Here is a 223895-nt window from a genome sequence, read left to right on the forward strand (position 1 = left end):
GCAACCGCTTCTACGACAACGCCGTCGGTGTGTATCTCATGTACACCAACGGCGCCTACATCCGCAACAACACCATCTCCCATGCCACCGGCGCCACCGGCATGGCCGTGGGCCTGAAGGAGGCCAGCAACACGGTCATCGAGGGCAACGAAATCCTCTACTGCTCCACCGGCATCGGCACCGACCTGTCGCCCTTCGAGCCCGGCTCCAAGACCGAGGTGCGCAAGAACCGCTTCGCCTTCAACGGCATTGCCGTCAGCTTCGTCTCCGACCGGGAGGGCAGCGTCTTCGAGAGCAATGTCTTCGAGGGCAACCTGGCTGACGTGGCCGTGGCCGGGGGCGGCGGTGCCGCCCATAACCGCTGGCACGGGAACTACTGGGACGGCTACCAGGGCTTCGACCGCAACAACGACGGTGTCGGCGACACGCCCTACGAGGATTACGCCTACGCCGACCGCCTGTGGATGGAAGTGCCCTTCGCCCTCTTTTTCAAGAGCGCCCCCATGATGGAATCACTGGATTTCCTCGAGCGCCTGGCTCCCTTTTCCGACCCCGTGCTGATGGTGCGGGACGAAGCCCCGGTGTTCAAGAATCCCCGGAGGAAAGCACCATGAGTGACAACAACCCGGAATCCGATACGCCTGCCGGCAATGCTGCCAAGCCCGCCGGCTCCGCCAAGCAGCGCACTGCCCGCCGCCGCTTCATCCGCAGTTCCCTCCTGACCGGCGGCATCGTCGGCCTGGCCCTGCTGGGCTATCTGCCCGTGGCCCGGGCCAGCCGCACCCGCCTGCGTCCTCCCGGCGCCCTGGATGAAAAGGACTTCCTCGCCTCCTGCATCAAGTGCGGCCAGTGCGTCCAGGTCTGCCCGGTGCAGGCCATCAAGCTGGGCGATCTCACGGACGGCTACGGCATCGGCGTGCCCCACATCGACGCCCGGGAGCAGGCCTGCGACTTTTCCTGCGATGCCGGCCAGTGCATCCTGGCCTGTCCCACCGGCGCCCTCACCTACGACAAGCCCGGTTTCCTGGCGGTACGGCCCGGCGCCCACCTGGCCCGCCTGCCCATCCTCAAGGCCAAGGAAAAGGACCCGGAGCCCACCCTCAACTTGAAGGAACGCATGGGCCTGGCCCGCCTGGCCCAGCCCCAGATCTGTCTGGCGGCCCAGGGCAAGGGCTTCAAGGGGCAAGCCCGGGGCGCCGGCTTCAAGGGCACCATGCGCTACATGGATGTGGACCGTTGGAAACCCATTCCGGTGGCGGACCATCCCTACGAGCGGGAACTGTGCGACCTGTGCGTCACCGAATGCCCGATCAAGGACGCCATCCGCCTCAAGTTCGTGGACAACGGCGACGGCGTCAAACGGGCGGTGCCGGAGGTCCTGGAACAATGCGTCGGCTGCGGCGTCTGCGAAATGATCTGCCCCGTGGAAGCGGGCGGCATGGCCGCCATCGTGGTGGACGAACGCAAGACCTGGGAGGCCTGAAATGAAAAGCTTCAAGGAAAAGCTCCTGGTCATGCTCGGCCGGGAGCCGCAAAAGCCCGCCGCCTACAGTCCGGAGGCGGAACAGATCCACAAGCTGAAGCGCCTCAACAAGGCCGACTTCGAGGCCATGAAGCAGCACACCCGGGAGCACCAGCTGCTGCAGCACAAGTGGCGCAACCGCCGCTGGGCCGTGCTCATCGCCGTGAACCTGCTCTTCGTCGTCTCCTTCTGGCTGGACATCCAGATGCTGGAGGGGGCCCTCACCGCCTCCCGCTTCGTCGGCTTCCACCTGATCGACCTCAACTCCGCCCTGCAGGTGATGCTGGCCCACAAGCACATCATCGTGAACCTGCTGATCGGCACCGCCACCGTGTTCTTCCTCTGGGTGTTGCTGGGGGGGCGTACCTTCTGCTCCTGGGTCTGTCCCTACCACCTGGTGGCGGAATGGTTCGAGGCCCTGCACCTGAAGCTGGTGGAAAAGAAGTGGGTCACCGACCATGAGTTCCACCGGGGCACCCGCACCGTGTTCTGGGTGTTGTTCTCCCTGCTGGCCATCGTCACCGGCTACACCGTGTTCGAGACCCTGTCGCCCACCGGCATCCTGTCCCGGGCCCTGATCTACGGCCCCAGCCTGGCCCTGGCCTGGGTCTTCCTGCTGCTCCTGTTCGAAGTTTTCTACTCGCGCCGGGCCTGGTGCCGATATGTTTGTCCCATCGGCCTGACCTACGGTATGGTGGGCACCGTGTCGCCCCTGCGCATCGTCTACCGCCTGGACAAGTGCTTCCATGAAGGCGATTGCCGCAAGGTCTGCCTGGTGCCCCACGTTCTCGACGTGGTCATCAAGGGCCGGGCCGAGGAGGCGGTGATGTCCATCGGCCCCGACTGCACCCGTTGCGGCCTGTGCGTGGACACCTGCCCCAGCGGCGCCCTGACCTACGGGGTCAAGGGTCTGGACAAACTGCTTTAGGAAAAATGGAGCCGAAGGAGATAAATATCAAAGCGCCGCAGCCCGGGCTTTGGCATCCTGCGGCCTTGGCCCTGTAACGCTTTGCGAGAAATCTCCTTTCCCATGATCCGTTTCGACAACGTCAGCAAGATTTTCAAGAAGGCCCAGGTGCTGGCCGGAGTCAGCCTGGACATCCAGCTGGGCGAGCGCATTGCCCTGATCGGCTCCAACGGTGCCGGCAAGACCACCCTGATCCGCTGCCTGCTGGGGGAGTACACCTACGGCGGCGAGGTCAGCATTGACGGCAAGGCGCCCCGGACCCATCGGGCCGACGTGCTGGGCAAGGTGGGCTTCGTGCCCCAGCTGCCGCCGCCCCTGAAAATGCCCGTGGGCCAGCTGGTGACTTTCGCCGCTGCCGTGTGCAAGTCCGATCCCCGGCGCATCCACGCCATCGCCGACCGCCTCGGCCTGGACGTGGACGCCATCGCCGCCCGTCCCTTCAACCGCCTTTCCGGCGGCATGAAGCAGAAGCTGCTGATCGCCATCGCCCTGGGGCGCGACACCCAGGTGCTGGTGATGGACGAACCGGCCGCCAACCTGGACCCGGAAGCCCGCCACATCTTCTTCCAGCTCCTGGCCGAGCGCCAGGACAACTGCACCATGATCATTTCCAGCCACCGTCTCGACGAGGTGGCGGCCCTGGTGAACCGGGTGATCGAGATGGACATGGGCAAGGTGGTGCTGGACGACCGGGTGGCCGACGATTCCGGCATGGATACCCTGCTCGACTGCCATGTGGACCTGCGCCGGGCCGACCCGGCCATCGCCAAGGCCCTGGAAGGCTGGGGCTTCGCCGCCCGCAACGAGGGCCTCTCCTGGCACGGCCAGGTGGCCGGCCCGGACCGCCTGCGCTTCCTCGGCATGGTGTCGCGCTACGTCGGCCTGCTGACCCGCATCGACATGCAGGAGGTCACGGGAGTGACCCTGCAATGAAGCGCCGCACCTTCCTCTTCTCGGTGCCGGCCGGCGTTTTCGTCTCCCTCGCCGGCTGCGGCGGCCAGCCCAGCAGCGGCCCGGTGGAAATCAAGTGGGACCGGGACGGCTGCACCCGCTGCGGCATGGCCATCAGCGACAAGGCCTACGCGGCCCAGATCCGCGATCCCCACAGCAAGAAGGTCTACAAGTTCGACGATTTCGGCTGCGCCATTTTCTGGAGCGAGCACCAGCCCTGGTCGTCGGACCCGCGCATGGAATTCTGGATCGCCGATTCCCGCGACGGCCGCTGGCTCGACGCACGCAAGGCCTATTACGTGGGCGGCAAGCGCACTCCCATGGCCTACGGCTTCGGGGCCGTGGCCGACAAGGTGGAGGGCAGCATCGGCTTCGACGAAGCGAAGAAGCAGGTCCTCGCCAAAGGCAAATAAAAACACTCAGGGAATAGGACAGCAATGAAAACCCTCTGGCTCACCGCCAAACTCGACATCGTGGAATCCCTGCGGGCCCGCTGGTTCCTCATCTACAGCCTGGTCTTCGGCGGCATCGTGGCCCTGCTGTTCGCCTTCGGCCTGACCGAATCCCGGGTCCTGGGCTTCATCGGCCTGTCCCGCCTGCTGGTGACCTACATCCAGCTGGCCATGGCCATCCTGCCCATCTTTGTCCTCGTCACCACTGTGCGCTCCGTCGCCGGCGACCGGGAGGCGGGGGTCTTCGAATACCTGCTGTCCCTGCCCGTGGGCCTGGCGGCCTGGTTCTGGGGCAAGTTCCTGGGCCGCTACGTCACCATCTTCCTGCCGGTCTTCGTCGCCATGCTGGGCGCCGTGCTGTGGGCCCTGATCAAGGGCATCGAAGTGCCCTGGGGCATGTTCGTCTATTACACCGCCCTGCTGGCCGCCATGGCCTGGTGCTTCCTCGGCATCGGCATGCTCATTTCCACCCTGGCCCGCAGCACCGACGTGGCCCAGGGCACGGCCTTCATGGTCTGGCTGCTGATGCTGGTGTTCCTCGACCTGATCCTCCTCGGCGTCCTGATCCAGGGCCAGGTCAGTCCGGAAACGGTGATCGGCATCGCCCTGGCCAACCCCTTGCAGGTGTTCCGCACCGCGGCCCTGGCCCTCTTCGATCCCCAGTTGATCGTCCTCGGGCCCTCCGCGTACGTGATCCTGGATACCTTTGGCGTTCTCGGTTACAAGGTTTATGCTTTGGCCTATCCGGTCCTCCTGGGCAGCGCTGCGGCCCTGGCCGGCTTCCTGACTTTCCGCAAAACCGACCTGCCCTGATGCCCATGCTGCCCTTGCGTTCCTCCCTCGCCGCCCTGGCCTCCGCCCTGCTGTTTTCCGCTCCCCTGGCGGCTGTCGCCGAAGAGCAGGCCTCCGCGGCGCCGCTCTTCGCCGCCAGCTTTCCCGATACCGCCGGCGAGAAGGTGAATCTGGAGCGCTATCGGGGCAAGCCCCTGGTGGTGAATTTCTGGGCCCGCTGGTGCGGCCCCTGCCGCAAGGAAATTCCTGATCTGGTGAGCATCCAGAACAAGTACAAGGCCAAGGGCCTGACCATCGTCGGCGTGGCGGTGGAAGAGGGCAAGGAGGCGGTCAAGGAATTTGCTTCGGCCTACGAGGTGAATTACCCGGTGCTGGTCTCCGGCCTGCAGCCGGGGCTGGATCTGATGCGCCAGCTGGGCAACGACAAGGCCGGCCTGCCCTACACGGTGATCCTGGACCGCCAGGGCCATATCGTCGCCCGCAAGCTTGGCGGCATGAAGCTGGAAGACCTGGACAAGGCCCTGGCGCCCCTGTTCTGAGCGGCGGGCCTCGCCCCGCTTTTTTCCCCCTGATTTTTCCTGACCGCACCGGGGCCCCGGTGCGATGCCTGTCGTCCGTTTGTCCGTCGTTTCCCTGATCCAGCTACTGCGCCCTTCATGGGACAATGGGCTTCGCCGGGCGAAAGGTCAGCGCGTGTCGGCCCGATCCCGGCGGATGTCGAGGGGAGGGGAGTGCGTGGCCGCCTGTTTGGCGCTAGTCTGCTAACACTCCCCGCAAGGACCGCAACATGCCCCACGACATCAGCCTCATCACCACCGTGGCCGCCGGCTTCGGCCTGGCCATGATCCTGGGCTTCATTGCTGCCCGCCTGAAGATTCCCCCCCTGGTCGGCTACCTCATTGCCGGCATCATCATGGGCCCGGCCACCCCGGGCTTCGTCGCCGACGTGGAGCTGGCCGGCCAGCTGGCCGAGATCGGTGTCATGCTGCTGATGTTCGGCGTCGGCCTGCACTTCTCCCTGGAAGACCTGATGAATGTGCGCCGCATCGCCGTTCCCGGCGCCGTGGTGCAGATCACCGTTGCCACTGCCCTGGGCACCGTGCTGGCCATGTACTGGGGCTGGTCCTTCGGCGGCGGCCTGGTCTTCGGCCTGGCCCTCTCCTGCGCCTCCACCGTGGTGCTGCTGCGGGCCCTGGAGACCCGGGGCATCCTGGATTCGGTGAATGGCCGCATCGCCGTCGGCTGGCTGGTGGTGGAGGACCTGGTGTGCGTCCTGGTGCTGGTGCTGATGCCGCCCCTGGCCGAGCTGCTGGGCGGCAGCGCTGCCGATGCCCATGGCGCCGGCGGCAGCCTGTGGGGCACCCTGGCGGTGACCCTGGCCAAGGTGGGAGCCTTCATCGCCCTTATGCTGGTGGTGGGGCGGCGGGTCTTCCCGCGCATCCTGTGGGCCGTGGCCCGCACCGGCTCCCGGGAGCTGTTCACCCTCTGCGTCATTGCCGCCGCCGTCGGCGTGGCCTACGGCTCGGCCAAGCTCTTCGGCGTTTCCTTCGCTCTGGGCGCCTTCTTCGCCGGCATGATGATGCGCGAATCCGATTTCGCCCACCGGGCGGCGGAGGAATCCCTGCCCCTGCGGGACGCCTTCTCGGTGCTGTTCTTCGTCTCCGTCGGCATGCTCTTCGATCCCCAGGTGCTGCTGCAGGAACCGGGCAAGGTGCTGGCGGTGGCCGCCGTCGTCATCGTCGGCAAGACGGTGGCCGCCATCCTGCTGGTGCTGGCCTTCCGCTATCCCCTCAACACCGCCCTCACGGTCGGCGCCAGCCTGGCCCAGATCGGCGAGTTCTCCTTCATCCTGGCCGGCCTGGGCGTTGCCCTGGACCTGCTGCCCAAGGCCGGGCAGAGCCTGATCCTGGCCGGGGCCCTGATTTCCATCGCCTTCAACTCCGTCGTCTTTGCCGCCATCGGTCCGGCCCGCAAATGGGCCCTGGCCCATTCCGCCCTGGCGCGGCGCCTGGAGATGCGGGAAGACCCGACGGCCGCCCTGCCGACCACGGTGGAAGAGCATTTCCTCTCCGGCCAGGTGGTGCTGGTGGGCTACGGCCGGGTCGGCCGGCGCATCGCCGAGGCCCTGGATGCCCAGAAGATTCCCTATGTGGTGGCCGAGCAGCACCGCCAGGTGGTGGAGAAGCTGCGGGAGCGGGGAGTGCCTGCCGTCTCCGGCGATGCCTCGGACCCGGCGGTGCTGATCCAGGCCCATATCGCCCGGGCCGGCATGCTGGTCATCGCCACGCCCGACACCCTGGACGTGCGCAAGATCGTGGACATGGCCCGCACCCTCAATCCGGCCATCGAAGTGGTGCTGCGCACCCACTCCGAGGAGGAGGCCGGCCTGCTGCGCCAGGAGAGCCTGGGCACGGTCTTCATGGGCGAGGACGAACTGGCCAAGGGCATGGCCCGCCACGTGCTGGCGCGGATGGGCAAGGGCGCCTGAGGGGCGGCCGGCGCCGGCCCCGAGTCGAGAGGTTGGCCGGCCGGGAATTCCCGGCCTTTGCTTCAGCCCCGGGCGGCGGTATGCTCCCGGGCAAATTTCTTCCCCTATCCTCAGGAGCTTCCATGAACATCGCCCAGGTCGCCGCACGGCGCTACACCACCAAGGCCTTCGATCCCAGCCGCAAGATTGCCGCCGCCGATCTGGCGGCCCTGCGCACCCTGCTGCGCAACGCCCCGTCCTCCGTCAATTCCCAGCCCTGGCATTTCGTCATCGCCGGCAGCGACGCTGCCAAGGGCCGCATCGCCGCCACCCTCACCGCCGATTTCCCCTACAACGAGCCCAAGGTGCGCAATGCTTCCCAGGTGGTGGTGCTGTGCGCCCGGGAGAGCCTGGATGAAGGCCATCTGGCGGCCATCCTGGCGCAGGAGGAGGCCGACGGCCGCTTTGCCAACGCCGAGGCCAAGGCCGCCCAGGCCAAGGGCCGGGCCTTCTACGTGGGCCTGCACCAGCAGCAGCTGCAGGACGAGGCCGCCTGGATGGACCGCCAGGTCTATCTGGCCCTGGGTACCCTGCTGCTGGGGGCCGGCGCCCTGGGCATCGATGCCTGCCCCATCGAGGGTTTCAGCCCCGAGGCCGTGGACGAGGCCCTGGGCCTCACGGCCAAGGGGCTGCGCAGCCGGGTCATGGTGGCCCTGGGCTACCGCAGCGAGGACGACTTCAATGCCCGCCTGCCCAAGTCCCGCCTGCCCGAGAGCGCCGTCATCAGCGAGATCTGACGCGCTTCTCCAGCCGGTCCCGGCTGGCAGGCAGAAAGAAAAAGCCCCGCATGGCGGGGCTTTTTTTGTGGCCGCAGCGGCGGCTTACATGCGGGCGATCATGGCCTCGCCGAACTCGGAGCAGGACACTTCCGTCGCCCCTTCCATGAGCCGGGCGAAGTCGTAGGTCACCACCTTGTCGCCGATGGCCGCTTCCATGGACTTGATGATGAGGTCCGCCGCCTCCTTCCAGCCCAGGTGGCGCAGCATCATCTCGGCGGAGAGGATCAGGGAACCGGGGTTCACCTTGTCCTTGCCGGCATACTTGGGCGCCGTGCCGTGGGTGGCCTCGAAACAGGCGTACTGGTCGGAGATGTTGGCGCCGGGAGCGATGCCGATGCCGCCCACCTGGGCCGCCAGGGCATCGGAGATGTAGTCGCCGTTGAGGTTGGTGGTGGCGATCACGTCGTACTCGGCCGGGCGCAGCAGGATCTGTTGCAGGAAGGCGTCGGCGATGGCGTCCTTGATGACGATGCCGTTGGGCAGTTTCTGCCACGGACCGCCGTCGATGTCGACGCCGCCGAACTCGCGCTTGGCCAGGGCATAGGCCGTGTCGCGGAAGTTGCCTTCCGTGAACTTCATGATGTTGCCCTTGTGCACGATGGTCACCGACTTGCGGCCGTTGTCGATGGCGTACTTGATGGCGGCGCGCACCAGGCGCTCGGTGCCTTCGACGGAGATGGGCTTGATGCCGATGCCGGAGGATTCGGGGAAGCGGATCTTCTTCACCCCCATCTCCTCCTGCAGGAACTTGATCACCTTCTTGCAGGCCTCGGAGCCGTGGGCCCACTCGATGCCGGCGTAGATGTCCTCCGTGTTCTCGCGGAAGATCACCATGTTGCACAGCTCGGGCTGCTTCAGGGGGGAGGGCACGCCCTTGAAGTACTGCACCGGGCGCACGCACTGGTAGAGGTCCAGCTCCTGGCGCAGGGCCACGTTGAGGGAGCGGATGCCGCCGCCCACCGGGGTGGTCATGGGGCCCTTGATGGAGACCGAGTATTCCTTGAGGGCGTCGAAGGTTTCCTTGGGCAGCCACTCGTCGGCGCCGTAGATCCGGGTGGATTTCTCGCCGGCGTAAACCTCCATCCAGTGGATTTTCTTCTGGCCGCCGTAGGCCTTTTGCATGGCTGCATCCACCACCTTGATCATCACCGGGGTGATGTCCACGCCGATGCCGTCACCTTCGATGAAGGGGATGATGGGGTGGTTCGGGGTCGGCTGGCCGGGGATGATTTTCTGGCCACCCTGAGGGACTTTGATGTGTGAACTCATTTCCTTAGCTCCATGAGAGATGAGAGTTGTTATGTGAGCGCAGGGTTTTGCGTTGAAACCCCGTCGTGATCATGCCGGGCGAGGGCCGTGGGCCAGGAGAAACTCAGGCCGGCACCGGGGCATTATGTATGAAAAACGGGGAGGGGGGACAGACGCCCATCCAGGGCCGGGACAGGGGGCTGGCAACGGCGGCAATCGGGTGTTGTCCACCGGGAAGCTGGCGGGGAGAGGAGCAGAGAAGGGGGCGGAAGAGGGGCGGAACGGGAGGGAGCGTCCGGCAGGTGGCAAGGCCGGTGCCGACACAAGAAAAACGGCCCGGCCACCCCCGGGGACGGGGGCTGGACCGGGCCGTGGGCCGGGCGGGTGCCGATCAGGCGGCGCTGGCGGCCTGCAGCAGGCTGTTGAGGGTGGCGCTGGGACGCATCACGGCGGTCACCTTGGCCTGGTCGGCCAGGTAGTAGCCGCCGATATCCACGGGCTTGCCCTGGACCGCCTTCAGCTCGTCCACGATCTTCTGCTCGTTTTCGGCCAGGGACTTGGCCAGGGGAGCGAACTTGGCGGCCAGGTCCTTGTCCTCGGACTGGGCGGCCAGGGCCTGGGCCCAGTACAGGGCCAGATAGAACTGGCTGCCCCGGTTGTCCAGCTCGCCGGTACGGCGGGAGGGGGACTTGTTCTCGTCCAGCAGCTTGCCGGTGGCCTCATCCAGGGTCTTGGCCAGCAGCTTGGCCTTGGCGTTGCCGGTCTTGATGCCCAGCTCTTCCAGGGACACGGCCAGGGCCAGGAACTCGCCCAGGGAATCCCAGCGCAGGTGGTTTTCTTCCACCAGCTGCTGCACGTGCTTGGGCGCGGAGCCGCCGGCACCGGTTTCGTACATGCCGCCACCAGCCATCAGGGGAACGATGGAGAGCATCTTGGCAGAGGTACCCAGTTCCATGATGGGGAACAGGTCGGTCAGGTAGTCGCGCAGGATGTTGCCGGTGACGGAGATGGTATCCAGGCCGCGGGCGACCCGTTCCAGGGTGAAGCGCATGGCGCGCACCTGGGACATGATGTGGATTTCCAGGCCGCTGGTGTCGTGATCCTTGAGGTACTTCTCCACCTTCTTGATCAGCTCGGCCTCGTGGGGACGGTAGGGGTCCAGCCAGAAGACGGCGGGCATGCCGGAGTTGCGGGCGCGGGTGACGGCCAGCTTGACCCAGTCGCGGATCGGCTCGTCCTTCACCTGGCACATGCGCCAGATGTCGCCTTCTTCCACGTTCTGGGACAGCAGCACTTCGCCGGTGGCCAGGTCCACAATGTTGGCGATGCCGGCTTCGGCGATTTCGAAGGTCTTGTCGTGGGAGCCGTATTCCTCGGCCTTCTGGGCCATCAGGCCGACGTTCGGCACGGTGCCCATGGTCTTGGGATCGAAGTTGCCGTGCCACTTACAGAAGTTGATCATCTCCTGGTAGATGCGGGCGAAGGTGGATTCGGGCATCACGGCCTTGCAGTCGTAAGGCTTGCCGTCGGCACCCCACATCTTGCCGCCGCCGCGGATCATGGCGGGCATGGAAGCGTCCACGATGATGTCGTTGGGGGAGTGGAAGTTGGTGATGCCCTTGGCGGAGTCCACCATGGCCAGACGGGGACGGTGCTCCTGGCAGGCGTGCAGGTCGCGGATGATCTCGTCGCGCTTGGATTCGGGCAGGGTGTCGATCTTCTCGTAGAGGGTGGCCATGCCGTTGTTGACGTTGATACCCAGCTCGTCAAACAGCTTGCCGTGCTTCTCGAAGGCTTCCTTGTAGTAGATCTTGACGCAGTGGCCAAAGACGATGGGGTGGGACACCTTCATCATGGTGGCCTTCACGTGCAGGGAGAAGAGGATGCCGGCCTGGCGGCAGTCTTCCAGTTCCTTCTCGTAGAAGTCGCACAGGGCCTTCTTGCTCATGAACATGGAGTCGATGATCTCGCCGTCCTTGAGGGCCACCTTGGGCTTCAGTACGATGGTCTTGCCGCTCTTGGTGACCAGCTCCATCTTCACGTCCCGGGCCTTGTCCAGGGTCAGGGACTTTTCGCCGTGGTAGAAGTCGCCGTGGTCCATGTGGGCCACGTGGGTCTGGGACCAGGGCTTCCATTCACCCATGGAGTGGGGGTGCTTCTTGGCGTAGTTCTTGACGGCGGCCGGGGCGCGGCGGTCGGAGTTGCCTTCGCGCAGCACCGGATTCACGGCGGAGCCCAGGCACTTGCCGTAGCGGGTCTTGAGGGCCTTTTCCTCGTCCGTGGTGGGGTTTTCCGGGTAGTCGGGGATGGCGTAGCCCTTGGCCTGCAGTTCCTTGACGCAAGCCACCAGCTGGGCCACGGAGGCGCTGATGTTGGGCAGCTTGATGATGTTGGTGTCGGGGTCCTGGGTCAGGCGGCCCAGTTCGGCCAAGTTGTCCGGAACCTTCTGGTCGTCGCGCAGGTAGTCGGAGAATTCGGCCAGGACACGGGCGGCCACGGAAATGTCGCTTTCGGCGATTTCAACGCCGGCCGGACCGGTGAAGGTGCGGATGATCGGCAGAAAAGCACAGGTCGCCAGCAGGGGCGCCTCATCAGTGAGCGTGTAAATGATCTTCGACTTACCAGCAGACATGCTAATCCCTCACATAGTTCGTAGTTAAAGGTGCGGACAACTCTTATATATATTATATCACCCGGTGCAATCTTATTGCGTACCGTGCAATGAATGCCGTGGGGATGGATGCCCGCCTTTCCCTCCCCAGGGCCCCTCATGGGGCCTATCCGGGCCCCATTTCCGCGGGGGGCGGGGCTGGCCGGTGCTAAGATTTCCGCTTTCTTCCGCGTCCCGCCCGTGCCGATGGACATTTCGACCGCCGCCACCGCCAACCGCATCGCCATCGCCCTCATCGACGGCTTCAACAAGCATTACCGGCTGTTCCGCCAGACCAGCCGGGAGGCCAAGTTCCGTTTCGAGTCCGGCGACTGGCTGGCGGTGCACAAGGCGGTGAAGGATCGCATCCGTTTCTACGACGACCGGGTGGAGGAGTGCGTCGAGCGCCTGCGCGACGAATTCCGGGCCGAGGCCCTGGACGACGCCACCTGGCAGCAGGTGAAGCTGCTCTACATCGGCCTCCTGCTCAATCACAAGCAGCCGGAGCTGGCGGAGACCTTCTTCAACTCCGTGTGCTGCAAGATCCTGCACCGCACCTATTTCCACAACGACTTCATCTTCGTGCGGCCGGCCATCTCCACGGAGAACATCGAATCCAATCCGCCCACCTACTCCAGCTACTACCCGGGGGAGGGCGGCCTCGGCCAGACCATGCGCCAGATCATCCTGGACTTCGACTGGCAGCGGGATTTCGAGGACCTGGAGCGGGACGTGGACTACCTCTACCGCACCATCCGGACCCATCTCGGAGGCGAACTGCCGGCCCGGGAGGCCAACTGCCAGATCCAGGTGCTGTACTCCGCCTTCTACCGCAACAAGGGCGCCTACATCATCGGCAAGGCCATCAACGGCAACCAGGAATACCCCTTCGCCATCCCGGTGCTGCACACCCCGGGTGGCAAGCTCTATCTGGATACGATCCTGCTCGACGCCTGGCGCATCTCCATCCTCTTTTCCCTGTCCCGGGCCTATTTCATGGTGGATATGGAAGTGCCCTCCGGCTACGTCCAGTTCCTGCGCTCCATCATGCCCGGCAAGCCCCGCTCCGAGCTGTACACCATGCTGGGGCTGGGCAAGCAGGGCAAGACCATGTTCTTCCGCGACCTCATCTACCACCTGCGCCATTCGGAGGACAAATTCATCGTCGCCCCCGGCATCCGGGGCCTGGTGATGCTGGTGTTCACCCTGCCCTCCTTCCCCTACGTCTTCAAGATCATCAAGGACGTCTTCGGCAGCTCCAAGGAAGTGGACCACGCCACGGTCAAATACAAGTACCAGCTGGTGAAGCAGGTGGACCGGGTGGGGCGCATGGCCGACACCCTGGAGTTCTCCTATGCGGCCCTGCCCCGTTCCCGCTTCGATCCGGCCCTGCTGGAGGAACTGCGGCAGCAGGTGCCCTCCCTTCTGGAGGAGGACGGGGAAGACCTGATCATCAAGCACCTCTACATCGAGCGGCGCATGACGCCCCTCAACATCTATCTGGACAACGCCCCGGAAGAGAAGGTGGAAGCGGCGGTGAAGGACTACGGCAACGCCATTCGGGAACTGGCCATCGCCAACATCTTCCCCGGCGACATGCTGTGGAAGAACTTCGGCGTCACCCGCTACAACCGCATCGTCTTCTACGACTACGACGAAATCGAACACATGACCGACATGAATTTCCGGGCCATCCCGGAAGCCCCCTATCCAGAACTGGAAATGTCCGGCGAGCCCTGGTATTCCGTGGCCCGCAACGACGTCTTCCCGGAAGAGTTCGCCACCTTCCTGCTCGGCTCCCGGCCGGTGCGCCAGGCCTTCCTCAAGCACCACCGGGACCTGCTGCAGCCCGAATTCTGGCAGGCGGCCCAGGAGCAGATCCGCCAGGGGCGGGTGGAGGACTTCTTCCCCTATCCGGAAGAACTGCGCTTTAGCCGCCTCTATGCCGCCGGCGGGGAAAACGCCTGAGATGGCCCGCATCCTCCTTTTCAACAAGCCCTACGGCGTCCTCTCCCAATTCACCCCCGAAGGCCGCTGGCAGGGCCTCAAGGACTACCTGGAAATGCCCGGCGTCTATCCCGCCGGCCGCCTCGATGCGGACAGCGAAGGCCTGCTCCTGCTCACCGACGACGGCGTCCTGCAGGCCCGCATCGCCGATCCCCGCTACAAGCTGGAAAAGACCTACTGGGTGCAGGTGGAGGGCGTGCCGACGGAAGCCGCGCTGCAAGCCCTTCGCCAGGGGGTTGCCCTGAAGGATGGCGTCACCCGGCCGGCCCAGGCCAGGCTCATGGAAGAACCGCATGGATTGTGGCTGCGGGAGCCGCCCATCCGCTACCGGGCCGCCATCCCCACCAGCTGGATCGAACTGAAAATCCGTGAGGGCAAGAACCGCCAGGTCAGGCGGATGACAGCCAGCGTGGGCTACCCTACGCTCCGGCTCATCCGGGCCGCCATCGGCCGGGCTTCCGTGGAAGGCCTGGCCCCGGGAGAGTGGCGTCTGCTGCAGGGCGGTTTTGCCGACCTGGCGCCGGACGGCGCTCCCGGCCGAACCCCATCCCCTGACGGAGTTGCAAATGAAAAAAGCCCTACTGCTCGCCCTGACCCTGGCCTTCGCCCTCGGCACCGGCGTCGCTGAAGCCGCCACCCACGGCCACCATGCCAAGAAGGCGAGCCATGCCAAGCACGTCAAGCCTGCCAAGGCCGCCAAGCACCACGCCAAGCTCCACCACTAAGCCGCCGCGGCCGGTCCGGCAGGCTTGCGGCCTGCCCGGCCCGGCGCTGCGCAAAATAGGGCAGCCGCTGCCGGCTGGCCTATAATTCCGCCCCATGCATACCACCACCCTTTCCCGCTCCCTGGGCGCCGCCCTGGCCCTGGCAGCCGCTGCCTGGTGCGGCAGCGCCCTGGCCGAGATGGGCCGCCTGGAACTGACCGCCGGCTTCCACCGCATCGAGGCCGAAGTGGCCTACACCGATCCGGACCGCCAGCAGGGCCTGATGAACCGCCGCAGCATGGCGGCCAACCAGGGCATGCTGTTCGTCTTCCCCTTCCCGGCCCGCCACTGCATGTGGATGAAGAACACCCTGCTGCCCCTTTCCGTCGCCTTCCTCGATGAACAGGGCCGCATCATCAACATCCGCGACATGCAGCCCCAGACCGAGAACAGCCACTGCGCCGACAAGGACGCCCGCTTCGCCCTGGAGATGAACCAGGGCTGGTTCGCCCAGCGGGGCCTCAAGGCCGGCCTGACCCTGGGCGGCATCGAGCGCGCTCCCGCGCCGCGATGATCCCGGCCCGCGCCGCCTGGCGCCCGGCCCTGCTGCAACGCGGCCGGGCCCCGGCCCCGGCCCTGCGTCCCTGGCTGGAGGAACGGGGTTCCCTCACCGCCCGCATCCGCGCCCGCTGCGACCGTTTCCGCGTGCAATGCCTGCGCCAGTGCCTGGCCCCCATCGGCAGCGAAGAGGCGGCCTGCCTCGGCTTGCCCGCCGGCACCCGGGTCTGGATGCGGGAAGTGCTGCTGCTGGCGGACGAGGTGCCGGTGGTCTTTGCCCACACCGTCATGCCCTTGGCGCCGCGCCATCCCTTCGATCAGCGTTTTTTTGCCCTGGGCCAGCGTTCTCTGGGCAGCCTGCTCTTCTCCGACCCGCGCATCGCCCGGGGCCGCCTCGAATTCCGCGCCCTGGACCGGCGCCACCGCCTCTACCGCAGCGCCGAGGCCGCCCTCGGCCCCCAGCCCGGCTGGCTGTGGGCCCGCCGCTCCCGCTTCGGCCGCGGCGCCAAGGGGCTCCTGGTGAACGAGGTCTTCCTCCCCGCCGTGCTCTCCCTCTGAACATTCTTTTACACGGCCCGGTCAGACCCGGGTCAGGGCCCGGCGCAAGAATGGGCCATGGATTCCTGCCGCCGCCTCCTTCTGTGTGCCCTCTTCCTGCTGCCGCTGGCCCCCGGCCTGGTCCTCGCCGGCGCCAATGCCCCCGCCCGCATCGACGAAGATGAGATTCAGGTGCGCCGCCAGGGCGAGACGTGGACGGTGGAGGCGCAGTTCGTCGTGCCGGTGCCGCCGTCCGTCGCCTGGGAAGTGTTGACGGACTTCGACAACATGACCGCCATCCTCACCAATCTCAGCAGCAGCCGGGTGCTTTCCCGCCAGGGCCAGGTACTGCAGGTGGAGCAGAAGGGGAGGGCCCGCTTCGGTATTTTCTCCTTCGCCTTCGAGTCCCTGCGGGAGATCACCCTGACGCCCCGGCGGCGCATCCAGGCACGCGGCCTGGCCGGTAATACCAGGCAATTCGAGAGCGACATGGTGCTGGCGCCCCTGGACGGCGGCACCCGTTTTTCCTACCGGGTGGCGATGGTTCCCGACTTCTGGCTGCCCTCCCTGCTGGGGCCGTCCCTGCTGCAGCACGAGCTGGCCGAGCAGTTCAACGCCATGGCGGCGGAGATGGAAAAGCGGTTTGCCGTACGTTGATGGCAGGGGCTTGACGGGCGCCTGCCGGCGGTAGCCTAATGATCCTCCGGCCCGCGCCATATAACGCTGAGAGACATTTCCAGGGAGGCACTGGGTCGGGTGAGTGGCTCAATCTTGCCCGGAGGCCGGCCCCGCCTGCCTCCCGGGAGTTTCAGAGGGATAAGAAATGGACAACCAAGCTGAAATCCGCCAGCAGGATGGCGAGTGTTCCCTGGTCCTGGAGGGCCGCCTGGATTACTCCAACACCGTCAATTTCCACAGCCGCTGCAACAGCCTGATCGCCATGCCGGAAGCCAGCCGGGTCATCCTCGACTGCGGCAAGCTGACCTACATCGACAGTTCGGGCATCGGCGCCCTCATGGTCATCAACGACCGCGTCACCCGGGAAGGCAAGTCCCTGGAGCTGCATAACTGCAGCAGCGACGTCAAGAAAGTCCTCAAGCTGGTCAATCTGCACAAGGTGCTCAAGCTGGTCTGACGCCGCCATGGCGGGCTCCGGCCCGCCGGCGACCGTTCCGATCCGGAGTGGCTGGAGGGCTTCCGTGTCCCATGCGTCCGACCAGGGCAGCCCCGGGCTGCCCGCCGGCAGCGGGTGTCCGTGGCGGACGCCCCGGCGCCCCATCGTCCTCATCGTGGACGACGCCCGGGAAAACGTCGAAGTGCTGGCCGACTGCCTGCAGTTCGAATACGACCTGCGCTTCGCCTACAACGGTCCGGAAGCCCTGGCCTGCGCCGTGGACGAGCCGCCGCCGGACCTGATCCTGCTCGACGTCATGATGCCGGGCATGGACGGCTACGAGGTGCTGGACCGGCTCAAGTCCGATCCGGCCACCGCCGCCATTCCCGTGGTCTTCGTCACCGCCATGACCGCCATCCGCGACGAGGTCCGGGGCCTGGCCCTGGGGGCCGTGGATTTCATCGGCCGCCCGGTCAGCCCCTCCATCGTGCGCGCCCGCATCCGCAGCCATGTGGCCCTGGCCGAGGCACGGCGCCAGCTGGCGGAGCAGAACCAGTGGCTGATGCACGAGCGCTGCCTGGCCGAGGACATCCTCACCCGGCTGCGGGAGACCGAGACCTTCGATCCCCACAAGCTGCGCTACGTCCTTTCCTCGGTGGACCGCAGCAACGGCGACATGCTGCTCTCCGCCATGACCCCGGACCGGCGCCAGTGGGTGCTGGTGGGCGACATCTCCGGCCACGGCCCCGCCTCCGCCGTGGTGGCGCCCCTGCTGGGCCACGTCTTCTATTCCCAGGCGGCGGAGAACGGCGATGCCGAGGCCCTGCTGATCGAACTCAACCGGGTCATGTTTCAGCGCCTGCCGCTGCAGATGTTCATGGCCTTCGCCCTGGTGGAGGTGAATGCCGCCCGGGACCGGCTGCGGGTGTGGAACGGCGGCATGCCCGGCTGCTTCAACCGCAGCGGCCGGGGCAAGCTGACCCTGGTGGGCTCGGCCTACTATCCCCTCGGCCTGCAGCCCAACCTGGGGGAGACGGAAGCGCCGACGGAACTGGTGTTCCATCCCCGGGACCGCTTCTACCTGTTCACCGATGGCTTTTGCGAGTGCGAGGACGAGAACGGCAAGGCCTTCGGCGAGGAGGCCATCTTCGCCCTCCTGGCGGAGCCGGGGCCGCGCCGCTCGGTGCAGGGCATCTGGCTGGCGGCGGCCCGCTACCACGGCAGCGACCAGTTCCGCGACGACCTGACCCTGGTGGAACTGCGTCCCTGAGGGCCGGGCGGGGCGCCGGCGGGGCTTATAATTGGCCCTTTCCGCGCCCATTCCCTTCTTCGCCATGGCCTTCATTCCCGAAACCCCCGGGTCCGAATCCCCCGATCCCGCCGACCGCCCCGCCGAACCGACGGTGCTGGTGGTGGACGACGAGGAGGGCATGCGCAGCTTCCTCTCCCGCACCCTGGCCCTGCGCGGTTGGCAGGTGGAGGCGGCGGCCAGCGCCGAGGAGGGGGCGGCCCAGCTGGCCGGGCGCCACTTCGACCTGATCATCCTGGACATCGCCCTGCCCGGAAAATCCGGCCTGGAATGGCTGAAGGACCTGAAGGCCGCCGGTTTCGCCGGCGACGTCATCCTCATCACTGCCTTCGCCGACATGGAAACGGCCATCGACGCCCTGCGCGCCGGCGCCTCCGACTTCGTCCTCAAGCCTTTCCGCGTGGACCAGATCGTCAATTCCATCAACCGCTGCTTCGAGCGGGCCCGCCTGGCCCGGGAGAACTTCGTCCTGCGCCGCCAGCTGGAAGAGCGGGGCGGCGCCCGGGACGAGATCGTCGGCCACTCCGACAGCATCGCCCGCCTGCGGGCCCTGGTGCGGCGGGTGGCGCCGACCCCCTCGACGGTGCTGATCCAGGGCGAATCCGGCGTCGGCAAGGAACTGGTGGCCCGGGCCCTGCACCAGCTCTCGCCCCGGGCCTCCCGGCCCTTCGTCGCGGTGAACTGCGCCGCCATTTCCGCCGACCTCATCGAATCCGAACTCTTCGGCCACGTGAAGGGCGCCTTCACCGGCGCCAAGGAGGCCCGCAACGGCCTCTTCTACTACGCCCACGGCGGCACCCTGTTCCTCGACGAAATCGGCGAGTTCCCCCTGGCCCTGCAGTCCAAGCTGCTGCGGGTGCTGGAGGAACGCAAGATCCGCCCCGTCGGTACCGAGCACGAGGTGCCGGTGGATGTGCGGGTGGTGGCCGCCACCAACCGGGACCTGAAGCAGGAGGTGGCCCAGTGCCGCTTCCGCCAGGACCTTTTCTACCGCCTGGAAGTGATGACCCTCACAGTACCGCCCCTGCGCCAGCGCGCCGAGGACGTGCCCGAGCTGGCGGCCCTGTTCATGGACAACCTGTGCGTCCAGCTCGGCGTGGCGCCCCTGCTCATCACCCCCGAGGTGGCCCACGCCCTCTCGGCCTACGCCTGGCCCGGCAACGTGCGGGAGTTGCGCAACTTCGTCGAGCGCTCCCTGCTCTTCGGTGAATTCCCCCTGGACTCCCTGGGTAGCGACGGCGCCGCCATGGAGCCGGCGGCAGCGCCCCCCTCCCTGCTTCTGGCCGAGGTGGAAAAGCGCCACATCCTGGCGGTGCTGGCCCAGAGCAACGGCAGCAAGGCCCGGGCGGCGGACCTCCTGGGCGTCTCCCGCAAGACCCTGGACCGCAAGTGCGCCGAGTGGGGGGTATGAGCGGCCGCCTGGGCGCCTGGCTGCGCCATCCCGGCCGGCGCCTGGAAGAATTGCAGGCCTCCTTCGCCGGCTCGGTGCGGCTCAAGCTGCTGGCCCTGGTGCTGGCGCCCCTGCTGCTGGGGGTGCCGGTGCTGCTGCTCATCGTCTGGATATGGGGCACCCAGGGCTACAACCAGCTGCTGGTGAACAAGGTCAGCTCCGACCTGGTCACCGCCCGCCAGTTCTTCGACCGGGTGCAGAGCGGCGTCAGCCTCAACCTGGAAGGCTTCTCCTCCTCCCACCGCCTGCTGCAGGCCCTGCAGCGGGGCGCTCCCGACGACATGGACCTGCTGCTGCAGGAAGCGGCCCTGGCCCAGGGCCTGGACTATCTGGTGCTGCTCGATTCCCGCGGCCGGGTGCGGGCCGGCGGCCGCGGCCCGGTGGACCGCAGCGCCTGGGACGTGGTCCAGTCCGCCCTGCAGGGGCGGGGCCAGCACGGCCTGGAAGTGTTCGCCCCGGAGCAGCTCGACGAACTGGCGCCCGCCCTGCGCCAGCGGGCCCACCTGGACCTGCTGCCCACCCGCAATGCCTCCCCCGACCCGCGCCGGGCCGAAGACCGGGGCCTGGTGATCCAGGCCGCGGTGCCGGTGCTGGGCAGCGAGGGCCAGATGCTGGGGGTGCTGGAAGGGGGCGTCCTGCTCAACGGCAACCTGGGCATCGTGGACCGCATCAACACCATCGTCTATCAGCAGGCCTCCCTGCCCCTGGGCAGCCAGGGCACCGCCACCCTGTTCCTCGGCGACACCCGCATCGCCACCAACGTGCGCCTCTTCGAAGGCCGGCGCGCCCTCGGCACCCGGGTCTCCCAGGCCGTACGCGACAAGGTGCTGGGCCGGGGCGAAGTGTGGCTCGGCTCCGCCTTCGTGGTGGACGACACCTACGTCTCCGGCTACGAGCCCCTGCTCAACCTGCGCGGCGAGCGGGTCGGCATGCTCTACGTGGGCTTTCTCGAAGCCCCCCTGCAGACCGCCCTGCACGGCGCCCTGGCCGGTCTCTTCCTGCTCTTCCTGCTGGTTTCCGGCCTGGGCACCCTGGCCGCCCTGCGCTGGGCCCAGACCATCTTCCGCCCCATCGAGCGCATGAACCGGGTCATGGCCCGCATCGAAGCCGGCGAAGAGACCGCCCGGGTCGGCCCCAGCGCCAGCAAGGACGAACTGGGCCGCCTCTCCCGGGCCTTCGACCACCTGCTCGATTCCCTCTCCGCCCGCCGCCTGGAACTGCAGCGTTCCGCCGACGAACTGGACCGCAAGGTGGCCGAGCGCACCGCCGCCCTGGAAGAGGCCAACGCCACCCTGCGCCGGGCCCAGCAGCAGCTGGTGATGAACGAAAAGCTCACCGCCATCGGCGAACTCACCGCCGGCGTCGCCCATGAGATCAACAACCCGGTGGCCGTGATCCAGGGCAACCTGGAACTGCTGCGGGACGTGCTGGGGGAGCAGGCCGAGCCGGTGCGGGGCGAGATCCGCCTGATCGACGAACAGACCCAGCGCATCCGCGCCATCGTCACCCGCCTGCTGCAATTCGCCCGCCCCGGTGACTTCGCCGGCTATGCCGAAGCCACGGACGTGAACGGCGTGGTGGCCGACTGCCTGGTGCTGACCCGGCACAATCTGAACAAGGCCGGGGTCAAGGTGGAGACCCGGCTCGAGGCCGGCTGCAATGTGGAAATGAACCGGGGCGAACTGCAGCAGGTGCTGATCAACCTGATGATGAACGCCATGCAGGCCATGCCCCAGGGCGGCACCCTGAGCGTGGAAAGCCGGGACATCGGCCCCGACGACGCCATCCCCGGCGAAGCCTCCTTCCCCGGCGCCCTGCTGCGGGTGCGGGACACGGGCCACGGCATCGCCCCGGCCGACCTGGACCGCATCTTCGATCCTTTCTTCACCACCAAGAAGCAGGAGGGCACGGGGCTGGGGCTGTCCATCTCCTACGCCATCATCCAGCGCTACGGCGGGCGCATCTCGGTGGAGAGCGCACCGGGGGAGCACACCACTTTCACCCTGTGGCTACGCCGGGAGGCGCAATACACGGAACAGCCGTCGGCGCCGGTGTTTGCGGCGCGGTTTATGAAGGCGGGGGAGTAAGGTTAAAGGGCGGTTGCAACCGCCCTTTGTTTTTGGTTGCTGTGCTGGGGTGGTGCTTCGGGCGTGGGTTGTTGATTTTGCGGCTGTGTTCCGCGCCTGACGCGCGGGTTACTTATTCTTGTCTCGCCAAGAATAAGTAACCAACAAGAAGGCGACCCTCAACCCCGGCCCTGCGGGCTTCCCTGCGCTGCTCAGTCGGTCGGGGCGGCTGCGGAACTCGCCCCCTGCGGGGGCTCAGACAGTCCTCGCCGACCCCCCCCGCCCGCCTTGCGCTGCTCGGCGGGGGTGGAAGGGGATGAAAACCCGGCGGCATGGCGAAGGTGATCGCACCGGTTTGGAGGGGGTGACTCAGTTGCTTGGGATATGCTATTGGCAACTTTTGGTTGCGGTGTGGGTGTGCCGACGGTAACTTTGAGGCTGTCCGGTTTCACGGATTTTTAGTGGGGCCAGTAAACGGAAGGTTTGCTGAATCCCTTGCAGGACAATCGATTCGGCTGTCCGGTGTTCCAGGATGTTGGGCAGTCCCGTTTTTATTGGACACTTTTGTCGTCTACTACTAGTTAGCGATCCAATCATGATGCTCGACTTCTTGAACGGTTACCAAAAATCCGTGAGCTTGGATGACGAAAAATTCCGGGCTTTCTTTACAGCCGGGGTCAAGAAATCAGATTTTTTATTGTTTGAAGATTCGACCGTATGCGAATTTAAAGAGATAGAGAATTTCGATGTTGTTAATAGAGTCGAAAAGATTGCCAACAAAGGCATAGCATCTGGACCGAATTCCGAACGAGATTTTTACAGAAGGATAAATTCAGTTCTTAGCAAGGCTAACCAGCAGATTAAGGAAACGAAGAATGCATTGGGAAAACCTGACGCTCTAGGCTTGGTTATGATCGAAAATCTAATACCAACCAATTTGTCTGTGTTAGCGCTTATTGGCGCGGCTGACAGAAAGATGGCGAACGGACTTGAATTCGTTGACGCGGTGCTGTGCCTAGATTTTGCGAACACGTTCACTGATGAAAACGGCTCGCAAATTCAGCCCGCACAACTCGTTACTCGAGCCACAGATAGATCTGAAAAACTCTACCGCTTGGTTGGCGAACTGTTGGATGAGTTTTCCAAAACTAGAAACACGACTCTTCACCGTGATTTCGACATTTCAAACGCCGATCAAAATTGGGTCGTCGACTCCAGTGGGCGTTACAAGAATTTTAAAGCAACTCTTAACAAGAGATAGCGATGAATTTTGATGCCACCCAGATCGCTAACCCGGCAGTCGAGAGGGACGGCCACAAGCTGCGCTTGTGGTTCCCTCCGCTTCGCTCCGGCCGCCCCTCACTTCTACGTTAGCCGTCCAAATCTCCATGGCACTCACTCCCGTTATCAAAGAGGTTGCGCTCAAGAAGCAGTACCCGTTCATGTACGAGCACTTTGTGCTTGCTACACAAACCGACCTCTACCTGTTCTTGGAGAAGAACGGCCCGACGGTTGAAGCGATTCGCTTCGGCTTTGCCGTTGCCAAGTATGGACATCCAAACGATGAAGTCCGTGGCGGCCATCCCCTGTTCAAGCACGGCCTTGGCTTTTACGGCCTCTACGAAGTCACGAATTCCCCTTGGATCGACGAAGTAAAAATCTCCAACAGAGTCCATCCGCAGCATAGCGATTCGCTGTTCGACCGCGATAGGCATTTCATCGCCTGCTTCAAAGATGTCACGCTAGAAGTAATTTGCACTGAAATGGAAGAAGTTCAGCTCGCCGAGATAGAAATATTGGCAATTGTCACTACGGAGCTTCAATATCTTGAGGCATAGGCTCTGTTGCCGGCCGCAGACGGCTAACCTGCCGGTCGAGAGGGACCGCCGAGAAGCTACGCTTCTCTGTTCCCTACACGGCTTCGCCGCTCCGGCGGCCCCTCATGTCAATCGTTGAACATCTGCTTGCCCCTGGCGATTTCCGCTTTGGGTCGATGGCTGAACTCGGAGAGCGCCAATCTCCGCCCTGTGCGGCGCCGAGCAACGGAGGTTCCGGCGGGAAAAGGGCGAGCACTGTTTGAGGGCCTTTAGGCCCGAGTTGCGCAGCCCCCGCCGGAAGCGAGTAGCGCAGGGGACCCCGCGTAGAGGGGCGCCAAACCGGGCTCGCTTTCTTGTTGGTTACTTATTCTTGGCGAGACAAGAATAAGTAACCCGCGCGTCAGGCGCGGAACACAGCGGTAACTAAACCCACCACGCCTGAAGACTCAGACACCCCTTGCGCCTGAAGACTCAGCTCAGACATCCCGCCTCCGAGGAATCACACCCGGCTGCGCCTCGAGGAACAGTCCGCCATACCCAGGCGAACAATCACAACTACCCACCTCGCTACACCCCAATAAAGACGGCCCTCCCGGCAATGGCATCGCCGGGAGGGCCGTCTTTATTGCTTCTCCGGCATGTGCCGGAGCGGGGGCTTATTCGCCCAGCAGCAGGAAGGGGTTGATGCCGATGCGCTGGTAGCCTTCCTCGCTCACCAGGATGTCCAGGGCCAGGGTGGCCATGTCGTCGGCGATGGGGTCCAGGCCGGGGGCCTTCTCTGCCAGCAGCAGCTTCAGATAGTTGTGGCAGGTGTCGCAGGCTTCGGCCCGGGCGCCGTCTTCCCGTTCGTCGAGGGCGCGGTAGCTGACTTCCTTGCCTTCGCCGCAGGCGACGCAGGTGGCGCGGACGTGGTGCCAGGCGGTGTGACAGAGGCCGCAGTGCAGGTAGCGCAGGCCGCCGGATTCGTTGCCGACGTGGATGACGCCGGCCACCGGGGCGCTGCCGCAGACGGGGCAGCTGTGGGCGGTGGCGGGGACGGCGACGCTGGCGGCGTCCAGGCCGGCGGCGTGGCGGGTCCAGGCCACTTGCAGGGCGGCCATGACGAAGGGGGCGAGGATCATGTCGTCTGCTTCCATGGTGCCGCCGACGATGCGCTCGGCCAGGGCGCTGAGGCTGGCGGCATCGGCCTGCTGCAGGGCGGCCAGGGTGGGGCGGGCCGGTTCGGGCACCTGGTCCTGGAGCAGGGCCAGCAGGGCCTGCAGGTCGCCCTGCCATTGCTGTTCCGGCGAGGCGCCGGGGGTGAGGCCGGGGGCGGCGTCGATGCGTTGTTGCTGGGCGTCGCTGAGGGTGGCGACGAAGCCGAGCCAGTCGCCCAGGCTGTGGCCTTCGGCCAGCTGGCGCAGGCGGGCAGCCCGGGTCTTGAAGACGCTGGCGGCGGGCAGGCGCACGGGGGAGGGGGACTGGCCGGGCACCAGGCCGGCGGCGGCCATGGCGGCGGCGGTGTCGTCGTGGGCGGAGAGGGTCATGTGGGTGGGTCTCTTCAGTGGGCGGTGAGGGCCGGATTGGGCCCGGGCTGGCGGGCCATCGGCGCAGGGTTGCAAGAATTGTGCACGGGATTGTGCCCGGAAGCGGCGCCGGGCGCGAATGGCGGGGCGGCGGAACGGCGCGGCGCCAGGGCCGTGGCGGGGTCCGGCGCCGATGGCGGCGGCCGATTTTCGGCCCTGCTGCGGGGGCGGGGCAGGGCCTTTCTGCTGCGCTGCAGCGGGACATTCTGTCCGGTCGGCGAGGGACAGAATGTCCCGTTTTCGATTGCGGCGAAGCACAAAACCCTTGTGGCGAAGCGGTTTTGGCGGGTGGCACGGAAAGTGCGAAATGTTCCCCGAGCCGTGGGCGGCGATGGTCCGGCGGAAGGTCAGGCGACTTCTGCACGGGCGGCCCGGAGCACGGCAATTCCGCTTTCAAGGGAGGATTCATGCAAGTCACACGACGGCAGTTCTTCAAGGTTTCGGCGGCGGGTCTTTCCGCCTCCAGCCTGGTGGCCCTGGGCTTCTCGCCCGCCACCGCCCTGGCCGAGGTACGTCAGTACAAGCTGACCCGGGCCAAGGAAATCCGCAACACCTGTACCTACTGTTCGGTGGGCTGCGGCCTGCTCATGTACAGCCTGGGCGACGGCGCCAAGAACGCCAAGCAGGAGATCATCCACATCGAGGGTGACCCGGATCACCCGGTCAGCCGCGGCTCCCTGTGTCCCAAGGGCGCGGGCCTGCTGGACTTCATCCACAGCCCCAACCGCCTCAAGTACCCGGAAGTGCGGGAAGCGGGCAGCAAGGAATGGAAGCGCATCTCCTGGCACGAGGCCGTGGAGCGCATCGCCAAGCACATGAAGGCCGACCGGGACGCCAACTTCGTCGCCAAGAACGCCGACGGCGTGACGGTGAACCGCTGGCTGTCCACCGCCATGCTGACCGCCTCCGCCTCCTCCAACGAAACCGGCATCCTGACCCAGAAGTTCATGCGCTCCCTGGGCATCGTCGGTACCGACGCCCAGGCCCGGGTCTGCCACGGCCCCACGGTGGCCGCCCTGGCCGCCACCTTCGGCCGCGGCGCCATGACCAACACCTGGGTGGACATCAAGAACGCCGACTTCATCCTGATCATGGGCGGCAACCCGGCCGAGGCCCACCCGGTGGGCTTCAAGTGGGCCATCGAGGCGAAGAAGAAGGGCGCCAAGCTGATCGTGGTGGACCCGCGCTTCAACCGCTCCGCCGCCGTCGCCGACGAATTCGTGCCGATCCGCGCCGGTTCCGACATCGCCTTCCTGGGCGGCATCATCAACTGGCTGGTGAGCAACGACAAGATCCAGTGGGACTACGTCAAGTCCTTCACCAACGCCAGCTTCATCGTCAATGAAGGCTTCACCTTCGACGAGGGCCTCTTCTCCGGCTACGACGAGGCCAAGGGCAAGTACGACCGGGGCTCCTGGAGCTACGAGCTGGACGCCAAGGGCCAGGCCAAGACCGACCCGACCCTGCAGCACCCGCGCTGCGTGTGGAACCTGATGAAGGCCCACTACGCCCGCTACACGCCGGAAGTGGTCTCCGACCTCACCGGCAGCCCCAAGGAAGGCTTCCTCTCCGTCTGCAAGCATCTGGGCGAGACCTGCGTGCCGACCAAGGTCGGCACCATCCTCTACGCCCTGGGCTGGACCCAGCACACCGTGGGCGCCCAGAACATCCGCACCATGGCCATGATCCAGCTGCTGCTGGGCAACATCGGCATGCCCGGCGGCGGCGTGAACGCCTTGCGCGGCCACTCCAACATCCAGGGCCTGTCCGACCTGGGTCTGCTGTCCACCAGCCTGCCCGGCTACCTGACCCTGCCCAGCGAGAAGGCCCATCCGACCTTCGCCGACTACCTGGAGAAGACCACGCCCAAGGCCCTGCAGCCGGGCCAGCTGAACTACTGGGGCAACACCCCCAAGTTCTTCGTCAGCCTGATGAAGTGGTTCTGGGGCGACAAGGCCACCAAGGACAACAACTGGGGCTACGACTGGCTGCCCAAGTGGGACAAGATGTACGACGTGCTGCAGGTGATGGACCTGATGCACCAGGGCAAGATCAACGGCTTCATCGTGCAGGGCTTCAACCCCCTGACCTCCTTCCCGGACGCGAAAAAGACCGCCGCCGACTTCGCCAAGCTGAAGTACATGGTGATCATCGACCCCATCGCCACCGAGACCTCCACCTTCTGGCAGAACCAGGGCGAGCTGAACGACGTGGACCCGGCCAGCATCCAGACCGAGGTGTTCCGCCTGCCCTCCACCTGCTTCGCGGAAGAGGACGGCGCCATCGTCAATTCCTCCCGCTGGCTGCAGTGGCACTGGAAGGGCGCCGACGCCCCGGGCGAGGCCAAGACCGACCAGGAGATCATCGCCGAGCTGTTCATGGCCCTGAAGAAGCTGTACCAGGAGCAGGGCGGCGCCGTGCCCGAGCCCATCCTCAATCTCTCCTGGCCCTACAAGAACCCCTACGATCCGACTCCGGAAGAGCTGGCCAAGGAACTCAACGGCCGCGCCCTGGCGGACATTCCCGATCCGAAGAACCCGGGCCAGTTCCTGGTGAAGAAGGGCGAGCAGATTCCCGGCTTCGCCGTGCTGCAGGACGACGGCTCCACCATGTCCGCCTGCTGGATCTTCGCCGGCTGCTGGACCCAGGCCGGCAACCAGATGGCCCGCCGCGACAACACCGACACGGGCCTGGGCAACACCCCGGGCTGGGCCTGGGCCTGGCCGGCCAACCGCCGCATCATCTACAACCGGGCCTCCTGCGACGCCGCCGGCAAGCCCTGGGACCCGAAGCGCAAGCTGATCGCCTGGAACGGAGAGAAGTGGGCCGGCGCCGACGTGCCCGACTTCAAGGTGGATGCGGCCCCGGATTCGGGCATGAACCCCTTCATCATGAATCCGGAAGGCGTGGGCCGCCTGTTCGCCACCGACAAGCTGGTGGACGGCCCCTTCCCCGAGCACTACGAACCCATGGAAAGCCCCCTCGGCACCAATCCCCTGCATCCCAAGGTGGTGACCAGCCCGGCGGTGCGCATTTTCAAGGCGGACAAGGAGCGCCTCGGCACCCACAAGGAATTCCCCTACGTGGGCACCACCTACCGCCTCACCGAGCACTTCCAGTTCTGGACCAAGAGCGTGCGCCTCAGCGCCATCGCCCAGCCGGAGCAGTTCGTCGAGGTGGGCGAGGCCCTGGCCGCCGAGAAGGGCATCAAGGCCGGGGACTGGGTCAAGGTCAGTTCCAAGCGCGGCTACATCAAGGCCAAGGCCGTGGTGACCAAGCGCATCAAGGCCCTGACGGTGAACAAGCAGACCGTGCACCAGGTCGGCATTCCCCTGCACTGGGGTTGGGAGACGGTGGCCAAGAAGGGCTTCCTCTCCAACACCCTGCCCCCCGCCGTGGGCGACTGCAACACGCAGACGCCGGAATACAAGGCCTTCCTTGTGAACATTGAAAAGGCTTGAGGAGCAAGAACACATGGCTCTGCAATCTCTCGACATCCTGCGCCGCTCGGCCAGTCCGACGGCGGCCCCCCAGGCCCGCAATCCCCTGGAAGTGGCCAAACTCATCGACGTTTCCGTCTGCATCGGCTGCAAGGCCTGCCAGGTGGCCTGTTCCGAATGGAACGAGCTGCGTGACGACGTGGGCAGCTGCGTCGGCGTCTACGACAACCCCACCGACCTCTCGGCCCAGGCCTGGACGGTGATGCGCTTCAACGAGGTGGAGCAGCCCGACGTCAGCGGCGGCAAGCTGGAATGGCTGATCCGCAAGGACGGCTGCATGCACTGCGCCGACCCGGGCTGCCTCAAGGCCTGCCCCTCCCCCGGCGCCATCATCCAGTACAAGAACGGCATCGTCGATTTCCACCAGGAAAACTGCATCGGCTGCGGCTACTGCGTTTCCGGCTGCCCCTTCAACGTGCCCCGCATCAACCCAAAGGACAACAAGGCCTACAAGTGCAACCTGTGTTCCGACCGGGTGGCCGTGGGGCAGGAGCCGGCCTGCGTCAAGACCTGCCCCACCGGCGCCATCCAGTTCGGCTCCAAGGAGGACATGCAGGAAGTGGCGGCCAAGCGCGTCACCGACCTCAAGTCCCGGGGCTACGACAACGCCGGCCTCTACGATCCGCAAGGGGTGGGCGGCACCCACGTGATGTACGTGCTGCACCACGCCGACAAGCCCGAGCTGTACAACAACCTGCCCAAGGACCCGGCCATCAGCACCACGGTCAGCCTGTGGAAGGGGCTGCTCAAGCCCGTCGCCACCCTGGGCATCGCCGCCGCCGGCCTGTTCGGCTTCTTCCACTACATCACCGTGGGCCCCAACCGGGCCGAGGACGAACACGAGGCTGAAGAAGAGGTGACCAAATGAAAGAGCAACTGATCCAGCGTTACAACGCCGCCGAGCGCATCAACCACTGGGTGGTGGCGGTGTGCTTCATCCTGCTGGCCATCTCCGGTCTGGCCTTCTTCTACCCGGCCTTCTTCTGGCTCACCGGCGTTTTCGGCACGCCCCAGCTGGCCCGCATCGTGCACCCCTTCGTCGGGGTGGTGATGTTCCTCGCCTTCGCCCGCCAGTTCTTCCGCTACTGGCACCACAACCTCGTCACCAGCGAGGACGTGAAGTGGATGAAGTCGGTGAAGGAGGTGATGAAGGGCAACGAGGTGGGCGACATCGGCCGCTACAACGGCGGCCAGAAGGGCATGTTCTGGGTGATGGTGGGCTGCATGGCCCTGCTGCTCATCTCCGGCGTCATCGCCTGGCGTCCCTACTTCGCCCTGTACTTCCCCATTCCCCTGATCCGGGTGGCCCTGCTGGTGCATGCTGCCAGCGCCCTGGTGCTGATCGCCAGCATCATCGTGCACGTCTATGCCGCCCTCTGGGTGCAGGGCACCATCCGCGCCATGGTGGAAGGGGTGGTCACCCACGCCTGGGCGCGCAAGCACCATCCCAAGTGGTTCCGGGAAATGACCGGCAAGGAATCCTGATCCCCTGATTCCCTGACGTTGCGGCCGGGGGCGGCGCTTGCAGCCTCCGGCCCTTGCAGCCTCATCTTTGCAGTACAGGACACACGACCATGGCCAGCGAATCCCTGCACCTTCTCCACGGCACCCAGTTCGACGACGAGCTGGAAGGCCCCGAACACGCCACCGTCTGCCGCACCACGGTGCTGCGCCTCAATGGCGGCGAGGCCGAGACCTGCGACGACCACGTGGTGGAAGAGGTGCCCGTGGCCCTGGTCTTCAACGGCATCTCCCACGCGGTGATGCTGGCCACGCCGGACAACCTGGAAGACATGGCCCTGGGCTTCGCCCTCACTGAAGGCATCCTGGAGTCGCCGTCCGAGCTGTACGGCGTCGAGGTGGTCTCCGGCTGCCAGGGTCTGGAAGTGCATCTGGAAATTTCCTCCCGCCGCTTCGTCGCCCTGAAGGAGCGCCGCCGCAACCTGGCCGGCCGCACCGGCTGCGGCCTCTGCGGCGTCGAGAGCCTGGACGCCGTGGCCCGGCCCTACAAGCCCCTGCAGCGGGGCCTGCTGCTGCCCGTGGCCGCCGTGGCCCGGGCCCTGGACCAGCTGCCCGACTGGCAGCAGCTGCACCGCATCACCGGCGCCGTCCATGGCGCCGCCTGGGTGGACAACCTGGGCAACATCCGCACCCTGCGCGAGGACGTGGGCCGCCACAACGCCCTCGACAAGCTGGTGGGCTGGCTGGCCAAGAGCCGCATCGACCCCGCCGCCGGCTTCGTCCTCACCTCCAGCCGGGCCAGCTACGAGATGGTGCAGAAATGCGCCGCCGCCGGCATCGGCTGCCTCGTCGCCATCTCCGCCCCCACCGGCCTGGCGGTGCGCCTGGCCGAAGAAAGCGGCATCACCCTGGCCGGTTTCGCCCGGGGTTCCCGCCTGGTCATCTACAGCCATCCGGAATACCTGGCCGCCGAAGGCGTGGCTGCGACCCGCCCCCTGGGCCAATCCCAGGGCAGTGCCAGCCAGGAGCCGCTGCCGCCGCGCTCCGGCGGCCGCACCCTGATGTAAGGCCCGCCCGGCAATGATTTCAGAGCAGGCGCCTCCTAGCGCCCCGCTGCACCTGCCCCCTGGCGGCCTGGTGGACCGCTTCGGCCGCCGCATCACCTACCTGCGCCTCTCCATCACCGACCGCTGCGACTTCCGCTGCACCTACTGCATGGCGGAAGAGATGACCTTCCTGCCCCACGGCGCCGTCTTGAGCCTGGAAGAAGCCCTGCGCCTGGTGCGCATCTTCGTCTCCCTCGGCGTGACCAAGGTGCGCATCACCGGCGGCGAGCCCCTGGTGCGGCGCAACGCCCTCTGGCTGCTGCAGGAAATCGGCAGGCTGCCAGGCCTGAAGGAACTGGTGCTCACCACCAACGGTTCCCAGCTCGCCCGCCACGCCGCAGACCTGCGCCGGGCCGGCGTCAGCCGCCTCAACATCAGCCTGGACACCCTGCGCCCCGAGCGCTTCCGCGCCATCACCCGCATCGGCGACCTGACCAAGGTGCTGGACGGGGTGGAAGCGGCCCTGGCCGCCGGCTTCTCCCGCATCCGCCTCAATGCCGTGATGCAGCAGGGCGTGAACGACGACGAACTGGGCGACCTGCTGGCCTACGCCGTGGCCCGCAACATCGACCTGGCCCTGATTGAGGAAATGCCCCTCGGCGACACCGGCCACGACCGCAGCGCCACCTATCTTTCCAGCGATGCCGCCCGGGCCCGCCTGGCCGAGCGCTTCGAGCTGATCCCCACCCTGGAGAACAGCGGCGGCCCTGCCCGCTACTGGCGGGTCGGCGGCAGCGACAGCCGGGTCGGCTTCATCTCCCCCCATTCCCACAACTTCTGCGACACCTGCAACCGGGTGCGCATCAGCGCCCAGGGCACCCTCTACCCCTGCCTCGGCGACGACGGCGCCATTCCCCTCCTGCCCCTCCTGCGCGCCCATCCCCAGGACGACGCCCCCCTCGGCGCCGCCATCGCCACCGGCATGGGCCTCAAAGCCCAGGGCCACGACTTCACCGCCGCCATGGCCACCCCGAAGATCGTGCGCTTCATGTCGAGTACGGGCGGCTGAAGGGTTCCATTAGGTTGTTCTGCGGGTGATGGCTGGGGTAACCATGAGCGGACGGAGCTAAGTCGTTAGTTAGATACGAATGTATAATGCCATTGGCACGTTTTGAGGGGCTTCAGGGCTTGGCTAGATACTATGTATCAGACACCAACTTCTCGTATCCGGAGACCCAAATGAAAGCTATTGGTTAATTGATGTCCGCTTGACGTTAGACCGCGAAATTCGCTTGGTAGCTATATGACGCCCTCCGCAAAATTCAATGCATTACTCGCAAGTGTTACGGTGACGATTATGTTTGTTCTGGTCGCCTACGTCGCACCAGAAGCAACTTCTCTGAGTGGTGTCATTCCATTTGCTCTTTCTTTTGCGGCGCTAATTAGCTCTGCCGGTCTCTATCGACTACTGTCCATTGCAATCCGTTGGCTTATGGAGCGATGGGACTGGCTTCACGGGGTGATTCTGGGACCGCACTACGTACATGGCACATGGATCGGTTGGTTCGACGGTCATTCAAACGAACGCCGCTACATGGTTGAGCATTTTGTTCAAAACTTGGACGGATTTGTTATCACCGGCCGTTCCTACACCGGGAAGAAAAAGGAGCATGGCTACTGGGAGAGTGAATCAACAATGCTCGACGTAAGGAAAGGAAGATTGGTTTTTACATACAAGTTTGACGTTCTCACCCAGACAAGTTCTCTTACCGGGATTCACTCATCACTATTTGAACGGCTGTCAGCTCGTCACGCCCCTACCGGGTACTCTGGTCTGGCACACGATCTAAACGATCATGTCCGAATTGCAGTGCACTCCCAGAAAATGTCCAGCAAATTGGTTCCTTGGGCTGAGGCACTTATAGAGGCAGAAAAGCGCTTTGGAGCAAGTTCGGTCTAACACATCGCGCAACAGGCTCTCCATCGCATCCTTGCCTACAGGCCTCTATTCGTACTGGTCGTTCGGTGTCATGCGTCTCGGACGGGTTTGCTTCAACGTTAGGGCTTGTTCGAACATTCGGAGCTATTCGCCATGATTGATCTCGGCACAACTGACTTCTTTATTGGCGTACCGAGCATGCCTCGAAACCAATTCAGAAAGTATTCCACTCGTCTATTCGACGAATGGGAAGAGCACGTCAGCCGAAATCTTGAACTCCCGGATTACTCTCTTGCACTTGAGGTTGAAGAGGGCTCCGTTAAAGGAGTTGGAAGAATAGTGGCTGCTCTCGGCGCGCTCTATTTGGGTATCGGGAACTATGGGGACTTTATTCAAGGCATTCAAACCATCCGCAGCCAAGTCAGTTCCGTTGGAGACTACTTGGCAGAGCAAGCCGGCGGTCCATTTAAGGCTAGTGGTTGTGAAACAAAGATTCGAAAACGTAGCGGCTCTTTAGGCCAGTTGCAAAGCTTGTTCGCGAAGGTTCAGCGGAGAGAAATGACAACTGAAGAGGCCATGCTACAGGCTGAGGCTCTTTTCGGTGATGAAGCTGCTGACGCTCCGGGATTTATGTCTGATCTACAGCGCTCCATTGAGCGGACACCGTTGTTCCATCAGCAGTTACCATTGTTGCCGTCCGCTATGGAACAAGGCATGGGATTCAGCACCCTAGAAAAGAAGCGAAAGTCCCGATCGCCACCGTCCCTGCCAGTTGTACCTCCGCCACAGCATCTTCGTGTTGAGGTGTGGCGTGATTCGAAGCACGGGCAAAGGAAGGTTCGTGTTATTCAGCTCTAGCCACTAGAGCCCTAACCCTACGGTTGAGGTTGCTTACACGCAAATTTTCGCGAATTCCTCAACTCCCTGCTCGTGACCGTCACTGTTTCTATTGGCTGCTTTGGCTTTGGGTCAATAGAAAAAACGGAAAAAGCACCCAACAGTATCAGTGTCTTTTCTGTTTCTGAACGCGAGCCTTTGAGGGAGCCGCTGACCGAAGCTGGTTATCGGTGCTTCGTTATAATCACGGTTCTCTCTTCCTCCCGCCTTCCCATGCAAGTCGTCATCGTCGGTACCGGCAAGCTCGCCAGTGAGCTCCTCGCTTCCCATCAGTTGGGCCATCCCTTTCAGGTCGTGCCTTGGGGCCGGCAGGCCGGGGGCGAACCGGTCATCGTCGTCCATGCCGGTTCGGGGCGGGAGCTGGAGGCGGTGGCGGCTTTCTGCTGCGCCACGGCGTCGCCCCTGATTGAGCTTTCCACCGGCTCCGCCCTGGAGCGGGAGGCGCCGGAGTTCCCGGTGCTGCTGTGCCCCAACACCAATATCCTGATGCTCAAGTTCATGGCCATGCTGGAGGCCAGCGGCCATTTCTTCCGCGGCTACGAGATGGAACTGGTGGAGTCCCACCAGGCGAGCAAAAGCTCGGTGCCGGGGACGGCGGTGAATCTGGCGGCCTCCGTCGGCCTGGGGCCGGAGGCGATCCGCTCGGTGCGGGACCCCCGGGTGCAGCGGGAGGAACTGGGCATTCCCGAGGCTGACCTGCCGCGCCATGCCTTCCACCGCCTCAGCATCAGCGACGGGGCCTGCAGCCTGCGCCTGGAAACCCGGGTCCAGGGGGAGGCGCCCTACGCCGCCGGGGTGTCGCGCATCGTCGAGGCGGTGCATGGCAAGGCCCTGGAAAAGCGCCTCTACCCGATCATGGAATTCATCACCCGGGGCTGGCTGTAGTGCCAGCCACCCGGGCGGGGCGGCGGAGCCGACTGGCCTGAACTCCCCGTCGGGCGGCGCGGTCGAAGCGCCGCCGTTATCGCTGCCGCCAACATTGCCGGAGGCGTCGGGCCCGGCGCCGGCAGGCGCTCCGCCGACGGGCCGGGCAGCGGGCCTGCGGCCCCTGCCTTGTTCCTCCGGCGGCATGGGGGATAATGGCGGCGGTCCCACATTCCCTCAGTTCATGGGTGCTTCCAAGTGCAAAAGATCATTGATGGTTTTCTCAAGTTCCAGAAAGAGGTCTTCCCGGCCCGTTCGGAACTGTTCCGCCATCTGGCCGACGGCCAGAGTCCCAAGGTGCTCTTCGTCACCTGCTCCGACAGCCGGGTGGTGCCCGAGCTGCTGACCCAGCAGGAACCGGGCGATCTTTTCGTCATCCGCAACGCGGGCAACATCGTGCCCTCCTACGGGCCCGAGCCCGGCGGCGTTTCCGCCACCGTGGAATACGCCGTCTCCGTGCTCAAGGTGACCGACGTGGTCATCTGCGGCCACTCCAACTGTGGCGCCATGGCGGCCATCTCCAGCTGCCAGTGCCTCGACCACCTGCCGGCCGTGGCCCACTGGCTGCGCTATGCGGATGCGGCCAAGGCCATCATCTCCGCCCGGGAATACGCCACGCCCCGGGAGCGGGCCGACGACCTGGTGCGGGAGAACGTCATTGCCCAGCTGGCCAACATCCGCACCCATCCGGCGGTGGCCCTGGCCCTGGCCCAGCGCAAGTTGAACCTGCACGGGTGGATCTACGACATCGAGAACGGTGCCATCGACGCCCTCGACGGCCGCACCATGTCCTTCGTCTCCCTCTCCGACAATCCCGAGGTCAATGCCACCTGAGACCGGCCCTCGGCAGGGAGCGAAAAAGGCGCCCGCGGGCGCCTTTTTTCTTGGTGGTGGCGGTCTGCCGGCCCGGCACCGTCAGCGCAGGCTGGCCCCCGCCAGCTTCACTCCGAAGCCGATGAAGAGGCCGCCGACGGCGCCGGTGGCCCCGGCGGAGAGACGGCGGCGCCGGCGGAAGGCATCGGCCAGATAGCTGCCGCCGAAGATCAGGGCGGAGAGGTAGAGGGCGCTGCAGAACTGGACGATGGCGCCGAGGATGAGGAAGGACAGGGCCGGGTGGGGGTAGTCCGGGGAGACGAACTGGATGAAGAAGGAGACGAAGAAGAGGATGGCCTTGGGGTTCATCAGGCTGATGACGAGGGCGGTGCGGAAGGGCTGGCGGGCGTCGCCTTCGCTCAGGCGGCTGGCGGGCGCCTCGATGCCGCGCCAGCGCTGCACCGCGGCCCGCAGCAGGCCGATGCCGAGCCACACCAGGTAGGCGCCGCCGGCGTACTTGAGCACCATGAACAGGGCCGGCACCGCCACCAGCAGGGAGGCGACGCCGGAGGCGGCCAGGATCATCAGGATCAGGTCGCCGAGGAAGATGCCGCAGGCGCCCCGGTAGCCGGCGGCGATGCCCCAGCGGGAGGCCACCAGGGTGACGTACATGGAATTGGGCCCGGGCAGCAGGACGATGAAGATGGTGCCGAGGATGAAGGTGGCCAGGTCGGTGATGCCGTAGGTCATGGTGGAGCCTTTGCGCTTACTTGTAGTAGCTGGGGTCTTCGAAGAGGGACTTGATGACCACCTTCTTCACTTCCTTGTGGTCGGGCACGGCGTAGAGCACCGGGGTCAGCAGTTCCTCGAAGATGCCCCGCAGGCTGCGGGCGCCGGTCTTGTACTCGAAGGCGATTTCGGCGATCTGCTGGAACACCGCCGGCTCGATCTGCAGTTCCACCCCCTCGCTTTGCAGCAGCAGGCGGAATTGGTTGTAGAGGGAGTTCTTCGGCTCGGTCATGACCCGCACCAGCATGGCCTTGGAGAGGTCCTGGAAGCGGGCCACCACCGGCAGGCGGCCGGTGAATTCGGGGATCAGGCCGAATTCGAAGAGGTCGGTGGGCTTCACCCGGCTGTTGAGGCGGTCCAGGATGTTCTGGTTGTCGTCCTCGCCGGTGCCGATGTAGCCGAAGCTGTGGCTCTTCTCCATGATCTGCTCCAGGCCGACGAAGGCGCCGCCGCAGATGAAGAGGATGCCCGAGGTGTCGATGCTGCGGTTGTCCGGCAGCCGCACCGGATAGCCTTCCATGATCTTCAGCAGGGCGTGCTGCACGCTCTCGCCGGAAGTGGCCTGGATCCGGGCCGCTTCCCCGGGGCGGGCCTTGAGCTTGTCGATCTCGTCGATGAAGACGATGCCGCACCCGGCCCGCTCCGTGTCGCCGCCGGCCTTTTCCAGCAGGCGCAGCAGGATGGCCTCGATCTCCTCGCCGACGTACTTGGTCTGGGCCAGGGAGGTGGCGTCGGTGGTGACGAAGGGCACCTGCAGGAAGCGGGAGAGAGTCTCGCACAGCAGGGTCTTGCCGGTGCCGGTGGGGCCGATGATGAGGACGTTGCTCTTGTCCAGGCGCACCGTCTCGCCGGCGGCGGTGAGCTTGCGGTAGTGGGCGTAGACCGCCACCGCCAGCACGCGCTTGGCCTCTTCCTGGCCGATGACGTACTGGTTGAGGTATTTGACGATGGCGCTGGGGGTGGCGTTCTCGGGCAGCACGGCGGTATCCGGGGCAATGACGTTGCCGTGACTGTAATCCAGCCGGGCGCCGGCGACTACCCGGCGGCGGTTAAAGCTGGGTAAAGAGCCCGGCCAGGGCTTGCGCTTCCGCTTCCAGGTGCCGCTGCTGCAGGTCGAAGCGGGCCACGGTGTGCAGGGGGCCGCCGATGGTGTCGGCGGCGTAGGTCATCAGGTCCAGGTGGCGCACCGGCAGCACCAGGCCCGGTCCCGGGGCGAGGCCCTGCAGCCGCGCCTGCACGGGCGCCAGGGGATAGGTGTCGCCGTAGAGGCCCAGGGTCAGGTGGGGGGTGTAGGGGAAGTCGTCCCGTTCCGGATGGGAGTCGAGCAGGGCCTGGCGCAGTTGCAGCAGGCTGGGGCCGTCGCCGCCCACCGCCAGGTAGGGCGCCGAGGCAAAGGTGGCGCAGGGGCCCAGTTCCAGGCTGAAGGGCGGTGGTGCTGCCCGCTCCAGGGCCGCCACCTGGGCGGCGAGGCAGGCGGGGCTGTAGTCGTCGGCCCGTTGCCGCGCCGGGGCGGGAAAACCGCCCAGGGCCACCGTGATGTGGGGCTGGCGCCGGTAGCCGGGCAGCAGCCAGGGGGCCAGCTGCGCCTTGAGGCTGTCCACGGCGGCCGTCAGCACCGGGGTGTCGGCGGTAATGGCCCACACGGCGTAGCGGTGCCGGCCCTGGTGCCAGTCGCTGAAATCGTCGTGGCGGCAGGCCAGGGTGAAGGCGTCGGTGGCTTGCAGCATGATGGCTAGAAAAATCCGGGCATAAAAAAACGGGACTGTTGCCAGTCCCGTTTTGCGGCCAGATCAGGTGATCAGGCGAAGTTCTGGGCAGCGAAGTCCCAGTTGGCCAGGGAGGCCAGGAAGGTCTCGACGAACTTGGGGCGGGCGTTGCGGTAGTCGATGTAGTAGGCGTGTTCCCACACGTCGATGGTCAGCAGGGGCTTGCCTTCGCCGGTCTTCAGGGGGTTGCCGGCGGCGCCGGTGTTGACGATGTCCACGGAGCCGTCGTCCTTCTTCACCAGCCAGGTCCAGCCGGAACCGAAGTTGCCCACGGCGGAGGCGGTGAAGGCCTTCTTGAACTCGTCGAAGGAACCCCACTTCTTGTTGATGGCGTCAGCCAGGGCGCCGGTGGGAGCGCCGCCGCCAGCGGGCTTCATGGAGCTCCAGAAGAAGGTGTGGTTCCACACCTGGGCGGCGTTGTTGTAGATGCCGCCGGCGGGGGCCTTCTTGAAGATTTCTTCCAGACCCAGGTTCTCGTACTCGGTGCCCTTGATCAGGTTATTCAGGTTGGTCACGTAGGCCTGGTGGTGCTTGCCGTAGTGGTAGTCGAAGGTTTCTTCGGAAATGTGGGGAGCCAGGGCGTTCTTGGCGTAGGGCAGGGCGGGCAGTTGATGTTCCATCTTATTCTCCGTTTAGTAGGCGGGTTGGTTGGGGTAACCGTCAATTCTAGACAGTCGCAGCACCACAGACAACGCAAGTCGGCGGCGGTTCCCCGGGATCGATCAGTTCGCTCCGGGGGCGGTGTCGGATTCGCCCCGCACTTCCACCTGGCGTTCGCCCCGGTGCAGGCGCAGGGTCAGGCGCTGACCCGCTGCCAGTGCCCCGGCATCGTGGACCGCCTGGCCCTGCTGGTCGAAGGCGATGGCATAGCCCCGAGACAGCACGGCCTCCGGATTGAGGTGGGTGAGGCCGGCGGCGAGGCGCTCCAACTGGCCGCGGCGGGTCTGCAGGGTGCGCTGCAGGGCGTTGGCCAGGCGGGTCTGCAGGGCTTCCAGGCGGGCGGCCTGGGCCCCCGGCTGGGGCCGGGCCAGGCGCAGGCGCTGGCGGGTCCGCTCTAGATCGAAGCCGGCCCGTTCCAGGCGGCGGCCCAGGGCGTGTTGCAGGCGCTGGCCCAGGGCGTGGAGATTCTGCTGCTGCAGGGCCAGGCGTTCGGCCGGGTGCTTGAGGCGGCGGGCGGTCCAGTCCAGGCGCTGCTGGGCTTCCTCCAGGCGGCGGTGCATGCGGCGGGAGAATTGGCCGGCGAGGCGTTGCAGGTGGTCGCGCAGCGCATCCCGGTCCGGGCTGGCCAGTTCGGCGGCGGCCGTGGGAGTGGGGGCGCGCAGGTCGGCGGCGAAGTCGGCGATGGTGAAGTCGGTCTCGTGGCCGACGCCGCTGACCACGGGCATGGGGCAGGCGGCGATGGCCCGGGCCACGCCTTCGTCGTTGAAGGCCCACAGGTCCTCGATGCTGCCGCCGCCGCGCACCACCAGCAGCACCTGGCATTCCCGGCGGCTGGCGGCGGTCTCGATGGCGGCGGCGATCTGGCGCGGTGCTTCCTCGCCCTGGACCAGGGTGGGGTACAGCACCACCTTCACATGGGGCGCCCGCCGCGCCAGGGTGGTCAGCACATCGCGCAGGGCGGCGGCCTGGGGGCTGGTGACGATGCCCAGGGTGCGCGGATGGGCGGGCAGGGGACGCTTGCGCTCGGCGGCGAAGAGGCCTTCCGCCTCCAGCTTGGCCTTGAGCCGCAGGAAGCGTTCGTAGAGGTCGCCCTGGCCGGCCCGGCGCATGCCTTCCACATTGAGCTGGAAGTCGCCCCGGGGCTCGTAGAGGGAGACCAGCACCCGGGCCTCCACCTGGAGGCCGTTCTCCAGGCGGAAGCCCAGGGTCTGGGCCTTGTTGCGGAACATGACGCAACGCACCTGGGCCTGGGGATCCTTGAGGGAGAAATAGGCGTGGCCGGAGGCGGCCACGGTCAGGTTGGAGATTTCGCCGCTGACCCAGCACAGGGGAAAGGCGGATTCCAGCCGCTGCCGGGCCAGGCGGTTGAGGCTGCTGACGCTGATCACTTCCCGGCCGCCGTCGGCGGCAAAGGGCTCCTGGCGGGCGGGGGAATAGGCGGGACGGGCAGGGTAGTCGGGCATGGGCGCCATTTTACGTCAGCCGGCCCGCCGCCGAGCCGGGGGGAACGGCGGAAAAATATCCCTTGCCTGTTGTGGATTTATCTTATCTATATGTTTTTAAATGAATTGTTGTGGAGTGCCCCTTTTTGCGGCAGAGCAAGAAAAACCCTTGTCCCAGCCCGACTTAGACAATTTGATGACAGGCTATCCACAAAGTTATCCACAGGTTTTGTGGATAAGCCGGGATAAGCCCGCCCCGGGCCTGCCATGCCGGTGGAAAATTCCTCCGGGATGCCGGCCCCGGGGCGGGCCGGGCAAAGGGACGGTCCGGCCGGGCTGCCGCCGGGCGGGCGGGACTTGCCCGAAGCATGAGGGGCAGGCTAAAGTTGCGGGCTTAAAAAGACCCTTGGGAGGTTCCGTGTTCGCCATCATCCAGGCTGCTGGCTGGCCCATCTGGCCCCTGCTGTTCGCATCCATCATCGCCCTTGCCCTCATCATCGAACGTCTGGTGGCCCTGCGCCGCAGCAAGGTGGCTCCCGAAGGATTGCTGGCCCGGGTCGTCGGCGAAGTGCGCCAGGGAACCGTCAATGAAGCCGCCATCAATGCCCTGGAGCAGGGTTCGCCCCTGGGCCGGGTGCTGGCCGCCGGCCTGCGCAACGTCAAGAGCAGCCGCGAAGTGATGAAGGAATCCATCGAGGAAGCCGGCCGCGGCGTCACCCACGAGCTGGAGCGCTACCTCACCACCCTCGGCACCATCGCCTCCATCAGCCCCCTGATGGGCCTCTTCGGCACCGTCGTCGGCATGATCGAGATCTTCGGCTCCCAGGCGCCCACCGGTGCCAACCCCATGCAGCTGGCCCACGGCATTTCCATCGCCCTCTACAACACCGGCTTCGGCCTGGTGATCGCCATTCCCGCCATGATCTTCTGGCGCCACTTCCGCGCCCTGGTGGACAGCTTCGTCATCGAGATGGAGCAGCAGGCGGTGAAGCTGGTGGAAGTGGTCCACGGCGAACGTAACTGAGCGGGCGCCCGATCATGCAATTCCGTCAAGGCCGCCACCGGGAGGAGCCAGAGATCAACCTGATTCCGTTGATCGACGTGCTCCTGGTGATCATCATCTTCCTCATGCTCACCACCACCTACGCCAAGTTCTCCGGCCTGGAAATCAATCTGCCCACCGCCGATTCCTCCCAGAATCCGGAGCAGCCCCAGGAAGTCAGCGTGGCCGTCACCGCCAGCGGCCAGGTGCTGGTCAACAAGTCGCCCCTGAGTACGCCCGACGTGCCGGTCATCGCCGAGGCCCTGCGCCGGGCCGCCGGTAGCCAGAAGGACCCGGTCATCGTCATCAATGCGGACGCCAAGGCCACCCATCAGAGCGTGGTGGACGTGATGCAGGCGGCCCAGAGCGCCGGCTATCCCCGCATCTCCTTCGCCACCCAGGCGCCCCAGAAATAAGGCATGGCCCTAGGCCCGCGACTGCAGAAGTTCTGGTTTCGCGGCGCCTTGCCGCGCCGGGGTGATGGCGCCCCGGCCTGGTTCGACACCCTGCTGTTCAACCTGCTGACCCCCATCTCCTGGCTGTTCCGGGGCCTGACGACCCTGCGCCGCCTGGCGTTCCGCCACGGCTGGCTGGGGTCGGCGCGCCTGCCGGTGCCCGTGGTGGTGGTGGGCAACATCATCGTCGGCGGTGCCGGCAAAACTCCCCTGACCCTCTATCTGGCCCGGCAGCTGCGGGCTGCCGGCCTGCGTCCGGGCATCGTCAGCCGCGGCTACGGTAGCGCCCAGGAAGGCGTGGCGGCCGTCAGCCCCGAGGCGACGCCCGCACAGGTGGGCGACGAGCCCCTGCTGCTGGCCCGGGAAAGCGGCTGTCCGGTATGGATCGGCCGGGACCGGGCGGCGGCGGCCCGGGCCCTGTTGGCGGCATCCCCCGATTGCAACCTGATCCTCTGCGACGACGGCCTGCAGCACTACCGTCTGGCCCGGGACGTGGAAATCGCCGTGTGCGACGTGCGCGGCCTGGGCAACGGCCGCCTGCTGCCGGTGGGCCCCCTGCGGGAGCCGCGGCAGCGCCTGGCCCAGGTGGATGCGGTGGTGGGCAACGGCATGGCCGCCGAACTGCTCTTCTCCGCCAAGGCGGCGACGCCGCCCCTGTTCCGCATGGACCTGCGGCCCGCATCGTTCCATGGCCTGCAGGACCCGTCCCGGCAATGCAGCGCCGCCGACCTGGCCGGCAAGCGGCTCTACGCCGTGGCCGGCATCGGCCATCCCCAGCGCTTTTTTCGCACCCTTGCCGAACTGGGTCTGACGGTGGAGGCCCGGGCCTTTCCCGATCACCACGCCTACACCGCCGCCGACCTGGCCTTCGCCCGGGACGGCGTGCTCCTTACCACCGCCAAGGATGGGGTAAAATGCGCGGCCATCTACGGGGGCGAAGCCTGGGTGTTGCCGGTGGACGCCCAGCTGACCCCCGACCTATCCGCTTTTGTTCTGGAGAAAATCAATGGACGCACGGTTGCTGGACATCCTGGTCTGCCCGGTGTGCAAGAGTAGTCTGAAGTACCGCAAGGAGCAGAAGGAACTGGTCTGCAAACCCTGCAAGCTGGCCTTCCCGGTGCGGGACGACATTCCCATCATGCTCGAGGAAGAAGCCCGCACCCTGGGCCAGGACGAAAACTGAGCCCTGCCCGGAATCCCGCCATGCAACGCTTCAAGGTCGTCATTCCCGCCCGCTACGCTTCCTCCCGCCTGCCGGCCAAGCCCCTGCTGGACCTGGGCGGCAAGCCCATGGTGGTGCGGGTGGCAGAACGGGCGGCCCTTTCCGGCGCCGAGGAAATCTGGGTGGCGACCGACCACCGGGAGGTGGAGGCAGCCTGCCGGGCCCACGGCCTCAATGTGCTGCTGACCCGGGACGACCATCCCACCGGCACCGACCGGCTGGCCGAAGTGGTGGCCCTGCGGGGCTGGAGCGACGACACCCTGGTGGTCAATGTGCAGGGCGACGAGCCCCTCATCGAGCCGGAACTGATTTCCGCCACGGCGAACCGCCTGGCCGAGAGCGGGGCCGACATCGCCACCGTGGGCCACGGCCTGTCCGAGGCCGCCGAGTTCTTCAATCCCAATATCGTCAAGCTGGTGTGCAAGGCCGACGGCGATGCCCTGTATTTCTCCCGGGCGCCCATCCCCTACGCCCGGGACCATTTCGCCCGGGAAGGCGGCGGTGAAACCCTGCCGGCGGACTTCCCCGCCTACCGCCACATCGGCCTCTACGCCTACCGGGCCGCCTTCCTCAAGGCCTACTCCGGCCTGGCCGTCTCGCCCCTGGAGCAGTTCGAATGCCTGGAGCAGCTGCGGGCCCTGTGGCACGGCTACCGCATCAGCGTGGCCATTTCCGACAGCCTGCCGGCCCCCGGCGTGGATACCCCGGAAGATGCGGTGCGCATGCGCAAATGGTTTGACCGAGAAGGAATTTCCGAGTAATTTTCGCTCCTTAAAAAGAGGGGTGAACACAACCCCAGCGGCTTCCCCAAGGCCGCCGCCAGAACAGCGCCAGACCTGTACAAAAACATAAATTCAATCAACGCACTTCTGACTGACATCACGTCATCGCACACATTCCGAGGACTCCATGCGACTGATTCTCCTCGGCGCTCCCGGCGCCGGTAAGGGCACCCAGGCCCAATTCATCCGCGAAAAATTCGGCATCCCCCAGATTTCCACCGGCGACATGCTGCGTGCCGCCGTCAAGGCCGGCACCCCCCTGGGCATCGAAGCCAAGAAGGTGATGGACGCCGGCGGCCTGGTTTCCGACGACATCATCATCGGTCTGGTGAAGGACCGCCTGCAGCAGGACGACTGCAAGGCCGGCTACCTGTTCGACGGTTTCCCTCGCACCATTCCCCAGGCCGAAGCCATGAAGGCTGCCGGCGTGGCCATCGACTTCGTGCTGGAAATCGACGTGCCCGACAGCGACATCATCTCCCGCATGAGCGGCCGTCGCGTGCATGTGGCCTCCGGCCGCACCTACCACGTCACCTTCAACCCGCCCAAGGTGGCCGGCAAGGACGACGAGACCGGTGAAGACCTGATCCAGCGCGACGACGACAAGGAAGAAACCGTCAAGAAGCGCCTGGACGTGTATCACTCCCAGACCAAGCCCCTGGTGGATTACTACGGCAAGTGGGCCGCCACCGGCGACGCCAACGCCCCCAAGTACCGCAAGATCGCCGGCGTCGGTTCCGTGGAAGACATCAAGAACGCGGCTTTCGCAGCGCTGAAGTAAGGGGAGGCGGATCACCATGGCGGTGAAAAACGCCTTCTACGCCCAGTCCGGCGGGCCCACCGCCGTGATCAACGCCTCCGCCTGCGCCGTCATCGAGACGGCGCGGGCCCATCCGGACAAAATCGGCAAGGTCTTCGCCGGGCGCAACGGCATCGTCGGCGCCCTCACCGAAGACCTGATCGACACCAGCCTGGAGTCCCCCGCGGACATCGCCCGGCTGCGCACCACCCCGGGAGCCGCCTTCGGCTCCTGCCGCTACAAGCTCAAGTCCATCGAAGAGCATCGGGCCCAGTACGAGCGCCTGATCGAAGTCTGTCGTGCCCATGACATCGGCTACTTCTTCTACAACGGCGGCAATGATTCCATGGATACCGCCTGGAAGGTTTCCCAGCTGTCCGAGAAGATGGGCCACCCGCTGATCTGCGTCGGCGTACCGAAGACGGTGGACAACGACCTCCCTCTCACCGACTGCTGCCCGGGCTTCGGCTCCGTGGCCAAGTACGTCGCCACCTCCATCCGCGAAGCGGGGCTGGACGTGGCCTCCATGGCCCGCACTTCCACCAAGATTTTCGTCCTCGAAGTCATGGGCCGCCATGCCGGCTGGATCACCGCCGCCTGCGGCCTGGCTTCCGGTGCCGGGGTCGAGACCGGCCAGCCGCCCCACATCCTGCTGTTCCCCGAAGTGCCCTTCGACGAGGCCGCCTTCCTGGCCCGGGTGCAGCAGTGCGTGGACCGCTACGACTACTGCACCATCGCCGTCTCCGAAGGCCTGAAGACGGCCGACGGCAAGTTCGTTTCCGAGCAGGGCGGCAAGGATGCCTTCGGCCATTCCCAACTGGGTGGCGCCGGCCAGTGGATCGCCCAGCTGATCAAGGACAAGCTGGGCCACAAGTACCACTGGGCCCTGGCCGACTACCTGCAGCGGGCCGCCCGCCACATCGCCTCCAAGACCGATGCCGACCAGGCCTATGCCCTGGGCAAGGCGGCGGTGGAGCTGGCCGTGGCCGGCCGCAATGCGGTGATGCCCACCGTGGTACGCCTCGCCGATGCGCCCTACCGCTGGGAAGTGGGCGTGGCCGAACTGAAGGACGTGGCCAATGTGGAGCGCAAGATGCCGGCGGATTTCATCAGCGCCGACGGCTTCCACATCACCGACAAGTGCCGTGCCTACCTGGCGCCCCTGATCGAAGGGGAGGACTATCCGCCCTACCGGCACGGCCTGCCCGATTACGTCAGTCTGAAGAATATTGCCGTGCCCCGGCAGCTGGGAGAGTTCAAGGTGTAAGACCCAGCATCGCCCCGGCGCGGCAGGAAAGGTTTGTTTCTCTGTAGCAAACCGGACCGTAAGGACGGACCATCGCCCGAACGGCCTGAGCTTTACCACTATCTAGGAGGGAGTTCATGTCATCAGGTCTGTTGTTAGCGCTAGTGTGTGCGGTGCTGGCGGTGCTTTACGGCGCCATCTCCAGCAAGTGGATCCTCGGCCTGCCCGCCGGTAACGAGCGGATGCAGGAAATCGCCAAGGCCATCCAGCAGGGGGCATCCGCCTATCTCAACCGGCAATACACCACCATCGGCATCGTCGGTGCGGTGCTGTTCGTCGTCATCGGCATTTTCCTCGCCTGGAGCACCGCCATCGGCTTCCTCATCGGTGCTGTGCTCTCCGGCGCCACCGGCTTCATCGGCATGAACGTCTCGGTGCGGGCCAACGTGCGCACCGCCGAGGCAGCCCGGGGCGGCATCGCCCCGGCCCTGGACGTGGCCTTCAAGGGCGGCGCCATCACCGGCATGCTGGTGGTGGGCCTGGCGCTCCTGGGGGTGGCCGGCTACTACGCCATCCTCAAGGCCGGCGCCGCGCCTGGCACCGACATCTACCACATCGTTGAACCCCTGGTGGGCCTGGCCTTCGGCGGCTCCCTCATTTCCATCTTCGCCCGTCTCGGTGGCGGCATCTTCACCAAGGGCGCCGACGTGGGCGCCGACCTGGTGGGCAAGGTGGAAGCCGGGATTCCCGAAGATGACCCGCGCAACCCCGCCGTGATCGCCGACAACGTGGGCGACAACGTGGGCGACTGCGCCGGCATGGCGGCCGACCTGTTCGAGACCTACGCCGTGACCGTGGTGGCCACCATGGTGCTGAGCGCCCTCATGCTCAAGGGCGTGCCGGCGGCCAACGACAACCTGGTGGTGTATCCCCTGGCCCTGGGCGGTGTCTCCATCATCGCTTCCATCATCGGCTGCTTCTTCGTCAAGACCACGGAAGGCGGCAAGATCATGGCCGCCCTCTACCGCGGCCTGGCGGTGGCCGGCGTGCTGGCCCTGATCGCCTTCTATCCCATCACCACCTGGATGCTGCCGGAGGGCGTGCCCCTGGCGGACGGCAAGGTCATCGGCGTCAATGCCATCTTCGGCGCCTCCGTCGTCGGCCTGGTGCTGACCGCCGTGCTGGTGTGGATCACCGAGTACTACACGGGCACCGACTATGCGCCGGTGAAGCACGTGGCCTCGGCCTCCCAGACTGGCCATGCAACCAACATCATTGCCGGCCTGGGCGTCTCCATGAAGTCCACCGCCTGGCCGGTGCTGGCCGTGTGTCTGGCCATCCTGGTGGCCCACCATCTGGCCGGGCTCTACGGCATCGCCATTGCCGCCACCTCCATGCTCTCCATGACCGGCATCGTCGTCGCCCTGGACGCCTACGGCCCCATCACGGACAACGCCGGCGGCATCGCCGAAATGGCCGAGCTGCCCGACTCCGTGCGCGGCGTCACCGATCCCCTGGATGCGGTGGGCAACACCACCAAGGCCGTGACCAAGGGCTACGCCATCGGTTCCGCCGGCCTGGCCGCCCTGGTGCTGTTCGCCGACTACACCCACGCCCTGGAGTCGGCCGGCCAGTCCCTCAAGTTCGACCTCTCCGACCCCCTGGTGATCGTCGGCCTCTTCATCGGGGGCCTGATCCCCTACCTCTTCGCCGCCATGGCCATGGAGGCCGTGGGCCGGGCTGCCGGCTCGGTGGTGGAGGAAGTGCGGCGCCAGTTCCGCGAGGTCAAGGGCATCATGGAAGGCACGGCCAAGCCCGATTACTCCCGGGCGGTGGACATGCTGACCAAGTCCGCCATCAAGGAAATGATCCTGCCTTCCATCCTGCCGGTGCTGGTGCCGGTGCTGGTGGGGCTGTTCCTCGGGCCCAAGGCCCTGGGCGGGGTGCTCATGGGCACCATCGTCACCGGTCTCTTCGTCGCCATCTCCATGACCACCGGCGGCGGCGCCTGGGACAATGCCAAGAAGTACATCGAGGACGGCCACTTCGGCGGCAAGGGTTCCGACGCCCACAAGGCGGCGGTGACCGGCGACACCGTGGGCGACCCCTACAAGGACACCGCCGGCCCGGCGGTGAATCCCCTGATCAAGATCATCAACATCGTGGCCCTGCTGATCGTGCCCCTGGTGGTGAAACTGATGGCCTGAGGCTTTCCTCCGGCAAGCAAAAGGCGGCTGCGGCCGCCTTTTTTCATGGCCGTACCGGCGGCGGGCTAGCGGCCGCCGGCCACGTCCAGGATGGCGCCGGTGGTGTAGGAGGCTTCCTCCGATAGCAGCCAGAGAATGGCCTTGGCCACTTCCTCCGGTGTGCCGCCCCGCTGCATGGGAATGCCCGTTCGCAGCCGTTCCACCCGGCCCGGCTCGCCGCCGCTGGCATGGATGTCGGTGTCGATGAGGCCGGGAGCCACCGCATTGACGCGGATGCCTTCCGCCGCCACCTCCCGGGCCAGGCCCAGGGTGAGGGTGTCGATGGCAGCCTTGGAGGCGGCGTAGTCCACGTATTCCCCGGCCGCGCCCAGGTGGGCGGCGCGGGAGGAAAGATTGACGATGGCGCCGCCGTGGCCGCCATGGCGGGTGGACAGGCGGCGCACCGCTTCCCGGCAGCAGAGGAAGGTGCCGATGACGTTGGTGGCGAAGATGCGCTGCAGGCGCTCCCCGTCCATGTCCTCGACCCGGGTCTGGTGCTCCAGGATGCCGGCGTTGTTGACCAGGGCCGAGAGGGGGCCGAAACGCTGTTCCGCCGCGGCGAAGAGGGCCCGGATTTCCTCTTCACGGCTGATGTCGGCCTGGAAAGCCAATATCGGCGAGCCTTCCCGGCCACTATCCCGGCCGCTCTCCCGGGCCACTTCCGCCACCAGCTGTTGCGCCGCCGCGGCATCCTGGCGGTAGCTGAAGCACACCGCGTAGCCGGCCCGGGCGGCCAGGCGCACGGTGGCGGCGCCGATGCCGCGGGAGCCGCCGGTGATGAGGAGGGTCTTGTGCATGGGCGTGATCCTTGTGTCGTGGGGCGGCCGTCGCCCCGCCGGCCCAGCTTAGCGGGCCGGACCGGCGGCGTCCATGGGCGTTTCCCCGGGGGGCGGGTCTGTGGCAGCATGCTTCCTCCGCCACGCCCGACTGCCGCCATGAGCCCTGTCTTTCATACCGCCCGCGCCGACATTCCCGCCTACCGCACCAAGGACGGCTCGGAAATCCGCGAGCTGATGCATCCCGACGTCCACGGCAACCGCCTGCAGAGCCTGGCCGAGGCCACGGTGCCGCCGGGAACGCGCACCCTGCTGCACCGGCACCGCCTGAGCGAGGAGCTGTACCACGTCACCGCCGGCCACGGCGTCATGACCCTGGGGGAGCGGCGTTTCCTCATCGCCGTCGGCGATACCGTGCATATCGCCCCGGGCACCGCCCATGCCCTGGAGAACAGCGGCGACCAGCCCCTGGTGGTGCTGTGTGCCTGCAGCCCGGCCTACCGCCACGACGATACGGAACTGCTGGAAGCGGAAGCGGGGAGCGGCGTCTGACCATGGCCTTCGATTTCGATACCCCGGTGGAGCGCCGGGGCAGCGACAGCTTCAAGTGGGGCCGCTACGCCGGCCGGGACGTGCTGCCCCTGTGGGTGGCCGACATGGATTTCGCGGCACCGCCGGCGGTGCTGGAAGCCCTGCGGCAGCGGGTGGATCACGGCGTCTTCGGTTACGGCGGGGCCACGCCCGAGGTGACCGGGAGCGTGTTGCAGGCCCTGGACCGGGATTACGGCTGGCAGGTGCAGGCCGAGTGGCTGGTGTGGCTGCCCGGCCTGGTCACCGGTCTCAACGTGGCCTGCCGGGGTCTGGCGGAGCCGGGGGAGACGGTGCTCTCGGCAGTGCCCGTCTATCCGCCCTTCCTCTCCGCTCCGGCCCTGTCGGAGCGGCGCCTGGCCACGGTGCCGCTGCACTGCCAGGAGGGGCGCTGGTGCTGGGACTTCGCTGCCCTGGAAGCGGCGCTGCAGGCCGATCCCCGGCCATCCCTGCTGCTCCTCTGCCATCCCCACAATCCGGTGGGCCGGGCCTGGAGCCGGAGCGAACTGGAGACGGTGGCAGAGCTGTGCGGGCGTTACGACGTGCTGGTCTGCTCCGACGAAATCCACGCCGACCTGCAACTGGAACCCTGCGCCCGCCACCTGCCTTTCGCCTGCCTCGACGCCGAAGCCGCCCGGCGCAGCGTCACCCTCATGGCGCCCTCCAAGACCTACAACATCCCGGGGCTGTCCTGCGCCTTCGCGGTGATTTCCGACAGCACCATCCGTCGCCGCTTCACCCGGGCCATGGCGGGCATCGTGCCCCACGTCAATGTGCTGGGACTGGCCGCCTGCGGTGCCGCCTATGCCCACGGCGAGCCGTGGCGCGAGGCCCTGCTGGCCTATCTGCGGCAGAACCGGGAGCGGGTGGTGCAGGCGGTGGCCGGCTGGCCGGGGCTGGAGATGGTGGCGCCGGAAGCCACCTATCTGGCCTGGATCGACGCGCGGCAGAGCGGCCTGGAGGAGCCGGCCCGGGCCTTCGAGGCCGCCGGCGTGGGGCTGTCGGACGGCCGGGAGTTTGGCGCCCCCGGTTTTGTCCGTCTCAATTTCGGCTGCCCCGGGACCACCCTGGAGGCAGCCCTGGAGCGCATGGGGCGGCTGCTCAGGCCTTGAGGGCAGGGTTGAGGCTGTAGGTGCCGGTCAGCTGGGCCTGGGCCAGGATGTGGCCCTCCATGGCCTGGCGCAGGTCGGCGCCGCTGAAGCGGCCCGTCACCGGCAGCTGTTCCACGTCCAGGGCGTAGATGGTGAATACGTAGCGGTGCCGCAGGGCATCGTTCCAGGGCGGGCAGGGGCCGTCGTAGCCGTAGTAGTCGCCGCTCATGTCGCCGTCGCCTGCGAACCAGCCGGTGTAGTCGTTGATGCCGTGGCGGCTGCCTTCCAGGCTGGCGGGGCCGGGCTTGCCCCGGGGTGTCACTTCGCTGCAGAACTCGCCGGCCCGGATTTCCCGGCGCATGGCGGAGATGTCCGTCAGCACCCAATGGAAGAAATCCACCCGGGGCAGGTCGGCCGGCACGCTGCGGCCTTCCTGGTTCACGTCGTCGCCTGAGGACGGCACGTCGGGGTCGTGGCAAATGAGGGCGAAGGAGCGGGTACCGATGGGCACGTCGCTCCAGCGGAGGTGGGGGTTGTGGTTACCCCCGAGGCAAACGTGGTGCTGGGCGTGGGGGATACAGAAGGCGAATTCCCCGGGAATCGGCTGGCCGTCGCTGAAGCTCTTGCTTTCCAGTTTCACGTTGCACTCCTCCTTGAAAAGTGCCGGTCGTCGGACTATTCCGCGGCCCGGCGTTTGAAGTCCCTCATTCTAAAGCCAAGTGCATAAAGGGTGGCGAAGTAGGCGAAGATGCCGCCGGCCACCAGGGCTCCCAGATGCAACAGGCGTTGCAGGGTGGAATAGAGCAGCCAGTCTGCCTCCCGGCCCATGCCCAGCCACAGGGCGGCGCCGAGCACCGCCAGGGCCGCCAGCAGCTTCAGCAGGAACGGCAGCCAGCCCGCCTGGGGCCGGTAGATGTCGTGCCGGCGCAGGCCCTGATAAAGCAGGAAGGCGTTGAGGCAGGCGGCCAGACCGATGGAAAGGGCCAGGCCGGCATGACCCAGGTCGAGGAGGACGACGAAGAGCAGGTTCATGGCCTGGGTGGCGCAGAGGGAGGCCAGGGCGATCTTCACCGGGGTGCGGATGTTCTGCCGGGCGTAGAAGCCGGGCGCCAGGACCTTGACCAGGATCAGGCCGGTGAGGCCCACGGCGTAGGCCGCCAGGGCGTCCCGGGTGTGGAACACGTCGGCGCCGGTGAAGGCGCCGTGGTGGAAGAGGGTGGCGATCAGGGGCACGCCCAGGATGGCCAGGGCCAGGGCCGCCGGCAGGGTCAGCAGCAGGCACAGACGCAGGCCCCAGTCGAGCAGGCGGGCATAGTCCTCACCCTTGCCGTCGGCGTGGTACTTGGCCAGGGAGGGCAGGAGGATGGTGCCCAGGGCGGCGCCCAGCAGGCCGGAGGGGAATTCCATGAGCCGGTCGGCGTAGTAGAGCCAGGAGACGGAGCCGCTCTGCAGGAAGGAGGCGAACACGGTGTTGATGAGCAGGCTCACCTGGCTGACCGAGACGCCCAGCACCGCCGGGGCCATCAGGCGCAGGATGCGGCGCACCCCCTCGTCCTTCCAGTCGAAGCGGAAGCGGGGCAGCATGCCGATGCGGCGCAGGGCCGGCAGTTGCAGCCCCAGTTGCAGCACGCCGCCGACAAAGACGGCCCAGCCCAGCACCAGGGCCGGCTGGTCGAACCAGGGCGTGGCGAAGAGGGCCAGGGCGATGAAGCTGACATTGAGCAGCACCGGCGTGAAGGCCGGCAGGGCAAAGCGGCTCCAGGTGTTGAGGATGCCCCCCGACAGGGCCACCAGGGACATGAACAATATGTAGGGGAAGGTGATGCGGGTCAGGGTTACCGTCAGTTCGAACTTTTCCGCCTCGGCGGCAAAGCCGGGGGCGGAGATGTAGACCAGGATGGGGGCGCCGGCAACGCCGAGGGCGGTAACCAGGGTCAGGATCAGGAAGAGCAGGGTGGCGACCCGGTCTACCAGGTGGCGGGCCTCTTCCTCGCCGCGCCGATTCTTGTATTCCCCCAGGATGGGGACGAAGGCCTGGGAGAAGGCCCCCTCGGCAAAGAGGCGGCGCAGCAGGTTGGGCAGCTTGAAGGCGACGAAGAAGGCGTCGGTGGCCAGGCCGGCGCCGAAGGCCCGGGCGATGACGAAGTCCCGGACGAAGCCGAGCAGGCGGGAGAGCAGGGTCATGCCGCTGACGGTGACCAGGGCGCGAAGCAGATTCATAGACGGGAAGCGTGGGGCCGGGGTACCGGCGGCGTGGCGAAGGCGCTATATTAGCCCGTCCCCGGGCCGCGGGCGGGGCGAAAAGGTCAATTGCATGTAGTGCTTGCCTTTTTCCTGGCGAACCGGTAAACTCGCGCCCTTTCGATTAACCCCCGTTTTCAGGAAGAATTCATGGCCAACAGCGCTCAAGCCCGCAAACGCGCGCGCCAGTCCGAGAAGCAACGCGCTCACAATGCCAGCCTGCGCTCCACGCTGCGTACGGCTATCAAGCGCGTCCAGAAGGCCGTTCTGGCCGGCGACAAGGCTGCCGCACAAACCGTATTCCAGCAATCCGTCGCCGTTCTGGACCGTATTGCCGACAAGAAAATCATCCACAAGAACAAGGCCTCCCGTCACAAGAGCCGCCTGTCTGCTGCGATCAAGGCCCTGGCTGCCTGATCTCCCGGTCTCCGGATGAAAAAAACGGCACCTGCGGGTGCCGTTTTTGTTTTCTGGCTCCCGGGGAGCCGGTATTCGTGGTCTTGCTGGTGTCGGGTGTGGTGTAAGCGTGCTTCGGCGGCGGGATGCCGTCCGATATCGGCGCGTCAGTTGTGGGGGCGTTCCGCGCCTTCGACGACCTGCAGTTCGTTGTCGTTGGCAAAGTTGAGCATGAACTTGTAGGCCATGGGTTCGAGGCGGCCCAGTTGGGCGTCCACGAACACGGCTTTTTCGCCCTGGAAGGTACAGGGGCCGACGAAGGGGGAGTATTTCATCTTCTTTTCGGCGCCAAAGGCAGACATGACGCCGCACAGGCGTTCAGCCCAGTCGCTGGGGCGAAATTTTCGCCCCTCCCGGGTCAGGCCGACAATGATGAAGTTGGGGGCTGCGTCTGTTGTCATGTCTCCACGTATTCTTATCGACTCGCCGGTGCCTTGTGGGTGCCGGTCGGGGTGGTGTGGATGTCGGGATGATGTCCGACTGCATCGGCGGGGAGGCTCCTCCGTGCGCCGCGAAGCATTCTAGCAGAAATGCCGCATTCGTCGTCGCTGGCGGCGGGCGGATTTTCCCGGGAATGGGTATCGGCAGGTTTTGCTTTCGAGAATGTTCAATGAAATTATGGTGGTGCGTTGCATAGTTAAATGTCTGTGCATATACTGCATCCCATCCCATTGAATTAAAGGGGGTCGTCGTGACGCCCGTCTTTTTCACCAAGTTCAGTTTCCGCATCCGCACCCGTACCGGTGCGGTGGTGGATCATCTGACCATTCAGGGACGCGATGAGGGTGAAGCCCAGCGCAAGCTGCGCCAGATGTACCGGGACTGCGAGGTGCTGGAGGCCCGCCGTCTGGCGGTGACCGGCCGGGCCGGGGCCAGCTTCGAGGAGGTGGTGGATTTGCTGTCCGGTTGAGCGGACGGTATTCCGGTAACGAGGGGCGCTGCGGCGCCCTTTTGCATTTCAGAGGAAGTCGCTGCCCCGCAGTTCGTCATGCAGGGCCAGGTAGTCCTGGGCGCCGTTGCTGGCAAAGGAGTGGGTGAACACGTCCTGGTTGAGGGAGGGGCTTTCGGCGACCGCCACGTTCTCGGAGATGGCGGTGCGGCAGACCTCGTCGCCGAAGGCGGCGCAGAGGCGCTGACGGATGTCCTCGCTCATGCGCCGGCGCCTGTCGAAACGGGTGAGTACGTAGCGCCGCGCCACGCGCCGCTTCAGCACCGGCTCCAGGATGTCCAGGGTGCGGGCCATGTGGAAGGCGGCCTGGAGCGAGAGAAAGTCGGTGGAGACGGGAATCAGCACCCGTTCCACGGCAAAGATGGCGTTGAGGGCCAGGACGCCCACGTAGGGGCAGCAGTCGATCAGGGTGACCCGTTCGCCCTTGCTCTCTTCCAGGTGGTTGAGTCCCAGGCGCAGCTTGTTGAGGATGGTGGGGCCCTTGCCGTAGATGGAGTCCACCTTGATCAGCTGCTGGTGCGAGGGGATCAGGGTGCCGATCTCCGGCCAGGGCAGTTCCAGGTCGCCCAGGGGGCGGTTGTCCTGGTAGAAGGAATAGAGGGTGTGCTCCACCTGGTTGGGGGCGCCGCCGTGGATGCTGGAGAGGTGTCCCTGGGGGTCCAGGTCCAGGAGCAGGGGCGGGCGGTTGTGGCGGATGCTGGCGGCGGCAAGGTTGAGGGTGGTGGTCGTCTTGCCGACGCCGCCTTTCTGGTTGAAGATCGCCAGCCGGGGCATGTTGGAGTCCTGTTCGGTCTAGGTTTTACGGCACTCTCGGGCCGGGTGTCGCCTATACAAGGCGGCGTTTTTCGCTTAGTATTCAACCTTTAGCAACCCCGTATTTCTGGGCTTTTCACTACAGCACAGCACCGGGTACGGGGGCGCCACGGCGGCGGCACTGGCCGCCGTTTGTCATTCTCGCGCCCCTCGCCCGTCACTTCAAGGCAAGGTCATGCCCCACCTGATGAATACCTACGCCCGCCTGCCGGTGGCTTTCAGCCATGGCGAGGGGAACCGGATCTACGATACCGACGGCAAGTGTTATCTGGACGCCCTGTCCGGCATCGCCGTCAATACCCTGGGTCACAACCATCCCAAGCTGGTCAATGCCATCGCCAGCCAGGCGGCTCGGGTGCTGCACACCTCCAATCTATACCGGATTCCCCTGCAGGAGGAGCTTGCCGATCGTCTGGCCGGGCTTTCCCGCATGGAAGAGGTCTTTTTCTGCAACTCCGGTTGCGAGGCCAACGAGGCCGCCATCAAGCTGGCCCGCTTCTTCGGCCATCAGAAGGGCGTCGATGCGCCGGTTATCATCGTCATGGAAAAAGCCTTTCACGGCCGCACCCTGGCGACCCTGTCGGCCACCGGCAACCGCAAGGCCCAGGCCGGCTTCGAGCCCCTGGTCTCCGGTTTCGTGCGGGTGCCATACAACGATCTGGACGCCATCCGCGCCGCCGCCGAGCTGAATCCCAATGTGGTGGCCGTGCTGCTGGAAATGGTGCAGGGCGAAGGCGGCATCCATGTGGCTGACCCCGAATTCCAGCGTGGCCTGCGCAGTCTGTGCGACGAGAAGGACTGGCTCCTGATGTGCGACGAAGTGCAGTGCGGCATGGGCCGTACCGGCACCTGGTTCGGCTTCCAGCACGCCGGCATCCTGCCCGACGTGGCCACCCTGGCCAAAGGCCTGGGCTCCGGTGTGCCCATCGGCGCCTGCATGACCGCCGGCAAGGCTGCCGGTCTGTTCAAGCCGGGCAACCACGGCTCCACCTTCGGCGGCAATCCGCTGGCCTGTGCCGCGGCCCTGACCACCATCGCCTGCATCGAGGAAGAAAAGCTGCGGGAAAACGCCGTGGCCCAGGGTGAGGCCATCCGTCGCGGGCTCAGCGAAGCCCTGGCCGGTGTCAGCGGCCTGGTGGAGATTCGCGGCAAGGGCCTGATGCTGGGCATCGAGCTGGACCGCCCCTGCGGCGAACTGGTGGCCAAGGGCCTGGAGGCCGGCCTGCTGATCAACGTCACCGCCGAGAAGGTGGTGCGCCTGTTGCCTGCATTGACTTTCAGCGCGGCGGATACCCAGGAGCTGGTGCAGCGCCTGGCCGCCCTGATCAAGGAGTTCCTGACGGCCTGAGGCAGTCGGGGAGGGGAGACCACTATGTCGTCAATCAAGCATTTTCTGCAGTTCAAGGATTTCACCCGGGAAGAGTTCGACTACCTGTTCGCGCGCACCCGCTGGATCAAGGACCAGTTCAAGAACTACAAGCAGTACTGGCCCCTGACCGACCGCACCCTGGTGATGATTTTCGAGAAGGCCAGCACCCGTACCCGCCTCTCCTTCGAGGCCGGCATGCAGCAGCTGGGCGGTTCCGCCATCTACCTCAACACCCGCGATTCCCAGCTGGGCCGCGGCGAGCCGGTGGAAGATGCGGCCCAGGTCATCTCCCGCATGAGCGACATCGTCATGATCCGCACCTTCGAGCAGGAGATCATCGAGCGCTTCGCTGCCAACTCCCGGGTGCCGGTGATCAACGGCCTGACCAACGAATACCACCCGTGCCAGATCATGGCCGACATCTTCACCTACATCGAGCACCGGGGCCCCATCCAGGGCAAGACCGTGGCCTGGATCGGTGATTCCAACAACGTCTGCAACACCTGGCTGCAGGCGGCCGAAGTGCTGGATTTCAACGTCCACGTCTCCACGCCCCCGGGCTACGAGGTGGAAGCGGAGCGGGCGGGCCTCTACGGCACCGCCAATTTCGAGCAATTTAGCGATCCCATGGAAGCGGCCAAGGGGGCCGACATCGTCACCACCGACGTGTGGACCTCCATGGGCTTCGAAGCTGAAAACGAGGAACGCCTGAAGGACTTCGCCGACTGGCAGGTCGATGGCGACATGATGCGTATCGCCAAGTCCGACGCCATTTTCCTCCATTGCCTGCCGGCCCACCGTGGCGAGGAAGTGACCGCCGAAGTGATCGACGGTCCCCAGTCCGCAGTCTGGGATGAGGCGGAGAACCGGCTGCACACCCAGAAGGCCCTGATGGAGTATCTGCTCCTGGGCCGCGTCAATTCTTAATCTTTGCAGGGAAGCATCATGAGCGACATCAAGAAAGTGGTTCTCGCCTACTCCGGCGGCCTCGACACCTCCGTCATCCTCAAGTGGCTGCAGGATACCTACCAGTGCGAAGTGGTGACCTTCACCGCCGACCTGGGCCAGGGCGAGGAACTGGAACCGGCCCGCACCAAGGCCCTGAAGTTCGGCATCAAGCCCGAGAACATCTTCATCGACGACCTGCGCGAAGAGTTCGTGCGTGACTTCGTCTTCCCCATGTTCCGCGCCAACACCGTCTATGAAGGCGAGTACCTGCTGGGCACCTCCATCGCCCGCCCCCTGATCGCCAAGCGCCTGATCGAGATCACCAACCTGACCGGTGCCGATGCCATCTCCCACGGCGCCACCGGCAAGGGCAACGACCAGGTGCGCTTCGAGCTGGGCGCCTACGCCCTCAAGCCCGGCGTCAAGGTCATCGCCCCCTGGCGCGAATGGGATCTGCTGTCCCGCGAGAAGCTGCTGGCCTATGCCGAGCAGCACGGCATCCCCGTCGAGATGAAGCACAAGCAGGGCGGTTCTCCCTACTCCATGGACGCCAACCTGCTGCACATCTCCTACGAAGGCCGTCACCTGGAGAACCCCGCCGCCGAGGCCGAGGAAGACATGTGGCGCTGGACCGTCTCCCCGGAGAACGCTCCCGATGCCGCCGAATACCTGGATCTGGAATTCGTCCAGGGCGACCTGGTGGCCATCAACGGCCAGAAGATGAAGGCCCACGAACTGCTGGCCAAGCTCAACGAGCTGGGTGGCAAGCACGGCATCGGCCGCCTGGACCTGGTGGAAAACCGCTACGTCGGCATGAAGTCCCGCGGCTGCTATGAAACCCCGGGGGGCACCATCCTGCTGCGCGCCCACCGCGCCATCGAATCCATCACCCTGGACCGGGAAGTCGCCCACCTCAAGGACGACCTCATGCCCCGCTACGCCAGCCTGGTGTACAACGGCTACTGGTGGGCGCCCGAGCGCAAGGCCCTGCAGACCCTGATCGACCACACCCAGCAGACCGTGAACGGTACCGTTCGCCTCAAGCTGTACAAGGGCAACGTCATCGTCGTGGGCCGCGATTCCAAGACCGACTCCCTGTTCGACCCGACCATCGCCACCTTCGAGGACGATGCTGGCGCCTACGACCAGAAGGATGCGGGCGGCTTCATCAAGCTCAACGCCCTGCGCATGCGCATCGCCGCCAACCTCAAGGCACGCAAGGGTTAAGCGGAGGGTTTGGTGGAAAGCACCCTCTTCGGCTTTACGGAAGCCCAGATCTCCGAATTCGGCGTCACTTTCGGGATCGGGGCTTTCATCCTCTACATGCTGTTCATCATCGGCGAGCTGGCCTACAAGTCCAAGGCCGGCAAGGTCGGTACCTTCGTCCTGTTTTTCGTGCTGTCTCTGGGGATGCTCGGCTTCATCTCCAAGACCTTCATCCAGAAATTGTGGGGAATCTGATGTCTCAATTCGATAATGTTTCCGTGGTCAAGGCTGCCAACGTCTACTTCGACGGCAAGTGCGTCAGCCACACCGTGATTTTCGCCGACGGCTCCAAGAAGACCGTGGGCGTGATCCTGCCCGCCAGCCTGACCTTCAACACCGGCGCTCCCGAAGTCATGGAAACCGTGGCCGGTGCCTGCCGCTATCGCCTCAAGGGCGAGACAGAATGGAAGACTTCCGGTGCCGGTGAGTCCTTCAACGTGCCGGGCAATTCCAGCTTCGACATCGAAGTGACCGGCGAGCCCTACCACTACGTCTGCTACTTCGGTTAAGCGAGGATCGTCATGCCGTCTTTCGATTTTTCCTCTGAAGTGGACATGGTGGCGCTGAAGAACGCCGTCGATGCCACCGGCAAGAAGATCGTCGGCCGCCACGACTTCAAGGGCACCACCGCCAAGGTGGAGCTCAACGAGAAGGACAAGGTCATCACGGTCTACGGCGACTCCGACTTCCAGCTCGACCAGATCAAGACCATTCTCTTTCCCGAAATGGAAAAGAAGGAGCCGGACTGCGTCAAGCGCCTGGACCAGCAGGCCGTGCAGAAGGTCTCCGGCGACAAGGTGAAGCAGGACCTGAAGATCAAGATCGGCATCGAGAGCGAGCTGGCGAAGAAGATCGTCAAGCTGGTGAAGGACTCCAAGCTCAAGGTGCAGGCCGCCATCCAGGGCGACACGGTGCGCGTCACCGGCGCCAAGCGCGATGTGCTGCAGGAAACCATTGCCCTGGTGAAGAAGTCCATTACCGACTTCCCCATCAAGTACGGCAATTTCCGCGACTGAACCGGCGTTCTCCGCCTGCATGAAAAACGGCGCCCGCGGGCGCCGTTTTCTTTTGCCGTAGTCCTGTCAGCGGCGCAGGTTGGCGATCCAGGCCCCGTACAGACGGTCGGCCAGCTGCCGCATGGCGGGCAGGCGCCATTCGATTTCGGCCACCATCTGCTCGGGCGTCTGGCCGGCAGGATGCCGGGCGGCGGCCCGGGCTTCGTCCGCCCAGTCGCTGCTCCAGGTGGCGATCAGCTCCGGCGTCATTTCCACATGGCACTGCATGGCCAGGTGGGGCCCCAGGGCGAACATCTGGTTGGCGCAGAAATCGTTGGTGAGCAGGCGCACGGCCTGGGGCGGCAGGGAGAAGGTTTCGCCGTGCCACTGGAAAACGGTGACTTCGCCCCCCAGGCCGTTGAACCAGTGGCCGGGAATTTCACCCTCCTCGATGCGGGCCGTGCCCCAGCCGATTTCCTTGATTGGATTAGGCGTCACCTGGCCGCCCAGGGCTTTGGCCATGAGCTGGCCGCCGAGGCAGTGCCCAAGTACCGGGATGCCGGCAGCGACGGCGCTGCGGATCAGGGCACAGGTATGGTCGATCCACGGCAGGGGGTCGTTCACGCTCATGGGGCCACCCATGAAACAGAGGCCGGCATAGGCCTCCGGTGAGGCCGGCACGGGGGCGCCGGCGTCCACGGGGATCAGCTCCCAGGCGATGCCGTGGCCTTCCAGGAATGTGGCAAAATAGCCCGGACCTTCTGTCGGAGTATGGCGAAAAATGGCAACGGGACGCATGGCAGGGAAATGGGGCGGAAGGATGGCGACGGGGCATTCTAGTCTGGGCTGGCTGTCATGCCTATGTCTTTTGCTGGCATCGCCCCTGCAGGCTGTCGAAGTCGGCATTGCCGGCGTCTTCCCCAACAAGGCCCTGCTGGTCATCGACGGCGCCCCGCCCAAGGGCGTGGCCGTGGGCCAGAAGACGGAGCAGGGCGTGAAGCTGGTGGCGGTGGAGGACGGTGCCGCCATCATCGAGGTGGACGGCAAGCGGCGCACCCTGCGGGTGGGCCAGAGCGTCGTCTCCCAGCAATCTTCCGACCGCACCCCCACCCTGACCCTGTCTTCCGATGCCAGCGGCCATTTCTACGCCACCGGCAACATCAACGGCGGCACCATCCGCTTCCTGGTGGACACGGGTGCTACCATGGTTTCCATCGGCGCGTCCGATGCCCGCCGTCTGGGCCTCGACCTGCGCAATGCCCAGGTCGGTTATACCCAGACAGCCAATGGCACGGCGCGGGTGTATAAGGTACTTCTGTCCACCGTGCGCATCGGTGACGTCACCCTGACCGATGTGGATGGCCTGGTGCACGAGAGTGACATGCCCATCGCCCTGCTCGGCATGAGTTTTCTCAACCGCATGGAAATGCAGCGGGACGGGCAGCGCATGATTCTAAAAAAACGTTATTGATTCCCCCTGGAGGAACCCCCAATGCCCCAACGTGATCAGGAAATCGCCCTGCTGCGCGAAGAACTGGAACTGCTCATGGGCGAGCGTCACTTGCTGCTGCAGATCGTCGGTGCCGCCGCCAGCCTCATCGCCGGCCTGGACAGCAAGCGCCTGCCGGTCGGCGCCGTGGAGGCCGCCGATCTGGTGGCGACCCACATCAACCGCCTGCCGGAAGAAACCCTGCAGGACGCCCTGCAGGCCGTCAGTGCCGAGATCGAGGAAAGCGGTGCTGAAACCCATTGACGGTCCGGCCGGCGTGGTGGACCTGGAGCGCCTCCGTGCCAGCCTTTCCGCCGAACCCCTGGCGGCCCCGCCGATCCTGGAAGACGGCATCGGCAACGAAACCCTGACGCCGGCTGCCGTCCTCTTTCCCATTGTGCTGCGGGAGAGCCATCCCACGGTGCTGCTGACCCAGCGCACCTCCCACCTGCGTGACCATGGCGGCCAGGTCAGCTTTCCCGGCGGCCGGGTGGAGGAGGTGGACCAGTCCCCCATCCACACCGCCCTGCGGGAGACCGAGGAAGAGATCGGCATGTCCCCGGAGCTGGTGGAAGTGCTCGGCTACCTGCCGGAGTACCGTACCAGCACTGGCTTTCGCGTCACCCCGGTGGTGGGCCTGGTGCGCCCGCCCTTCACCCTGCGGCCCGACCCCTTCGAGGTGGCCGAAGTTTTCGAAGTACCCCTGGCCTTCCTCCTGGACCCGGCCAATCGCCAGCGCCACTCCCGGGAGTGGCGGGGGCGGCTGCGCCACTATTTCGCCATGCCCTATGGCGACTACTTCATCTGGGGCGCCACCGCCGGCATGATCGTCTCCCTGGCCGACCGTCTCGGCTACCCGGCGACACCGCTGTAGGATGCCCGCCGCTCCCGGCTGTCATCTGCAGGCCGGGGCGAAATGTGTTATCTTGGACCTTCTCCGACAGGGGCGCTGGCAAAGCATTTGGCGGTTGCGTGGTTTCCGCGCCGAGCCACCTGCCAGGCGGCTCCCTGCTTCCGATCAACATCGCGCCTCAAGTTCGGGATGAGCCTTTTTTCCCTGATCGCGGCCCTGTTCCTCGAACAGTTCCGGCCGCTACCCAATCGCCTTTTGCTGGAACCGGTGGGTCGCTATGCCGACTTCCTGGAGTCGCGCCTCAACGCCGGCGACTCGCGGCATGGCCTGATCGCCTGGCTGGCCGCCGTGCTGCCGCCCGTGCTGCTGGCGGCCGGCATCTATTACCTGCTCTGCGCCGTGACACCGTTGCTGGGGTGGGCCTGGAACGTCCTGGTGCTGTATCTGACCATGGGCTTCCGCCAGTTCAGCCACCATTTCACCGACATTCACCTGGCCCTGCGCATGGGCGACGTGCCCCGGGCCCGACAGCTTCTGGCCGAATGGCGGGGCCGTTCCGCCGAAGGGCTGTCGTCCAGCGAGGTGGCCCGCCTGGCCATCGAGGAGGCCCTGGCCGCTTCCCATCGCCATGTTTTTGCGGTGATCCTCTGTTTCGTCCTGCTTCCCGGTCCCTGCGGTGCGGTGCTGTACCGCCTCGCCGGCATTCTGGCCGAGCGCTGGGGCCAGCGGCAGGATGAAGAATTCGGTGACTTTGGCAAATTTTCGCAACAAATCTTTGCCATCATCGACTGGCTGCCCCTGCGGGCCACCGCTGCCGCCTTCGCCGTGGTCGGCGATTTCGAGGATGCGGTCTATTGCTGGCGCACCCAGGCCGGCCAGTGGGCCGACCACGAGTTGGGCATCGTGCTGTCCAGCGGTGCCGGTGCCCTCGGCGTGCGTCTCGGCCAGCCCCTGGTGGAAGGCGGCGAGGTCACCGACCGGGCCGAACTGGGGGTCGGCGAAGAAGCCGATGTGGATTTCATGCAGAGCACGGTGGGCCTGGTTTGGCGGGCCCTGGTGCTGTGGCTGTTGCTGTTGCTGTTGATCGGGCTCGCCACTTGGGTGGGTTGATAAGTCAGTTATAACAAGGAGATGCTCATGAGCAAGGAAATCGTAGTTCTGTCCGCCGTTCGTTCCGCTGTGGGTGGTTTTGGCGGTTCCCTGGCTGGCATGGAGCCCGCCGAGCTGGGTGGTCTGGTCGTCAAGGAAGCCATTGCCCGTGCCGGTGTGGACCCCAAGGCCGTGACCTTTGCCACCGTCGGCAACTGTATCCCCACCGAAACCCGCTACGCCTACGTCGCCCGCCTGGCCACCATCCAGGGCGGCATGTCCATGGATTCCGTGGCCTTCGCCGTGAACCGCCTGTGCGGTTCCGCCATGCAGGCCATCGTCTCCTCCGCCCAGGCCATCATGCTGGGTGACGCCGACTACGCCATCGGCGGCGGCGTCGAAGTCATGTCCCGCGGCGCTTACCTGCTGCCGGCCCTGCGCTCCGGCGCCCGCATGGGTGACACCAAGGCCATCGACGCCATGGTTTCCGTCCTCACCGACCCCTTCGGCGTCGGCCATATGGGCATCACTGCCGAAAACCTGGTGACCAAGTGGGGCCTGACCCGGGAAGAGCAGGACGCCTTCGCCCTGGAATCCCAGAACCGCGCCGCCAAGGCCATCGCCGAAGGCCGTTTCAAGAGCCAGATCGTGCCCATCACCTTCCAGACCAAGAAGGGCGACGTGGTCTTCGATACCGACGAGCACCCCCGCGCCACCACCATGGAGGCCCTGGCCAAGATGAAGGCCGCCTTCAAGAAGGACGGTTCCGTCACCGCCGGCAACGCTTCCGGCATCAATGACGCCGCTGCCTTCCTGGTGCTGGCCGATGCCGCCAAGGCCGCCGCTGCAGGTCACAAGCCCATCGCCCGCCTGGTGTCCTACGCCATCGCCGGCGTGCCCAACGAAATCATGGGCGAAGGTCCGATCCCGTCCTCCAAGCTGGCCCTGCAGAAGGCCGGCCTGACCCTGGACCAGATCGACCTGGTCGAGTCCAACGAAGCCTTTGCCGCCCAGTCCCTGGCTGTGGCCAAGGGCCTGGGCCTGGACCCCGCCAAGACCAACGTCAATGGCGGCGCCATTGCCCTGGGGCACCCGGTTGGTGCAACCGGCGGCGTCATTGTCACCAAGTTGTTGCATGAAATGCAGCGTACCGGTGCCCGTTACGGCATGGCCACCATGTGCATCGGCGGCGGCCAGGGCATCACCACCATCTACGAACGCATCTAAAACAACGGCTTAGGCTGAAAAGCCCGACGGGAGCCATCCCGTCGGGCTTTTTTTCGTCTACCGGGCACGATCTGTGATTCATGCTAAGGGCAAATGTAATGAAGTTGAGATAACATCGCGAGGCCATCCAAATGAGAGTGGCTCTCAGGGAGTATCAGGGAAACATGAAAAACAATCTTCCCGTCACACAAGTTGAAGTGCCCTTCATCAAGGGCAAGTACATCGTTTCGAAAACCGATCTGAAAGGGATCATCACCTACGCCAACGACACCTTCGTCGAGCTGAGCGGCTTCACCCGGGATGAACTGATCGGCAAGAACCACAATCTGGTGCGCCACCCGGACATGCCGCCGGCCGCCTTTGCCGACCTGTGGATCTCGGTGAAGGAAGGCCGCCCCTGGCGCGGCATCGTCAAGAACCGCTGCAAGAACGGCGACCATTACTGGGTCGATGCCCTGGTGGTGCCGGTGCGGCAGAAGGGTCAGACCATCGGCTACATGTCGGTGCGCACCGAGCCCTCCCGGGCCCAGGTGCAGTCTGCCGAGGCTCTTTACGCCAAGCTGGGCAAGGGGGGCGGCGCCATTCCCCGGCCGGGCGGCTGGCGCAAGGTCAGCCTGCGCAAGAAGATGGCCGGCCTCACCCTGTTCGTCATGGCGGCCCAGTTGCTGACCGGCATCGGCGTCTGGTTCGGCAGCGGCATCGGCTTTTCCGCCGACAGCATCGTCGCCCTGGTGCAGATACTGAGTCTCACCGGCCTGGTTGCCGGCGCGGTGCAGATCGGCCTGCAGCAGGGTATCTTCCGCGCCATCGATGCCACCAACAGCAGCCTGGACCGGGTGGCCCAGGGCGATCTGTCGGAAGACCTGTGGCACGACCGTCTGGACGAGGTGGGCAAGCTGCAGGATTCCCTGCTCACCACCCAGGCTCACCTCAAGGTCATGCTGGCGGAAATTGCCGAAGCGGCGAACCGGGTCAGCGGCAACACCACCCAGCTCAACCTGGAGATGTCCAGCGTCTCCTCCCAGTCCGAGTCCCAGTCCGACTCGGTGAGCCGCATCGCCGCCTCCATGGAGGAGATGAGCGCCACGGTGGAACAGGTCTCGGCCGATGCCCAGGAGACGGCCAGCGCCGTTGGCACCACCCGGGAGCGCATCGCCGGGGTGGAGCAGCGCATGATCCAGGGCCGGGAGGCCTCCCGGGCCGTGGTCTCGGCGGTGGATACCGCCTCCAACACCATGGCCACCCTGTTCCAGTCCCTCAACCGTATCGGGGTGGTGACCCAGGGCATCCAGGAGATCGCCGACCAGACCAACCTCATCGCCCTCAACGCCGCCATCGAGGCGGCCCGGGCCGGTGAGGCGGGGCGCGGTTTCGCCGTGGTGGCCGACGAGGTGCGCAAGCTGGCCGAGCGCACCCGCCTGCAGACCGCCGAAATCGCCGAAATGGTGACGGAGATCCAGAAGATCACCGAAAGCGCCGTCGGCAGCATCGAATCCGCCGGCGCCCAGGTGGGGCACAACGATGAGGCCATGGGCGAGACCGGGGTCAGCCTGGCCGAAGTGGTCCAGGACGGGCAGCACATCGACGAGATGGCGCGTCACATCGCCCAGGCCACGGTGCAGCAGTCCCAGGCCAGCCAGGACGTGGCCATGAGCGTCTCCGAGATCGCCGCCCTGATCGAGGAAAACGCCGCCGCCATCGGCGAGGCGGAGCGCAATGTGCAGCAGCTGCTGGCCACCGCCGGCGAACTGCGCAACCTCATCGCCTACTTCCAGTTCCAGCCCGGGCGCTAAGCCGGTCGACGAGGTACACAAAAAAAAAGCCCGGGGCCGAAGCTCCGGGCTTTTTTCATTGGGCGTTGCCGGCCTCAGGTCTGGAAGCGGTTCACCAGGCCCTTCAGGTTGTGGGCCACCCGTTCCAGGTCCTGGGCAGAGGTCATGGTGTTGTTCATGGTGGTGCTGGTTTCTTCCACCGTCTGAGCAATGGCTTCGACGCGCTGGGCGATGGAGGTGCTGGCGGCGCTCTGTTCGCGGATGGCATTGGCCACTTCCTGGATGTGCTCCAGGGTGCGCAGGGCGCCGGCCTCGATATTGGCCAGGGATTCGGCCGCCGCCTGGGCCAGGCTGACCCCCTGTTCCACCTGGGGCAGGGCGTCGTCCATGGACTGCACCGCATTGTTGGTCTCGCTCTGGATGCTGGCGATCATCTGCTCGATTTCGATGGTGGCGGAGGACGTCCGCTCCGCCAGTTTGCGCACCTCGTCGGCCACCACGGCGAAACCGCGGCCCGCCTCGCCGGCCCGGGCCGCCTCGATGGCGGCGTTGAGGGCCAGCAGATTGGTTTGCCCGGCGATGTCCTTGATCACGCCGGCAATGGAGGAAATCTGGTTGGCCTGCTGATCCAGGGTGCGGATGCGGGTGGAGCCTTCGGATACCGTGGCGGCGATGCGCTGCATGGCCTCGGCGGCCTGCTCTGCCCGTTCCCGGCCCTGTTTGGAGAGATCCACGGCTTTGTGGGAATCCCCCTGGGTCTCCTCGGCGCTGTCGGAAATGTGGCTGGAACTGACCGTCAGCTGTTCAATGGCGGCGGCCATGGAGGAGGTGGCATCGGCCTGGGCACCGGTGGTGTCGGCCAGCTGGCTGGAGGCGGAGCTGATCGCCTGGGAGTTGCTGGCCAGGGTTTCCGCGTCCTGGCGGATTTCGGTGAGCATCTGGCGCAGGGAGAGCACCATCTGGCTCAGGGCATGGAGCAGGCTGCCGGGCTGGGTCTGGCCGATGGCCGCATGCAGGTTGCCGCCGGCCACCTGCTGCATGATGGCCGTGGCGGCGGCAGGTTCGCCGCCGATCTGCTTGAGCACGCTGCGGGTCACCAGGTAGCAGATGCTGCCGATCAGGGCCAGCACCACCAGGGCCAGCAGGCCCTGGTAGATCAGGGTTTGCTGGAACTCCCGGTCCACTTCGTCGATATAGACGCCGGTGCCGATGATCCAGTCCCAGGCCGGGAATTTCTGGGCGTAGAGCACCTTGGGATACATGGTGGGATCGCCCGCCTTCTTGACGAACTGGGTGTCCATGTAGGTGGTGGCCTGGTTCTGCAGCAGGCTTGCCAGTTCCCGGATGATCAGCTTGCCGCTGCCGTCCTTCACCTGGTCGCCCATGGGCTTGCCTTCCCATTCCGGCTTCAGGGCATGCATGACGCTGATGCCGTCGGGGGTCCAGATGTAGAAATAGTCGCTCTTGCCGTCGGGGCCGTTGAAGCGGATCTGCCGCACGGCCGCCTTGGCGTGGGCCTGGGCCTCGTCGCGGCTGAGGTTGCCGGCGGCTTCCTGGCTTTGATAGTAGGCGACCACGTTGTAGGCGCCCTGGGTAATGGCGCGAATCTGGCCTTTTCTCTCATCCAGCATGAGGGAGCGGGTATTGAAGGCGGCGATGGCCGCCAGTGCCAGGACCCCCAGGAGCGCCACCAGCACCACCGCCAGGAGTCGGGTACGCAGGGAAAGTTGATCAAGCATGGGATTGTCCAAACTATATGAAACATGAAGTGCGCATTATATTTCCGCCACCAGCCATGCTGTGAAGGAAATCACACTTTTCTGCTTCAAATTGGTGCGCCCGCTTCTGCCCATGGTGCATGGTGGCACCGTTTTCTGGCGCCGCTTCCGCCAATTCCCCGGAAGTCCTTTAAGGATCAAGCGATTATGATCCTGGCACAACCCCTGCTATTTGATTGTCGCCCTTCCTCATGGCGCGACCATCATGAACAAGCCCAGCTTCTTCGACGAAATGAACGGTGCCGACGGCGCCGTCCGCTCCCACTACCAGACCTACCGGCGCTGGCTTTCCGAAACCCCTGACGAACGCATCGCCCGCAAGCGGGCCGAGGCCGACATCGCCTTCCGCCGCGTCGGCATCACCTTCGCCGTCTATGGCGAGGAGGCCGGCACCGAGCGGCTGATCCCCTTCGACATCATTCCCCGGGTCATCCCGGCAGATGAGTGGAAGGCCCTCAAGGCCGGCCTCAAGCAGCGGGTCAAGGCTCTCAACCTGTTCCTCCACGACATCTACCACGACCAGGAAATCCTCAAGGCTGGGCGTATTCCCCGGGAGCAGGTGGAGGGCAACGCCCAGTTCCGTCCCATCATGCGCGGGGTGGACGTGCCGGCCGGCATCTATGCCCACATCGCCGGCGTGGACCTGGTGCGGGCCGGGGCCGGCGAGTTCTACGTGCTGGAAGACAACCTGCGGGTCCCCTCCGGCGTCTCCTACATGCTGGAAGACCGCAAGATGATGATGCGGCTCTTCCCCGAGCTGTTCTCCAAGCACAAGGTGGCCCCGGTGGAGCATTACCCGGACCTACTGCTGGAGACCCTGCGGGCCTCCGCTCCCAACGGCGTCTCCGATCCCACCGTGGTGGTGCTGACCCCGGGGGCCTACAACAGCGCCTACTTCGAGCACACCTTCCTGGCCCAGCAGATGGGGGTGGAACTGGTGGAGGGGCGGGACCTTTTCGTCGATAACGACACGGTCTACATGCGCACCACCCAGGGCCCCCAGCGGGTGGACGTGATCTACCGCCGCATCGACGACGACTTCATCGACCCCCAGGTCTTCCGTGCCGATTCCATGCTCGGCGTGCCCGGCATCCTGCAGGCCTACCGGGCCGGCAAGGTGACCCTGGCCAATGCGGTGGGCACCGGGGTGGCCGACGACAAGTCCATCTACCCCTATGTGCCGGAGATGGTGCGCTTCTACCTGGGGGAGGAGCCTATCCTCAACAACGTGCCCACCTACATGTGCCGCAAGCCCGACGACCTGGCCTACACCCTGGCCCACCTGCCGGAACTGGTGGTGAAGGAAGTCCATGGCGCCGGCGGCTACGGCATGCTGGTGGGGCCGGCCTCCACCCAGGCCGAGATCGAGGACTTCCGCCGGCGTCTTGTCGCCAACCCGGAAAAGTACATCGCCCAGCCCACCCTGGCCCTCTCCACCTGCCCCACCTTCGTTGAATCGGGCGTGGCGCCACGCCACATCGACCTGCGCCCCTTCGTCCTCTCCGGCAAGGAAGTGACCATGGTCCCCGGTGGCCTCACCCGGGTGGCCCTGCAGGAAGGCTCCCTGGTGGTGAACTCCTCCCAGGGCGGCGGCACCAAGGACACCTGGGTGCTGGAATGAAAAGCTTTGCCACAGAGGGCACAGAGAACACAGAGAAAATGCGATTGCATGACCAAGCCAATTTTTCTAGGCAAGGCCTATCTGCTGCGAGCTTGTCCCTCTGTGTCCTCTGTGGCTAATAAATAAGGAGCCGCATATGCTCAGTCGTACCGCCGATCACCTCTACTGGATGGCCCGCTACATCGAGCGGGCCGAGAACCTGGCCCGCCTGCTGGACGTCACCTACCAGATGTCCCTGGTGCCCCAGTCGCCGGAAGCGGCGAACCAGAACTGGAACGCCATCATCGTCCTCAACAGCCTGGAAGAGCCCTTCGCCAAGGCCTACGGCGAGCCCAGTGCGGAAAACGTGCTGCGCTTCATGGTGCGGGACGAAAGCAACTTCTCCTCCATCTACAGCTGCCTGCGGGCGGCCCGGGAAAACGCCCACGCCGTGCGCGGCACCCTTACCACGGAAATGTGGGAGACCATCAACGCCGCCTGGATCGACCTGCGGGCCCAGAGCTTCGAGCAGATCATGGCCGGCGGCATCACCGAGTTCTTCGAATGGGTCAAGCTGCGCTCGGCCCTGACCCGGGGCGTCACCTTTGGCACCCTGCTGCAGGACGAGGCGGCCCACTTCATCCGCATGGGCGGCCTCCTGGAGCGGGCCGACAACACGGCCCGCATCCTGGACGTGAAATACCACTTCCTGCAGCCCAACGGTGAAGGGGAGGAGGGCGGCGTCACCGACTTCTACCAGTGGGGCGCCCTGCTGCGCTCCCTTTCCGCCTTCGAGGTGTACCGCAAGGTGTACCGGGACGTCATCACCCCGGCCCGGGTGGCGGAGCTGCTGATCCTGCGCATGGACATGCCCCGTTCCCTGCACCACTGCCTGGACAAGGTGAATCACCTGCTGGGCCTGGTGGGCAACCGCCAGTCCAGCGAGACCCTGCGCCGGGCCGGCCTGCTGCATTCGCGCCTGCACTACGGCCGCATCGACGACGTGCTGGAGGATGGCCTGCACGAGTACCTGACCGAGTTCATGGACGACATCTACGACCTGGGCAACCGCATCTCCCAGGACTTCCTGGTGCCGGCCTGAGGCGCACCAGTCGGGGAGGCGCCGGCGGCAGCTGCCGCCGGCCTTTTTTCACCATCATAAAAACAGCGACGACAACATGACTTACTGCGTGGCAATGCGGCTCGATGCCGGCCTGGTCTTCCTTTCCGATTCCCGCACCAACGCCGGGGTGGACCACATCAACACCTTCCGCAAGATGACCGTGTGGGAGCGCCCGGGGGAGCGCATGCTGGTGCTGATGACCTCGGGCAATCTCTCCATCAGCCAGTCCGTGGTCAATGTGCTGAACGAGCACCTGGCGGCCACTGACAAGCCCAATCTCTACAACGCCCCCAACCTGTTCGAGGCGGCGCGCCTGGTGGGCGACGCCCTGCGCGAAGTGCACCAGCGGGATGCTGCGGCCCTCAAGGAATTCGGCGTCGATTTCGCCGCCGCCTTCATCCTCGGCGGCCACATCCACGGCGAGGAGCCGCGCCTGTTCCAGATCTACGCCGCCGGCAACTTCATCGAGGCGACCCACGATACGCCCTATTTCCAGATCGGCGAATCCAAGTACGGCAAGCCCATCATCGACCGGGTGGTGAAAAAGGCCACCAGCCTGGAGGAGGCCTCCAAATGCGCCCTCATCTCCATGGATTCCACCATCCGCTCCAACCTCTCCGTGGGCCTGCCTCTGGACCTGCTGGTCTACGAGAGGGGGGACTTCAAGGTCACCCACCAGATCAAGATCGGCGCCGACGATCCCTACTTCAACCAGATTCGCACCCAATGGGGCGAACGCCTGCGCCAGGTCTTCGCCGAACTGCCCGACCCGGCCTGGGATTAAGGCCGGGAGCGGCTCGGCAGGCAACAAAAAAGGCGCCCGCGGGCGCCTTTTGCTTGGGCCGGGAAACGGCTCAGGGCTTGTTCACTTCCACCGCCGGATAGACGTAGGAGAACTTCTCGTTGCCCTTGAACAGTTCCAGGACGAAGGGCTGGGCCAGCTGGTAGAGGTCCAGGCGGGTGTAGTCCTGGCCCGGCACGGCGCCGCCGTTGAGCAGGGAGGTCTCGATGTTGTAGGCGATGGCGTAGAACTCGTCGGCCAGGTCCAGGGCGCCCATCAGGTCGGCGGCACCCAGCAGGCGCTGGGGCGCGGCGCTCTTGGTCGCCGGCTTGGCGGCAGCAACGGGCTTGGTGGCGGGCTTGGTGCTGGCGGCCGGCTTGGCGACGACCGGCTTCGCTGCCGGCTTGGCCACGGGCTTGGCGGCAACTTTGGCCACGGGTTTGGCTGCGGGCTTCGCTGCCGGTTTTACGGCGGCTTTGGCGACGGGCTTGCTGGCGGGCTTGGCGGCGGTGGCGGCTTTGACGGGGGCTTTGGTGGCCATGGCGGTTTTCCTGTTTATTTGCGGCCGAATTTTTCGGCCAGGGCGGTGAGCTTGGCGGCGCGCTGGGCTTCCGCCTTCTTGGCATCTTCTTCGGCCTTCTTGGCGGCGGCTTCGGCGCGGCGTTGTTCGGCCTGTTTCTTGAAGCGTTCCTTCAGCACTTCGGCGGCGTGCTGGCGGTGTTCCTCGGCCACCTCGCCGGCGGCGTTGCCCTGCAGGTCGTGGCGCTGGGTGGCCTTCTCCATGTTCTTCAGGTAGCGGACCGAGTTGGTGTGGCGGAACAGGCTCACCTTCAGCAGCTTGGGGTCGATTTCCGGATACAGGGCGGCCAGTTGCTGGTTGATGCCGATGGCCAGGGGCAGGTGGTCGCGGAAAACCTGGAATTTTTCGCTCAGTTCGGCGAGGAATTCGCGGGGCGTGCTGAAGGCGGGAGAGGTCATCTGGGTGTTGGGTTGAAATGCGGAAGGGTGGGAGGTTATCACGCAGGGAAAATGCTGCAACTGGGCTGTAACAGGGGGCTGGGGCTCCCGTTCCTGGTGCGCCCGGGGCGGGCGTGCTCCGGGATGGTGCGGATGATGGCTGGCGGCCGGCCCGGGGCCCAGTATCCATGCGCCTCTCCAGGGGGTGACCCGTCCTGGGGCATGGCCCGTCTCTTGCTAAATCCGGCTATCGCCCATCGCCCGGAGCCGCCCCGTGTCCATCCACGTCGCGCTGAACCACGTCACCCATTACCGCTACGACCGGCCCATCGCCCTGGGGCCCCAGGTGATCCGGCTGCGTCCGGCGCCCCACAGCCGCACCCCCATCCTCTCCTATTCCCTCAAGGTGATGCCGGGGGAACACTTCATCAACTGGCAGCAGGATCCCCAGGCCAACTGGCTGGCCCGCCTGGTGTTCCCGGAGAAGACCCGGGAGTTCCGGGTGGAGGTGGATCTGGTGGCCCAGATGTCGGTCATCAATCCCTTCGACTTCTTCCTCGAACCCTATGCGGAGGAGGTGCCCTTCGCCTACGAGGCCTGGCAGCGGCACGAGCTGGCGCCCTATCTGTACACCCTGCCGGCGACGCCGAAATTCCAGGCGTATCTGGCTTCCATCTCCCGGGAGAAGTGCCGCAGCGTGGATTTCCTGGTGGCCCTCAACGCCCGCCTGGCCCGGGACATTTCCTACCTGATCCGCCTCGAGCCCGGGGTGCAGACGCCGGAAGAGACCCTGGCCAAGGGCTCCGGCTCCTGCCGCGACTCGGCCTGGCTGCTCTGCCAGCTGCTGCGCCACCTGGGCCTGGCGGCCCGCTTCGTTTCCGGCTACCTGATCCAGCTCACCGCCGACGTCAAATCCCTGGACGGTCCCTCCGGTCCCGCAGCCGATTTCACCGACCTGCACGCCTGGTGCGAGGTGTACCTGCCCGGCGCCGGCTGGATCGGCCTGGACCCCACCTCCGGCCTCTTCGCCGGCGAGGGCCATATTCCCCTGGCCGCCTCCCCCGAGCCTTCCTCGGCGGCGCCCATCAGCGGCGCCCTGGAGCCGTGCGAATGCGAGTTCGGCCACACCATGGGCGTTACCCGCATCTGGGAAGCGCCCCGGGTGACCAAGCCCTACAGCGAGGAACAGTGGTCCCGCATCGAAGCCCTGGGGCAGACGGTGGACAGCGACCTGGCGGCCCGGGACGTGCGCCTGACCATGGGCGGCGAACCCACCTTCGTCTCCATGGACGACCCGGACGGGGCCGAGTGGAACACCGAGGCCCTGGGGCCGAAAAAGCGCCTGCTGGCGGCCGACCTGTTCCACCGCCTGCGGCAGAAGTACGCCCCCCGGGGCTTCATGCATTTCGGCCAGGGCAAGTGGTATCCGGGGGAACAGCTGCCCCGCTGGTCCCTCAACTGCTACTGGCGCCAGGACGGCGAGCCCCTGTGGCAGCGGCCCGAGCTGTACGCCGACGAGTCCCGGGACTACGGCGTCGATGCCGCCCGGGCCGGCGCCTTCCTCGGCGAAGTGGCGCGGCGCCTGGGGTTGGAGGAAAAGCACGTGTTCCCCGCCTACGAGGACGCCTTCTACTACCTGTGGCGGGAGCGGCGCCTGCCGGCCAACGTGGATCCCTTCGACACCCGCCTCGACGATCCCCTGGAGCGGGCGCGCCTGGCCAAGGTGTTCACCCGGGGCCTGGAGCAGGCCGTGGGCCAGGTGCTGCCCCTGGGCAAGACGGCCGCCGGCCGCTGGCAGAGCGGCTCCTGGTTCCTGCGCAGCGAGCGCTGCTACCTGATCCCCGGCGACTCCCCGGTGGGCTACCGCCTGCCCCTGGATTCCCAGCCCTGGGTCAGCCAGTCCGACTACCCCTACCTCAATCCGCCGGACCCGGCGGCGCCCCGGGCGCCCCTGGCCCGCCACGCCGAACTGCGGCGGCAGATGCCGGGCATCCCCACGGAGGCCATGCCTGGCAGGCAGGCAGCAAGCGCATCTCCGGGTGGCCTGCCTGGAGAAGCAAGTGGGGAGCGGGTCCCGGGGCATCACCAATCCGCCGCCTGGATCACCCGCACCGCCATGTGCGCCGAGCCCCGTAACGGCGTGCTCTACATTTTCATGCCCCCCGTGGGCTGCCTAGAGGACTACCTGGAAGTGCTGGCGGCGGTGGAAGCCACCGCCGAGGCCCAGGGCCTGCCGGTCATGTTCGAAGGCTACGAGCCGCCCCGGGACCCGCGCCTGGAAGTGTTCCGGGTGACGCCGGACCCGGGGGTGATCGAGGTGAACATCCACCCGGCCAAATCCTGGGACGAACTGGTGGAGCGCACCAGCCACCTCTACGAGGCGGCCCGGGAAACCCGCCTGTCCACCGAGAAGTTCATGCTCGACGGCCGCCACACCGGCACCGGCGGCGGCAACCACTTCGTCCTCGGCGGCGCCACGCCGGCCGATTCCCCCTTCCTGCGCCGGCCCGACCTGCTGCGCAGCCTCATCTCCTACTGGCACAACCACCCCAGCCTGTCCTACCTCTTCTCCGGCCTCTTCGTCGGCCCCACCTCCCAGGCACCGCGGGTGGACGAGGCCCGCAACGACAGCCTCTACGAGCTGGAGACCGCCTTCCGCCAGTTCCCGCCGCCGGGGGAGGGAGGCGCCCCCTGGCTCACCGACCGGCTGCTGCGCAACCTGCTCATCGATGTCACCGGCAACACCCACCGGGCCGAGTTCTGCATCGACAAGCTGTTCTCCCCCGACGGCCCCACGGGGCGCCTGGGCCTCCTGGAACTGCGGGCCTTCGAGATGCCGCCCCACGCCCGCATGAGCCTGACCCAGCAACTGCTGCTGCGGGCCCTGGTGGCCCGCTTCTGGGCCCGTCCCTACGCCCCGGAGCGGCTGGCCCGCTGGGGCACGGAGCTGCACGACCGCTTCATGCTGCCCCACTTCATCGCCCAGGATTTCGCCGACGTGGTGACGGAAATGCAGACGGCGGGCTACGCCTTCGACCCGGCCTGGTTCGCGCCCCACCTGGAATTCCGCTTCCCCCGCATCGGCGACTTCGCCGTACGCGGCGTCGCCGTGGAGCTGCGCCACGCCCTGGAGCCCTGGCACGTCATGGGCGAGGAGGGCGCCGCCGGCGGCACCGTGCGCTATGTGGATTCCTCCGTGGAGCGGCTCCAGGTCAAGGTCACGGGCCTGCCGCCGGACCGCTACCGCCTCACCTGCAACGGCCATGCCGTGCCCCTGCAGCCCACCGGCACCGTCGGCGAGTTCGTCGCCGGGGTGCGCTACCGGGCCTGGCAGCCGGCCGCCTGCCTGCATCCCACCATCGGCGTTCATGCGCCCCTGACCTTCGACCTGGTGGATACCTGGATGGACCGCTCCCTGGGCGGCTGCCAGTACCACGTGGCCCATCCGGGCGGGCGCAATTTCGAGGCTTTTCCGGTCAATGCCTTCGAGGCCGAGAGCCGGCGCCTGGCCCGCTTCTTCCCCATGGGCCACACTCCGGGTCCCCTGGCGGGCCGGGGCCAGGCGGCGGCGCCGCAGAACCCGGAATTCCCGTTTACGCTAGACTTGCGCCGCCAGGGCCGGCCCTAGTCCCTCCCTGGAAAAAACCACCAGCGCGGCGCCCCTTTTCCCCGCCGCGCTTTTTTGCGGAACGCCATGGCGCGCACCCTTCTCTCCATCTATCCCGATTCCGCCGGCCGCTACGACGAAATGCTCGCCGCCGGCGGCGCGGTGCGTCCCCACTGGCAAGCCTTCTTTTCCCACCTGGACGCCGCCTCGCCGGAGCAGATGCGGGCCCGCCTGGCCTTCGTGCAGCGGCGCATCCAGGAAAACGGCGTCACCTACAACGTCTATGCCGACCCCAAGGGCACCGACCGGCCCTGGGAACTGGACCCCCTGCCGCTGATCATCCCCGCCGACGAGTGGCGCCAGCTCGCCGCCGCCGTGGCCCAGCGCGCCACCCTGCTCAACGCCGTCCTGGCCGACCTCTACGGCCCCCAGGACCTGCTGGCCTCGGGCCTGCTGCCGCCGGCCCTGGTGTACGGCCACGGCGGCTTCCTCTGGCCCTGCCGCCAGGTGCGCCAGCCCGGCGACACCTTCCTCCATTTCTACGCCGTGGACCTGGCCCGCTCGCCGGACGGCCGCTGGTGGGCCATCGCCGACCGCACCCAGGCCCCCTCCGGCGCCGGCTATTCCCTGGAAAACCGGCTGATCGTCTCCCGGGTCTTCCCCGACCTCTTCCGCGACCTGAAAGTGGAGCACCTGGCCGGCTTCTTCCGCAGCGTCCAGGAGAGCCTGGCCCACTACGCCCCGGACAGCGGCGAGGGCGGCGAGCCACCCCTGATCGTGCTGCTCACGCCCGGGCCCTACAACGAAACCTACTTCGAGCACGCTTACCTGGCCCGCTACCTGGGCTTCCCCCTGGTGGAAGGGCCGGACCTGACGGTGCGGGGCGAGACCGTCTTCCTCAAGACCCTCACCGGCCTGAAGCGGGTGCACGCCATCCTGCGCCGCCAGGACGACGACTTCTGCGACCCCCTGGAGCTGCGCGGCGATTCCGCCCTCGGCGTGCCCGGCCTGCTGCAGGCGGTGCGGGCCGGCCGGGTGCTGGTGGCCAATGCCCTGGGTAGCGGCGTGGTGGAGTCGGGGGCGTTGCCGGGCTTCCTCCCGGCCATCTGCGAGCGCCTCCTGGGGGAACCCCTGCAGATGCCCTCGGTGGCCACCTGGTGGTGCGGCGAGGCGCCGGCCCTCAAGTACACCAGCGAACACCTGGACCAGCTGGTGATCAAGGCGGCCTTCCCCGGCCGCCGCTTCGACCCCATTTTTGGTGCCGACCTGAAGGGTGCCCAGCGGGAGCAGCTGCTGGCCCGCCTGCAGGCCGAGCCCCAGGCCTACGTGGCCCAGGAACTGGTGCAGCTGTCCCAGGCCCCCACCTGGAGCCGTAGCCACGAGCGGCGCCTGCTGGCCCGGCCGGCGGGGCTGCGGGTCTATGCCGTGGCCACGCCCCAGGGCTACCGGGTGATGCCCGGCGGCCTGGCCCGGGTGGCCGGCGGCGCCGGTGCCCGGGTCATTTCCATGCAGCGGGGCGGCGCCTCCAAGGACGCCTGGGTGCTGTCCGACGAGCCGGTGTCCACCTTCAGCCTGCTCAAACCCTCCATCGGCGCCCGGGACGTGGTGCGGGGCGGTCGCAGCCTCTCTTCCCGGGTGGTGGAAAACCTCTTCTGGCTGGGCCGCTATTCGGAACGCTGCGACCACACCAGCCGCTTCCTGCGGGTGGCCCTGACCCGGCTCATCGACGCCGGCGGCGAGCCGGGGCCGGAGCTGTTCGCGGCCCTGGCGGTGGGCGAGGCCATGGGCCTGCTGCCGCCCCGGGACGAGGCCGGGGAACAGGCGGCGGCCCGGCCGCCGGCCCCGCCCCCGACCCTGGCCGAACGGCTGACCCGGGCGGTCTTCGACGACGCCTGGGATACCGGCCTGGCGGCGGGCCTGAAGCGCCTGCAATGGTCAGCCACCCAGGTGCGGGAGCGCCTCTCCATGGACCACTGGCACGCCATCAACCGCCTCAATCACGACATGCAGGCCAGCAAGGAAAGCCGGCCCGAGCCCGGCGAGACCCTGGCCTGCCTCGACCAGGCCCTGCTCTCCTGCGCCTCCCTGGCCGGCTTCACCATGGACAACATGACCCGGGACGACGGCTGGCGCTTCCACGTGGTGGGCCGCCGCCTGGAGCGGCTGCACTTCCTGGCCTCGGCCATCGCCGGCTTCCTCGCCCTGGAGGGCAAGGACCGCTCCCAGGGCCAGGGCGGCCTGGAGTGGCTGCTGGAGCTGGCCGACAGCACCATCACCTACCGCTCCCGCTACCTTTCCCAGCCCGAGCTGCTGCCGGTGATCGACCTTCTGGTGCTGGACGAGGACAACCCCCATTCGGTGGCCTTCCAGGCCCAGGTGGTGGGGCGCTACCTGGGCCGCCTGCAACAGTCCCTGGGCGGCGGGGCCGGGGAGGCCGGCGCCCCCTTCACCGACGACCTGGAACTGCTGCTGGCCCGCCTGCGCAGCGTGGACCTCTCCCGCTTCCAGGGCGACGTCTGCGGCGACTGCATCGGCTGCAATGCCTGCGAGGACCTGGCGGCCGTGCTGTGGGCCCTGGCGACGGCGGTGCGGGAGCTTTCCGACCGCCTGGCCATGCGCTACTTCACCCACGTGGGCGACGTCAGCCATCAGACGGTGGCGGCCTGAGCATGCCCTTGCACGATCCTATTCCGGCCCTGGAGGCGCCCCTGGCGGCGGCCTACCGCATCACCCACGCCACCGAATACCGCTACGGCGCCCCGGTGGCCCTCTCCCAGCAGCTGCTGCACCTGACGCCCCGGCCCCTGCCCTGGCAGACGGTACGGGAACACCGGCTGGAGGTGGAGCCCCTGCCATCCCTGCGCCTGGAGCGCTGGGACGCCTTCGGCAATCCGGTCACCCAGCTGGCCTTCGACGGTCCCCACGACAGCCTCACGGTGCGGGCCGAGACCGAGATCGAGGTGCTGCCCCGCTTTGCCGGCGAACTGCCCCCGGGCCAGCCCTGGGAAGGCTGGCGCCAGGCCCTGGTGTACCGGGGCGCCCTGCCGCCGCCGGCGGAACTGCTGGAGGCGGTGCAGTTCGCCTTTCCCTCTCCCTTCGTCAGCCTGGGGCCCGCCTTCGCCGCCTATGCGGCGCCGTCCTTCACCCCCGGCCGGGGCCTGCTGGCGGCGGCCCGGGACCTCATGGGGCGCATCCACGCCGAGTTCGAATTCGACCCCCAGGCCACCAGCGTCGCCACCCCGGTGGCCGAGGTGCTGGCCAGGAAGCGGGGCGTCTGCCAGGACTTCGCCCACCTCATGCTGGCCTGCCTGCGCTCCCTCGGCCTGCCGGCCCGTTACGTCAGCGGCTACCTGCTCACCGAGCCGCCCCCGGGCAGCCCCCGGCTGATCGGGGCCGACGCCTCCCACGCCTGGGTTTCCCTGTTCTGTCCCGGCCTGGGCTGGGTGGATCTGGACCCCACCAACGACCTCATTCCCGACAGCCGCCACATCACCCTGGCCTGGGGCCGGGACTTCGGCGACGTTTCCCCCATGCGCGGCGTTATCCTGGGCGGCGGCGCCCATGAGCTGGAGGTGGCGGTGACGGTGCTGCCCCTGGCTGCGCCGGCCTAGCCGCCGCAGCCATTGATAAAAAAAGAAGGGGCCCTCGGGCCCCTTCTTTTTTGCCCCGGGCGGGGCTAGGGCTTCAGGGGGCCACGGCCAGGGTGTTGCGGTCGATGACCCGGCGCAGGACGAAGCTGGTATGGACGCCGGTGACCCCGGCGATGCGGTTGATGCGGTTGAGCAGCAGCTCCTGGTAGGCGTCCATGTCCTGCACCGCCACCTTCAACTGGTAGTCGGACTGCTGGCCGGTGATGAGCAGGCATTCCAGGACCTCGGGCACCTGGGCGATGGCCGCCTCGAAATTGGTGAAGCGCTCCGGCGTGTGCTGGTCCATGGAAATGCCGATCAGGGCCATCAGGGACAGGCCCAGCTTTTTCGCGTCCAGCTGGGCCCGGTAGCCGGTGATGAGGCCCGCCTCCTCCAGGGCCCGCACCCGGCGCAGGCAGGGGGAGGGGGAGAGGCCGATGCGGTCGGCCAGGTCCTGGTTGCTGATGCGTCCGTCCTCCTGCAGCAGCTGCAAGATCTGGCGGTCGTAGCGGTCGATTTCCATAAAATTCCCGGGGTTTGTGAATGCGTGAAATTATTATTGTGCAATAGGTGATTAAGCGCAATTAAATTGCGGTAAATGTCATTTTCTGGCTGAAGAACGCAAGCACCTGCGGGGCCGAATTCTCTAACATTGCTCCATCGTTTGATTCATTCAGGAGCCCGCCATGTTGTCCAACCCGTCCAGCAAATATCGGCCTTTCGCCCCGGTGCAGCTCGCCGACCGCCAGTGGCCCAGCCGGGTCATCACTACCCCGCCGATGTGGATGAGCACGGACCTGCGGGACGGCAACCAGTCCCTCTTCGAACCGATGAATGTCGAGAAGAAGATGCGCATGTTCAAGACCCTCTGCCAGGTGGGCTTCAAGGAAATCGAGGTGGCTTTCCCCTCCGCTTCCCAGACCGACTTCAATTTCGTGCGCAGCCTCATCGAAGACGGCCACATCCCCCAGGACGTGACCATCGAGGTCCTCACCCAGGCCCGGGAACACCTCATCCGCCGCACCATGGAGTCCATCAAGGGCGCCCCCCGGGCCATCGTCCATGTCTATAACGCCACCTCCCAGCCCTTCCGCGACTTCGTCTTCGGCATGAGCAAGGCCGAGGTGGTGGCCATGGCGGTGGAAGCCGTCACCCTGATCAAGCAGTTGGCCGCCGAGATGCCGGAGACCGAGGTGGTGCTCGAGTACAGCCCGGAAACCTTCACCGCCACCGAACTCGATTTCGCCCTGGAAGTTTGCGACGCCGTCACCGCCGCCTGGGGCGCCACCCCGGACAACAAGGTGATCCTCAACCTGCCGACCACGGTGGAAATGGCCACGCCCAACATCTATGCCGACCAGATTGAGTGGATGCACCGCCACCTGGCCCGCCGCGATAGCGTCATCCTCAGCCTGCACCCCCACAACGACCGGGGCACCGCCGTGGCCGCCGCCGAGCTGGGCCTCATGGCCGGCGCCGACCGGGTCGAGGGCTGCCTCTTCGGCAACGGCGAGCGCACCGGCAATGTGGATATCGTCACCGTGGCCCTCAACATGTACACCCAGGGCGTCCATCCCGGCCTCGACTTTTCCGACATCAACGCCGTCGCCCGCACCGTCGAACACTGCAACCAGTTGCCCATTCACCCGCGCCATCCCTATGTGGGTGATCTCGTCTTCACGGCCTTCTCCGGCTCCCACCAGGACGCCATCAAGAAGGGTTTTTCCGCTCAAAAGGCGGATGCGCCGTGGAACGTTCCCTACCTCCCCATCGATCCCGCCGACGTGGGCCGCAGCTATGATTCCGTGATCCGGGTGAATAGCCAGTCGGGCAAGGGCGGCATCGCCTACCTGCTGGAGACGGAGTACGGCGTGGTCATGCCGCGCCGCCTGCAGGTGGAGTTTTCCGGGGTGGTCCAGCAGCATGCCGACAGCCACGGCAGCGAACTCACCGCCGCCGACATCTGGCAGCTCTTCTGCCGTACCTACCTGGAACCGGTGGCGCCGGTGCATTACCGGGAGCACCACCTGTTCGAGCACGGCAGCGCCCAGGGCATCCGCCTCTCGGTGGACATCGACGGCACCGCCCACCTGCTCAGCGGCGAAGGCAACGGCCCCATCGATGCCGCCATCCATGCCCTGCGCGGCGCCGGCCTGCAGGTCCAGGTGCGCAGCTACGAGGAGCGCTCCATGGCGCCGAGCCAGGACGGCGGCGAGGCCCGGGCCTGCGCTTTCGTCGAGATGGCCTGCGACGGCCGGGAGTTCTACGGCGTCGGCATCGACGGCAACATCGTCACCGCCTCCCTCAAGGCCATCGTCAGCGGCCTCAACCGCAGCGGCCAGCAGTTCCGCACCCACCAGGCGGCCTGAGACCGGCGGCCGTCGCCGCATGCAAAACGGGGCCCGCGGGCCCCGTTCTTTTTTGTGCTGCCGGCTTAGCCCCAGCGGGCCAGCATCCACTTCTGCCGCTCGGCCCGGCCGACGAAGCTCCACACCGCCAGGCGGCTCTGCTTCTGCCCCTGGCTCATGGCAATGATGCGGCTGGCGGTGGGCTTGACCTTGGCCAGGGCCGCTTCCACATGGCGCAGGTTTTCCGCCTTGGAGATGAGGGCGGAGAACCACAGGGCCCGCTTGGGGATGCCGGCGCTCTGCTCGATCAGGCGGGTGAGGAAGGCCCGTTCGCCGCCGGGATACCACAGCTCGTTGTCCTGGCCGCCGAAGTTGGAGCCGCCCTTGCCCGGCGTCTGGCCCAGGTTCTTCTGCTTGCGCTCGCCCGCGAAGCGGGCGTCGGCGGCGGAGGCGTGGAAGGGCGGGTTGCACAGGGTCAGGTCGAACTTCTCGCCGGAGCGCAGCACGCCGACGAAGATGTTGTCCGGCACCGGCTGGTGGCGCAGCTCGATGGCGCCGGCCAGGTGCTCGTTGGCGGCGAGGATGCGGGCCACGTTGTCCAGGGACTTCTGCTCCGTATCGACGCCGACGAAACGCCAGTCGTACTCGGCGTGGCCGATGAGGGGATAGACGCCGTTGGCGCCGACGCCGATGTCCAGCACCCGCACCCGCTCCCCGGTGGGGATGCGGCCCTCGTTGCCTTCCGCCAGCATGTCGGCCAGGTGGTGCAGCAGGTCGGCCCGGCCCGGGATGGGCGGACACAGATAGCCGGGGGGAATGTCCCAGCCGGTGACGCCGTAGTCCGCTTTCAGCAGGGCCTTGTTGAGGGCCTTGACCGCCTTCGGGTTGGCGAAGTCGATGCTGGGGCTGCCGGCGGGCGTGGTGACGATGAAGCGGGCCAGCTCGGGCGTGATGGCCGCCAGGGTGGCGAAGTCGTAGCCGTGGGCGTGGCGGTTGCGCGGATGCAGGCCGGGCTTGGGGCTGGCGGGGGCGGCGGGATTGGTCATGGGCGATGGGCGGTGAGAGAGGGGGCGAGTATCCCACGGATCGGCGACGGCGCCGGGGAAAGGGTGGGGAAGGGCATGAATGGCCGTTGGGCTGGCGGCGGCAAGGCCGGCGGGTGGGGCAGCAAGGGAGGCGAGCGGTTTGCAGCGGCGTTTCCGGCCGGGGCGGCGGTTCGGCGGCGGGCCCGGATTCTACCGATACCACCGCCAGGACGAGCGTCCCGCCTGCCTCTCCGTCATGGCATGCCCGGGATGGCCGTCCTGCCTGGCCCCTGGCCTGCCTAGCTGCTGGCGCCCTGGTACAGGGTGCGGAACACGGCCCAGCGGCGCGGGTCGATCTGGCCTGCTTCGAGGGCGCTGCGCAGGGCGCAGTCCGGCTCCCGGTCGTGGCGGCAGTCGCGGAAGCGGCACTGGCCCAGGTGGGGTGCCAGTTCGGCGAAGGCGTGCTCGATGTCGCTGCGGGACAGGTGCTGCAGGCCGAAATCCTGCAGGCCGGGGGAGTCGATCAGGTCGCCGGCTTCGGGCTTGGCCGGGTCCAGGTGATAGAGGCGGGCGTGGGTGGTGGTGTGCTTGCCCGAATCCAGGGCTTCGGAAATTTCCCGGGTGGCGGCGCGCGCTTCGGGAATGAGGGCGTTCACCAGGGTCGATTTGCCCATGCCGGACTGGCCCACCAGCAGGCTGGTGTGGCCGGCCAGGAGCGGGCGCAGGGCCTCGGCCCCGTGCAGGGCGGAAAGCTCCAGCACCGGCACGCCGAGGGCGACGAAGGGGGCCAGGGCCTGGCGGGCCGGGGCGATCTTGTCCGCCAGGTCGCACTTGTTGAGGATGATGCGGGCGGCCACGCCCTGGTCCTGGGTGGCCACCAGGGTGCGGCAGACCAGCTCGAAGCTGAAGCCCGGCTCGGTGGCCACCACGATCAGCACCTGGCTGACGTTGGCGGCGATGAGCTTCTGCCGGTATTCGTTGGAGCGGTAGAGTAGGGAACTACGCGGCGTGATGGCCTCGATGGCGCCCTGGTCCTTGGCCGGACGGCTGATCTCGACCCGGTCGCCGCAGGCGATGTCGCTCTTCTTGCCCCGGGGGAAGCACAGCAGGGTTTCCCCGCCGGCCAGTTCCACCATGTACTGGCGGCCGTGGGCGGCCACCACCTGACCTGGGATGCGCTCGCTCATAGGGCCGCCAGCGCTTCGATCTTGGCGGCGCAGATGAAGTCGTTGCGGGAGAGGCCGCCCACGTCGTGGGTGCCGTAGGTGACGCGCACGGTGTTGTAGTTCACTTGCAGTTCCGGGTGATGGTTTTGCCGTTGGGCCAGCCAGGCGACGCCGTTGGCGAAGAGCATGGCCGCCTCATAGCCGGTGAAATGGAAAGTCTTGGCGATATGGCCGTCCTCCCGGCTCCAGCCGGGCAGCAGGGGCAGCAGCATGGCCACCGTGGCGTCGTCCAGCCGGTGCTGGGGGCCGGAGAGGTGACGGCAGGTGTCGCGGGCCAGATCGTCCAGAAGCATGGCGCTTTCCTTCAGGCGGTTGCCCCGGCGCCGGTCCGGCGCTGGCTCAGGCGGGTGATGTGAGCGATGCGCAGGGCGGCGGGCGGGTGGGAATCGTAGAACAGGGAATGGAGCGGGTCCGGGGTCAGGGTGCTGGCGTTGTCCTCGTACAGCTTGACCAGGGCGGCCACCAGTTGCTCGCCGTCGGCGTGCTCCACCGCGTAGGCATCGGCCTCGTATTCGTGGCGGCGGGAGAGCAGGCTGGAAAGGGGCGTCAGCAGGAAGGTGAACACCGGCGCCACCATGAAGAAGAGGATCAGGGCCAGGGCCGTGTTCCGGGCCGAGACGCCGAGACCGGCATAGAACCAGGGCGCTTCCATGAGCTGGCCGAGGAGCCAGAGGAAGCCCAGGGACATGGCAAAGAGCAGGGCGATGCGCTTGACGATGTGGCGCCGCTTGAAATGGCCCAGCTCATGGGCCAGCACCGCTTCGGCCTCCACCGGGGAGAGGCGGGAGAGCAGGGTGTCGAAGAAGACGATGCGCTTGTTTTTGCCGAAGCCGGTGAAATAGGCGTTGCCGTGGACGCTGCGTTTGGAGCCGTCCATGACGAAGAGGCCGGAGGCGGCGAAGCCGCAGTGGGCCAGCAGGGCCTCGATGCGGGATTTCAGTTCGCCCGCTTCCAGGGGCGCGAACTTGTTGAAGAGGGGGGCGATCCAGGTCGGGTAGATGAACAGCAGCAAAAGATTGAAGCCGGACCAGAAGAGCCAGACGTAGAGCCACCAGTTCTCGCCCATGGAGCCCATCAGCCACAGCACCGCCAGCACTACCGGGGCGCCGATGGCGGCGCCCAGCAGGGTGCTTTTGAGCAGGTCGGTGAGGAACAGGGCCGGGGTCATGCGGTTGAAGCCGAAGCGCTCCTCCAGCACGAACTGGCGGTACCAGGCGAAGGGCAGGTCGATGGCGCCGGAAATGAGGGTGACGCTGCCGATCAGGCCCAGGCCGTAGCCCAAGGGGCTGTCCGGCAGCCAGCCCTGCCACAGGCCGTGCAGGGCCTGGATGCCGCCGCCCAGGGTGAAGCCGAGCAGGACCAGGGCTTCCAGGAGGGTGGCGGCCATGCCGAAGCGGTTGCGGGCCACGGTGTAGTCGGCGGCCTTCTGGTGGGCCTCCAGGGAGACGCGGGCGGAGAATTCGGCCGGCACCGCCCCGCGGTGGGCCTGGACGTGGGCGATCTGGCGCCGGGCCAGACCCAGGCGCAGGGCCAGGCTGAGGAGGAGGGCGGCGAGGAATACGAGGGTGAAGGTCACGGCAGGAAAGTCGTCTCGACAGGGAAAAAGCGGATTCGGGGCTGGTCCGGGGCAGGTTCGGCAGGCCGATGATGCAGGAAGGCAGTCAGCCGGCATGAAGCTGTGACAAAATAGAGGCTTCGCAAGTTTCTCCTCGGATTATGGCACAGGACGCAAACCACCTCGTCTGGCTGGACATGGAAATGACCGGCCTCAACCCGGACCAGGATCGCATCATCGAAATGGCCATGGTGGTCACCGACGTCAATCTCAACGTCCTGGCCGAGTCCCCCGTGTGGGCCGTGCACCAGGCCGAAGCGGTGCTGGACGGCATGGACGACTGGAACAAGAACACCCACGGCAAGTCCGGCCTGATCGACCGGGTGCGCGCTTCCGCCACCGACGAGGCCAAGGTCGAGGCCGAGGCCCTGGCCTTTATGGCCCAGTGGGTGCCTCGCCGTGCCACGCCCATGTGCGGCAATTCCATCGGCCAGGACCGCCGTTTCATGGCCCGCTACATGCCGACCCTGGAAGACTATTTCCATTACCGGAATCTGGATGTGAGCACCCTCAAGGAACTGTGCCGGCGCTGGGCGCCCGAGGTGGCCCAGGGCTTCGCCAAGAAGGGCCTGCACACGGCCCTTTCCGACATCCACGAATCCATCGAAGAATTGCGGTACTACCGCGAAAAATTCCTGCGGGTCTGAGAATCCGCGGAAAAAACATTTACCACGTTGGGAGGAACAATGAGAAAAATTCTGGGAATGGCATTTCCCCTGCCCCTTGCCCTGAGCCTGTCCCTGGGGCTGCTGGCGGCGCCCGCGCACGCCGCGCCGCCCAAGAAGGAAGCCGCCCCGGCCCCCGCCGCCGCGCCGGCCCCGACCACGCCGGAAGAAAAGCTGGCGGCCATGAAGATCAACATCGCCGCCGCCGTCGCCGCCGGCAAGAAGGCCTCCTTCTTCTGCGCCAACTGCCACGGCGAGGACGGCAACAGCAAGTACCCGGAAGTGCCCAACCTGGCGGGCCAGAACCCGGCCTACCTGCTGGAGCAGATCCGCAAGTTCGGCTCCGGCCAGCGCAAGGATGAATTCATGCAGGGCCTGATCAAGGTGCTGTCCGACGACGAGCGGGTGCAGATTTCCCTGTTCTATTCCGAGTCCAAGGTGGTGCCGGGCAATGCGGACGCCGCCCTGGTGCGCCGCGGCCAGGATACCTTCGCCAAGCTGTGCGTGCGCTGCCACGGCGAGGATGCCCGCGGCAACGAGAAAATCGCCCGCCTGGCCGGCCAGCAGAAGGAATACCTGATCCGCTCCATCACCCGTTACCGGGACAAGACCGGCGAGCGCATCGATCCCCTGATGCAGATCGCCACCGCGCCCCTGACCAATGACGACATCAAGGCCGTGGCCGCCTACCTGACCACCAAGCGCTGAGCTGCTTCAGCCCGCGTCTGGCGCCGTCAAAAAGCCCGGGCCCCTCTCCTTTGCAGGAGCAGGGGCCCGGGCTTTTTCTTGTCCGGAAAAAGGCGATCCTTGCGGCAGCCTCAGCCGGCGCGGCGCTGGTACAGACGCAGCCTTTCCGTCTTGTCGCCGGGACGGGCGCCTTCCCAGACCCGTTCCCAGCCGGTGCCGGCGGTGCCGCTGCTCTTCACCGGCACCAGGGCCAGCATCCAGTCGCAGCGCTTGCCGTCGCTGCTGGTCAGGGGCAGGGGGCGCAGGTCGCCGAAGATGTCGAGGGAAGCCTTCAGGGCCGGCGACAGTTCGCCCCGCACCGCGACGCAGCCGTGTTTGGCCGGCAGGGCCTGGGTCAGGCCGGCCACCACCGGGCGGTAGCTCTTGCCGTAGTCCACCCAGGGGAACCACAGGGCGGCCACCAGCCCCCACAGCAGGGTGACGCCGGCGGTCCAGTGGGTCAGGCCCCGGTAGGGCGAACGGGGCGAGGAGAAAATGAGCCAGAACCAGGCGGCGCTGAGGGCCAGGGCAAAGAGCACGGGGAACAGGGCGAAGCTGCCTTCGAAGCCCGGCGCCAGCTTGACGAAATTGCGGGCGATCTTGGGCGGCAGGCCGAAGACCATGGCGCTCCAGCCCAGCCAGATGAGGGCGGCGGCCACGGTGAAGGTCATCATGCCGAACCAGTCGAAAAGATTGGTGGCGCCCCGGCGCAGGGTCTTGATGCCGCCGGCGCCGAGCAGGGCCAGGGGTGCCAGCAGGGGCAGGGCGGCTACGCTCTTGGCATCCACGGTGCTGACCACGGTGAGGAAACTGGCGAGAAAGGCTGCCAGGGGCAGCAGCAGGGCCGGGGCGGGCGTCGCGGTCAGCCATTCCCGGCGCCGGGCCCACAGGGTCCACAGGGCCAGGGGCAGGGCCGGCCAGGCGTACCAGGGCAGCATGTTGAGCAGGACCAGGGCGTTGCGCCAGCCGGCTTCCAGGCTGCGCAGCTGGGCCAGTTCCCCGTTCCACCAGACGCCGGCCTGGGCCGGGGTCAGCAGCACGGACCATAGCAGGGGGCCGATGGCGGCCAGGGCCAGGGACAGCAGCAACAGGGGGGCGACCAGGGTTTTGCGCGGCGCCAGCCAGGGCAGCAGCACCAGGGGCAGCAGCAGGCCGGGCAGGGCGGCCAGGCCGGCGGCGAGGAAGGCTGTCAGGGCGCCGCCGCCGAAGACCAGGGCGCCGCTCCAGGGGTGGCGCCGCAGCAGGGTCAGGCCGGCCAGGGTGGCGGCCTGGGCGGCGAGGAAGGCGATGGCCGGCTGGGCTTCGTGGCTATGCACCAGCAGGCCGATGCAGCCGGCCAGCAGCAGGGGGGCGGAGGCGCTTTCGTCGCGGCCATGCAGCTCCCGGCTGGCCAGGGCGAGGAAACCCAGGCTCAGGGCGGCATAGAGGGCGGTGGCCAGGCGCGCGCCGTCGAACCAGGGCAGCAGCCAGGCGAAGGCCTTGGCGGCCAGGGCAGCGGTCCAGTAGTAGAGCGGCATGGCGTCGGGCCAGGCATCCCGCCCCAGTTGCAGGACCAGGCCGCCGTCGCCCTGCAGCAGGCGCCAGACGATGCCCAGGTGGGTGGCGTCCTCGGCCTTCCACGGATCGTGGCCCACCAGTCCCGGCAGCAGGAACAGGGCGAGCAGCAGGAGCAGGGGCAGTCCCCGGAAAGGGACGGGGTAGCGCGTGGCGGGGCCGGGGAAGTGGCGGTCGATCATGGCCGATAGGTGACTGGAGGTAAGGGCGGTCAAAGCAAAAAAGGCAGCCCGTGGCTGCCTTTTTCATTGCGCGGCGCCAGGCGCCGGATCGTCCGCAGAAGCTTAGGCGGACTTGCGCAGGTTGCCGAACTTCTGGTTGAACTTTTCAACGCGGCCGGCGGTGTCCATGATCTTCTGCTTGCCGGTGTAGAACGGGTGGCAGGAGGAGCACACTTCCACGTTCAGGGGCTTGCCCATGGTGGACTTGGTGGTGAAGGTGGCGCCGCAGGAGCAGGTGACCTGGATGTCGTTGTATTCGGGGTGGATACCGGGCTTCATGGTGTGTCCTTTCGAGTCTCTTGGCCGGCGGTTGTGACCGGCCCCTGGAAAACGCGGGATTATCCCTGAACTTTCCAGTAGTTGCAAATGTTTTGTCGGGGCGCCGCCGGGCCTCAGCGGCCGCTGCGCATGGCGTCGAAGAACTCGGCGTTGGCCTTGGTGGCCTTGACCTTGTCCAGCAGGAATTCCATCGCTTCCAGGTCGTCCATGTTGTACAGCAGCTTGCGCAGCACCCACATCTTCTGCAGCACGTCGGGCTTCAGCAGCAGTTCCTCGCGACGGGTGCCGGAGCGGTTCACGTTGATGGCCGGGTAGATGCGCTTCTCGGCCATGCGGCGATCCAGGTGGATTTCCATGTTGCCGGTGCCCTTGAACTCTTCGTAGATCACGTCGTCCATGCGGGAGCCGGTTTCCACCAGGGCGGTGGCGATGATGGTGAGGGAGCCGCCTTCCTCGATGTTGCGGGCAGCGCCGAAGAAGCGCTTGGGCTTCTGCAGGGCGTTGGCGTCCACACCGCCGGTCAGCACCTTGCCGGAGGCAGGCTGCACGGTGTTGTAGGCGCGGGCCAGGCGGGTGATGGAGTCGAGCAGGATGACCACATCCTTCTTGTGTTCCACCAGGCGCTTGGCCTTCTCGATGACCATTTCGGCGACGATGACGTGGCGGGTGGCCGGTTCGTCGAAGGTGGAGGCCACCACTTCGCCGCGCACGGTGCGCTGCATTTCCGTCACTTCTTCGGGACGCTCGTCGATGAGCAGGACGATCAGCTGCACGTCCGGATGGTTGGCGGTGATGGCGTGGGCGATGTGCTGCAGCATCACGGTCTTGCCGGACTTGGGCGGGGCCACCAGCAGGCCGCGCTGGCCCTTGCCGATGGGGGCGATCATGTCGATGACGCGGGAGGTGGTGTTCTCCTCGGCGCGGATCGGCCGTTCCAGGTGCAGGTGGGAGGAGGGGTGCAGGGGCGTCAGGTTCTCGAAGAGAATCTTGCTCTTGCACGCTTCCGGGGACTCGTAGTTGATCTTGTCCACCTTGACCAGGGCGAAGTAGCGTTCTCCGTCCTTGGGGGTGCGGATCTCGCCCTCGATGGTGTCGCCGGTATGCAGGTTGAACCGGCGGATCTGGGAGGGGGAGACGTAGATGTCGTCGGTACTGGCCAGGTAGGAGGTTTCCGGGGAACGCAGGAAACCGAAGCCGTCGGGCAACACTTCCAGAACGCCGTCGCCGAAGATGCTCTCGCCCTTCTTCGCATGCTTCTTGAGCAGGGCGAAGATCAACTCCTGCTTGCGCAGCCGGTTGGCGCCCTCGATTTCGTTGGTCGTCGCCATTTCCAGCAATTGGCTGACGTGGAGGTTTTTCAGTTCGGATAGATGCATGGCGTAGGGGGAGTGTCGAGTTTCAGGAAGGGCGGACGGAAGCCGCGTTGAAACGACAGGCAGTGGAAGGCAGACAGAGAAAGTGTCGGGAATCGAAGGTGCGGCGTGCGGGCCGGACCCGGTCAGGGCTGAAACGAAAACGGTCAGGGCGGGGGAGAGCGACGGTGCTTCTTGGCCCGGAGAACCCGGTGTGTTGCAGCCTGAAAGTCCAACCCTTAATCGCGCAGGTTTTTAGTGTTCGTATGCGCTAGGCGCCCTGGTGCGGCGCGGCCGGAACTTTCAGGCAGGCAGCCTAAAGACTTTACAGGTTGCTGTCAATAAAGGCGGTGAGCTGGGACTTGGAGAGGGCGCCGACCTTGGTGGCCTCGACGTTGCCGCCCTTGAACAGCATCAGGGTGGGGATGCCGCGGATGCCGTACTTGGCCGGGGTCTTCTGGTTGTCGTCGATGTTCAGCTTGGCCACCTTGAGCTTGCCGGCGTATTCGGTGGACACCTCGTCCAGGATCGGGGCGATCATCTTGCAGGGACCGCACCATTCGGCCCAGTAGTCCACCAGCACGGGTTGCTCGGACTGAAGAACTTCGGCCTCGAAGCTGTCGTCGGTGACGTAATGGATGTGTTCGCTCATGGAAAAAGCCTCGTTGGGAATCTAAGTCTTTGGAGATTGGGGGAAATGTGTCCGGCGCCGGAAGGGGCGGACAGGTTGGAACGGGCCTATCCTAACGAAAAACCACGGGCATGGGAAGTTGCCGTAAACTTCGTCTCCCGGGAATCCGGCGCCACGGCCCGACTTCAGGCGAAGGCCGGTTGCGTCTGGCAATTCCCGATTCCGCATGCCGATATTATTTCGAGATTCCCATGGCCTACGTCGTCACTGAAAACTGCATCCGCTGCAAGTACACCGATTGCGTCGATGTCTGCCCCGTAGACTGCTTCCGCGAGGGGCCCAACTTCCTCGCCATCGACCCCCAGGAATGCATCGACTGCTCCCTGTGCGTGGCCGAGTGCCCGGCGGAGGCCATCTTCGCCGAGGACGACGTGCCCGTGGCACAGCGGCACATGATCGAACTCAACGCCGAGCTGGCCCGCCAGTGGCCGGCCATCACCCAGCGCCAGCCGGCGCCGGCGGATGCGGACGAGTGGAACGGCAAGCCGGACAAGCTCAAGCTGCTGCAACGCTGAGCCGGGTCCGCTTCGATGTCCGCCCTGCAAATCCTGCCCCTGCCCGCCGGCCCCGGTTTTCTGCCGGCCGTGGCCCATGGCATCCTGGCCCTGGGGGCCGAGCGCGGCCTGGGCCTCAACCTGGCGTCCCTGCACGTCTGCGTCCCAGGCCTGCCCCTGGCCTCCCTGCTGCGCCGGGAACTGGGCAGGGTGGCTGCCCAGCCCCTGCTGCTGCCGGTGTGCGACACCCTGGCCCGCTGGGCCGGGACCCAGGTGCTGCAGCCGGCCCCCCTGCCGGAGAGCGAGCGCCTGCTGCTGCTGCGGGCCGCCCTGGCCGAGCGCCGCTGGTTCGAGGAAGGCGCCCTGTGGGGCGTGGCCGGGGAGATGGCGGCCCTCTTCGACGAACTCACCGAGAATGCCCTGGCCCTGCCGGCGGACGAAGCCGCCTTCGTCGCCGAGCTGGAGGCGGCCTACGCCATTCGCCACAGCGTGCCCCTGGCCTTCGAGGCCCGGGTGGTGCATGAACTGTGGCGGGTCCTGGCCGGCCTGGGGCGGCCCGACGCCCCCGGCGCCTACGCCCTGCAACTGGCCCGCCTCGCCGAGGCTGCCGCGGCGCCCCTGGTGGCGGTGCTGGACGGTCCGCCGGAAACGGCCCTGAAGCCGGCGGAAAAGGCCTTCTACCAGCGCTACGCCGAGCGTCAGCCGGTGTTCCTCTACTACCCCATGCCGCGGCAGCAGGATGAAGCGCCCCTGATGCGCACCCTGGCCGCCGCCTGGCCCCTGCCCGATCCGGCTCAGGAGATGGTGCCCCTGCTGGAACGGGCCCAGGCCCTGCCGGCCCGGGTGCCCGCCAGCCCCCTGGCCGAGCGCCTGCAGATACTCGCCGCCCGGGGCCGGGAACAGGAGGCCCGGGGCGCTGCCGCCCTGGTGCTGCAATGGCTGCAGGAGGGCAAGCGGCGCATCGCCCTGATCGCCCAGGACCGCCTGGTGGCGCGCCGGGTGCGGGCCCTGCTGGAGCGGCGCGAGGTGCTGGTGGCGGATGAGACCGGCTGGAAACTGTCCACCTCCCGGGCCGGCGCCGTCCTCGACGGCCTCCTGGAGACCGTGGCCGGCGCCGCCTATTACAAGGACGTGCTGGACCTCTTGAAGTCCCCCTTCCTCTGCGACGACCTGCGGGACAACGCCCGCAAGGGCGCCGTCTTCGCCCTGGAGCAGGCGGTGCGCCGGGGCGGCGTCAAGGCCGGCCTGGCCGGCATGCGCCGGGTGCTGCAGGCCGTGGATCAGCCCACCGCCGCCCAGGAGCGGGCCCTGGCCCTGCTCGATCGTCTGGAGGCGGCCCTCAAGCTGCTGGCCAGCCGCGATGCCACCCTGCCCGACTGGATCGCCCGCCTGGAAAAGGCGGTGGACGCCCTGGGCGCCCGCCAGCGCCTGCTCAAGGACGCCGCCGGGGCGGTGATCCTGGACCTGCTGGCCCAGCGCCGGGAGGAACTGGCGGAGAGCCGGGACCGCTTCCCCTTCCACGTTTTCCGCGACTGGCTCAACCGGGAACTGGAAAGCGAAGTCTTCCGCGACCTCTCCATCGACAGTCCGGTGCTCATGACCCACCTGGCCGCCACCCGCCTGCGGCCCTTCGAGGCCGCCGTGTTGCTGGGCGGCGATGCAGGGCGCCTCAAGCCCGCCGAGCCGGCTGCCGCCTTCTTCAACCAGAGCGTGCGCCAGGAACTGGGCCTGCCCACCCGGGCCGCGGCCCAGGAGCGCCTGCGTGCCGACCTGGCCCTGCTCCTGGCCAGCGTGCCCCAGGTGGCGGTGACCTGGCAGGAGGAACGGGACGGGGAACCCCAGCTGCTGGCGCCGGAGCTGGACCGCCTCGCCGCCCTGCACCGCTTCGCCTGGGGTAGTAGTCTGCAGGGCGCCGTGGCCGCCCTGGCCGATCCGCCGGAAGGCGACGCGGCGCGCCCCGGCCCCACCCGGCGGCCGGCGCCGGTGCTGGCGCCGGAGGCGGTGCCCCTCAAGTATTCGGTCAGCGCCTACACCGCCCTGGTGGGCTGCCCCTACCGCTTCTTCGCCCGCCACGTGCTGCGCCTCAACGAGCTGGACGAGGTCAGCGAGGAAATGGAAAAGCGGGACTACGGCCTGCTGGTGCACGAAGTGCTGGAACGTTTCCATAAACAATACCCGGTGCTGACCCCGGTGCCCGAGGCCGAAGCCCTGGCGGCCCTGCAGGCGCTCACCCGGGAGGTCTTCGCCCGGGCCCTGGCGGACAACTACCTGGCCCTGGGCTGGCGCCTGCGCTGGGAAAAGCGCCTCGCCGCCTATCTCGCCTGGCAGCGCCAGCGGGAGGCCGAGGGCTGGTACTGGCACGACGCCGAGACCAAGCAGAGCCGCCTCTTCCCCCTGGCTGACGGCGTCCAGGTGGAACTGCATGGCCGCATCGACCGCACCGACACCGGCCCCGACGGCTATTCCCTGCTCGACTACAAGACCCGCAGCCGCCAGGCCATCAAGTCCGGCCTGGAAGAGGACCTGCAACTGGCCGCCTACGCCGCCCTGGTGGGCGAGGATGCGGAGGAGGCCGCCTACGTGGTGCTGGACGACGACAAGGTGGAAGCCCTCTCCGCCAGCGAAGACCTGCAGGCCGACGCCCAGGCCCAGGCCGCGCGCCTGGTGCGGACGGTGCAGGCCATGCGGGCCGGCGCCTCCCTGCCGGCCCACGGCGTCGCCGCCCTGTGTACCTATTGCGAAATGTCCGGCCTGTGCCGCTACGAACACGTGGATGAAATGAACGACGGCGTGAATGCCAGTGCCCCGGGGGAGCCCCACCATGACTGATCCCCGCCAACTGGTGCTGGACGCCCTGGACCCGCGCCGCTCGGTGGTGGTGGAGGCCTGCGCCGGCAGCGGCAAGACCTGGCTGCTGGCTTCCCGCATCGTGCGTCTGCTGCTGGAGGGCGCCGCCCCCGGCGACATCCTGGCCATCACCTTCACCCGCAAGGCGGCCCGGGAAATCGAGGAACGGGTCATGGGCTGGCTGCGGGACCTGGCGGCCATGCCCGATGCCGAGGCCACTGTTTTCCTCGCCGAGCGCGGCATGACGGCGGACGCCGGCCTGCTGCGCCGGGCCCGGGGCCTCTACGAGCGGGTGGCGGATGCCCAGCCGCCCCTTTCCGTGCATACCTTCCACGGCTGGTTCCTCCAGCTCATCGCCGCCGCGCCCCTGGTCTCCGGCCTGGCCGGCAGCAGCCTGGTGGAATCCACGGGCCGCCTGCTGGAAGAGCTGTGGCAGAACTTCGCCGCCGAACTGCAGACCGATCCTGAAGGCGAACTGGCCGGCCACTTCACCGCCCTGCTGCAGACCGCCGGCCTGGACAGTACCCGCAGCCTGCTCATGCGCCTGGTGGCCCGCCGCGCCGAATGGCTGGCCTACACCGGCGGCCAGGAAGACGGCGTCGCCCATGCCCTGGAGCGGCTGCAACAGCTGCTCGGCGTCGGCGAACCGGGGGAAGGCCTGGAGGCCTTCTTCACCCCGGGTTGGGAGGCCGACTACCACGCCTACCTGGGCTTTCTCGAACAGAGCGAGACCAAGACCGACCAGGGCCTGGCCGCCACCCTGCGCGGGGCCCTGCAGCCGGGGCTGGCGGCGGAGGCCGCCTTCGATATTCTCGGCAGCGTGCTGCTGACCCAGAGCGGTACCCTGCGCTCGCGCAAGCCTTCCGGCGCCCTCGACAAGCGCTTCGGCAGCGACGGCGCCGCCCGCTTTCTCGATCTGCACCAGCGTCTCGGTCAGTCTCTCCTGGCCACCAGGGAAGTACTGCGGGCCGAGCAGATTCTCGAGTTCAACCGCCACGGCCTCAGCCTGGGGGCCGCCTTCCTCGAGCGCCTGGAAAAGCACAAGCAGGCCCGCCGCCTGATCGACTTCGTCGATGCGGAATGGCAGGTGCTGCAACTGCTGCAGGACGAGGGCCACGCCGCCTTCCTGCAGGCCCGCCTGGACGCCCGCTACAAGCACATCCTGCTGGACGAGTTCCAGGACACCAACCCCCTGCAATGGCAGATCCTCCTGGCCTGGCTCGATGCCTACACCCATGGCGACGGTGGCGAGGCCCCCTGCCTGTTCCTGGTGGGGGACCCCAAACAGTCCATCTACCGTTTCCGCCAGGCCGAGCCCCGGCTTTTCGCCACGGCGGCGGATTTCCTCGAACACAACTTCGGCGCCCGCCGCCTGGCCCAGGACGCCACCCGGCGCAACGCCCGGTCGGTGGTGGAGGTGGTCAATGCCCTCTTCAGCGTCGAGCCCGCCTTCACCGGCTTCCGCCCCCAGAGTTCCCTGGCCGGTGAGTTGCCGGGCCGGGTGGAGCTGCTGCCCCTGGTGAGCCTGGCGGAAGAGGAGGAGCAAGGCGCCGGCGCTGCCCTGCGCGATCCCCTCACCACCCCGGCGACGGAAGCCAGGGACCCGCGGCGGGACGAGGAGGCGGCCCGCCTGGCGGCCCGCCTGCAGCAGTTGATGGCCACGCTGCGGGTCAAGGAAGGGGAGGGCGAACGCCCGGCCCGCTGGGGCGACGTCATGCTGCTGGTGCGCAAGCGCACCCAGCTGGCCGCCTACGAGCGGGCCCTCAAGGCCGCCGGCATCCCCTATCTGGCGGCCTCCCGGGGCGGCCTGCTGCAGACCCTGGAAGCCCGGGACATCGCCGCCCTGTTTGAATTCCTGGTACTGCCCTCCGCCGACTTGGCCCTGGCCCAGGTGCTGCGCACGCCCCTCTTCGCCGTGGGCGACGACGACCTGCTGCAACTGGCCGCCGCCGGCCCCGGCCCCTGGTGGGAACGCCTCATGGGCCTGTGCAACCGGGGCGAGGCGCGGCCGCGCCTGGCCCGGGCCTTCGCCCTGCTGGACGGCTGGCTGAAGGCTGCCGACGTGCTGCCGGCCCACGACCTGCTGGACCGGGTCTTCCACCAAGGCGAGCTGCTGGCCCGCTACCGGGAAGCCGTGCCGGCGGCCCTCTGGCCCGGGGTGGAAGCCAATCTGCTGGCCCTGCTGCAACTGGCCCTGGACCTGGACGGCGGCCGCTACCCCAGCCTGCCCCGCTTCATCGACGAGCTGTCCCGCCTGCGCGATGCGGATGCGGACGAGGCACCGGACGAGGGCATCGTCGAAGGTGACAGCAACGACGGCCAGGGCCGGGTGCGCATCCTCACCATCCACGCCGCCAAGGGCCTGGAAGCGCCCATCGTCTGGCTGCTCGACGCCAATGCCGAGGGCGGCGGTCCCGCCGACGCCTGGAGCCTGCTGGTGGATTGGCCGCCGCAAGCGCCCCGGCCCGAGCATCTTTCCCTCTACGGCATCAAGGCCGACCGGGGGGCGGCCCGGGAGCCCCTGTTCGAGGGCGAGGCGAAGCTGGCGGAGCGGGAGGAACTGAACCTGCTCTACGTCGCCGTCACCCGGGCCAAGCAGGTGTTCGTCGCCAGCGGCAGCGCACCGAAAAAGGGCGACTCTCCCGAGAACAGTCCCTACCAGCGCCTGGCCCGGGCCCTGGCTGCCCTGGGGGCGACGGCGGACGAGGCCGGCACCCTGGCCTACGGCGATCTTTGTCTGGATGCCATGACTGGGAGCCAGGCGGGAAGCCAGGCGGGAAGCCAGGCGGGAAGCCAGTCTTCGCCTGGTATGCCTGAAGAATGGCATCCTGCGCCGTTCCTGGCGGTGGAGCCCGTGGGAGAGCGGCGCCTGGGGCCGGGGGAGGACGCCCTCTTCGGCATCCTCCTCCACGGCTGCCTCGAGCGCCTCACCGCCGGCCTTGCCCTGGAGCCGGACTGGTGGCGCAAGGTGGGCGGCGCCACGGCCAGCGAAGCCGGCGGCCAGGAAGCCGAGGCTGCCGCCCGGCGTCTGATGGCCCGGCCCGAGCTGGCCTTCCTGCTCGACCCGTCCCTGGTGGCCCGCAACGAGGCCGAGATCAGCAACGCCGAAGGCCAGGTGAAGCGGGTCGATCGTCTGGTGGAAACGCCGGAGGCGGTGTGGGTGGTGGATTACAAGAGCTCCCGCGCCGACACCAAGCGCCTGGCCGAGTACCGCCGCCAGGTGGCGGAGTACCGGGAACTGCTGACGCCCCTCTATTGGCAGAAGCCCGTACGCGCCGCCCTGGTGTTCGGCGACGGCACCCTGCTGGAGGTGCAAGAAATGCTGTCCGATTTGGGGTAAACGCCACTTTCCCTATTGCAGGGGATGAACTAACATCCGATCACTAATCCGGGTCCGGCCCTCCCCAGGTGCCGGAGACAATGAGACAGCGACGACAGCGAACATAAGCGACAAGGGGAACAGACATGCATGTGCGGGATATTCTGGCGATCAAGGGAACGGTGCTGTTCACGGCCATGCCCCAGCAGACCCTGGACAACGCCGTGGCCGCCATGGCCGAAAACGACGTGGGCTCCCTGGTGGTCATGGGCGGCGGCAAGATGGTCGGCATGCTGACCTTCCGCGAAGTGCTGAAGGCGGTGCACCGGCACAAGGGCAACCTGGCCAGCGTCAAGGTCGAGGACGTGATGCTCTCCGCGCCCATCACGGCCAGCCCCGATATGGAAACCAACGAGCTGCGCCACCTGCTCATCGAAAACCACCAGCGCTACGTGCCGGTGATGGACGGCACCACCCTGATGGGCGTGCTCTCCTTCCTCGACGTGGCCAAGTCCGTGCTCGAGGAACAGAACTTCGAGAACAAGATGCTGAAGAACTACATCAAGAACTGGCCGGACGAGGAAGGCTCCGCCTGATCCGCCGCCGTAGCCTCCCATGCCAAGCTGCCCGCCGCGCCTTCCAGGTCCGGCGGGCAGCGGCGTTTACAGCCCGGGAAAAGCCCGGGAGGTGTTCCGGGGCGCAGCCCGAGGAGCCTTTGCCGGGGCTGGCGGCAGGGCCTTGGCGATGGCCGCCGGGGGCCGGGTGAGGCGATGAATCGGCAGGGCCTAGGGGATTTCCCCCGGGCCCCGGCTGTCCCACTACCAAGGGGGTGAAACTCGGGTTACAATGATTTCAAACGGTCGTTTGAACCGTCAATAAGAAAACCCACAAGACCCTTGGCCACTGCCATAGGAGGAGACCAAACCATGGAAAAGATCTGGCTGCGGAGTTACCCGCAAGGCGTGCCGGAGTTTATCGACGTCAACGAATTCAAGTCCCTGGGCCAGCTTTTCGAGCAGAGCTGTGCCCAGTACCGGGACCGGGTGGCCTACATCAATATGGGCGTGGGCATCACCTACGGCGAGCTGGACCGGCTCTCCCGGGACTTCGCCGCCTATCTGCAGGACGTGCTGAAGCTGCCCCAGGGCGCCCGCGTCGCCCTGATGATGCCCAATCTGCTGCAGTATCCGGTGTGCATGTTCGGCGCCCTGCGGGCCGGCTACGTGGTGGTGAACTGCAACCCCCTCTATACCCACCGGGAACTGGAACACCAGCTGAAGGATTCTGGCGCCGAAGCCATCGTCATCGTCGAGAACTTCGCCCACACCCTGGAGCAGGCCCTGCCCCTGGTGCCGGGCCTGAAGCACGTCATCGTCACCTCCCTCGGCGACATGCTCGGCGCGCTCAAGGGCACCGTGGTCAATCTGGTGGTGCGCCACGTGAAGAAGATGGTGCCGGCCTGGAAGCTGCCGCGCCACGTCAAGTTCAAGGCCGCCATGGCCCGGGGCAAGGGTGCCACCCTGCGTCCGGTGCAGGTGGGCCACGAGGACATCGCCTATCTGCAATACACCGGCGGCACCACCGGCGTGGCCAAGGGCGCCATGCTGCTCCACCGCAACATCATCGCCAACCTGCAGCAGGCCCACGCCTGGATCGAGCCTTTCCTGCACAAGGACCAGCAGCTGATCATCACCGCCCTGCCGCTGTACCACATCTTCTCCCTGACGGCGAACTGCCTGACCTTCCTCAAGATCGGCGCCACCAATGTGCTGATCACCAATCCCCGGGATATTCCGGGCTTCGTCAAGGAACTGGCCCAGTACAAGTTCACCGTCATCACCGGGGTGAACACCCTGTTCAACGCCCTGCTCAACAACCCGGACTTCGCCAAGCTGGATTTCTCGGCCCTGCGCGCGGCCCTGGGGGGCGGCATGGCGGTGCAGAAGTCCGTGGCTCAGAAGTGGCGCCAGGTCACCGGCAAGCCCCTGATCGAAGCCTACGGCCTGACCGAGACCTCGCCGGCGGCCACCATCAATCCCCTGGACCTGGGCGAATTCAACGGCGCCATCGGCCTGCCCATCTCCTCCACCGAGATCGTCATCCGGGACGACCTGGGCAACGATCTGCCGGTGGGCCAGGCCGGCGAAATCTGCATCCGCGGCCCCCAGGTGATGAAGGGTTACTGGCTGCGCCCGGATGAAACCGCCACGGTGTTCTACGCCGACGGCTTCCTGCGCACCGGCGACGTGGGCGTCATGGACGAGAAGGGCTTCGTGCGCATCGTGGACCGCAAGAAGGACATGATCCTGGTGTCTGGCTTCAATGTGTATCCCAACGAGGTGGAGGCCGTGGTGGCCATGCATCCGGCGGTCATGGAAGTGGCCGCGGTGGGGGTGCCGAGCGAGCATTCGGGCGAGGCGGTGAAGATATTCGTGGTGCTCAAGGACAAGTCGGTGACCAAGGAGCAGCTCATCGCCCACTGCAAGGAGAACCTCACCGGCTACAAGGTGCCCCATCTGGTGGAGTTCCGCGACGACCTGCCCAAGACCAACGTGGGCAAGATCCTGCGCCGGGCCCTGAAGGAAGCGGCCTGATCCGCCGCGCCAGGTCCCATGAAAAAGGCCCCGCATGCGGGGCCTTTTGCTTTGGCGATGGCGCCGGGATCAGACCACGCCCTGGGCCAGCATGGCGTCGGCCACCTTGACGAAGCCGGCGATGTTGGCGCCGGCCACGTAGTTGATGCTGCCCCGCTGGCCCCGGCCGCTGCCGTGGCCGACGCAGGCGGCGTGGATGGAGAGCATGATCTGCTTCAGGCGCTGGTCCACCTCGTCCCGGGTCCAGGACAGGCGCAGGGCGTTCTGGCTCATTTCCAGGCCGGAGACGGCGACCCCGCCTGCATTGGAGGCCTTGCCCGGGGCGTAGAGGATGCCGGCCTCGAGGAAGGCATGGACCGCTTCCAGGGTGGAGGGCATGTTGGCGCCCTCGGCGACGCAGCGCACGCCGTTCTGCAGCAGGGTGCGGGCGTCGTTGCCGTCCAGCTCGTTCTGGGTGGCGCAGGGCAGGGCCACGTCGCAGGGAATGGACCAGGGCCGCTGGCCCGGGAGGAAGGTGAGGCCGAACTGGCGGGCGTAGTCCTCGACCCGGCCCCGCTGCACTTCCTTGATGTGGTGCAGGGCCGACCACTTCTCTTCGGTCATGCCGTCCGGGTCGTGCACGGTGCCGCCGGAGTCGGAAACGCTGATGACTTTGGCCCCCAGGCGCATGGCCTTCTGGGCGGCGAACTGGGCCACGTTGCCGGAGCCGGAGACGGTGACGCGCAGGCCTTCCAGGCCCATGTTGCGGGTGGCCAGCATGTTCTCGACGAAGTAGATGGTGCCGTAGCCGGTGGCTTCGGGGCGGATCAGGCTGCCGCCGTAGTCCAGGCCCTTGCCGGTGAGGACGGAGGAAAACTCCCCTTCCAGCTTCTTGTACATGCCGAACATGTAGCCCACCTCCCGGCCGCCGACCCCGATGTCGCCGGCCGGTACGTCGATGTCGGCGCCGATGTGCTTGTGCAGTTCGGCCATGAAGGCCTGGCAGAAGCGCATCACCTCCAGGTCGCTCTTGCCCTTGGGGTCGAAGTCGGCGCCGCCCTTGCCGCCGCCCATGGGCAGGGTGGTGAGGGAGTTCTTGAACACCTGCTCAAAGGCCAGGAACTTGAGGATGGAGAGATTGACCGAGGGGTGAAAGCGGATGCCGCCCTTGTAGGGGCCGATGGCCGAACTCATCTGGATGCGGTAGCCCCGATTGACCTGGACCTGGCCGGTATCGTCCACCCAGGGCACGCGGAACATGATGGCCCGTTCCGGCTCGACGATGCGTTCCAGCAGGCCCAGGCGGCGGTAGCGGGGATTTTCCTGAAGGAAGGGCCACAGGGTTTCCAGGACCTCCTTCACGGCCTGGAGAAACTCCGGCTGTTGCGGGTCCCGGAGCTGCAGGCGGGCAAGAAAGGAATCCAGGGTGTCGTTCATGGCGTGCTTTCGGAAGATGAAAAAACGCCGGGGATTATGCACCAATTTGGTGCGCGTAGACGCCAAAAGCTTGGAATGCCCCTGGCCAGCAGGGCTCCGGGGTTTCCCTGTCGGGGCAAGGCAGCCGCCGTTTCCTCCCAGTGCTGCGACCATCCGCCGCCGCCTCGTTTTAAGACGGATCATGTTATTTCCCCGGCCGGATGGGGAGCATAGGGGCCCCTAGAGAAACCGGAGTGACAACATGAACAAGAAACCCCTCGTGACCGCCCTTTGCCTGCTGGCCCTGGCGGCGCCCCTGTCATCCAGCCTGGCGGCGGACCACAGCCATCACCACCACGGCGCCGCCACGCCGACCCTGCAGCTCAACCAGGGCCAGAAGTGGGCCACCGATGCGCCCCTGCGGGACGGCATGAGCCGCATCCAGGCTGCCATGGAGCCCCGTCTGGCGGAAATCCACGGCAACCGCTTGAACCGGGCCGGCTACGCCAAGCTGGCGGCGGGTCTGGAGCGGGAGGTGGGCGGCATCGTTGCCGCCTGCAAGCTGGCACCGGAAGCCGACGCCATGCTGCATCTGGTGCTGGCCGACCTGGGCGCCGGCATCGAGGCCATGGCCGGCAAGAGCAAGGGCGGCGATCCCCGTCGCGGCGCCGCCAAGGTGCTTGGCGCCCTGGAGGATTACGGCCGCTACTTCGATCACCCGGGCTGGAAGCCCATGGCCCATTGAGACGGGCGCTTCAGGCCTCGAGGCTGCGCAACAGTTCCCGGCCCCAGGGCCAGTCGCCGAGGCCGCTGTCGGCATTGATGTGGCCGCAATAGCCTGCGTCCACGAAGCGGCTGCCCCACAGGGCGGCGCACTGGGCGGCGAAGATGAGGTGGCCGTAGGGATCGTCCCGGCTGGCCACCACCAGGCTGGGAAAGGGCAGGGCGCTGCGGGCCAGGGGCGAGAAGCCCCTAGCCTCGGCCGGAAAGGCCGGCCCCTGGGGGTCGGGGGGCGCCACCAGCAGGGCGCCTTGTACCGGCAGGCGGCTTTCTTCCGCCCAGCGGCTCACCAGCAGGCAGCCCAGGCTGTGGGCCACCAGGATGGGCGGGCTGGGTGCCGCCGCCACGGCCGCTTCCAGGGCGTGGCGCCAGTCTGTGTAATGGGGCGCCTCCCAGGATTGCTGCTCGACCCGGCGGAAATGGGGCTCGGCAGCTTGCCAGCGGCTCTGCCAATGGTCGGGCCCGGAGTTGCCGAAGCCGGGCACGATGAGGACGGGATGGGCGTTGCTCATGGGCGCTTCCTGCCGTGCCCGGACAGCCGAACGCCCCGGCGGGCCGGGGCGTTCGGGAGCATCCGGGGTCAGACTTCCAGGTGCTGGTAGAGGGCGGTGGACAGGTAGCGTTCGCCGAAGGAGGGGATCACCACCACGGTCAGCTTGCCCTTGTTTTCCGGTTTCCTGGCGATTTCCAGGGCGGCCCACACCGCGGCGCCGGAGGAAATGCCCACCAGCAGGCCTTCTTCCGTGGCCAGGCGGCGGGCGGTGGCGAAGGCGTCGTCGTTCTTGACCCGCACCACGCCGTCGTAAACCTGGGTGTTGAGCACGGCGGGCACGAAGCCGGCGCCGATGCCCTGGATGGGGTGGGGGCCCTTGGCGCCGCCGGAGAGCACCGGGGAGGCATCGGGCTCCACGGCGAAGACCTGGACGCCGGGTTTGCGGGCCTTCAGCACTTCGCCGACGCCGGTGACGGTGCCACCGGTGCTGACGCCGGCGACGAAAATGTCCACCTGGCCGTCGGTGTCGGCCCAGATTTCCTCAGCGGTGGTGTTGCGATGCACTTCCGGGTTGGCCGGGTTCTCGAACTGCTGGGGAATGAAATAGCGGGAGTCGCTCTCGGCCAGCTCCTGGGCCTTCTTGATGGCACCGCCCATGCCTTCGGGGCCGGGGGTGAGGATCAGCTCGGCGCCGTAGGCCTTGAGCAGCAGCTTGCGCTCCCGGCTCATGGTTTCGGGCATGACGAAGGCGGCCTTGATGCCGCGGGCGGCACAGACCATGGCCAGGCCGATGCCGGTGTTGCCGGAGGTGGGTTCCAGGACGATGGTGTCGGGCTTGATCTTGCCGGCGGCCTGGGCCGCGTCGATCATGGCCACGGCGATCCGGTCCTTGACGCTGTGGGCCGGGTTGAAATATTCCAGCTTCAGGGCCACGGTGCCCTCGATGCCGGCAGCGACGCGGTTGAGTTGGACCAGGGGGGTCTTGCCCACCAGCTGGGTCACATCCTTGGCGATTTTCATGGAATTTCCTTTGGGCGGTATGCGGAGAATGGCGCCAATCTAAACCATGGCGCCCGGCGAACAAAGATCAGGTGGGACTAAAGAGATAACGTCTGGTTATTTCGACCGCCCCGGCGCCTCCGGGTTTTGATGCAGGTGAAAGACAAGCCGCGAGGGGGTGGTAGATGCTACGCTGCATCCAACGAAATTCCCGGACCCCGCTCAAACCATGCGCCCACGCCAGTTCCCCGCTTTTCCCTCCTGCGTCGCCGGAGACCGTGCCATGCCCTATGCCCTCCGCTCCCTGATCGGCCTTTGCATCGGCGTCGTCTTCAGCCTGTTCCTTTCCGTCTTCCTGGCGCCCCATGCCCACGCCCAGAGCCTGTCGCCGGACCAGCCGGTGCACGACGTGGCCCGCCTGGGCACGGCCGCCGAGATGCAGGCCCTGCTCAAGCGCCAGCCTAGCCTCAAGGACGCCCGCACCGACATGGGCTCCACCCCCCTGCACCTGGCCGCCACCAATCCGGACAGCGGCGTGGTCAAAGCCCTGCTGGCCGCCGGCGCCGACGTCAATGCCCGGGACGGGGAGGGCGCCACGCCCCTGCACCTGGCGGCCTACGCCGACAAGTCGGCCAACGCCACCCTGCTGCTGCAGGCCGGCGCCGACGTCAATGCGGTGACCAGCAACGGCCGCACGGTCACCAGCATGGGCCGCAAGACCATGGCCAACGAGGCGGTGGGCATCATTTCCCTGTGGATGCTCAAGGGCTGCAAGCCGGGGAAAGCCGGATGCTGAACCGCCGCCTGCTGCTGTGCCTGGCCCTGCTGGCCCCGGCCCTGCCCCTGCATGCCCAGGAGGGAGGGGCGCCGGTGATCGAGATTTTCCACGAATCCGCCTGCCGTCCCTGCGGTGAATGGGAAGCCCAGTTGCGCGCCAACGGCTTTACCGTGCGCCGCAACGAAGTGGTGAGCGTGGCCTCCACCCGCCGCTGGCTGGCGGTGCCGGAGAATTTCGCCTCCTTCGTCACTGCCCGCACCGGCGGCTACATCATCGAGGGGCCGGTGCCGCCGGCCCTGATCCGCCAGCTGCTCAAGGAAAAGCCCGTGGCCCTGGGTCTGGCCCGGGCCGGCACGCCGGCGCCCGCCGGCCAGGCCGAGCTGATGTTCTGGGGCGGCCGTTCCGCCCCCTTCCCGGCGGCGCCCTGAGCCGCCGTTCCCGGGCCGGCGGTGGCCGGGCGGCGCCTTCTTGAGGTAGGCTGCGCCTTTTTTGCGACCTGGCAGCTTCCGTGATTTCCTATCAGCCTCCCCCCGATGCAGGCCTCGACCTGCTCTACGAAGACGGCGCCCTGGTGGTGGTCAACAAGCCGGCCGGCCTGCTTTCCGTGCCCGGCCGCGGCGAGGACAAGGCGGACTGCCTGGTGTCCCGGGTGCAGGCGGTCTTTGCCGACGCCATGATCGCCCACCGGCTGGACATGGACACTTCCGGCCTGCTGGTGCTGGCCCGGGGGCCGGCCATGCAGAAGAAGCTGTTCGAGATGTTCCGCGAGCGCAAGGTGAGCAAGCGCTACCAGGCGGTGGTGGCCGGCGTGCTGCAGGAAAAGGAGGGGGAGGTGGATCTGCCCCTGATCGTGGACTGGCCCAACCGGCCCCGGCAGAAAGTGGATTTCCAGGAGGGCAAGCCTTCCCTGACCCGTTTCCGCCGCCTGGCCGCCGATGCCGCCGGGGACTGTTCCCGGGTGGAACTGGAGCCGGTGACCGGCCGCACCCACCAGCTGCGGGTGCACATGGCGGCCATCGGCCATCCCATCCTGGGGGACGAGCTCTATGCCGGGCCGGCCCAGGCGCGGGCCGAACGTCTGCTGCTGCACGCCTCCCGCCTCGAATTCCGCCATCCCATCACCGACGAGGCCCTCCGCTTCGAGTCGCCGCCGCCCTTCTGAAATCGGCCTGTTTACGCCTCGGCCGTCCTGGCCGGGGAGGGCGCCGGGCGGGCCTGTGATAAACTCCGAAACCTTTCCAGCACAAGGTTTCTGCGCCCATGTCCGGCAATACTTTCGGCACCCTGTTCACGGTCACTTCCTTCGGCGAATCCCACGGCCCGGCCATCGGCTGCGTCGTCGATGGCTGCCCTCCCGGGCTGGAACTGACTGAGGCCGACATCCAGGCCGAACTGGACCGGCGCAAGCCCGGCACCTCCCGCCACGTCACCCAGCGGCGGGAGCCGGATACGGTGGAGATTCTTTCCGGCGTCTTCGAGGGCAAGACCACCGGCACGCCCATCGGCCTCCTGATCCGTAACCAGGACCAGCGCAGCAAGGACTACGGCAATATCGCCAGCACCTTCCGTCCCGGCCATGCCGATTACGGCTACACCCAGAAGTACGGCTTCCGCGACTACCGCGGCGGCGGTCGTTCCTCCGCCCGGGAAACCGCGGTGCGCGTGGCCGCTGGCGCCATCGCCCGCAAGTGGCTGCAGCAGCGCTACGGCATCAGCATCCAGGGCTGGATGAGCCAGTTGGGCCCCATCGAGATTCCCTTCGTGGACGCCGCCGCCATCGACGGCAATGCCTTCTTCGCCCCCAACGCCGCCATCGTGCCGGAGCTGGAGGCCTACATGGACGCCCTGCGCAAGTCCCTGGATTCGGTCGGCGCCAAGATCACCGTCACCGCCACCGGTGTGCCGCCGGGCTGGGGCGAGCCGGTCTATGACCGCCTGGATGCGGAAATCGCCTACGCCATGATGGGCATCAACGCCGTCAAGGGTGTGGAGATCGGCGCCGGTTTTGCCAGCATCGCCCAGAAGGGCAGCGAGCACGGCGACGAGATGACTCCGGCGGGTTTCCTCTCCAACCACGCCGGCGGCGTCCTCGGCGGCATTTCCACGGGCCAGGACATCGTGGTGAACATGGCCATCAAGCCCACCTCTTCCATCGCCCAGCCGCGCCGTTCGGTGGATGTGCAGGGCAATGCGGTGGAAGTGGCCACCGAAGGCCGCCACGACCCCTGCGTCGGCATCCGCGCCACACCCATCGCCGAGGCCATGCTGGCCCTGGTACTGATGGACCATGCCCTGCGCCACCGCGCCCAGTGCGGCGATGTGGTCTGCGCCACGCCCCGCCTGCCGGCCGCTCCCGGCCGCGGCTGATCGGTCCCTTGTCAGGCCCCGCGGCGAAGGCATGAGCCCGGGGCCGTGCATCCGGTAAAATCGCCGGATGCACCCATCCCTGCCGTACTGGCGCCTCTCCGGCTACTACTTCTTCCATTTCGCCTTCGTCGGCGTCTTCCAGCCCTATTTCGGGCTATATCTCCAGTCCTTGAGCCTTTCCTCCTGGGAAATCGGCCTGATCCTGAGCCAGATGGCCCTCATGCGCCTGTGCTCCCCTGCCGTCTGGGGCTGGCTGGCGGACCACCTGCACGTGCGCATTCCCCTGGTGCGGCTGGCGGCCGGGGTCAGCGTGGTGGTCTTCAACCTGTTCTTCTTCGCCCAGACCCTGGTGCCCCTGCTCGGCGCCATGGCCCTGCTGGCCTTCTTCTGGTCGGCGGCCCTGCCCCTCATGGAAACCGTGGTCTTCGACCATCTCCACGCCGAACCGGCCCGCTACAGCCGGGTGCGCATCTGGGGCTCCATCGGCTACATCGTCACCGTGCTGGCCACCGGCGCCCTGCTCGATTACCTGCCGCCGGCCAGTGTGTTGTGGATGTCCTTCGCCCTCATGGGCGGCATCCTGGCCTTCGCCCTGCTGGTGCCGGAGAGCCCGACGCCGCCCCAGCACGTGGCGACGCCGCCCGTGTCCACCATCCTGGCCCAGCCCCGGGTGCGGGCCCTGCTGGGGGCCTGTTTCCTCATGTCGGCGGCCCATGGCGCCCTCTACCTGTTCTATTCCATCTACCTGGCCGACCACGGCTACAGCAAGACCCTGGTGGGTAGCCTGTGGTTTCTCGGTGTGATCGCCGAGATCGGCGTCTTCTTTTTCATGGCCCGCCTGCTGCGCCGCTTCTCCCTGCGCCAGGTGCTGCTGGCCAGCTTTGCCGCCGCCGTGCTGCGTTTCCTGCTCATCGGCTGGGGCGTGGATTCCCTGCCGGTCCTGCTCGGCGCCCAGCTGTTGCACGGCCTCACCTTCGGCGCCTACCATGCGGCGGCCATCGCCGCCATCAACCGCTGGTTTCCGGGGCGCTGCCAGGCCCGGGGGCAGGCCCTCTATTCCAGTCTCTCCTTCGGTGCCGGCGGCCTCCTCGGCGGCCTGGTCAGCGGCTGGACCTGGGATGGCCTGGGCAATGCCGCCACCTTCGGCATCGGCGCCCTGTTTGCCGTCTGCGGCCTGGTCCTGGTGGCCGGCTGGGTGCGGGACGAGTCAGCCCCGGCGGCCCCGGTGCGTTGAGTATTCACTTTCTTCCGGATTGATTGCGCCATGAACCTGCGTCCCTGGCTTCTTGCCTCCGCCGTCCTCCTCTTTACCGCCTGCCAGACGGTGCCCCTGACCGGGCGCAGCCAGCTGCTGTTGCTCGGCGAAGGGGAGGAGGTGCGGATGGGGTTGCGTTCCTACGAGGACATTCTGAAAAAGGAAAAGATTTCCGACGATCCGGCCCTCAATGCCCAGTTGCAGCGGGTGGGCAAGCGCATTGCCGCCGCCACGGGCAAGAACTACCAGTGGGAATTCAAGGTGGTGGAGAACGATAAGGCCATCAATGCCTTCTGCCTGCCCGGCGGCAAGGTGGCTGTCTATACGGGCATCCTGCCCCTGACCCGGGACGATGCGGGCCTGGCGGCGGTGGTCGGCCACGAGGTGGCCCACGCCATTGCCCGCCATGGTGGCGAGCGTATGAGCCAGCAGATGCTGGTGGCCGGGCTGACGGCTGCGGTGGTGGTTTCCGCCAGCGACTCGCGCAAGGCCAATATGTACGCCGGCCTGCTCGGCGCCGGGGCGGCGGTGGGCTACCTGCTGCCCTATTCGCGCTTGCAGGAATCGGAGGCGGACCGCATGGGCCTGATCTACATGGCCAAGGCCGGCTACGACCCCCATGCGGCCCTGGCCCTGTGGCAGCGCATGGCCGAGGAGAGCAAGCGGGAAGGCAAACCGCCGGAGTTCCTTTCCACCCACCCGGCGGACAGCACCCGCATCCGCCAGATCCAGCAGTGGCTGCCCGAGGCCATGGGCTACTACGTGCCCCGCAGCGAAGCGGCCCCGGAGGCCGCGTCCGGAGCGGAGCGGGAAAAGGCGGGAGAGCCGGCGAAGGATGCCGCCAAGGAAGGCGCCGAGAAACCGGCAAAACGACGGAAATGAGACAGGGGTTTCCAGTCCCCCAGGCCCCGGGTGGCCCTGAAAACGCCTTTTTGCGATAAAATTTCCACCCTTTTCCCAAGGCCGGAACAAAAATGCCGCAAACCCTCTACGACAAGCTCTGGCAGAACCATGTGGTACATGAAGAAGCCGATGGCACTGCGCTGATTTACATTGACCGCCACCTGGTCCATGAAGTGACCAGCCCCCAGGCTTTCGAGGGTCTGAAGCTGGCCGGCCGCAAGCCCTGGCGCGTCTCCTCCATCGTCGCCACCGCCGACCACAACACCCCCACGGACCACTGGGAAGAGGGCATCAAGGACCCCATTTCCCGCCAGCAGGTGGAAACCCTGGACGCCAACATCCGTGAAGTGGGCGCACTCGCCTACTGGCCCTTCAAGGACATGCGGCAGGGCATCGTGCATGTGGTGGGCCCGGAAAACGGCGCCACCCTGCCCGGCATGACCGTGGTCTGCGGCGACTCCCACACCTCCACCCACGGCGCCTTCGCCTGCATGGCCCACGGCATAGGCACCTCCGAGGTGGAGCACGTGATGGCGACCCAGTGCCTGATCCAGAAGAAGTCCAAGTCCATGCTGATCCGCGTCGAGGGCAAGCTGGGCAAGGGCGTCACCGGCAAGGACGTGGCCCTGGCCATCATCGGCAAGATCGGCACCGCCGGCGGTACCGGCTATGCCATCGAATTCGGCGGCTCCGCCATCCGCGGCCTCTCCATGGAAGGCCGCATGACCCTGTGCAACATGGCCATCGAGGCCGGCGCCCGCATGGGTTTCGTGGCGGTGGACGACACCACCATCAATTACCTGAAGGACCGCCCCTTCTCGCCCAAGGGCGAGACCTGGGACAAGGCGGTGGCCTACTGGCGCACCCTGAAGTCCGACGAAGGCGCCTGCTTCGACTGCACCGTCGATCTGAAGGCCGAGGAAATCCAGCCCCAGGTGACCTGGGGCACCTCCCCCGAAATGGTGGTGCCCATCGGCGCCACCGTGCCGGACCCGGCCAAGGAAGCCGATCCGGTGAAGCGCGAAGGCATGGAGCGGGCCCTGCAGTACATGGGCCTGACGCCCAATCTGGAAATCAAGAAGATCACCATCGACAAGGTCTTCATCGGTTCCTGTACCAATTCCCGCATCGAGGACCTGCGCGAAGCCGCCGCCGTGGTGCGGGGCCGGCAGAAGGCTGCCAACGTCAAGCTGGCCCTGGTGGTGCCGGGCTCCGGTCTGGTCAAGCGCCAGGCCGAGGCCGAAGGCCTGGACAAGATTTTCGTTGCCGCCGGCTTCGAGTGGCGCGAGCCGGGCTGCTCCATGTGCCTGGCCATGAATGCCGACCGGCTGGAGCCGGGCGAGCGCTGCGCCTCCACCTCCAACCGCAATTTCGAAGGCCGTCAGGGCCCCGGTGGCCGTACCCACCTGGTGAGTCCGGCCATGGCCGCGGCCGCCGGCATCGCCGGTCATTTCGCCGACGTGCGTGACATTCTCTGAAGACCGAGGAGATTAGAGCCATGAAGAAACTGACCCTGATTCTCGCAGCCCTGGCTTTCCTGTCCGCCGGCTGCAACACCGTGCGCGGTATCGGCCAGGACATCGAAAAGGGTGGCGAGGCCATCCAGAAGGCGACCAAATAATGCAGGCATTCACCAAACTCGACGGCCTGGTGGCCCCCCTCGACCGTAACAACGTCGATACCGATGCCATCATCCCCAAGCAGTTCCTCAAGTCCATCAAGCGTTCCGGCTTCGGTCCCAACGCCTTCGACGAGTGGCGCTACATGGATCATGGCGAGCCGGGCATGGACAATTCCAAGCGGCCCCTGAATCCGAACTTCGTGCTCAACCAGCAACGCTACCAGGGCGCCTCCGTGCTGCTGACCCGCAGCAACTTCGGCTGCGGCTCCTCCCGCGAGCACGCCCCCTGGGCCCTGCTGGACTACGGCTTCCGCGTGGTCATCGCCGAATCCTTCGCCGACATCTTCTTCAACAACTGCTTCAAGAACGGCATCCTGCCCATCGTCCTGCCCAAGGCCGAGATCGATGCCCTGTTCGGCCTCACCGAATACACCCCGGGCTTCAAGCTGGTGGTGGATCTGGAGCAGCAGAAGGTGGTGCGCCCCGACGGTCACGCCATTCCCTTCGAAGTGGATGCCTTCCGTCGCGAATGCCTGCTCAACGGCTGGGACGACATCGGCCTGACCCTGCGCCATGCCGACAAGATCAAGGCCTTCGAGGAGCGCCGCCGGGCCGAACAGCCCTGGCTGTTTTCCTGATCTAATTTTTGCCACAGAGGACACAGAGTTCACAGAGAAAGGCAGCGGATTTGGCCTGTTAACGCAGGTGTCCGTGGCACCGCGAGGTTTCAACCTCTGTGTTCTCTGTGCCCTCTGTGGCCAAGTCCTTTAAGGTTCTCAAAATGAAAATTTGCGTTCTCCCCGGTGACGGCATCGGTCCCGAAATCATGGCGGAAGCCGTGCGTGTGCTGGAAGCCCTGAACCTGGGCTTCGAGATGGAAACCGCCCTGCTCGGCGGCTGCGCCGTGGACGCCACCGGCAACCCTTATCCGGAAGCCACCCAGAAACTGGCCCAGGCCGCCGATGCCGTGCTGCTGGGCGCCGTGGGTGGTCCCCAGTGGGACACCCTGCCCCGGGAACAGCGCCCCGAGCGCGGCCTGCTGGGCATCCGCAAGCAACTCAACCTGTTTGCCAACCTGCGCCCCGCCATCCTCTACCCGGAACTGGCCAATGCCTCCACCCTGAAGCCCGAGGTGGTGGCCGGCCTGGACATCCTCATCGTGCGCGAACTGACCGGCGACATCTACTTCGGCCAGCCCCGCGGCATCGAGGAGCGCGAGATCGACGGCCAGAAGCAGCGCTTCGGCTTCAACACCATGCACTACAGCGAATCCGAAATCCGCCGCATCCTGCGCGTGGCCTTCGAGGCCGCCCGCAAGCGCAACAAGAAGCTGTGCTCGGTGGACAAGATGAACGTGCTGGAAACCACCCAGCTGTGGCGCGACATCGCCAACGAACTGGCCCCCGAATACCCGGACGTGGAACTGTCCCACATGCTGGTGGATAACGCCGCCATGCAGCTGGTGCGCAATCCCAAGCAGTTCGACGTGATGGTCACCGGCAACATGTTCGGCGACATCCTCTCCGACGAAGCCTCCATGCTTACCGGCTCCATCGGCATGCTGCCCTCCGCCTCCCTGGACGCCAACAACAAGGGCCTCTACGAGCCCTCCCACGGTTCCGCCCCGGACATCGCCGGCAAGGGCGTGGCCAATCCCCTGGCCACCATCCTCTCCGCTGCCATGATGCTGCGCTACACCTTCAATATGGAAGAAGCTGCCGTGAAGGTGGAAAACGCCGTGAAGAAGGTGCTGGCCCAGGGCTACCGCACCGGCGACATCTACGAGCCGGGCACCACCAAGGTGGGCACCAGGCAGATGGGCGACGCCGTCCTGGCAGCCCTGTAATCCCAGGCAAAACCTTGACGGCGGCGGGGTGGTAAACCTCGCCGCCTGTGATACCGTTACATATTCATTAAGTTCTTACCCAAGGAAGCAGTGATGAAGCGAGTTGGTCTGGTTGGTTGGCGCGGTATGGTCGGTTCCGTCCTCATGCAGCGCATGGTGGAAGAGGGTGATTTCGCCCATATCGAACCGGTGTATTTCTCCACTTCCAACGCCGGCGGCAAGGCCCCGGTGTTCGGCGGCAAGGAAGCTGCGGCTCCCCTGCAGGACGCCATGTCCGTGGATGCCCTGAAGACCTGCGACATCATCATCACCTGCCAGGGTGGCGACTACACCAAGGAAGTCTTCCCCAAGCTGCGCGCTGCCGGCTGGAACGGCCACTGGATCGACGCCGCCTCCGCCCTGCGCATGGCCGACGACGCCGTGATCATCCTCGACCCGGTGAACAAGAACGTCATCCAGGACTCCCTGGCCAAGGGCGGCAAGAACTGGATCGGCGGCAACTGTACCGTCTCCCTGATGCTGATGGGGCTGGGCGGCCTGTTCCAGAACGACCTGATCGAGTGGGCCACCTCCATGACCTACCAGGCCGCGTCCGGCGCCGGCGCCCAGAACATGCGCGAGCTGATCGCCCAGATGGGGACCATCCACGCTTCCGTGGCCGACCTGCTGGCCGACCCGTCTTCCGCCATCCTGGAAATCGACCGCAAGGTGGCCGAAACCATCCGTTCCGACGCCTTCCCCAAGAAGAACTTCCGCAACACCCCCCTGGCCGGCAGCCTGATCCCCTGGATCGACGTGCCCGTGGAAAACGGCCAGTCCAAGGAAGAGTGGAAGGGCGGCGCCGAATGCAACAAGATCCTGGGCAAGCCCGCTTTCCGTAGCCAGGGCTCCATTCCCATCGATGGCCTCTGCGTGCGTATCGGCGCCATGCGCTGCCACTCCCAGGCCCTCACCATCAAGCTGAAGAAGGACGTGCCCCTGGACGAGATCAGCGACATGCTGGCCAAGGCCAACCAGTGGGCCAAGGTGGTGCCCAACGAGCGCGAGATTTCCGAGCGTGAGCTGACCCCCGCCGCCGTCACCGGCACCCTGACCGTGCCCGTCGGCCGTCTGCACAAGATGGCCATGGGTCCCGAGTACCTGGCCGCCTTCACCTGCGGCGACCAGTTGCTGTGGGGCGCTGCCGAACCCCTGCGCCGCATGCTGCGCATTCTGCTCGAAGCCTGATTCGGCCGGGAGCCAATACCAGAACCGGGGCCGAGAGCCCCGGTTTTGTTATACAAAAGGGATAACTACATTAGAATAAAGATTAGCTTGCATGGCTAACTTGCTGATGTTATTTTATTTCTTCCAAAATCGACGCTCAGGGTGGCGCCGTGGCCAAAACTAAAGATACCAATATGAAAATTCGTGCCTCGCTCCTGGCAACCGCGCTTGCGTGTATGCCTTTCGCGGCGGATGCGGCAGGGTTGGGAAAGATCACCGTTTATTCCGGTCTGGGGCAGCCCTTGCGCGCCGAAGTGGAGGTCTCCGCCACCAAGGCGGAACTGTCCAACATGACGGCCCGCCTGGCCTCCCAGGATGCCTTTGCCCAGGCCGGCATCGAATACGCTTCCACCCTGCTCGGCATCAGATTTTCCCTGGACCAGAAGGGCGCCCAGCCGGTCATCCGCATCAGTTCGGATAAGCCCATCAACGACCCCTTCGTGGACATGTTGCTGGAGTTGAGCTGGCCCTCCGGCCGCTTGGTGCGCGAATACACCTTCCTTCTCGATCCGCCGGAAATGGCCATCAAGGGCGGTGCCCAGGTGTCCACGGTCGAGGCCAAGCAGCCTCCCCGTCTTGAAACCCGTCCCCTGGCGCCCGTGGAAGAGAAGCCGGCCGCCCGGGCCGTGGAAGAGAAACCTGCCAAGGTGACTGCCAGCCGCAAACCCAAGGTGGCGGCGGAAGAAAAGCCGGTGGCAGAGGCACGGCCCGCCGCCGAGAAAAAGACCGCTGAGCAGCCCGCTGCTGCCGTGGGCAGCGTCGAGGTGAAGAAGGGCGACACCCTGCGCAAGATTGCCGGCGAGACCGTGCACGAGGGCGTCTCCCTGGAGCAGATGCTGGTGGGCCTGTACCGGGCCAACAAGGAGGCTTTTGACGGCGGCAACATGAACCGCCTCAAGGCCGGCAAGATTCTGGCGGTGCCGGACAAGGAGTCCGTCGCTGCTGTCTCCGAGAGCGAGGCGCGCAAGATCGTCTTCGCTCAGTCCTCGGATTGGAATGCCTACCGCCGCAAGCTGGCCGGGGCTGTGGCCCAGGAGGCGCCCAAGGACGACGGCGCCACCCAGGCCGTTGCCGGCCGCGTCACCGCCAAGGTGGAAGACAAGGCCGCGCCGGCCGCTGCGCCCAAGGACCAGGTGAAGGTCGCCAAGACCGAAGGGCCGGCCACGGGCAAGGCTGGTGCCGGCAAGGCCAGCGAAGAGGACCTGATTGCCAAGGACAAGGCCCTCAAGGACGCCAATGAACGCATGGCGGCCCTGGAGAAGAACGTCAGCGAACTGCAGAAGCTGCTGGAACTGAAGAACCAGAACCTGGCCGATCTGCAGAAGCAGGCCGCGGCCAAGCCGGCCGCAGCGGCCCCGCTGCCCGCCGCCGCACCTGCCAAGCCTGCCGAAACGGCGCCGGTGGAACCGCCCAAGCCCGAGGTCAAGCCCGAACCGCCCAAGGCCGAGGAGGCCAAGCCCGCCGAGGCCGCCAAGCCGGAGGACAAACCGGCCGAAGCTGCTGCACCGGAAACCAAGCCTGAGCCCACGCCGGCACCGAAGCCGCCGGTGGTGGTGCCGCCGCCGGCCCCGGTGGAAGAGCCCAGCCTGGTGGATGAATTGCTGGACAACCTGCCCCTCCTGGGCGGCGGCCTGGTCGCCATCGCCGGCCTCGGCGCCCTGGCCGTGGTCCGTCGTCGTCGCCAGGCTCCCGCCGGCGAGGCCACCCTGCCGCCCACCAGCTCCCTGTCCCAGCCGAGTCTGGGCGCCAATTCCGTGTTCAAGAGCACCGGCGGCCAGAGTGTGGATACCTCCAACACCCCGGCCACCGATTTCAGCCAGGCCGGCCCCGGCACCATCGATACCGACGAAGTGGATCCGGTGGCCGAAGCCGATGTGTACATGGCCTATGGCCGGGATGCCCAGGCCGAGGAAATCCTTCTCGAAGCCATGCAGAAGGATCCCAAGCGCTTTGCCATCCACGTCAAGCTGCTGGAAATCTACGCCAACCGCAAGGCCGTCAAGCAGTTCGAAACCCTGGCTAGCGAGCTTTACGCCCAGACCGGCGGCGTTGGCGCCGAGTGGGAAAAGGCTGCCGCCATGGGCGCCAAGCTGGACCCGGCCAACCCGCTCTACGGCGGCAACCCGGCGCCCGCGGCTGCTGCTGCCGATTTCGATCCCGATGCCACCATGATCGTCGGCGCCGAGCAGCTGAAGGACACGGTGACCATGCCCGGCACCCTGTCCCAGCTGGCTGAAGCCGCTGCCGAAGCGGAGCCCCTGCCGGTGGTGGAAGCGCCCCAGGAAGCGGCGGCCGAGCCGGTGCCCGATCTGGTCAGTCTGGACTTCGACCTGGGTCTCGAGGCTCCTGCCGCTCCCCAGGCCGATGCCGCTGCCGACGTCGCTGCTGAACCTGAAGCCGCCCTGCCCGGCGCCATGGACTTCGACCTGGACCTGGGCGCTGCCGAGCCCGCCCCGGCCGCCGCTGCCGAGCCCGAAGTGCTGGACTTCCAGTTGCCGGAAGCGGCCCCTGAGGCAGCCCCGGCGGCTCCTGCCGACAACATCATCGACTTCGATCTCGATCTGGGGGCTGGGGCCGAAGAGCCTGTTTCCATCACCGCGGAAGCCTCCGGCGGCGACCTGGACATCCAGCTGGATGACGAGGCCCTGCCGGTAGAAGAGGCGCCCCGCGCCTTCGATCTTTCCAGCATCAACCTGGACCTGGATGCGGCGCCCGCGCCGGCTGCCGAGCCGGCCGCCAGTGCCGCCGACGACACCGTGGTGCTGCCGGAAGTTGCCGATGAAGCCCTCAGCCTGGATGACCTGGCTGCAGCCGCGGCCGAGACCACCCTGACGCCGGCGGCGGATGAAACCGTGGTCATGCCCGAGCTGGCGATGGAGGAGGTGACTGCTGCACCGGCTCCGTCTTTCGACTCCGCCGAAACCGTGGTCAATCCGGAACTGGGCGCCCAGCTGGAGGCTCAGCTGGAAGCCGAGCAGGCCGCCGATGCCGAGGGCGACGATGCCCGCTGGCAGGAAGTGGCGACCAAGCTGGATCTGGCCAAGGCCTATGAAGAAATGGGCGATCTGGAAGGGGCCCGGGAACTGCTGCAGGAAGTGCTCGGCGAAGGCAATGCCGAACAGCAGGACGTGGCCCGCACCCTGATGGAGCGCGTCGGCAGCTGAGCGCCGTCGTCGTTCCGCCCCCTCCATGCCGCAGCCCGGGTATCCCGGCTGCGGCATTTGTTTTACAGTGCGGGCTTCGCACCCCCTGGTCCTCTTCTTGAACCGTTCCGCCCCGCCCCTGCCCGCTGCCATGCCGGCGCCGCCCTCCGCCCGTCATCCGGCCGTACGCCTGCTGCTGTGCCTGCTCCTGGCCCTGGCAGCCCAGGCCCTGCCGGCGCTCCTGGCGGCCGCCCTGGTCCTGCCTTTGCTGCGGGCCGACGGCGTGGCCGGGCGTTGCCGCACCCTGCTGCGGCGCACGCGCTGGCTGCTGCTTTCCCTCTTTCTCGTCTTCGCCCTGGGCACCCCGGGCACGCCCCTCTACGACCACGCCTGGAGCCCTTCCCGGGAAGGGGTGTTCCTCGGCCTGGAACAGTGCCTGCGCCTGGCGACGGTGCTGCTGGCCGTCTCCTGGCTGTTGCATCGCACCCGGCCGGCGGCCCTGGCCCAGGGCCTGCTGACCCTGTTGCAGCCCCTGCGCTACCTGGGGCTGGCGCCGGAGCGGGGCATTGCCCGCCTGCTGCTGGTGATGCGGCACGTGGATTCCGCCGAAGCCTGGCCCCGGGGCCAGGACTGGCGCCGTTTCCTGGAGATGCCGGCCCAGGAGCAGGAAAGCGTCCTGGAGGTGGAACTGCATCCCCTGCCTGGCCCTGACCGCCTGCTTCTCGCCGGCATGGGTCTCGGCATCCTCGTCCTGCTTGCCTCTCCGCTGTGGTTGCCATGAGCGAATCCACTATTCTTTCCGCCACCACCCCGGGCCGCATCGCCCTGGGCCTGGAGTACGACGGCAATGCCTTCCACGGCTGGCAGACCCAGCCCGGCGGTCGCACCGTGCAGGATGCCCTGGAGGCCGCCCTGGGCGCCATTGCCGGGGTGCCGGTGGCCACCACCTGCGCCGGCCGCACCGATACGGGCGTCCATGCCACTTCCCAGGTGGTGCATTTCGACGCGCCCGTGTCCCGGCCCGAATCGGCCTGGGTGCGGGGCGTCAATTCCCATCTGCCCGACGGCGTCGCCGTGCGCTGGGCCCAGGCCGTGCCTGCCGATTTCCATGCCCGCTTCTCCGCCCGGGGGCGGCGCTACCGCTACCTGCTGCTCAACCGCCCGGTGCGGCCGGGCCTGGCCGCCGGCCGGGTGGGCTGGTTCCATCTGCCCCTGGATGTGGCGAAAATGCAGGAGGCGGCCGACCTGCTCCTGGGAGAACACGATTTCTCCACCTTCCGCGCCGCCGAATGCCAGGCCAAGACGCCGGTGAAGGAACTGCGGCAGGCCCGGGTCAGCCGCCAGGGCGAGCTGGTGGTGTTCGACTTCGAGGCCACCGCCTTTCTGCACCACATGATCCGCAACCTGGTGGGCACCCTGGTCTATGTGGGCAAGGGCAAGCACGAGCCGGCCTGGATCGGCGAACTGCTGGCGGCCCGGGACCGGCGCCTGGCGGCCCCCACCTTCAGTCCCTCCGGCCTCTACCTGGCCGGTGTCAGCTACGAACCCCACTGGGGCCTGCCGGAGACCACGGTGCTGCCCCAAATCTGGAGCCTGGAACCATGACGAGCGCCACCCATGCCCGTACCAAGACCCGCATCAAGATCTGCGGCCTGACCCGGGAGGCGGACGTGGATGCCGCCGTGGCTGCCGGCGCCGACGCCATCGGCTTCGTCTTCTACCCGCCCAGCCCGCGCTACGTCACGCCCGAACGGGCGGCGGAACTGGCCCGGCGGCTGCCGCCCTTCGTCGCGGCGGTGGGGCTGTTCGTGAATCCGGAACCGGCCCAGGTGGAGGCCGTGCTGGCCAAAGTGCCCCTGGAGGTCCTGCAATTCCACGGTGACGAGACGGAAAGCCAGTGCCGGCGCTACCTGCGGCCCTACCTCAAGGCGGCCCGCGTAAGGCCCGATCTGGATTTGGTACAATACGCGGCTGCTTACCCTTCGGCCCGGGCCATCCTGCTGGATGCCTTCGTCGATGGTTACGGCGGCGGCGGCAAGACCTTCGACTGGTCCCTCATCCCGGCCGGCCTGGCCCAGAGCATCGTGCTTTCCGGCGGCCTGGACGGGGACAATGTGGCGGAGGCGGTACGGCGGGTGCGCCCGGCGGCGGTGGATGTGTCCTCCGGCGTCGAAGCGGCCAAAGGCATCAAGGATGCCGCCAAGATCCGGGCCTTCATCGCCGCCGTTCGCAGTGCCGACAACGATTGATTTGACGAACTGATTTATGCGCAAGAAACCGGGCGGACATACTCGCACTCACTGGCGCCACCACCTGGCGGACCACACCTGAGAGACGGCGGCTGACTAAGCAGTCCCCGTCCTTCTCAACGTTCGTCTTCTGGAGTCCACCATGTCCTACAACCTGCCCGACGCCTCCGGCCACTTCGGCCCCTACGGCGGCATCTTCGTCTCCGAAACCCTCATCGCCGCCCTCGAAGAACTGAAGGCGGCCTATGCCCACGCCTGCACCGATCCCGCCTTCCAGGCCGAGTTCGACTACGAGCTGAAGCACTACGTGGGCCGTCCCAGCCCCATTTACCACGCCAAGCGCTGGTCCGAGCTGCTGGGCGGCGCCCAGATCTACCTGAAGCGGGAAGACCTGAACCACACCGGCGCCCACAAGGTGAACAACTGTATCGGCCAGGCCCTGCTGGCCAAGCGCATGGGCAAGCCCCGGGTCATCGCCGAGACCGGCGCCGGCCAGCACGGCGTCGCCACCGCCACCGTGGCCGCCCGCTACGGCTTCGAGTGCGTGGTGTACATGGGCTCCGAGGACGTCAAGCGCCAGGCCGCCAACGTCTATCGCATGAAGCTCCTGGGCGCCACCGTGGTGCCCGTGGAGTCCGGCTCCAAGACCCTCAAGGACGCGCTCAATGAAGCCATGCGCGACTGGGTCACCAACATCGAGAACACCTTCTACATCATCGGCACCGTGGCCGGTCCCCATCCCTATCCCATGATGGTGCGGGACTTCCAGACCGTCATCGGCAAGGAAGCCCTGGTGCAGATGCCGGAGATGGCCGGGCGCCAGCCCGACGCGGTGATCGCCGCCGTCGGCGGCGGTTCCAACGCCATGGGCATCTTCCATCCCTACATTCCCCATGAGAGCGTCAAGCTGATCGGCGTCGAGGCCGCGGGGGAGGGCATGGATACCAACCGCCATTCCGCCAGCCTGCAGAAGGGTCGCCCCGGCGTGCTGCACGGCAACCGCACCTACCTGCTGCAGGACGAGAACGGCCAGATCACCGAGACCCACTCCATCTCCGCCGGCCTCGATTACCCCGGCGTCGGCCCCGAGCACGCCTGGCTGAAGGATTCGGGCCGGGCCGAATACGTGGGCATTTCCGACAGCGAAGCCCTGCAGGCCTTCCATGACCTGTGCCGCTTCGAGGGCATCATTCCCGCCCTGGAGTCTTCCCACGCCCTGGCCTATGCCGCCAAGCTGGCCCCCTCCCTGGCCAAGGACAAGATCCTGCTGGTCAATCTTTCCGGCCGCGGCGACAAGGACATGCACACCGTCGCCGAAAAGTCCGGCATCCAATTCTGAGAGCCCGCCCCATGTCCCGCATCCAACAGACTTTCGACGCGCTCAAGGCCCAGGGCAAGAAGGCCCTGATTCCCTTCATCACCGCCGGCGATCCCCATCCGGCCCTCACCGTCACCCTGCTGCACACCCTGGTGGAAGCCGGCGCCGACGTGATCGAGCTGGGCGTGCCCTTCTCCGATCCCATGGCCGATGGCCCCACCATCCAGCGCGCCTCCGAGCGGGCCCTGGCCAAGGGCGTCAGCCTGCGCCAGGTGCTGGCCATGGTCAGCGAGTTCCGCGAGAAGGACGGCGAGACCCCCATCGTCCTCATGGGCTACGCCAACCCCATCGAGTCCATGGGCATGGAGACCTTCGTCGCCGCCGCCGCCGAGGCCGGTGTGGACGGCGTGCTGGTGGTGGACTACACCCCGGAGGAAAGCGCCGCCTTCTGCGCCGCCATGAACGCCCGGGACCTGGACACCATCTTCCTCCTCGCTCCCACCTCCACCGACGCCCGCATCAATCAGGTGGGCCAGCTGGCCCGGGGTTACGTCTATTACGTTTCCCTCAAGGGGGTGACCGGCAGCGGCGCCCTCAACTTCGACGAAGTGGCCGAACGCATTCCCAAGATCCGCGAAGCCACCGGCCTGCCCGTGGGCGTCGGCTTCGGCATTCGCGATGCGGAAACGGCCAAGCGCATCGCCGGCATGGCCGACGCCGTGGTGGTGGGCAGCCGCATCATCGAGGAAATGGAAAAGTACCCGGATGACGCCGTGGCCCGCGTCAAGGGCCTGGTGGCCGACATCCGCCGCGGTGTGGATGCCGCCAGCAAGTAATTTTTTAGCCACAGAGGGCACCGAGGACACAGAGAGTAAAACCGACAGGACAGTCATGCCGCGATGGCTTTTGATCAGGCCCTGTCGCGTTGTCCAGGAATTGTTTTAACTCTGTGATCTCTGTGCCCTCTGCGGCCAACCCGAATTTAAAAAAGTACCGGAGAACGCCATGAGCTGGTTGCAGAAACTGCTGCCCCCGAAGATCAAGCGTGAAGGCGCGCCGCGCAAGTCCAACCTGCCGGAAGGCCTGTGGCGCAAGTGCCCGTCCTGCGAGGCGGTGCTCTACGCCACCGACCTGGAAGGCAACCTGCACGTCTGCCCCAAGTGCGGCCACCACAACCGCCTCAATTCCCGGGAACGCCTGGACCTGCTGTTGGACCCGGAAGGCCGTTTCGAGATCGGCGCCGAAGTGCTGCCGGTGGATAGCCTCAAGTTCAAGGACAGCCGCCGTTATCCGGAGCGCCTCAACGACGCCACCGAAGACACCGGCGAGACCGATTCCCTGGTGGTGATGCAGGGCGCCATCAAGACCCTGCCCGTGGTCGTGGCCTGCTTCGAATTCAACTTCATGGGCGGCTCCATGGGCTCCGTGCTGGGCGAGCGCTTCATCCGCGGCGTCCAGGTGGCCTTGGAGCAGAACGTGCCCTTCATCTGCATCACCGCCTCCGGCGGCGCCCGCATGCAGGAAGGCCTGTTCTCCCTGATGCAGATGGCCAAGACCACCGCTTCCCTGACCAAGCTGTCGGAAGCCGGCCTGCCCTTCATCTCCGTGCTCACCGATCCCACCATGGGCGGTGTCTCCGCCTCCTTCGCCTTCCTCGGCGACGTGGTCATCGCCGAACCCAATGCCCTGATCGGCTTTGCCGGTCCCCGGGTGATCGAGCAGACGGTGCGCGAGAAACTGCCGGAAGGCTTCCAGCGCTCCGAGTTCCTGCTGGAAAAGGGCGCCATCGACCTGATCGTGGACCGCCGCGAAATGCGCGACAAGATCGCCCAGCTGCTGGCCCTGCTGCAGAAGCTGCCTGCGGCAGCCTGAAAATCTTTTTTGCCACAGAGGGCACAGAGAACACAGAGCGTTTCCGCGCCGTGCGTAAGGGCGGAGGAAACTGTGTGGGCCTGTGCCCCGGGAGGCAACAGGGACGCCATTCTTCAGCCTGCCATGGCCGAGGTCCGCGTCCCTGGTGCCTTCCCGGGTAGGTGCTTTTGACTTTCCTCTGTGATCTCTGTGCCCTCTGTGGCTAGTCTTTCTATGTCATCCCCCACCACCCTGTCCGACTGGCTCACCCATCTCGAATCCCTCCATCCCAAGGGCCAGGCCGGCATCGAGCTGGGGCTGGAGCGGGTGGCCCGGGTCAAGGCAGCCCTGGGGCAGACGGAGTTCTGCCCGGTCGTCACCGTCGGCGGCACCAACGGCAAGGGCTCGGTCTGCGCCTATTTGGAGAACATCCTGGACCGGGCCGGTTGCAAGGTGGGCTCCTACAGTTCCCCCCATCTGCTGCGCTACAACGAGCGGGTGCGCCTCAACGGCCAGCCGGTGGAGGATGAGGCCCTGTGCGCCGCCTTCGCCAGGGTGGAAGCAGCCCGGGGCGATGAGGCCCTGACCTATTTCGAATTCGGCACCCTGGCCGCCTGGGAAGTCTTCGCCGCCGCCGGGGTGGAGGCCATCGTCCTGGAAGTGGGCCTGGGCGGCCGCCTCGACGCGGTGAACATCTACGAGCCGGACGTGGCCGTGGTCACCGGCATCGCCCTGGACCACACCGACTGGCTGGGCCCCACCCGGGAAGACATCGGCCGGGAAAAGGCGGGCATCTTCCGCCCCGGCAAGCCCGCCATCTGCGCCGACGCCAAGCCGCCCCAGTCCCTGCTGGACCACGCCGCCGCCATCGGTGCCGAGCTGAAACTCATCGGCCGCGACTTCGGCTTCGAGAAAAGCGCCGAGGACCGCCTGCAATGGCGCTACTGGCTGCGCCAGGGCGAGGCCCTGCAGCGCCGCGCCCTGGCCTTCCCCGGCCTGCGCGGCACGGCCCAGCTGGCCAACGCCAGCGCCACCCTGACCGCCCTGGAATATCTCAAGGACCGCCTGCCCGTCTCCATGGGCGCCATTCGCGCCGGCCTCATCGAGACCGAGCTGCCCGGCCGCTTCCAGGTCCTGCCTGGGCAGCCGGCGGTGGTCCTGGACGTGGCCCACAATCCCCAGTCGGCCCAGGTACTGGCCGACAACCTGGGCAATATGGGCTTCTACAACCGTACCCACGCGGTAGTGGGCATGCTCGGAGACAAGGACATCGCCACCACCCTGGCCGCCCTCAAGGGCAAGGTGGATACCTGGCTGCTGGCGGACCTGGCGGTGCCCCGGGGCGCCTCTGCGGTGCAGCTGGCGGAGGCCGTGGCCGGCCTCGGCGGCGAGGTGCACTGCCACGATTCCCCCTACGCCGCATGGCAGGCAGCCCTGAAGCAGGCTGCCGAGAATGATAGAATCCTGGTTTTCGGATCCTTCCATACGGTGGCCGGTGTGCTGCCCCATGTGGGCCAGCGACATCGCCAACCGGGTCAAACCCCCAGCTAAAGGTGCTTCGGGCATGCAAGTGACGGACAGTGACGCACAACTGCAACTGAAAAAACGTGCCCGGCGCCGCCTGGTGGGGGCCGTGGCCTTCGTCACGTTCGCCGCCATCGTGCTGCCCATGGTCATGGACCAGGCACCGCCGCCGCCCACCCCCGACGTGCAGATCCGCATCCCCGGCCAGGACCAGACTGCCTTCAATCCCCAGGCCCTGACGCCGCCGGCGCCGGCCAAGCCCGCCGCCCCGGCCAGAACCGAACTGGCGCCGCCACCCGTGGTCGCCGTGGCTCCGGCCGCCGAGGCCCCTGCCAAGCCGGCAGAAAAGCCCCCCGTCGCCACGCCCGCCCCGGTAGAAAAGCCTGCCGCCAAGCCCGCGGACAGGACTGCGGAAAAGCAGGCGGCGGAGAAGGCTGCCGCCGACAAGGCCGCCGCTGCCGAGAAGGCCAAGGCCGAGGCCGAAGCCAAGCGCGCCGCCGCCCTGCTCGGTGCCGGCAAGCCCGAAGCCGCCAAGCCGGCGGCCGCGGCCGGCCAGCACGTCATCCTCATCGGTGCCTTTGCCAACCCCGGCAACGTCAAGGTGCTGCAGACCAAGCTCAACGAAATCGGCGTCAAGTCCTACACCGAGAACCTGGATTCCCCCCAGGGCGCCAAGACCCGCGTGCGGGCCGGCCCCTTCCCGAGCAAGGAAGCGGCGGAAAAGGCCCTGGATAAAATGAAGAAAATCGGTGTCAACGGCATCGTCTCCGCGAAATAAGCACGACCGGCAATGACCGCACTGGACTTTGCCATCATCGGCATCATCCTGGCCTCCCTGCTGCTGGGCGCCTGGCGCGGCGTGGTGGGCGAGATCATCGCCCTGGTGGCCTGGATCCTCGGCTTCCTCGCTGCCCGGGCCTTCGGTCCGGAAGCCGCCCAGGTGTTCCTCTCCGGCCTCATCGCCGATCCGGTGTGGCGCCTGGTGGCCGGCTACATCCTGGTCTTCGTCGGCGTCCTGCTGCTGCTGGCCCTGCTGCGGCTGGCGGTGCGGGGCCTGATCCGGGCCCTCGGCCTGGGCCTGGCGGACCGGCTCCTGGGCGTGGTCTTCGGCGTGGCCCGGGGCGCCCTGATCGTGTTGTTGCTGTTTGCCGCCGGGGGCATGACTTCCCTGCCCAAGGCGAGCTGGTGGGCCCAGGCCCAGTTGGCGCCGCCCTTCGAGACGGCGGTGCTGCTGGCCAGGCCCTGGCTGCCCGACGAGGTGGCGAAAAGGATCAAGTACCGGTAGCCTCCGGCTTCCGGCCCAAGTTTTGTAACAGACAGGTGGTGTTCTATGTGCGGTATTCTCGGGGTCGTCGCGACCACGCCGGTTAACCAGCTCCTTTACGATGGCCTCATGGTGCTCCAGCACCGGGGCCAGGACGCCGCGGGCATCGCCACGGCGGAAGGCAATACCTTCCACATGCACAAGGGGCCGGGGCTGGTGCGGGACGTGTTCCGTACCCGCAACATGCGGGCCCTCCCGGGCAACTGGGGTATCGGCCATTGCCGTTATCCCACGGCAGGTTCCGCCTGGAACTTCGCCGAGGCCCAACCCTTCTACGTCAATTCCCCCTTCGGCCTGACCCTGGCCCACAACGGCAACCTGACCAATGCCGAAGTGCTGAAGGAGGAAATGTTCGTGCAGGACCTGCGCCACGTGAACACCAACTCGGATTCCGAGGTGCTGCTCAACGTCCTGGCCCATGAACTGCAGGCCGCCGCCAAGGGCGCCCGCCTCGATCCGGACATCATCTTCCGCGCCGTCGCCGGCGTGCATCGCCGGGTCCGCGGCGCCTACGCCGTGGTGGCCATGATCGCCGGCTACGGCCTGCTGGCCTTCCGCGATCCCTTCGGCATCCGTCCTCTGGTGATGGGCCGCAATCCGGTGGAAGAGGGCTACGAGTACCTGATCTCCTCCGAGTCCGTGACCCTGGATACCCTGGGCTTCGAGGTGATGCGCGACATCGCCCCGGGCGAGGCCGTCTTCATCGACCTGCAGCGCAACCTCTCCAGCCGCCAGTGCGCCGACAAGCCGGTGTACGCCCCCTGCATCTTCGAATACGTCTATCTGGCCCGCCCCGACTCCCTCATGGACGGTGTCTCCGTCTATGAAACCCGTCTGCGCATGGGCGAGTTCCTGGCCGAGAAGGTCAAGCAGGTGCTCAACCCGGCCGACATCGACGTGGTCATTCCCATTCCCGACTCCTCCCGGCCCTCCGCCATGCAGCTGGCCCAGGCCCTGAATATTCCCTACCGGGAAGGTTTCGTGAAGAACCGCTACATCGGCCGCACCTTCATCATGCCGGGCCAATCCACCCGCAAGAAGAGCGTGCGCCAGAAGCTCAACACCGTCTCCCACGAGTTCAAGGGCAAGCGGGTGCTGCTGGTGGACGACTCCATCGTGCGCGGCACCACCAGCCGGGAAATCGTCGAGATGGCCCGGGCCGCCGGCGCCCTCAAGGTGTACTTCGCCTCCGCCGCGCCGCCCGTGCGCTACCCCAATGTGTACGGCATCGACATGCCGACCCGGGGCGAACTCATCGCCACCGGCCGCACCGATGACGAGATCGCCAAGGAAATCGGTGCCGACGCCCTGGTGTACCAGGAGCTGGACGCCCTCAAGGCCGCCGTGCGCGCCCTCAATCCGGAGCTGACCTGTTTCGACACCTCCTGTTTCGACGGCACCTACGTCACCGGCGACATCACGCCGGCCTACCTGGACAAGGTGGAGAACGGCCGTGGCGGCAAGGGCAAGTCCAGCAACGAGGATGACAGCAATGCCACCCAGCAGCTGGACCTGAACCTGATGGGCAACAACGCCGAACACTGAGCGCCCACCGGAGCAGAGAAAAAACCACCAGGCCCGTTCCGGATTTCCCGAACGGGCTTGGTCATTAAGGAACCCCCATGAGCATCGACAGCAACAATGACTGGCAGCTGGAAACCCAGGCGGTGCGCGCCGGCCAGGAGCGCAGCCAGTTCAACGAGCATTCCGAGGCGCTGTACCTGACCTCCAGCTTCGTCTTCGAGAACGCGGCCCAGGCCGCCGCCCGCTTCTCCGGCGAGGAGGAGGGCAATGTCTATTCCCGCTTCTCGAACCCCACCCTGAGCCTGTTCCAGGACCGCCTGGCAGCCCTGGAAGGGGCCGAGAGCGCCATCTGCACCGCCAGCGGCATGTCCGCCATCATGTCCCTGGTCATGGCCCATCTGAAGGCCGGCGACCACGTGGTGGCCTCCGCCGGCCTCTTCGGCGCCACCATCCAGCTTTTCAACAACATCCTGGCCCGCTTCGGCATCAGCACCACCTACGCCAGCCAGACCCGGCCGGAAGAGTGGGCCGCCGCCATCCGTCCCGAAACCAAGCTGTTCTTCCTGGAGACGCCCTCCAACCCCCTGACGGAAGTGGCCGACATCGCCGCCCTGGCCGAGATCGCCCACGCCAAGGGCATCCTGGTGGCGGTGGACAACTGCTTCTGCACCCCCGCCCTGCAACGGCCCCTGGAACTGGGCGCCGACCTGGTGGTGCATTCGGCCACCAAGTACCTGGACGGTCAGGGCCGGGTCCTGGGGGGCGCCGTGGTGGGCTCGAAGAAACTCACCGAAGAGGTCTTCAAGTTCCTGCGCACTGCCGGGCCGACCCTCTCCGCCTTCAACGCCTGGGTCCTGGCCAAGGGCCTGGAAACCCTGAAGATCCGCATGGCCGCCCAGTCCGCCAATGCCCTGGAGCTGGCCACCTGGCTCGAAGCCCACCCCAAGGTGGCCCGGGTCTTCTACCCCGGCCTGGCCTCCCATCCCCAGCACGCCCTGGCCATGCGCCAGCAGAAGAGCGGCGGCGCCATCGTCTCCTTCGAGGTCAAGGGCGGCAAGCCGGAGGCCTGGAAGGTGGTGGACAACTGCCGTCTGCTCTCCATCACCGCCAACCTGGGCGACGTGAAGACCACCATCACCCACCCGGCCACCACCACCCACGGCCGCATCAGCGCCGAGGCCCGGACCACCGCCGGCATCGGCGACGGCCTGCTGCGCATCGCCGTCGGCCTGGAAGCGGTGCAGGACCTGCAGGCCGATCTGGAGCGGGGCCTGGCCCAGCTCTGAGGCCGTCGGGACGGCCTTGCCGGCCGCGCGTCGCAGATGAGAAAGCCCCCGCTTGCCGGGGGCTTTTTCTTTGGCAACCACGCATTTGATCTGCCATCCCGGAGAGAGCAAAGCGCCCTCCCCAAAGGGAATGGGTTCGCGCTGCCGGCGGCCGAAAACGGCATTGCCACAGGAGGCAATGGGGACGGGCATGTCAGTCGTGCCATGCCGGAGAAGGCCGTCATTATTGCCTCTCAGCCATGGTGGCTTTTACCACCGAAACAGGCGCGGACTACCGGCAAATGCCCGGGGCAAGTTAAGCATGTAAATCCCCTTTCTTTGGTAATGGCGGGGACCGACCTAGCGGTGGTGATGGCCCCGGGGCGGCGGGCCGCCGTGCCAGTTCCCCGGCCCCGGGCCGTAGCCGGGGCCCGGATGGTGGTGGTGTGGCTGCCAGGCGCCCTCGTTGAAATACCAATGTTGGTGGCGCTGCTCCCAGCGGCCCGGCACGTAAATGTAGCCCGGGCGCTGGCGCAGCCAGCGGCCTTCCAGCCAGACGTAGTTGTAGCCGTCCCAGGCCCAGTAGCCCGGGGCCCACAGATAGCCGCCCCGGGGTGGTGGCATGACTTCGTAGCGGGGCGGCGGGGGCGGGGTGCCGATCTCGATGCCGATGGCCAGGCCGGCGGGCATGGCCCGCACCGACCATTGATCGGCCCGGGCCGGCGCCGTCGCCAGCAGGGTGGCGGCCAGGGCCAGCAGCAGGCGGGCGAGGCGGGGAGGGATGAAACGGGGGGTAGGCATGGCAGTCTCCGCAGCGGGAGACAGGAGGTCTCCCTTGGCGGAAATAACGCCGGGCCCCGGCGCCCCGTTGAGCCCGGACACAATTTGTTGCCATTGGGCCGGCGGCAGGCGCCGGCCTCGCCTTAGCCCTACGGCCTGTCCGCCATGCCGGGCTGGAGATCGAGTACTGCGGCGCTCCTCAGCCCTGTTCCAGGCGGCCGCCGCCGAGGGCCTTGTAGAGGCCGATGGCGTTGCGGATGTCGTCCCGCCGCAGTTCCAGCAGACCCAGTTGGGAGGCATAGGCCTGGCGCTGGGCGTCGAGCAGTTCCAGGCGGCTGTCCAGGCCGGCCCGGTAGCGCAGGGTGGACAGCTCCCGGCGCCGCTCGGCGCTGGCCACGGCCCGCTCCTGGGCCTGGATCTGGCGGCCGAAGGTGGCGCTGCCGGCGAGGCCGTCGCGCACTTCGCGAAAGGCGGTCTGGATGGCCTTCTCGTACTCGACCACGGCGGCCGAGCGGCGCAGTTCGGCCAGCCGCAGTTCGGCCCGCAGGCGCCCGCCCTGGAAGATGGGCTGGCTGATCTGGGGAGTGAAGGCCCAGGTCTGGTGGGCGCCGGCAAAGAGGCTGCCGAAGGAGGGGCTGATGGCGCCCACGGACAAGGTCAGCAGCAGGCGCGGGAAGAAGGCGGCGCGGGCGGCGCCGATGTCCGCGTTGGCGGCGATGAGGGCCTGTTCCGCCTGCTGGATGTCGGGCCGGTGGGCCAGCAGGTCCGACGGCAGTCCCGGCGGCAGCTGGGTCAGCACCGGTTGTTGGGCCAGGGGCGTGGGCGGCGGCAGGTCCGCCGGCGGCTCCGTGCCGAGCAGCAGGGCCAGGCCGTTGCGGGCCTGGGCCAGGGCCCGCTGGCGGCTTTCCAGATCGGCTTCGGCGGTGGCGACCTGGCCTTCGGCCTGGGCGATGTCCAGGCCGCTGCTCTGCTGGGCCAGCTTTAGCTTGCGCGCCAGGTCCAGGGACTGGCGCCAGTCCGCCAGGGTCAGTTCGGTCAGGCGCAGTTGCTCGTCGGCCAGGCGCTCGGCGAAATAGGCCTCGGCCACGGCGCCGATGAGACTGAGGCGGGCCGCCCGCAGGCCGTGTTCGCTGGCCAGGTAGCGGGCGAAGGCGGCTTCCGAGAGGGAGCCGACGCGGCCAAAGAGGTCCACCTCGAAGGCGCTGACGCCCAGGCTGGCGGAACGGGTCTCCTGGATGGCGGTGCTGTTGCCGCCGTCGCTGGAGCTGCGCTGGCGCGAGCCTTCCAGCCCGGCATCGACGCCGGGCACCCGGTAGCTGCGCTGGATGTCGTACTGGGCCTGCACCTGGGAGACGTTGAGCACGGCCAGGCGCAGGTCCCGGTTGTGTTCCAGGGCCACTTCGATGAGGCGCTGCAGGCGCGGGTCGCCGAACATGCGGCGCCAGCCGATGGCGGCGGCGGAGGTGTTTGCCGATTTTTCCGCTGCCTCGCCTGCCGGGGCGGCGCCGTAGGTATCGGGCACGGGCAGGGCCGGCTTTGGCAGCGCCGGCGCCAGGGAACAGCCGCCGAGAGCCAGGAGGAGGGAAAGGCAGAGGGGAGATAAACGCATGGTCAATCCTTGTTCCAGCGCTGGCGCAGGCGTTGCAGGGTGGCGGAGGCGGCCAGCCGTTCGCTGAGGCTGAGGACGAAGACGAAATACACCGGCACCAGGAACACGGCCAGCACGGTGGCGGTGATCATGCCGCCGAAAACGCCGGTGCCGATGGCGTGCTGGGTCTCGGCGCTGGCGCCGCTGGCCAGCATCAGGGGCACCACGCCCAGGGCGAAGGCCAGGGAGGTCATGAGGATGGGCCGCAGGCGCAGGCGGGCGGCCGCGGCGGCGGCCTCGATCAGGCCCATGCCCTGCTCGTGCAGCTGCTTGGCGAATTCGATGATGAGGATGGCGTTCTTGGCCGAGAGGCCGATCACCGTGATCATGCCCACCTTGAAGAAGACGTCGTTGGGCATGCCCCGGGCGTACACCGCGAAGACGGCGCCGATCAGGCCCAGGGGCACCACCAGCATCACCGCCAGGGGAATGGTCCAGCTCTCGTATAGGGCCGCCAGCACCAGGAACACCACCAGCATGGAGAGGGCCATCAGCAGCGGCGCCTGGGCCGCCGACTGGCGCTCCTGCAGGGACTGGCCGGTCCACTCCACGGCGAAGCCGGGCGGCAGCTTCGCCGCCAGGCGCTCCATCTCGGCCATGGCCTCGCCGCTGGAAGCGCCCGGGGCGGCGCTGCCGGCAATGCGCACGGCCGGATAGCCCAGGTAGCGCACCAGCTGCAGCGGCGCATCGCTCCATTGAGGCGTCACCACCTCGCTCAGGGCCACCATGCCGCCGGCGTTGTTGCGCACGTGCAGGCGCAGGATGTCCTCCACCTGCATGCGGGAACGGGCCTCGGCCTGGATGATGACCTGCTGCATGCGTCCCGCATTGGGGAAGTCATTGACGTAGAGGGAGCCCATGGCGGTGGACAGGGTGTCGCTGATGTTGGCGAAGGAGACGCCCAGGGCCTCGGCCTTCTGCCGGTCGATGTCGAGGCGGACGCTGCTGCCCGGCGGCAGCCCTTCCGGATAGACGCCGGTCACCAGCTTGCTTTCCGCGGCCATGGCCAGCAGCTGCTGCTGGGCCGCCATGAGGGCGGCGTAGCCCTGGTTGGCCCGGTCCTGCAGGCGCATGGAAAAGCCGGACGAGATGCCCAGCTCCTCGATGGCCGGCGGCATCAGGTTGATGACCATGCCTTCCCGGGCCACGCCCATGGCTTCCTGGGCGGCCATCACCTCGGCGGGGGCGGTGGCGCCCTGGCGTTCGTGCCATTCCTTGAGGGTGGTGAAGATGATGGCGGCGTTGGGGCCGGAGCCGGAGAAACCCCAGCCGAGCACGGCCTGCACCGCCTCGATGCCGGGACGGCCGACGGCATGGGCCTCGAAGGCCTTGACCACGTCCAGGGTGCGCTCCGTGGTGGCATCGGAGGGCAGCTGGATGGAGGTGATGAAGTAGCCCTGGTCCTCCTCCGGCAGGAAGGCCGACGGCAGCTGCCAGAAGCCCAGGGCCAGCACCCCGGTGATGGCCAGGAATACGGCCATGGCCCGGCCGCTGCGCCGCACCATGGCGACCACCCGGGTTTCGTAGCGGCCGGTCATGCGCTCGAACATGCGGTTGAACCAGCCGAAGAAGCCGCCCTTCTCGTGGTGGGCGCCGTCCACCGGCTTGAGCAGGGTGGCGCAGAGGGCCGGCGTCAGGGTCAGGGCGAGGAAGGCGGAGAAGAGGATGGAGACCGCCATGGACAGGGTGAACTGGCGGTAGATGACGCCCACGGAGCCGCCGGCCAGGGCCATGGGAATGAACACGGCGATCAGCACCAGGGTGATGCCCACCACGGCACCGGAGATTTCCTTCATGGCCTTGAGGGTTGCCTCCCTGGGCGACAGCCCCTCGCTGGCCATGAGGCGCTCCACGTTCTCCACCACCACGATGGCGTCGTCCACGATGATGCCGATGGCCAGCACCATGCCGAACATGGTCAGCACATTGACCGAGAAGCCGGTGGCCAGCATCACGGTGAAGGTGCCGAGCAGGGCGATGGGGGCGACGATGGCGGGAATGAAGGTGTAGCGCACGTTCTGCAGGAACAGGTACATCACCAGGAACACCAGCAGCATGGCTTCGAGCAGGGTCTGGGCCACCTTCTCGATGGAAATCTGCACGAAGGGGGCCGTGTCGAAGGGCACCGAATAGCTCATGCCCGGCGGCATGGTCTTGGCCAGCTCGGCCAGGCGCGCCTTGACCGCGGCCGAGGTGCGCACCGCATTGGCGCCGGGGGACATCTGCACCCCCAGGGCGGCGGCGAGCTTGCCGTTCTCCCGGTTCGACTCGCCGTAGCTCTGGGCGCCCAGGGCGACCCGGGCGACGTCGCCCAGCACCACCTTGGAACCATCCGGATTGGCCCGCAGAACGATGGCGGCGAACTGCTCCGGGGTCGTCAGCTGGCCCTGCACCGAGACCGGAAAGGTGACCCGCTGGCCTTCCACCGTGGGCGCGCCGCCGACCCGGCCCGGGGCGATCTGGGTGTTCTGCCGCATCACCGCGTCGCTCAGGTCGCTCATGGAAAGCTTGTAGGCCACCAGCTTGGCCGGGTCCACCCAGATGCGCATGGCGGCTTCGGAGCCGAACAGCTGCACCCGGCCGACCCCGTCCACCCGCCGCAGTTCCTCCACCATGTTGCGCGCCATGTAGTCGTTGAGGGCCACTTCGCTGTGGCGGCCGTCATCGGACTTGAGGCTGATGAACATGAGGAAGGAGGAGGCCGCCGATTCGAACTTGAGGCCGTTCTGCCGCACCACGGCCGGCAGGCGCGGCTCCACCGTCTTGATGCGGTTCTGCACGTCCACCTGGGCCAGCTCCGGGTTGGTGCCCGGCTTGAAGGTGGCGGTGATCTGGGCGAAACCGGAGGTGTCGGTGGAGGACTCGAAGTAGAGCAGGTTCTTGACGCTGGACAGCTCCCGCTCGATCAGCCCCACCACCGCGTCGTTCATGGTCTGGGGCGTGGCGCCGGGATACACGGCGTAGATGCTGACCATGGGCGGCGCCACCGTGGGATAGCGGGCGATGGGCAGCTGGGGAATGGCGATGAGGCCCAGCAGGATGATGAAGAGGGCGATCACCCAGGCGAAGATGGGGCGCCGGACGAAGAAGGCAGGCAGTCTCATGGCGTCACCGTCTTGCCGTCGGCGGCCAGGGCCCAGGGCTGGGCCGAGACGGGCATGCCCGGCTGCAGCCGGTCCTGGCCTTCGACGATGACCCGCTCGCCGGCGGCGAGGCCGCTGCGCACCAGGTACTGGCGTTCCACCAGCTTGCCCAGTTCCACATTCTTGGGCCCCGCCTTGCCGTCCTGGCCCACCACCCAGATCTGGGCCTGGCCGGTGGAGGAGCGGGACACGGCCTGCTGCGGCACCAGCAGCCCCTGGATGTCGCCGCCCTGGGGCACTTTGGCCCGCACGAACATGCCCGGCAGCAGGTGCCGCTCCGGATTGTTCACTCGGATGCGGATGACCACGTCGCCGGTGCCCGCATCCACATTGATGCCGGAAAAGAGGATGTGGCCGGAGACCGGATAGGGATTGCCCTGGGCGTCGAGGATTTTCACGTTGCCGTCCTTGCCGCCGTCGCTGGCGGCGCTCTGGCCGGCGGACTTGCGGATGGCTTCCAGCATGGAGGCCGGCTGCCGCACATCCACATAGACCTGGTCGATCTGCTGCACCCGGGCCATGGGGTTGGCGTCGCTCTGGCCCACCAGGGCGCCCTCGGTCACCAGCTCCTCGCCGATGCGGCCGGCGATGGGGGAGCGGATGGTGGCGAAGTCCAGGTCCAGTTGCCGGCGCGCCAGGGCGGCCTTGGCCTGGGCCACGTCGGCCGAGCTCTGGTTGTACTGGGAGAGGGCGTCGTCGAAGAGCTGCTGGCTCACTGCATCCGCATCCACCAGGGGCTTTAAGCGGTCCACCTGCAGCTTGGCCCGCTCCATGGCGGCGCCGGCCCGCTTCAGGGCCGAGGCGGCACTGTCCACTTCGGCCTTGAACGGTGCCGGGTTGATCTGGAACAGGGGCTGGCCGGCCTGCACTTCGGCACCCTGCTCGAACAGCCGGCGCAGCACGATGCCGCCCACCTGGGGCCGGATTTCCGCCGTGCGCAGGGCGCTGACCCGGCCGGGCAACTCGTCTTCGAGATGGACCGGGCGCGTTTCCACGACGATGGTGGATACAATGGGCGGCGGCATTTCCTGGGGTGCCTCCCCGCCGCCGCAGGCGGCCAGGGTGAGGGCGAACAGGGAAACAAGGAACGGCCGCAGTTGCGGTAAGCTTTTTTTCATGGCTTGGGGCTGGGTCCTGCGAAGGGCAGGGACGGCATAGTGATGACCGGGCCAGTGTAGGCGGATGAAATTGACTATCCGTGGCGGAAATGTGGAGAAATGATGGAGAAGCGCCCAGGAAGGAAAGGGACATTGCCGGAAGTACCGGCACCCCGGCTGTGCCCGGAAAATGGGAGGCGGCGGTGAATTCCCCGGCGGCCCTGGTCCTCGTTGCCGAGGACGAACCGGAAATTGCCGACATCCTGCGGGCCTATCTGGCGCGGGAGGGGCTGCGCAGCGCCCACGCCGCCAACGGCCGGGAGGCTCTGGAACTGCACCTCTCCCTGCGGCCCGACCTGCTCCTGCTGGACGTGCGCATGCCCCTCCTGGATGGCTGGCAGGTGCTGGCCGAGGTGCGCCGCCGCGGCAGCACGCCCATCATCATGATCACCGCCCATGACCAGGATGTGGACAAGCTCTCGGCCCTGCGCATGGGCGCCGACGACTACGTGGTCAAGCCCTTCAATCCGGCCGAGGTGGCAGCCCGGGCCCGGGCCGTGCTGCGCCGCACCCTGGGCGGCGGGGAGGGGAATGGGGGAGCCGGCGTCCTGCGCACCGGTCCCCTGGAAATCGACCTGGACGCCTTCCGCGTCAGCGTCCGCGGTGATCAGGGTGAGCAACTCCTGGCCCTGACCCTGACCGAGTTCCGCCTGCTCGCCCATCTGGCCCGCATGCCGCGCCGGGTCTTTTCCCGCAGCGAGCTGCTGCACGCCTGCCTGCCGGAGAGCGACGCCCTGGAACGGACCGTGGACAGCCACCTGAGCAAGCTGCGGCGCAAGCTGGAGGAGGCCGGGGTCGGCGGCCTGCCGGTGAGCGTGCGCGGCGTCGGCTACTGCCTGGAAGGGAATGCCTGATGTTTCCCGGCGGTCTCAGCCGGCAGCTGGTCATCTCCATGTCGGCGGTGGCCCTGGGGGTGACCCTGTTCATCCACGTCAGCTTCTACATCTTCTACGCCGTGGCCATGGAGGTGAATCCGGCCATGGTCTCCTCCACTCCCGATGCCTGGCCCCCCACCGGGCCCGAATGGGGCTGGATGATCGGGGTCACCCTGGTGGGGCTGCTGGGGGCCGTGTATACCGCCTCCCGCCTGGCCCGGCGCATCCTGCAGCCCCTCAATTCGGTGGCCGACAGCGTGCGTCGCCTGGCCCACGGCGACCTGGATGCCCGGGCCGAGGCCGGTGCCAACGCCCTGGGCGAAACCGCCGTCCTGGTGCGGGACTTCAATGCCATGGCCGAGCGCCTGCAGCGCATGAGCAGCGAGTTTTCCACCTGGAACGCGGCCATCGCCCACGAGCTGCGCACGCCGGTGACCATCCTGCGCGGGCGTCTGCAGGGGCTGGCGGAGGGCGTCTTCGAACCGGACCCGGTGCAGTTCCACAGCCTGCTGACCCAGGTGGAAGGCCTGTCGCGGCTGATCGAGGACCTGCGGGTGCTGAGCCTGGCCGACAGCGGCCACCTCAACCTGCACCTGGAGCGCAGCGACCTGGCGGCGGAAATCCTGCGCATCGCCAGCCTGCTGGAGCCGGAACTGGTGGCCGCCGGCTTCCGCCTGCGCCTGCGGCTGGAGGCGGCGCCGGTGCTGTGCGACGTCACCCGCATCCGGCAGATCGTCATGGCCCTGCTCGACAATGTGCGGCGCTACGCCCAGCCCGGGGAGATCACCATTTCCTGCCGCCTGGGGGAGGGCGCTTTTGTCTTCCAGATCGAGGACGACGGACCCGGGGTGCCGGAAGAACTGCTGCCCCATCTGTTCGACGCCTTCCAGCGCGGCGACGATTCCCGCAGCCGGGCCAGTGGCGGCAGCGGCCTGGGCCTGGCGGTGGTGCGGGCGGTGGTGGAAGCCCACGGCGGCCGCATCCGCTGCCTGCGGGGCAGCCGGGGCGGCGCCCTGTTCGAGGTGGTGCTGCCCCAGGCCTAGGCCCGGGGCGGGGGCCTCATTCGTGGCGCAGGGCCTCGATGGGGTCCAGGCCGGCGGCGCGGCGGGCCGGGACGTAGCCGAAGATGACGCCGATGGCGGCGGAGAAGCCGAAGGCCAGCAGGTTGATGCCCGGATTGAAGAGGAAGGGCATGCCCATCAGGGCCGAGAGGCCGAGGCAGGCAAGCAGGGCCAGAATGATGCCGACCAGGCCGCCGAAGGCGGAGAGGGCCACGGCCTCGATGAGGAACTGCAGCAGCACCTCGTTCTCCAGGGCGCCGATGGCCAGGCGGATGCCGATCTCCCGGGTGCGTTCGGTGACCGACACCAGCATGATGTTCATGATGCCGATGCCGCCCACCAGCAGGCTCACCGCGGCGACGGCACCGAGCAGGGTGGTCATGGTGCCGATGGTGCCGGAGAGGGCTTCGGCGATCTGCTTGGTGTCCATCAGGTTGAAGTTGTCGTCGTCGTTCTCCGCCAGCTTGCGCCGTTCCCGCATCAGCTGCCGGATCTGCTCCATGACCCGGGGGGAGCTGGCGCCGTCCTTGAGGGACAGCATCAGGGTGGAGACGTCCTGGGTCTTGCCGGTGAGGCGGCGCTGGGCCGTCACCAGGGGCATCAGCACCACGTCGTCCTGGTCCATGCCCATGGCACCCTGGCCCTTGCTGGCCAGGATGCCGACGATCTCGCAGGAGAAGTTCTTCACCCGCACCGCGTTGCCCAGGGGGCTCTGGCCGGCGAAGAGCTTCTGCTTGACCGTGTTGCCGATGACGCACACCGCCTTGCCGGCGCGCATTTCCTCGTCGCTGAACTGGCGGCCGGCGGCCAGCTTCCAGTTGCCGGCGACGAAGTAGGCGTTGGTGCTGCCGGTGACGCTGGAAGACCAGTTCTCGGCGCCGGCCACCAGGGTCACGGTGCTGCTCACCACCGGCGCCACGGCCTTGAGGGAGGGCACCTGGGTGAGCAGGGCCTCCACGTCGGCGGCGCGGAAATTGGGGGCGCCGGCGCTGTCCCGCCCGGGGCCGAGGCGCTGGCCGGGGCGCAGGATGAGCAGGTTGCTGCCGAGGCTGGAAATCTGCTCGGCCACCATGCGGGTGGCGCCGTTGCCCAGGGTCACCATGGTGATGACGGCGGCGACGCCGATGACGATGCCCAGCACCGTCAGGAAGGAGCGCATCAGGTTGCGGCGGATCTCCCGCAGGGCCAGGAGGATGGCGTTCAGGAACATGGGGCGGGCTCCACGGTGCGTTCGTCGCTGGCCACCCGGCCGTCCACGAAATGGACGATGCGGCTGGCGTAGGCCGCCATGTCGGGCTCGTGGGTGACCATGGCGATGGTGATGCCCTGTTCCCGGTTCAGCCTCACCAGCAGCTCCATGATTTCGTGGCTGCGCTGGCTGTCCAGGTTGCCGGTGGGCTCGTCGGCGAGGAGCACCAGGGGATTGGTGACGATGGCCCGGGCGATGGCCACCCGCTGCTGCTGGCCGCCGGAAAGCTCGGCCGGGGTGTGGTGCTCCCAACCGTTGAGGCCGACCCGGGCCAGGGCTTCGCGGGAAGCCCGGTGCCGCGCTTCCGGCGACTCGCCGCGGTAGAGCAGGGGCAGTTCCACGTTCTCCTGGGCCGAGGTGCGGGCCAGCAGGTTGAAGCCCTGGAAGACGAAGCCCAGGTAGTGGCGGCGCAGCAGGGCCCGCTGGTTGCGGGAGAGGTCCTGCACCGGCACGCCCTGGAACAGGTAGTCGCCGCTGCTGGGGCTGTCCAGGCAGCCGAGGATGTTCATCACCGTGGATTTGCCCGAGCCGCTGGGGCCCATGACGGCGACGAAGTCCCCTTCGGCAATTTCCAGGTCGACGCCGCGCAGGGCCTGGAACTCGGCCTGGCCCTGGCCGTAGGTCTTGGTGATGCGGCGGAACTGGATCAGGGGCGGCGCCGCGCCGTTGCCGGAGCTCACGGGCGCATCTCCTGGTATTCGGTGATGACGGCCATGCCCGGCTGCAGGTCGCCGCCCAGGATCTCCGTATAGCGGCCGTTGCTGACCCCCGGGGTGACGGCCACGGCCACCGGCTGGCCCTCCTGCAGCACCCACACCTGGGTGGCGGCGGCGCCGTTGTCCTTGCGCTTCTTCTGCGGCTCCCGGGGCGGCCCGGGCATGAGGCGGGAGAGGAAGCTGCGCTGGTCGCCGCCGGCCGCCTGGGGCGGGGTGAAGCGCAGGGCGGCGTTGGGCACCAGCAGGGCCTTGTCCCGGCTGGCGGTGACGATCTCGGCGGTGGCGGTCATGCCCGGGCGCAGGGCCAGGTCGTTGTTGGCCACCTTGAGCACGGTCTTGTAGGTGACCACGTTGTCGGTGGTGGTGGAACCGATGCCGACCCGCTGGATCTGGGCCGGGAACTTGCGCCCGCTCCAGGCGGAGACGGTGAAGCTGGCCTGCTGCCCCACCTGCACGCTGCCCACGTCGGCCTCGTCCACCTTCACCTGCAGTTCCATCTGGGTCAGGTCCTCGGCCAGGGAAAAGAGCACCGGGGTGGTCATGGCGGCGACCACGGTCTGGCCCGGTTCCACCTTGCGCGTCAGCACCACCCCGTCCACCGGGGAACGGATGGTGGCCTTGGCGATATTGGTCTCGTCCGACTTCAGGGTGGCCCGGGCCTGGGTCACCGTCGCCCGCGCGCTGGCCTCGTTGGCCTGGGCCCGCAGCAGGGTCGCTTCCGCCGTTTCCAGTTCGGTCTTGGCCGGCACCTTGCCGCCGGACAGTTCCGCCACCTGACGCATGCGCGACAGGCTGGCCCGGGCCTCGGCCACGGTGGCCACGGCCTGGGCCACGCTGGCTTCGGCGGCGGCCACGGCGGCCTGGGACTTGACCACCTGGTCCTTGAGTTTGGAGATGTCCAGCTGGGCCAGCAGCTGGCCCTTCTTCACCTGCTCGTTCTCCTGTACCAGCACCGACTCCAGGGTGCCGGAAAGCTCGCTGCCCACGTCCACCGACTTGGTCGGCGCCAGGGTGCCGCTGGCGGAGACGGTGACCACCAGGGGGCCGCTGTCCACGGTTTCCGTGAGGAACTGGCCCTGGCTCTTCTTGCCGCCGGAAAGAAGCAGGGCGAGGGCCAGCACGGCGATGGCGCCCCCCGCCAGGAAGCGCTTGGGATAACGCTGCCAGAGGGGCTGGGCGCCGCTGCCGGCAGCCTTCTTGAGGAGGTCCTGGAGGGCGCCGGTGGGGTTGTCCTGGGGCGAGGTCATGGGGCGTTCTTTTCCTGTGTCGAAAGGGGTGTGGCAGCGGTGGCTGCGATGGCGTCCGCCGGCGCCTCGGGGGCGCTCCAGCCGCCGCCGAGGGCCTTGTAGAGCTGGATCACGGCGCTGAGCACGGCCAGCCGCGCCGTGGCCAGGCTGTCCTCGGCGCTGAGGCGGGTGCGTTCGGTATCCAGCACCTTCTGGAAGTCCGTCAGGCCGGCCTGGTACATCTGCCGCGCCAGCTGGGCCGCGTTGCGGGCCGCCTCGGCGGCGCGGCGGCGGGTGGCCTCCTGCTCCCGGCCGGCGGCGTAGGCGGCCAGGGCGTTTTCCGTATCTTCCAGGGCCGTCAGGATTTTCTGCTCATAGGCGATCAGGGCCTGTTCCTGGGCGGCGTCCTGCACCGCGATGCGGCTCTTCAGGCGGCCGCCGTCGAACAGGGTGGCGGCCAGGGTGCCCGCCAGGGAGCGGGCCACGGTGCCGCTGCCGCCCAGGGCGCCGGAGGTGAGGGCCTGCCAGCCGAAGCTGCCGCTGAGGGTGAAGCTGGGATAGCGTTCCGCCACCCGGGCATGGACCCGGGCCGTTTCCGCCGCCAGGGTGCGCTCGGCGGCGCGCACGTCGGGGCGGCGGCGCAGGGCGTCGGCGGGAATGCCGACGGCAATCTCCCGGGGCGCCGCCGGCAGGGGGCGGGCGCTGCCAAGCCGCTCCTGCAGGCTGCCCGGGGTCTGGCCCAGGAGCACGGCCAGGCGGTTCTGGGAGGCGCTGACGTTGCTCACCAGGGCGGGAATGGTGGCCCTGGTCTGTTCCAGGCTGGTGCGGGCCTGTTCCACGTCCAGTTCGGTGGCCAGGCCGGCCTGCTGCCGCCACTGGGTGATCTCCAGGGTGTCGGCCTGGCTGGTGGCGTTGTCCCGGGCGATCTGCAGGCGTTCCTGGTAGGTGCGCAGCTCCACGTAGTTGCGCGCCACCTCGCCCACCAGGGTGACCCGGGCGTATTCCAGGGTGGCGGCCTGGGCGGCCACGTCCGCATCGGCGGCACTGACGTCCTGGCGCACCACGCCGAAGATGTCCGGCTCCCAGCTGGCGTCGAAGCCGGCGTCGTAGATGGTGGTGCGCCGGCTGCTGCCGCCGCTGACGGCGGGGCTGGCCTTGCTGCCGGTAGCGCCGGTGGAGGCGCTGAGGCCCGGGTAGTAGTCGGCGGCGGCCAGGTCCCGGCTGGCCCGGGCGCTGCGCAGCTTGGCCTGGGCGCTGCGCAGGTCCGGCGAGGCGGAGAGGCCCTGGGCGATCAGCTGGTCGAGCAGCGGGTCGTTGAAGCGGGTCCACCACTGGGCCAGCACGGCGGCCTCATCGGCTTCGGTGGTGGCCTCCGCGGTTGTCTCGGCCCGTGCCGGGGCCGGGCCCTGCCATTGCTCCGGCACGCTCACCTGCAGGCGGCGCTGCTCCAGGTCCGGCGCCGGGGTGAACAGGGTGCAGCCCCCCAGGCTGCCGGCCAGGGCCAGCAGGAGCAGGGTGCGGCCGGCGGGGCGGCGGAGGAAGGGGGGCGGGGAGAGCGGCATAGGATTCCGGTGGGGGCGATGGTGGGCCAGGACAGTGGTGGAGAAGAGCGGAACGGCGGGTGCCGACGGGACGCTGCGGCGGCCCGGATTGGCCGCGGGCAAGCCGCTGGCAGGCAGTTCGCCTGGGGGCCGCAAGCGGCTCGGATGCGGCCCGGTGATTGAATCTTAACAATTATCCCCGGGCCTGCCGGGTGGCCGGCGGCCGTTTTTGCAGACATTTACATCCGTGTAAGCGAAGGTTTCCGGCAACCCGGGGGCGAATGGCGGCCCGGGGGGCGGGGGACCGTGCTACACTGCGCGCCTCGCGTCGCCGTAATCAGTCACGGCGGGCGTCGTGATTTCGTTGAAATCCCTCCGGCCGGGCCCTCTGCCCGCCGCGTGAATTACCCCATCCCCGTAGTTCGCCTCGACTGGTTCGTGCCGCAGCGCACGCAGGGCCCAAGGGCTACCCACCAGGAGCATCCATGCTGTTTACCGATCTCGGCCTCAAGGCCGAAATCCTGCGCGCCATTGCCGAGCAGGGTTACACCGAACCCACCCCCATTCAACAACAGGCCATTCCCGCCGTCCTCGCCGGCCGCGACCTGATGGCCTGCGCCCAGACCGGCACCGGCAAGACCGCCGGCTTCACCCTGCCCATCCTGCAGCTGCTGTCCCAGGCCCAGGCCGGCGAAAGCCCCCTCAACCGCCTGGCGCGCAAGCCCCGGGTGCTGATCCTGGCGCCGACCCGGGAACTGGCCCTGCAGGTGGAAGAAAGCGTCCGTACCTACGGCCAGCATCTGCCCCTGAAGTCCATGTCCATGTTCGGCGGTGTCGGCATGAATCCCCAGATCGCCGCCCTGAAGCGCGGCGTGGACATCCTGGTGGCCTGCCCGGGCCGCCTGCTGGACCACATCAACCAGCGCACCCTGGACCTTTCCGGCATCGAAATCCTGGTCCTGGACGAAGCCGACCGCATGCTGGACATGGGCTTCATCCGCGACATCCGCAAGATCCTGGCCCTGCTGCCGCCCAACGGCAAGCGCCAGAACCTGCTCTTCTCCGCCACCTTCTCCGACGAGATCAAGGAACTGGCCAGGAGCTTCCTGCACGATCCCCAGTCCATCGAAGTGGCCCGCCGCAACACCACCGTGGAAACCGTCAGCCAGAAGGTCATTCACGTGGACCGGGAAAAGAAGAAGGACGTGCTGCTGCACCTCTTCGAGAACCGGGGCTGGAACCAGGTGCTGATCTTCACCCGCACCAAGCACGGCGCCGATGCCCTTTCCCGCCGCCTGGACAAGGAAGGCATCCGCTCCGCCGCCCTGCACGGCAACAAGACCCAGGGCGCCCGGGTGCGGGCCCTGACCGAGTTCAAGGAAGGCAAGCTGGTGGCCCTGGTGGCCACCGATATCGCCGCCCGGGGCATCGACATCGACCAGCTGCCCTATGTGGTGAACTACGAGCTGCCCAACGTGGCCGAGGACTATGTGCACCGCATCGGCCGTACCGGCCGCGCCGGCGCCGAAGGGGAGGCCATCTCCCTGGTCTGCCATGATGAGCGGGACAACCTGCGCAGCATCGAACGCCTGATCAAGAAGGACCTGGAGAAGGAAGTGCTGCCCGGCTTCGAGCCCAGCGCCAACCCGACCACGGCACCGCCCCAGAACCGTGGCGGCCAGCGCCAGGGCCAGGGACAACGCCAAGGTCAGCGCCAGGGGCAGGGCCAGCCGGGCCGCAGCTTCGGCAACAACGGCGGCGGCAACCGCAGCGGCGGTAACGGCGGCAGTGGCGGCCGTGGCCAGGGTGGCGAAGGCCGCAGTCGCAGCGGCGGCGGTGCCGCCAGCGGCAACGGTGGCACGCCCCGCAGCGGCGGCAACCACCGCAACGGCACCCGGCACCACTAAGCCAGGGCGATCCCCATGAAAAAGGCCGGCGCAGTAATGCGCCGGCCTTTTTTTCGTCTGGCGCCGGGGCGGCACCTTGGTCGCCCCGGCCGTTCAGGAGAGGTCGGGCAGATCGAGTCCCCGATCCCACGGCGCCGGATCGCCGGCAAAGCGCTCGGCGAGAAAGTCCACCAGCAGGCGCAGGGCCAGGGGCTGGTGCTGGCGGGAGAGGTAGATGGCGTGGATGCCCAGCACTTCCGGTTCATGGTCCGGCAGCAGGGGCACCAGGCGACCGGCGCCCAGGTCGTCCCCCAGGTAGTAGGTGGGCAGCATGCCGATGCCGGCGCCGCACAGCACGGCCCGCCGCAGCACCGCCGTCTCGTTGGTGTGGAAGCTCCAGTTCACCGGCACCGCAAGGTCGGCGCCGTTGCGCGTGAACCGGTACTGCTTGCCGATGCCGAAGGCGTGGGCGATGCAGCGGTGCCGCTGCAGGTCCTCGGCCGTTTCGGGCTTGCCATATCGTTCCAGGTAGGCGGGCGCGGCACACAGCAGGGAACGGCAGCGGGCCAGGGGCCGCGCGATCATGGCCGGGTCCAGGGTGTTGGTGATGCGTACCGCCAGATCGACCCGTTCCGCCACCAGGTCGGTGGGCTTGTCCCCCACCGAGAGGACGATTTCCACCTGCTCATGCTGCCGCTGGAAGTCCGCCAGGGCCGCCGTCAGCTGGGCATCGGCAAAGGAGCCGGCGGTGGTGACGCGCAGCACCCCGGCCGGCTCCCGGTTGCGGGCCGCGGCCAGGTGCCGGGCCTCGGTGGCGATCTCCAGCAGTTGCCGGCAGGGGGGCAGGGCGGCGAGGCCGGCGTCGGTGAGGCTGACCTTGCGCGTGGTCCGGTGCAGCAGGCGGGCGTCGAACCAGTCCTCCACCGCCGCCAGGTAGCGGCTGACCATGGCCGCCGACATGTCCAGGTGCTCGGCGGCCTGGGTCAGGCTGCCCCGGTCGGACACTTCAACGAAGACGCGTACGGAGGTCAGGCGGTCCATTTGATCGATTCGTGCAATAAATAATCAACTGTATCGAACTTTATCAACCATTTTGCAATAGATAAAGTTCGCCCTGTCATCACAACCCATCCATGCACGGAGACCGCCATGTTTTCCCTCAAGCGCATTGCCCGCTTCGCCATTCCCGCCCTGACCCTCTGCATCGTCGCTCCCGGCCATGCCCAAAGCCAGGGTGCCGCCCAGACTCCGGCGCCGCTGCAGGTACAGGTGTACAACGCCGATGGCCACAGCTTCCACGTCAATGCGGTGGTGGTGAGCGGCAAGAGCGAAGCCGTGGTCATCGACACCGGCTTCACCCGGGCCGATGCCCTGCGGGTGGCGGCCAATGTACTGGACAGCGGCAAGACCCTGACGACCATTTTCATCAGCAATGCGGACCCGGATTTCTATTTCGGCGCCGAGGTGCTCAAAGCCCATTTCCCCCAGGCCCGGGTGCTGACCACGCCGGCGGTGCGGGAAAAGATCCAGGCCAGGATGGCCGCCAAGGTGGCCTTCTGGGGGCCGAAGATGGGCGCCAACGGGCCCCGTCAGCCGATCGTGCCGGAACTGCTGCAGGGCACCCGCCTCAGCGTCGACGGCGAGACCGTCGAAGTGCGCGGCACCAGCGGCGAGCTGGCCCACCGCCCCTATGTGTGGATTCCGTCGCTGCGGGCCGTGGTCGGCAATATCGCCATCTTCGGCAACCTGCACGTGTGGACCGCCGATACCCGGACGGCGAGCCAGCGCCAGGCCTGGTTTGCCCAGCTGGACGAGATCGAGGCGCTGCAGCCCGCCCTGGTGGTGCCGGGCCACATGGCCCCCGGCACGGCCCTGGGCGCCAGCGCCATCGCCTACACCCGTACCTACCTGCAACGCTTCGACGCGGAAGCTGCCAAAGCCTCCAATGCCGCCGAGCTGATCGCCGCCATGCAGCGGGCCTACCCCCGGGCCGGTCTGGGCGTGGCCCTGGAGATCGGCGCCAAGGTCAACAAGGGCGAGATGCACTGGTAAGCCCTCAAACCCTGCGCCAGCACCGTGCCGCTGCCATCCGGGCGGCGGCACAGGCCTGATTTATCGCCTCCATCCAAGGAATTCCCGAACCATGACTGCCCCGATCCTGCATTACCTCTACGACCCGCTGTGCGGCTGGTGCTATGGCGCCGCCCCCTTGCTGTGGGCAGCCCGCGATGTCCTGCCGGTGCGGCCCCGCAGCGGCGGCATGATGGCCGGCGCCCGGCGCCAGGCGGTGACGCCCCAGCTGCGCGCCTATGTCCAACCCCATGACCAGCGGATCGCCCAGTTGAGCGGCCAGCCCTTCGGCCCTGCCTACACCGACGGCCTGCTCCGGGACAACGGCGCGGTCTTCGACTCCGAGCCGCCCACCGCCGCCATGCTGGCCGCCGAGCAGCTGGCCGGCCGCGGGCTGGACATGCTGGCCCGGTTGCAGGTGGCCCACTATGAAGAAGGCCGCCGCATCGCCGAGCCATCGGTGCTGGTGGAGTTGGCCGCATCCCTCGGGCTCGATGCCGCCGCCTTTGCCGCGACTCTGACGCAACTGTCGGGCGAGGCGGTGCAGGCCCATTTCCGAGAGACCCGGGAATTCATGGCCCGGGTCGGCGCCCAGGGCTTTCCCACTTTCGTCCTCGAAACGGCGGAGGGCCTGCAGAGCATCGACGTCTCCGCCTACCTGGGGCGTCCCCAGGCCTTCCAGGAGCGTCTGCGCCAGCGTGCAGGGCTGCCCGCTGGGAGCGCCGCCCAGGCCCCGGGCTGCGGCGTCGACGGTTGTGCCCTGTAAGCTGGGCGTCTGGTCATGAAAAGCAATCTGCAGATCGTTGCCGAGCATTACGCCGCATCGGCCCGGGGGGACCTGGCCGGCATGCTGGCGGACCTGTCGCCGCAGGCGGCCTGGACCGAGATGGCGGGCTTTCCCTGCGCCGGCACCTGGATCGGTGCCGCCGAGGTGGGCACCCATGTCTTCGCTGTTCTCGGCCGCGACTGGGAGGACTACACCTTTGTCCTGGAACGGTTGATCGACGGCGGCGAGGAAGTGGTGGGTATCGGCAGCTACAGCGGCACTTACCGTAAAACCGGCAAGTCGATGCGGGCCCGGGCGACCCATGTGTGGCAGCTTGCCGGCGGCCGGATCGTCGCTTTCGAGCAGTTCACCGACACCCTGCTGGTGGCCCGGGCCATGCAGGCCTGATGGGGACGGCCTGGCTTGGCCGCGGCTGCCCGGAGTTTCAGGTCGCCGCGTCCTGTTCCAGCAGCTTCTGGTAGACGAAGGCGGTGAGAGTGATGCGGTCCTGGGCTTCGCCGCCGACGAATTCCAGGCCGTAGCCGATCATGCCGGGGCCCAGGTCTTCGCCGCCCGGATTGACGGCGCGGATGACCGCATCCAGGGTCACCAGGGAAATGATGTCGGCCAGGGCGATCTTGAAGGAGAGGCGGATGCTGTCGCCCTGGAGCCCCAGGGGATGGGGCGAGGCCAGCATGGCGCCGGAGATGCTGACGTTGCGGATGCTGGCGGCGCAGGCGTCCGGACTTTCCTGGCCCTGGGCGTCGAGGCGGCGGGCGCTGGCGATGAGATTGACCTTGGCCCGGGCGCCGCGGCGCACCACCAGGGCGCGCACGTCCTTGGGATAGGACAGGTGCAGGTAGGGGTAGGGCACGGCCACGGAACGCACCACCGTGGTGGAGAAGGCGTAGGCGTTCTTGCCGGAGAAGGCCCGCACCACGTAGTTCTGGCCGTCCCGCACGAAAATGTAGGCGCCGTCCACCTTGGGCGTGCTGACCAGGACGCTGGCGCCCTTGGTGAAGCCGATCAGCTTGACGTAGTGGCGGGCGGCGTTGGCGTCGCCGTTGGGTTGCAGCTGCAGGGCGTCGCCTATCTGCAGGCGGGCTTCGTCCAGGTTGACCCGGTTCTCGGCGGGGATTTCCGGGGCGATGTCCTTGGCGGGGGCGGGATCGGGCATGGTCGGGGCGCTATGGTTATACGGGGCCCTGGGGCCTGTGTTGTGGCCCTGAGTGTAGCACCCCCATGTTGCCGTCGTAAGGCCGTCCCCGGACCGGCTCTGGCCCCGCCTAGTGCCGGTTGAAGATGCGGGTCTGGCCCTTGAGATCCACCAGCAGGGTGTCGTACAGCTCCCGCCGCACTTCCCGCTGCTCCGGCGTCGAATCGAGCACCGTGCAGCCCCGCTCGCAGCTGGGGTTGGAAGCTTCCCGTCCCGGCGCCCCGGCGGGCAGGCCGGGCACGGCCAGGCCCCGGGCCTTGGGCTTTTCCTTGAGCAGTTCCTTGATGTCCTCGGCCGGCACATGGCCTTCGATGAAGTAACCGGCAACCCGGGCCGTATGCACCGACTCCACCGCGGCGGGGACTTTCAGGCGCTTTTTCAGGGCCGCCATGTCCGCCGTTTCCTTCATGGTGACGCTGAAGCCGTTTTGCCGCAGGTGCTCGGCCCAGTCGATGCAGGCCAGGCAGGGCACCGGGGCGAACACTTCCACCGGCGGCAGGTTTTCCGCCGCACTGAGGGGCGCGGCAGGCAGGAGGGCGGCCAGCAGGGCCGTTGCCAGCAATCGTTGCATATGAGTTTTCCCTGAGAATGTGGGACTGCGGAAAAGCCGCGCCCTGTTTTGGGTGATTCTCGCCCGGGGCGTCGGTGCGAACAACCCTTTTGCCGCCAGGGCTTTGGGGCTGCGGCCGGTGGTAGCAGCCTGCAGCCAGTCAGCAGCGGCGGCGATGGCCGTTCTCCCGCGCCGCCGGCCTTTCCCGGGCAATGGGGAGTATCCGGGGGGTTTGGGGTAGAATACGCGCCTGCCAAAATTTCCCTATCTCGATGAAAACCACTTTCCTCGACTTCGAACAGCCCATCGCCGAGCTTGAAACCAAGATCGAAGAACTGCGCTTCATGCAGGACGATTCCGCGGTGGACATCTCGGAAGAAATCGCCCGCCTGGAAAAGAAGAGCCAGGGGCTGACCAAAGACATCTACGCCAAGCTGACGCCCTGGCAGACCGCCATGGTGGCGCGTCATCCCCAGCGTCCCTACACCCTGGACTACGTCTCCCGCCTGTTCACCGACTTCGAGGAACTGCACGGGGACCGCAGCTTTGCCGACGACAAGGCCATCGTTGGCGGCCTGGCCCGCTTCAACGGCCAGCCCTGCGTCGTCATCGGCCACCAGAAGGGCCGGGACACCAAGGAAAAGATCTACCGCAACTTCGGCATGCCGCGCCCCGAGGGCTACCGCAAGGCCGAGCGCCTGATGAAGCTGGCCGAGAAGTTCCAGATTCCCGTGTTCACCTTCGTGGACACCCCGGGCGCCTATCCCGGCATCGACGCCGAGGAGCGGGGCCAGTCCGAGGCCATCGGCCGCAACCTTTACGTCATGGCCGAGCTGAAGACCCCCATCATCGTCACCATCATCGGTGAAGGCGGTTCCGGCGGCGCCCTGGCCATTGCCGTCGGCGACACGGTGCAGATGCTGCAGTACTCCACCTATTCCGTGATCTCCCCCGAAGGCTGCGCCTCCATCCTCTGGAAGAGCGCCGAGAAGGCCAACGAGGCTGCGGAAACCATGGGCATCACCGCTTCCCGCCTGAAGACCCTGGGCCTCATCGACAAGATCGTCAATGAACCCGTGGGCGGCGCCCACCGGGATCACGCCGCCATGGCCCAGAACCTGAAGAAGGCCCTGCAGGACGCGCTCAAGGGCGTTTCCGGCCTGTCTACCCAAGAACTGCTGGCGGCCCGCTACGAGCGGCTCATGTCCTATGGCCGCTTCAAGGAACAGCCGGTCTCCTGACCTGCCCCGGCGGATCGCCGACCGCCTGGCCTGGTTGCTGGCGGCGGCCGATCCCCATTCCGTTCTTCCCGCTTCCCCCCTTTCCACTACGCCCGTCCTCGCCGTCGGCCTTTCCGGCGGCCGGGATTCCGTCGCCCTGCTGGCGGCCCTGGCGGCCCAGGCGCCGGCGCGGGGCTGGCGTCTGCAGGCGGTGCATGTGCACCACGGCCTGTCGCCCCATGCCGATGCCTGGGCCGCCTTTTGCGGCGACCTCTGCGCTCGCTTCGGCGTGCCCCTGCAGGTGCACCGGGTCAGTCTGCCCGAGGCGCGCCCGGCGGGTCTGGAGGCAACCGCCCGGGCCGCCCGCTACCAGGTCTTCGCCGGCCTTACGGCCGATGCCCTGATCCTGGCCCACCACCGGGACGACCAGGCCGAAACCCTGCTCTTCAACCTGCTGCGGGGCAGCGGCCTGCGGGGCCTGGCGGCCATGCCGGGGCGGCGCCTGCTGTCGCGTCCGGGCCATGGGCCCCTGCCCTTGCTGCGTCCCCTGCTGGAAACCTCCCGGGCCGAACTGGAAGCCTGGCTGGCGGCCGAGGGCCTGGGCTGGATCGAGGACGAGAGCAACGGCGACCGGGCCTACGCCCGCAATTTCCTGCGGCATGAGGCCCTGCCCCTGCTGCAGTCCCGCTTTCCCGCCGCCGTCAGCCTCGGCCGGGCGGCGGCGCTGGCGGGGGAGGCGGAGGACCTGCTGGAGGAACTGGCGGCCCAGGATCTGGCCAAGGCCGCCGTCGGCTCCCGCCTGCAGCAGGCGGCCCTGGCCGGCCTCTCCAGTGCCCGGGGGCGCAACCTGCTGCGCTGCTGGCTGCGCCGTCATGGCGCCCCCATGCCCGAGGCCCGGGCCCTGGCGGAACTGTGGCAGCAGCTGGCCTGCCCCCGGCCTGACGGCCAGGTGGAATGGCGCTGTAGCGAGTGGGTGGTCCGCTTGTGGCGCGGAACGGTGTTCCTGGACCATGAGCCCCTGCAACCCCCGTCTTCCCTGGCGGAGCCGGCAGGCCCCTTCGTCATGCCCGTCCCCTGGGCCTTCGGCAGCATCGGCGGGCGGGAGGTGATTGGCCAGGGCGTGGCCCTCGCTCTGTGCGGCGAGGCTGCCCGCTTCCGCCTGCGTCAGGGAGGCGAAACCATGCAGCTGCCGGGCCGGCCCCGGCGTCCCCTGAAAAAGCTGCTGCAGGAAGCGGACATTCCGCCCTGGCAGCGGCAGCGCCTGCCCCTGCTGTGGGTCGGCCAGACCCTGGCCTGGGTGCCCGGCATCGGCATCGCCGCCGACTGCCTGGCCCGGGCCGACGCACCCGGCTGGCTGCCCGAATGGCGGCCGGCCGAGAGCGCCAGCCTGTCACTGTCACCCTTGCCCTGCGACGATCCCGATGCCCCATATTGACCTGCGCACCGTCATCCTCCTGGCCGGTTTCATGACCGCCCTCATGGCCGTGGTGCTGTTCTTCGTCACCCGCAGTTTCCCCCAGCGCATCCGGGGCATCGGCCACTGGGCCGGCGGCACCCTGGTGGGCGTCTTCTCCGGCCTGCTGTTCGGCCTGCGCGGGCTGATCCCCGATGCGCTTTCCGTGCTCCTGGCCAGCCTGCTGCTGTACACCGCCCTTTCCCTCTGGCTCAGCGGCACCGAGCTGTTCTACCAGCGCCAGCCTTCCTGGCGCTTCCAGGCCCTGGTCAGCGGCGTCGGGCTGGGGCTGCTCACCTGGTTCCTGCTGGTGCAGCCGGATACCAATGCCCGCCTGGCAGTGGCCGGCCTCAGCCTGCCCCTGTTCTACGGGCGGCAGCTGCTGGTGGTGTTCCGCTACGGGCGCCCCGGCTTCATCAGCCGTTTTTTCTGCCTGGTGCTGCTGGCCCAGATCGGCGTGTTGCTGCTGCGCGGCAGCAGCGCCCTGGTGCCCGGCCTGGGCAGCGATTTCCTGGAGCAGACGCCGATCCAGGTGGTCTATCTCACCGCCTACCCCATCTGCACCCTGATGATCACCGTGGGTTACGTGCTGCTGGCGACGGACCGCCTGCGGGGCGAGCTGGAATATCTCTCCAGCCACGACTCCCTGACCCAGATTCTCAACCGCAGGGCCTTCGTCGAAGTGTGCGAGTGGGAGATGGCCCGGGCCCGGCGCCACGGCCGTGCCCTTTGCCTGCTCATGCTGGACCTGGATTTCTTCAAGAAGATCAACGACACCTACGGCCACCAGGCCGGCGACCTGGTGCTGCAGGGCTTCGTCCAGCGGGTTGGCGCCGTGCTGCGCCGGGGCGAGCATTTCGGCCGCTACGGCGGCGAGGAATTCGTGGTGCTGCTGCCCGATGCGGACCTGGAACAGGCCCGCCAGGTGGCCGAGCGCATCCGTCTGACCACCGCCGAAGGCCCGGCCCAGCTGCCGCCGGTGACGGTGAGCATCGGCGTCGCCGCCCTGGAAGCAGCCGACACCAACCTGGACTGTCTCCTGTCCCGGGCCGACAACGCCATGTACCTGGCCAAGGCCAACGGCCGCAACCGCATCGAGGTGGCTGCCGCCGGGACCCGTGAAGAGGGGGCCGGGGTTTCGCCGGCTGCTCCGGCGCCGTAAGACGGGGGCGCCGGAGAAGAGGGTCAGAAGTAGGACAGCCAGCCGCCGGGATGCCGGCGTTTGTAGTCGGCAAAACGCCGGCACAGGGGATACAGGGCCGGGACCGACAGCAGGGCCAGGCCCCAGATCTGCCAGACCTGCCCGAAGCCGTAACGCTCGCCCTGGGTGGGCCCCCACAGCGCCAGGCAGAGCAGATTGAGCAGATGCAGGGCGTAGAGATGGACGACGTAGAAGAACATCGGCACCCGCCCCAGCACCGCCAGGAAATTCCAGGAGTGTCGTTCCAGGACGGCCAGCCCGAGCAGTCCGCTCCCCAGGGTCAGCAGCAGGAACAGCAGGGAGGGCGGATATTTGGTCAGGTTCAGCCAGTCCATGAGGGTGGCCAGGCCCGTTCCGGCGCCGGCCAGGGGATGGTCCCCGTAGCCATCCAGCCACCGCAGCAGGACAAACAGGGCGAGGGCGCCCAGGCCCGCCAGGGCAAGGCGGCGCCGGCGCTGCTCCGGCGCACTGCCCTGGGCAAACCAGGGCCCCAGCCCGTAACCCAGCAGGATGACGCCGATCCAGGGCAGGACCGGGTAGGAGGTGCGGGCCGCCAGTCCGGGGGCCAGCTCGATGATGGCGCGGTCGTGCAGGACGGCCCACACGGCATGGGCTGCCGTGCCCGGAGGGAAGTGCAGGCCGTCGAGCAGGTTGTGGCCGACGATGATGAGGAGCCCCAGGGCCAGTTGTCCCGCCCGGGGCAGCCACAGCAGGGCAGCCAGGGCCAGCATGGACAGGCCGATGGCCCAGATCACCTGCAGATAGAGCATCCTGGGGGGGAAGGCGAAGGTCCAGGCAAAGTTGATCAGGCTCAGCTCCAGCAGCACCAGGAAGAGGCCGCGCTTGGCCAGGAAGGCGCTGGCGGCGCGCCGGGGATCGCCGCCGGCGCCAAGGTGCCGTTGCCCGTAGCACCAGGCGCCAAGCCCGGTGAGAAAAACGAAGACCGGGGCGCAGAAGTGGCTGGCGAAGCGGGTGAAGAAGAGCCCGGGCGAGGTGGTGTGCAGGTCCATCGGGTCGGCGACCTGCTGGTGCAGGAAAAAGAACTCCCGCACGTGGTCCACCACCATCAGCGCCATGACCAGGCCCCGCAGGGCGTCGATGGCGTTGATGCGCTGATTCCCGCCGAGCATCAGAACTTGGCCTGCATGCCCAGGGTCACGGTGCGGGGCGCGCCCGGCGTCACCCAGTACACGTCGTAGGAACTGGCGTAGTAGGTCTTGTCGAACAGGTTGTCGATATCCAGGGAGAAGCGCAGGGTCTTGCTCGGCTTCCAGTAGGCCATGGCCCGCATGGTGGTGTAGCTGGGCAGTTCGAAGCTGTCGATGGAATTGCCGGCCCGCTTGCCCACATAGGTGGCGCCGGCGCCAAGGCCGTAGCGGCCGCCGGCCAGGCCGTCTTCATACATGGCCAGCACGCTGCCGCTGTTCTTCGGCACGTTGATCAGCCGGGCGCCGACCAGGGCGGCGTTGCTGTCCTTGGTGATCTCGGCATCGATATGGGCGTAGTTGGCCAGCACCCGCACCTTGCTGGTCAGTTGTCCGGAGAAATCGAATTCCAGGCCGCGGCTGCGGGCCTCGCCGGCGGCGATGGCGTAACCCGCATTGGCCGGGTCGTTGGTCAGCACGTTCTTCTTGTCGATCTCGAACAGGGCCAGGGTGCCGCCGTAGCGCTTGTCGGGCGATTCGTATTTGAGGCCGGCTTCCCTGGACTCGCCCCGTTCCGGCGCAAAGGACTGGCTGGCCGCATCGACGCCGTTGTTGGCGCGGAAGGATTCACTGGCCAGGACATAGGCGGACAGGGTGGGGGTGGCCAGCCAGGTCAGGCCGACGCGGGGGGTGGTGACGCTGTGTTCCTGGGAGGTGCTGATACCCGTGTTCCGGTTGAGGATTTCCTGCCGGAAGCGGTCGTGGCGCAGGCCCAGCAGCAGGCGCCAGCGTTCCGCCAGGCTCATCTGGTCCTGCAGGAAGAAGCCGGTGGCGTGCTGGGTTTCCAGGGTGTTGGTGGGCGTGGCGGTCAGGGCCAGCGGCGTCTGTCCATAGACGGGGTTGAGCACATCCAGGCCGTAGGTGGTGGTGGAGCGGCCCCGCCGCATCAGCTGGTCCAGTTCGAAACGGTAGCTGTCCACGCCGGTCAGCACTTCATGCTGGAGCCAGCCGGTGCTGAATTTGCCGAGGATTTCGCCCTGGAACGACAGGTCGTTGGAACTGTAGTCCCGGTAGCGCCGCTCCCGCTCGATGACGGGAGCGCCGGCGCTGGTCCAGCGGATGCTGCCAGCAGTGCGGGGGCTGGCCTCGGTGGAATAGCCTTCCAGGCTGGTGGTGCGGTAGGCCAGACCAAACTTGGCTTTCCAGGCATCGGCCAGTTCATGTTCCACCGTCAGATGGTGGGTCTTGTTGTCGATGGTGATGTCACCGTCCCCCGGCTCTCCCAGGAAGCGCTCCCGGGGAATGCTGCCCACCTTGCCATTGACCGCGATCACCCCCCGGTCCATGGGCGCTTTCTGGCGCAGCAGTTCCAGGTCGTAATTGACGATGGTGCCGGCGCCCAGGAGCCAGGTGAAGGAGGGCGCCACCAGGTAGCGCTGGCTGTCCACCTGCTCGCGGAAACTGCCTTTGTCCTCATAGGCCAGGTTAAGCCGGTAGGCCAGGGCGTCGCTGATGGGGCCGGTGGAATCGAGGGTCGTCCGGTAGGTGTCGTAGCTGCCGACATACATTTCCAGGGCGTGGCCGGATTTGAACTGGGGCTTCTTGGTGACGATGTTGAGGATGCCCCCGGGTTCGCTGCCGCCGTACAGGGCCGATGCGGGGCCCTTGATCACTTCCAGCCGTTCCACGTTGGCCATGTCCCGGGGAGCGTTGTAGCCCCGGTTCCCGGCAAAGCCGTTGCGCAGGAAATTGGCTCCCGTGTCCGGGTTGCCGGCAAAGCCGCGGATGGAGAAGTTGTCCCACAGGCCGCCAAAGCTGTTCTGGCGATTGACGCCGCTGACATAGTCGTAGGCTTCCTCGAGGCGTACCGCCCCGATGTCGTCGATGGCCTGGCGGGGAACGACCCGCACCGACTGGGGGACTTCCCGCAGGGGCGTCTCGGAACGGGCCACGCCGGCCTCGTCGCTGTAGTAGTCCTGCCCTTCGCTGCGTCCCACCACATTGATTTCAGACAGGGTCAGGGAAGGTTCCTCGGCCAGGGCGCAGTGACTTGTGCCGAGTAGCAGTACGGCCGCAGCGAGCGGCTTCAGTTTCAGGCTGACAGACATGATTTTCTTGTATGTGATTGGGAGTGGGGTTGCGAATCGAAAATGGGGAGCCGCGCCATAGCCGATGAGGCGCGCGGTACGGCGGCGGCCTCCGGCGGGCTCCGAAGCGGAGGCGCAAGAACGGCCGCTAATATACTTTGGATGGGAATTATTCTCAAATAGAAGTGGCGCAATCGTTGGCGACATTTCGTCGCAGCGCGATTCTTCGGCTTCAGAACACCAAGGCGCCTGTCGGGTGGCCGACCGGGGCCGCCAGGACGCGGCGCGGTGCGGTGGGGGCTTGGAGGCCGGGGCGGCCCCGCAAGGTGTTCAGCGGTGGCCCAGGAGGGCCTGGAAGTCGGCGGCGGGCATGGGGCGGCCGAAGAGGAAGCCCTGCACCTCGTCGCAGTCGAAGCGGCGCAGCATGGTGGCCTGCTCGGCGTTTTCCACCCCTTCGGCGACGGTGCGCAGGCGCAGCTGGCGGGCCATGGTGATGACGGCGCTGACGATGGCTTCGTCGTCCGGATTGCTGCACAGCTCACGGATGAAGCTCTGGTCGATCTTCAGCTTGTCCACGTTGAAGCGCTTCAGGTAGGCCAGGCTGGAATAGCCGGTGCCGAAATCGTCGATGGACAGCTTCACCCCCAGGCCCTTGAGGGCGGTGAGGGTTTCCAGGATGGCCGCGTCCTCCCGGATCAGCAGGGACTCGGTCAGCTCGAATTCCAGGCACTCGGCCGGCAGGCGGTTTTCCTGCAGGGCCCGGGCGGCGATTTCCACCAGGCGGCTGCGGCGGAACTGCACCGGCGACAGGTTGACCGCCATGGTCAGGTCCGTGGCCCCGGCCTCGTGCCAGCGCCGCAGCTCGCGGCAGGCTTCGCCGATGACCCATTCGCCGATGGGGCCGATGAGGCCCGTGTCCTCGGCCACCGGAATGAATTCCCCGGGGGGCACCAGGCCCCGCTCCGGGTCCCGCCAGCGCAGCAGGGCCTCGGCGCCGAGGATGCGGCCGCTGGCCAGGTCGAACTGGGGCTGGTAGTACAGCACCAGTTCCTCCTTCTCCAGGGCCCGCTGCAGGCGGTTCTGCAGCTTGAGGCGGGCAGCGGCTTCGACGTTCATGGCGGCGGTGAAGAAGCGCAGGGTGTTGCGCCCCGCCTCCTTGGCCGAGTACATGGCCGTGTCGGCCTTCTTCATCAGGGTGTCGAAATCCTCGCCGTCGTCTGGGTAGAGGGCGATGCCCAGGGAAAAGGTGACGTTGAGGCGGTGGCCGTTCACCCGCACCGGCTCGTGCATCTGCTCCATCAGCTTGCCGGCGATGCTGCCGGCGCTTTCCGGGTCCGCCAGTTCGGGCAGGACGATGACGAACTCGTCGCCGCCCTGGCGGCTGATGGTGTCCGTCTCCCGTACGCCGCGGCGCAGGCGCTCGGCCACGGCCTGCAGCAGGCGGTCGCCGATGGGGTGGCCCAGGGTGTCGTTCACCAGCTTGAAGTGGTCCAGGTCGAGGAACAGGATGGCCACCCGGTTGGCGCTGCGGGCCGCCTGGCCCTGGGCCTGGAGGAAGCGGTCGCGCAGCAGCACCCGGTTGGGCAGGTCGGTGAGGGGATCGTGGTGGGCCAGGTATTCGATCTGTTCCTCGGCGCTCTTGCGTGCCGTGATGTCCCAGAAAATGCCCTGGATGCCGTTGATGCTGCCGTCGGGGGCGTAGGTGGGCGTCTTGACGATCTCGATGTAGCGCTTGCGCTGCTCGCTATCGAGGGAAACCATTTCCTCGATCAGGTTGAGGGTCTCGCCCTGCAGCACCCGCAGGTCGTCCTGGCGGTACTTGGCCGCCAGATCCGCCGGATACACCTCCCGCGGCGAATGGCCCAGGATGGCTTCCCGGGGCTTGCCCAGGTGGCGTTCCAGGGCCCGGTTGGCGAAGGTGATGCGGCTTTCCCGGTCCATGCGGTAGAGACATTGGGGCATGACCTGGACCAGGGATTCGTAGAGGGCCTCGCTTTCCGCCAGGGCCCGGTAGGAGCCCTGGAGCCGGGACAGGGAACGGCGCACGAGAAAGAAGAGGAGGGTGCAGGTGATGGCGACGAAGGCCCAGCCCTTGTAGTTCTGGATCAGGGTCAGCTGGGCCGTGTCGCCCGCCACCAGGGCCGCCAGCCGGTCCGAGAGGGCGATCCAGAGGGCTGCCAGAAGGCCGTAGAGCCCGGCCACCAGGCCGGCCTGTCCATTGGGGGAGGGGGCGGCGGGGGCGGGCGGTTTCATGACGGGATACCTCAGGGCTTGAGCAGTTGGGCCAGTTCCACGGCGGTGCGCACGCCCATCTTCTCAAACAGGTGGGCCCGGTGCACTTCCACCGTGCGCATGCTGATCTGCAGTTCGTCGGCGATGACCTTATTGAACTTGCCCACCAGGATCAGTTCCATGATCTGCCGCTCCCGGGTGGTGAGGGTGTCCAGGCGGGACTGGACGGAGGCGCTGATGGCCTGCTTTTCCTGGTTGCGGGCGTCCGCATCCATGGCCTCGATGACCCGGTTCACCAGTTCGTTGTCGTTGAAGGGCTTTTCGACGAAATCGAAGGCGCCCTTCTTCAGGGAGGAGACGGCCATGGGTACGTCGCCGTGGCCGGTGAGGAAGATCACTGGCAGCTTGAGGCCCTTGCCCTGCAGGTGCTCGAACAGTTCCAGGCCGCTCATGCCGTCCATGCGGATGTCCAGCAGCAGGCAGCCCTGCAGGCTTTCGCCGGAGGCGTTCCAGGCCTCCAGGAAGGCTTCGGCGCTGGGCCAGGTGGCGCTGGCGACGCCGCGGGACTGCAGCAGCCAGGAAAGGGCGTCACGGATGGCTTCGTCGTCGTCGATGATGTGGGCTTTGGGGCTCACGGCTTACTCCCAGTCGAGGGGCAGGGTGAAGATGAATACGGTGCCGCCTTCGGCCCCTGGTTCGAACCAGAGGCGGCCGCCGTGGAATTCTATGACGGAACGGCAGATGTTGAGGCCCATGCCCATGCCTTCCGTCTTGGTGGTGAAGAAGGGGGAAAAGAGCTTTTCCGCCACTTCCGGGGGAATGCCGCAGCCCCGGTCGGCGATGCACACTTCCACCTGGTCGCCCAGCAGCTGGGCCTCGACGATGAGCTGGCGCCGCTCCGGCGGGGTGGCGGCCATGGCGTCGATGCCGTTGCGCATCAGGTTGATCAGCACCTGGCCCAGCAGCACCGGGTCGGCCAGCAGCTTGGGCAGATGGGCCGGCACCAGGCGCAGCATGTGCACCTGCTGCTTGCGCGCCAGGGGCTCGATGAAGGCGATGCTGTCCTCGATCACCTCTTCCAGGTGGCAGATGACCCGCTGGGGCTCCCGCCGCCGCACGAAGTCGTGCACCCGGCGGATGATGCGGCCGGCCCGCTGCGCCTGCAGGGCCAGCTTGTTGAGGGCGCCGGAGATTTCCTCCCGGGTGTAGTCCCCCGCCTCCAGGCGGTTGAGGCAGCCGGTGGTGTAGCTGGCGATGGCGGAGAGGGGCTGGTTCAGTTCGTGGGCCAGGGTGGAGGCCATTTCGCCCATGGTCACCAGGCGCGCCGTCTGTTCCAGTTTTTCCTGCTGCTGCCGCTGCAGGGCCTGGGCCTTCTTCCGTTCCGAGATGTCCACCACCGAACTGATCCAGCCGGTCTGCTTGCCGTGGGCGTCGATCAGGGGCGTGGCGTACACCATGGTGTGCACGATGTGGCCGTCCCGGTGGCGGATGCTGGCCTCGAAGCCTTCGTTGGGGGCGTGGCCGGTGAGCACCAGGGCGTTCTGCTCCTCGTGGGTGTCCAGGCTGTCCGGGTTCCAGTAGGGCAGGGGCGGGCTGTGGCCCACCAGTTCGTCGGCCCGGTAGCCGCTCATGCGGCAGAAGGCCGGGTTCACGTAGGTGATGCGGCCGTCCATGTCCCGGGCCCGCATGCCGATGATCATGGAATCCTCCATGGCCTGGCGGAAGGCATGCTCGTCGCGTAGGGCCTGTTCCGCCGCTAGGCGCTTCTTGATCAGGCCGCGGATGGCGAAAAGGCTCCAGAAGACGCCGATGGCCAGGACCACAATGGCGCCGGCCAGGACCAGTTGGGCCGGGTTGCCGGCGTTGCGGTAGGCGATGCCCTGCAGCATGAGGCCGTGGCCCGGCGGGTCGAAGGGCAGTTCGTAGGCCAGCCCGGGCTCGCCCTGGATGTTGGACTTGCTGGCCAGCACCGCACCGCCGTCGTCCAGGATGCGCAGCTGGTATTTCTCGGCAAACCACCAGGGCACCAGGTGGTTGAGCATGGACTTGAGGGAATAGGCCATCACCAGCATGCCGGCGAAGTCGCCCTGGCGGTAGATGGGCACGAACAGGTCGATCTGGCTGTTGCCGCCGGCGGCCCGGTAGGGGTCGGTGTAGGTGGCCTTGCCCAGCTTGCGGGCGAAGTCGAAGGCGTCCCGGGTGATGGGGCCGCCGAAGATGTCCAGCTCCTGCCGGTCGGGGATGCGGTTGGGGTAGGCCTGGACCAGGTTGCCGCCGGCGTCGAGCCAGATCACCTGTTCCACTTCCGGGTTGTTCTTGACGATGTGCTGGGCCTGTACCTGGAACACCGTCGCCGGCGTGCCGCCCTTGGCGGCGCTGCCCATGTCGAGGCCGGTGCGGTTGAGCTGGTCCTCGTTGCCCGACATGTGGAAGCGGAAATTCTGTTCCAGCCAGAGGATGTCGGCGATGAGGGTGGCCCGTTGCTCCTCCACCTCGTTGCGGTGCAGGAGCCACAGCAGGCTGACCAGGGAAATGACCAGCAGCCCCACCGCCAGCTTGGGCATCAGCAGGGTCCAGCGGGGCCATTGCAGGACGCTGCCCGAGGAAGGAACGGAAAGTCGTTTCATAAAGCGCAATAGTACCCCAGGAGGTGCGTCCCGTTTGCCTCTCCGCGGCTTCATGCTGCGCTGCAGCTAACGGATAACCACAATGGCGACCCCGGCTTCAGGGGCAGAGAATGCGCCCCCATAACTACATCGGGGTCCGTACGGAAACCCCGGGAGCCATCTCAATCAGCAGGAGTGACCATGTCTCACAAGCCTTTCTACAAGCGCCTGTATGTGCAGGTGCTGTTCGCCATTGCCCTGGGGGTTGCCCTCGGCGCCTTCTTCCCGGAAACGGGCGCCACCATGAAGCCCCTGGGCGACGCCTTCATCAAGCTGATCAAGATGATGATCGCCCCGATCATCTTCGCCACCGTGGTGGTCGGCATCGCCAAGATGGGCGACATGAAGGAAGTGGGCCGGGTCGGCCTGAAGGCCCTGATCTACTTTGAAGTGGTGTCCACCGTGGCCCTGGCCATCGGCCTGATCGTGGTGAACATCCTGCAGCCGGGCGCCGGCATGAACGTGGATCCGGCCACCCTGGATACCAAGGCCATCGCCAACTACGCCGCGGCGGCCCACAACCAGAGCACCACCGATTTCCTCATGAACATCATCCCCAACAGCGTGGTGGATGCCTTCGCCAAGGGTGAAATCCTGCAGGTGCTGCTGTTCTCCGTGCTCTTCGGCCTGGCCCTGTCCCGCCTGGGCGACAAGGCCAAGCCCCTGGTGAAGATTCTCGACGAGTTCTCCCACGGCCTCTTCGGCGTCATCGGCATGATCATGCACTTCGCCCCCATCGGCGCCTTCGGTGCCATGGCCTTCACCATCGGCAAGTACGGCATCGGCTCCCTGAAGCAGCTGGGCTTCCTCATGGCCAACGTGTACATCACCTGCGCCCTGTTCGTCTTCGTGGTGCTGGGTCTGATCGCCAAGTTCACCGGCTTCTCCCTGCTGAAGTTCCTGGCCTACATCAAGGAAGAGCTGCTCATCGTGCTCGGCACCTCCTCCTCCGAGTCCGCCCTGCCGCGCATGATGACCAAGCTGGAAAACCTGGGCTGCCACAAGCCCGTGGTCGGCATGGTCATTCCCACCGGCTACTCCTTCAACCTGGACGGCACCTCCATCTACCTGACCATGGCGGCCATCTTCATCGCCCAGGCCCTCAACGTGCCCCTGACCCTGACCGAGCAGCTGACCATCCTCGGCGTGCTGCTGCTGACCTCCAAGGGCGCGGCGGCCGTGACCGGCGGCGGCTTCATCACCCTGGCGGCCACCCTGGCCACCCTGGGCGGCAAGCTGCCGGTGGAAGGCCTGGCCCTGCTGCTGGGGGTGGACCGCTTCATGTCCGAAGCCCGCGCCATCACCAACCTGATCGGCAACGGCGTCGCCACCATCGTCGTCTCCAAGTGGGAAAACGCCCTCAACACCGACCGCATGACCCGGGTGCTGAACGGCGAAACGGTGGAAGAGGCCGACGAGCCCGAAGCCGTGTCCGACGCCGTGCTGCATCCGGCCGATCTGGTCCGCCCGGTGGGCAAGGCCGCCTGACCCTCCAGGTAGCCGCCAATCAAAAAGCCGCCCGAGGGCGGCTTTTTCTTTTTCCGCCCTTCCTGCAGAGGGCCTGGATCAGCGGTTCTCCAGCCGGTTGTAGTCCAGCCAGCCGGCCTCGACGGGGGCCTGGCGCCGGTATTCCCCATTGACGTAGTCGCTCAGGGCCCAGAAGGCCGGGCTGCTGCGGCGCAGGCCGTAGGCGTCCATGAAGCGGGTGTAGTCCCGTTCCGAGGCCAGGGCCGCCAGGTCCCGGGCGAAGGCGCCCAGGCTGGCGCGGGGCACCCGGTAGAAAGCGTTGGGATAGGCGGTGGCGATGCCGGGCAGCACGTCCAGGCTGTGTTCTTCCGGGGCGATGGCCAGCTTTTCGATGAGCACGTAGGTGACGTTGCGGTGGCCCGTGTTGCGCAGCAGGGTGAAGATCCGGGGCGGGCGTCCCGCTTCCTCCACCAGCAGCAGGCTGCTTTCCGGCAGCCAGGCCAGGGCCTTGCCGGCGACCCGGGCCAGATCCTGCAGATTGGTCTGCAGGGCCGCATCGGGCAGGGTGTCGAGAAGGTGCTGCCGCGGCAGCACCGGCTGCAAGCGCTGTTGCAGACGTTGCAGCAGTTCGCGCTCGGGCTGCTCCCGCTCCTGGTAGGCGATGCCGCTTTCCTGGTCGAAGCGGGCGATGCTGCCGTAGACCCGTTCCCGGGTGTCGCCATTGACGTCCCGGTACCAGTGGTCCCGCACCCGGATGCGGGCCTCCCGGGGCAGCAGCATGAGGAACTGGGATTCCCCCTCCATGCGCAGGAAATCCATGTACAGCCGCGTCGTCAGCTGGTGGCCGATATTGCCGAAGACGTCGTAGCCCGCCACCAGCAGGTAGTGGATGAGCTCCAGCAGGGGGTAGCTGAGGACCCAGGCGGTCTTGGGCTTTTCGCCCACCAGCCCCTTCAGCACCGTGGCGCTGTCGAAGTGGCGGTAGATGGTGAGGGCGGCATTGTCGTTGCGGCCGCCGCCGTCCCAGATCAGGTTGAGATTGACCTTGGCCGGGCTGTCGAAGCGCTGCTCGTAGTAGCGGGACTTGGCCTGGAGGTAGCGGGTCTCCTGGGCGCTGTAGCGCATCCAGGGGGTGAGGATCGGCGTCTCGCTGCCCTTTTCCGCCGGCAGGCTGAGGTTGCGGCTTTCCCGCAGGAGAAAGGCTTCGTCGGATTCGGAGACGCTGTCCGGGTTCTGGAAGAAGACCCAGAAATGGTCGTCGATGACGTTGAGGGCCGTCTGGCCCCGGCACACCGGGCCCTTGATGAAGCCCATCACGGTGAACTGGGCCTCGTCCAGGAGGAACTGGTAGCGGGCGCGGACCGGGATGTCGCGGAAGGCGAGGAAGGGATTGGCCGCCACTTCCGGCGCGTAGCCCGGCAGGCGCTCCACCCGGTAGGCGGGCTGCAGGAACAGTTCGCGCCAGCGGGCCATGCGCCCCGGGCCGAGGGCGTAGGGCATGTGGTTCTTGGCGACGATGGTCTCTTCCACCGGGCGCAGGCGGTAGTGGAAGTGTTCCACCTCCGGATCGTCGAAGGGGCGCCGGGTGGCGATTTCCTGCACTGCCTCCCCCGGGCCGCTGCGGGAGCGCACCAGGCGGAAGTAGCGGGGGCCGTCGCTACCTTCGGCGGCGCCCTCGAAGTAGAGGTTGGCCAGGAACAGGTGCTCGTAGAGATAGCGGGCCATGAGGCGGGTCTTGAGGTCGGCGCCGTTGAGGAAGCGCTCCCAGGCATCCACCTGGGCCTGGAGGGCTGGCGTCAGGGGCTGGGGGCCTTCGGCGGGGGCGCCCTGCTGCAGCCATTTTTTCAGCAGGGCCACTTCCGCCGGCGCCAGGGCCGGCAGGCCGAAGGGCATGCCCCAGCCCGGATTGCGCCGTTCCAGGGCGTCGTACTCCTCGATGGCCGGGCAGGACTGCTGGCGCGCCAGTGAAAAGTCGATGTCCCCGCCCACCGGCTGGTCGGGCACCAGGGGATGGGCCGCCTTGAGGTCCAGGGCCCGGGCCAGGAGACTGGCCTGGAGGGCGGCGGCAGGAGTGTCGCCCCGCTCGTTGAGGATCGGGTGGAAGCCCTTGTCGCGCCACTGGGAGGCTTTCTCGGCATCGATGAAGAGGCGGGTCGGCGACTCCTCCCGCAGGCGGGTGCCGTTATAGACCTCGATCTTGCTGCCGCCCCGGGCCACGCCTTCCCAGGAGCCCAGCTTGATCTGGCAGGGGGCGTCGTAGCAGGAGTGGCAGACGACGCAGCGGCTGTCCAGGATGGGCCGCACCTGCTGCTGGAAGGAGATGGCGCCGGGCCGGGGCGCGTCGTAGCGGCCCCCATCGGCGGGGCCGAAGCGTTGATCCAGGTCGTGGCGCACCAGGGCGGTACAGCCGGCGAGGAACAGCAGCAGGACGGAGGCGAATCGCAGTTGCATACCGGGGCACCAGGTGAGGGGAGGGCACGGGTCTGAACGGCGCATGGGGCGGGCATGGGGAGCCGGCATTGCCGGCGGTCGGCCCTGGATGCGCTTGGGCGAGGGGTGCCCCTGGAAATGGGCGCCCCTGGCTGCACGCCATTCTAGCGGAGCCCCGGCCGGCGTGCTGCCCGGGTCCTGGCGATGCCTAGCGGGCCCAGGCCAGGCCGACCTGGACCAGCATGAGGACGGCCATCAGCAGCAGGGTGTGGTTGAGCCAGCGCCGGTAGGTGGAGGCGTCCATGCGGGACTGGATGCGCATGCCGGGAATGAGACAGGCCACGGCCAGCACGGTGAGACCGGCGCTTTGCCACAGGATGGCGGCGGTGAATTCGCCGTGGGCGGCCAGGGTCCCGGCCTGGGTCAGCTTGCCGACGATGAAGCAGAGGTTGAACAGCTGCACCGTGGCCACGGGGGAAAGGTCCAGGCCGATGAAGTAGATGGCCAGGGGCGGCACCGAGACATTGACGGTGCCCGAGAGAATGCCGCCGATGAGGCCGAAGGCCGCTTCCGAGGTGCGGCGGTGGCGGCGCAGGAAGGACCAGTCCAGCTTCTTCAGGCGGTTGAGGTTGATGGAGACCAGCATCATCAGGGCCAGGGCCAGCTTCAGGGGCTCGGCCGGCAGGCCGATCAGCAGCTGGGTGCCCACCAGGCTGCCCAGCAGCACGTAGGCGGCCAGGCGCCAGTGCTTGAGCAGGCTGTCCCGCCAGTTGCCGCCGCGCAGGATGGAGAGGATGTTGAGCAGGATGTTGGGCAGCACCGTGATCAGCACCGCCGTCTTGAGGTCGGTGAGGAGGGCGATGCAGGGCGTGGTAATGAGGGGGAAACCTACGCCGATGACCCCGTGGGCGAAGGCGGCGATACCGACGATGAGGGCGATGCAGGCCAGCAGCAGCGGCGGGGAGAGCAGATCGTGGGGCATGGGGGGCGGTCAGCGGGCTGCAACGTAAGGAGGCGAAGCATGCAGAATGACGGAAACCCGCGTGGATTGTGGATATCCACAGTAGTGGGCGGTGTATAACGTTTGTGATACTGCGCCAAGCTGGCCTGAGGGCTAGTCTACATAAACCAAATCAACTGTTTGTCGGAGGAGAAAATATGAAGATGTCCCATCTCATGTTCGGCCTGTTGGCCGGAGTCCTGTCCTGCGGGGCCATGGCCCAGCAGCCCATCGTCATCAAGTTCAGCCACGTGGTGGCCGTGGATACGCCCAAGGGCATGGCCGCCGACTTCTTCGCCAAGAAGGCTGCCGAACTGACCAAGGGTAAAGTGAAGGTCGAGGTCTACCCCAACAGCCAGCTGTACAAGGACAAGGAAGAAATGGAAGCCCTGCAGCTGGGCGCCGTGCAGATGCTGGCACCTTCCCTGGCCAAGTTCGGTCCCCTGGGCGTGCGTGAGTTCGAAGCCTTCGACCTGCCCTACATCTTCGACAACTACGAAGAGCTGCACAAGGTCACTACCGGCCCCGTCGGTGCCGCCCTGCTGGCCAAGCTGGAACCCAAGGGCATCAAGGGTCTGGCTTACTGGGACAACGGCTTCAAGTCCTTCTCCGCCAACACCCCGATCAAGACCCCGGCTGACCTGAAGGGCAAGAAGATGCGCATCCAGTCCTCCAAGGTGCTGGAAGAGGAAATGCGCTCCCTGGGCGCCCTGCCCCAGGTGATGGCCTTCTCCGAGGTGTACCAGGCCCTGCAGACCGGCGTGGTGGATGGTACCGAGAACCCCATCTCCAACCTCTACACTCAGAAGATGCATGAAGTGCAGAAGCATCTGACCCTGACCGACCACGGCTACCTGGGTTACGCCGTCATCGTGAACAAGAAGTTCTGGGACGGCCTGCCTGCCGATGTGCGCGGCCAGCTCGAAACCGCGATGAAGGATGCCACCACCTACGCCAACAAGATCGCCAAGGAACAGAACGACAAGGATCTGGAATCCGTGAAGAAGAGCGGCAAGACCCAGGTCTACGTGCCCACCAAGGAAGAGCGCGAAGCCTTCAAGAAGGCACTGACCCCGGTGCACGCCAAGATGGCTGACCGGATCGGCAAGGATCTGATCCAGTCCATCTACAAGGAAACCGGTTTCACCGCCCAGTAAAACATTCTGCCCGCGAGGACGCCCGCCTCAGACTGGGGCGGGCGTTTTTGTGAGGGCAGGGGGAGTTCTGTCATGAATAAGCTGCTCAATCACCTGGAAGAAGCCATCATCACCTTCCTGATGGGTGCGGCCACGGTCATCATTTTCCTGTCCGTGGTGCATCGCTATCTTTCCGGTTACGACATTCCTGGCCTGCAGGACTGGCTGCTCAGCCTCAACTTCAGCTGGGCCCAGGAACTGTGCATCATCATGTTCGTGTGGATGGCCAAGTTCGGCGCCGCCTATGGCGTGCGCACCGGCATCCACGTCGGCGTCGATGTGGTCATCAACCGCCTGAAGACTGCCAACCGCGCCAAGTTCGTGCTGTTCGGCCTGCTCGCCGGCGCCACCTTCACCGGCATCGTCGGCACCCTGGGTGCCACCTTCGTCTGGGAAAACGGCGCCCACTACCAGTTCTTCCACTGGTTCGGCATCGAAGCGCCGGACCTCTTCGAAGGCCCCATCACGCCGGACCTGGAATGGCCGACCTGGATCGTCTATTCCGCCGTGCCCCTGGGCTCCTACCTGATGTGCTTCCGCTTCCTGCAGGTGGCCGTCTCCTTCCTCAAGACCGGCGAACTGCCCCACCACGACCACGGCCATGTGGAAGGCCTGGAAGAGGAACTGGCCCAGGAAGAGAAGACCTACTCCATCGGCGAGGCCATCCAGGCCGCCGAGGAACTGGAACACGTGGACGCCGGCCGCAAGGAAGTGCCCATGGAGCCGGACACGCCCCACGGTGTGAAGCGCAGCGACAAGAACGGAGGCCAATAACATGAACGCCGCAATCATTTTCGGCCTCCTCCTGGCGCTGATGCTGACGGGGATGCCCATTTCCATTTCCCTGGGTCTGACCGTACTGACCTTCCTCTTCACCATGACCCAGGTGCCCATCGAATCGGTGGCCCTGAAGCTGTTCACCGGCATCGAGAAGTTCGAGATCATGGCGATCCCGTTCTTCATCCTGGCAGGCAACTTCCTCACCCACGGTGGGGTGGCGCGGCGCATGATCAACTTCGCCAGCGCCATGGTGGGCCACTTCTACGGCGGCCTCGGCCTTGCCGGCGTGCTGGCCTGCGCCCTGTTCGCCGCCGTCTCCGGCTCCTCCCCGGCGACCGTGGTGGCCATCGGCTCCATCCTGCTGCCGGCCATGGTCAGGGCAGGCTTCCCCAACCGTTTCGGTGCGGGCGTCATCACCACCTCCGGCGCCCTGGGCATCCTGATCCCGCCCTCCATCGTCATGGTGATGTACTCCGTGGCCACCAACACCTCCGTGGGCGCCCTGTTCATGGCCGGTGTGATTCCCGGTCTGCTGCTGGCTTTCACCCTGGGCATGGTCACCTGGTACCGGGCCAAGAAGTTCGACTATCCGCGCATGCCCAAGGCTTCCTGGGGCGAGCGCTGGGTCGCCTTCCGCAAGTCCGTATGGGGCCTGATGCTGATCGTCATCGTCATGGGCGGCATCTACACCGGCATGTTCACCCCCACCGAGGCGGCGGCCATGTCCGCGGTGTACGCCTTCATCGTGGCGGTGTTCGTGTACAAGGACATGGGCCTCAAGCAGATCCCCAAGGTGCTGCTGGATTCGGCCAACATGTCCGCCATGCTGCTGTACATCATCACCAACGCGGTGCTGTTCTCCTTCCTCATGACCAACGAGAACATCCCCCAGCTGCTGGCTGAATGGCTGCTGGACAAGGGCCTGGGCCCCATCGCCTTCCTCCTGGCGGTGAACGTGCTGCTGCTGGTGGCCGGCAACTTCATGGAGCCTTCCTCCATCGTCCTGATCATGGCGCCGATCCTGTTCCCGGTAGCCGTCAAGCTGGGCATCGACCCGGTGCACTTCGGCATCCTGATCGTGGTGAACATGGAAGTGGGCATGTGCCACCCGCCGGTGGGCCTCAACCTCTATGTGGCTTCGGGCATCACCAAGATGGGGATTACGGAGCTGACCATCGCCGTCTGGCCGTGGCTGCTCTCCATGCTCTGCTTCCTGGCCCTGGTCACCTACTGGCCCAGCCTGTCCCTGTGGCTGCCCCGCACCCTGGGCATGCTGTAGCAAAGAATCACCCTTGCGTTGAGTTGGCGCGCGTGCGGGAAACCGCCGCGCGCTTTTTTTCGCCCATTTTTTACAGTGCTTTTATACGGCTCGGGCTAGCATGGTGCCCATGATTCCGGCTTCTTCCTGCTGATTCGGCTATGGGGCACCTCCTGCAGCGCTTCTCCGGCTACCTGATGGGCATGCTCTTCGTCCTCCTGGGGACGGCGCTGGCGGCCCCGTTCCGGGCTGAGATCGACCTCTCCAACCTGGCCCTGCTCTACGTCCTGGCGGTGGTGGCCGTGGGCGGCCACTTCGGCCGCGGCCCCGCCGTGGCCTGCGCCCTGGCCGGCAGCCTGGCCTTCGCCTACGTCTTCGTACCGCCCCATTTCTCCCTGGCCATCACGGAAATCCAGTACGTCATGGCAGCGGTGATCATGGTGGTGGTGGCCCTGGTGGTGGGCCATCTCACCGCCGCCCTGCGCACCCAGGTGGAACTGGCCCGCGACCGGGCCCGGCGGGCCCGGGCCCTCTACGAACTGGCCAAGCACCTGGCCGGCAGCCAGACCGCCGAGGAGGTGACCCAGACCTGCCGCCGCTTCCTCGCCGACGCCCTCGGTGCCCGCCGCATCCGCCTGCTGGAGCCGGCCACCTGGGACCAGCCGCCGCCTTTCATCACCAAGGCCCTGGTACGGGCCTGTCTGGAGCGGCGCCAGCTGGTGGCCATTCCCAGCCCGGCGCCGGGCATTTCCCGGGCCCTCCTGCCCCTGGCCGGCACCCGGGACCTGCAGGGCCTGCTCGGCTTCGAGGTGGACAGCGGCACCCTGGACGACGGCGAATATCGGGAGGCCCTGGACACCATGGCCTCCGTGGTGGCCGTGGCCCTGGAGCGGACCCAGTACGCCGCCGCCGTGCGCGAGAGCGAATTGCGGGTGGCGGCAGAAACCCTGCGCGGCACCATCCTTGCCAGCCTCTCCCACGACCTGCGCACGCCCCTCACGGCCCTGGTGGGCATGGCCGACGGCCTGGCCCTGGGCAAGGTGGCCGGTGCCGACAAGCAGAAATCCATGCTGCTGCGCCTGCGGGACCAGGCCCTGGCCATCAACCAGCTGCTCGGCAACCTGCTGGAAATGGCCCGGCTGCGCTCCGGCAATGTGGAGTTGCAGAAGGAATGGCAGCCCATCGAGGAGGTCATCGGCGCCACCATGGGACTGCTGGAGCCCCACGCCGGGGGGCGGGAGATCGTCATCAACATCGCCCCGGACCTGCCGCCGGTGCATATCGACGGGGTGCTGATCGAACGGGTGCTGTGGAATCTCCTGGAGAACGCCCTCAAGTATTCCCCGGCGGAACAAAGCATCGAGCTGCGCGTGGCCCAGTCCGAAGGCTGGCTGGAACTGTCCGTCTGCGACCGGGGCGAAGGCCTGGCGCCGGGCCAGGAGGAGGATCTGTTCGGCCTCTTCCGCCGCGGCCGCAGCGAGTCCAACGTGCCCGGGGCCGGGCTCGGGCTGGCCATTGCCCGCACCATTGCCGAGGCCCACGGCGGCAGCGTCAGCGCCGCCAACCGCAGCGGCGGCGGCGCCTGCTTCTGCCTGCGCCTGCCCCTGGAAACCCCGCCCGACCTGGCGGATCTGGCAGACCTGGAAAGCGAAACGCCATGAGCGCCAGCGAAACCATCCTGGTGGTGGAGGACGATGGGTCCATCCGGGAATTCGTCGTCTCCGTGCTGGAGAGCGAAGGCTACGCCGTCAGCGAGGCCGGTTCGGCCCGCCACGGCATGGTCCAGGCCGGCGCCCTGAAGCCCTCCCTGCTTATCCTGGACCTGGGCCTGCCGGACCTGGACGGCCTGGATTTCCTGCGGGACTTCCGCGCCTGGTCGGCGGCGCCGGTGCTGGTGCTGTCCGCCCGCACCCAGGAGAGCCAGAAGGTGGCGGCCCTGGACGCGGGCGCCGACGACTACCTGACCAAGCCCTTCGGCGTGCCCGAGCTGCTGGCCCGGGTGCGCGCCCTGCTGCGCCGGGGGCCGGCGGCCACGGGGGAGGGCAGTCCCCTCATCGAATTCGGCGAGGTGCGCATCGACTGCGCCGGGCGCCGGGTGGAGAAGGGCGGCGAACTGTTGCACCTGTCCCAGATCGAGTACCGTCTGCTGTTGGCCCTGGCCGGCAACCCGGGCCGGGTGCTGACCCACCGCCAGCTGCTGACCCAGGTGTGGGGCGGCAAGGCGGCGGAGAACAATCAGTACCTGCGGGTCTATGTGGGCCACCTGCGGCAGAAGATCGAGGCCGACCCGGCCAAACCGCGCCATATCCTGACGGAAATCGGCGTCGGCTACCGTTTCCTACCCTGATTTCAACTTTAGACGGATCGTCATCATGCACATCGTCGTTTGTATCAAGCAGGTGCCGGACAGTGCCCAGATTCGGGTCCATCCGGTGACCAACACCATCATGCGCCAGGGGGTGCCGGCCATCATCAACCCCTACGACCTCTTCGCTATCGAGGCGGCCCTGGCCCTCAAGGACCAGCTGGGGGGCAAGGTCACGGTGCTGACCATGGGCCCGCCCCAGGCCGAGCCGGCCCTGCGCAAGGCCCTCTCCTACGGCTGCGACGAGGCCGTGCTGGTGACCGACAAGCTCTTCGCCGGGGCCGACACCCTGGCCACCTCCTACGTGCTGGCCTCGGCCATCAAAACTTTGCACCAGGAGAGCCCGGTGGACCTGGTGTTCACCGGCAAGCAGACCATCGACGGCGACACGGCCCAGGTGGGTCCGGGCATCGCCAAGCGGCTGGAGCTGGAACTGCTGACCTACGTCTCCCGCATCGTCAGCGTGGATCAGGCCGCCAACAGCATCCGCGTCGAGCGCCGCGCCGAGGGCGGGGTGCAGGTGCTGGAAACCCGCCTGCCGGCCCTCATCACCATGCTCGAAGGCAGCAACGAGATCCGCTTCGGCAGCGCCCCCGACATGTTCCGCGCCGCCCGGGCCGAAGTCCGTGTCTGGGACCGCAACGCCGCCGGCATCGAGGACATCAAGAAGGTGGGCCTGAAGGGCAGCCCCACCATCGTCAGCCGGGTCTTCGTGCCCAGCCCCCGGGCCCAGAAGGCCCAGCAGATCGAGTTCGACGCCGCCAACCCGGAAGCCGCCACCCAGGCCCTGCTGGACAAGGTGCTGGCGGAGATTCCCAAGGTGAAAAAAGAACTGGATAACAAGCGTACGGCCGCAGGAGAGCGCCATGAGTGAAGCCAAGACCGACAAGCCCATCAAGAAGCGCAAGATCAAGCTGGATGAAGAACTGCTGGCCTACAAGGGGGTCTGGGTCTTCGTCGAGAGCGAGCGGGGCCATGTGCATCCCGTCTCCTGGGAGCTGATGGGCCAGGGCCGCCGTCTGGCGGACCAGCTGGGGGTGGAGCTGTGCGGCGTGGTCATGGGCGCCCCGGGGCCGGACCTGGAAGCCCAGTGCCAGGCCGCCTTCGCCTACGGCGCCGACCGCTGCTACCGTATTGCCAGCCCGGTGCTGGCCGAGTACCGCAATGTGCCCTTCACCCGGGCCCTGACCGACCTGGTCAATGCCCACAAGCCAGAAATCCTCCTGCTCGGCGCCACCACCCTGGGCCGGGACCTGGCCGGATCGGTGGCCACCACCCTGAAGACCGGCCTCACCGCCGACTGCACCGAGCTGGCCATCGATCCGGAAGACCGCTGTCTGCTCTCCACCCGCCCCACCTTCGGCGGCAGCCTGCTGTGCACCATCGTCACCCTCAACTACCGGCCCCAGATGGCCACGGTGCGCCACCGGGTGATGCCCATGCCCGACCCGCAACCGGAACGGACCGGCCTGATCGTGGACTTCGAGGCCGGCCTGATCGAGACCGACATCGTCACCAAGGTGCTGGAATTCATCCCCGACGAGCAGCGCGACAAGCCCCAGCTGCCCTACGCCGAAATCGTCGTCTCCGGCGGCAAGGGCCTGGGCAAGGCGGAGAACTTCAAGCATGTGTGGGATCTGGCCAAGGTCCTGGGCGGCGAAGTGGGGGCCTCCCGGGCCGCCATCCACGCCGGCTGGATCTCCGCCGACCGCCAGGTGGGCCAGACCGGCAAGACCGTGCGTCCGGCCCTTTACATCGCCGCCGGCATTTCCGGCGCCATCCAGCACCGGGTGGGCATGGAAGGGGCGGACTGCATCATCGCCATCAACAACGACCCCAACGCCCCCATTTTCGACTTCGCCCACTACGCCATCGTCGGCGACTGCAACCAGGTGCTGCCGGCCCTGGGCCGCACTTTCGCCGGCTACCTGGCGCAGTAAAGGAATTTTCATGACCCAGAACATCGAAAAATTCGACGTCATCGTCGTCGGCGCCGGCCCCGCCGGCAATGCCGCTGCCTACACCCTGGCCAAGGCCGGCAAGAAGGTGCTGCAGCTGGAGCGGGGCGAGTATCCCGGCTCCAAGAACGTGCAGGGCGCCATCCTCTACGCCGACGCCCTGGAAAAGATCATCCCCGACTTCCGCGACTCCGCCCCCCTGGAGCGTACCGTCATCGAGCAGCGCATGTGGGTGATGGAGGACGAGTCCTACGTCGGCACTACCTTCCGTTCCGACCGCTTCAACCAGATGCCGGGCAACCGCTACACCATCATCCGGGCCCGTTTCGACAAGTGGTTCTCCGAGCAGGTGCAGAAGGCCGGCGCCCTGGTGATCTGCGAAATGACGGTGATCGCCCTGCTGCGGGATGCCGCCGGCAAGGTCATCGGCGTCGAAGTGGACCGGGAGGACGGCAAAATCTACGCCGACACCGTGATCCTGGCGGACGGGGTCAATTCCCTGGTGGCGAGCCGGGCCGGCCTGCGGGAGGACATCAAGCCCGCCGCCGTGGCCCTGGCGGTGAAGGAAACCATCTTCCTGCCCAAGGAAACCGTGGAGGCCCGCTTCAACCTGAAGGGCAGCGAGGGTGTGGTGATCGAGATGCTGGGCAGCATAAGCCAGGGCATGGCCGGTACTGCCTTCCTCTACACCAACAAGGACTCCATTTCCCTTGGCATCGGCTGCATGCTTTCCGACATGAAGGCGCAGAACACCACCCCGGCGGAACTGCTGGAAAAGCTGAAGCAGCACCCTTCCGTGGCACCCCTGATCGCCGGCGGCGAGACCCGGGAATACGCCGCCCACCTAATTCCCGAAGGCGGCTACCACGCCCTGCCCGAGCTGTACGGCGAAGGCTGGCTGCTGGTGGGGGATTCCGCCGGTTTCGTGAATGCCGTGCACCGGGAAGGCTCCAATCTGGCCATGACCAGCGGCCGCCTCGCCGCCGAGACCCTGCTGGAACTGGGGGAGAAGGGCCTGCCTTCCACCGCCGCCAACCTGGCCCGCTACAAGGCCAGGCTGGAGGACAGCATCGTGCTGAAGGACCTGAAAAAGTACCGCAACATCCCGGATACCCTGCACAGCCAGCGCCAGTTCCTCTCCGATTACCCGGCCCTGCTCAACGGCGCCGCCCACGAGTTCTTCACCGTGGATGGACAGGACAAGGCGACCAAGGAAAAGGCCATCTTCAACGCCTTCCGCGAACGCCGCAGCCTGCTGGGGCTGCTGGGTGATGCTTACCGCCTGTGGCGCGCCACCCGCTGAGGAAGGGCCAACAAAATTCCTGGCCGTGCCGCCTTGCCGTACTAGCTGTACTGCCTGCGGCGGCACGCCTAGCCAGGATCGCTGCGCTCCACGCTGTTTCCCTTGGGCGCAGCGCTTCAAAAGGACATAGATCATGATGAAAGTCGAAGAAAAGCTGTTCCAGAACCGCTACCGGGTCGATGCGGATCGGCCCCATATCCGCATCAAGAACGAATCCGTCTGCAACGACGGCTGCGTCAGCCGGGCCTGCGTCGTTTGCTGTCCGGCCGGCTGCTGGTCCTTCGAGGAGGGCAAGATCGGCCTGATCACCGACGGCTGCCTGGAATGTGGCACCTGCCGGGTGGTCTGCGACACCCACGGCAACGTGGACTGGAACTATCCCCGGGCCGGTTTCGGCATCCTCTTCAAGTTCGGTTGAGTTCCGGCGGCCGCCTTCCCGCCAGGGGAGGGCGGCCGGTTTCCCGTCCCGGCCCCGGGGCGGGGATGGCGGCTGCCGTGGTGCTGCCAAGGTGCGGAAATGGCGTCCGGGCTGGGGTTCTCCCCTAAGGTCTGGTAAAATATAAAGTTATTTCCAAACCCAGCTATTCACGGAGTGACCATGGCTATCGAACGCACCCTTTCCATCATCAAACCCGACGCCGTCGCCAAGAACGTCATCGGCAAGATCTACTCCCGTTTCGAAACCAACGGTCTGAAGATCGTTGCTTCCAAGATGGCCTGGCTGTCTGCCGAAGAAGCCGGCAAGTTCTACGCCGTGCACAAGGAACGCCCCTTCTTCAAGGATCTGGTGTCCTTCATGATCTCCGGCCCCGTCATGATCCAGGTGCTGGAAGGCGAAAACGCCATCGCCAAGAACCGCGACCTGATGGGCGCCACCGACCCCAAGAAGGCCGAGCCGGGCACCATCCGCGCCGACTTCGCTGAATCCATCGACGCCAACGCCGTGCACGGTTCCGACGCCGCCGAAACCGCTGCCAACGAAATCGCCTTCTTCTTCCCGGCGATGAACGTCTACTCCGGTCGCTAATCGGAGTCGGGTGAGCGGGGTCTGACGGTCCCGCTTTTTCGTTGTTCCCCCTCACCCAATCAGAGTCCCAGATGCAAAACCTGCTCGATTTCGATGCCGAAGGCCTGACGGCCTGGTTCGCCGCCCGTGGCGAGAAGCCCTTCCGGGCGCGCCAGGTGCTGCGCTGGATGCATCACTTCGGCCAGGCCGATTTCGATGCCATGACCGACATCGCCAAGAGCCTGCGTGAAATGCTCAAGGCCAATGCGGTCGTGCTGCCCCCGGCCATCGTCAGCGACAAGCTGTCCGACGACGGCACGCGCAAGTTCCTCTTCGACGTGGGCAACGGCAATGCGGTGGAAACGGTGTTCATCCCGGAAGACGACCGGGGCACCCTGTGCATTTCCACCCAGGCCGGCTGCGCCCTGGACTGCGCCTTCTGCTCCACCGGCAAACAAGGATTCAACCGCAACCTGGCCGTGTCCGAGATCATCGGCCAGCTGTGGCAGGCCAACCGGGCCCTGGGGGTCGATCCCCGCCACCCGGACAAGGCCGAGCGCATCATCAGCAATGTGGTGCTGATGGGCATGGGCGAGCCCCTGGCCAATTTCGAGGCCGCCGTGGCCGCCCTCAAACTGATGCTGGACGACAACGCCTACGGTCTTTCCCGCCGCCGCGTCACCGTCTCCACGTCCGGTCTGGTGCCGGCCATGGACCGCCTGCGGGATGAATGCCCGGTGGCCCTGGCCGTCTCCCTGCACGCCCCCAACGACAAGCTGCGGGACGAGCTGGTGCCGATCAACCAGAAATACCCCATCGCGGAACTGATGGCTGCCTGCCAGCGTTACCTGGAAAAGGCGCCGCGGGATTTCGTGACCTTCGAATACGTGATGCTCGACGGGGTGAACGACAGCGATGCCCATGCCCGGGAACTGCTGGCCATCACCCGCGACGTGCCCTGCAAGTTCAACCTGATTCCCTTCAATCCCTTCCCGGGATCGCCCTTCCGCCGCTCCAAGGCGGAGCGCATCCGCCGTTTTGCCGACATCCTCATCCAGGCCGGCGTCGTCACCACCACCCGCAAGACCCGGGGCGACGACATCGATGCGGCCTGCGGCCAGCTGGCCGGTCAGGTGCAGGACAAGACCCGGCGCAACGAACGGCGGACCATCCCGATTCAGGAGATGCGACCATGAGCAAGACCCCCTTCCGGCTGCCCACGCTCCCGCTTCTGATGTGCTGCCTGGCGGCCCTGGTGACGGCCTGCAACAGCAATCCCAGTGTCCCCTCCAGCCAGCCCCTGGCCGAAGGTCCCCAGTCCCAGATGACGGTCACCGGCAATGCCCGCAATTCGGCCAAGATCCATACCGAGCTGGGGGCCCTGTACTTCCAGGACGGCCAGCTGGCCACGGCCCTGGAGGAGCTGCGCATTGCCATCGCCGCCGATTCCAGCTATGCCCCGGCCCACAACGTGCTGGGCCTGGTGCACATGGACCTGCGGGAAAACGAGGCGGCGGAGCAGAGCTTCCGTCGCGCCCTGTCCCTTGCCGGCAACGACCCCGAAATCAACAACAACTTCGGCTGGTTCCTCTGCCAGGTCGGGCGGGAGAAGGAATCCATCGCCTACTTCAACAACGCCATCAAGAACCCGCTCTACCCGACGCCGGAGCGTGCCTATCTGAATGCGGGCCGGTGCTCGGAGAAAATCGGCGACCTGAAAGGCGCGGAAAACTATTATTTCCGGGCACTGCGCCTCGCCCGCAACGATTTTCAGGCCACCTTGGCCATGGCCGGCCTCAAGTACCGCCAGGATGACCTGGACGAGTCCTACCGGCTGGTGCGCGAATTCCACAAGGCCAGCGATCCCACTCCCGAATCCCTGTGGCTGGGCCTGCGCCTGGCCCGCAAGCTCGGGGACCGGGTCGAAGAGGCCAGTTACAACGCCCAGTTGCGCCGCCGTTTCCCGGGTTCCCGGGAAACCCAGGCCCTCTTGAAAGGCAATTTCGAATGAGCGAACTCGTTCAAGAAACCCTGGCCGAGGAATCTCCCGCCGCGGAGTCCCGGCCCGAGGTCAGTGTTGGCCTCGTCCTGCGCCAGGCGCGGGAATCCCGTCAGATGTCCGTGGCCGATGTGGCCCAGTTGCTGAAAATCAGCTATCGCCAGGTCGATGCCCTGGAGAGCGACAACTGGGACGCCTTGCCGGGCCAGACCTTCGTCCTCGGCTTCATCCGCAATTACGCCCGGCTGCTGCATCTGGACGCCACGCCCCTGCTGCAGCAGATCAAGGCGGCCCAGACCCCGGACAATCCCAACATCGTGCTGCCCGAAGCCTCCGCCGCCTCCCTGCCCCAGCCGGGCCAGGGCAAGCGCCGCGATCTGGCCGCCGTGGCCGGCGCCGCCCTCATGGTGGGGGTCGCCGTGGCCGCCTATTTCCTGGTGCCGGCCGATTTCTGGCAGTCCGCGCCGGAGCCCGAGCCCGTCGCTGAAACCGCCGCCGAAGCGGAGCCCGAGCAGGCCTTCCCGCCTGCCGCTCCGGCCGAGGGCAACAGCAGCGAAGCTGCCGCCACCGGGGTCCCGGAGCAGGCGCCAGCTGCCGCTGTGCCGCCTGCTGCGGCCGCGGTCGCGGCACCGGCTCCTGCGGCAGCAGCAGCTCCCGCTGCCGTGGCCGCCCCCGCGCCCGCCCCGGTCACGGTTTCTCCCCCGGCCCCCAGCGGCGCCGTGGCCGCCGGCCAGGCCCGCTTCAAGTTCCGCTTCGAGCAGCCCTCCTGGGTCGAAGTGAAGGACAAGAGCGGCCAGATCGTCTTTTCCCAACTCAACCCCGCCGGCAGCGAACGGGAAGTGGAAGGTGTGCCTCCCTTCTCCCTGGTGGTGGGCAATGCTTCCCACGTCAAGCTGACCTACAAGGGCCGGGATGTGCCTCTGGAACCTCGCAGCAAGGACGACGTGGCCCGCGTCAGCCTCGATTGATCCATGTCTGATCCCTATTCCATTCCCCGTCGCCCGACTCTGGGCGTGAAGGTGGGCGGCGTCACCATCGGCGGCGATGCCCCGGTGGTGGTCCAGTCCATGACCAACACGGACACCGAGGACTACCTCGCCACCGCCCTGCAGACGGCCGAACTGGCCCGGGCCGGCTCCGAGCTGGTGCGCATCACCGTGAACACGCCGGAAGCGGCTACGGCCGTGCCGAAGATCCGCGAGCACCTGGATCGCCTCGGCCTCTCCGTGCCCCTCATCGGCGACTTCCACTACAACGGCCACCGCCTGCTCACCGACCATCCGGAGTGTGCCCAGGCCCTGGCCAAGTACCGCATCAACCCGGGCAATGTGGGCCATGGCAAGAAGCGGGACGAGCAGTTCGCCCAGATGATCGAGCTGGCCTGCAAGTACGACAAGCCGGTGCGCATCGGCGTGAACTGGGGCAGCCTGGACCAGGACCTGCTGGCCCGCATCATGGACGAGAACGCCAAGCGGCCCGAACCCAAGGACGCGGTGCAAATCATGCGCGAGGCCATGGTCACCTCGGCCCTGGAGTCGGCGGAGAAGGCCGTGGAGATTGGCCTGCCGGCCGACCACATAGTCCTCTCCTGCAAGGTTTCCGGAGTGCAGGACCTGATCGCCATCTACCGGGAGCTGTCGGCCCGTTCCCGTTTCGCCCTGCACCTGGGGCTGACCGAAGCCGGCATGGGCAGCAAGGGTATCGTCGCTTCCACTGCCGCCATGGGCGTGCTGCTGCAGGAAGGCATCGGCGACACCATCCGCGTCTCCCTGACCCCCGAGCCCGGCGGCAAGCGCACCGGTGAAGTCATCGTCGCCCAGGAAATGCTGCAGACCATGGGCCTGCGCGCCTTCACCCCCATGGTGGCGGCCTGTCCCGGTTGCGGTCGCACCACCAGCACCTTCTTCCAGGAACTGGCTTCCACCATCCAGGAGTACGTGCGGGCCCAGATGCCCCAGTGGCGCACCGAGTACGACGGCGTGGAGAACATGACCCTGGCGGTCATGGGCTGCGTGGTCAACGGCCCGGGCGAGAGCAAGCACGCCAACATCGGCATTTCCCTGCCCGGCACCGGCGAAGTGCCGGCGGCCCCGGTGTTTGAGGACGGGGAAAAGACGGTTACCCTGCGGGGCGACAATATCGCCGAAGAATTCAAGGCCATCGTGGATCGCTACGTGGCCCGTACCTACCAACGCAAACTGCATCCGTGATTGCCAGGGACCGGGGCCGGCGCCGCCTGTGGGCGGTGTCCGGCCCTTCCCGATAATGAAACCAGGTTTATGAGTCAGAAAACACTACAAGCCGTCCGCGGCATGAACGACATCCTCCCCGACGAAGCCGAGCTGTGGGAGCGCTTCGAGGAGGTAGTCCGTTCCTGGCTGCACAGCTACGGCTACCGCCCCATCCGCATGCCCGTCGTGGAGCCCACCGGCCTCTTCAAGCGGGCCATCGGCGAGGTCACGGACATCGTCGAGAAGGAAATGTATTCCTTCGAGGACGCCCTTAACGGTGAAAACCTCACCTTGCGCCCGGAAGGCACCGCCGGCTGCGTCCGTGCCGTGATTCAGCACAGCCTGGCCGCCCAGCATCCGCGCCGCCTCTACTACATGGGCCAGATGTTCCGCCACGAGCGGCCCCAGCGTGGCCGCTACCGCCAGTTCCACCAGGTGGGCGTGGAGTCCTTCGGCTTTGCCGGTCCCGATGTGGATGCGGAACAGATTCTCATGGGCGCCCGCCTGTGGGACGACCTGGGTCTGGAAGGCATCACCCTGCAGATCAACAGCCTGGGCCAGCCCGAAGAGCGGGCCCGGCACCGGGCTGAGCTGATCGCCTATTTCCAGGCCAATGCCGACCGGCTGGACGAGGATTCCCAGCGCCGCCTGCACACCAATCCCCTGCGCATCCTGGATACCAAGAATCCGGACATGCAGGAGCTGTGCGCCAACGCCCCCAAGCTGATCGACTTCCTCGGCGCCGAATCCCTGGCCCACTTTGAAGGCGTGCAGCAGGTGCTGCGGGACGCCGGCCAGCCCTATACGGTGAATCCGCGCCTGGTGCGGGGGCTGGACTACTACAACCTGACCGTGTTCGAATGGGTCACCGACCGTCTCGGCGCCCAGGGTACGGTCTGCGCCGGCGGCCGCTACGACGGCCTGGTGGAGCAGCTGGGCGGCAAGCCCACGCCCGCCTGCGGCTTTGCCATGGGGGTGGAACGCCTCATCGCCCTGATCCAGGACCAGGATCTGGCTGGCAATCCGGAGCCGGTGGATGTGTACGTGGTGCACCAGGGCGAGGCCGCCAGCCGGCTCGCCTTCCGCGTCGCCGAAGGGCTGCGGGACAACGGCCTGACCGTGCTCCTCAATTGCGGCGGCGGCAGTTTCAAGAGCCAGATGAAAAAGGCCGACGGCAGCGGTGCTGCCTTCGCCGTGATCATCGGCGACGACGAGGCGGCGGCAGGGGAGGTGAGCCTCAAGTCCCTGCGCAGCGCCGACGGCGAGAAGGGCGAACAACAGCGGGTGAAGGTGGATGATCTGCCTGCCACCCTGATGGATTCAATCATTGATTGGGAAGAGGAATAATGGCCGTCTACGACTTGCAGGAGCAGGAACAGCTCGACGAAATCAAGACCTGGTGGAAGCAGCACGGCAACCTGGTGACCAGCATCCTGCTCGCCGCCGCCATCGGTGTTGCCGGCTGGCAGGGCTGGAACTGGTACCAGGGCCGCCAGTCGGCCCAGGCCGCCGTGGTTTTCGGTGTGCTGCAGAAGGCCGCCCTGGAAGGTGATGCCCAGCGCCTCAAGGCGGCTGCCGGCGAACTGCTGGAAAACTACAAGGGCTCCACCTACGCCGCCCTCGGCGCCCTGACCGCGGCCAAGGTGGCCTTCGACGGCGGCGACCTGAAGACCGCCAAGGTGCAGCTGGCCTGGGTGGCCGAGAACGGCAAGGACGAGCTGCGCGACCTGGGCCGTCTGCGCCTGGCCGCCGTGCTGCTCGACGAGAAGTCCTACGACGAGGCCCTGAAGCAGCTGGAAGCCAAGCCGGCACCCGCCTTCGCGGCCCGCTATGCCGAAGTGCGTGGCGATATTTTCCTGGCCCAGGACAAGAAGGACGAAGCCCGCAAGGCCTTCGCCGACGCCCTGGCCGCCATCGATGCCGCCGCCAAGGCCGGCAGCGGTGCCCAGGATGCCCAGGCAGCCGCCGCCTACCGCCAGGTGCTGCAACAGAAGGCCGATGCCCTGGGAGAGGCCAAGTGAAATTCCGCCCCGCCCTCCTGAGCCTGCTGCTGGCAGCCGCCCTGGGCGGCTGTTCTTCCCTGGACAAGATCAATCCCTTCGCCAGTTCCTCCAAGGTCAAGATGGCCGAACTGGACACCATCAAGCCCAGCGTCAATGTGGTGAGCCTGTGGCAGGGCCGGGCCGGCAAGGCCGAGGACTACGTCTTCACGCCGGCGGTGGTGGATTCCAGCGTCTATGTGGCCGCCAACAACGGCAGCGTCACCCGTTTCGACGACGGCAAGCAGGCCTGGCAGGTTTCCTCCGGCCAGCCCCTCTCCGGCGGTGTCGGCAGCGACGGCCGTCTGGTGGTGGTGGGCACGCCCAAGGGCGAAATCATCGCCTTCGACGCCAAGGACGGCAAGCAGCTGTGGAAGGCCCGGGCCAGTTCCGACATCCTGGCGGCGGCAGCCGTGAGCGCCGACATCGTCGTCGTGCGCACCGGCGACAACCGCCTCTACGGCTTCGATCCGGCCGACGGCAAGCGCAAGTGGGTCTATCAGCGCAACAACCCGGCCCTCTCCCTGCGCAATGCGGCGCCGCCGGTGATTTCCGAACGCTACGTCTTTGCCGGGTTCCCCGGCGGCAAGCTGGTGGCGGTGTCCCTGCAGAACGGCGCCGCCGTCTGGGAAGGCACCGTGGCCCTGCCCAAGGGCACCACCGAGCTGGACCGGGTGGCCGACATCACCAGCCCCCCCGTGTTCGACGGTCCCCAGGTGTGCGCCGTGGCCTACCAGGGCCGCGTCGCCTGCTTCGACCTGACCAACGGCAACCTGATCTGGGCCCGGGACATGTCCTCCGCCTCCGGTCTGGCCATGGACAGCCGCAATATCTACGTCGCCGACGACAAGGGCGCCGTGCATGCCCTGGACCGTTTCCGCGGCACCTCCCTGTGGAAGCAGGACAAGCTCTTCCTGCGCCAGCTCTCCATGCCCCGGGTGGCCCACGGCCTGGTGGCGGTGGGTGACGTCAAGGGCGTGATCCACTTCCTCAACCGGGATGACGGCTCCTTCAGCGCCCGCTTCACCACCGACGGCACTGCCGTGGTGGCGGCGCCCCAGAGCTACGGCAGCGGCTGGCTGTTCCAGACCCAGGGCGGCGGCGTGTTCGCCCTCGACGTTCAATAATCCAAGCAGAAAGCATTACTCGTGAAACCCACCCTGGTACTGGTCGGCCGGCCCAATGTAGGCAAGTCCACCCTGTTCAATCGCCTGACCAAGACCCGTGACGCCATCGTCGCCGACCTGCCCGGGCTGACCCGGGACCGCCACTATGGCCACGGCAAGGTGGGCAGCAAGCCCTATCTGGTGGTGGACACCGGCGGCTTCGAGCCCCTGGCCAAGGACGGCATTTTCCACGAGATGGCGCGCCAGACCGAGCAGGCCATCGCCGAAGCGGACGCCGTGGTCTTCGTGGTGGATGGCCGTGTCGGCATTACCGCCCAGGACAAGGAAATCGCCAACAAGCTGCGCAAGCTGGAGCGCCCGGTGCTGGTGGCAGTGAACAAGGCCGAGGGCATGAAGCACACGGTGGTGGCCGCCGACTTTTACGAACTGGGCCTGGGTGAGCCGTTCCCCGTTTCCGCCACCCACGGCGACGGCGTGCGGGATCTGGTGGAAATGGCCCTGGCCGATTTCCCCGAGCCGGACGAGGATGACGCCAAGGACGAAACGCCCCGGGTGGCCATCGTCGGCCGTCCCAACGTGGGCAAGAGCACCCTCATCAACGCCCTCATGGGCGAAGAGCGGGTCATCGCCTTCGACATGCCCGGCACCACCCGGGATGCCATTTTCGTGGACTTCGAGCGCAACGGCCGCAAGTACACCCTGATCGACACCGCCGGCCTGCGCCGCCGCGGCAAGGTCTTCGAAGCCGTGGAGAAGTTCTCCGTGGTGAAGACCCTGCAGTCCATCGAGGACGCCAACGTGGTGGTGCTGGTGCTGGATGCGGACCAGGACATCTCGGACCAGGACGCCCACATCGCCGGTTTCGTTGTCGAATCCGGCCGCTCCCTGGTGGTGGCGGTGAACAAGTGGGACAGCCTGGACGCCTACCGGCGCGAGCGCATCAAGGTGGATCTGGAACACAAGCTGAAATTCCTCAGCTTCGCCACCTTCCACTACATTTCCGCCCTCAAGGGCCTGGGCCTGGAAAAGCTGTTCACCTCCGTGGACCGGGCCTACGCCGCCGCCATGGCCAAGCTGCCCACGCCCAAGCTGACCCGGGTGCTGCTGGACGCCGTGGCCCGCCAGGCGCCGCCCCGTCACGGTGGCATCTTCCGCCCCAAGCTGCGCTATGCCCACCAGGGCGGCTCCAACCCGCCCCTGATCGTCATCCACGGCAATGCCCTGGATTCCCTGCCGGAAAGCTATCGCCGCTACCTGGAACATACCTTCCGCGAAGTGTTCAAACTGCAGGGCACGCCCCTGCGGGTCCAGTTCAACACCAGCCACAATCCTTTCGCCACCAAGGAAGTGCGCAAGATTGGCAATCCGCGGGACACCTTTTACAAAAACCGCGAGAAAAAGTCCTGAATCTACGGGTTTGCCCGGTGGCTTTCCCCCGGAAAATCCATTAAAGTGCTTTTTCCATAACAACGAACCATGGAGTTTCAGCCATGAGCAATAAAGGGCAACTTTTACAAGACCCGTTTCTCAACACGCTCCGCCGCGAACATGTGCCGGTTTCCATTTACCTGGTGAACGGCATCAAGCTCCAGGGCCAGATCGAGTCCTTCGACCAGTACGTCGTGCTGCTCAAGAACACGGTGACCCAGATGGTCTACAAGCATGCCATTTCCACCGTGGTGCCGGCCCGCCCCGTCAATATCCAGCAGGATAACGGCGCCGAGTCGTGATCATTCCCCACATACGCATTTCCGGCCCGCTGGCATCACCGGCGGGCCGCGTCGTTTTCGGCCGGTTGCGGCCAGTCTGCTCCTAATCCATGTTTGATCGTCCCTCCGCCGGTGACCCCAGGGTCCCCGGTTCCGAGCGCGCCCTCCTGATCCAGGTGGATTTCGGCCAGCCCGACATCGAGGATTCCCAGGAAGAACTGCGCCTGCTGGCCAGCTCGGCTGGTGCCGAAGTGGTGGATGTGCTGGTGGCCAAGCGGGGTGCGCCCGATGCGGCCACCTATGTGGGCAAGGGCAAGGTGCAGGAAATCGGTGCCGTCGCCGCCGCCCATGATGCCACCCTGGTGATTTTCAACCACGAGCTGTCGCCGGCCCAGGAACGCAACCTGGAGCGGGCCCTGCAGTGCCGGGTGATCGACCGCACCAGCCTGATCCTGGACATCTTCGCCCTGCGCGCCAGCAGTTCCGAAGGCAAGCTGCAGGTGGAACTGGCCCAGCTGGAGCATCTGGCCACCCGCCTGGTGCGGGGCTGGACCCACCTGGAGCGGCAGCGGGGCGGCATCGGTATGCGCGGTCCCGGCGAAAAGCAGCTGGAAACGGACCGCCGTCTGCTTGGCGTCCGGGTCAAGAGCCTCAAGGAGCGCCTGGCCAAGCTGTCGCGCCAGCGCAATGTGCAGCGGCGGGCCCGTTCCCGGCGCGATGTGCTCAACGTGTCCCTGGTCGGCTATACCAACGCCGGTAAATCCACCCTGTTCAACGCCATGACCAAGGCCGGCGTCTATGCGGCGGACCAGCTTTTCGCCACCCTGGACACCACCTCCCGCAAGCTGTGGCTGCCGGAAGTGGGCTCCGTGGTGATGTCGGACACGGTGGGTTTCATCCGTGACCTGCCCCACGCCCTGGTGGAGGCTTTCAAGGCCACCCTGGAAGCCACGGCCCAGGCCGATCTGCTGTTGCATGTGGTGGATTCCGCCTCCCATGCCCGGGAGGAGCAGATTGCCGAAGTCAACAAGGTGCTGCACGAGATCGGTGCCGACCAGGTACCCCAGATTCTGGTGTGGAACAAGGCCGACCTTACGGGCTTGCCCGCCGCTGTGGAGCGGGACGAGTATGGTAAACTTCACCGCGTCCGATTGAGTGCCAGGACCGGCGAAGGCCTGGATTTGTTGCGCCAGGCACTGACGGAGTTTGCCAGGGATAATTCACTCAGCATGACGACAGCGGCCTCTGCGGACGATGCCGCGGCAGCCAGTGCGAATGACGCAGTGCAAGACGTTTAGACCGGATCACCGGCCCCTCATACCGCCCTCAATAAGAGTTCCCCGACATGATCTCTAGCATTGGACTTCTGATGTCGCTCAACGACCCCCAGTGGGGCAATCGTGGCAATGGCGACGGCCGCCGTCCCAACCAGGGACCTCCCGATCTGGAAGACCTGTGGCGCGATTTCAACCGCCGCCTGTCCGGCATGTTCGGCAAGAAGGGCGACGGCAAATTTGGCGGCGGCGATTCCGGCGGCCCCTCCGATTTCAATCCCAAGCTCTTCGGCGGCGGCATCGGCCTCCTGGCGGCCCTGGTGGCCGTGGTCTGGCTGGCCTCCGGCTTCTACATCGTCGACGCCTCCCAGCGCGGTGTGGTGCTGCAGTTCGGCAAGTTCAAGGAAACCACGGAACCGGGCCTGCGCTGGCGCCTGCCGTTCCCCATCGAATCCCACGAACTGGTGAATCTCACCGGCGTGCGCACCATCGAGGTGGGCTACCGGGGCAGCGAGAAGAACAAGGTGCTGAAAGAGGCGCTGATGCTGACCGATGATGAAAACATCATCAACATCCAGTTCGCCGTGCAGTACTACCTGAAGGACCCGGTCGAATACCTGTTCAACAACCGCCACGCCGACGAGGCCGTGATGCAGGCTTCGGAAACGGCCATCCGGGAAATCGTCGGCAAGAGCAAGATGGACTTCGTCCTCTACGAAGGCCGGGAGCAGGTGGCGGCCCAGGCGGCCAAGCTGATGCAGGACATCCTGGATCGCTACAACACCGGCATCCTCATTTCCAAGGTCACCATGCAGAATGCCCAGCCGCCGGAGCAGGTCCAGGCAGCCTTCGACGATGCGGTGAAGGCGGGCCAGGACCGGGAGCGGCAGAAGAACGAAGGCCAGGCCTACGCCAACGACGTCATTCCCCGGGCCAAGGGCACCTCTGCCCGCCTGTTGCAGGAAGCCGACGGCTACAAGCAGCGCATGATCGCCACCGCCGAGGGCGATGCCAGCCGCTTCAAGCAGATCCTCGTGGAATACGCCAAGGCACCCGAGGTGACGCGCCAGCGCCTCTATCTGGAAACCATGCAGCAGATCTACGCCAACACCTCCAAGATCATGGTGGATGCCAAGGGCGGCAACAACCTGCTCTACCTGCCCCTGGACAAGCTGATGGAAACCGTGGCGGCGCCCGGCCATGCCGGCGTCCCGGCCGCCCAGGCCGTTGAAAGCACCGTGAACCGGGGTGTGTCGATTTCCAACGACGTTCCGCCCCAGCTGGAAAAGAACGATGTACGTTCCCGTGACGCTTCCCTGCGTTCCCGGGATCGGGACGGCCGCTAAGGAGCCCCAGAGATGAAACAGAGCTTCGGTCTTATCGGCGGCCTGGTGGCCGCCATCGTGGTGGTGCTGGCCCTCAGCCTGTTCACCGTGGATCAGCGCCAGTACGCCGTGGTGCAGCAGCTGGGCGAGGTCAAGTCGGTCATCACCGAACCCGGCCTCAACTTCAAGTGGCCCCTGATCCAGAACGTCCGCTTCTTCGATCGCCGCATCCTGACCATGGATTCCCCGGAACCCGAGCGTTTCATCACCTCGGAAAAGAAGAACGTGCTGGTGGATTCCTACGTCAAGTGGCGCATCGTCGATCCCAAGCTGTACTACATCTCCGTCGGCGGCGACGAATCCCGGGCCCGTACCCGTCTCTCCCAGACCGTCAACGCGGGTCTGCGGGAAGAGTTCGGCAAGCGCACGGTGCATGACGTGGTCTCCGGCGAGCGGGACAAGATCATGGACGACATGCGGGAAAAGGCCGACCAGGATGCCCGCAAGATCGGTGTGCAGATCGTGGACGTGCGCCTGAAGCGCGTCGAGCTGCCCCAGGAAGTGAGCGAGTCCGTCTATCGCCGCATGGAGGCCGAGCGCAAGCGGGTGGCCAACGAACTGCGTTCCCAGGGCGCTGCCGAGGCCGAAAAGATCCGCGCCGACGCCGACCGCCAGCGCGAAGTGCTGGTGGCCGAAGCCTACCGGGATGCCCAGAAGATCAAGGGTGAGGGCGATGCCAAGGCTGCCGCCATCTACGGCCAGGCCTTCGGCCAGAATCCCGAGTTCTTCGCCTTCTACCGCAGCATGGAAGCCTATCGCTCCACCTTCAAGAGCAAGAGCGATGTCATGGTGCTGGAACCCAATTCCGATTTCTTCAAGTACATGAAGAACGTCGGCCGCAGCGGCAAGTAAAGTCGGCCGTCGTTCTGCCTATGGGCGATAATCTCCTCCTCGCCTTCGCGCTCATGCTGGTGCTCGAAGGCGTCGTTCCCTTTCTCGCGCCCCAGGCCTGGCGCGAGACGTTTCGCCGCCTCATCGCCATGAGCGACGGCCAGATCCGCTTCATCGGCCTCACCGCCATGATCGCGGGCCTCATACTGTTGATGATTTTCAAATGAACTGGTTGCTACCCGAATACTTGGCCGATGCCCTGCCGGCAGAGGCCGCCAAGATCGAGCGCCTGCGGCGCCAGACCCTGGACCTGTTCCGCTGCCATGGCTACGAACTGGTCATGCCGCCCCTGCTCGAGTACCTGGAATCCCTGCTCACCGGGTCCGGCCAGGATCTGCGCCTGAAGACCTTCAAGCTGGTGGACCAGCTGTCCGGCCGCACCATGGGCGTGCGTGCCGATATCACGCCCCAGGTGGCCCGCATCGACGCCCACCTGCTCAACCGCCAGGGCGTGGTCCGTCTCTGCTATTGCGACAGCGTGCTGCATACCCTGCCGGCGGCCACCGCCGGCACCCGGGAGCCGATCCAGATCGGCGCCGAGATTTATGGTCATGCCGGCGTCGAGGCCGACCTGGAGATCATTCGTCTGATGGCTGCTGCCCTGGAAGGGGCTGGCCTCTCCGCCGCCCGCCTTGATCTGAGCCATGTCGGCATCTTCCGCGCCATCGCCCAGGCCGCCGGCCTGCCGGCAGCGGCTGACGAGGAAGTGTTCGCCCTGCTGCAGGTCAAGGACATCCCCGGCCTGCAGGCCGCCTGTGCCGGCCTGCCCGAGCCCTACCGTTCCGCCCTGCTGCGCCTGCCCGACCTCTATGGCGATGCTTCCGTGCTGGCCAAGGCCCGGCAGCAGCTGCCCGACCTGCCGGCGGTGCACGCCGGCCTGGACCTGCTCTCGGCCCTGGCCGCCAAGGCCGGCGACCTGCCCATCAGTTTCGATCTGTCGGACCTGCGCGGCTATCATTACCACAACGGCGTCGTTTTCGCCGCCTACAGCCCCGGCTACGCCACCGCCCTGGCCCTGGGCGGCCGCTACGACGGCGCCGGCGAAGCCTTCGGCCGGGCCCGTCCCGCCACGGGGTTCTCCATGGATTTGCGCGAGGTGGCCCGCCTGGCCCCCGCCATCCAGGTTTCAAAAGCCATCCTGGCGCCCTACGGCGGCGAGGATGCCCAGCTGGCCGCCGCCATCGCCCGTCTGCGGGCCGAAGGCGAGGCCGTGGTGGAACTCCTGCCCGGCCAGGCCGGCAGCGAAGGTCTGCCCTGCGACCGCCGGCTGGTGCAGCAGGACGGCAAATGGATTATTGCAGCAATCAATAAGGACTAAGCAGTATGGCTAAGAACGTCGTGGTCGTCGGCACCCAGTGGGGCGACGAGGGGAAGGGAAAGATCGTCGATTGGCTGACGGACAACGCCCAGGGCGTGGTGCGTTTCCAGGGCGGGCACAATGCCGGCCACACCCTGGTGGTGGGCGAGCGCGAATACAAGCTGAACCTGGTGCCCTCCGGCATCGTGCGCGACGGCGTGCAGTGCTACATCGGCAACGGCGTAGTGCTGGACATCCAGCATCTGCTGGCCGAAATCAAGATCCTGGAAGAGGGCGGCCTGGACGTGCGTTCCCGCCTCAAGGTCAGCCCCGGCTGTCCCCTGATCCTGCCCTACCACTCCGCCATCGACAAGGCGCGGGAAGCCGCCAAGTGCGCCGACCAGAAGATCGGCACCACCGGCAAGGGCATCGGTCCGGCCTATGAAGACAAGGTGGCCCGCCGCGGCCTGCGGGTGTACGACCTGTTCAACCCGGAGCGCTTCGCCGCCAAGCTGAAGGAAGTGATGGAGTACCACAACTTCATCCTGACCAAGATGCTGGGTGCCGAGCCCGTTTCCTACGAAGCCGTGCTGGAACAGGCCCTGGCCAATGCGGAACAGATCAAGCCCCTGGTGGCCGACGTCTCCGCTGCCATCTACGAATCCAACAAGGCCGGCCAGAACCTGCTGTTCGAAGGCGCCCAGGGCACCCTGCTGGACATCGACCACGGCACCTATCCCTTCGTCACCTCCAGCAACTGCGTTGCCGGCCAGGCGGCAGCGGGCGCCGGCGTCGGCCCCGGCATGCTGCATTACGTGCTGGGCATCACCAAGGCCTACTGCACCCGCGTCGGCGGCGGTCCGTTCCCCTCCGAGCTGGATATCGAAACCGCCGGCTGTCCCGGCCACCAGATGTCCACCAAGGGCAAGGAATTCGGCACCGTCACCGGTCGCAAGCGCCGCTGTGGCTGGTTCGATGCCGCCGCCCTGCGCCGCTCCGCCCGCATCAACGGCGTCACCGGCCTGTGCATCACCAAGCTGGACGTGCTCGACGGCCTGGAAGAGCTGCACATCTGCACCGGCTACAAGCTGGACGGCAAGGTGCTGGACCTGCTGCCCATCGGTGCCGACGAAGTGGCCCGCTGCGAGCCCATCTACGAAACCATGCCCGGCTGGAAGGAAACCACCTTCGGCGCCAAGCGCTGGGAAGACCTGCCGGCCACGGCCCAGGCCTACCTGGACCGCATTCAGACCCTGTGCGAGATTCCCATCGACATCGTCTCCACCGGTCCGGAGCGGGACGAAACCATCCTCAAGCGGCATCCCTTCGCCGCCTGAGCGAAAAAGCCGGCGTCAGAGCGCCGGCTTTTTTCTTTAACCTGAGTGTCGTCCTGATTGTCGTCAACTCCCCTTAAGCTTGCCGGCAGCCAGTATCGCCGGGTGCATTCGTGCCCTGCGACTGCGGGAGGTGCGTACTCTGCCGCCGCGAATGGGGACGGTGGTGCGGGGAGGGGGGAGTGCCGGACCGGCAGCCGTTGCGGAAGCGGGGCCGGAAAAGCAAAAAGCCGAAAATCCTTGAAGAATTTTCGGCTTTGCCTGAACCTTGGTGCCCAGGAGAGGACTCGAACCTCCACAGTGTTGCCACCGCCAGGACCTGAACCTGGTGCGTCTACCAATTCCGCCACCTGGGCAGGTGTCGAAAAGAGCCCGCATTATAATGAAGCCTGCGGTACTACCGCAAGAGGAAAAATGATTAATTTTTTACCGTCGCTGCAGAACCCGATTTTTGCCATGGCTGTCGCCCCCATGTCGTCCTTGCGGATGGCAGGGCAGGGTGCGTCCCGGCTGGCGGGAATTGTGGCGGCTGGGGAAACCCGTGCAAACGGGAAGCAGAAAAACAAAAAGCCGGCAAAAGCCGGCTTGATGTCTGAAACCTGGTGCCCAGGAGAGGACTCGAACCTCCACAGTGTTGCCACCGCCAGGACCTGAACCTGGTGCGTCTACCAATTCCGCCACCTGGGCAGGTGTCGAAGAAGGCGCGATTATAAGGTAAATAAAGACCATGTCAACTAGAAAACTATCCAAAACCAGAAAAAACGATCCCTTCTTTGAAAGGGAGTGCCAAAAGTACGAGATTCCCCTGCCGTCCCGGGAATACACCATGCAGCTGCTGCAGGACCAGGGACGCCCCGTTTCCTTCGACCAGCTGGTGGCCCTGCTGGACATCAGCCGGGATGAGGAGGACCTCTTCCAGCGCCGTCTCAACGCCATGGAGCGGGACGGCCAGCTGCTGCGCAACCGCAAGAACTCCTACATCCTGCCGGAGAAGGCGGACCTGATTCCGGGCAAGGTGGAAGGCCATCCGGACGGCTTCGGCTTCGTCAAACCGGATGATGGCAGCGACGACCTGTTCCTCGAGCCCAAGCAGATGGACAAGGTGCTGCACGGCGACCGGGTGCTGGTGCGCTGCATCGGCCTGGACCGCCGCGGCCGCCGCGAGGCCACCATCGTCGAAGTGCTGGAGCGGGCCAACACCCGCCTGGTGGGCCGGCTCATGGAAGAGCACGGCATTCAGTTCGTGGTGGCCGAGAACAAGCGCATCAGCCAGGACATCCTGATTCCCCCCGCCGCCATGACCGACAAGCGGGCCAAGCTCAAGGCCCGGCCCGGCAATGTGGTGATGGTGGAAATCCTGGAGCAGCCCTCCCGCTATTCCCAGCCCATCGGCCGCATTGTCGAGATTCTCGGCAACTATGCCGACCCGGGCATGGAAATCGAAATCGCCCTGCGCAAGCACGACCTGCCCTTCGAGTTTTCCAAGGAAGCCCAGGCTGAAAACAAGGCGGTGCCGGACAAGGTCAAGAAGAGCGACTTCAAGGGCCGCGAAGACCTGCGTGAGCTGCCCCTGGTGACCATCGACGGCGAGACCGCCCGGGACTTCGACGATGCGGTCTTCTGCGAGAAGGTGGGCCGGGGCTGGCGCCTGGTGGTGGCCATCGCCGACGTCTCCCATTACGTGCGCCCGGGCATGGCCCTGGACCAGGAGGCCTACGACCGGGGCAACTCGGTGTATTTCCCGCGGCGGGTCATTCCCATGCTGCCGGAGAAGCTTTCCAACGGCATCTGCTCCCTCAATCCGGACGTGGAACGGCTGGCCATGGTGTGCGACATGAACATCAGCGCCACCGGCAGCATTGGCAAGTACCGCTTCTACCCGGCCGTGTTCCGCTCCCATGCCCGCCTCACCTACAACCAGGTGTGGGGCTGGCTGTCCGGCGAAAGCCAGCCGGAGAACGAGGTGCATCAGGCCCTGCAGCCCCACCTGCAGAACCTCTACAAGCTCTTCCAGGTGCTGCTCAAGGCGCGCAAGAAGCGGGGTGCCATCGACTTCGAGACGGTGGAAACCCAGATGCTGTTCAACGCCCAGGGCAAGATCGAGAACATCGTGCCCGTGGTGCGCAACGACGCCCACCGCCTGATCGAGGAATGCATGCTGGCGGCCAACGTCTGCGCCTCCGGCTTCCTGCATGAGCACAAGCAGGCCTGCCTGTACCGGGTGCACCAGGGACCGACGCCGGAAAAGCTGGAGAACCTGCGGGCCTTCCTCGGCGAATTCGGCTTCTCCCTGGCCGGCGGCGACGAGCCCAAGGCCAAGGATTACGCCGAGCTGCTGGAAAAGATCCAGGGCCGTCCCGACACCCAGCTGCTGCAGACGGTGATGCTGCGCTCCCTGCGCCAGGCCCAGTACGCCCCGGAAAACCTGGGCCACTTCGGCCTGGCCTACGAGGCCTACACCCACTTCACCTCGCCCATCCGTCGCTATCCCGACCTGCTGGTGCATCGTGCCATCAAGGCCGTGCTGGCCGGCGAGACCTACAACCCGGGCAAGTGGGAAGACATCGGCCTGCATTGCTCCGGCACCGAGCGCCGGGCCGACGAGGCCACCCGGGACGTGGACAACTGGCTGAAGTGCTTCTACATGAAGGAGCGCATCGGGGAGGAATTCGAGGGCACCATCGCTGGCGTCGCCGCCTTCGGCATCTTTGTCGCCCTGGACGAGGTCTTCGTCGAAGGCATGGTGCACGTTTCCGAACTGGGCGAGGACTACTTCCACTTCGAGCCGGCCAAGCACCAGATGCTGGGCGAACGCAGCGGCAAGCGCTTCCGCCTCGGCGACCGCCTGCGGGTGAAGCTGGTACGGGCCGACCTGGAGTCCGGCCGCATCGACTTCATCCTGGCCCAGGAAAAGAAGGATGGTCCGGCCGGCGACGACGAGGTGGTGACCTGGCGCAAGAACACCACGGGCAAGCCAGCCCTGGGGGCAGCTGCTCCGCAAGGCAAGCCCCGTGCGGGTTCCGGCGGTGGCAAGCCCGGCAAGTCCGCCCCTGGCGGCAAAGCGGGCGGTCCGGGTCAGGGCGGTCATCGCGGCAAGAGTCCGGCCGCTGCCAAGACGGGCGCTCCCAAGCGGAGCGGCAAGGGCGGGGCGAAGGGCGGCAGCAAGTCCGCCAGCAGGGGCGGCGCCAACAACGGCGGCCGCAAGGGGCGCTAGGCCCCGTTGCCGTGTCTCAGGTCTGGCCGGCGAGTCCCGCCGGCAGGGCCTGGGCCCAGCCCAGCTCGGCCACCAGCCGGGCGAAATCGCCCTCCAGGGGCGCTTCCAGCAGCAGGGGGGCGCCGCTGGCCGGGTGTCTCACTTCCAGACGCAGGCAGGCCAGCAGCAGGCGCGGGCAGGCGAAGTGCTGGGCGAAGAAGCGGTTGTGCTTGCCCTTGCCGTAGGTGGCGTCGCCGATGATGGGATGGGCGATGTGCTTGAGATGGCGCCGCAGCTGGTGCTGCCGGCCGGTGGCCGGCTCCAGTTCAAGCAGGGCGTAGCGGCTGCTGGGATAGCGGTCCACCGCCAGCGGCAGTTCCACCGTGGCCAGGCGCCGGTAGCGGGTGAGGGCGGCCTGGGGCTCCCGGTTCATGCGCTCCCCCTGCCATTCCCCGTCGTCGAACTGGCGGCTGAGGGCATGGTCGATGACGCCGGCTTCCTCCGGATGGCCGCGCACCACCGCCACATAGGTCTTGTGCACCGTCTGGGCCTCGAACTGGCGCCCCAGTTCCCGGGCCATGTCGCTGCTGAGGGCGAACAGCAGCACGCCGGAAGTGCCCCGGTCCAGGCGATGGGCCGGGTAGACCCACTGGCCGATCTGGTCCCGCAGCAGCTGCACGGCGAAGCGGGTCTCGTGCCGGTCCACCAGGGAGCGGTGCACCAGCAGGCCGGGGGGCTTGTGGATGGCGATCAGGTGCTCGTCGCGGTAGATAATCGGCAGCATCCGCTCGGTTTTCCTCGGTAACGGTGGTGGCAAAGGGGAGGGGCATCCTAGCAGGAATTGCTGCCCGAGGGCTTCCCGCCGGCCTCTCCGTATCCGCCGAAGGCCGCCCTGGCGCCCATCCCGCAGCTGTCTTGATGCGTATCAACGACGCCCCATTTCTTCCCGCGTTCAATGGCAGCCACGATCTCCAGGGAAGAAAAAATGTTCCGCATCTCCCAATTCATGGACGAGCTGGTGACCCCCAGCACCGTCGGCCCCCGCCGCAATCCGCCCGGGCCGGTGGTGATCTGGAACCTGGTGCGCCGCTGCAACCTCACCTGCAAGCACTGCTACTCCATCTCCGCCGACAAGGATTTTCCCGGCGAACTGAACACCGAGCAGGTGTTCACCGTGATGGACGACCTCAAGGCCTTCCGCGTGCCGGTGCTGATCCTCTCCGGCGGCGAGCCCCTGCTGCGGCCCGACATCTTCGACATCGCCCGCCGCGCCAAGGGCATGGGCTTCTACGTCGGCCTTTCCTCCAACGGCACCCTCATCAACGAAGCCAATATCGACGCCATCGCCGACATCGGCTTCGACTACGTGGGCGTCAGCCTGGACGGCATCAAGGAGACCCACGACAGGTTCCGCCGCCTGGAAGGGGCTTTCGACGCCTCCCTGGCCGGCATCCGCCTGTGCAAGGAACAGGGCATCAAGGTGGGCGTGCGCTACACCATGACCCAGGACAACGCCCACGACCTGCCCGGCCTGCTCAAGCTGATCGAGGCCGAGGGCATCGACAAGTTCTACTTCTCCCACCTCAACTACGCCGGCCGGGGCAACAAGAACCGGGCCACCGACACCCATCACCTGGCCACCCGCCAGGCCATGGACCTGCTTCTGGACACCTGCTGGGAATACAGCCAAATGAGCCGGCAGGGTGGCCCGCACAAGGAATTCGTCACCGGCAACAACGACGCCGACGGCGTGTACCTGCTGCGCTGGGTGGCCCGCCGCTTCCCGGACAAGGTCTCCCACATCCGCGCCAAGCTGGAGCAGTGGGGCGGCAACGCCAGCGGCGTCAATGTGGCCAACATCGACAACCTGGGCAATGTGCATCCGGACACCATGTGGTGGCACCACACCCTGGGCAACGTCAAGGAGCGGCCCTTCTCCACCTTGTGGAACGATCTCTCCGACCCCCTCATGGCCGGCCTCAAGCAGCACCCGCGGCCCGTGGAGGGGCGCTGCGGCGCCTGCGCCTACCTCAACATCTGCAACGGCAACACCCGGGTGCGGGCCCAGCAGCTGACCGGCAATCCCTGGGCCGAAGACCCGGCCTGCTATCTCAGCGACGAAGAAATCGGCGTCAAAAAGGTAACCGAGGTATCCCTATGAAAACCTGCGTCCAGGCCGCCAGGCGGCCATCCTCCCTGGCCTTCTGGCTGTTTTCCGTGCCCCTGGGCCTGGGGGCGTTGTGGCTGGCCAGCCGGCCGGCCCACGCCGCCGATGCCAACGCCCCGGCCCTGTTCCAGCAGCACTGCGCCGCCTGCCACGGTGCCGACCGCCTGGGGGGCATGGGCCCGGCCCTGCTGCCGGAAAACCTGGAACGGCTGAGAAAGGCCGAAGCCCTCAAGACCATCAGGGAAGGCCGGGCCGCCACCCAGATGCCGGCCTTCAAGGACCAGCTGAGCGAGGCCGACATCGCCGCCCTGGCCGACTACGCCTACGCCCCGGTGAACCCCAAGCCCACCTGGACGGAGAAGGACATCCGCGCCTCCCGCATCCAGCATGTGGACGAGAAGACCCTCTCGCCCAAGCCGGTGTTCAAGGCCGACCCCATGAACCTCTTCGTGGTGGTGGAAGGGGGCGACCATCACGTCTCCATCCTCGACGGCGACAAGCTGGAGCCCATCCACCGCTTCCAGTCCCGCTACGCCCTCCACGGCGGGCCCAAGTTCTCCCCCGACGGCCGCTTCGTGTATTTCGCCTCCCGGGACGGCTGGCTGACCAAGTTCGACCTGTGGAACCTGAAAGTGGTGGCCGAGGTGCGGGCCGGCATCAACACCCGCAACGCCGCCGTCTCCGGCGACGGCAAGTACGTCATGGCCGCCAACTACCTGCCCCAGGATCTGGTGCTGTTCGACGCCGACCTCAACCTGATCAAGGTGATGGAGGCGAAGAGCGCCGACGGCAAGGAAAGCTCCCGGGTCTCCGCGGTGTACGACGCCGCCCCGCGCAAGAGCTTCGTCGCCGCCATGAAGGACATGCCCGAGGTCTGGGAAATCAGCTACGACCCGGAAGCCCATCCCATCTACGACGGCCTGGTGCACGACTACCAGTACAAGGAAGGGGTCTCGGTGCCCGGCTTCCTCAACCCCCGCCGCACCCGCCTCACCGATTCCCTGGACGATTTCTTCTTCGACCAGAGCTATTCCGAGGTGATGGGCACCAGCCGGGAAGGCAAGGGCCAGGTGGTGAACCTGGATGCCCGGCGCAAGGTCTCCGAACTGCAGCTCTCCGGCATGCCCCACCTGGGCTCCGGCATCACCTGGAACTGGCAGGGGCGCACCGTGATGGCCTCCACCAACCTCAAGGAAGGCAAGGTGACGGTGATCGACATGAAGGACTGGAAACCGGTGAAGGACATCGTCACCCGGGGAGCCGGCTTCTTCCTGCGCAGCCACGAGAACAGCCGCTACGCCTTCGTCGATTCCATGATGAGCCCGGCCAAGGACACCCTGCAGGTGATCGACAAGGACAAGCTGGAGATCGTCAAGGAACTCAAGCCCGTCCCCGGCAAGACCCTGGCCCACATCGAGTTCACCAAGGACGGCCGTTATGCCCTGGCCAGCCTGTGGGAGATGGATGGCGCCCTGATCATCTACGACGCCAGGACCCTGGAAGAGGTGAAGCGCCTGCCCATGAAGAAGCCCGTGGGCAAGTACAACGTGTGGAACAAGATCACCCGTTCCGAAGGCACCAGCCACTAGGCTGGGCTCGGCAGTCCGGGCTCCGTCGCTCGGGGTCCGCTGCGGGCCCTCCGCTTGCCGCTACGGCGGTGGGGATGGCCTGAGTAAGGGGTGATGGGAAGGGGGGCTGCCCGGCCGGGCAGCAGCGCCCTGGATGTGACCAGGGGAGGCAGGGGCCCGGTAACCCGGGAGCTGTTCCGTCAGAGCCGCTGCAACAGCTTTTCCAGGGCCCGGTGCACCGTTTCCGCCTTGAAGGGCTTGACGATGTAGCCCTGGATGCCGGTCTGGATCAGTTCCCGCACCCGGTTCTGGTCCGCTTCCACGGTGACCATGATCACCGGCATCTGGTGGCCCGCCGCCCGCAGGGCGCGGACGAACTGGCCGCCATCCATGACCGGCATGTTCCAGTCGCTGACGATGGCGTCGATGCCGCCGGCCTGCACCATCTCCAGGCCGGCCTGGCCGTGGGAAGCCTGCTTGACGGCAAAGCCCACCTCCTGGGCGATGGCGGTGAGGATGCCGCGCATGGACTCCACGTCGTCCACCACCAGGAGGGTCTTGGCTGCCATGGCCGGAGCTGACGCCGCCTAGAGGGCGGCGTTCTGGCTTTCGATGTAGGCGAACAGCTCGTCGTACATTTCCACCAGGGCATCCCGCTCGGCGCTGCCTTCGGTCCACTTGCGGGTGGCGGCCAGTTCCAGGGCCGCCCGTTCGGTGGCGGAGCGGCTCGCGATTTCCACCTGCTCGCCGTTGATGATGGCATTGACGTCGGCCCGGGCCTTCTGGGCCAGGGACACCATGCGCATGGAGGTTTCCATCCTGCCGGCACCCTGGCCGATGGTGCCCGCCAGTTCCTCCACCACGGAGGCGGAGCTGGCGGAGCCGGCCAGTTCCTGGCTGAAGGTGTCGGCGGTGCCGCGGGCGTCGGAGACGGCGCCCCCCAGTTCTTCCATGCGCCGGGAGACGTCTTCCATGGCGCCGGAAACGTCGCCGATGGCCTGGGTGATCTCCACCGCGGCCTTCTGGGACTGGTCGGCCAGCTTGCGCACCTCGTCGGCCACCACGGCAAAGCCGCGGCCCGTCTCGCCGGCCCGGGCCGCCTCGATGGCGGCGTTGAGGGCCAGCAGGTTGGTCTGCTTGGCGATGGCGTCGATGTGGCCGGTCAGCTGGCGGATGGCGTTGGTCTTGCCGTCCAGCTCGTGCAGGGCTTCGGCGCTGTGCTGGGCCGAGGTCTGGGCCTGACCGAGGGCGGCGGACATGGATTCGGCGGCGCCGGACATGGCGCCGGCGGATTCGGCGAAGGCCCGGGCCAGGGATTCGGCCTGGGCCGATTCCTGGGCCACGGTTTCCAGGGCCTCGCTGACCCGGCCGATGGCGGTGGACAGGCCCCGTTCCGAACGCAGGAAGATTTTCGACAGCAGGGCCTCCCGGGCCACGGATTCCCGGGCCTCGTCGAGGCGGTCGAGCATGCCCTGCATCTGTTCCAGCACGTCGCGGAAGGTGCCGTGCAGGCCCGCGGTGTGCAGGCGGCGCCAGGGGCGGCCCTGGGTCGAGGCAGCCATGGCGCCGAGCATTTCGCGGAAGGCGGTTTCGGTCTGGTCCAGGGCCGAGTTGATGCTGATGCGGATGGCGTCGAGCTGGGGATCGTCGATGCTGCGGGGCATACGCTCCACCAGCAGGCCGTTCTGCACCTTGTCCATCAGGGCGTTCAGCTCTTTCAGGCGCTCCTGGCGGGAGGCGGCGGGCAGGACCAGCAGCAGGGCCGCCAGCAGCAGGGCCGGCAGGGCGTAGAGCGGGTCGAGGAAGGCCAGGCCGGCACCGGCCAGCACCAGGATCAGGAGCGGCCAGCGCCGCTTGTCAAAGTGAGAGAACCAGCTGTTCATAGCTCATTCCGGAAGATTGCAGGAGGTCGGTCAGCACCTTGGTGCCGGCGGCGATGGCGTCTTTGCTGCCGGCGGCCTTTTCGGCCGCCAGCATCTGCTGGTACACCGGCACGATCTTGTCGATGGCGCTGCGCCTGGGGCAGCGGCGCACCGAGTAGTAGCCGACGATGTCGCCCTTGGGGCCGAAGTCCGGGGTGATGTGGGCGAAGACCCAGTAGAAGCTGCCGTCCTTGGACATGTTCTTCACGTAGGCGAAGATTTCCCGGCCCGACTTGAGGGTGTCCCACACCAGGTTGAAGGCGGCCCGGGGCATGTCCGGGTGGCGGATGATGTTGTGCTGGGTGCCCAGCAGCTCGGCTTCGCTGTAGCCGGAAAACTCGATGAAAATCTCGTTGCCGTAGGTGATGCGGCCGCTCAGGTCGGTCTTGCTGACGATGAAATCGTTGTCGCGCATGACCCGTTCCCGGTTGGTGGGAACGATGGATTTATCCTTCATTTTTGTCTCGCTCCTCGTCTGGAAGAAGCTATACCTCCCGGGGCCGTAATCTACCTTGTGGCACGGGGATTGGAAAGCTTGCGGGGCCGATATTTGCCTTTTGCCGGGGCCCTGTCGGCAAATGTCCGGGGCAGGCTCTCCGCTTTGCCCCACAATAGCTTTCCAGGCGGTGCCCGCCCCCTTCGGCGGGAGCCTTTTTTGGCCTGGGGACGAAAGGTGCCAGGATCATGATCGAATCCATTTTGTTGACGGCAGTACGGGTATGCACTTTCGGCGCCGGCCGGGCCCTGACTAATGCCAGCGGCTTTTTCTTCGCCCCGGACGAGAGTCGCCTGTTTCTCGTCACCAGCCGCCATGTGCTGTGCGATGCCGCCAGCGGCCACCATCCGGAGCGCATCGAGATCGAGCTGCATACCGATCCGGCCAACCTGGCCGCCGCCACCGGCTTTTCCATTCCCCTCTACCGGGACGGCCGCAGCCTGTGGCGCCAGGGCGAGGACGGGGCCGGGGAGATCGACGTGGCGGCGATCGAGATCGAGCGGGCGGCCCTGCCGCCGACCACGCTCCATGCCGCCTTCACGCCGGCCCACCTGGCTGGCCGCCGGGACCGGGTGGAGGTGGGCAGTTCCCTGCTCATCGTCGGCTTCCCCCTGGGCTTCCACGACCAGCTGCACCACATGCCGGTGGCGCGCCAGGCGGTGGTGGCCTCGTCCTTCGGCCTGCGCTTCCAGGGCCAGGGCTATTTCCTCACCGATGCCCGCACCCACCGCGGCACCAGTGGTGCGCCGGTGGTGATGCGTCTGCCCGACGGCGACGGGAGTCGGGGCGAGTTGCCCTGGCTGCTGCTCGGCGTGCATTCGGCCCGGCTCGATGCGGGCGGACGGGATGCGGAGGTGGATGAGGCCCTGGGCCTCAACTGCGCCTGGTATGCGGACATCCTCCTGACCCTGACCCGGGACTGAGTCGGGCGCGGCCTAGGGCGACGCCAGACGCAGGGCCTCCACGTCGGGAATGTGGATGGTGCGGCCGTCCACCACCACCAGGCCGCGGCCGGCCAGGTCGTGCAGGATGCGGGAGAAGTGTTCCTGGGTCAGGTTGAGGCGGGAGGCGATGTTGCCCTTGCTGCTGGGCAGGCGCACCACGGCCTGACGCGGACAGTTGCCGCTGCCGGCCTCCGGCGCCTCGGCGCCGCGCAGCAGGAAGCCGACGATGCGCTCCCAGCCGGACTGCAGGGAATAGGCTTCCACATCCACCACCCGGTGGTGCAGGCGGCGGGAGAGGCTGCTGATCATTTTGCGGCACAGCAGGGGGTCCTGGTCCATTTCGTGGAACAGCACCAGCTTGGAAATGTGCAGCAGGCGGGAGCGGGTCAGGGCCTGGGCGAAGAGGGCGTAGGGCTTTTCCATGAACATCACCGCCTCGCCGAAGGTCTGGCCCGGGTGGATCAGTTCCACCACCTTTTCGTTGCCCTGGTTGGAATTGAAGGCCAGCTTCACCTGCCCCGCCAGCAGCAGGTGGAAGCCGCGGCAGGGATCGCCCTTGTGGAAGAGGATGTCGCCGCGGCCGGCCTCGACCTCGCGCACGCCCCGGGCCAGGCGCTCCAGGTCGGGCTCCTCCAGTTCGGCGAAGAGGCTGGTTTCCCGCAGCAGGGCGATGATGCGGGGATCGGGCGGGGTGCCCGAATCCGGGGGCAGGAGGCAGGTGCTGTTGTTCATGGGCTTACCTTCGTTTCCTGGGAGGCGGTGGGTCAGCGCGTCAGTTGGGCGTAAAGCAGGGGCAGGCGGCGGGGCAGTTCCTCCGGCTTGCGGATCACCGCGTAGCCGGCGGGGCCGAACAGGTGGGGCAGGTAGGAGGCCCCTTCCCGGTCGATGGTGACGCAGAAGGGCTGCAGGCCCAGCTTGCGCGCCTCGATGATGGCCATGCGGGTGTCCTCGATGCCGTAGCGGCCGTCGTAGATATCCAGGTCGTTGGGCTTGCCGTCGGAGAGGATCAGCAGCACCCGGCGGCTGGCCGGCTGCCGCGCCAGCTGGCTGGAGGCATGGCGGATGGCGGCGCCGAGGCGGGTGTAGTAGCCGGGCTTGAGGGCCAGGATGCGGCCCCGGGCGGCGGCGTCGAACTTCTGGCCGAAATCCTTGAGGCGGGAGAAGCGCACCTGGCTGCGCTTCAAGGAGGAGAAACCGCACAGGGCGAAGGCGTCGCCGGTGGCGCCCATGGCGGTGCCGAACAGCAGCAGGGCGTCCTTGACCACGTCGATGACCCGGGCCTCGTCGCTGACCCAGGTGTCGGTGGACAGGGAGAGGTCGGCCAGCACCAGGCAGGCCAGGTCCCGCTCCCGCTTTTCCAGGGAGAGGTAGAGGTTGTCCGTGGGGTGGCCGCCGGTGGCCCGGTCGGCGTGGGCGCGCACTGCCGCATCCACGTCCAGTTCCTGGCCGTCGGGCTGGCCCTTGAGCCAGCGCCGGGCCGGCAGCAGGGCGGCGAACTGCTGGTGCAGGCGGCGGGCGGTGCGGGCGAGGCGGTGCGGCAGGGCGCTGTCGCTGGCGGCCTGGGGCGTCACTTCCAGCAGGCGCACATGCTCCTCCAGCAGCTGGCCCTTGCGGTAGTCCCATTCGGGCAGGGGAATGCCGTCGCCCAGGATCACGTCGTCCTCGGCGGCAGAGGGCAGGTCCAGGTCGAAGCGCACCTTGGAGGCCACCTTCTCGCTGTCGTCGGCCAGGGCCAGCTGGTCCAGGTCGTTGGCGGCGGCCACCGCATCCTCGTTGGGGTCGTCGTCGGTGGGGCGGTTCACCTTCACGTATTCGCCCCAGCTGAAAATGCTCTCGGCCCGGAACATCATCAGCATGCCGTTCTTCTCCGTCGGCATTTCCACCCGCTCGGTCTGGTGGGCGCGCCGTTCCTCCTCTTCCTTCAGCTGCTGGCTGCCGGCCTGGTCCTCGGTGGGCGCCTCGCGGCTGGGCTGGGTGGCGCCGTGCGGCTCGGTGCCGAAGTCGCCCAGCCACAGCATCACCGGGCGGGAGGGCACCGGGGAGCGGGGCAGGGCCTCGACGCTGCCCGGCTCCAGCAGGGCGCGGCGGATGGCCTCTTCCCGCGGCCGCTCGGCGGCGGGCAGGCTGTCGGGGTTGAGGCGCTGGGCCAGGTGGGCCTGCACCAGGCGCCGGTAGCGGGGCGCCAGGCCGGGCCAGCGGGCCAGGGCGCGTTGGGTGGCGGCCTGGTTGCGCCGGCAGGGATCGGCCTCGGCGGCGGCCCCGGGCTGCTGGCCGGCGGCGGCCAGGGCGGCCAGCCACAGGTAGAGGTCCCGGTTGAGGGCGGCGTCGGGGAAGGCGGCGATTTCCGGCGGCAGGCGCAGGGTGGCCAGATCCAGGGTGGCGGGAGTGGCCTTTTCGTCGCTGCCGGCAACCCGGGACAGCCAGCGGCGGCGGGCGCCATGGCGCACTTCGACGGCGGCGGCGACGCGCAGGCCGGGGTCGCCGCCGAAGGCGCGGAAGAGGATGCCGGCGGTGCGTTCCACTTCCTTCAGCTTGACTGCCGCCTTGGGGTAGTGGCCGCCCGCGGCCTGGGTGATCCAGCGGTGCCAGAGTTTGCCGACGAATTCTTCCATGGCCGTTCCTTAATGGGCCGCCAGGGGCGCCGCGAGGGCCTGAGCGCCGGCCTGGGGCCCTTTATCCATGCGGTTCTTGGGGCGGTGCCGGATCATGGCCGGTCCACCGCGGAAAATCCGGCCTCGTTCTGCCGCGCCGCCTCCGCCTCCACCCACTGCAGCAGGGGCGGCTGGCCCTGGCGGCCCTGGCTCTGGGCGCAGGCGTCCAGGCACTGGCCGCACTGGGTGCAGGCGAACATCATGCGTTTCAGGGTGCGGGGCTTGAGGCGCATGGGGCAGACGGCGTCGCAGGCCGATTGCCGGTCCGGCAGGCAGTCGGCGCATTCGGCCGTGCGCTGCCGGTTGAAGCCCACCACCAGGGCGTCCTTGTTGCCCATCCAGGCCAGGCTCTGGAACAGGCCGACGGCGCAGGCATAGCGGCAGAAGAGGTGGCGGGCGAAAAGGAATTCCAGGGAAATGACCGTAGTGGCGGCCGCGATGAAAATGAGCTGGTTGCGCGTCAGTTCCCCGTTGAAGAGGTTGGCGTAAACCTCCATGGGCGGCAGCAGGTAGGTGAGGAAGACCACCGCCCAGACGAAGGCGAAGGCCACCGCCAGGGGCAGCACCGCCAGCCACCAGATCGGGCCCCGGGGCGCCGGGGTGCCGTCGGGGCGCCAGGGGGAGATGGGCTTCTTGTCCCACAGGCTGTGCTTGCCCGAGGCCCGGATCATCACCCGGTTGATGGTCTCCACCACGGAGAAGTGGGGGCACAGCCAGCCGCAGTAGAGGCGGCCCCATTTCCAGGCGGCCCAGAGGAAGACGGCGGCGCCGGCGAGAATGGGCAGGAACAGCCGGGTGAGGACGTTGAAGGCGGCTTCGCCGGCGCCGATGCGGCCGGCCAGGAACTGGTCCAGGCCCAGGCGCCATTCGAAGGTGAGGAAGAGGGCGTGGCCGCGGGCCAGGTCGTAGCGGAACAGGTCGAACACCGGCGCCAGGGCGAAGAGGACGAAGAAGCCCATCTGGGCCGCCAGCCGTTGCCGCTGCACGCGCTGGTTGCCGGCCACGGCCTGGGCCGCCGGAATGATGGGAATGACGCGCTGGTTCATGGAAATGGAAAGGGCAGGGCCTTCTCAGGCCCGGGGCAGGCGCGGGCCGATCAGGGGGAAGCGCCAGGGCTGTCCGGCCATGGCGCTGGCCAGGCCGACGATGCCGCCCACCACCAGGGCCGAATGGACGCAGGTGAAATAGAGGATGACGGCGACCCAGGTCCATTCCCAGTTGAGGCCGCCCAGGGCGATGAAGCCGGCGGACAGGGTGACGATGAGCAGGCCGCCCCAGGCGCTGACCCAGAAGGTCTGCTGCAGGTGCTGGCGGGCCAGCAGGGGCGCCGTGCCGCCGTGGCGCCACCACAGCCAGGCCAGGGCGGCGAAGGCCAGGCCCGGCAGGGCCAGGAGATTGACCAGGAACAGGGCCTCGGCGGCGATGGCCAGGCCGGTGCCTTCCGGGTTGTCTGCAGGGGCGCTGGGGCTGGCCATGGCGGCGGCTCAGCGGCCGAAGGTGGCGTTGACGATTTCCATCAGGGCGCCGGCGGTTTCCACGTCGTCGGTGAGGCTTTCCACCATGGCGGCGCGGCAGGCGGTGACCGGGTCCATGCCGGCCTTCACCAGGGTGGCGGCGTAGACCAGCAGGCGGGTGCTGGCGGCTTCCTCCAGGTCCTGGTCCTTGAGGGTGCGCAGGGCCTGGGCAATGGCCACCAGGCGCTTGGCCAGGTCCTCGTCGCAGCCGGTTTCGCCGCGCAGGATGGCGATCTCCCGGGCGCTGCCGGGGAAGTCGAAGCGCAGGGAGACGAAGCGCTGTCGGGTGGAAGGCTTCATGCCCTTCATCAGGTTCTGGTAGCCCGGGTTGTAGGACACCACCAGCATGAAGGAATCCGGCGCCTCCAGCACCTCGCCGGTGCGGTCGATGGGCAGGATGCGGCGGTCGTCGGCCAGGGGGTGCAGCACCACGGTGGTGTCCTTGCGCGCTTCCACCACCTCGTCCAGGTAGCAGATGCCGCCTTCGCGCACAGCCCGGGTGAGGGGGCCGTCGCACCACAGGGTCTTGCCTTCGCCGATGAGGTGGCGGCCCACCAGGTCGGCGGCGGTGAGGTCGTCGTGGCAGGCCACGGTGAACAGGGGCAGGCCCAGCTTGGCCGCCATGTGGGCGACGAAGCGGGTCTTGCCGCAGCCCGTGGGGCCCTTGATCAGGAGGGGCAGCCGGTTCTTCCAGGCGTGCTCGAAAATTTCCACTTCATCGGCGGCAGCGTCGTAGAAGGGCAGGGTGGCGGCCATGTCCATCAGGGCATTCCTTTCCAGTAGGCGATAGCAATGAGGCCGCAGACCAGGACCACCCAGCCGAGGGTGATGCCCTTCCACAGCAGGGGGGCGTGGCGCAGGCCCATGAAGTCGAGGATCACCGCCCGGCTCTTCAAGGCGGCGATGAGCAGCAGGCTGGCGACGGCGGCGGGGCCGCTGATGCCTTCCTCGCCGACGGTCCAGGTGGCCAGGGTGGCGGCGATGAGCAGCAGCCAGACGACGGTGCTGCGGCGGGTGCTGTAGGGGGCGGCGACGTGGGTCAGGTTGTCCATGGTTCCGTTCTCAGCGCAGTACATAGACCAGGGGGAAGAGGATGATCCACACCAGGTCCACCATGTGCCAGTAGGAGGCGCCGCTGTGCAGGTTGTTCATGGCGGTGCCGTTGTCCGGGCCGTAGTTGCCGCGGCGGGCCTGGAACCAGAGGACGGCCAGGATCACCAGCCCCAGCAGCACGTGCATGAAGTGGAAGAAGGTGAGGGAGAGGTAGAACATGTAGAAGGGGCTGGTGGACAGGGTGATGCCGGCCCCCAGCTTGTCGGCGTACTCCACCAGCTTGACGGCGACGAAGCCGCTGCCGCAGAGGAAGCCGGCGGCCAGCCAGGGCGCCACCTTGTCCCTGAGGCCCGCTTCGGCGGCCTGCACGGCGCGCACCACGAAGTAGCTGGCGGTGAGCAGGAGGATGGTGTTGAGGGCGCCGGCGTTGCGGTCCAGGGCCAGCTGTTCAGCGTTGAACAGTTCCACGTGCTTGGCCCGGGTGAAGGCGTAGGCGGCGAAGAAGACGCAGAAGGCCAGCAGTTCGGCGCAGATGAAGAACCAGATGGCCAGGTCGCCTGGCAGGCGGCGCTCGCTGGCGGGGGACTCAATGGCAAGGGCTTGGGTATCCATGGGCCCCAGTATAGGAAGGGGGCCCGGGGGCGACTTTGATACCTGCTAAGAACTCCGGCAAAAGGTGGCCGACACCGCCGCGGGCCGCGGCAGGCCCTAGCCGGGGGGGGCGGAAGCCGCCTGCAGCAGGGCCTCGAGACGCTCGGCGACGGTGGAAAAGTCGCCGGCGGGCACCGGGCGGGAGAAGTGGTAGCCCTGGCCGTAGCGGGTGCCCATGCCGCGCAGCAGGGCCAGCTGGGCCTCGTTCTCGACCCCTTCGGCCACCACCTCCAGGCCCAGGCTGCGGGTCATGGCGACGATGGCCTCCACCAGGGCCCGGTCGCTGCTGTCCTGGCCCATGTCGCGGACGAAGGACTTGTCCACCTTGACCGTGGTCACCGGGAAACGCTTCAGGTAGGAGAGGGAGGAATAGCCGGTGCCGAAATCGTCCAGGTAGATGCGGATGCCCACCTGGCGCAGGGCCTGCAGCCACTCCAGGGCCTGCTTCATGTCGGACATGAGTACGCCCTCGGTGATTTCCAGGACCAGGGCGCCGGGGGGCAGGCTGCGCCGGCTGAGGGCCTCCATCACCGCCGAGGGCGGCAGGCCGTGGGGAATCTGGCTGCCGGAGACGTTGATGGAGAGGTACAGGTCCTCCCGGCCTTCCCGGCGCCACTGCTGCAGCTGGTCGCAGGCCGTCTCCAGCACCCACAGGCCGATTTCCTGGATCAGGCCGGTTTCCTCCGCCACCGGGATGAAGTCGTCCGGCGGCACCATGCCCTGCTGGGGATGGACCCAGCGGATCAGGGCTTCGGCCCCGGCCAGGCGGTTCTGCTGGATGTCCACGATGGGCTGGTAGAACAGGCGCAGCTCCTGGCGCTCCGCCGCCAGGCGCAGTTCGTTCTCCAGGCGGCGCCGGTTCTCGGCGGCGGCGGCCATGGAGGGGTGGAAGAACTGGTAGTCCCGGCCGCCGCTGCGCTTGACCCGGTCCAGGGCCAGTTCGGCGTTGCGCAGCAGGGTCAGCAGTTCCCGCCCGTCCTCCGGGTAGAGGGCGATGCCGACGCTGCTGCCGACGAAGGCCGGGGTGTCCCCCAGCTCGTAGGCCAGGCCCAGGGTCTCGACGATGCGGTGGGCCACCTTGGCGGGAATCTCCTGACCTTCCACATTGGGCAGGAGCAGGGCGAATTCGTCGCCGCTGGTGCGGCCCAGCCAGTCGCTGCCCTTGATGCAGTTGCGCAGCCGGTTGGCGGCCATCAGCAGCAGTTCGTTGCCCACGTCGAAGCCCTGGCCATCGTTGATGCGCTTGAAGCCGTCCAGGTTGATGAGCAGCAGGGCGAAGGGCTGCTCGGGATGGAGGATGATCATTTCCCGGATCTGCTGCTCCAGGCCCATGCGGTTGCCCAGGCTGGTCAGCAGGTCGGTGACGGTCATGCGCTGGGCGAAGGTCTCCACCAGCTTGCGCTGGGTGATGTCGCTGGCGATGCCCTGGACCAGGGCGTCGCCGATGGGGGTCAGGCTCAGGTGCAGCCAGCGCGGATTGTCCGGCAGGGCCAGTTCCAGGTCGTCCTCCTGGGCGCTGTTGCTTTCCAGGCAGCTGCGCAGCAGGGCTGCCGTCTGCTCCGGTTGGCCCCAGGGCAGGGCCAGCAGGTTGGGCGGCATGCCGCCCGGCCGCTCCTCCTGGCCGCTGAGGCGGGCCAGGGAACGGTTGTGGGAGAGCAGGGTGCCCTGGCCGTCGGCCACGAAAATGCCCGATTCCGCATTTTCGAAAATGTCCCGGTACTTGCGCTCGTCCATGGCCTGGCGCAGGCGCAGGCTGTGCTCCTCCTCCAGGGCGGCCACCAGGTCCTCGGTGAGACCGTTGATATCGTCCACCAGGCGGCCGATTTCGTTGCCGCCGTGGCCGGGGGGCGCCGGCAGCCGCTCGCCCAGGGTCGGCTTGAGCAGGTGCAGGCGGTCGGAGATGGCCTTGATGGGGGCGACGATGAGGCGCAGGACGATGAAGATCACCGCCAGGGTCAGCAGGGCCAGCTGGGCGGCCAGTACCAGGCCGACGAACAGGCTCTCGCGGAAGGTGCGTTGTTCCAGGGCTTCCCGGTTGGGTTGCAGCTCGATTTCACCGACCCGGCGGGTGGGGTCGAAGGGGGAGTAGATGTCCCGCCGCAGGGCGGCGGCGCTGTTCTGGGACAACTGGCCGCTGCGCTCCTCCCGCCCCAGCTCCTGGTTCAGGCTGCGGATGCTGACGGCGGCCACCTCGCTGTTGCGGATCAGGCCCCGGGCCACTTCCGTCGCCAGCTGGGCGTCTTCGATGAAACAGGCGATGCGCACCGTCTCCTCGATGGTGTCGAGCAGTTCCCCCAGTCGGTTGTTGGCCTCCTGCTGGGCCAGGTGGTTGGTGACGACCCAGGTGATGCCGATCACCAGGGTGCCCACCAGCAGGGTGACCCCGGCCATGGCCCAGACGGCCCGGCTGAGGATGTTGCGTTTGGGCGGGCATCTCATGGGGTCCGGTTCTCCAGTTCCAGCACCACCTTGACCCGGCCGTCCACCCGGCTGCGGTCCAGGTAGCCGATGGCGCCCCGGTTGCTGGCCACGGTGTTGAGCAGCATGTCCGGCGACTGCTGCTGCAGGGGCGGCGAGGTGCGCCCGGAGAAGATCACCCGGGCCCAGTAGGCATTGATCTCCGCCGGGCTCTTGCCCACCAGGCGCCAGTAGAACTGGGTCCGCTCCAGGGATTCCTGGGGCAGTTCCAGGGGCACGGCGGTGAGGCCGGAGGGGAACTGGCGGTAGCGGCCGAGGAAAATGTTGGTGACGTCTTCCCGGCTCAGTTTTTCCACGCCGCTGCGGGGATTGACCACCACCACCAGGTCGCCGGCGGCCTGCCCGGCTGCGGGGAGCAGCAGGGCCAGGACGAGGCGGAGGCGGGGCAGGAGGCGGGGTTTCACGGGCGTCGTCTCAGAAAATGAAGTCGGTGACGATGCTGATGACGTCGGTGTGGCCGTTCCAGCCCGGCGTGTCGCGGCGGGTGGGGAAGATGGAGTCGCTGCTGCCGCGCACGGCGTCGTACTGCAGCTTCAGGTCCATGTTGGTGCGGAAGTCCCAGCGCAGGCCCAGGGTCACGGTGTGCTGGTGGCTGCGGGAATTGGCCAGGATGCTGCTGACGGCCGCATTCAGCAGGCCAGGGGGCAGTCCCGTGGTCAGGCTCTTGGGCGTGGATTTCTGCCAGGAATAGCCGGCGTAGGGCGTGAACTGGCCGATGCGGTAGCCGGCCAGCAGGGTGCCGGCCCGGGAATCCTGGAAGGCGGCGCTCTGCTGGCGGATGCGGTTGAGCATCAGCTGGGCCTGCAGGGGGCCGGATTCGTAGAGGGTGCCGAGGGAGTAGTACTCGCTGTCCTTGTCCTGGGTGCCGAGGGCGTCGGCCGCGGCGGCGGCGCTGGGCACGCCGCTGGCCCGCAGGCCGTTAACCACCGGGTCGATGGGCAGGTTCTGGCCGAAGCGCAGGTGGGCGTAGCCGGCCCGCAGGGTCCACGGGCCCTGCAGGTAGTCCAGGTGGCCGCCGTACATGCTGGAGCCGCCCATCTGCCATTGCTGGTCGCCCAGGGCCAGGCTGCCGTGCATGCGGCCGCTGAAGGCTTGCACCTTGCCCAGGCCCGGCCCCAGGGGGAAGGTGAAGCTGCCGTCCACCCCGTCCACGTGGGAGAAGGGCAGGGAGGTGAAGTAATCCACCGAGGGCCGTACCGCCAGGTAGGAATAGCCCACCAGGCGGGAATCGGCGAGCATGAAGAAATTGGTGCCGAGGCGGCCGGCCCGCAGGCTGAGGGAGGGGGTGGGGTCGTACTTGAGGTAGGCCCAGGTCAGTTCGGGCTGGTAGGTCTGGTCGTAACGGTAGCGGGTGACCCCCTGGACCACCGCCTCGAGCTGGTCGGTGGCCTGCCAGTTGGCCTGCAGGCCGAGCACGCTGTCCACCCGGGACGACCAGTTGCTGCCGGAGGTGCCCCGGGGCTGGGAGAGGTCCCGCACGAAGTCGGCGCCGTCGGCGGAGGAGCGGGTCAGGCCCAGGGTGCCGAAACCCCGCAGATGCAGGCGCGCGGGCTCGTTCTCCAGGCTGTCGGCAGCGTCCGCGGCGGCCGCGAGCGGCAGGCAGAGCAGGGCGCCGAGCAGGGCTGCGAGGAAGGCTGCAGACGGCCCCGGCGCCAGCATCGGGCCGGGGTCGGGACGGTTCTGGGCAAGACTGTTTTCTTTATACATTGGTCAATTCCACCCCCCCTGGTGCGGCTCGAGGGAATTGCGTCTGTTGGCTGTCAGTCTGTTCTTGACGCAGCTTAACCAATTGCTGCACTGCGTAAAAGCAATTAATACACGCCGGCAGGCCCGCTGGCTGCGGTCCCGGCCGTTCGGCGGGGCAAAAAAAATCCGGCGGACCCTTGCGAGTGCGCCGGTTTGTCAACGGAGGTTGGGAGGTGACAAAAAAGGTGTTGCTGGTTCCGCTCCCGCCGCGGTTGGGGCGGCGGGGGCGGAGGTGTTGCCGGGACCTCAGGCGGCTGCCTTGTCCTCGCCCTTCACGAAGAAGCTGGCGATGTACAGGATCAGGCCGATGAGGAAGACCACGCCGGTCCACTCACGCATCCAGTAGAACAGGGAGATCTTGTCCTGGGTTGCCATGAAGGACAGGGGGGTCTCGGAGACGCGCTGCAGCCAGACTTGCAGGATGCCGGCGGCGGTGAGGAACAGGGTGATGAAGACGATGGAGATCGTCATCAGCCAGAAGCTCCACATTTCCAGGACCTGGGACTTGTTGCTGTTGGCAGCACGGCCGCGCAGGATGGGCATGGCGTAGGAGATCATGGTCAGGTTCACCATCACGTAGGCACCGTAGAAGGCCATGTGGCCGTGGGCTGCCGTGATCTGGGTGCCGTGGGTGTAGTAGTTCACCGGAGCCAGGGTGTGCAGGAAGCCCCACACGCCGGCGCCCAGGAAAGCCATCACACCGGTCCCCAGGGCCCACAGGGTGGCGGCCTTGTTGGGGTGTTCGCGACGACGGCGGTTCACCATGTTGAAGGCGAACACGGTCATGGCGAAGAAGGGGATGGGCTCCAGGGCGGAGAACACGGAACCCCACCACTGCCAGTATTCGGGCGTGCCGATCCAGAAGTAGTGGTGACCGGTACCGATGATGCCGGTGACCAGGGTCAGGGTGATGATGACGTAGAGCCACTTTTCGATGACTTCACGGTCCACGCCCGTCACCTTGATCAGCACGAAGGCCAGCATGGCGCCGAGGATCAGTTCCCACACGCCTTCCACCCAGAGGTGCACCGTCCACCACCAGAAGAACTTGTCCAGGACCAGGTTGGTGGGGTTGTAGAAGGAGAACAGGAAGAACACGGCCAGACCCCACAGACCCAGCAGCATCACCAGGGAGATGGAGGTCTTGCGCCCCTTCAGCACGGTCATGCTGATGTTGAAGAGGAAGGCCAGGGCGACGATGACGATACCCACCTTGGTGATCAGCGGCTGTTCCAGGAACTCGCGGCCCATGGTTTCGAGCAGGTCGTTACCGGTCAGCTCGGCCAGGGTGGCGTAGGGAACCGCCAGGTAGCCGACGATGGTCAGGGCCCCTGCCACCAGGAAGATCCAGAACATGGCGAGCGCCAGCTTGGGACTGAACAGCTCGGTTTCCGATTCTTCCGGGATCATGTAGTAGGCCGCACCCATGAAGCCGAACAGCAGCCACACGATGAGCAGGTTGGTGTGGACCATGCGGGCCACGTTGAAGGGGATCATCGGGAACAGGAAGTCCCCGATCACATACTGCAGGCCCATGATCAGCCCGAATATGATCTGCCCGACGAAAAGACCGATTGCCGCGATGAAATACGGCGTGGCAACGGCCTGGGATTTATATTGCATAGCGATGACTCCTTAAGCGTAAGCTCTGTTTTTCTGGGGTCCGCGTCGAGGCATCAGCCCTCGATGTTGGGCGGCCAGTTGGCGGTATTGATCTCAGAGGTGTACTTGAGGAAAGCCACCAGATCGTCCAGTTGCTGCTCAGTCAGGTTGAACTGAGGCATCTGGCGACGGCCGGGGGCACCGCTGGGTTGGCCCTTGATCCAGGCTTTGATGAAGTCACCACCGCGGCGGGGATACACATTGCCCAGCTCGGGCGCAAAGTAAGCGCCTTCGCCCAGCAGCGTGTGGCAGCCGATGCAGTTACGGGTTTCCCAGATTTTTTTACCGTTGGCGACGGCCGGGGTCAGATTGGCCCGGTTATCGCGCTTCGGCAGTGTTGCGGTTGAGTCGAACGACAATGCCAAGAACAGCAGAAAGAAAAAGACCGTTCCGCCGAAAAAGATATTGCGCGCCATCGACTTAGTGAAAGCGCCGCTCATGCTGCCCTCCTTTCATGAGAGGAAAAAATAAAGATGGAACACGGCAGTGCGGAGAGTAGCGACGGGGCTCCTTATGCAGCCATGATGTGAATCAAAAAGGCCGGAAGGGCCTCCGTCGCTCTCCGGACAAGGCCGGCTTTGGGATTCCGCCCTCCAGCCCTTAGAATTGAGGCTTCACCCCTAGTCCGGCCTCACGCCATGCCCGAACGCACCCTCGCAGACCTGATGACCTGGAATATCGTCGAGGTGGAGCGTCGGACCACCCTGCTGGCGGCGGCGGAAGTCATGGAAACGGCCCGCATCAGCTCCCTGCTGGTGCGCGAGGGCGCCCTGATGGTGGGCATCGTCACCGAACGGGATATCCTGCGGGCCCTCTCCGCCAACGTGGACGGCCTGCTGGCGGTGGATCAGGTGATGAGCTCCCCGGTGTATACCGCCGATTCCCGCATGTCCGTGCATCACGCCTACCACCTGCTGGCGGAAAAGGGCATCCGCCACCTGCTGGTGACCGGCGAGGCGGGCCAGCCCGTGGGGGTGGTCAGCGAGAGCGATTTCCGCTTCCACCTAGGGGCCGCCTTCTTCCGCCGCCTGCGGGACGTCAATGCGGTGATGCAGAGCAGCGTCCAGCTGCTGCAGCCAACCGATACGGTGCGCCAGGCCCTGGCCCTGATGTCCGCCGGCAGCCTGCGCTGCGTCGTCGTCGCCGAGGCCGGCCGGCCCCTGGGCATCCTCACCGAGCGGGACGCCCTGCGCTTCTTCCGCCGCGGTGCCGACAGCCTGGAGCAGCCCCTGGCCGCGGTGATGAGCGCCCCGGTGGCCAGCATTCCGGAAGGCTATCCCCTCAGCCAGGCGGTGGACCGCATGCAGGCCGAGCACGTGCGCCATCTGGTGGTGGTGGGGGCGGCCGGGGAGGTGGTGGGCGTGGTGTCGGAGCACGACATCGTCAGCCAGCTGGAAAGCGAATACCTGGACTACGTGCTGCAGGAAGGCCAGTCCATCCGCGCCCAGCTCAGGGAAAGCCGCCTGCGCCTGAGCGCCGTCTTCAACCAGACCAGCGAGTTCATCGGCATCCTGGACCTCAAGGGGCGCCTGCTGGAGGCCAACCAGTCGGCCCTGGACCTGATCGGCCGCCAGCCCGCCGAGGTGCTGGGCCAGCTGTTCTGGGAAACGCCCTGGTGGGTGCATGAGCCCCTGGTGCAGCAGCGCCTGCGCCAGGCCGTCGAGCGGGTGGCGGCGGGAGGCGAGGCCCAGCGTTTCGAGGTCACCCACATGCGCCGGGACGGCCGCCTGCGCTACGTGGATTTCATCCTCAAGTCGGTGGAGGACGAACCGGGCCAGCCCCTGCAGCTGCTGGCCGAGGGGCGGGACATCACCGACCGCAAGGAAGGGGAGGAGCAGCACCGGCTGGCCCTGAGCGTGTTCGAGAACAGCCACGACGGCATCCTCATCACCAACCCGGAGGGCCTGATCATCGAGGTGAACCGGGCCTTCTGCGAACTCACCGGCTACGCCCGGGAGGAGGCCATCGGCCAACCGGCCCGCATGCTCAATTCTGGCCACCACGACCGTACCTATTTCCGCCAGCTGTTCCAGGTGGTCTCCGAGCGGGGCTTCTGGAAGGGCGAGATGTGGAACCGCACCAAGTCCGGGGCGGTGACGGCGGTGCTGATGACGGTCAGCGCCGTGCATGACGATGGCGGGCGCATCAGCCACTTCGTCGGTGTCTTTTCCGACATCACCCAGCAGAAGGAAAACCAGCGCCGCCTGGAGCGCCTGGCCCATTACGACGCCCTTACCGGCCTGCCCAACCGCACCCTGATGAGCGACCGCCTGCACCTGGCCATGGCCCAGGCCCAGCGCCGCAACAAGCTGCTGGCGGTGTGCTACCTGGACCTGGACGGCTTCAAGGCCATCAATGACAGCCACGGCCACCAGGCCGGCGACCGCCTGCTGATGGACGTGGCCGAGCGCCTGCGCCGTTCCCTGCGCGGCGGCGACACGGCGGCCCGCCTGGGGGGCGACGAATTTGTCCTGCTTCTCAACGACCTCACCGCCCTCTCCGAACTGGAGCAGATCCTGGAGCGGCTGCTGCTCTCCCTGGCCGCGCCCTTTGCCCTGCAGGGACAGACGGCCAGCGTTTCCGGCAGCATCGGCGTCACCATCTATCCGACGGATGATGCCGATGCCGACACCCTGGTGCGCCACGCCGACCAGGCCATGTACGCCGCCAAGCAGTCCGGCCGCAACCGCTACCAGCTCTTCGACACCGAGCAGGACAGCCGGGCCCGCAGCCTGCGGGAAGCCATCGTCAATGCCCGCGCCGCCCTGGAGCAGGAGCAGTTCTGCCTCTACTACCAGCCCAAGGTGAATCTCTGTTCCGGCCTCATCGTCGGCTTCGAGGCCCTCATCCGCTGGCAGCATCCGGAGCAGGGCATCCTGGCGCCGGCGGCCTTCCTGGTGGACCTGGAGGAGACCGACCTCATCGTCGATATCGGCGACTGGGTCATGGAAACCGCCCTGGCCCAGCTGGAAGCCTGGCAGGCCCTGGGCTGGGACTATCCGGTGAGCATCAACATCGCCGCACGCCACCTGCAGCAGCCCGACTTCCTGCCCCGCCTGCAGCGGGCCCTGGAGCGCCATCCGGCGGTGCCGCCGCGGCTGCTGGAACTGGAAATCCTGGAAACCGCGGCCCTGGAAGACGTGGGCCAGGTGAGCCTGGTCATCGCCGCCTGCCAGCGCCTGGGGGTGGGCTTCGCCCTGGACGACTTCGGCACCGGCTATTCCTCCCTCTCCTACTTCAAGAGCCTGCCGGCCCGCACCTTGAAAATCGACCAGTCCTTCGTGCGCGACATGCTGCACGACCCGGAGGCCCTGGCCATCGTCGAGGGCGTGGTGGGGCTGACCTCCGCCTTCCAGCGCAGCGTGGTCGCCGAAGGCATGGAAACCGTCGAGCACGGCGTCATGCTGCTGCGCCTGGGCTGCATCCATGCCCAGGGCTATGCCATCGCCCGCCCCATGCCGGCGGCGGAGGTGCCCGCCTGGGCCGCCTCCTTCGAGCCCGATCCGCGCTGGGTCGAGGTGGCGTCCCAGCAGTGGCTGCGGGAGGATTTCCCCCTGGTGGCGGCCCAGGTCGAGCACCGGCGCTGGATCGACACCGTCATCCAGGCCCTGGAGGAGGGCGACGCGGAGTGCCTGCCCGCCGACCTGGCCGATCCCACCCGCTGCCGTTTCGGCATCTGGTACCTGGGCAGCGGCCAGCAGAACTACGGCGACCTGGCCGCCTATGGGGCGCTGGACGGCCCCCACCGGGAGGTCCATGCCCTGGCCAGGGCCGCCGCGGCCCAGCTGCAGGCCGGCGACGCCCGGACCGCCAAGGCCGTCATCCCCCAGCTGCGCCGCCATGGGCGGGCCCTGCTGGCTGCCCTGGAACAGTTGCAGGCCGCCATCATCGCCCAGCGGGAGCCCCGCTGCGTCGCCGCCCCCTGCGCCGACGACCTGCCCGTCGCCCCTTGATGTCTCCTGACGCCCCTTCAACGAACCAGGCTTGCGCCATGAACTACGCTATCGTCCCCGTCACTCCCTTCGAACAGAACTGCACTCTGCTGTGGTGCCCCGAGACCATGCGGGGAGCCGCGGTGGACCCGGGGGGCGACCTGCCCCGCATCCTGGCCGCGGCCGAGAAGCACGGCGTCACCCTGGAAAAGATCCTGGTGACCCACGGCCACATCGACCATGCCGGCGGCGTCGCCGAACTGGCGGCCCAGCTGGCCATTCCGGTGGAAGGGCCCCACGTGGACGACCGGTTCTGGATCGACGGCATGCCCCAGCAGTCCAAAATGTTCGGCTTCCCCGACGTGCGCAGCTTCACCCCGGACCGCTGGCTCCAGGGCGGCGACAGCGTGCAGGTGGGGCGCCAGACCCTGGAGGTGCTGCACTGCCCGGGCCACACCCCGGGCCACGTGGTCTTCTTCGACCGCCCAGGCAAGCTGGCCCTGGTGGGCGACGTGCTCTTCGCCGGCTCCATCGGCCGCACCGATTTTCCCAAGGGCGACTACGACACCCTGATCCGCTCCATCCGGGAAGTGCTGTTCCCCCTGGGAGACGAGGTGGAGTTCATTCCCGGCCACGGCCCCATGTCCACCTTCGGCCAGGAACGGCGCTTCAACCCCTTCGTCGGCGCCCATGGCTGAAATGGTCGAGACCGTCGATCAGACGGAGCCCCCCACCTACCAGCTGCTGATCCAGGTGGCGCAGCCCGTCACCGTGACGGTGGGGCGCCTCGGCCCCTGTTCCTTCCCGGCCGGCCGCTACGTCTACACGGGCTCGGCCCGGCGCAACATGGCGGCCCGTCTGGCCCGCCATCTCTCGCCCCACAAGCTGCTGCACTGGCACATCGACTACCTGCTCACCGCCCCCGGCGTGCAGGTGGTGGGCACCCGCCTCTTCGACGAGCCCGAATGCCAGATCAACCGCAACATGCCGGGAGAAGTGCTGATCCCGGGCTTCGGCAGCACCGATTGCCAGGCAGGCTGCGGCAGCCATCTCAAGTATCTGGGGGTTTGAGGCGGGAAGGGCTTGGCCACAGAGGGCACAGAGAACACAGAGAAATGCCGGAATACCCGAACAGTGGTGGAAGCTGGATAGTTGCCCGGCAACGAAGAAAGAAACCCTCTGTGCTCTCTGTGTCCTCTGTGGCAAAGCTGTTGCTCCCCCGGAACCCCTTTATCCACGGGCTTCGGCGTCGATCGGGCGGGCAAGATAGCGGGAAAGGCGGGAAAAATGCTATCTTCACGCCTTCTTCACCCCCGAGCCGCTCCGGAAACGGTGGTCGCGGCCCTGTATGGATCTAGGCATCATCCTGTTGTTGATTGTTTTGAACGGCATTTTCGCCATGTCCGAAATAGCCGTGGTGTCCTCGCGCAAAGCCCGCCTGCAGCGGATGGCGGAGGACGGCAGCCAGGGCGCCGCCGCGGCGCTGAAACTGCATAGCGAACCTTCCCGTTTCCTCTCCACCATCCAGGTCGGCATCACCTCCATCGGCATCCTCAGCGGCGCCGTCGGCGAGGCGGCCCTGGCCGATCCCCTGACCCAATGGCTGTCCCAGTTTCCCCTGCTGGGCGAATCGGCCCGGGTCATCGCCCTCTCCCTGACCGTGGTCCTGCTCACCTACATGTCGGTGGTGGTGGGCGAACTGGTGCCCAAGCAACTGGCCCTGCTCGGCCCCGAGGGCATCGCCTCCCTGGTGGCCCGGCCCATGGGCTGGCTGTCGCGCCTGACGGCGCCCCTGGTGTGGCTCTTCTCCGCTTCCAGCGGCGCCATCCTGCGCCTCTTCGGCGCCCGCCGCAGCGACGAGCCGCCGGTGACCGACGACGAGATCAAGGTGCTCATGGGCCAGGGCGCCGAGGCCGGCGTCTTCCATGAGAGCGAACAGGAGATCGTCTCCAACGTGCTGCGCCTGGACGAGCAGCGGGTGGCGGCCATCATGACGCCGCGCAAGGACATGTACCTGGTGGACCTGGCCGAATCCGAGGCCGAGGTGCGGCGCCAGGTGGCCGAGTGCCCCTACGCCCGGGTGGTGGTCTGCCAGGACGGCCTGGACCGGGTGCTGGGCATCCTGCAGCGGGGCGACCTGCTCAAGCCGGTGCTGGAGAACGCCCCCTTCAACGTGCGCAAGGCCCTGCGGCCGCCGGTCTATGTGCCGGAGAGCGTCACCACCACCCACCTGCTGGAATCCCTGCGCCGCAACCGGGCCCAGTTCGCCCTGGTCATCGACGAATACGGCGAGGTACAGGGCCTGGTTACCCTCAACGACGTGCTGGCCGCCATCGTCGGCGACATGCCGAGCCAGGACGACGACGGCGAGCAGGACGTGGTGGAGCGGGAGGACGGTTCCTACCTGATGGACGGCGGCCTTTCCATCGAGCGCCTGAAGTCGGTACTGGAGGTCAAGGAAGAGCTGCCGGGGGAAGAGGAAAACGCCTTCCACACCCTGGGCGGCCTGGTCATGCACCAGCTGGGCCGGGTGCCGGTGGAAGCCGACCATTTCCACCTGGCCGGCTGGCGCTTCGAGGTGGTGGACATGGACAAGAATCGGGTGGACAAGGTGCTGCTGTCCCTGGGCGACCCGGAGACGGACGACCAGGCCGACGCCGCCTGAGGCAACAGTCTCAGTCGCAAAGAAGAACGCCGGGCAGTGCCCGGCGTTTTTGCGTCAACCGTTGTTGCGTTCCAGCAGCAGCTGGAAATCCTCCACCGGCACCGGCGGGCTGAACAGGTAGCCCTGGATTTCGTCGCAGCCGGCGGCCCGCAGGAAGTCGAGCTGCTCCTCCGTCTCCACCCCTTCGGCGATGACCAGCAGGCGCAGGTTCTTGGCCATGCTGATGATGGCCTTGGCGATGGCCGAGTCGTCGCCGTCGTGGGGAATGCCGCTGACGAAGGACCGGTCGATCTTCAGGTTGTCGATGGGGAATTTCTTCAGGTAGGCCAGGCTGGAATAGCCGGTGCCGAAGTCGTCCAGGGCCAGGCGTACGCCGGCCTGGTGGAAGTCCTCCAGCATCTGGATCACCGCCTCCGAGTTGTGCATGAGCATGCCCTCGGTGATTTCCAGCTCCAGGTTCTCGCCGGGGAAGGCGTGCCGTTCCAGGGTCTCGTTCACCAGCTGGGAAAGGCCGGGGCGGAACTGGCGCGGCGACAGGTTCACGGCGATGGTCAGGTCCTCGTAGCCGGCCTCGCGCCACAGGCGGCCCTGGCGGCAGGCCGCATCCAGGACCCAGGCGCCGATGCTGACGATGAGGCCCGTCTCCTCCGCCAGGGGAATGAAGGCGGTGGGCGGGATCATGCCCTGTTCCGGATGGTGCCAGCGGATCAGGGCCTCGGCGCCGACGATGCGGCCCGTGGCCAGCTCCACCTGGGGCTGGTAGTAGAGGCGGAATTCCTGGCGCTCCACCGCCTTGCGCAGGGCCCCTTCCAGCTTCAGGCGCTCCAGGGAGCGCAGGTTCATTTCCTGGGAATAGAAGAGGGGGCCGCCGCTGGTCTGCTTGACCCGGTACATGGCGGTGTCGGCGTTGCGCAGCAGGGTTTCCGCGTCGCGGCCGTCGTCGGGGAAGACGGCGATGCCGATGCTGGCGGTGAGCAGCACCTCGTGGTGTTCGATCTGGAAGGGCTCGGCCAGGGCGTCGAGGATCTTCTGCCCCACCAGGGCGGCGTGTTCCCGCTTGGTGATGTCGAACAGGGCGACGATGAATTCGTCGCCGCCCAGGCGCGCCACCACGTCCTCGGCCCGCAGGGTCTCCTGCAGGCGCCGCGCCACTTCCTTGAGCAGGGCGTCGGCGGGGGCGTGGCCGAAGGAATCGTTGATGGTCTTGAAGCGGTCCAGGTCCACGAACAGCACGGCGCCGTGGGTCTGGTTGCGCTGGGCTTCGATGAGGGCCTGTTCCAGCAGGGAAAACAGCAGGGAGCGGTTGGGCAGGCCGGTGAGGGCGTCGTAGTAGGCCAGGCGGTAGATCTGCCGTTCCGCCTCCTTGCGCTCGGAAATGTCGGAGAAGACCAGGAAGTAGTGGCTGAGGATGCCCCGGGTGTTTTTCACCGAGCTGATGGAGACCCATACCGGATAGGTGTCGCCGTTCTTGCGCCGGTCCCACAGCTCGCCCTGCCAGGCGCCGGAGGAGGCCAGGGCCACCTGGATTTCCGCCGCCAGGTTGGGGTCGTCCCGGGTCGGCTGCAGCAGGGCCGGCAGGCTCATGCGCACTTCGGCCTCGCTGAAGCCGGTGATGTCGCAGAAGGCCTTGTTCACCGACAGCACCCGCTGCATGGCGTCGGTGACGATCACCGCCTCGCTGTTGTGCTCGAAAATCTTGGCGTGCAGGCGCAGCTTCTCCTCCCGCTCCAGCTGGTTGGTGATGTCCACCAGGTAGCCGATGAGGCCCGCCGGTTCGCCGGCCTCGTTGCGCGACAGGGAAAGGGAGACGCTGGCCCAGAATACCTCGCCCGACTTCTTGCGCCGGCGCACCTCGAATTCCCGGCGGCCGTGGTCGAGGAAGGCGTTGTAGAAGAGGTCGTCCTCCTCTTCCAGGGTCTCGCTGCCGTCGTCGGCATAGAGGAAGAGGATGTGCCGGCCCACGGCCTCGGCGGCGGTGTAGCCGAACAGGCGCTCGGCCCCCTTGTTCCAGCCCATGATGTAGCCGGACAGGTCCATGGTGATGACCGAGTCGTGGATGTGGTCGAGGATCTGGCTCTGCTCCTCCACCTTGGCTTCCATGCGGGCCAGGTCTTCCTGGCGCAGGTTGAAGGCCTGGCGGGCATGCAGGGCACCGGCCAGGAGGGCGGCCAGGTCGCCGAAACGGCGGTGTTCCAGGGCGCTGTAGCCCTCGGCCTTGCCGCCCACGGCGAGGAGCCCCAGCAGCATGTCGCGGAAGGTGAGGGGACAGGCCAGGGCGTCGGGCCGGGTGGCCACGGTGCCCGAGCGGCGCGCTTCTTCAAGCAGGGCCTGCCAGGGACCGGCACTGGCGGGCAGTTCCAGGGTGCCATCCCCGTTGGCCAGGTACAGCGTGCCTTCCGGGCTGGCCATGGCGCTGCGGCACATCGCCTCCAGCTGGGCCACGGGAATCTCGCCCTCCCGCAGCAGCAGGGCGTAGCACAGCTGGCCGGCCAGCTCGAAATCGGTGGCGCCGCCACCCAGATGGGGAAGGAAGGAGTTGCCCTGGTCGGGAGCCATGGTTCTGCCGCCTGCCTCAGGCCACGTCGATGTGGCTGACCCAGGCCAGGGCGTCCACCTGCAGCTGGCCCAGGGCATCGCCGCGCAGGCGCAGCTTTTCCAGCAGGGCCGTATCCGGCGCCGGCAGGCCCCGTTCCAGGCTTTCCACCAGGGACAGGGCGTCGCCCAGGGGGCCCTGGTGGCGGCCCACGGCCTCGGCCACCTCGTCGGCCAGGGGCAGGGCCGCCAGTACGCTGTCCATGGGCAGGTGCAGCAGCACGTCGAGCAGGGAGAAGGCCCCGGCCATGTAGGCGCAGTCGTGGAAGTCCGTGTCCTCCGCCGCCTCCGGATGGGCGGCGAGGGCGATCAGTTCCACCAGGCGGCCGCGCAGGGCGGCCTGGGGCATCAGGGGATTGGGCTGGCTGCCGGCGTTGAACTGGTTGGCGTAGATCAGCAGTTGCAGCCAGCGCTGCAGCTGGCGCCGGCCCAGCAGGGTGATGGCCTGGGCGAAGCTGGTGATCTTGGTGGTGGCGCCGACGGAAACGGAATTGACCAGGCGCAGCAGGTTGTAGGAGAGCTTGGGCTCCTGTTTGATCATTTCCTCGATCTCCCGGGTGTCCGCGTCCTGGACGATGAGGGAGAGCAGCTTGAGCAGGCGCAGCTTGGTCGGGTCCGCCGGGGAGGTGGGGCATTCCTCCGGCTGGGGCACGAATTCGCCGCTCATCAGGGTAAAGCCCCGGGCGCCGCACCAGACGAAGAGGTCGTGGCTGCTGACGCCGTCGGCCACCAGGGTCAGGCCCTTTTCCTTGAGCCGGTTGAGCAGCACCGGGGAGACCTGCTCCCGGGCCGTGGCCGCATCCAGGCGCAGCAGCTGGGCGCCGGCCTCGGCGCATTGTTCCAGGGCCGGGGCCGAATCCACGTCGGCCCCCAGGCGGTAACCCTGCTTGGCCAGTTCCTGGCAGCGGGCGGCGCCGGCCGCATCGAGCCAGACCTCCGCCGGCAGCAGCAGGGAGACCTGTTGCGGCGGCAACTGGCGGGTCAGGCCGCTGTGGTTGAGGTCCGTACCGCTCAAGGGCACCAGCCAGGGCAGGGGCGAGGGCTGGGGCTGGTTCTGGCCGTGGGCGAAAAGCTGGCTGCTGGCGGCCAGGCCGATGCCCCGGGGCCCCAGTTCCAGGGCCGACCAGGCTTGATTGACGTCCAGCAGGGGGCGCAGGCAGGAGAGGGTGGCCGAGGTCATTAGGGATTTACTCAAAACGAAGCGGTGTTCTTGGGTCGATTCTTGTTTTTTCGGGCCCGAGGGCCGTTTTTCCGACCTCGTGGGGGCATCCCCCGACGGGGGGCGCTGCAACGGGATGGTAACGGGAGACCAGGAAAATTCAACCCTTTTTGTCAATAAAGCGTCTTAACCCAATAAATCTTCTCGGATATTGCAATTGCGGAAATCCTCGGGATGGGGGAAATCCACCAGCACCAGGCGGCGGCTGTCCTGCCATTCCCCCACCTTGTGGCGGCCCTCGGCCACCCAGGCCGCCAGGTCCGCCGCCAGCTCCCGGCGGCAGAGGCAGAAGACGGAGTGGCGCCGCTCCCCGGCCCGGGCCACGGCCACCTCGGCGTCGGCCTCGAGCAGGGCGTGGCGGAGGCGCGCCACCAGGTCTGCAGGGAAGTCCGGGGAATCGCAGGGCACCAGCATCACCAGGGGCTGGGGACTGGCGCTGAGGGCGGCGTGGAAGCCGCCCAGGGGGCCGGGGTAGTCCGGCAGCAGGTCGGGCAGCAGGGGGTAGCCGAAGGCGGCGTAGGCCTCCGCATTGCGGTTGGCGTTGATGGCCACGGCCTCCACCTGGGGCGCCAGGCGGGCGGCGATGCCCTGGGCCAGGGGCCGGCCGCGCCAGGGCAGCAGGCCCTTGTCGGCCCCGCCCATGCGGCGGCCCAGGCCCCCGGCCAGGACGACGCCGAACACCGGGGGCGGGGAGGCGGGGGAAGGGGTGGAAGGGGAGGGCATGGCGGCAGCGGCAGGCGGGGAGTGGGCAGGGGCGGCCATTGTACTCCGCCGGTGACGGCGCCTCAGTCGAGGCCGGCCTGGCGGCGCACCTGGCGGGCGCAGGCGAGGAAGTGGGGCAGGCAGGGGTTGGGATTGGCGGCGGCCCAGATGATGCCCTGTTCCACCAGGGGTGGCGCGGCGATGGGGCGGAAGGCGGCGCCCTGCAGTTGCATCTTGCCCATGGAGCGGGGCACCAGGGAGACCCCCAGTCCTTCGGCCACCAGATTGACGATGGTCTGCTGCAGGTGGGTTTCCAGGCAGACCTTGGGTTCGAAGCCGTGCTCCCGGCAGCAGCCGGCCACCAGGGCGTGCAGGGCCGGGGCGGTGGCGGCGGGAAAGGTGATGAAGGGCTCCCCCGCCAGGTCCGCCACGGCCACGGTCTCCTCCTGCGCCAGGGGATGGTCCGCCGGCAGCACGGCGCAGAGGGGCTCCCGGTGCACGCACA

202 protein-coding genes and 2 tRNA genes (2 of these 204 running past the window's edge) are annotated in these 223895 nt (G+C 66.9%); 135 read left to right on the top strand and 69 right to left on the bottom strand.

Features of this window, described 5'->3' with window-relative positions:
• The 9 genes from nosD to nfsB form a co-directional block, all read left to right on the top strand.
• Nucleotides 1-614 carry the end of a nitrous oxide reductase family maturation protein NosD gene (gene nosD, locus ACLSSQ_RS05735; RefSeq protein WP_416244034.1) on the top strand. The gene continues 778 nt to the left of window position 1, outside the view, so only the last 614 of its 1392 coding nucleotides appear in the window; its start codon lies beyond the left edge, outside the window; it ends in the stop codon at nucleotides 612-614.
• Entirely contained in the window at nucleotides 611-1483 is an 873-nt protein-coding gene (locus ACLSSQ_RS05740; protein ID WP_014238315.1) for a 4Fe-4S dicluster domain-containing protein, read from the top strand. Before nosD ends, ACLSSQ_RS05740 begins: the two co-directional genes overlap by 4 nt.
• A 1-nt stretch (nucleotide 1484) precedes the next feature.
• Nucleotides 1485-2450, top strand: coding sequence for a NapH/MauN family ferredoxin-type protein (locus tag ACLSSQ_RS05745; protein ID WP_014238314.1), 966 nt, complete (start codon nucleotides 1485-1487; stop codon nucleotides 2448-2450).
• A 102-nt stretch (nucleotides 2451-2552) separates the two neighbouring features.
• Entirely contained in the window at nucleotides 2553-3422 is an 870-nt protein-coding gene (locus tag ACLSSQ_RS05750) for an ABC transporter ATP-binding protein (RefSeq protein ID WP_014238313.1), read from the top strand.
• Nucleotides 3419-3853 carry a protein NosL gene (locus tag ACLSSQ_RS05755; RefSeq protein ID WP_416244035.1) on the top strand — a complete coding sequence of 145 codons (435 nt, stop codon included), beginning with the start codon at nucleotides 3419-3421 and terminating at the stop codon, nucleotides 3851-3853. The genes ACLSSQ_RS05750 and ACLSSQ_RS05755 overlap by 4 nt, the downstream gene beginning before the upstream one ends.
• A 24-nt stretch (nucleotides 3854-3877) precedes the next feature.
• The gene (locus tag ACLSSQ_RS05760; protein WP_014238311.1) at nucleotides 3878-4705 is read left to right on the top strand and encodes an ABC transporter permease; all 828 of its coding nucleotides are present in this window, start codon (nucleotides 3878-3880) and stop codon (nucleotides 4703-4705) included.
• Complete coding sequence (locus ACLSSQ_RS05765) at nucleotides 4705-5223, top strand: TlpA family protein disulfide reductase (RefSeq protein WP_416244036.1); 519 nt, start codon at nucleotides 4705-4707, stop codon at nucleotides 5221-5223. The genes ACLSSQ_RS05760 and ACLSSQ_RS05765 overlap by 1 nt, the downstream gene beginning before the upstream one ends.
• A 248-nt stretch (nucleotides 5224-5471) precedes the next feature.
• Nucleotides 5472-7172, top strand: a complete 1701-nt coding sequence (gene ybaL, locus ACLSSQ_RS05770) for a YbaL family putative K(+) efflux transporter (RefSeq protein WP_130458919.1) — start codon at nucleotides 5472-5474, stop codon at nucleotides 7170-7172.
• Between the two features lie 122 nt (nucleotides 7173-7294).
• A complete protein-coding gene (gene nfsB / locus ACLSSQ_RS05775; protein ID WP_416244037.1) occupies nucleotides 7295-7948 on the top strand; it encodes an oxygen-insensitive NAD(P)H nitroreductase in 654 nt (217 codons plus the stop codon).
• A gap of 84 nt (nucleotides 7949-8032) precedes the next feature.
• Here nfsB and icd read toward each other — a convergent pair whose 3' ends face one another.
• The gene (gene icd / locus ACLSSQ_RS05780; protein WP_416244038.1) at nucleotides 8033-9259 is read right to left on the bottom strand and encodes an NADP-dependent isocitrate dehydrogenase; all 1227 of its coding nucleotides are present in this window, start codon (nucleotides 9257-9259) and stop codon (nucleotides 8033-8035) included.
• Nucleotides 9260-9629: 370 nt separating this feature from the next.
• Nucleotides 9630-11870 (bottom strand): NADP-dependent isocitrate dehydrogenase, encoded by a 2241-nt coding sequence (locus ACLSSQ_RS05785; protein ID WP_205231377.1) that lies wholly within the window; start codon nucleotides 11868-11870, stop codon nucleotides 9630-9632.
• A 225-nt stretch (nucleotides 11871-12095) separates the two neighbouring features.
• Between ACLSSQ_RS05785 and aceK the strand changes: the two genes are divergently transcribed.
• From aceK to ACLSSQ_RS05845, 12 genes are all read left to right on the top strand, one after another.
• The gene (gene aceK, locus ACLSSQ_RS05790) at nucleotides 12096-13856 is read left to right on the top strand and encodes a bifunctional isocitrate dehydrogenase kinase/phosphatase (RefSeq protein WP_416244039.1); all 1761 of its coding nucleotides are present in this window, start codon (nucleotides 12096-12098) and stop codon (nucleotides 13854-13856) included.
• A 1-nt stretch (nucleotide 13857) separates the two neighbouring features.
• Nucleotides 13858-14523: a pseudouridine synthase gene (locus tag ACLSSQ_RS05795; RefSeq protein ID WP_014238304.1), complete on the top strand. Its 666-nt coding sequence runs from the start codon at nucleotides 13858-13860 to the stop codon at nucleotides 14521-14523.
• Entirely contained in the window at nucleotides 14462-14620 is a 159-nt protein-coding gene (locus ACLSSQ_RS05800) for a hypothetical protein (RefSeq protein WP_416244040.1), read from the top strand. Before ACLSSQ_RS05795 ends, ACLSSQ_RS05800 begins: the two co-directional genes overlap by 62 nt.
• A gap of 94 nt (nucleotides 14621-14714) precedes the next feature.
• Entirely contained in the window at nucleotides 14715-15173 is a 459-nt protein-coding gene (locus ACLSSQ_RS05805) for a DUF192 domain-containing protein (protein ID WP_152089576.1), read from the top strand.
• Complete coding sequence (locus ACLSSQ_RS05810; RefSeq protein ID WP_130458912.1) at nucleotides 15170-15715, top strand: chorismate--pyruvate lyase family protein; 546 nt, start codon at nucleotides 15170-15172, stop codon at nucleotides 15713-15715. Before ACLSSQ_RS05805 ends, ACLSSQ_RS05810 begins: the two co-directional genes overlap by 4 nt.
• A gap of 57 nt (nucleotides 15716-15772) precedes the next feature.
• A complete protein-coding gene (locus tag ACLSSQ_RS05815) occupies nucleotides 15773-16351 on the top strand; it encodes an SRPBCC family protein (protein ID WP_416244041.1) in 579 nt (192 codons plus the stop codon).
• Nucleotides 16352-16517: 166 nt separating this feature from the next.
• Nucleotides 16518-16829, top strand: a complete 312-nt coding sequence (locus ACLSSQ_RS05820; protein WP_130458910.1) for an STAS domain-containing protein — start codon at nucleotides 16518-16520, stop codon at nucleotides 16827-16829.
• Nucleotides 16830-16893: 64 nt separating this feature from the next.
• Entirely contained in the window at nucleotides 16894-18078 is a 1185-nt protein-coding gene (locus ACLSSQ_RS05825; RefSeq protein ID WP_416244042.1) for a SpoIIE family protein phosphatase, read from the top strand.
• Nucleotides 18079-18142: 64 nt separating this feature from the next.
• Nucleotides 18143-19528, top strand: coding sequence for a sigma-54-dependent transcriptional regulator (locus ACLSSQ_RS05830; RefSeq protein ID WP_416244287.1), 1386 nt, complete (start codon nucleotides 18143-18145; stop codon nucleotides 19526-19528).
• Nucleotides 19525-21654 (top strand): cache domain-containing protein, encoded by a 2130-nt coding sequence (locus ACLSSQ_RS05835; RefSeq protein WP_416244043.1) that lies wholly within the window; start codon nucleotides 19525-19527, stop codon nucleotides 21652-21654. Before ACLSSQ_RS05830 ends, ACLSSQ_RS05835 begins: the two co-directional genes overlap by 4 nt.
• A 574-nt stretch (nucleotides 21655-22228) precedes the next feature.
• The gene (locus ACLSSQ_RS05840) at nucleotides 22229-22894 is read left to right on the top strand and encodes a hypothetical protein (protein ID WP_416244044.1); all 666 of its coding nucleotides are present in this window, start codon (nucleotides 22229-22231) and stop codon (nucleotides 22892-22894) included.
• A gap of 127 nt (nucleotides 22895-23021) precedes the next feature.
• Nucleotides 23022-23471 (top strand): hypothetical protein, encoded by a 450-nt coding sequence (locus ACLSSQ_RS05845; RefSeq protein ID WP_416244045.1) that lies wholly within the window; start codon nucleotides 23022-23024, stop codon nucleotides 23469-23471.
• Nucleotides 23472-24106: 635 nt separating this feature from the next.
• On the opposite strand, the gene fdhE is transcribed toward ACLSSQ_RS05845, so the two are convergent.
• The gene (gene fdhE, locus ACLSSQ_RS05850) at nucleotides 24107-24976 is read right to left on the bottom strand and encodes a formate dehydrogenase accessory protein FdhE (protein WP_416244046.1); all 870 of its coding nucleotides are present in this window, start codon (nucleotides 24974-24976) and stop codon (nucleotides 24107-24109) included.
• A 446-nt stretch (nucleotides 24977-25422) separates the two neighbouring features.
• On the opposite strand from fdhE, the gene fdnG reads away from it, so the two are divergent.
• The 9 genes from fdnG to ACLSSQ_RS05895 all read left to right on the top strand — a co-directional run bounded on the left by fdnG (nucleotide 25423) and on the right by ACLSSQ_RS05895 (nucleotide 35616).
• Nucleotides 25423-28476 (top strand): formate dehydrogenase-N subunit alpha, encoded by a 3054-nt coding sequence (fdnG, locus tag ACLSSQ_RS05855; protein ID WP_130458899.1) that lies wholly within the window; start codon nucleotides 25423-25425, stop codon nucleotides 28474-28476.
• Between the two features lie 13 nt (nucleotides 28477-28489).
• Entirely contained in the window at nucleotides 28490-29383 is an 894-nt protein-coding gene (fdxH, locus tag ACLSSQ_RS05860) for a formate dehydrogenase subunit beta (protein ID WP_130458898.1), read from the top strand.
• Nucleotides 29380-30000: a formate dehydrogenase subunit gamma gene (locus tag ACLSSQ_RS05865; RefSeq protein WP_416244047.1), complete on the top strand. Its 621-nt coding sequence runs from the start codon at nucleotides 29380-29382 to the stop codon at nucleotides 29998-30000. The genes fdxH and ACLSSQ_RS05865 overlap by 4 nt, the downstream gene beginning before the upstream one ends.
• A gap of 89 nt (nucleotides 30001-30089) precedes the next feature.
• Nucleotides 30090-31043 (top strand): formate dehydrogenase accessory sulfurtransferase FdhD, encoded by a 954-nt coding sequence (gene fdhD, locus ACLSSQ_RS05870; protein ID WP_416244048.1) that lies wholly within the window; start codon nucleotides 30090-30092, stop codon nucleotides 31041-31043.
• Nucleotides 31044-31056: 13 nt separating this feature from the next.
• Nucleotides 31057-32091 carry a GTP 3',8-cyclase MoaA gene (gene moaA / locus ACLSSQ_RS05875; RefSeq protein WP_416244049.1) on the top strand — a complete coding sequence of 345 codons (1035 nt, stop codon included), beginning with the start codon at nucleotides 31057-31059 and terminating at the stop codon, nucleotides 32089-32091.
• 234 nt (nucleotides 32092-32325) lie between these two features.
• Nucleotides 32326-32982, top strand: a complete 657-nt coding sequence (locus ACLSSQ_RS05880; RefSeq protein WP_416244050.1) for a hypothetical protein — start codon at nucleotides 32326-32328, stop codon at nucleotides 32980-32982.
• A 132-nt stretch (nucleotides 32983-33114) separates the two neighbouring features.
• Entirely contained in the window at nucleotides 33115-33819 is a 705-nt protein-coding gene (locus ACLSSQ_RS05885) for a hypothetical protein (RefSeq protein WP_416244051.1), read from the top strand.
• Between the two features lie 252 nt (nucleotides 33820-34071).
• Nucleotides 34072-34743, top strand: a complete 672-nt coding sequence (locus tag ACLSSQ_RS05890) for a dihydrodipicolinate reductase (RefSeq protein ID WP_416244052.1) — start codon at nucleotides 34072-34074, stop codon at nucleotides 34741-34743.
• 237 nt (nucleotides 34744-34980) lie between these two features.
• The gene (locus ACLSSQ_RS05895; RefSeq protein ID WP_014238285.1) at nucleotides 34981-35616 is read left to right on the top strand and encodes a carbonic anhydrase; all 636 of its coding nucleotides are present in this window, start codon (nucleotides 34981-34983) and stop codon (nucleotides 35614-35616) included.
• An 81-nt stretch (nucleotides 35617-35697) separates the two neighbouring features.
• Here ACLSSQ_RS05895 and leuE read toward each other — a convergent pair whose 3' ends face one another.
• From leuE to xseA, 5 genes are all read right to left on the bottom strand, one after another.
• Complete coding sequence (leuE, locus tag ACLSSQ_RS05900; RefSeq protein ID WP_130458891.1) at nucleotides 35698-36345, bottom strand: leucine efflux protein LeuE; 648 nt, start codon at nucleotides 36343-36345, stop codon at nucleotides 35698-35700.
• A 16-nt stretch (nucleotides 36346-36361) separates the two neighbouring features.
• Nucleotides 36362-37363, bottom strand: a complete 1002-nt coding sequence (gene clpX, locus ACLSSQ_RS05905; RefSeq protein ID WP_416244053.1) for an ATP-dependent Clp protease ATP-binding subunit ClpX — start codon at nucleotides 37361-37363, stop codon at nucleotides 36362-36364.
• 70 nt (nucleotides 37364-37433) lie between these two features.
• Nucleotides 37434-38111: a 2'-5' RNA ligase family protein gene (locus ACLSSQ_RS05910; protein WP_416244054.1), complete on the bottom strand. Its 678-nt coding sequence runs from the start codon at nucleotides 38109-38111 to the stop codon at nucleotides 37434-37436.
• 71 nt (nucleotides 38112-38182) lie between these two features.
• Nucleotides 38183-38770, bottom strand: a complete 588-nt coding sequence (locus ACLSSQ_RS05915; RefSeq protein WP_014238281.1) for a superoxide dismutase — start codon at nucleotides 38768-38770, stop codon at nucleotides 38183-38185.
• A gap of 102 nt (nucleotides 38771-38872) precedes the next feature.
• Nucleotides 38873-40273 carry an exodeoxyribonuclease VII large subunit gene (gene xseA / locus ACLSSQ_RS05920; RefSeq protein WP_416244055.1) on the bottom strand — a complete coding sequence of 467 codons (1401 nt, stop codon included), beginning with the start codon at nucleotides 40271-40273 and terminating at the stop codon, nucleotides 38873-38875.
• A gap of 397 nt (nucleotides 40274-40670) precedes the next feature.
• Between xseA and ACLSSQ_RS05925 the strand changes: the two genes are divergently transcribed.
• From ACLSSQ_RS05925 to ACLSSQ_RS05960, 8 genes are all read left to right on the top strand, one after another.
• Nucleotides 40671-41276, top strand: coding sequence for a MotA/TolQ/ExbB proton channel family protein (locus tag ACLSSQ_RS05925; RefSeq protein WP_014238279.1), 606 nt, complete (start codon nucleotides 40671-40673; stop codon nucleotides 41274-41276).
• A gap of 14 nt (nucleotides 41277-41290) precedes the next feature.
• Nucleotides 41291-41710, top strand: coding sequence for an ExbD/TolR family protein (locus ACLSSQ_RS05930; RefSeq protein ID WP_014238278.1), 420 nt, complete (start codon nucleotides 41291-41293; stop codon nucleotides 41708-41710).
• 3 nt (nucleotides 41711-41713) lie between these two features.
• A complete protein-coding gene (gene lpxK / locus ACLSSQ_RS05935) occupies nucleotides 41714-42805 on the top strand; it encodes a tetraacyldisaccharide 4'-kinase (protein ID WP_416244056.1) in 1092 nt (363 codons plus the stop codon).
• Entirely contained in the window at nucleotides 42756-42932 is a 177-nt protein-coding gene (locus ACLSSQ_RS05940; protein WP_416244057.1) for a Trm112 family protein, read from the top strand. Before lpxK ends, ACLSSQ_RS05940 begins: the two co-directional genes overlap by 50 nt.
• A 20-nt stretch (nucleotides 42933-42952) precedes the next feature.
• On the top strand, nucleotides 42953-43732 hold the full coding sequence (kdsB, locus tag ACLSSQ_RS05945; protein ID WP_205229973.1) for a 3-deoxy-manno-octulosonate cytidylyltransferase: 780 nt from the start codon (nucleotides 42953-42955) through the stop codon (nucleotides 43730-43732).
• 148 nt (nucleotides 43733-43880) lie between these two features.
• Nucleotides 43881-44534, top strand: coding sequence for an adenylate kinase (gene adk, locus ACLSSQ_RS05950; RefSeq protein ID WP_014238274.1), 654 nt, complete (start codon nucleotides 43881-43883; stop codon nucleotides 44532-44534).
• A 16-nt stretch (nucleotides 44535-44550) separates the two neighbouring features.
• A complete protein-coding gene (locus tag ACLSSQ_RS05955) occupies nucleotides 44551-45819 on the top strand; it encodes a 6-phosphofructokinase (RefSeq protein ID WP_205229972.1) in 1269 nt (422 codons plus the stop codon).
• Nucleotides 45820-45935: 116 nt separating this feature from the next.
• Nucleotides 45936-48005 (top strand): sodium-translocating pyrophosphatase, encoded by a 2070-nt coding sequence (locus tag ACLSSQ_RS05960; RefSeq protein WP_152088840.1) that lies wholly within the window; start codon nucleotides 45936-45938, stop codon nucleotides 48003-48005.
• A 65-nt stretch (nucleotides 48006-48070) separates the two neighbouring features.
• On the opposite strand, the gene ACLSSQ_RS05965 is transcribed toward ACLSSQ_RS05960, so the two are convergent.
• On the bottom strand, nucleotides 48071-48841 hold the full coding sequence (locus tag ACLSSQ_RS05965; RefSeq protein ID WP_205229971.1) for an SDR family oxidoreductase: 771 nt from the start codon (nucleotides 48839-48841) through the stop codon (nucleotides 48071-48073).
• A 138-nt stretch (nucleotides 48842-48979) separates the two neighbouring features.
• On the opposite strand from ACLSSQ_RS05965, the gene ACLSSQ_RS05970 reads away from it, so the two are divergent.
• Together ACLSSQ_RS05970 and ACLSSQ_RS05975 are read left to right on the top strand one after the other, a co-directional pair.
• Nucleotides 48980-49372, top strand: coding sequence for a cupin domain-containing protein (locus ACLSSQ_RS05970; RefSeq protein ID WP_152088842.1), 393 nt, complete (start codon nucleotides 48980-48982; stop codon nucleotides 49370-49372).
• Between the two features lie 2 nt (nucleotides 49373-49374).
• Nucleotides 49375-50520 carry a MalY/PatB family protein gene (locus tag ACLSSQ_RS05975; RefSeq protein WP_416244058.1) on the top strand — a complete coding sequence of 382 codons (1146 nt, stop codon included), beginning with the start codon at nucleotides 49375-49377 and terminating at the stop codon, nucleotides 50518-50520.
• Here the strand turns inward: ACLSSQ_RS05975 and ACLSSQ_RS05980 are convergent.
• Nucleotides 50510-51139: a YbhB/YbcL family Raf kinase inhibitor-like protein gene (locus ACLSSQ_RS05980; RefSeq protein WP_152088844.1), complete on the bottom strand. Its 630-nt coding sequence runs from the start codon at nucleotides 51137-51139 to the stop codon at nucleotides 50510-50512. The genes ACLSSQ_RS05975 and ACLSSQ_RS05980 overlap by 11 nt on opposite strands.
• A gap of 35 nt (nucleotides 51140-51174) precedes the next feature.
• Nucleotides 51175-52719, bottom strand: a complete 1545-nt coding sequence (gene murJ / locus ACLSSQ_RS05985) for a murein biosynthesis integral membrane protein MurJ (protein WP_152088845.1) — start codon at nucleotides 52717-52719, stop codon at nucleotides 51175-51177.
• A 171-nt stretch (nucleotides 52720-52890) separates the two neighbouring features.
• Here murJ and rpsT point away from each other — a divergent pair, with 171 nt between their 5' ends.
• Complete coding sequence (gene rpsT / locus ACLSSQ_RS05990) at nucleotides 52891-53157, top strand: 30S ribosomal protein S20 (RefSeq protein ID WP_014238266.1); 267 nt, start codon at nucleotides 52891-52893, stop codon at nucleotides 53155-53157.
• A 146-nt stretch (nucleotides 53158-53303) separates the two neighbouring features.
• Here rpsT and ACLSSQ_RS05995 read toward each other — a convergent pair whose 3' ends face one another.
• Nucleotides 53304-53597 (bottom strand): DUF3579 domain-containing protein, encoded by a 294-nt coding sequence (locus ACLSSQ_RS05995; protein WP_014238265.1) that lies wholly within the window; start codon nucleotides 53595-53597, stop codon nucleotides 53304-53306.
• A gap of 290 nt (nucleotides 53598-53887) precedes the next feature.
• Between ACLSSQ_RS05995 and ACLSSQ_RS06000 the strand changes: the two genes are divergently transcribed.
• Complete coding sequence (locus ACLSSQ_RS06000) at nucleotides 53888-54106, top strand: hypothetical protein (RefSeq protein ID WP_014238264.1); 219 nt, start codon at nucleotides 53888-53890, stop codon at nucleotides 54104-54106.
• A 48-nt stretch (nucleotides 54107-54154) separates the two neighbouring features.
• Here the strand turns inward: ACLSSQ_RS06000 and ACLSSQ_RS06005 are convergent, their stop codons facing one another.
• Nucleotides 54155-54919: a ParA family protein gene (locus ACLSSQ_RS06005; RefSeq protein ID WP_416244059.1), complete on the bottom strand. Its 765-nt coding sequence runs from the start codon at nucleotides 54917-54919 to the stop codon at nucleotides 54155-54157.
• Nucleotides 54920-55133: 214 nt separating this feature from the next.
• Between ACLSSQ_RS06005 and ACLSSQ_RS06010 the strand changes: the two genes are divergently transcribed.
• From ACLSSQ_RS06010 to ACLSSQ_RS06035, 6 genes are read left to right on the top strand one after another with little or no spacing between them, the layout of a single operon-like run.
• Entirely contained in the window at nucleotides 55134-56306 is a 1173-nt protein-coding gene (locus ACLSSQ_RS06010) for an aspartate aminotransferase family protein (protein WP_205229966.1), read from the top strand.
• A 24-nt stretch (nucleotides 56307-56330) separates the two neighbouring features.
• Complete coding sequence (gene argF, locus ACLSSQ_RS06015) at nucleotides 56331-57254, top strand: ornithine carbamoyltransferase (protein ID WP_014238261.1); 924 nt, start codon at nucleotides 56331-56333, stop codon at nucleotides 57252-57254.
• Nucleotides 57255-57272: 18 nt separating this feature from the next.
• Nucleotides 57273-58502, top strand: a complete 1230-nt coding sequence (locus ACLSSQ_RS06020) for an argininosuccinate synthase (RefSeq protein WP_130458878.1) — start codon at nucleotides 57273-57275, stop codon at nucleotides 58500-58502.
• Nucleotides 58503-58514: 12 nt separating this feature from the next.
• Nucleotides 58515-58736 carry a DUF2788 domain-containing protein gene (locus tag ACLSSQ_RS06025; RefSeq protein WP_014238259.1) on the top strand — a complete coding sequence of 74 codons (222 nt, stop codon included), beginning with the start codon at nucleotides 58515-58517 and terminating at the stop codon, nucleotides 58734-58736.
• Complete coding sequence (locus tag ACLSSQ_RS06030; protein ID WP_014238258.1) at nucleotides 58736-59050, top strand: pyrimidine/purine nucleoside phosphorylase; 315 nt, start codon at nucleotides 58736-58738, stop codon at nucleotides 59048-59050. The genes ACLSSQ_RS06025 and ACLSSQ_RS06030 overlap by 1 nt, the downstream gene beginning before the upstream one ends.
• Nucleotides 59051-59062: 12 nt before the next feature.
• The gene (locus tag ACLSSQ_RS06035; protein WP_130458877.1) at nucleotides 59063-59557 is read left to right on the top strand and encodes a YajQ family cyclic di-GMP-binding protein; all 495 of its coding nucleotides are present in this window, start codon (nucleotides 59063-59065) and stop codon (nucleotides 59555-59557) included.
• Between the two features lie 66 nt (nucleotides 59558-59623).
• Here the strand turns inward: ACLSSQ_RS06035 and ACLSSQ_RS06040 are convergent, their stop codons facing one another.
• A complete protein-coding gene (locus tag ACLSSQ_RS06040; RefSeq protein WP_416244060.1) occupies nucleotides 59624-60334 on the bottom strand; it encodes a type 1 glutamine amidotransferase in 711 nt (236 codons plus the stop codon).
• A 70-nt stretch (nucleotides 60335-60404) separates the two neighbouring features.
• Here ACLSSQ_RS06040 and ACLSSQ_RS06045 point away from each other — a divergent pair, with 70 nt between their 5' ends.
• The 6 genes from ACLSSQ_RS06045 to ACLSSQ_RS06070 all read left to right on the top strand — a co-directional run bounded on the left by ACLSSQ_RS06045 (nucleotide 60405) and on the right by ACLSSQ_RS06070 (nucleotide 65987).
• Complete coding sequence (locus ACLSSQ_RS06045) at nucleotides 60405-61007, top strand: retropepsin-like aspartic protease family protein (protein WP_238526315.1); 603 nt, start codon at nucleotides 60405-60407, stop codon at nucleotides 61005-61007.
• A gap of 21 nt (nucleotides 61008-61028) precedes the next feature.
• Nucleotides 61029-61289, top strand: coding sequence for a hypothetical protein (locus ACLSSQ_RS06050; RefSeq protein ID WP_014238254.1), 261 nt, complete (start codon nucleotides 61029-61031; stop codon nucleotides 61287-61289).
• Nucleotides 61273-61899 carry a CoA pyrophosphatase gene (locus tag ACLSSQ_RS06055; RefSeq protein WP_014238253.1) on the top strand — a complete coding sequence of 209 codons (627 nt, stop codon included), beginning with the start codon at nucleotides 61273-61275 and terminating at the stop codon, nucleotides 61897-61899. The genes ACLSSQ_RS06050 and ACLSSQ_RS06055 overlap by 17 nt, the downstream gene beginning before the upstream one ends.
• Before the next feature lie 168 nt (nucleotides 61900-62067).
• Entirely contained in the window at nucleotides 62068-62988 is a 921-nt protein-coding gene (locus ACLSSQ_RS06060; RefSeq protein WP_014238252.1) for a CobD/CbiB family protein, read from the top strand.
• Between the two features lie 27 nt (nucleotides 62989-63015).
• The gene (locus ACLSSQ_RS06065; RefSeq protein WP_014238251.1) at nucleotides 63016-64194 is read left to right on the top strand and encodes an acetyl-CoA C-acyltransferase family protein; all 1179 of its coding nucleotides are present in this window, start codon (nucleotides 63016-63018) and stop codon (nucleotides 64192-64194) included.
• Between the two features lie 164 nt (nucleotides 64195-64358).
• A complete protein-coding gene (locus ACLSSQ_RS06070) occupies nucleotides 64359-65987 on the top strand; it encodes a methyl-accepting chemotaxis protein (protein ID WP_014238250.1) in 1629 nt (542 codons plus the stop codon).
• A gap of 74 nt (nucleotides 65988-66061) precedes the next feature.
• Here the strand turns inward: ACLSSQ_RS06070 and ACLSSQ_RS06075 are convergent, their stop codons facing one another.
• Nucleotides 66062-67705 carry a methyl-accepting chemotaxis protein gene (locus tag ACLSSQ_RS06075; RefSeq protein ID WP_014238249.1) on the bottom strand — a complete coding sequence of 548 codons (1644 nt, stop codon included), beginning with the start codon at nucleotides 67703-67705 and terminating at the stop codon, nucleotides 66062-66064.
• Nucleotides 67706-67949: 244 nt separating this feature from the next.
• Between ACLSSQ_RS06075 and ACLSSQ_RS06080 the strand changes: the two genes are divergently transcribed.
• The 3 genes from ACLSSQ_RS06080 (at nucleotide 67950) to ACLSSQ_RS06090 (ending at nucleotide 71251) form a co-directional block, all read left to right on the top strand.
• A complete protein-coding gene (locus ACLSSQ_RS06080) occupies nucleotides 67950-69365 on the top strand; it encodes a circularly permuted type 2 ATP-grasp protein (RefSeq protein ID WP_172974662.1) in 1416 nt (471 codons plus the stop codon).
• 136 nt (nucleotides 69366-69501) lie between these two features.
• A complete protein-coding gene (locus tag ACLSSQ_RS06085; RefSeq protein ID WP_014238247.1) occupies nucleotides 69502-70446 on the top strand; it encodes an alpha-E domain-containing protein in 945 nt (314 codons plus the stop codon).
• Nucleotides 70447-70522: 76 nt separating this feature from the next.
• Nucleotides 70523-71251, top strand: a complete 729-nt coding sequence (locus ACLSSQ_RS06090; protein WP_130458871.1) for a proteasome-type protease — start codon at nucleotides 70523-70525, stop codon at nucleotides 71249-71251.
• Between the two features lie 70 nt (nucleotides 71252-71321).
• On the opposite strand, the gene ACLSSQ_RS06095 is transcribed toward ACLSSQ_RS06090, so the two are convergent.
• Nucleotides 71322-71789, bottom strand: coding sequence for a hypothetical protein (locus ACLSSQ_RS06095; RefSeq protein ID WP_416244061.1), 468 nt, complete (start codon nucleotides 71787-71789; stop codon nucleotides 71322-71324).
• Nucleotides 71790-71803: 14 nt separating this feature from the next.
• On the bottom strand, nucleotides 71804-72226 hold the full coding sequence (locus ACLSSQ_RS06100; RefSeq protein ID WP_152088854.1) for a ProQ/FINO family protein: 423 nt from the start codon (nucleotides 72224-72226) through the stop codon (nucleotides 71804-71806).
• 253 nt (nucleotides 72227-72479) lie between these two features.
• Here ACLSSQ_RS06100 and ACLSSQ_RS06105 point away from each other — a divergent pair, with 253 nt between their 5' ends.
• From ACLSSQ_RS06105 to ACLSSQ_RS06115, 3 genes are all read left to right on the top strand, one after another.
• Nucleotides 72480-75833, top strand: coding sequence for a DUF2126 domain-containing protein (locus ACLSSQ_RS06105; protein ID WP_416244062.1), 3354 nt, complete (start codon nucleotides 72480-72482; stop codon nucleotides 75831-75833).
• A gap of 66 nt (nucleotides 75834-75899) precedes the next feature.
• Nucleotides 75900-78479, top strand: coding sequence for a circularly permuted type 2 ATP-grasp protein (locus ACLSSQ_RS06110; RefSeq protein ID WP_416244063.1), 2580 nt, complete (start codon nucleotides 75900-75902; stop codon nucleotides 78477-78479).
• A 2-nt stretch (nucleotides 78480-78481) separates the two neighbouring features.
• Nucleotides 78482-79423, top strand: a complete 942-nt coding sequence (locus tag ACLSSQ_RS06115) for a transglutaminase family protein (RefSeq protein ID WP_416244064.1) — start codon at nucleotides 78482-78484, stop codon at nucleotides 79421-79423.
• A gap of 73 nt (nucleotides 79424-79496) precedes the next feature.
• On the opposite strand, the gene ACLSSQ_RS06120 is transcribed toward ACLSSQ_RS06115, so the two are convergent.
• Nucleotides 79497-79964 carry an Lrp/AsnC family transcriptional regulator gene (locus tag ACLSSQ_RS06120; protein ID WP_130458864.1) on the bottom strand — a complete coding sequence of 156 codons (468 nt, stop codon included), beginning with the start codon at nucleotides 79962-79964 and terminating at the stop codon, nucleotides 79497-79499.
• Between the two features lie 163 nt (nucleotides 79965-80127).
• On the opposite strand from ACLSSQ_RS06120, the gene leuA reads away from it, so the two are divergent.
• Nucleotides 80128-81810: a 2-isopropylmalate synthase gene (gene leuA, locus ACLSSQ_RS06125; protein WP_416244065.1), complete on the top strand. Its 1683-nt coding sequence runs from the start codon at nucleotides 80128-80130 to the stop codon at nucleotides 81808-81810.
• Between the two features lie 65 nt (nucleotides 81811-81875).
• Here leuA and rlmF read toward each other — a convergent pair whose 3' ends face one another.
• The 4 genes from rlmF to ACLSSQ_RS06145 form a co-directional block, all read right to left on the bottom strand.
• Nucleotides 81876-82835, bottom strand: coding sequence for a 23S rRNA (adenine(1618)-N(6))-methyltransferase RlmF (gene rlmF, locus ACLSSQ_RS06130; protein ID WP_416244066.1), 960 nt, complete (start codon nucleotides 82833-82835; stop codon nucleotides 81876-81878).
• Between the two features lie 278 nt (nucleotides 82836-83113).
• Entirely contained in the window at nucleotides 83114-84001 is an 888-nt protein-coding gene (rsgA, locus tag ACLSSQ_RS06135) for a ribosome small subunit-dependent GTPase A (RefSeq protein ID WP_130458861.1), read from the bottom strand.
• Nucleotides 83998-84333 (bottom strand): 4a-hydroxytetrahydrobiopterin dehydratase, encoded by a 336-nt coding sequence (locus ACLSSQ_RS06140; protein WP_014238236.1) that lies wholly within the window; start codon nucleotides 84331-84333, stop codon nucleotides 83998-84000. The genes rsgA and ACLSSQ_RS06140 overlap by 4 nt, the downstream gene beginning before the upstream one ends.
• 11 nt (nucleotides 84334-84344) lie before the next feature.
• Complete coding sequence (locus ACLSSQ_RS06145; RefSeq protein WP_416244067.1) at nucleotides 84345-85616, bottom strand: M48 family metallopeptidase; 1272 nt, start codon at nucleotides 85614-85616, stop codon at nucleotides 84345-84347.
• Nucleotides 85617-85756: 140 nt separating this feature from the next.
• Here ACLSSQ_RS06145 and orn point away from each other — a divergent pair, with 140 nt between their 5' ends.
• Together orn and ACLSSQ_RS06155 are read left to right on the top strand one after the other, a co-directional pair.
• Nucleotides 85757-86302 (top strand): oligoribonuclease, encoded by a 546-nt coding sequence (gene orn / locus ACLSSQ_RS06150; protein WP_416244068.1) that lies wholly within the window; start codon nucleotides 85757-85759, stop codon nucleotides 86300-86302.
• Between the two features lie 57 nt (nucleotides 86303-86359).
• The gene (locus ACLSSQ_RS06155; RefSeq protein ID WP_232058827.1) at nucleotides 86360-87028 is read left to right on the top strand and encodes a c-type cytochrome; all 669 of its coding nucleotides are present in this window, start codon (nucleotides 86360-86362) and stop codon (nucleotides 87026-87028) included.
• A 110-nt stretch (nucleotides 87029-87138) separates the two neighbouring features.
• Here the strand turns inward: ACLSSQ_RS06155 and ACLSSQ_RS06160 are convergent, their stop codons facing one another.
• The 4 genes from ACLSSQ_RS06160 to trxA form a co-directional block, all read right to left on the bottom strand.
• The gene (locus tag ACLSSQ_RS06160; RefSeq protein WP_416244069.1) at nucleotides 87139-88782 is read right to left on the bottom strand and encodes a hypothetical protein; all 1644 of its coding nucleotides are present in this window, start codon (nucleotides 88780-88782) and stop codon (nucleotides 87139-87141) included.
• Between the two features lie 102 nt (nucleotides 88783-88884).
• The gene (gene rpmE / locus ACLSSQ_RS06165; RefSeq protein ID WP_014238231.1) at nucleotides 88885-89100 is read right to left on the bottom strand and encodes a 50S ribosomal protein L31; all 216 of its coding nucleotides are present in this window, start codon (nucleotides 89098-89100) and stop codon (nucleotides 88885-88887) included.
• A gap of 113 nt (nucleotides 89101-89213) precedes the next feature.
• The gene (gene rho / locus ACLSSQ_RS06170) at nucleotides 89214-90476 is read right to left on the bottom strand and encodes a transcription termination factor Rho (protein WP_014238230.1); all 1263 of its coding nucleotides are present in this window, start codon (nucleotides 90474-90476) and stop codon (nucleotides 89214-89216) included.
• Between the two features lie 301 nt (nucleotides 90477-90777).
• Complete coding sequence (gene trxA, locus ACLSSQ_RS06175) at nucleotides 90778-91104, bottom strand: thioredoxin TrxA (protein WP_014238229.1); 327 nt, start codon at nucleotides 91102-91104, stop codon at nucleotides 90778-90780.
• Between the two features lie 230 nt (nucleotides 91105-91334).
• On the opposite strand from trxA, the gene fdxA reads away from it, so the two are divergent.
• From fdxA to ACLSSQ_RS06200, 5 genes are all read left to right on the top strand, one after another.
• Nucleotides 91335-91658 carry a ferredoxin FdxA gene (gene fdxA, locus ACLSSQ_RS06180; RefSeq protein ID WP_416244070.1) on the top strand — a complete coding sequence of 108 codons (324 nt, stop codon included), beginning with the start codon at nucleotides 91335-91337 and terminating at the stop codon, nucleotides 91656-91658.
• 15 nt (nucleotides 91659-91673) lie between these two features.
• Entirely contained in the window at nucleotides 91674-94466 is a 2793-nt protein-coding gene (locus tag ACLSSQ_RS06185; protein WP_416244071.1) for a PD-(D/E)XK nuclease family protein, read from the top strand.
• A complete protein-coding gene (locus ACLSSQ_RS06190) occupies nucleotides 94459-97824 on the top strand; it encodes a UvrD-helicase domain-containing protein (protein ID WP_416244072.1) in 3366 nt (1121 codons plus the stop codon). The genes ACLSSQ_RS06185 and ACLSSQ_RS06190 overlap by 8 nt, the downstream gene beginning before the upstream one ends.
• Before the next feature lie 125 nt (nucleotides 97825-97949).
• Nucleotides 97950-98399 (top strand): CBS domain-containing protein, encoded by a 450-nt coding sequence (locus ACLSSQ_RS06195; protein WP_014238225.1) that lies wholly within the window; start codon nucleotides 97950-97952, stop codon nucleotides 98397-98399.
• Between the two features lie 330 nt (nucleotides 98400-98729).
• Nucleotides 98730-100397: a long-chain-fatty-acid--CoA ligase gene (locus tag ACLSSQ_RS06200; RefSeq protein ID WP_152088866.1), complete on the top strand. Its 1668-nt coding sequence runs from the start codon at nucleotides 98730-98732 to the stop codon at nucleotides 100395-100397.
• 69 nt (nucleotides 100398-100466) lie between these two features.
• Here ACLSSQ_RS06200 and gdhA read toward each other — a convergent pair whose 3' ends face one another.
• Nucleotides 100467-101813, bottom strand: a complete 1347-nt coding sequence (gene gdhA / locus ACLSSQ_RS06205) for an NADP-specific glutamate dehydrogenase (RefSeq protein ID WP_416244073.1) — start codon at nucleotides 101811-101813, stop codon at nucleotides 100467-100469.
• Nucleotides 101814-102054: 241 nt separating this feature from the next.
• On the opposite strand from gdhA, the gene ACLSSQ_RS06210 reads away from it, so the two are divergent.
• Nucleotides 102055-102537, top strand: a complete 483-nt coding sequence (locus tag ACLSSQ_RS06210; protein WP_416244074.1) for a hypothetical protein — start codon at nucleotides 102055-102057, stop codon at nucleotides 102535-102537.
• Between the two features lie 10 nt (nucleotides 102538-102547).
• Here ACLSSQ_RS06210 and ACLSSQ_RS06215 read toward each other — a convergent pair whose 3' ends face one another.
• Nucleotides 102548-103084: an RBBP9/YdeN family alpha/beta hydrolase gene (locus ACLSSQ_RS06215; RefSeq protein WP_416244075.1), complete on the bottom strand. Its 537-nt coding sequence runs from the start codon at nucleotides 103082-103084 to the stop codon at nucleotides 102548-102550.
• 68 nt (nucleotides 103085-103152) lie between these two features.
• Nucleotides 103153-104085 carry a cysteine synthase A gene (gene cysK / locus ACLSSQ_RS06220; RefSeq protein ID WP_416244076.1) on the bottom strand — a complete coding sequence of 311 codons (933 nt, stop codon included), beginning with the start codon at nucleotides 104083-104085 and terminating at the stop codon, nucleotides 103153-103155.
• A gap of 262 nt (nucleotides 104086-104347) precedes the next feature.
• On the opposite strand from cysK, the gene ACLSSQ_RS06225 reads away from it, so the two are divergent.
• From ACLSSQ_RS06225 to ACLSSQ_RS06335, 23 genes are all read left to right on the top strand, one after another.
• A complete protein-coding gene (locus ACLSSQ_RS06225) occupies nucleotides 104348-104860 on the top strand; it encodes an ankyrin repeat domain-containing protein (protein WP_416244077.1) in 513 nt (170 codons plus the stop codon).
• The gene (locus ACLSSQ_RS06230; RefSeq protein ID WP_416244078.1) at nucleotides 104854-105270 is read left to right on the top strand and encodes a DUF411 domain-containing protein; all 417 of its coding nucleotides are present in this window, start codon (nucleotides 104854-104856) and stop codon (nucleotides 105268-105270) included. The genes ACLSSQ_RS06225 and ACLSSQ_RS06230 overlap by 7 nt, the downstream gene beginning before the upstream one ends.
• 80 nt (nucleotides 105271-105350) lie before the next feature.
• Nucleotides 105351-106004, top strand: a complete 654-nt coding sequence (locus tag ACLSSQ_RS06235; RefSeq protein WP_416244079.1) for an RluA family pseudouridine synthase — start codon at nucleotides 105351-105353, stop codon at nucleotides 106002-106004.
• Between the two features lie 98 nt (nucleotides 106005-106102).
• Nucleotides 106103-107209 carry a chorismate synthase gene (gene aroC, locus ACLSSQ_RS06240; RefSeq protein ID WP_416244080.1) on the top strand — a complete coding sequence of 369 codons (1107 nt, stop codon included), beginning with the start codon at nucleotides 106103-106105 and terminating at the stop codon, nucleotides 107207-107209.
• A 67-nt stretch (nucleotides 107210-107276) separates the two neighbouring features.
• Nucleotides 107277-108443, top strand: coding sequence for an MFS transporter (locus ACLSSQ_RS06245; RefSeq protein WP_205229940.1), 1167 nt, complete (start codon nucleotides 107277-107279; stop codon nucleotides 108441-108443).
• A 30-nt stretch (nucleotides 108444-108473) separates the two neighbouring features.
• The gene (locus ACLSSQ_RS06250; RefSeq protein WP_014238214.1) at nucleotides 108474-109346 is read left to right on the top strand and encodes a M48 family metallopeptidase; all 873 of its coding nucleotides are present in this window, start codon (nucleotides 108474-108476) and stop codon (nucleotides 109344-109346) included.
• A 92-nt stretch (nucleotides 109347-109438) separates the two neighbouring features.
• Nucleotides 109439-110845 carry a 3-isopropylmalate dehydratase large subunit gene (gene leuC, locus ACLSSQ_RS06255; RefSeq protein ID WP_416244081.1) on the top strand — a complete coding sequence of 469 codons (1407 nt, stop codon included), beginning with the start codon at nucleotides 109439-109441 and terminating at the stop codon, nucleotides 110843-110845.
• Between the two features lie 20 nt (nucleotides 110846-110865).
• On the top strand, nucleotides 110866-110988 hold the full coding sequence (locus ACLSSQ_RS06260) for an entericidin A/B family lipoprotein (RefSeq protein ID WP_014238212.1): 123 nt from the start codon (nucleotides 110866-110868) through the stop codon (nucleotides 110986-110988).
• Nucleotides 110988-111626 carry a 3-isopropylmalate dehydratase small subunit gene (leuD, locus tag ACLSSQ_RS06265; RefSeq protein WP_109040228.1) on the top strand — a complete coding sequence of 213 codons (639 nt, stop codon included), beginning with the start codon at nucleotides 110988-110990 and terminating at the stop codon, nucleotides 111624-111626. Before ACLSSQ_RS06260 ends, leuD begins: the two co-directional genes overlap by 1 nt.
• A gap of 143 nt (nucleotides 111627-111769) precedes the next feature.
• Nucleotides 111770-112834, top strand: a complete 1065-nt coding sequence (gene leuB / locus ACLSSQ_RS06270; RefSeq protein ID WP_152088875.1) for a 3-isopropylmalate dehydrogenase — start codon at nucleotides 111770-111772, stop codon at nucleotides 112832-112834.
• 93 nt (nucleotides 112835-112927) lie between these two features.
• Entirely contained in the window at nucleotides 112928-114061 is a 1134-nt protein-coding gene (gene asd, locus ACLSSQ_RS06275; RefSeq protein WP_026687255.1) for an aspartate-semialdehyde dehydrogenase, read from the top strand.
• Nucleotides 114062-114303: 242 nt separating this feature from the next.
• On the top strand, nucleotides 114304-117264 hold the full coding sequence (locus ACLSSQ_RS06280) for a FimV/HubP family polar landmark protein (protein ID WP_416244082.1): 2961 nt from the start codon (nucleotides 114304-114306) through the stop codon (nucleotides 117262-117264).
• 97 nt (nucleotides 117265-117361) lie between these two features.
• Nucleotides 117362-118024 carry a CbiQ family ECF transporter T component gene (locus tag ACLSSQ_RS06285; protein WP_287873793.1) on the top strand — a complete coding sequence of 221 codons (663 nt, stop codon included), beginning with the start codon at nucleotides 117362-117364 and terminating at the stop codon, nucleotides 118022-118024.
• Nucleotides 118021-118848: a tRNA pseudouridine(38-40) synthase TruA gene (truA, locus tag ACLSSQ_RS06290; RefSeq protein WP_416244083.1), complete on the top strand. Its 828-nt coding sequence runs from the start codon at nucleotides 118021-118023 to the stop codon at nucleotides 118846-118848. The genes ACLSSQ_RS06285 and truA overlap by 4 nt, the downstream gene beginning before the upstream one ends.
• Nucleotides 118845-119492, top strand: a complete 648-nt coding sequence (locus ACLSSQ_RS06295; RefSeq protein ID WP_014238205.1) for a phosphoribosylanthranilate isomerase — start codon at nucleotides 118845-118847, stop codon at nucleotides 119490-119492. Before truA ends, ACLSSQ_RS06295 begins: the two co-directional genes overlap by 4 nt.
• Nucleotides 119493-119634: 142 nt before the next feature.
• Nucleotides 119635-120831, top strand: a complete 1197-nt coding sequence (trpB, locus tag ACLSSQ_RS06300; RefSeq protein WP_014238204.1) for a tryptophan synthase subunit beta — start codon at nucleotides 119635-119637, stop codon at nucleotides 120829-120831.
• An 11-nt stretch (nucleotides 120832-120842) separates the two neighbouring features.
• Nucleotides 120843-121646 carry a tryptophan synthase subunit alpha gene (trpA, locus tag ACLSSQ_RS06305; RefSeq protein ID WP_014238203.1) on the top strand — a complete coding sequence of 268 codons (804 nt, stop codon included), beginning with the start codon at nucleotides 120843-120845 and terminating at the stop codon, nucleotides 121644-121646.
• A 169-nt stretch (nucleotides 121647-121815) separates the two neighbouring features.
• Nucleotides 121816-122682 (top strand): acetyl-CoA carboxylase, carboxyltransferase subunit beta, encoded by an 867-nt coding sequence (accD, locus tag ACLSSQ_RS06310; RefSeq protein ID WP_014238202.1) that lies wholly within the window; start codon nucleotides 121816-121818, stop codon nucleotides 122680-122682.
• A 213-nt stretch (nucleotides 122683-122895) separates the two neighbouring features.
• Nucleotides 122896-124212 carry a bifunctional tetrahydrofolate synthase/dihydrofolate synthase gene (gene folC / locus ACLSSQ_RS06315; RefSeq protein ID WP_416244084.1) on the top strand — a complete coding sequence of 439 codons (1317 nt, stop codon included), beginning with the start codon at nucleotides 122896-122898 and terminating at the stop codon, nucleotides 124210-124212.
• Nucleotides 124213-124225: 13 nt separating this feature from the next.
• A complete protein-coding gene (locus ACLSSQ_RS06320; protein WP_416244085.1) occupies nucleotides 124226-124963 on the top strand; it encodes an SPOR domain-containing protein in 738 nt (245 codons plus the stop codon).
• Between the two features lie 12 nt (nucleotides 124964-124975).
• Nucleotides 124976-125470 (top strand): CvpA family protein, encoded by a 495-nt coding sequence (locus tag ACLSSQ_RS06325; RefSeq protein ID WP_014238199.1) that lies wholly within the window; start codon nucleotides 124976-124978, stop codon nucleotides 125468-125470.
• Between the two features lie 45 nt (nucleotides 125471-125515).
• Entirely contained in the window at nucleotides 125516-127054 is a 1539-nt protein-coding gene (gene purF / locus ACLSSQ_RS06330; protein WP_014238198.1) for an amidophosphoribosyltransferase, read from the top strand.
• A 77-nt stretch (nucleotides 127055-127131) separates the two neighbouring features.
• A complete protein-coding gene (locus ACLSSQ_RS06335; protein ID WP_152088883.1) occupies nucleotides 127132-128319 on the top strand; it encodes an O-succinylhomoserine sulfhydrylase in 1188 nt (395 codons plus the stop codon).
• Nucleotides 128320-128658: 339 nt separating this feature from the next.
• Here the strand turns inward: ACLSSQ_RS06335 and ACLSSQ_RS06340 are convergent, their stop codons facing one another.
• From ACLSSQ_RS06340 to ACLSSQ_RS06355, 4 genes are all read right to left on the bottom strand, one after another.
• Entirely contained in the window at nucleotides 128659-129099 is a 441-nt protein-coding gene (locus tag ACLSSQ_RS06340) for a hypothetical protein (protein ID WP_416244086.1), read from the bottom strand.
• A 178-nt stretch (nucleotides 129100-129277) separates the two neighbouring features.
• Nucleotides 129278-130687 (bottom strand): efflux transporter outer membrane subunit, encoded by a 1410-nt coding sequence (locus tag ACLSSQ_RS06345; RefSeq protein ID WP_416244087.1) that lies wholly within the window; start codon nucleotides 130685-130687, stop codon nucleotides 129278-129280.
• Nucleotides 130688-130689: 2 nt separating this feature from the next.
• Nucleotides 130690-133830, bottom strand: coding sequence for a multidrug efflux RND transporter permease subunit (locus tag ACLSSQ_RS06350; RefSeq protein ID WP_416244088.1), 3141 nt, complete (start codon nucleotides 133828-133830; stop codon nucleotides 130690-130692).
• Complete coding sequence (locus ACLSSQ_RS06355; protein ID WP_416244089.1) at nucleotides 133827-134987, bottom strand: efflux RND transporter periplasmic adaptor subunit; 1161 nt, start codon at nucleotides 134985-134987, stop codon at nucleotides 133827-133829. The genes ACLSSQ_RS06350 and ACLSSQ_RS06355 overlap by 4 nt, the downstream gene beginning before the upstream one ends.
• A 158-nt stretch (nucleotides 134988-135145) precedes the next feature.
• Here ACLSSQ_RS06355 and ACLSSQ_RS06360 point away from each other — a divergent pair, with 158 nt between their 5' ends.
• Together ACLSSQ_RS06360 and ACLSSQ_RS06365 are read left to right on the top strand one after the other, a co-directional pair.
• Nucleotides 135146-135880, top strand: a complete 735-nt coding sequence (locus ACLSSQ_RS06360) for a response regulator (RefSeq protein ID WP_416244090.1) — start codon at nucleotides 135146-135148, stop codon at nucleotides 135878-135880.
• Nucleotides 135880-136944 (top strand): ATP-binding protein, encoded by a 1065-nt coding sequence (locus ACLSSQ_RS06365; RefSeq protein WP_130458832.1) that lies wholly within the window; start codon nucleotides 135880-135882, stop codon nucleotides 136942-136944. Before ACLSSQ_RS06360 ends, ACLSSQ_RS06365 begins: the two co-directional genes overlap by 1 nt.
• Nucleotides 136945-136960: 16 nt before the next feature.
• Here ACLSSQ_RS06365 and ACLSSQ_RS06370 read toward each other — a convergent pair whose 3' ends face one another.
• Genes ACLSSQ_RS06370 through ACLSSQ_RS06385 form a run of 4 tightly spaced genes read right to left on the bottom strand, consistent with a single transcriptional unit; the run spans nucleotide 136961 to nucleotide 141715 of the window.
• Nucleotides 136961-138172, bottom strand: a complete 1212-nt coding sequence (locus ACLSSQ_RS06370) for an ABC transporter permease (RefSeq protein ID WP_014238190.1) — start codon at nucleotides 138170-138172, stop codon at nucleotides 136961-136963.
• Nucleotides 138163-138891 carry an ABC transporter ATP-binding protein gene (locus ACLSSQ_RS06375; RefSeq protein WP_416244091.1) on the bottom strand — a complete coding sequence of 243 codons (729 nt, stop codon included), beginning with the start codon at nucleotides 138889-138891 and terminating at the stop codon, nucleotides 138163-138165. The genes ACLSSQ_RS06370 and ACLSSQ_RS06375 overlap by 10 nt, the downstream gene beginning before the upstream one ends.
• The gene (locus ACLSSQ_RS06380) at nucleotides 138888-140174 is read right to left on the bottom strand and encodes an efflux RND transporter periplasmic adaptor subunit (RefSeq protein ID WP_416244092.1); all 1287 of its coding nucleotides are present in this window, start codon (nucleotides 140172-140174) and stop codon (nucleotides 138888-138890) included. The genes ACLSSQ_RS06375 and ACLSSQ_RS06380 overlap by 4 nt, the downstream gene beginning before the upstream one ends.
• Complete coding sequence (locus tag ACLSSQ_RS06385; protein WP_416244093.1) at nucleotides 140171-141715, bottom strand: efflux transporter outer membrane subunit; 1545 nt, start codon at nucleotides 141713-141715, stop codon at nucleotides 140171-140173. The genes ACLSSQ_RS06380 and ACLSSQ_RS06385 overlap by 4 nt, the downstream gene beginning before the upstream one ends.
• 464 nt (nucleotides 141716-142179) lie before the next feature.
• On the opposite strand from ACLSSQ_RS06385, the gene ACLSSQ_RS06390 reads away from it, so the two are divergent.
• Entirely contained in the window at nucleotides 142180-143601 is a 1422-nt protein-coding gene (locus tag ACLSSQ_RS06390; protein ID WP_416244094.1) for a DEAD/DEAH box helicase, read from the top strand.
• A gap of 93 nt (nucleotides 143602-143694) precedes the next feature.
• Here the strand turns inward: ACLSSQ_RS06390 and ACLSSQ_RS06395 are convergent, their stop codons facing one another.
• The gene (locus ACLSSQ_RS06395; RefSeq protein ID WP_416244095.1) at nucleotides 143695-144621 is read right to left on the bottom strand and encodes a LysR family transcriptional regulator; all 927 of its coding nucleotides are present in this window, start codon (nucleotides 144619-144621) and stop codon (nucleotides 143695-143697) included.
• 108 nt (nucleotides 144622-144729) lie between these two features.
• On the opposite strand from ACLSSQ_RS06395, the gene ACLSSQ_RS06400 reads away from it, so the two are divergent.
• The 3 genes from ACLSSQ_RS06400 (at nucleotide 144730) to ACLSSQ_RS06410 (ending at nucleotide 146824) form a co-directional block, all read left to right on the top strand.
• Nucleotides 144730-145632, top strand: a complete 903-nt coding sequence (locus ACLSSQ_RS06400) for an MBL fold metallo-hydrolase (protein WP_416244096.1) — start codon at nucleotides 144730-144732, stop codon at nucleotides 145630-145632.
• A gap of 91 nt (nucleotides 145633-145723) precedes the next feature.
• Complete coding sequence (locus tag ACLSSQ_RS06405) at nucleotides 145724-146416, top strand: DsbA family protein (RefSeq protein ID WP_416244097.1); 693 nt, start codon at nucleotides 145724-145726, stop codon at nucleotides 146414-146416.
• 15 nt (nucleotides 146417-146431) lie between these two features.
• Nucleotides 146432-146824, top strand: a complete 393-nt coding sequence (locus ACLSSQ_RS06410; protein WP_416244098.1) for a nuclear transport factor 2 family protein — start codon at nucleotides 146432-146434, stop codon at nucleotides 146822-146824.
• A 37-nt stretch (nucleotides 146825-146861) separates the two neighbouring features.
• Here ACLSSQ_RS06410 and ACLSSQ_RS06415 read toward each other — a convergent pair whose 3' ends face one another.
• Both ACLSSQ_RS06415 and ACLSSQ_RS06420 read right to left on the bottom strand, forming a co-directional pair.
• Nucleotides 146862-147593 carry a flagellar brake protein gene (locus ACLSSQ_RS06415; protein ID WP_130458828.1) on the bottom strand — a complete coding sequence of 244 codons (732 nt, stop codon included), beginning with the start codon at nucleotides 147591-147593 and terminating at the stop codon, nucleotides 146862-146864.
• Nucleotides 147594-147702: 109 nt separating this feature from the next.
• Nucleotides 147703-148203: a DUF411 domain-containing protein gene (locus tag ACLSSQ_RS06420; protein WP_416244099.1), complete on the bottom strand. Its 501-nt coding sequence runs from the start codon at nucleotides 148201-148203 to the stop codon at nucleotides 147703-147705.
• A gap of 251 nt (nucleotides 148204-148454) precedes the next feature.
• On the opposite strand from ACLSSQ_RS06420, the gene ACLSSQ_RS06425 reads away from it, so the two are divergent.
• Genes ACLSSQ_RS06425 through ACLSSQ_RS06435 form a run of 3 tightly spaced genes read left to right on the top strand, consistent with a single transcriptional unit; the run spans nucleotide 148455 to nucleotide 152017 of the window.
• Nucleotides 148455-149423 carry an acetyl-CoA carboxylase carboxyltransferase subunit alpha gene (locus ACLSSQ_RS06425; RefSeq protein ID WP_152088895.1) on the top strand — a complete coding sequence of 323 codons (969 nt, stop codon included), beginning with the start codon at nucleotides 148455-148457 and terminating at the stop codon, nucleotides 149421-149423.
• Nucleotides 149392-150837: a tRNA lysidine(34) synthetase TilS gene (gene tilS / locus ACLSSQ_RS06430; protein WP_152088896.1), complete on the top strand. Its 1446-nt coding sequence runs from the start codon at nucleotides 149392-149394 to the stop codon at nucleotides 150835-150837. The genes ACLSSQ_RS06425 and tilS overlap by 32 nt, the downstream gene beginning before the upstream one ends.
• Nucleotides 150824-152017, top strand: coding sequence for a GGDEF domain-containing protein (locus tag ACLSSQ_RS06435; RefSeq protein WP_416244100.1), 1194 nt, complete (start codon nucleotides 150824-150826; stop codon nucleotides 152015-152017). Before tilS ends, ACLSSQ_RS06435 begins: the two co-directional genes overlap by 14 nt.
• A 23-nt stretch (nucleotides 152018-152040) precedes the next feature.
• Here the strand turns inward: ACLSSQ_RS06435 and ACLSSQ_RS06440 are convergent, their stop codons facing one another.
• The 5 genes from ACLSSQ_RS06440 to ACLSSQ_RS06460 form a co-directional block, all read right to left on the bottom strand.
• Nucleotides 152041-153186 (bottom strand): DUF1624 domain-containing protein, encoded by a 1146-nt coding sequence (locus tag ACLSSQ_RS06440; RefSeq protein ID WP_416244101.1) that lies wholly within the window; start codon nucleotides 153184-153186, stop codon nucleotides 152041-152043.
• A complete protein-coding gene (locus ACLSSQ_RS06445; protein WP_416244102.1) occupies nucleotides 153186-155309 on the bottom strand; it encodes a TonB-dependent siderophore receptor in 2124 nt (707 codons plus the stop codon). Before ACLSSQ_RS06445 ends, ACLSSQ_RS06440 begins: the two co-directional genes overlap by 1 nt.
• A 309-nt stretch (nucleotides 155310-155618) precedes the next feature.
• Nucleotides 155619-157541 carry a putative bifunctional diguanylate cyclase/phosphodiesterase gene (locus ACLSSQ_RS06450; protein ID WP_130458820.1) on the bottom strand — a complete coding sequence of 641 codons (1923 nt, stop codon included), beginning with the start codon at nucleotides 157539-157541 and terminating at the stop codon, nucleotides 155619-155621.
• A gap of 11 nt (nucleotides 157542-157552) precedes the next feature.
• Nucleotides 157553-158155, bottom strand: coding sequence for a response regulator transcription factor (locus ACLSSQ_RS06455; RefSeq protein ID WP_014238172.1), 603 nt, complete (start codon nucleotides 158153-158155; stop codon nucleotides 157553-157555).
• A gap of 3 nt (nucleotides 158156-158158) precedes the next feature.
• Nucleotides 158159-160147 carry an ATP-binding protein gene (locus ACLSSQ_RS06460; RefSeq protein WP_130458819.1) on the bottom strand — a complete coding sequence of 663 codons (1989 nt, stop codon included), beginning with the start codon at nucleotides 160145-160147 and terminating at the stop codon, nucleotides 158159-158161.
• A 180-nt stretch (nucleotides 160148-160327) separates the two neighbouring features.
• On the opposite strand from ACLSSQ_RS06460, the gene ACLSSQ_RS06465 reads away from it, so the two are divergent.
• Nucleotides 160328-161674: a dicarboxylate/amino acid:cation symporter gene (locus ACLSSQ_RS06465; protein WP_152088901.1), complete on the top strand. Its 1347-nt coding sequence runs from the start codon at nucleotides 160328-160330 to the stop codon at nucleotides 161672-161674.
• 78 nt (nucleotides 161675-161752) lie between these two features.
• Here the strand turns inward: ACLSSQ_RS06465 and ACLSSQ_RS06470 are convergent, their stop codons facing one another.
• Both ACLSSQ_RS06470 and ACLSSQ_RS06475 read right to left on the bottom strand, forming a co-directional pair.
• Nucleotides 161753-164104 carry a fatty acid cis/trans isomerase gene (locus ACLSSQ_RS06470; RefSeq protein WP_416244103.1) on the bottom strand — a complete coding sequence of 784 codons (2352 nt, stop codon included), beginning with the start codon at nucleotides 164102-164104 and terminating at the stop codon, nucleotides 161753-161755.
• A gap of 187 nt (nucleotides 164105-164291) precedes the next feature.
• Nucleotides 164292-165065, bottom strand: a complete 774-nt coding sequence (locus ACLSSQ_RS06475) for a sulfite exporter TauE/SafE family protein (protein ID WP_287873774.1) — start codon at nucleotides 165063-165065, stop codon at nucleotides 164292-164294.
• Nucleotides 165066-165241: 176 nt separating this feature from the next.
• Here ACLSSQ_RS06475 and ACLSSQ_RS06480 point away from each other — a divergent pair, with 176 nt between their 5' ends.
• The 25 genes from ACLSSQ_RS06480 to ACLSSQ_RS06600 all read left to right on the top strand — a co-directional run bounded on the left by ACLSSQ_RS06480 (nucleotide 165242) and on the right by ACLSSQ_RS06600 (nucleotide 190238).
• Nucleotides 165242-166240 carry a TRAP transporter substrate-binding protein gene (locus ACLSSQ_RS06480; protein WP_014238167.1) on the top strand — a complete coding sequence of 333 codons (999 nt, stop codon included), beginning with the start codon at nucleotides 165242-165244 and terminating at the stop codon, nucleotides 166238-166240.
• Between the two features lie 72 nt (nucleotides 166241-166312).
• On the top strand, nucleotides 166313-167053 hold the full coding sequence (locus ACLSSQ_RS06485) for a TRAP transporter small permease (RefSeq protein WP_130458815.1): 741 nt from the start codon (nucleotides 166313-166315) through the stop codon (nucleotides 167051-167053).
• Between the two features lies 1 nt (nucleotide 167054).
• Nucleotides 167055-168338, top strand: a complete 1284-nt coding sequence (locus tag ACLSSQ_RS06490; RefSeq protein WP_416244104.1) for a TRAP transporter large permease — start codon at nucleotides 167055-167057, stop codon at nucleotides 168336-168338.
• A 140-nt stretch (nucleotides 168339-168478) separates the two neighbouring features.
• Complete coding sequence (locus ACLSSQ_RS06495; protein ID WP_416244105.1) at nucleotides 168479-169978, top strand: ATP-binding protein; 1500 nt, start codon at nucleotides 168479-168481, stop codon at nucleotides 169976-169978.
• A complete protein-coding gene (locus tag ACLSSQ_RS06500) occupies nucleotides 169975-170664 on the top strand; it encodes a response regulator (RefSeq protein ID WP_416244106.1) in 690 nt (229 codons plus the stop codon). The genes ACLSSQ_RS06495 and ACLSSQ_RS06500 overlap by 4 nt, the downstream gene beginning before the upstream one ends.
• Nucleotides 170665-170689: 25 nt before the next feature.
• The gene (locus ACLSSQ_RS06505) at nucleotides 170690-171556 is read left to right on the top strand and encodes an electron transfer flavoprotein subunit beta/FixA family protein (RefSeq protein WP_416244107.1); all 867 of its coding nucleotides are present in this window, start codon (nucleotides 170690-170692) and stop codon (nucleotides 171554-171556) included.
• Nucleotides 171549-172622 (top strand): electron transfer flavoprotein subunit alpha/FixB family protein, encoded by a 1074-nt coding sequence (locus ACLSSQ_RS06510; RefSeq protein WP_416244108.1) that lies wholly within the window; start codon nucleotides 171549-171551, stop codon nucleotides 172620-172622. The genes ACLSSQ_RS06505 and ACLSSQ_RS06510 overlap by 8 nt, the downstream gene beginning before the upstream one ends.
• Nucleotides 172623-172632: 10 nt before the next feature.
• Nucleotides 172633-173943 carry an FAD-dependent oxidoreductase gene (locus ACLSSQ_RS06515; RefSeq protein ID WP_014238160.1) on the top strand — a complete coding sequence of 437 codons (1311 nt, stop codon included), beginning with the start codon at nucleotides 172633-172635 and terminating at the stop codon, nucleotides 173941-173943.
• A gap of 133 nt (nucleotides 173944-174076) precedes the next feature.
• Nucleotides 174077-174361, top strand: coding sequence for a ferredoxin family protein (locus ACLSSQ_RS06520; protein ID WP_014238159.1), 285 nt, complete (start codon nucleotides 174077-174079; stop codon nucleotides 174359-174361).
• Nucleotides 174362-174541: 180 nt separating this feature from the next.
• The gene (ndk, locus tag ACLSSQ_RS06525) at nucleotides 174542-174970 is read left to right on the top strand and encodes a nucleoside-diphosphate kinase (RefSeq protein ID WP_014238158.1); all 429 of its coding nucleotides are present in this window, start codon (nucleotides 174542-174544) and stop codon (nucleotides 174968-174970) included.
• Nucleotides 174971-175041: 71 nt separating this feature from the next.
• Nucleotides 175042-176145, top strand: a complete 1104-nt coding sequence (rlmN, locus tag ACLSSQ_RS06530) for a 23S rRNA (adenine(2503)-C(2))-methyltransferase RlmN (RefSeq protein ID WP_014238157.1) — start codon at nucleotides 175042-175044, stop codon at nucleotides 176143-176145.
• The gene (pilW, locus tag ACLSSQ_RS06535) at nucleotides 176142-176960 is read left to right on the top strand and encodes a type IV pilus biogenesis/stability protein PilW (protein WP_416244109.1); all 819 of its coding nucleotides are present in this window, start codon (nucleotides 176142-176144) and stop codon (nucleotides 176958-176960) included. The genes rlmN and pilW overlap by 4 nt, the downstream gene beginning before the upstream one ends.
• Nucleotides 176957-177916: a helix-turn-helix domain-containing protein gene (locus ACLSSQ_RS06540; protein ID WP_416244110.1), complete on the top strand. Its 960-nt coding sequence runs from the start codon at nucleotides 176957-176959 to the stop codon at nucleotides 177914-177916. Before pilW ends, ACLSSQ_RS06540 begins: the two co-directional genes overlap by 4 nt.
• 3 nt (nucleotides 177917-177919) lie before the next feature.
• Nucleotides 177920-179158 (top strand): flavodoxin-dependent (E)-4-hydroxy-3-methylbut-2-enyl-diphosphate synthase, encoded by a 1239-nt coding sequence (gene ispG / locus ACLSSQ_RS06545; protein ID WP_416244111.1) that lies wholly within the window; start codon nucleotides 177920-177922, stop codon nucleotides 179156-179158.
• Between the two features lie 69 nt (nucleotides 179159-179227).
• Nucleotides 179228-180526, top strand: coding sequence for a histidine--tRNA ligase (hisS, locus tag ACLSSQ_RS06550; protein WP_416244112.1), 1299 nt, complete (start codon nucleotides 179228-179230; stop codon nucleotides 180524-180526).
• Nucleotides 180526-181200, top strand: coding sequence for a YfgM family protein (locus ACLSSQ_RS06555; protein ID WP_416244113.1), 675 nt, complete (start codon nucleotides 180526-180528; stop codon nucleotides 181198-181200). Before hisS ends, ACLSSQ_RS06555 begins: the two co-directional genes overlap by 1 nt.
• Nucleotides 181197-182345, top strand: a complete 1149-nt coding sequence (bamB, locus tag ACLSSQ_RS06560) for an outer membrane protein assembly factor BamB (RefSeq protein WP_416244114.1) — start codon at nucleotides 181197-181199, stop codon at nucleotides 182343-182345. The genes ACLSSQ_RS06555 and bamB overlap by 4 nt, the downstream gene beginning before the upstream one ends.
• A gap of 21 nt (nucleotides 182346-182366) precedes the next feature.
• On the top strand, nucleotides 182367-183752 hold the full coding sequence (der, locus tag ACLSSQ_RS06565) for a ribosome biogenesis GTPase Der (protein ID WP_014238150.1): 1386 nt from the start codon (nucleotides 182367-182369) through the stop codon (nucleotides 183750-183752).
• Nucleotides 183753-183835: 83 nt separating this feature from the next.
• Nucleotides 183836-184075 carry an RNA chaperone Hfq gene (gene hfq / locus ACLSSQ_RS06570; protein WP_014238149.1) on the top strand — a complete coding sequence of 80 codons (240 nt, stop codon included), beginning with the start codon at nucleotides 183836-183838 and terminating at the stop codon, nucleotides 184073-184075.
• A gap of 89 nt (nucleotides 184076-184164) precedes the next feature.
• On the top strand, nucleotides 184165-185352 hold the full coding sequence (hflX, locus tag ACLSSQ_RS06575; protein ID WP_130458810.1) for a GTPase HflX: 1188 nt from the start codon (nucleotides 184165-184167) through the stop codon (nucleotides 185350-185352).
• Between the two features lie 71 nt (nucleotides 185353-185423).
• On the top strand, nucleotides 185424-186674 hold the full coding sequence (gene hflK / locus ACLSSQ_RS06580) for an FtsH protease activity modulator HflK (RefSeq protein ID WP_043798355.1): 1251 nt from the start codon (nucleotides 185424-185426) through the stop codon (nucleotides 186672-186674).
• A 12-nt stretch (nucleotides 186675-186686) separates the two neighbouring features.
• Nucleotides 186687-187565: a protease modulator HflC gene (gene hflC / locus ACLSSQ_RS06585; RefSeq protein ID WP_014238146.1), complete on the top strand. Its 879-nt coding sequence runs from the start codon at nucleotides 186687-186689 to the stop codon at nucleotides 187563-187565.
• 20 nt (nucleotides 187566-187585) lie between these two features.
• Nucleotides 187586-187771, top strand: a complete 186-nt coding sequence (locus ACLSSQ_RS06590) for a DUF2065 domain-containing protein (protein WP_014238145.1) — start codon at nucleotides 187586-187588, stop codon at nucleotides 187769-187771.
• On the top strand, nucleotides 187768-188922 hold the full coding sequence (locus ACLSSQ_RS06595; protein WP_416244115.1) for an ATP phosphoribosyltransferase regulatory subunit: 1155 nt from the start codon (nucleotides 187768-187770) through the stop codon (nucleotides 188920-188922). Before ACLSSQ_RS06590 ends, ACLSSQ_RS06595 begins: the two co-directional genes overlap by 4 nt.
• A 5-nt stretch (nucleotides 188923-188927) precedes the next feature.
• Nucleotides 188928-190238 carry an adenylosuccinate synthase gene (locus tag ACLSSQ_RS06600; RefSeq protein ID WP_416244116.1) on the top strand — a complete coding sequence of 437 codons (1311 nt, stop codon included), beginning with the start codon at nucleotides 188928-188930 and terminating at the stop codon, nucleotides 190236-190238.
• 266 nt (nucleotides 190239-190504) lie between these two features.
• Here the strand turns inward: ACLSSQ_RS06600 and ACLSSQ_RS06605 are convergent.
• Together ACLSSQ_RS06605 and ACLSSQ_RS06610 are read right to left on the bottom strand one after the other, a co-directional pair.
• Nucleotides 190505-190591: transfer RNA gene (locus ACLSSQ_RS06605), tRNA-Leu, on the bottom strand.
• Nucleotides 190592-190835: 244 nt separating this feature from the next.
• Nucleotides 190836-190922 (bottom strand) — tRNA-Leu (locus tag ACLSSQ_RS06610).
• A gap of 139 nt (nucleotides 190923-191061) precedes the next feature.
• On the opposite strand from ACLSSQ_RS06610, the gene rnr reads away from it, so the two are divergent.
• The gene (rnr, locus tag ACLSSQ_RS06615; RefSeq protein ID WP_416244117.1) at nucleotides 191062-193449 is read left to right on the top strand and encodes a ribonuclease R; all 2388 of its coding nucleotides are present in this window, start codon (nucleotides 191062-191064) and stop codon (nucleotides 193447-193449) included.
• A 16-nt stretch (nucleotides 193450-193465) separates the two neighbouring features.
• On the opposite strand, the gene ACLSSQ_RS06620 is transcribed toward rnr, so the two are convergent.
• The gene (locus ACLSSQ_RS06620) at nucleotides 193466-194212 is read right to left on the bottom strand and encodes a tRNA pseudouridine(65) synthase TruC (protein WP_152088914.1); all 747 of its coding nucleotides are present in this window, start codon (nucleotides 194210-194212) and stop codon (nucleotides 193466-193468) included.
• A gap of 201 nt (nucleotides 194213-194413) precedes the next feature.
• Between ACLSSQ_RS06620 and nirJ the strand changes: the two genes are divergently transcribed.
• Together nirJ and ACLSSQ_RS06630 are read left to right on the top strand one after the other, a co-directional pair.
• Nucleotides 194414-195589, top strand: a complete 1176-nt coding sequence (nirJ, locus tag ACLSSQ_RS06625) for a heme d1 biosynthesis radical SAM protein NirJ (protein WP_416244118.1) — start codon at nucleotides 194414-194416, stop codon at nucleotides 195587-195589.
• On the top strand, nucleotides 195586-197184 hold the full coding sequence (locus ACLSSQ_RS06630) for a cytochrome D1 domain-containing protein (protein ID WP_416244119.1): 1599 nt from the start codon (nucleotides 195586-195588) through the stop codon (nucleotides 197182-197184). Before nirJ ends, ACLSSQ_RS06630 begins: the two co-directional genes overlap by 4 nt.
• 179 nt (nucleotides 197185-197363) lie before the next feature.
• On the opposite strand, the gene ACLSSQ_RS06635 is transcribed toward ACLSSQ_RS06630, so the two are convergent.
• Genes ACLSSQ_RS06635 through ACLSSQ_RS06645 form a run of 3 tightly spaced genes read right to left on the bottom strand, consistent with a single transcriptional unit; the run spans nucleotide 197364 to nucleotide 199542 of the window.
• A complete protein-coding gene (locus ACLSSQ_RS06635) occupies nucleotides 197364-197732 on the bottom strand; it encodes a response regulator (protein ID WP_014238138.1) in 369 nt (122 codons plus the stop codon).
• 18 nt (nucleotides 197733-197750) lie between these two features.
• Nucleotides 197751-199046 (bottom strand): methyl-accepting chemotaxis protein, encoded by a 1296-nt coding sequence (locus ACLSSQ_RS06640; RefSeq protein WP_014238137.1) that lies wholly within the window; start codon nucleotides 199044-199046, stop codon nucleotides 197751-197753.
• Nucleotides 199021-199542, bottom strand: coding sequence for a PAS domain-containing protein (locus ACLSSQ_RS06645; RefSeq protein ID WP_152088918.1), 522 nt, complete (start codon nucleotides 199540-199542; stop codon nucleotides 199021-199023). Before ACLSSQ_RS06645 ends, ACLSSQ_RS06640 begins: the two co-directional genes overlap by 26 nt.
• A gap of 227 nt (nucleotides 199543-199769) precedes the next feature.
• On the opposite strand from ACLSSQ_RS06645, the gene ACLSSQ_RS06650 reads away from it, so the two are divergent.
• Nucleotides 199770-200504, top strand: a complete 735-nt coding sequence (locus tag ACLSSQ_RS06650; RefSeq protein WP_416244120.1) for a S1 family peptidase — start codon at nucleotides 199770-199772, stop codon at nucleotides 200502-200504.
• A gap of 12 nt (nucleotides 200505-200516) precedes the next feature.
• Here the strand turns inward: ACLSSQ_RS06650 and ACLSSQ_RS06655 are convergent, their stop codons facing one another.
• From ACLSSQ_RS06655 to ACLSSQ_RS06710, 12 genes are all read right to left on the bottom strand, one after another.
• Nucleotides 200517-201257 carry a Crp/Fnr family transcriptional regulator gene (locus ACLSSQ_RS06655; protein ID WP_014238134.1) on the bottom strand — a complete coding sequence of 247 codons (741 nt, stop codon included), beginning with the start codon at nucleotides 201255-201257 and terminating at the stop codon, nucleotides 200517-200519.
• Between the two features lie 32 nt (nucleotides 201258-201289).
• Nucleotides 201290-203137, bottom strand: coding sequence for a nitric oxide reductase activation protein NorD (locus ACLSSQ_RS06660; protein ID WP_205229892.1), 1848 nt, complete (start codon nucleotides 203135-203137; stop codon nucleotides 201290-201292).
• A gap of 92 nt (nucleotides 203138-203229) precedes the next feature.
• Nucleotides 203230-204222, bottom strand: a complete 993-nt coding sequence (locus ACLSSQ_RS06665) for a 4Fe-4S binding protein (protein ID WP_130458798.1) — start codon at nucleotides 204220-204222, stop codon at nucleotides 203230-203232.
• Between the two features lie 24 nt (nucleotides 204223-204246).
• On the bottom strand, nucleotides 204247-204651 hold the full coding sequence (locus ACLSSQ_RS06670; protein WP_014238131.1) for a hypothetical protein: 405 nt from the start codon (nucleotides 204649-204651) through the stop codon (nucleotides 204247-204249).
• 9 nt (nucleotides 204652-204660) lie between these two features.
• Nucleotides 204661-205452 (bottom strand): CbbQ/NirQ/NorQ/GpvN family protein, encoded by a 792-nt coding sequence (locus ACLSSQ_RS06675; RefSeq protein ID WP_130458797.1) that lies wholly within the window; start codon nucleotides 205450-205452, stop codon nucleotides 204661-204663.
• Entirely contained in the window at nucleotides 205452-205742 is a 291-nt protein-coding gene (locus tag ACLSSQ_RS06680) for a cytochrome C oxidase subunit IV family protein (protein ID WP_130458796.1), read from the bottom strand. Before ACLSSQ_RS06680 ends, ACLSSQ_RS06675 begins: the two co-directional genes overlap by 1 nt.
• A gap of 10 nt (nucleotides 205743-205752) precedes the next feature.
• Nucleotides 205753-206355 (bottom strand): cytochrome c oxidase subunit 3 family protein, encoded by a 603-nt coding sequence (locus ACLSSQ_RS06685; protein WP_130458795.1) that lies wholly within the window; start codon nucleotides 206353-206355, stop codon nucleotides 205753-205755.
• Nucleotides 206356-206451: 96 nt separating this feature from the next.
• Nucleotides 206452-208833 carry a putative bifunctional diguanylate cyclase/phosphodiesterase gene (locus ACLSSQ_RS06690; RefSeq protein WP_205229890.1) on the bottom strand — a complete coding sequence of 794 codons (2382 nt, stop codon included), beginning with the start codon at nucleotides 208831-208833 and terminating at the stop codon, nucleotides 206452-206454.
• Nucleotides 208830-209276, bottom strand: a complete 447-nt coding sequence (locus ACLSSQ_RS06695) for a hypothetical protein (RefSeq protein WP_205229889.1) — start codon at nucleotides 209274-209276, stop codon at nucleotides 208830-208832. The genes ACLSSQ_RS06690 and ACLSSQ_RS06695 overlap by 4 nt, the downstream gene beginning before the upstream one ends.
• A 10-nt stretch (nucleotides 209277-209286) precedes the next feature.
• On the bottom strand, nucleotides 209287-210579 hold the full coding sequence (locus ACLSSQ_RS06700) for a porin (protein WP_416244121.1): 1293 nt from the start codon (nucleotides 210577-210579) through the stop codon (nucleotides 209287-209289).
• 285 nt (nucleotides 210580-210864) lie between these two features.
• Complete coding sequence (locus ACLSSQ_RS06705; RefSeq protein ID WP_014238124.1) at nucleotides 210865-212241, bottom strand: cbb3-type cytochrome c oxidase subunit I; 1377 nt, start codon at nucleotides 212239-212241, stop codon at nucleotides 210865-210867.
• A 53-nt stretch (nucleotides 212242-212294) separates the two neighbouring features.
• On the bottom strand, nucleotides 212295-212720 hold the full coding sequence (locus ACLSSQ_RS06710) for a c-type cytochrome (protein WP_014238123.1): 426 nt from the start codon (nucleotides 212718-212720) through the stop codon (nucleotides 212295-212297).
• A 198-nt stretch (nucleotides 212721-212918) separates the two neighbouring features.
• Here ACLSSQ_RS06710 and ACLSSQ_RS06715 point away from each other — a divergent pair, with 198 nt between their 5' ends.
• From ACLSSQ_RS06715 to ACLSSQ_RS06730, 4 genes are all read left to right on the top strand, one after another.
• The gene (locus tag ACLSSQ_RS06715) at nucleotides 212919-216233 is read left to right on the top strand and encodes an EAL domain-containing protein (protein ID WP_205229887.1); all 3315 of its coding nucleotides are present in this window, start codon (nucleotides 212919-212921) and stop codon (nucleotides 216231-216233) included.
• 38 nt (nucleotides 216234-216271) lie between these two features.
• On the top strand, nucleotides 216272-216910 hold the full coding sequence (locus ACLSSQ_RS06720; RefSeq protein ID WP_014238121.1) for an MBL fold metallo-hydrolase: 639 nt from the start codon (nucleotides 216272-216274) through the stop codon (nucleotides 216908-216910).
• On the top strand, nucleotides 216903-217283 hold the full coding sequence (locus tag ACLSSQ_RS06725) for a GIY-YIG nuclease family protein (RefSeq protein ID WP_205229886.1): 381 nt from the start codon (nucleotides 216903-216905) through the stop codon (nucleotides 217281-217283). The genes ACLSSQ_RS06720 and ACLSSQ_RS06725 overlap by 8 nt, the downstream gene beginning before the upstream one ends.
• Before the next feature lie 328 nt (nucleotides 217284-217611).
• Nucleotides 217612-218877 carry a hemolysin family protein gene (locus ACLSSQ_RS06730; protein ID WP_235832411.1) on the top strand — a complete coding sequence of 422 codons (1266 nt, stop codon included), beginning with the start codon at nucleotides 217612-217614 and terminating at the stop codon, nucleotides 218875-218877.
• A 54-nt stretch (nucleotides 218878-218931) separates the two neighbouring features.
• Here the strand turns inward: ACLSSQ_RS06730 and ACLSSQ_RS06735 are convergent, their stop codons facing one another.
• The 4 genes from ACLSSQ_RS06735 to ACLSSQ_RS06750 all read right to left on the bottom strand — a co-directional run.
• Nucleotides 218932-221433: a putative bifunctional diguanylate cyclase/phosphodiesterase gene (locus tag ACLSSQ_RS06735; protein WP_130458789.1), complete on the bottom strand. Its 2502-nt coding sequence runs from the start codon at nucleotides 221431-221433 to the stop codon at nucleotides 218932-218934.
• Nucleotides 221434-221449: 16 nt separating this feature from the next.
• Nucleotides 221450-222649: an EAL and HDOD domain-containing protein gene (locus ACLSSQ_RS06740; protein WP_014238117.1), complete on the bottom strand. Its 1200-nt coding sequence runs from the start codon at nucleotides 222647-222649 to the stop codon at nucleotides 221450-221452.
• A 165-nt stretch (nucleotides 222650-222814) separates the two neighbouring features.
• Entirely contained in the window at nucleotides 222815-223450 is a 636-nt protein-coding gene (gene mobA / locus ACLSSQ_RS06745) for a molybdenum cofactor guanylyltransferase MobA (protein WP_416244122.1), read from the bottom strand.
• A 23-nt stretch (nucleotides 223451-223473) separates the two neighbouring features.
• Nucleotides 223474-223895 carry the end of a LysR substrate-binding domain-containing protein gene (locus tag ACLSSQ_RS06750; RefSeq protein ID WP_416244123.1) on the bottom strand. The gene runs 478 nt beyond the window's last position, so 422 of the gene's 900 nt are visible here — the last part of the coding sequence; the start codon falls outside the window, past its right edge — the gene reads right to left on this strand; it ends in the stop codon at nucleotides 223474-223476.

The organism is Azospira sp. APE16 (genome assembly GCF_047901315.1).
Taxonomy (GTDB): domain Bacteria; phylum Pseudomonadota; class Gammaproteobacteria; order Burkholderiales; family Rhodocyclaceae; genus Azospira; species Azospira oryzae.

Excerpts from the sequence above, each read along its gene's own strand:
- ACLSSQ_RS05740 (WP_014238315.1), top strand. The coding sequence starts at position 611 with ATGAGTGACAACAACCCGGAATCCGATACGCCTGCCGGCAATGCTGCC.
- ACLSSQ_RS05745 (WP_014238314.1), top strand. The coding sequence starts at position 1,485 with ATGAAAAGCTTCAAGGAAAAGCTCCTGGTCATGCTCGGCCGGGAGCCG.
- ACLSSQ_RS05750 (WP_014238313.1), top strand. The coding sequence starts at position 2,553 with ATGATCCGTTTCGACAACGTCAGCAAGATTTTCAAGAAGGCCCAGGTG.
- ACLSSQ_RS05755 (WP_416244035.1), top strand. The coding sequence starts at position 3,419 with ATGAAGCGCCGCACCTTCCTCTTCTCGGTGCCGGCCGGCGTTTTCGTC.
- ACLSSQ_RS05760 (WP_014238311.1), top strand. The coding sequence starts at position 3,878 with ATGAAAACCCTCTGGCTCACCGCCAAACTCGACATCGTGGAATCCCTG.
- ACLSSQ_RS05765 (WP_416244036.1), top strand. The coding sequence starts at position 4,705 with ATGCCCATGCTGCCCTTGCGTTCCTCCCTCGCCGCCCTGGCCTCCGCC.
- ybaL (WP_130458919.1), top strand. The coding sequence starts at position 5,472 with ATGCCCCACGACATCAGCCTCATCACCACCGTGGCCGCCGGCTTCGGC.
- nfsB (WP_416244037.1), top strand. The coding sequence starts at position 7,295 with ATGAACATCGCCCAGGTCGCCGCACGGCGCTACACCACCAAGGCCTTC.
- icd (WP_416244038.1), bottom strand. The coding sequence starts at position 9,259 with ATGAGTTCACACATCAAAGTCCCTCAGGGTGGCCAGAAAATCATCCCC.
- ACLSSQ_RS05785 (WP_205231377.1), bottom strand. The coding sequence starts at position 11,870 with ATGTCTGCTGGTAAGTCGAAGATCATTTACACGCTCACTGATGAGGCG.
- aceK (WP_416244039.1), top strand. The coding sequence starts at position 12,096 with ATGGACATTTCGACCGCCGCCACCGCCAACCGCATCGCCATCGCCCTC.
- ACLSSQ_RS05795 (WP_014238304.1), top strand. The coding sequence starts at position 13,858 with ATGGCCCGCATCCTCCTTTTCAACAAGCCCTACGGCGTCCTCTCCCAA.
- ACLSSQ_RS05800 (WP_416244040.1), top strand. The coding sequence starts at position 14,462 with ATGAAAAAAGCCCTACTGCTCGCCCTGACCCTGGCCTTCGCCCTCGGC.
- ACLSSQ_RS05805 (WP_152089576.1), top strand. The coding sequence starts at position 14,715 with ATGCATACCACCACCCTTTCCCGCTCCCTGGGCGCCGCCCTGGCCCTG.
- ACLSSQ_RS05810 (WP_130458912.1), top strand. The coding sequence starts at position 15,170 with ATGATCCCGGCCCGCGCCGCCTGGCGCCCGGCCCTGCTGCAACGCGGC.
- ACLSSQ_RS05815 (WP_416244041.1), top strand. The coding sequence starts at position 15,773 with ATGGATTCCTGCCGCCGCCTCCTTCTGTGTGCCCTCTTCCTGCTGCCG.
- ACLSSQ_RS05820 (WP_130458910.1), top strand. The coding sequence starts at position 16,518 with ATGGACAACCAAGCTGAAATCCGCCAGCAGGATGGCGAGTGTTCCCTG.
- ACLSSQ_RS05830 (WP_416244287.1), top strand. The coding sequence starts at position 18,143 with ATGGCCTTCATTCCCGAAACCCCCGGGTCCGAATCCCCCGATCCCGCC.
- ACLSSQ_RS05835 (WP_416244043.1), top strand. The coding sequence starts at position 19,525 with ATGAGCGGCCGCCTGGGCGCCTGGCTGCGCCATCCCGGCCGGCGCCTG.
- ACLSSQ_RS05840 (WP_416244044.1), top strand. The coding sequence starts at position 22,229 with ATGATGCTCGACTTCTTGAACGGTTACCAAAAATCCGTGAGCTTGGAT.
- ACLSSQ_RS05845 (WP_416244045.1), top strand. The coding sequence starts at position 23,022 with ATGGCACTCACTCCCGTTATCAAAGAGGTTGCGCTCAAGAAGCAGTAC.
- fdhE (WP_416244046.1), bottom strand. The coding sequence starts at position 24,976 with ATGACCCTCTCCGCCCACGACGACACCGCCGCCGCCATGGCCGCCGCC.
- fdnG (WP_130458899.1), top strand. The coding sequence starts at position 25,423 with ATGCAAGTCACACGACGGCAGTTCTTCAAGGTTTCGGCGGCGGGTCTT.
- fdxH (WP_130458898.1), top strand. The coding sequence starts at position 28,490 with ATGGCTCTGCAATCTCTCGACATCCTGCGCCGCTCGGCCAGTCCGACG.
- ACLSSQ_RS05865 (WP_416244047.1), top strand. The coding sequence starts at position 29,380 with ATGAAAGAGCAACTGATCCAGCGTTACAACGCCGCCGAGCGCATCAAC.
- fdhD (WP_416244048.1), top strand. The coding sequence starts at position 30,090 with ATGGCCAGCGAATCCCTGCACCTTCTCCACGGCACCCAGTTCGACGAC.
- moaA (WP_416244049.1), top strand. The coding sequence starts at position 31,057 with ATGATTTCAGAGCAGGCGCCTCCTAGCGCCCCGCTGCACCTGCCCCCT.
- ACLSSQ_RS05880 (WP_416244050.1), top strand. The coding sequence starts at position 32,326 with ATGACGCCCTCCGCAAAATTCAATGCATTACTCGCAAGTGTTACGGTG.
- ACLSSQ_RS05885 (WP_416244051.1), top strand. The coding sequence starts at position 33,115 with ATGATTGATCTCGGCACAACTGACTTCTTTATTGGCGTACCGAGCATG.
- ACLSSQ_RS05890 (WP_416244052.1), top strand. The coding sequence starts at position 34,072 with ATGCAAGTCGTCATCGTCGGTACCGGCAAGCTCGCCAGTGAGCTCCTC.
- leuE (WP_130458891.1), bottom strand. The coding sequence starts at position 36,345 with ATGACCTACGGCATCACCGACCTGGCCACCTTCATCCTCGGCACCATC.
- ACLSSQ_RS05910 (WP_416244054.1), bottom strand. The coding sequence starts at position 38,111 with ATGCTGCAAGCCACCGACGCCTTCACCCTGGCCTGCCGCCACGACGAT.
- ACLSSQ_RS05915 (WP_014238281.1), bottom strand. The coding sequence starts at position 38,770 with ATGGAACATCAACTGCCCGCCCTGCCCTACGCCAAGAACGCCCTGGCT.
- xseA (WP_416244055.1), bottom strand. The coding sequence starts at position 40,273 with ATGCCCGACTACCCTGCCCGTCCCGCCTATTCCCCCGCCCGCCAGGAG.
- ACLSSQ_RS05930 (WP_014238278.1), top strand. The coding sequence starts at position 41,291 with ATGCAATTCCGTCAAGGCCGCCACCGGGAGGAGCCAGAGATCAACCTG.
- lpxK (WP_416244056.1), top strand. The coding sequence starts at position 41,714 with ATGGCCCTAGGCCCGCGACTGCAGAAGTTCTGGTTTCGCGGCGCCTTG.
- ACLSSQ_RS05940 (WP_416244057.1), top strand. The coding sequence starts at position 42,756 with ATGGACGCACGGTTGCTGGACATCCTGGTCTGCCCGGTGTGCAAGAGT.
- kdsB (WP_205229973.1), top strand. The coding sequence starts at position 42,953 with ATGCAACGCTTCAAGGTCGTCATTCCCGCCCGCTACGCTTCCTCCCGC.
- adk (WP_014238274.1), top strand. The coding sequence starts at position 43,881 with ATGCGACTGATTCTCCTCGGCGCTCCCGGCGCCGGTAAGGGCACCCAG.
- ACLSSQ_RS05955 (WP_205229972.1), top strand. The coding sequence starts at position 44,551 with ATGGCGGTGAAAAACGCCTTCTACGCCCAGTCCGGCGGGCCCACCGCC.
- ACLSSQ_RS05960 (WP_152088840.1), top strand. The coding sequence starts at position 45,936 with ATGTCATCAGGTCTGTTGTTAGCGCTAGTGTGTGCGGTGCTGGCGGTG.
- ACLSSQ_RS05965 (WP_205229971.1), bottom strand. The coding sequence starts at position 48,841 with ATGCACAAGACCCTCCTCATCACCGGCGGCTCCCGCGGCATCGGCGCC.
- ACLSSQ_RS05970 (WP_152088842.1), top strand. The coding sequence starts at position 48,980 with ATGAGCCCTGTCTTTCATACCGCCCGCGCCGACATTCCCGCCTACCGC.
- ACLSSQ_RS05975 (WP_416244058.1), top strand. The coding sequence starts at position 49,375 with ATGGCCTTCGATTTCGATACCCCGGTGGAGCGCCGGGGCAGCGACAGC.
- murJ (WP_152088845.1), bottom strand. The coding sequence starts at position 52,719 with ATGAATCTGCTTCGCGCCCTGGTCACCGTCAGCGGCATGACCCTGCTC.
- rpsT (WP_014238266.1), top strand. The coding sequence starts at position 52,891 with ATGGCCAACAGCGCTCAAGCCCGCAAACGCGCGCGCCAGTCCGAGAAG.
- ACLSSQ_RS05995 (WP_014238265.1), bottom strand. The coding sequence starts at position 53,597 with ATGACAACAGACGCAGCCCCCAACTTCATCATTGTCGGCCTGACCCGG.
- ACLSSQ_RS06005 (WP_416244059.1), bottom strand. The coding sequence starts at position 54,919 with ATGCCCCGGCTGGCGATCTTCAACCAGAAAGGCGGCGTCGGCAAGACG.
- ACLSSQ_RS06010 (WP_205229966.1), top strand. The coding sequence starts at position 55,134 with ATGCCCCACCTGATGAATACCTACGCCCGCCTGCCGGTGGCTTTCAGC.
- argF (WP_014238261.1), top strand. The coding sequence starts at position 56,331 with ATGTCGTCAATCAAGCATTTTCTGCAGTTCAAGGATTTCACCCGGGAA.
- ACLSSQ_RS06020 (WP_130458878.1), top strand. The coding sequence starts at position 57,273 with ATGAGCGACATCAAGAAAGTGGTTCTCGCCTACTCCGGCGGCCTCGAC.
- ACLSSQ_RS06030 (WP_014238258.1), top strand. The coding sequence starts at position 58,736 with ATGTCTCAATTCGATAATGTTTCCGTGGTCAAGGCTGCCAACGTCTAC.
- ACLSSQ_RS06035 (WP_130458877.1), top strand. The coding sequence starts at position 59,063 with ATGCCGTCTTTCGATTTTTCCTCTGAAGTGGACATGGTGGCGCTGAAG.
- ACLSSQ_RS06040 (WP_416244060.1), bottom strand. The coding sequence starts at position 60,334 with ATGCGTCCCGTTGCCATTTTTCGCCATACTCCGACAGAAGGTCCGGGC.
- ACLSSQ_RS06050 (WP_014238254.1), top strand. The coding sequence starts at position 61,029 with ATGCCCCAACGTGATCAGGAAATCGCCCTGCTGCGCGAAGAACTGGAA.
- ACLSSQ_RS06060 (WP_014238252.1), top strand. The coding sequence starts at position 62,068 with ATGAGCCTTTTTTCCCTGATCGCGGCCCTGTTCCTCGAACAGTTCCGG.
- ACLSSQ_RS06065 (WP_014238251.1), top strand. The coding sequence starts at position 63,016 with ATGAGCAAGGAAATCGTAGTTCTGTCCGCCGTTCGTTCCGCTGTGGGT.
- ACLSSQ_RS06070 (WP_014238250.1), top strand. The coding sequence starts at position 64,359 with ATGAAAAACAATCTTCCCGTCACACAAGTTGAAGTGCCCTTCATCAAG.
- ACLSSQ_RS06075 (WP_014238249.1), bottom strand. The coding sequence starts at position 67,705 with ATGCTTGATCAACTTTCCCTGCGTACCCGACTCCTGGCGGTGGTGCTG.
- ACLSSQ_RS06080 (WP_172974662.1), top strand. The coding sequence starts at position 67,950 with ATGAACAAGCCCAGCTTCTTCGACGAAATGAACGGTGCCGACGGCGCC.
- ACLSSQ_RS06085 (WP_014238247.1), top strand. The coding sequence starts at position 69,502 with ATGCTCAGTCGTACCGCCGATCACCTCTACTGGATGGCCCGCTACATC.
- ACLSSQ_RS06090 (WP_130458871.1), top strand. The coding sequence starts at position 70,523 with ATGACTTACTGCGTGGCAATGCGGCTCGATGCCGGCCTGGTCTTCCTT.
- ACLSSQ_RS06095 (WP_416244061.1), bottom strand. The coding sequence starts at position 71,789 with ATGGCCACCAAAGCCCCCGTCAAAGCCGCCACCGCCGCCAAGCCCGCC.
- ACLSSQ_RS06100 (WP_152088854.1), bottom strand. The coding sequence starts at position 72,226 with ATGACCTCTCCCGCCTTCAGCACGCCCCGCGAATTCCTCGCCGAACTG.
- ACLSSQ_RS06110 (WP_416244063.1), top strand. The coding sequence starts at position 75,900 with ATGGCGCGCACCCTTCTCTCCATCTATCCCGATTCCGCCGGCCGCTAC.
- ACLSSQ_RS06115 (WP_416244064.1), top strand. The coding sequence starts at position 78,482 with ATGCCCTTGCACGATCCTATTCCGGCCCTGGAGGCGCCCCTGGCGGCG.
- ACLSSQ_RS06120 (WP_130458864.1), bottom strand. The coding sequence starts at position 79,964 with ATGGAAATCGACCGCTACGACCGCCAGATCTTGCAGCTGCTGCAGGAG.
- leuA (WP_416244065.1), top strand. The coding sequence starts at position 80,128 with ATGTTGTCCAACCCGTCCAGCAAATATCGGCCTTTCGCCCCGGTGCAG.
- rlmF (WP_416244066.1), bottom strand. The coding sequence starts at position 82,835 with ATGACCAATCCCGCCGCCCCCGCCAGCCCCAAGCCCGGCCTGCATCCG.
- rsgA (WP_130458861.1), bottom strand. The coding sequence starts at position 84,001 with ATGAGCGAGCGCATCCCAGGTCAGGTGGTGGCCGCCCACGGCCGCCAG.
- ACLSSQ_RS06140 (WP_014238236.1), bottom strand. The coding sequence starts at position 84,333 with ATGCTTCTGGACGATCTGGCCCGCGACACCTGCCGTCACCTCTCCGGC.
- orn (WP_416244068.1), top strand. The coding sequence starts at position 85,757 with ATGGCACAGGACGCAAACCACCTCGTCTGGCTGGACATGGAAATGACC.
- ACLSSQ_RS06155 (WP_232058827.1), top strand. The coding sequence starts at position 86,360 with ATGGCATTTCCCCTGCCCCTTGCCCTGAGCCTGTCCCTGGGGCTGCTG.
- ACLSSQ_RS06160 (WP_416244069.1), bottom strand. The coding sequence starts at position 88,782 with ATGATCGACCGCCACTTCCCCGGCCCCGCCACGCGCTACCCCGTCCCT.
- rpmE (WP_014238231.1), bottom strand. The coding sequence starts at position 89,100 with ATGAAGCCCGGTATCCACCCCGAATACAACGACATCCAGGTCACCTGC.
- rho (WP_014238230.1), bottom strand. The coding sequence starts at position 90,476 with ATGCATCTATCCGAACTGAAAAACCTCCACGTCAGCCAATTGCTGGAA.
- trxA (WP_014238229.1), bottom strand. The coding sequence starts at position 91,104 with ATGAGCGAACACATCCATTACGTCACCGACGACAGCTTCGAGGCCGAA.
- fdxA (WP_416244070.1), top strand. The coding sequence starts at position 91,335 with ATGGCCTACGTCGTCACTGAAAACTGCATCCGCTGCAAGTACACCGAT.
- ACLSSQ_RS06185 (WP_416244071.1), top strand. The coding sequence starts at position 91,674 with ATGTCCGCCCTGCAAATCCTGCCCCTGCCCGCCGGCCCCGGTTTTCTG.
- ACLSSQ_RS06190 (WP_416244072.1), top strand. The coding sequence starts at position 94,459 with ATGACTGATCCCCGCCAACTGGTGCTGGACGCCCTGGACCCGCGCCGC.
- ACLSSQ_RS06195 (WP_014238225.1), top strand. The coding sequence starts at position 97,950 with ATGCATGTGCGGGATATTCTGGCGATCAAGGGAACGGTGCTGTTCACG.
- ACLSSQ_RS06200 (WP_152088866.1), top strand. The coding sequence starts at position 98,730 with ATGGAAAAGATCTGGCTGCGGAGTTACCCGCAAGGCGTGCCGGAGTTT.
- gdhA (WP_416244073.1), bottom strand. The coding sequence starts at position 101,813 with ATGAACGACACCCTGGATTCCTTTCTTGCCCGCCTGCAGCTCCGGGAC.
- ACLSSQ_RS06210 (WP_416244074.1), top strand. The coding sequence starts at position 102,055 with ATGAACAAGAAACCCCTCGTGACCGCCCTTTGCCTGCTGGCCCTGGCG.
- ACLSSQ_RS06215 (WP_416244075.1), bottom strand. The coding sequence starts at position 103,084 with ATGAGCAACGCCCATCCCGTCCTCATCGTGCCCGGCTTCGGCAACTCC.
- cysK (WP_416244076.1), bottom strand. The coding sequence starts at position 104,085 with ATGAAAATCGCCAAGGATGTGACCCAGCTGGTGGGCAAGACCCCCCTG.
- ACLSSQ_RS06225 (WP_416244077.1), top strand. The coding sequence starts at position 104,348 with ATGCCCTATGCCCTCCGCTCCCTGATCGGCCTTTGCATCGGCGTCGTC.
- ACLSSQ_RS06230 (WP_416244078.1), top strand. The coding sequence starts at position 104,854 with ATGCTGAACCGCCGCCTGCTGCTGTGCCTGGCCCTGCTGGCCCCGGCC.
- aroC (WP_416244080.1), top strand. The coding sequence starts at position 106,103 with ATGTCCGGCAATACTTTCGGCACCCTGTTCACGGTCACTTCCTTCGGC.
- ACLSSQ_RS06245 (WP_205229940.1), top strand. The coding sequence starts at position 107,277 with ATGCACCCATCCCTGCCGTACTGGCGCCTCTCCGGCTACTACTTCTTC.
- ACLSSQ_RS06250 (WP_014238214.1), top strand. The coding sequence starts at position 108,474 with ATGAACCTGCGTCCCTGGCTTCTTGCCTCCGCCGTCCTCCTCTTTACC.
- leuC (WP_416244081.1), top strand. The coding sequence starts at position 109,439 with ATGCCGCAAACCCTCTACGACAAGCTCTGGCAGAACCATGTGGTACAT.
- ACLSSQ_RS06260 (WP_014238212.1), top strand. The coding sequence starts at position 110,866 with ATGAAGAAACTGACCCTGATTCTCGCAGCCCTGGCTTTCCTGTCCGCC.
- leuD (WP_109040228.1), top strand. The coding sequence starts at position 110,988 with ATGCAGGCATTCACCAAACTCGACGGCCTGGTGGCCCCCCTCGACCGT.
- leuB (WP_152088875.1), top strand. The coding sequence starts at position 111,770 with ATGAAAATTTGCGTTCTCCCCGGTGACGGCATCGGTCCCGAAATCATG.
- asd (WP_026687255.1), top strand. The coding sequence starts at position 112,928 with ATGAAGCGAGTTGGTCTGGTTGGTTGGCGCGGTATGGTCGGTTCCGTC.
- truA (WP_416244083.1), top strand. The coding sequence starts at position 118,021 with ATGAGCGAATCCACTATTCTTTCCGCCACCACCCCGGGCCGCATCGCC.
- ACLSSQ_RS06295 (WP_014238205.1), top strand. The coding sequence starts at position 118,845 with ATGACGAGCGCCACCCATGCCCGTACCAAGACCCGCATCAAGATCTGC.
- trpB (WP_014238204.1), top strand. The coding sequence starts at position 119,635 with ATGTCCTACAACCTGCCCGACGCCTCCGGCCACTTCGGCCCCTACGGC.
- trpA (WP_014238203.1), top strand. The coding sequence starts at position 120,843 with ATGTCCCGCATCCAACAGACTTTCGACGCGCTCAAGGCCCAGGGCAAG.
- accD (WP_014238202.1), top strand. The coding sequence starts at position 121,816 with ATGAGCTGGTTGCAGAAACTGCTGCCCCCGAAGATCAAGCGTGAAGGC.
- folC (WP_416244084.1), top strand. The coding sequence starts at position 122,896 with ATGTCATCCCCCACCACCCTGTCCGACTGGCTCACCCATCTCGAATCC.
- ACLSSQ_RS06320 (WP_416244085.1), top strand. The coding sequence starts at position 124,226 with ATGCAAGTGACGGACAGTGACGCACAACTGCAACTGAAAAAACGTGCC.
- ACLSSQ_RS06325 (WP_014238199.1), top strand. The coding sequence starts at position 124,976 with ATGACCGCACTGGACTTTGCCATCATCGGCATCATCCTGGCCTCCCTG.
- purF (WP_014238198.1), top strand. The coding sequence starts at position 125,516 with ATGTGCGGTATTCTCGGGGTCGTCGCGACCACGCCGGTTAACCAGCTC.
- ACLSSQ_RS06335 (WP_152088883.1), top strand. The coding sequence starts at position 127,132 with ATGAGCATCGACAGCAACAATGACTGGCAGCTGGAAACCCAGGCGGTG.
- ACLSSQ_RS06340 (WP_416244086.1), bottom strand. The coding sequence starts at position 129,099 with ATGCCTACCCCCCGTTTCATCCCTCCCCGCCTCGCCCGCCTGCTGCTG.
- ACLSSQ_RS06345 (WP_416244087.1), bottom strand. The coding sequence starts at position 130,687 with ATGCGTTTATCTCCCCTCTGCCTTTCCCTCCTCCTGGCTCTCGGCGGC.
- ACLSSQ_RS06350 (WP_416244088.1), bottom strand. The coding sequence starts at position 133,830 with ATGAGACTGCCTGCCTTCTTCGTCCGGCGCCCCATCTTCGCCTGGGTG.
- ACLSSQ_RS06355 (WP_416244089.1), bottom strand. The coding sequence starts at position 134,987 with ATGAAAAAAAGCTTACCGCAACTGCGGCCGTTCCTTGTTTCCCTGTTC.
- ACLSSQ_RS06365 (WP_130458832.1), top strand. The coding sequence starts at position 135,880 with ATGTTTCCCGGCGGTCTCAGCCGGCAGCTGGTCATCTCCATGTCGGCG.
- ACLSSQ_RS06370 (WP_014238190.1), bottom strand. The coding sequence starts at position 138,172 with ATGTTCCTGAACGCCATCCTCCTGGCCCTGCGGGAGATCCGCCGCAAC.
- ACLSSQ_RS06380 (WP_416244092.1), bottom strand. The coding sequence starts at position 140,174 with ATGACCTCGCCCCAGGACAACCCCACCGGCGCCCTCCAGGACCTCCTC.
- ACLSSQ_RS06385 (WP_416244093.1), bottom strand. The coding sequence starts at position 141,715 with ATGCCGCTCTCCCCGCCCCCCTTCCTCCGCCGCCCCGCCGGCCGCACC.
- ACLSSQ_RS06390 (WP_416244094.1), top strand. The coding sequence starts at position 142,180 with ATGCTGTTTACCGATCTCGGCCTCAAGGCCGAAATCCTGCGCGCCATT.
- ACLSSQ_RS06395 (WP_416244095.1), bottom strand. The coding sequence starts at position 144,621 with ATGGACCGCCTGACCTCCGTACGCGTCTTCGTTGAAGTGTCCGACCGG.
- ACLSSQ_RS06400 (WP_416244096.1), top strand. The coding sequence starts at position 144,730 with ATGTTTTCCCTCAAGCGCATTGCCCGCTTCGCCATTCCCGCCCTGACC.
- ACLSSQ_RS06405 (WP_416244097.1), top strand. The coding sequence starts at position 145,724 with ATGACTGCCCCGATCCTGCATTACCTCTACGACCCGCTGTGCGGCTGG.
- ACLSSQ_RS06410 (WP_416244098.1), top strand. The coding sequence starts at position 146,432 with ATGAAAAGCAATCTGCAGATCGTTGCCGAGCATTACGCCGCATCGGCC.
- ACLSSQ_RS06415 (WP_130458828.1), bottom strand. The coding sequence starts at position 147,593 with ATGCCCGATCCCGCCCCCGCCAAGGACATCGCCCCGGAAATCCCCGCC.
- ACLSSQ_RS06420 (WP_416244099.1), bottom strand. The coding sequence starts at position 148,203 with ATGCAACGATTGCTGGCAACGGCCCTGCTGGCCGCCCTCCTGCCTGCC.
- ACLSSQ_RS06425 (WP_152088895.1), top strand. The coding sequence starts at position 148,455 with ATGAAAACCACTTTCCTCGACTTCGAACAGCCCATCGCCGAGCTTGAA.
- tilS (WP_152088896.1), top strand. The coding sequence starts at position 149,392 with ATGGCCGCTTCAAGGAACAGCCGGTCTCCTGACCTGCCCCGGCGGATC.
- ACLSSQ_RS06435 (WP_416244100.1), top strand. The coding sequence starts at position 150,824 with ATGCCCCATATTGACCTGCGCACCGTCATCCTCCTGGCCGGTTTCATG.
- ACLSSQ_RS06440 (WP_416244101.1), bottom strand. The coding sequence starts at position 153,186 with ATGCTCGGCGGGAATCAGCGCATCAACGCCATCGACGCCCTGCGGGGC.
- ACLSSQ_RS06445 (WP_416244102.1), bottom strand. The coding sequence starts at position 155,309 with ATGTCTGTCAGCCTGAAACTGAAGCCGCTCGCTGCGGCCGTACTGCTA.
- ACLSSQ_RS06450 (WP_130458820.1), bottom strand. The coding sequence starts at position 157,541 with ATGAAACCGCCCGCCCCCGCCGCCCCCTCCCCCAATGGACAGGCCGGC.
- ACLSSQ_RS06460 (WP_130458819.1), bottom strand. The coding sequence starts at position 160,147 with ATGAAACGACTTTCCGTTCCTTCCTCGGGCAGCGTCCTGCAATGGCCC.
- ACLSSQ_RS06465 (WP_152088901.1), top strand. The coding sequence starts at position 160,328 with ATGTCTCACAAGCCTTTCTACAAGCGCCTGTATGTGCAGGTGCTGTTC.
- ACLSSQ_RS06470 (WP_416244103.1), bottom strand. The coding sequence starts at position 164,104 with ATGCAACTGCGATTCGCCTCCGTCCTGCTGCTGTTCCTCGCCGGCTGT.
- ACLSSQ_RS06475 (WP_287873774.1), bottom strand. The coding sequence starts at position 165,065 with ATGCCCCACGATCTGCTCTCCCCGCCGCTGCTGCTGGCCTGCATCGCC.
- ACLSSQ_RS06480 (WP_014238167.1), top strand. The coding sequence starts at position 165,242 with ATGAAGATGTCCCATCTCATGTTCGGCCTGTTGGCCGGAGTCCTGTCC.
- ACLSSQ_RS06485 (WP_130458815.1), top strand. The coding sequence starts at position 166,313 with ATGAATAAGCTGCTCAATCACCTGGAAGAAGCCATCATCACCTTCCTG.
- ACLSSQ_RS06490 (WP_416244104.1), top strand. The coding sequence starts at position 167,055 with ATGAACGCCGCAATCATTTTCGGCCTCCTCCTGGCGCTGATGCTGACG.
- ACLSSQ_RS06495 (WP_416244105.1), top strand. The coding sequence starts at position 168,479 with ATGGGGCACCTCCTGCAGCGCTTCTCCGGCTACCTGATGGGCATGCTC.
- ACLSSQ_RS06500 (WP_416244106.1), top strand. The coding sequence starts at position 169,975 with ATGAGCGCCAGCGAAACCATCCTGGTGGTGGAGGACGATGGGTCCATC.
- ACLSSQ_RS06505 (WP_416244107.1), top strand. The coding sequence starts at position 170,690 with ATGCACATCGTCGTTTGTATCAAGCAGGTGCCGGACAGTGCCCAGATT.
- ACLSSQ_RS06510 (WP_416244108.1), top strand. The coding sequence starts at position 171,549 with ATGAGTGAAGCCAAGACCGACAAGCCCATCAAGAAGCGCAAGATCAAG.
- ACLSSQ_RS06515 (WP_014238160.1), top strand. The coding sequence starts at position 172,633 with ATGACCCAGAACATCGAAAAATTCGACGTCATCGTCGTCGGCGCCGGC.
- ACLSSQ_RS06520 (WP_014238159.1), top strand. The coding sequence starts at position 174,077 with ATGATGAAAGTCGAAGAAAAGCTGTTCCAGAACCGCTACCGGGTCGAT.
- ndk (WP_014238158.1), top strand. The coding sequence starts at position 174,542 with ATGGCTATCGAACGCACCCTTTCCATCATCAAACCCGACGCCGTCGCC.
- rlmN (WP_014238157.1), top strand. The coding sequence starts at position 175,042 with ATGCAAAACCTGCTCGATTTCGATGCCGAAGGCCTGACGGCCTGGTTC.
- pilW (WP_416244109.1), top strand. The coding sequence starts at position 176,142 with ATGAGCAAGACCCCCTTCCGGCTGCCCACGCTCCCGCTTCTGATGTGC.
- ACLSSQ_RS06540 (WP_416244110.1), top strand. The coding sequence starts at position 176,957 with ATGAGCGAACTCGTTCAAGAAACCCTGGCCGAGGAATCTCCCGCCGCG.
- ispG (WP_416244111.1), top strand. The coding sequence starts at position 177,920 with ATGTCTGATCCCTATTCCATTCCCCGTCGCCCGACTCTGGGCGTGAAG.
- hisS (WP_416244112.1), top strand. The coding sequence starts at position 179,228 with ATGAGTCAGAAAACACTACAAGCCGTCCGCGGCATGAACGACATCCTC.
- ACLSSQ_RS06555 (WP_416244113.1), top strand. The coding sequence starts at position 180,526 with ATGGCCGTCTACGACTTGCAGGAGCAGGAACAGCTCGACGAAATCAAG.
- hfq (WP_014238149.1), top strand. The coding sequence starts at position 183,836 with ATGAGCAATAAAGGGCAACTTTTACAAGACCCGTTTCTCAACACGCTC.
- hflX (WP_130458810.1), top strand. The coding sequence starts at position 184,165 with ATGTTTGATCGTCCCTCCGCCGGTGACCCCAGGGTCCCCGGTTCCGAG.
- hflK (WP_043798355.1), top strand. The coding sequence starts at position 185,424 with ATGTCGCTCAACGACCCCCAGTGGGGCAATCGTGGCAATGGCGACGGC.
- hflC (WP_014238146.1), top strand. The coding sequence starts at position 186,687 with ATGAAACAGAGCTTCGGTCTTATCGGCGGCCTGGTGGCCGCCATCGTG.
- ACLSSQ_RS06590 (WP_014238145.1), top strand. The coding sequence starts at position 187,586 with ATGGGCGATAATCTCCTCCTCGCCTTCGCGCTCATGCTGGTGCTCGAA.
- ACLSSQ_RS06595 (WP_416244115.1), top strand. The coding sequence starts at position 187,768 with ATGAACTGGTTGCTACCCGAATACTTGGCCGATGCCCTGCCGGCAGAG.
- ACLSSQ_RS06600 (WP_416244116.1), top strand. The coding sequence starts at position 188,928 with ATGGCTAAGAACGTCGTGGTCGTCGGCACCCAGTGGGGCGACGAGGGG.
- rnr (WP_416244117.1), top strand. The coding sequence starts at position 191,062 with ATGCAGCTGCTGCAGGACCAGGGACGCCCCGTTTCCTTCGACCAGCTG.
- ACLSSQ_RS06620 (WP_152088914.1), bottom strand. The coding sequence starts at position 194,212 with ATGCTGCCGATTATCTACCGCGACGAGCACCTGATCGCCATCCACAAG.
- nirJ (WP_416244118.1), top strand. The coding sequence starts at position 194,414 with ATGTTCCGCATCTCCCAATTCATGGACGAGCTGGTGACCCCCAGCACC.
- ACLSSQ_RS06630 (WP_416244119.1), top strand. The coding sequence starts at position 195,586 with ATGAAAACCTGCGTCCAGGCCGCCAGGCGGCCATCCTCCCTGGCCTTC.
- ACLSSQ_RS06635 (WP_014238138.1), bottom strand. The coding sequence starts at position 197,732 with ATGGCAGCCAAGACCCTCCTGGTGGTGGACGACGTGGAGTCCATGCGC.
- ACLSSQ_RS06640 (WP_014238137.1), bottom strand. The coding sequence starts at position 199,046 with ATGAACAGCTGGTTCTCTCACTTTGACAAGCGGCGCTGGCCGCTCCTG.
- ACLSSQ_RS06645 (WP_152088918.1), bottom strand. The coding sequence starts at position 199,542 with ATGAAGGATAAATCCATCGTTCCCACCAACCGGGAACGGGTCATGCGC.
- ACLSSQ_RS06650 (WP_416244120.1), top strand. The coding sequence starts at position 199,770 with ATGATCGAATCCATTTTGTTGACGGCAGTACGGGTATGCACTTTCGGC.
- ACLSSQ_RS06655 (WP_014238134.1), bottom strand. The coding sequence starts at position 201,257 with ATGAACAACAGCACCTGCCTCCTGCCCCCGGATTCGGGCACCCCGCCC.
- ACLSSQ_RS06660 (WP_205229892.1), bottom strand. The coding sequence starts at position 203,137 with ATGGAAGAATTCGTCGGCAAACTCTGGCACCGCTGGATCACCCAGGCC.
- ACLSSQ_RS06665 (WP_130458798.1), bottom strand. The coding sequence starts at position 204,222 with ATGAACCAGCGCGTCATTCCCATCATTCCGGCGGCCCAGGCCGTGGCC.
- ACLSSQ_RS06670 (WP_014238131.1), bottom strand. The coding sequence starts at position 204,651 with ATGGCCAGCCCCAGCGCCCCTGCAGACAACCCGGAAGGCACCGGCCTG.
- ACLSSQ_RS06675 (WP_130458797.1), bottom strand. The coding sequence starts at position 205,452 with ATGGACATGGCCGCCACCCTGCCCTTCTACGACGCTGCCGCCGATGAA.
- ACLSSQ_RS06680 (WP_130458796.1), bottom strand. The coding sequence starts at position 205,742 with ATGGACAACCTGACCCACGTCGCCGCCCCCTACAGCACCCGCCGCAGC.
- ACLSSQ_RS06685 (WP_130458795.1), bottom strand. The coding sequence starts at position 206,355 with ATGGATACCCAAGCCCTTGCCATTGAGTCCCCCGCCAGCGAGCGCCGC.
- ACLSSQ_RS06690 (WP_205229890.1), bottom strand. The coding sequence starts at position 208,833 with ATGAGATGCCCGCCCAAACGCAACATCCTCAGCCGGGCCGTCTGGGCC.
- ACLSSQ_RS06700 (WP_416244121.1), bottom strand. The coding sequence starts at position 210,579 with ATGTATAAAGAAAACAGTCTTGCCCAGAACCGTCCCGACCCCGGCCCG.
- ACLSSQ_RS06705 (WP_014238124.1), bottom strand. The coding sequence starts at position 212,241 with ATGCAATATAAATCCCAGGCCGTTGCCACGCCGTATTTCATCGCGGCA.
- ACLSSQ_RS06710 (WP_014238123.1), bottom strand. The coding sequence starts at position 212,720 with ATGAGCGGCGCTTTCACTAAGTCGATGGCGCGCAATATCTTTTTCGGC.
- ACLSSQ_RS06715 (WP_205229887.1), top strand. The coding sequence starts at position 212,919 with ATGCCCGAACGCACCCTCGCAGACCTGATGACCTGGAATATCGTCGAG.
- ACLSSQ_RS06720 (WP_014238121.1), top strand. The coding sequence starts at position 216,272 with ATGAACTACGCTATCGTCCCCGTCACTCCCTTCGAACAGAACTGCACT.
- ACLSSQ_RS06725 (WP_205229886.1), top strand. The coding sequence starts at position 216,903 with ATGGCTGAAATGGTCGAGACCGTCGATCAGACGGAGCCCCCCACCTAC.
- ACLSSQ_RS06730 (WP_235832411.1), top strand. The coding sequence starts at position 217,612 with ATGTCCGAAATAGCCGTGGTGTCCTCGCGCAAAGCCCGCCTGCAGCGG.
- ACLSSQ_RS06735 (WP_130458789.1), bottom strand. The coding sequence starts at position 221,433 with ATGGCTCCCGACCAGGGCAACTCCTTCCTTCCCCATCTGGGTGGCGGC.
- ACLSSQ_RS06740 (WP_014238117.1), bottom strand. The coding sequence starts at position 222,649 with ATGACCTCGGCCACCCTCTCCTGCCTGCGCCCCCTGCTGGACGTCAAT.
- mobA (WP_416244122.1), bottom strand. The coding sequence starts at position 223,450 with ATGGCCGCCCCTGCCCACTCCCCGCCTGCCGCTGCCGCCATGCCCTCC.